Raw genomic sequence first — 227,619 nt, 5'->3', positions numbered from 1 at the left:
TCCCGGCGGCGAGGAATGCGGCAGGCGCGGCGAGCGTGACGACCTATGGCGATCTCGGTCTTGGCGACCATGCCGCGCGGGCGAGCCGGGGGCGGCTGGGGGCGGGGGATGCGTGCCACCACGACCCGATGTTCACGCGTGAAGGCGAGTGCCTGTTCGGCCAGTGCGGCGCGGCGCAGACGCATCTCGAACGGCAGGGAGTGGGCGCGGGCGATGTCTTCCTGTTCTTCGGCCTGTTTCGCGAAGAGTCGGGCGGCGAACCCCATCACCGCATCTTCGGCTATCTCAGGGTCGCGGAACTAATCCCGCTTTCAGCCGGCGCGCCCGCGGAACTGGTCGAGCGCGGCCATCCCCATGCGCTCGCTATGCACGCGCGCAACGACTGCATCTGGCGCGGCGAGGGGCGCGTCGCGGGCCGGGCGAGCGAGGCGCTCCGCCTCACCGTGCCGGGCGGGCGGCCGAGCCTTTGGCGGCGGCCGGACTGGTTGCGGCGCGGGGGGTTGTCCTATCACGACCGGGCGGACCGCTGGCTGCGGGGCGGCAAGCTGAGAGCGGTTTCGCGCGGGCAGGAATTCGTCGCCGACATAGGCTCGCGGCGCGAGGCCCCGCGCGCATGGCTCGAAAGCGTGATCGCCGAAATCAGAGCGTCTTGATGATGCCTGAGAAATCGAGCCCGCCGTGCTCCTCGGCAAAGGCCTCGTAGATCGCCTTGGCGTGGGAGCCGAGCGCGGTCTTCGCGCCCGCCTTTTCCGCCGCCTCTATCGCAAGGCGCAGGTCCTTGACCATCAGCGTGGCGGCAAAGCCGGGGGCGTAGTCGCGATCCGCCGGGCTTTCCGGGCCGACGCCGGGGACGGGGCAATAGCTCGTCATCGACCAGCACTGGCCGCTGGACACGCTGGAAATGTCGTAGAAGGTCTGCGCGTCGAGCCCCAGCTTTCCGGCCATGGCGAAGGCTTCGCAGGTGCCGATCATCTGGACCGCGAGCAACATGTTGTTGCAGATCTTCGCGGCCTGCCCATTGCCCGCATCGCCCGCATGGATCACGGCCTTGCCCATCGCCTGAAGGATCGGCTCGGCGCGGGCGAAGGCCTTGTCCGTGCCGCCGACCATGAAGGTCAGCGTCCCCGCATTGGCCGCGGCGATCCCGCCGGAAACGGGCGCATCGACCATGTCGTAGCCGTGCGCCTCGGTCACCTCGATCACCTCGCGCGCGGTCTCGACGTCGATGGTCGAGCAGTCGAGCAGGACCGCGCCTTCCGGGGCATGGCCGATCACGTCGTCCCAATAGACCTGTTTCACGATTCCGCCGTTGGGCAGCATGGTGACGACCGCCTCGGCGCCCGCGCAGGCTTCCTTGGCCGTGCCGAAGGTCTCGCATCCCGCGTCCTTCGCTGCGGCGAGCGCCTGTTCGCTGAGGTCGAAGGCGCGCACGTCGTGCCCCGCCCTGACCAGATTCGCGGCCATCCCGCCGCCCATGTTGCCGAGGCCGATGAAGGCGATTTTCATGTGTTCTCTCTCCCCGAAGCGATCGTCACCGCCCCTTCCATTGCCCTTCGCGCTTCTCGATGAAGGCGGCCATGCCTTCCGCCTTGTCCTCGGATGCGGTGAGGATCTGGAAGATGCGGCGCTCCATGACGAGCCCCTGGTCGAGCGTCATCTCGAAGGCGGCGTTTACCATCTCCTTGTTGGCGATCGCGGCCATCGGCGGCATGGCGGCGATGGTCGCGGCGGTCTTGAGCGTCTCGGCGACCAGTTCCTCATGCGGCACCACGCGGGCGACGAGGTTCGCGCGCTCGGCCTCTTCCGCGCCCATCATGCGGCCCGTCAGGCACATCTCCATCGATTTCGCCTTGCCGATCGCGCGGGTCAGCCGCTGCGAGCCGCCCATGCCCGGCGCAACGCCCAGCTTGATCTCGGGCTGGCCGAACTTCGCCTTGTCCGAAGCGATGATGAAGTCTGCCATCATCGCCAGCTCGCACCCGCCGCCGAGAGCAAAGCCGTTGACCGCGGCGATCCACGGCTTGCGGGTCTTCTTCACGATCTCGCTGGTCCAGGGGGCGAAGAAATCGTCAAGGTAGAAATCGGCCGCTGCCTTGTCGTGCATTTCCTTGATGTCGGCCCCGGCGGCAAAGGCCTTGTCGCCGCTCCCGGTCAGCACCGCGCAGAGCTGGGTTGCGTCGGCCTGGTAATCGGCAAAGGCGTCGATCAGTTCGGCCAGCACCTGCGAATTGAGCGCGTTCAGCGCCTTGGGCCGGTTGAGCGTCATCAGGGTGACGCCGGTATTGCCCTCGGCGTTCTTCTCCACGGTGATGGTTTCGTAGGTCATTGTCTCTCCACTTGTCATTCCCGCGAAGGCGGGAACCTGGGATTGGTGTGTCCTCGTGCCGCCCCGGGTCCCCGCTTTCGCGGGGATGACCTCTAGGATAAGGGCTGCCACTCTTCCTCGGGCGGCAGGGGCGCGAAGATCGCGTCGAGCAGTTCCTCGGTCACGCCCTCGGGGGTGGCGGGGTCCCACTTGGGATCGCCCGTCTTGTCCACGATCACCGCGCGCACGCCCTCGGCGAAATCGGGGCGCAGGAGCACGCGGCTCGCGATGCGGTATTCCATCCGCATGTTGTCCGCGAAATCGGTGAGCGCTGCCGAAGTGGCCAATTGCCGCAGCGCGACCTTGCAGGTCTGCGGGCTCTTGGTGCCGAGCGTGTCGCGCTCCTTCGCCGCCCAGTCGGCGCCCGCGTCCGCCGCCTTGTCGAGGCTGGCAAGGATGTCCTCGAAGGTGTCGGAGGCGAAGTGGCGCACGATCTTGTCGGCATTGGCCTTGATCCGCGCCTCGGGCGGGGTGCCGGTCGGTTCGGACAGGATGCCCGAAATCCGCTCGGGATGCTGGGCGATGCGCGCCTTGATGTCCTCGAGCATGGAGCTTTCGACGTAATGCGTCGCGATCCCGGTCCACAGCGCCTCCGACCCGTCGAGCCGCGCGCCGGTTAGCGCGAGGAACTGCCCCAGTCGCCCGCCGATCCGCGCAAGATACCAGCCGCCGCCGACATCGGGGAACAGGCCGATGCCCGATTCGGGCATGGCAAAACGCGTGTTCTCGGTCGCGACGCGGAATTTCGCGGGCTGCGAGATGCCGACCCCGCCGCCCATCGTGATGCCGTCCATGAAGGCGACGATGGGCTTGGGATAGGTGAACATCTGGTGATTCAACTGGTATTCGTCGTGGAAGAACCTGCGCCCCGAAACCCCGCCGTCATTGAGCGCGGAATCGCGCAGCATGGCGATGTCCCCGCCCGCGCAGAAGCCGCGCCCCTCCGCATGGTCGAGGATCACCGCCTCGACCGCGTCGTCGTGCTCCCATTCGCGCAAGGCCGCGCTCATCGCGTGGCACATCTCCAGCGTCAGCGCGTGGATCGCCTTGGGCCGATTGAGCGAGATATGGCCGATGCGGCCGGTCTTCCGGGTGAGGACTTCGTTGGTCATTCGTGTGCTTTCGGTTCGATCAGGTCCCAGCGATTGCCGAAGGGGTCCCGGAACACCGCAACCGTGCCATAGGCCTCGTGACGCGGTTCCCCCTCGAAGGTCACCCCCGATGCTGTAAAGCGTGCATGGCTTTCCGCAAAGCTCGCGGTTTCGAGAAGGACCGGCGCGAAGCCGAGCGCGCCGACGTTGAAATCGAGCGCGGCGTCGTAATCGGGCATGACGAGCGTGGTCATGGCGAAACGAAGGACGGACATCTGCCGCCTACTGCCGCAGCAGGTCCCGCCCTACGACCATCCGCATGATCTGGTTCGTGCCTTCGAGGATCGAGTGGACGCGCAGATCGCGCCAGAACCGCTCCACCGGATAATCCTGCAAATAGCCGTAGCCGCCATGCAATTGCAGCGCGCGGTCGACGATCGCCGATCCGCTGTCGGTCGCAAGGCGCTTCGCCATGGCGGAAAAGCGCGTTTTGTCGGGCGCGTTGTCGGTCACCTTCGCCGCGGCGAGGTAGAGCAAGGCGCGCGCCGCTTCGAGGTCGGTCGCCATGTCGGCAAGCGTGAACTGGGTGTTCTGGAACTCGGCGACGGCCTGCCCGAACTGGGTGCGTTCCTTGGTGTAGCGGATCGCCTCGTCGAGGCAGCGCTGCGCCCCGCCGAGCGAACACGCGCCGATGTTGAGCCGTCCGCCGTCCAGCCCCTGCATCGCGATGCGGAAACCCTCGCCCTCGCCTCCGACGATGTTTTCCGCCGGAACGCGCACGTCCTCGAGGATCAACTGCGCGGTCGGCTGCGAATGCCAGCCGAGTTTCCTCTCGTTCGCGCCGAAGGAGACGCCCGCCATGTCCTTCTCGATCACCATGCAGGTGATGCCTTTCGGCCCGTCCTCTCCGGTGCGGACCATGGCGACATAGACCTCGTTTTGCCCTGCGCCGGAGATGAACTGCTTGGTCCCGTTGAGGATGTAATCGTCGCCGTCGCGCTTCGCCGTGGTCTTGAGCGCGGCGGCGTCGGAGCCGGACGAAGGCTCGGTCAGGCAGTAGCTCGCGATGTGCTCCATCGTGATGAGCTGCGGGAGATACTTGTCCTTGACCGCCTGCGAGCCGAAGCGGTCGATCATCCACGCGGCCATGTTGTGGATCGAGATGAAGGCGGATGTGGAGGGGCAGCCATAGGCCATGGCCTCCATGATCAGCGCGGCCTCCAGCCGGCCGAGGCCGATCCCGCCCGATTCTTCCGACACGTAGATCGCGCCGAAGCCGAGGTCGGCGCTTTGCGTGATCACGTCGCGCGGGAAGATGTGCTTTTCATCCCATTCGGCGGCGTTAGGCGTGATGTTGTCGGCGGTGAAGCGGCGGGCGACCTCCTGGATCGCGAGCTGGTCTTCGGTGAGCTGGAACTGTCCTGTCATGGCCTGCCCTTAGCGCCCGGCCGGGGGCAGGGAAAGAGGCAGGCGCGCGCGGGCGCCTGCGGATTTTGCTGGTCCGTTTGCAGCGCGCCTGCGTATCTGGGGCATGGACCGAGCCGACGCTTTTCCCGCAACCGCCCGCCTGGTGCTCGTCTACAATGCCGATGGCGGGCTGCTCAACGCGGTGAAGGACGCGGTGCACAAGGCGGTGCGGCCCGCGACCTATCCCTGCTCCCTGTGCGCGCTGACCTACGGCTGGGCGGCGATGCATTCGGACTGGCGGCGGTTCCTGTTCCGCCTGCCGCTGGAAAAGGTCTTTCTCCACCGCGACGAGGCGGCGAAGGCGCTCGGGGGGACGCAGCTCGACCTGCCCGCGATCCTGCTCGATGCGGGCGCGGGGGAGCCGCTGGTGCTGGTTTCGGCGGCGGAGTTGAACGCGATGCAGCACCGCCGGGCGCTGATGGCGCTGTTGCTGGAGCGTCTGGAGGAGACCGGCGTGCTAGCCCTGTAGGGTCGGCCGGGGAGGGGCCTGCGCCCGAATTTCCGGATTCGTGAGGGCGCATGAACCACGCGAACCTGCATGGCCTGCTCCGAAAATCAGTCGAGCACCGCCGCGGTCTCGATCCCGACCTTCCATTCCGGGCCGGTGGCCCGCGGGCGGCCGTGCGACCCGGTGGTCATCCGCAGGTGATCCGCTCGATCGCCATGTCGGCATCGTACATGACGTTCACCCGGTCCTCGCGGTAATCCATCGTGAAGGCGCTGTCGGGCGGCCCCCAGCGCAGGGTCCGCGCGCCCGTTTCGGCGAGAATCCGCGCGCCGGTTGCGGCGCTGGCCTTCTCTCCGACGAAGCCCTGCGCGGGCGAAGCGTCGCAGGTGCGTTCCGGCGGCGGAGCCGCGGCAGGCGGAGGCGACGCGTCGCTGCCCGCGCATCCGGCGAGCGCGAGTGCGGCCACCAGTGAAGGCTCAGTCCTTATCCGCTGCCTCCTCCACTTCCTCGGCGGTCTCGTCCACCGCCGCCCTGCTTAGCGCGGCCGCGAGCCGGACGAAACGGGTCCGCGAACCCGCCATGGAAACGAGCGGGCCGTGATCGATGGAAAGTCCGAGTTCCCGCGCCTTGTCCGCCGCTGGCCCCTCGAGCCGGGGGTAGAATTCGTCCCAGTTCCATTGCGCCTCCCGCGCGAAGATTTCCGCCCCCACCGCGCCGATGCCCTTGGCGCCGTGAAGCCGTTCGAGCACCTCGTCTCCGTCGCCGCCATCCCGCACGCGGCGCAGGTCGCCATCGAGCTCGTCCTCGACCCAGCGGGCTGTTTCCTTGAGGTAGTTCGTCGCGAGTTCGCGGTAGCGCTTGTAGCCGTTCTCGCCCAGCGTGTGGAGCAACCTGTCCTCGTCAGCGTCGAGGATGCCCGCGACGCTCATCAGCCCGGCCTCGTTCAGGGCCTTGCCCGCGCGTTCGGCGAGGGAATGGCTGATGCGCTTCGCAAGCAGGATCGAGCCGACCAGCCAGGCGAAATCGGCCTCGCCCGTGTCGGCGGATAGGTCGATCCCCATGCTTTCCGAAAAGAGCGTGCCCTGCTTCTCGATGAGGGTGTCGACGATGTCCTGCTGGCTCATGGGGGAGCCTCCTTGTCGGTTGCCTCCCCCGATGGCCAAACGATTGCAGCGCCTCTCTTATCCCATCGTCGGGATCACGAAGGCATTGCTGCCGTCCCCGCCGCCGAAATCATTGGCATCGGGCCAGCGCTGGGTGACCTTCTTCTTCTTGGTCCAGAAGGCGAGCCCTTCGGTCCCGTACTGGTCGATGTCGCCAAAGCCCGAACGCTTCCACCCGCCGAAGGAGTGGTAGGCGACCGGAACCGGGATCGGCACGTTGATGCCCACCATGCCGACATTGACCCGCGCCGCGAATTCGCGCGCGGCGTGGCCGTTGCGGGTGAACAGGGCGACGCCGTTGCCGTACTGGTGTTCGCTCGGCAGGCGCAGCGCCTCCTCGAAGTCCCTCGCCCGCACGATCTGCAGGACGGGGCCGAAGATTTCCTCCTGGTAGCTGGTCATCTGCGGGGTGACCCGGTCGATCAGGGTCGGGCCGACGAAAAAGCCGTCCTCGTGCCCCTGCAGGCTGAAGCCGCGCCCGTCGATGACGATCTCGGCGCCTTCCTGCTCGGCCGTGTCCACCCATTGCTCGATCCGGGCCTTGTGTTCCGGCGTCACGACGGGGCCGTAATTGGCATCGGGATCGGTCGACACGCCGATCCGCAGCGCGTGGATCGCGGGGATGAGCTTTTCCCGCAGCCGCTCGGCCGTGTCCTCGCCCACCGGGACCACCACGGGCAGCGCCATGCAGCGCTCGCCCGCCGAGCCGAAGGCCGCGCCGGCGAGGTCGTTCACCACCTGGTCGAGGTCCGCATCGGGCATGACCACGCCGTGATTCTTCGCCCCGCCGAAGGCCTGCACCCGCTTGCCCCGCGCCGAGCCGCCCGCGTAGATGTACTGCGCGATGTCGGACGAGCCGACGAAGCTGATCGCCGGGATGTGGGGATGTTCGATGATCGCATCGACCATCTCCTTGTCGCCGTGGACGACCTGCAAGAGCCCCTCGGGCGCACCCGCTTCGAGGAAAAGTTCGGCGAGCCGCACCGGCACGGACGGGTCGCGTTCGGAGGGCTTGAGGATGAAGGCATTGCCCGCCGCGATGGCCATGCCGAACATCCACATCGGGATCATCGCGGGGAAGTTGAACGGGGTGATCCCGGCCCCGATGCCGAGCGGCTGGCGCATCGAATAGACGTCGATACCCGGGCCTGCCCCTTGCGTGTATTCGCCTTTCAGGACCTGCGGGATGCCGCAGGCATATTCGATCACCTCGAGCCCGCGCTGCACGTCGCCCTTGGCATCGTCGACGACCTTGCCGTGCTCGCTCGACAGCAGTTCGGCGAGGCTCTGCATGTTCGCCTCGACCAGCTCCTTGAACCGGAACAGCACCCGCGCGCGTTTCTGCGGATTGGTCGCGGCCCAGCCGGGCTGGACTGCCTTCGCGGCCTCGACCGCGCGGGCGAGCAGCGCCGCATCGCCCAGCGCGACCTCGGCCTGGACCTCGCCGGTCGAGGGGTTCCACACCTTGTGCTTGCGGGTCGGGGCGGGGCTTTCGCCCAGGATGAAATGGTCGATCTGGCGCATGAGGTCGGGTCTCTCCTTCTCGGCTCTGTCCTTGCGGAGCGCAAATGCAACCCTGCCGCGTTGCTGGCAAGGGCAAGCTGCCTTCCCAAAAGTGAGAAGGGGCGAGCCGCGCGGCGGGCCGCATGGCGGGGGCGGCGGGGGCGGCGGGGGCGGCGGGGGTCGAGCATTGGCGAGCGATTGCAGGGGCCGGGCGCTGCCTCTACCTCTTGCCTGCGAACGCCGCCTTCCCTGCCGGAGCCGAGATGATCCCGAAACTGCCGATAGGCCTGCCCCTTGCGCCCGAATCCTCGCTGCCGGACGTGCTCGCCTCGATCGCGCTCGTCGCCGCGCTCGTCGCCGTCTGGTTCGTCACCGGGCGGGCGCTCAAGGCGAAGGACGACCTGCCGCGGCAGGCCGCCCGGCGCTGGACCGCCAATGCGAGGAACGCGCTGCTGCTGATCGCGGTGATCGGCTTGCTGATGATCTGGGCTCCGCAGCTGCGGACCTTCGCCCTGTCGCTGACCGCGGTCGCGGTGGCGATCGTGGTGGCGACGAAGGAGCTCATCCTGTGCCTGTCGGGTTCGGCCTTCCGCACCTTCACCCGGGCCTATGCGATCGGCGACATCATCGAGATCGGGAGCAACCGGGGCGAGGTGGTCGACATCAACCTCCTTTCGACCCGCCTGCGCGAGCTCGACCGGCGGGAGGGTTCGCTGCGCTCGGTCGGGCAGGGGGCGGTGGTGCCGCACAGCCTGCTCTTCACCCAGGCGGTGCGGGTGCTGGTGCGCGAGGGACGGCGGCCGGTGCACGGCTTCGCGCTGACGTTCGAGACGGGGGCGAACCTGTTCGCGCAGCTCGACGAGATCGCCGAGCGGGCCGCGGCGGCGCTGCGGGCGGAGGGCGCGGCGGGGGCTGCGGAAGGGTCCGGGGAGGCGGTGCGGGTCGCCATCGCGACCACCGATCTCGGCCGCCAGCGGCTCGAATTCGAACTGGCCGCCGGGCCGGACGAAGCCGCCCGGGCCGAGCGCGCGGTGGCGGTCGCGGTCGGCTCCTTCGTCCACGAGCTCGCCTCGGCGCGGGAGGCCTGACCCGCCTTGCGCGGGGCGGCGGCGCGTCCGCACGGGAAGGGGCCGGGCCGCTCGAAAAATTCGGAACTCGCGAAAGCCGGATCACGTTGGGGTATGGAAGCGGGCAGGGCGGGCCGGGCGCCGCGGGACCCCCACGGCAAACCGGAAGGAAACATCATGAACAAGATGCCCCTGTTCACCGCCACGGGGACGGTCCTGCCTGCTGCCCGCCATGCCGAGCAAGGCGATGAGGGAGCGATCGGCACCGAAGGCGGCGGGAACCGGCCCGAATCGCGCGCCGACACGCCGGAATCAAGGACCGACCTTGCCGGATAGTGCGCCCCTTTCATCCGCCGCCTGCATCAAGGGACGGCCGGGGCCGACCCGCTCCTTCGCGCGCGGGTAGCCCGTGACCTGGGCGCAGGACGATTACCGCCTCGCACGCGGCATCCGGCTCAATTCCGCGCAGCAGATCCTGCTGGGCTATGTGGTCATCGCGCTTGTCGGCAGCGTGATGCTCGCGCTGTTCGACAAGGGCGATCATCCTTTCCTCGACCACCTGTTCACCTCGGCCAGCGCGGTTTCGACAACCGGCCTCACCACCATCGATATCGAAGCGAGCTACTCCTTCGCCGGCCATTTCGTCATTCTGCTGCTGATCCAGGTCGGCGGGATCGGATACATGACCATCGCGGCATTGCTCGTCAGCTCGGCCCGACACGGCGCCGAGGACGATCCTGCGGAAGCGGAAAAGGCGGATTTCGCACTCCCGCCCAAGGCGAACGTCCGCCAGTTCGCAAAGGCGGCGTGCCTTATGACGCTCCTCGTCGAGGGCCTGGGCGCAGCGGCGCTGTTCCTGGCCTTCCGTTCGCAGGGTTTCGAGGACGCGCTCTGGCTGGCGGTGTTCCATTCCGTCTCGGCGTTCTGCACCAGCGGGCTCGCGCTCTTCCCCGACAGCCTCGGCGCGTTTTCCGGGCGGCCCGACGTGCTGCTCCCGATCAGCGCCGTCAGCCTTCTCGGCGCGATCGGCTTTCTCGTGGCATGGGACCTGTGGCGGTCGGTGCGCGCCCGGAAGCTGCGCGTGCTCTTCACGAACAAGGTCGTCATCGCGGTTTTCACCTCGATCCTGCTTCTGTCGACCGTCGCGCTCTTCCTGCTCGATACGCGGTTGCGGGAACTCGATCCGCAAGCGCGTTTCCTCAACGCCTTCTTCGCCGCCATGACGAGTTCGACCACGGCGGGATTTTCGACTCTCCCGACGCCGATGCTGCAATCCGCGGCGCTCATCATCGTCGTTGCCACCATGGTCATCGGCGCTTCGCCGTCAGGAACCAGCGGGGGGATCAAGACGACGACCATTTCGGTGCTGGCGGCCACGACCCTGTCTTCGCTGCGCCAGAAGCAAGTGACGACCCTGTTCGGGCGCAGCGTCTCGCACAGGAAGATCCGCGCCGCCTGTTCGACCCTTTTCTTCTATCTCACCCTCGCCGTGGCCGCGACTTTCGTCCTTCTGCTGACCGATCGCGACGCCGGTCTGCGCGAGGCGGGGTTCGAGGTCCTGAGCGCGCTCGGCACGGTCGGACTGAGCTTCGGCCTGACGGGGCAATTGACCGATGCGGGCAAGGCGGTCGTGATCGTCCTGATGCTGGCCGGCAGGGTGGGCCTGCTCGCATTCGGCGCGGCGCTGGCTTCCGGCGGGGAGGCCGAGGAAGAGATCCGCGACGCCGAAAAGGTCGAATGATCGCACTCCTACCGCCGCCCGCGCCGCCTCCCCTGCTTCCCGGGCAGGGATGACGGGGCGGCCCCCGGTCATCGTCGATGGCCCGCCTCGTCAGCGAGGCAGGGCGGGATCGAAATTCCACCAATGTTGGCGACGACCGATCGGCACATGCGCGACCATGCACCCGTCAGGAGAAAAGGAGAGGTCATCATGCAGGTCAGCGAAATCATGGCGACGAACGTAAAGCTCGTCTCGCCCGACACCTCGGTCAAGGAGGCGGCCCGGCAGATGCGCAATGCGGACACCGGGGCGCTGCCGGTCGGCGAGGATGACCGCCTCGTCGGCATGGTCACCGACAGGGACATCGCCATCCGCGCCGTCGCGGCAGGCCAGTTCGACGCATCGGTCCGGGACGTTCTCTCCGAGGACGTGTGCTATTGTTTCGAGGACGACGAAACCGAGCGCGCAGCGCAAATCATGGGCGAAAACCAGGTCCGCCGCCTCCCGGTCATGAACCGCGACAAGCGGCTGGTCGGGATCGTCTCGCTCGGCGACATCAGTCGCAGTGCCGGCGACAGCGCGGGGGTCGCCCTGTCGGACATCTCCAGGCAGAACGAGGCTCCGCGCGACATGTGACCCGGGCAGCGGCGCGATGCCGGGAACGCCGCGGCCAGCCTTCCGTTCGTAAACCCGAGGGGGGCAGCGGAGAGGCGCTATGCCCACCTTCATGCACGGCCATTCGGCGGATCGAAATCCGGCGGACGGGATCGAGCCCGACCGATGAGCGCGCTCGCCTGGCTCGGATGGAGCGCCGTCCTGCTCGTCGGAGTGCCGCACGGGGCATCGGATGGTGCGATGGCCAGCGAGACCTGGGGCAGGCTCTGGGGCCTTGCCGGCAAGGTCCTGTTCGTCGCGGCCTATCTTGCCCTTGCGTTCGTCGCATACGCGGCCTGGATCATCTTCCCGGCTGTGACGCTCGCCGCGCTTCTTGTCATGGCCATGTTCCATTTCGGCGAAGCGGAGCACGGCTGGCGACGCCCCTTGCGAGGCTCCTTTCCGATTGTCCTGCCGGCCCTGTTGTGGAGCGCGCAGCTGGAAGCGCTGCTGGTTCCGCTGATCGGCGGGATGGCTGCCGCCGCGGTCGAGGCGGCCGGTCTTGCCGCATACGCCGTCCTGCCGCTGGGCGCATACATGGCCATGCGGCATCGGGCGTGGCGCGCGGAAATCGCGGTCAACGCGCTTTTCCCCCCGCCCTTCGGCTTCGCGATCTATTTCACCCTGCTTCACAGCCTGCGCGAACTGCGGCGCCAGGCACGGCAGCGCGACACCTCGCTGGCGCGGCATCTGGCCGCCTTTTCTCCCTTCGCTCTCGCCGCGATCGTCTTGCTCTATGTGCTGGCCCTGGAGGGTGATTATCCATGGTCGATGCTGCTTCTCGGCCTTTTGTGCCTGGCCGTTCCGCACATCGCCATGCCTCATGTCACGCGGCTGGTGACCCCGGTCCGGGTGGACCGCCAGAAGGTGCACCGCTCCTGAAGGCCCGCCGATGGCAGAGGCAACGGCTTCACCGATCGAGACCCTTTCCGGCATCGCGCGAACTTGTGTTGACCAGTCGCGAGTTATCGTGGCAATGGGCGGGCGCATTTCGCGGGGCGGTGTAAACGCAAGCGTTAACTGCCAGGGGCGGGCCAGGAAATCTCCAGCCTTTCGAGCGCGATGCGGGTGTAGCTCAATGGTAGAGCAGAAGCTTCCCAAGCTTAAGACGAGGGTTCGATTCCCTTCACCCGCTCCACCTCTGGAGTAAGTGGTCGCATCACCACCGCCCGCAGCGATCTGCAGCGTCCTTCGCCGATCTGCCCGAACGGGGCTACGCGGCCGGCTCCAGCTTGACCTGGGTGATCTTGAAACCCTCGGTCTGTTCCACGGTCAGGCGATAGCCCGGAATCTCGATGCTTTCCCCCTGCTCGGGCACGATGCCGCGCTTGGCGAGAACCAGTCCGGCGATGGTCACGACGTCGCCTTCGGTCAGGTCGATGTCGTAATCCTCGGCCAGTTCCGCCAGCGTCACCTCGCCGTCCAGCAGGAACCCGCCTTCGGGCAGTCGGCGCACCCAATCGCCGTCTTCGGACGGTTCGTCGTCGATCAGGTCTTCGACGATGTCGTCGAGCGTGACGAAGCCAAGCGTGCCGCCATGTTCGTCCACGACCAGCGCGGCGTGGATGCGCTGCTTCTTGAACAGGGCCAGCAGTTCGGTGGCCGAAGTGGTGGCCGCCACGCGCGGCAGCGGGCGGGTCATGTCCGACAGCGGTTGGCTGCCGCCCAGGGTGCGCGCGCGGATGAAGTCCTTTACGTGGAGCACTCCGCCGATGTCGTCGAGCGAGCTCGCGTAGACGGGATAGCGGGTCTGCTGCGACGAGGCGAACAGCCGCGCCAGGTCTTCGTGCGGCGTGTCCAACGCAATCGCCTTCATCCGCGAGCGCGAGGTCATCAGCTCTTCCGCCGTGCGGTCCTCCATCTCGAAGATATTCTCGATCAGGATGCGCTGGCCTTCGTCGAACTGGCCGCTGGCGGCGACCTCCTCGGTCGCGATCTCCAGCTCCTTGCTGGAGTAGAGCGACGCGGCCTTGCCCGGATCGGGGATGCCCAGCATCCGCATCAGGCCGAAGGCGATCTGGTTCAGCACGAACACCATGGGCCTGAACAGGACCCCGAAAAACCGCATGATCGGATTGACCGACAGGCTGACCTGTTCGGAAAGCTGCAGGGCGAGCGCCTTGGGGATCATCTCCCCCAACACGACGTGCAGATAGGTGATGCAGCCCAGCGCGACGATGAAGCCGAATACGTGCGACTGGTCGTAGGTCATGCCCCAGCTTTCGAAAGCGGGGTAAAGCCAGGCCGCAACGGCCGGTTCGCCATACATGCCCAGCCCGATGCTGGCGAGCGTGATGCCGAGCTGGGCAATGGCGATGTAGCTGTCCTTGCCGCCCTTGCGATCGAACACCCGGACCAGCCACGCTGCCGACCTGTTGCCGCCCTTGGCGATGATCTCCAACCGGCTGCGGCGCGATCCGACGAGCGCGAATTCGGCCGCGACGAACACGCCGTTGATCGCGACCAGCACGGCGATGACGATGATGGGGAGCAGGTATTCGGTCATGCCTCGTCCCCCTGTTCGGCATCTTCGCGCACCAGCACGCGCTGGACGGCATAGCCCGCCATCGCCTCGACCTCGAGATCGTAGGGCGTGCCGGGCAGGTCGACCTTGTCGCCGACCGCCGGAAGCCGCCCCAGTTCATGCCACACCAGCCCGCCGATCGTGTCGGCCCGGTCATCGGGCAGGTCGATATCGTAACGGTCGGCCAATGCGGCGAGGTTCATGTCGCCGCGCACGCTGCGGCCGTCGGGGCGGGCGATCACCGGGTCTTCTTCCTGATCGAATTCGTCCTGGATCTCTCCGAACACTTCCTCGAGCGCGTCTTCCAGCGTGACCATGCCCGAAACCGATCCGTATTCGTTGATCACGATGGCGGTGCGCTGGCCGTTCTTGCGCAGGATCTGCCAGAGCTGCGGCACCGGCATCATCTCGGCTACCACCAGCGGCGGACGCGCCACCGTCTCGACCAGGGCATCCGGATCGCGCTCGAACGCGGCGAACAGGGTGCGGATGTGGACGATGCCGATGATTTCCTCGGTGCTGGGGCCGGTCACCGGGAAGCGGGAATAGGGTTTCTTGGCGATCCGCGCCAGGGCATCGCCGACCGTCTCGCCCGCGGCGATGGTGGTCAGCCGGGTGCGCGGGGTGAGGATTTCGCGGACGGTGCGCGAGCGCAGCCCCAACGCGCCGGCCAGCATGTTGCGCTCGTCCGCGTCGATCAGGCCGCCGGCTGCGCTTTCGCGGTAAAGGCCTTCCAGCTCGTCCGGCGAATGCACGTGGGTGTGGCCGTGTTCGGTGTTGAGGCGGAACAGCCGCATCAACGCAAAGGCCGTGCCGTTGAACACGAAAATCAGCGGCTTGAAGATCAGCAGGCTGACCTTCATCGGCCATAGCGTCGCCATTGCGAGGGTTTCGGGATAGCGCAGGGCGACCGTCTTGGGCAGCAATTCGCCCAGCACTACCTGCAGCACCGTCACCGCCAGCAGGACGACGACAACGGCAGCGACCGCCCCGCCGATCGGCCCCAGCAGGGGCGTGAGCAGCGGCGTGAGCTGCGCCTGCCCGTAAGCGCCCGCGATCAGGCTGCTGAGCGTGATGCCGACCTGGCAGCCCGCGACGTAATTGTCGATCCGCTTGGGATCCTGCAGGATGGCGAGCAGGCCCGATGCCGCGCGATTGCCGTTTTCGGCCAGTTCCTGGACCCGCGACTTGCGCGAACCCACCGTTGCGAATTCGGCAGCGACATAGAGCGCATTGGCCACCACCATCATGGCAATGACGGCAAGCGGCAGCAGGAAACTACTGATAGTCATGAACGTCCATTCGCCTTCCTAGCATGGCACCGGGTCATTCCCCGTCGACGACACTGATCGGTTTGCCCAGGATCGCCTCGACATAGACCCGCCGCACCATGATGAAGCTCACGATCGTAAGGGGGGCCGCAAGCAGCACGCCCAGGAAACCGAACAGCAAGCCGAATGCCAGCACCGCGAACAGCAGCAAGGCGGGCGGAATATGCACCGCGTGTTTCTGGATCATGGGTTGCAGGAAATTGCCCTGCAATTGCTGGATGGCGAGGAACAGCAGCACCGTCCACAGCGCCGTCAGCGGCGAAACCGTGAACGCCAGCAGCACGGCCGGAACGCCGGCGATGATCGGCCCGACCATCGGGATGATGTCGAGCAATCCGGCAATGACGGCGAGCCCGCCCGCCGCCGGGACGCCCAGCAGCCACAGCCCGATCCACGTCAGCGCGGCGACGAGCAGCGACGAGACCGCCTGCCCCGTCATCCACCCGCGCAGACCCGTGCCCGTGTCGTCCAGCGCCTGCGCCGCAACCGCTTCGGCCCTCTCCGGGAAAAGCAGCAGGAACCCCCGGCGATAGACGGCGGGATTGGCGGCCATGAAAATCGCGCCGACCACCACCAGGACGAAATCGGCGATCCCGTTGCCGGCAGCCAGGGCAAAGCCGCCGGCCTGCGTGAACAGGCGGGACAGATCGTCGCTGCCCAGTTCGGCAAGCTCGCTCACCGCCGTGCCCATGCCGTAGCGTTCGAGAAAGCCCCGAACGCCTTCGACGGCGTCTGGGACGGTTTGCCTGATCGTGTCGAATTCGCCCGCCAACTGGGTGCCGAACAGGGCAAATGCGCCCGCGAACACGCCGAGAAAGAGGATCATGGCGATGGTCAGGCCGTAAGGGCGGGCAATGCCTGTCCAGCGGCATATCCCGCCGGTGATCGCATCGAACACCGCGCTCAGGACGATCGCGGCAAAGACCAGCAGGAAGAACCGGTTCAGCTCGATCAGCAGCCAGCCGCAGGCCACGATCGCCAGAACGATCAGGGTCGAGCGGGCCACCAGGGCGGCGCTCGACGGCGACGGGGCCGCTGCCTTCATGTCGGCCGTCGAAAGGGCGGCGCCTCGTTCATCCGTGTCAGTGTCCATGCCTGTCATTTTCCGGCTTTGCAGCGCTTTGGGCGATAACGCTCGCCCTTTCAACATTGCTCCGGGAGAGTCAGAAGTATTTGACGGGCAGAGGTGCGGGCAAGTCCGGCCTCGTGAACGCGGGCGCTCTCGAGGGGCTGGCGGTCTGCTGAGTGCAGAGAATTCTGCGGATGCCCGCCGAACGAGATTTGGTCGAAGAAAGGCCCCGAACCCCCGGCCCGTGCCTCCCGAAACGCAGCGGTCGCGCGTTCGAATTCCGTGGCGCATACCCCTTTTCCCGAGGGATCGCACGGCCGTGATATCGCAGGATCGCGTCCTTCGCCGGATCGCCCGCGCGGAAGATCAGCGTCTCGACCTCGGTTCCCGCGCCGATGTTCACCCGGTTCTCCTGCCGCGCCCAGACATCGGTCAGGATCAGCGAGCGCACCGTGATCCGCGCGCCGGGGCCGGGCGAGGGCGCTTCCTCGTAGACGACGAGGCTACCGCCGTCGATCTCGCTGCCGAGGAGGGTGAAGGCGACGGGCTCGCCGTCGTGCGTCACGGTGAAGCGTTCGGCGATGTAGCGCACGAAGGCGCGGCGACTGGGAATGTCGCCGACGATGTCGGGCGCCGCGACGCCGCGCCGTTTCAGGGCGTGTTCGGCATCGTGCAGCGGCACGCGGTGGACGACCTCTAGCATCCCGGTGCGATCGTTGTGCGACAGGATCGAGATCGCCAGCTTCTGCTGGTGCGCCGAAGCGGGGAAAGCCACGGCCAGCGCGGCCAGCAGGGCGAGGAGCCAGCGCATCAGTCCGATCCCTGCACTTCCGCCATCAGGTCGCGCCCGGTGCGCGAGGTGGGCGCGGGCGACTTGAACGCCTCGACCCGGCTTTCGATGATCCGGCGCGGATAGTGGTTGTTCTCGATGTCGGCGTCGGCGGTTTCCCAGTCCGGGTCGACGACGACGCTGGCGAGACGCTTGTCCCTGGGAAAGACGAGCAGCTTGCTCACCTCCTTCGGATTGCGGCGCCAGATCTCGGCCGGGATCGTCATCCGCTCCTCGCTGCCGTCCTCGAAGGTCAGGCCGAGGATGATCGGCATGACGAGGCCGCCCTTGTTCGAGAAGCTGAGCACGTAATAGTTCGCGTCCTCCCTGACCGCGCGATCCAGGGTCTGCCGCTCCCACGGCTCGAGCTCCTCGAGGAAGCTCTCGTAGCTTTCGCGGTCCCTGGGCGTCACGGTGAACTGGTCGTTCTCGTCGTAGAAATCGGTCACGCCGGGATTTTCGAGCACCCAGATCGGCAGGCCCTGTTCCTTGTTGAGGCGCACGCCGATCTTTTCCGGTTCGCGCGCGAGTTCGGCCCGGCGGCGCGACAGGTCGATGTCGGGATTTTCGGTGTCGAGCCGCAGCCGGTGGATCGAGTCGAGCGAAATGTCGACGTGGTCGGTGGTGTAGAACCAGCCGCGCCAGAACCAGTCGAGATCGGTGCCCGAGGCCTCCTCGATCGTGCGGAAGAAATCGGCCGGGGTCGGCCGCTTGAATTTCCAGCGGCGGGCATATTCCTTGAGCGCGAAATCGAACCGCTCGCGCCCGATCACCGTGTCGCGCAGGATGTGATAGGCCGCCGACGGCTTGCCATAGGCGTTGGGGCCGAGATTCAGCACGCTGTCCGACTGGGTCATGATCGGGACCTGGTTGGTCGAGGTCATGTAGGGGATGAGATCGCGCGGCAGGCTGCGGGTCCACGGCAGGTCCGGGTCCCATTCATAGCCCGCGACGCTGTCGAGGAAGGAATTGATCCCCTCGTCCATCCAGGTCCATTGCCGCTCGTCCGAATTGACCGTCATCGGGAAATAGATGTGCCCGATCTCGTGGATGACGACGCCGATCAGATAGACCTTCTCCGAAAGCGAATAGGTCCGGGTCCCGTCCTCGTTGAGGGTCGAGCGGGGTCCGTTGAAGGTGATCATGGGATATTCCATCCCGCCGACAGGCCCGTTGACGCTCTGCGCTGTGGGATAGGGATAGTCGAAGCTGAAGCGCGAATATACCTTCATCGTGTGGATGACGGCGGCGGTCGAATACTTGCGCCACAAATCGCCGCCTTCCTTGGGCCAGAAGCTCATGGCCATGACGAGCTCGTTTTCGGCCCCCGGCTGGCGGTGGCCCTGCGCGTCCCAGATGAACTTGCGGCTCGACCCCCAGGCGAAATCGCGCACGTTCCGGGCGGTGAAACGCCAGGTCTTGGTCCCGCCTGGCCCGGTGCGTTCGTTCGCGGCGGCTTCCTCGGGCGTCACGATGAACACCGGCGCTTCGGCGGTGCGCGCGGTTTCGAGCCGCTGGCGCTGGGTGGCGGTCAGGACCTCGGCGGGATTGGCGAGCACGCCGGTCGCCGAGACGATGTGGTCGTCCGGCACGGTCATGGTGACGTCGTAATCGCCGAATTCGAGCGTGAACTCGCCGCGCCCGAGGAATTCCTTGTTGTGCCAGCCTTCGTAGTCCGAATAGGCGACGAGACGCGGGAACCACTGGGCGAAAAGGAAGATGTCGTTTCCGCCCTTCCGCGGGTCATCGGGGAAATGCTCGTAGCCCGAGCGCGCGAAGATCGTGTTCTCCTCGACGATGTTGAACGCCCATTCGAGCCCGAATTCGACTTCGGCCCCGGGGGCGAGCGGGGTCGGCAGGTCGATCCGCATCAGCGTGCCGACGATCGTGTGCGAAAGCGGCGTGCCGTCGGGAAGGGTCACGCTCCTGATGTCGTAGCCGTATTGGTTGTCGGCCATGGCCTGCTGGCGGCGCAGTTCCTCCAGGCTGAGCCGCGCGGGTTCCCCGCCGTTTGCAGCGTCGATCTGGGGCCCGCGCCGGCCCGGCCCGCCGAAGGTCGTGGTCATCTCCGCCATGCTGTCCGTGCGGAAGATGTTCTGGTCGAGCTGCATCCAGATCCACGGCAGCGTGTCGGGAGAGTTGTTGACGTAGCGCACCGTGCCTTCCGCCTCGAGCCGGCGCCTGTCCTCGTCGAGTTCGGCGCGGATCACGTAGTCGGCCTGCTGCTGCCAGTACTGGTGGCCCGGCGCGCCGCTGGCGTTGCGGTACACATTGGGGTCGGGGAGAACTTCGTCCAATTGGCGAAACTTGTCCTCGAAATCGCCCTTGGTCTGCTGGATGCCCTGAGCGGCGGCGGGAATGGCGAAAAGGAAGGCAAGGATAAGGGCGATCAGGCGCAAGGGTCTGGTCCTTCGTTCGGTTCTGGTCCGGTGGCGGCGCGGGTGTCCCGACCGGGAATCGTCCGCTTGCCGCATGAGACACTCGCCGCGACCCTCGCGGCCCGGGCGCAAATGTCAATCGCTTGTCACGCGTCATCCCGGGCGGTCCCCGAAAAAACAGGCGCCCGGCAGGCCCTTTGGGAAGGACCGCCGGGCGCACCGCGCTCGCCCTTGGGAGAGGTCTAGGCGGCAGCGCGGAAAATGGCCTCGATCTCCTGCTGGTTGGCGGGCCGGGGATTGGTGAAGCCGCAGGCATCGTTCATCGCGTTCGCCGCGAGCGTTTCGATGTCGGCGTCCTTCATGCCCAGTTCTGCAAGTCCTGCGGGGATTCCGATATCGGCCGAAAGCTGGCGGATCGCCGCGATCGCCGCCTCGGCGCCCTGGTGCTCGTCGAGGTTGCGGACGTCGACCCCCATCGCTTCCGCCACGTCGCGCAGCCGCCCGGCGGAGACCGCCGCGTTGAAGGTTTCGACATGGGGCAGCAGCACCGCGTTGCATACGCCGTGCGGGAGGTCGTAGAACCCGCCGAGCTGGTGCGCCATCGCGTGGACATAGCCCAGCGACGCGTTGTTGAACGCCATTCCCGCAAGGAACTGGGCATAGGCCATCGCCTCGCGCGCGGCGAGATTGGTCCCGTCGGCCACCGCGTCGCGCAGGTTCTCGGAGATGAGCGAGACCGCCTTCAGCGCGCAGCCGTCGGTGATCGGCGTCGCCGCGGTCGAGACATAGGCCTCCACCGCGTGGGTCAGCGCGTCCATGCCGGTCGCGGCGGTGAGCGCGGCGGGCTTGCCCACCATCATCGCCGGGTCGTTGACCGACAGGAAGGGCGTCACGTGCTTGTCGACGATAGCCATCTTCACGTGCCGCTCGACATCGGTGATGATGCAGAAGCGGGTCATTTCCGCCGCCGTCCCGGCGGTGGTGTTGATCGCCATCAGCGGCACCTGCGGCAGCGGCGACTGGTCGATGCCTTCGTAGTCGGCGATCTTGCCGCCATTGGCCGCGACGAGGGCGATGCCCTTGGCGCAGTCGTGGCTCGATCCGCCGCCGAGCGAAACCACGAGGTCGCAGTCATGATCGCGCAGGAGGGCGAGCCCGTCCTCGACATTGCCAACGGTCGGATTGGGCTGCGCCCCGTCGAAGATCGCGGCGCGGATGCCCGCTTCCTCGAGCACTTTCGCAACGTCATCGGCCACGCCGAGGCGGGCAAGGCCTTCGTCGGTGACGATCAGCGCCGCCTTGAAGCCGCGCCCGGTGAGGGTCGCTGCGGCATCGGCGAGCGCGTTCTCGCCCATGATGTTCATGCTCGGCATAATGAAACTGGTAGACATGGTAATCCTCCTCCCGTTCGGGATCTTGTCATGGGAGGCCCCGGCCGCGACGCGCCCGGGGCCGTGTTCTTCCTCAGAAGAACCCGAGCTTCTTCGGCTCGTAGGAAACCAGCATGTTCTTGGTCTGCTGGTAGTGGTCGAGCATCATGCGGTGCGTTTCGCGCCCGATGCCCGATTGCTTGTACCCGCCGAACGCGGCGTGGGCCGGGTAGGCGTGGTAGCAGTTCGTCCACACGCGGCCCGCCTCGATGTTGCGGCCCATGCGGTAGCAGCGGTTGACATCGCGGCTCCACACGCCCGCACCGAGGCCGAACAGCGTGTCGTTGGCAATGGAAAGCGCGTCCTCCTCGTCGCGGAAGGTCGTGACCGAGACGACGGGACCGAAGATTTCCTCCTGGAAGACCCGCATCTTGTTGTGGCCCTTGAGCACGGTCGGCTGGACGTAGAAGCCGCCCTCGCATTCGCCCGAAAGCCGCGCGACGCCGCCTCCCGCGAGCACTTCGGCGCCTTCCGCGCGGCCGATGTCGAGATAGGACAGGATCTTCGCCTGCTGTTCGGCCGAGGCCTGCGCGCCGACCATCGTTTCGGGGTCGAGCGGATTGTCCTGCTTGAGCGCCGCGACGCGGGCGAGGACGCGCTCCATGAAGCGGTCGTAGATGTTCTCCTGCACCAGCGCGCGCGAGGGGCAGGTGCACACCTCGCCCTGGTTCAGCGCGAACATGACGAAGCCCTCGATCGCCTTGTCGAGATAGTCGTCGTCCTCGGCCATCACGTCGTCGAAGAACAGGTTGGGCGACTTGCCGCCAAGTTCGAGCGTGACCGGGATGAGGTTTTCGGAGGCGTATTGCATGATCATCCGGCCGGTCGAGGTCTCGCCGGTGAAGGCGATCTTGGCGATCCGCTTGGACGAGGCGAGCGGCTTGCCCGCTTCGAGGCCGAAACCGTTCACGACATTGACCACCCCGTCCGGCAGGAGGTCGCCGATCAGTTCCATCAGCGCCATGATCGAGGCCGGGGTCTGTTCGGCCGGTTTCAGCACCACGCAATTGCCCGCCGCGAGCGCCGGGGCGAGTTTCCACGTCGCCATCAGCAGCGGGAAGTTCCACGGGATGATCTGTCCGACGACGCCCAGCGGCTCGTGGAAGTGGTAGGCGATGGTGTTCGCGTCGATTTCGGAAATGCTGCCTTCCTGCGCGCGGATGCAGCCGGCGAAATAGCGGAAATGGTCGATCGCGAGCGGGAGGTCGGCGGCCATGGTCTCGCGGATCGGCTTGCCGTTGTCCCAGGTCTCGGCCTCGGCCAGCGCCGCGAGGTTTTCCTCCATCCGGTCCGCGATCCGGGTGAGGACCAGCGCGCGTTCGGCGACCGGCGTGCGGCCCCAGGCAGCGCGGGCGGCGTGGGCGGCATCGAGCGCGGCCTCGATGTCCTCGGCCTGCGAGCGCGCGACCGTGCCGATCACCCGGCCCGTGACGGGCGACACGTTCTCGAAGGTCGCGCCGCTTTTCGCCGGGACCCAGCGCCCGCCGATGAAATTGTCGTAATGCTCCTTGAGCGAGGGCCGCATCAGCGTGGCGGCATTGGTCTGCATGTCCATTCTGTCTCTCCTTCTCCCTTGCGCCCCGGACGGCCTTTCGCTCTGGCCGGGGGCGCCGTTGCAGTGGGAGAAGAATGACACGGGGCGCGGGCCGGGATAGCCCCCCGCAAGGCCGTGACAGCGCGAAGTGTCTCACCAACGAGACACTATGGCGGTAAAATTGCGGCGCGCGGGAAGAACCCGGGAACCCTTACGCGGCCAGCCCCGCGCGGGTCATCCGGCGGTAGAAGGTAGCCCGCCCGATGCCGAGCAGCCGGGCGGCCGCCGCGACATTGCCGTGCGACCGGGCCAGCGCCTGGCGCAGGACGCGGCGTTCGGCGGCGGCGATCGGATCCTCCTCGGGCGGGCCGAACAGGTCGGCGACGGGCACCGGGGCCTCGGCACTCACCTTGGCGAGCAGGGCGCGCCGCCGCGCGCTCCGGTTGGCCCCGACGACGAGATCGTCGCGATCGACCGCGACGAGGGCTCCCGGGCTGTCCGCGTCATCGAGGTGCACGATCCGGCAGTCGCGATAGGCCGCCCCGAACAGCAGCCGTTCCAGTTCCTGCGCCGCGTCCATCAGCACGTTCATGATCAGCGCCGCCGTGTCGCGATCATGGTCGTAGCGATTGGTCGACACGTCGAGCGCGGCGACGAGGTTCCCGACCGCATCGCAGATCGGCACGCCGTGGCAGCTCACCTGCACGTTGGCGGAGAGGAAATGCTGGTCGCGGTGGATGATGACCGGCTTTTCGTCGGCGATGCAGGTGCCGATCCCGTTGGTTCCCTCGGCCGCTTCGGACCAGCATTCGCCCGCGACCAGGCGCGCCCGGTCGAAATGGTCGCGGTCGCCCGAGGCCATGCGTTCTTCGAGGATCAGGCTTTCGGAATCGGTCAGCAGGATGCAGCGCCCGCTGCGGACCAGCGTGCGCGCGATCCGGTCGAGCACCGGGCCGGCGTGAAGCAGAAGTTCCTCGTGCGCCTCGCGGGCGAGCGCGAGGCGGCTCGCGTCGAGCCGGTCGGCGGCGGGGCCTTTCGCGGGGTCGAGACCGTGGTGGAGGGCGGAGCGGCACCAGGAGGCGGCGAGCGTCGAACGCCCCGCCGCCGCGTCCGAGGAGATTGCCTCGCGGACGAGTTGTGCGTGCTGGTCTTCCACTCCCGTGCTCCCTCTCCCCCCGGAGACATTGTTACCAGAGAGCCGGATTTTCCACAAGCAAGCGCCGGTTCAGCGTGCGAGCACCACGTCGCGCCCGATGTCGAGATCCCGTTCCACCGCATCGACGAGATAGGCCGCGACATCGGCCCGGCTGACCACGCCGTTGGACCAGTTCGCCGGGTCGCGCCGGACCCGCACCCGTCCCGAACGCGGGCCGCCGGTGAGGATGACGGGCCGCACGATGGTGAATTGCAGGGCGCTGTGGAGGATGATCTCCTCCTGCCGGTCCTTGTCGGCATAGACCCGCCCCAGCAGCGCCCGGTGGCCGAGTCGTTCGAGCGCGCTCATCGCGTTTCGGGACCGGCCTGCCCCGTATCCCGTGACCGCGACGAGGCGGCGGACCCCGGCTTCGCCCATCGCCTCGACGAGGATCCGGGTGGTGGTGGAGAACAGCGTCTCCTTCTCCCACAGCATCGACAGGCTCTCCGAAATGCCGAGCGCGTAGATCACCGCGCGCGTGCCCTTGAGCGCATGGAACACGTCCGCGCGGTCGGTCGCGTCGCCGGGAAAGGGCTCGACGAGTCGGGTTTTCTCGAGATTGTCGGCACTTCGGGCGAAGGCGCGCACCGGCAGTTCGCGCCGGACCGCCTCCTTGACCGCGAGCTTGCCGATGCCCGAGGTCGCCCCCATCACGAGGATCGGGGCGGTCACGGGCGAGTTCCCGGGGCGGCGGGGGAAGGGGTGCGGACCAGCGGAGGATCGATCATGCCGCCCCAACGTTCGAACCCGCGCGAAGTGCCGAAAATGTGGCGGGCGGGTCATTTGACACCGGCGGCTTCGATTGAGAGACTCGCGCGCGAGCGGAAATGCCCCCGCGCATGGGCGCGAAGCCAGCCGGTTCGGGCGCCGGAGAACACGAAACCCCCGGATAAGGAAAGGATTATAATGGCAACCGCAAAACCCGGCGATACCGTCGCGATCGATTATGTCGTCAAGACGAAGGAGGGCCGAGTCGTCGGCGGAACCGAAGGGCAGGGGCCGCAGACGCTCACGCTCGGCAATGACGAGATCTTCCCGCAGATCGAACAGGCGCTGACCCGGATGGAAGTCGGCGGCGAGGACACGGTGACGATCGACGCCGAACACGCCTTCGGCCCGCGCCGCGAGGAGCTGATCGTCGAGATCCCGCGCGCCAACCTGCCGCCCGACGCCGAGCCGCAGCCGGGCATGACCCTGTCGGCGCAGCAGAACGACGGGCAGCCGATCCAGCTCGTCATCACCGACGTCAAGGACGATACGGTCACCGCCGACGGCAACCACCCGCTCGCCGGCGAAGACCTGGTCTTCGGCCTGACGCTGGTCGAGATCAAGCAGGCGGCCTGACCCCGGCCTGACCCCGATCCGGGCCGGGCGCCGCGGCGTCCGGCCCGTATCGGCCTATTGCGAGATGACGATCGTCTCGCCGATGGCCTGCGCGGCGATGTCTTGCTCGTCGAAGGGCAGGCGCACCCATTTCTTCTGCGCGAACAGCCGCGTCTGGTCCGCGAAATGCGGCGAGGCGGGATCGGAGGACTGCGAATAGGTCAGGACCGCGTCCGCGACCGGCCCGTCCGCGTCGAAGCCGACGACCTGGATGTAGCTCGACCCGTGGATCGGCCTGATGCCGCCCGGCACCTTCACCGCCGCATCGAGCCATTGCATGTTGAGCACGCCCGCCGATTCCGTCCCGCCGTGGACCGGGATGACCTCCTCGCCGATCCGGACGGCCTGCACCGTGCCCCATTCGGCGTCGAGCGCGATGCCGTCCGCGTCGAGTTCCGCGACGGCTTCTTCGAGCGCTGCCATCAGCTTGTCGGCGACCGGCCCGCTATCGACCAGCTCGCGCGGGGTGCCGAGCGGGTCGGCGGGATCGAACGGCACCTGCCACAGCGCCGCGCGCATCGACCACACGCGGTTCCACATCCGCGCGAAAAGGTAGGCCCCGCGGCTGTCGGTGTCGAACCGGCGGTCCCATCGCGCCAGCGCGTCGCACCCGCGTGCAAGTTCCTCGCGCCCGCGGCACAGCGCGATCACGGTGTCGAGGACATTGTCCGCGGTGAAGCTCCGGTTCGCCAGCAGCATGGCCTTCGCCCGTTCGCGGTCGACCTTGCCCGCAGCGATCATCGCCTCGGTCTCGAGCAGGTTCGAGCGCGTGCGCGGCGAGCGTTCGGTTTCGAAATCGCCCATGATCGCGGCGAGCTTCGGATGCGGGCTGCGCGGATTGCCGAGCCAGTAGCTGTCATTGCTGTTGGCGAGATAGTCGCGCCGGATCGTCGAGGCCTGCGCGGACGGCGGCAGCAGGCCGGGCGCGGCGGTTCCCTCCGCCACGTCCCAGGCGCAGTCGGAACGCGATCCGTCGAGAACCGTCACCCGTGCCGCGACGAGCGCGGAAACCGGGGTCGCGCAGGCGGCGGCCTTTTCGTCCGACACGTTCGGCACCGCCGTGATGTCCGCATGAAGCGCGTTGCCCGCGCGGTCGGCGGCGATCGTATTGGCCCAGGGAATGCCCAGCGTCTCGCCGAGCACCGCCGCGATCTCGCCCACGTCCCTTGCCCTGCCGATCCCGATCCACGCATCGGCCATCCGCATGTTGGCGCGGTTGGCGTCGCTCAGGGCATAGGCGGTTGTCCGGCTCCACCCGAACGGGCTGCCCGGCAGCGCGACGATCGGACCGAAGCGCGAGAAATGGACCGTGCGGGTGACCGGGGCCTTGCCCTCGGGCATGGGGATCGAGATTTCGCGCCGTTCCATCGCTACCCTTTCCCCATCGAGGATGTAGGCGGTCGGGTCTTCGGGATCGAGCGTAAGGGCGTGGAGCGTGAAATGACGCGCGGCATCGACCGTGTGGGTCCAGGCGATGTCCCGGTTGAATCCGATCATCGGGTAGGGGTTGGCGGAAAGGGCAGCCCCCATCACGTCGAATTCGCCCGGGATCGTGGCGTGCATCTGCCAGAAGCGGCGCGGCCCGACCCACGGATAATGCGGGTTCCCGACGAGCAGCCCGCGCCCGTCCGTGGTGACGTTCCCGCCGAAGCCCCAGCCATTGCTCGCAAGGCTCGTTCGGGCCAGCGCAAGGACGGCCGCCTCTTCCACCGCCTCTCCGGAAACCTCCCGGTCCTGCGGCGCGGTTTCCGGGGGAACGGCAAGGATGCCCCTGCCGACGGCGAATTCGCCGGCCGAGCCGGCAAGCTTGCCGTAGGATCGCAGCATGTCGTCGAGCGTGATTTCGCGCAGCCACGGCTTGCCCCGGCATTCGGCGGGAAACTCGTCCGCCTGCGCGTCGCGCAGGTAGCGGTTGTAGCCCGCGACATAGCCTTCGGTGACGAGCCGGGCCCGCGGCGTGGCGTTGTCCCAGTTGGCGCGCAGCAGCGCAAGGTCGAACAGCGCGCGGTGGGCGATGTCGGATTCGAGATTGGTCCAGTCGGGCGTCGCCGGCCCAGTCCTGTTGTCAGGCCCGAAATGGAGCGAACGCTCCCCGGCGAGCGTGGCGAACTGCTCGGCCAGCAGGCACAGGTTGTCCTCGGCATAGGCATAGGCGATCCCGTAGCCGAGCCCGCGCCAGTCCTTCGCCACGATATGCGGGATGCCGTAGGCGGTGCGGGTTATCTCCGCTGCGTAGCGGGGCTCTGCCGCCGCCGAAGTTCCCGCCATCAACGCCGCGGCGATAGCCACGCACAGCCATGCCCGCATCGCATTCCCTTTGTTCGGCGAACCGGGCGAAGTTTTTATCCCGGGCCGGCACGCCGGGCAATAGGCCGGCCTGTGCGCCGCTATCGGCGGTTCAGGGCGCTATCCAGAGCCGCAGGACGTAGGCGACAACTCCCAGCACCGCGACGCTCGCCCCCCAGATCGCCGCCATCCAGCCGAGCCGCTCCCACAGCGGCTTTTCGTCGGCCTCGACGTCTTCCGGACGTTCGCCGCGGGCCATCAGTGATAGCCCTCATCCCCGACCTTGCCGCGGAACACCCAATAGGCCCAGGCGGTGTAGCCGATGATCAGCGGCATGGTGATGATCGTGCCGACCAGCATGAACAGCTGGCTCGAATAGGGCGCGGCCGCGTCCCAGATGGTCAGCGAAGGGGGCGCGACGTGAGGCCAGAGCGTCACGCCGATGCCGGCCATGCCGAGCAGGAACAGGGCGAGCGAGAGCCAGAAGGGCTTCGAATGGCAATCGGTCGAAAGCGCCCGCCACAGCATCACCGCCACCACAAGCGTCAGCAGCGGCACCGGCCAGACATAGTAGATTTCCGGCTCGGTCAGCCAGTGGTCGGCATATTCGGGATCAAGGAAGATGTTGGCGAGGCTCACCGCGCCCATCAGGCCGATGGTCAGCGCGGCGGCCCACTTGCCCATCCGGCGGGCGTGTTCCTGCGCCTCTCCGTCGAGCTTCCAGACCAGCCAGGTCGCCCCCAGCAGGGCATAGCCCGCAAGCGTGCCGAGCCCGGTCAGCACGGTGTAGGGCGTCAGCCAGTCGAACGGCCCGCCCGCGAAAGAGCGGCCTTCGATCTCGATGCCCTGGAGCAGCGCGCCGAGCGTCATGCCCTGGGCCATCGCGGCGACGATGCTGCCGCCGGTGAAGGCCGCGTCCCAATAGCGCCGGTGGCCCGGATCGCGCCAGCGATACTCGAACGCGACCCCGCGAAAGACGAGGCCGAGCAGCATGGCGATGATGAGCGGATAGGTCGCGGGCAGGATCACCGCATAGGCCAGGGGAAAGGCGGCGAACAGCCCGCCGCCGCCGAGCACCAGCCAGGTCTCGTTCCCGTCCCACACCGGCGCGATCGAATTCATCGCCCGGTCGCGCTCGCGCCCGGGTTCGAAGAACTTGAACAGCACCCCGATGCCCAGATCGAACCCGTCCATCACGACATAGGCGAACACGGCGAAGGCGATGATGAATGCCCAGACGACGGTGAGATCGACGCTGTAGGTCATTCCGCCGGCTCCGCCAGCGGGCCGACGCGGCCCTCCTGATTGGGGTTCTGGGCCGGGCCGGGCGTGATCCCAGCGGTCCGGATCGGACCCGTGTCGCCGCGCTTGACCCCGGTTTCGCCGGTATGGGGCGAGGTGCTCATGAGCTTGAGGATGTACCACACCCCCGCGCCGAAGACCGCGAAGTAGATGACGACGAAGGCGACCAGCGAAGTGCCCACCGCGCTTGCCGAAAGCGGGCTCGCCGCATCGGCGGTCCTCAGCGCGCCATAGACGACATAGGGCTGGCGGCCGACCTCGGTGGTGATCCACCCGGCGAGAACGGCCGCGAGGCCCGAAGGCGACATCACCACCGCCGCGCGGTGCAGCCAGGGCCAGTCGTAGAGCTTGCCCCGCCAGCGCGCGACAAGGCTCCACAGCCCGACGCCCAGCATCAGGAAACCGATCCCGACCATGATCCGGAACGACCAGAACACCATCGCGGTCGGCGGCTGTTCGTCATCGGGGATCGTGTCGAGCCCGTCCATCGGCGCGTCGAGATCGTGCTTGAGGATCAGGCTCGAAAGCTTGGGGATGCCGATCGCGTAGTCGAGCCGCTGCTCCTCGTCATTGGGAATGCCGAACAGGTAGAGCGGCGCGCCATCGGGATAGGAGTTGTAATGCCCCTCCATCGCCATGACCTTCTGCGGCTGGTGTTCGAGCGTGTTGAGGCCGTGATAATCGCCCGCGACGATCTGGACCGGGACGACCAGCGCGGCCATCCACATCGCCATCGAGAACATCTTGCGCGCATGGAGGTTGGGCGCGACCGTGTTGTCCCGGCGGCGCTCGGCCCGCTCGCGCAGGAGGTGGAACGCGCCCACGCCGCCGACGATGAAGGCGGTCGTGAGATAGGCCGCGAGCACGGTGTGGACGAGGCGATAGGGGAAGGAGGGGTTGAAGATGATGTCGAACCAGCTTCCCGCGGGCAGCATCTGCCCGTTCGCGCCGATCTCGAATCCGGTCGGGGTCTGCATCCAGCTGTTGACCGAGAGGATCCAGAAGGCCGACAGGAAGGTCCCGGCCGCCACCATGCAGGTCGCGGCGAAGTGGAGCTTCTTGCCCACGCGGTTCATTCCGAACAGCATGACGCCGAGAAAGCCCGCTTCGAGGAAGAAGGCGGTCAGCACCTCATAGGCCATCAGCGGGCCGATGACGGGGCCGGCGATGTCGGAATAGACCGACCAGTTGGTGCCGAACTGGTAGCTCATCACGATGCCCGAGACGACGCCCATGGCGAAGCTGATCGCGAAGATCTTCAGCCAGAACTTGAAGAGGTCCAAGTAGAGCGCGCGGCCCGTCTTGAGCCACAGCCCCTCCAGCACGGCGAGATAGCTTGCCAGACCGATCGTGAATGCGGGGAAGAAGAAATGGAAGCTCACCGTGAAGGCGAACTGGATGCGGGCAAGCAGCAGGGCGTCGGCCTGTTCGAACATTCTCGGTCCTCGTTGACGGCAACCGAATGGCGGATGCCGTTTTCAATCCCGTGACGGTCTCGGCAAGGTCAGGCCCCAAGTCCGGGGCCTTGCGGTCTCACGCGGTAACGGCCGGTCCGGTCCGTCCGTTCCCCGCGTGAGCCGTTCCTTCGAATCAGTCGATTCGAACCGTCCGCAGATAGGGCTTGATGGTGGTGAAGCCCTGCGGGAAGAGCTTGCGCGCTTCCTCGTCGCTGATCGAGGGCGGGATGATGACCTCGCCGCCGGGCATCCAGTTGGCCGGAGTCGCGATCCGCGCCCGGTCGCTGAGCTGGAGGCTGTCGATGACGCGCAGGATCTCGTCGAAATTGCGCCCGACGCTCATCGGGTAGGTCATGATCAGGCGGATCTTCATCTCGGGGTCGATGATGAAGACCGAACGCACCGCGGCGGTTTCGCTCTGGTCCGGGTGGATCATGTCATAGCTGCGCGCGATGGTCAGGTCGGGGTCGGCCACGATCGGGAACTGCAGGCTGACGCCCTGCGTCTCGTCGACGTCGCTGATCCAGGCACGGTGTTCCTCGACCGTGTCGGTCGACAGGCCGAGCGGCTTGACGTTGCGCTTCTCGAACTCGTCGGCGAGCTTGGCGGTCATGCCCATCTCGGTGGTGCAGACCGGGGTGAAATCGGCCGGATGGCTGAAGAAGAAGACCCAGCTGCCCTTGGCCCATTCGTGCAGGGTGATCGGGCCGGAGGTGGTGTCGACGGTGAAATCGGGGGCGGTGTCGCCGATGTGCAGGCTCATGATGGTTGGCTCCTTGTTGTTGGTGCCTTTCCCTAGCGCGCCTGCTCGGCAGGCGCCAACTCAATTACACAATTAGCATAATCGGTTTTCCTGACCATGTGAAATAGGGCAATTGCCGTTGCAATCGGCTCAAACCCAGCCTTCGGTTGCGAAAAATCGCAATCGATGCGCGCGATCTCGCCTCTCCCCCGAAATGCAAGGGGTGCCGCCCGCGTCCATGCGGGCGGCACCCCCCGGTGCCTCGCGGTCCGCCGCGCCGATGGACGGACGGCGCGGCGGGTCGCAGGGAAATCAGAACGAGAAGCCGGCAGTCAGCTTGTAGAAGTCGCCGTCATTGCCGTCCTCGATATCGGCCCCCGCGGTGAAGCGGGCGAAGAAGCCGTTCGAGGTCGTGAACTGCACGTAGGGGCCAAGCCACTGGTAGGCGACCGCGGTCGATCCGCCGGGGAAGGTGTTGCGCGTGTTGCTCAGCAGTTCGTAATGCGCCCCGGCCGAGAAGTTCGGGTGATCTTCGCCCCGGCGTTGATCCAGGTGTGGAGGAAGTCGAGCGCGGCGTCATCGTTGCGATTGCGGAGCGCGGCGTAGTAGCCGCCGTAGAATTCCGCTTCGAAGGCATCGTCCGAATAGTTCATCGTCAGGCTCGGCACGATGCCGTCGGCGAAATTGCCGCCGGTGCCGGCCGCAACCCCGTTCGGGTCGCGCGCGCCGCCCGACAGCAGGGCGCCGTTGGTGAGGCCGATCTGCGGCTTGACGACGAGATTGCCGGTGTAGATCGCCGCGCCGACGCCGAATTCGGTCCACAGGTCGGAGCCGAGCCCGGTGCCGAAGGCGTCGGTGGTCCAGATGATGCCGTAGAAGCTGAAATCGACGTTTTCGCTGACCGGGATCAGCCCGTTGAAGGCCGGGTAGAACCCGAAGAAGGCATCCTGGTTGAGCGTGACGGTGAAGCTTTCCGAACGCCCGCCGGTCCCGTCCTGCGCGGCGGCGGCAGCGGCAGCGGCGGTGACGGCGACTTCGCCCGGAGCGGCGGCCGCGACGGTCGCCGGGGCGGCGGTGAGTGCGAAATCGCCCGCGCCGAGCGTGCCCGCGGCGGTGCTCGGCACCGTGATCGTCTCGCTGCCGGCTTCGGCGACGGGGTTCATCGCATCGAGCGTTTCGGCAAGCTCGAGCGCGCTGTCGTCGATGACGATCGTCGAGGCGAAGGACTGGACGGCAAGGCCATCGTCCTTGGCTGCGGCGGGCGCAGACGCCGCCGCGATCGCGAGAACGAGCGGGGCGTGAATAAGCGAGTTCTTCATATGGAACGCTCCTTCGAAAGAGGCTGGGGTGCGTTCCACCTGCGATTGATGCGTGCCGGGGCCTCTGTTCGGAGCGGGACCGTGCGCGGATCGAACCATGTCCAATTGATGACACCGGGGCAAGCGGCCAGAGCCACCCGGCACCCGATTCCGATGTTGCGTTCCACAAAGGCCACACGCAGTTTTCGTGCGTGCAAGCGGCGCTGAAAGCCAAGATCGTGCGGCGCGCGGCCCTGCGCCCGGTCCGGCACCGACCGACCGGCCGCGCGCGAAGGCCGATTACCTCGGCGGCATCCGGATCGCCCCGTCGAGCCGGAACTGGTGCCCGTTGATGTAGGAATTGCGCGCGATCTCAAGGATCAGCGAGGCGAATTCCTCCGGCTCGCCAAGGCGCTTGGGAAAGGGAACGGACGCGTTCAACTGCTCCCACATCGCGGGATTGCGGTCCTTCATGCCGAGCATCAGCGGCGTGGCGAAAATGCCGGGCATGACCGAATTCACGCGAATGCCCACGTCCATCAGATCGCGCGCCATGGGCAGGACAAGGCCGTTCACGCCCGCCTTGCAGCTGCCGTAGATGACCTGCCCGATCTGGCCGTCCTGCGCCGCGACGCTGGCGGTGAGCACGATCGCGCCGCGCTCTCCGTCCTCGTTGAGGGGGTCCGCATTCGCCATGCCGAGCGCCGAGATGCTGGCGACGCGGTAGCTCGCGACGAGGATGCCCTCGGCCCCGAACGCGTAATCTTCGGTCGGCAGGCGCCTGTATCCGCCCGCCTGCTTGTCCCAGCCGAGCGTCTTGCCCCGTTTCGAGGCCATCGCGCAGTGGACCGTCACGCGTTCCTGCCCGTTCGCCGCGCGCGCCGAGGCGAAGCCCTGTTCGACCGAATCCTCGTCCATGATGTCGACATGGTGGAAGGTCCCGCCGATGGCGGCAGCGTGTTCCTCGCCCGCAGCGTCGTTGATGTCGAAGATCGCGACCTTGAGCCCCGCCTGCGCCAGCGCCGCCGCGCTCGCCCGGCCGAGCCCCGATGCGCCGCCCGTCACCACGGCGGCCATTCCCTGTTCCAGTTTCATGCCCTCTCCCTTGTGCCTGAGGCGGCCAGCCTAGGCGCGCGGCGCCGCGCGCGCCACCTGTCGATTTGCGCGGGGGAGGGGTGTTTCGCGCGGGGGCGAGGGTGATAGGGCATTCGCGCCATCGATCGGGGAATTCATGGACAGCTTCCTTTTCACCCTGCTGCTCGTCTTTGCCATCGCGCTGGGCGGGCGCGACCAGCTTACCGTGGCGCAGCTGTCGGATGCGCTCGGGCGATCGGGGCCATTGCTGGGCGTGGGGCTTACCTGTTCGGCCGCCAGCGCCGCCGTCATGGCCTGGGCCGGCGCGAGCCTCGCCGCGATCCTGCCCCAGCGCGCCGCCGAGATGCTGGTCGCCTTCGCGCTCGCCATCGCCGCCTTCGAGCTGGCGTGGCCCGCGAGGGCACGGCGCCCGGCCGAGCCGACCCGCTCGCTGGGCGCGATCGGGATCGTGATCCTGGCACGGCAGGTCGGGGACGCGGCACGGTTCGCGGTGTTCGCCTTCGCCGCGGAGGCGGTCTACCCTGTCGTGACGGTGATCGGCGGGGCGCTCGGCGGCGGGGCGGCGATCGCGCTCGGCTGGTTCGCCGGAGCCCGCGGCCTCGCGCGGTTTCCCCTGCGGACGGTCCGGCTGGTGCTCTCGGCCTTGCTGTTCCTTGCGGCGCTCTTCATCGGACTGAACGCTCGTTACCAAGCCTATTGATTGGAAAAGCGATCATTGCGAATTGCCCTTTCGGCGAAACGATCCGCGCCTTCGCTCGTTGATCCGGTGAAACAAAATGATGCAGGCCTTTGCAATTCATTCGCATTGGCAGGATCGCATCTGAAGCAAAGGAGAACCGCACATGTCCGACCAATCCAATTCGAAAGCCGCCCTTCTCGCCGAACTGAACGGCCTGCTTGCCGATCACTTCGCGCTCTACACCAAGACCAAGAATTTCCACTGGCACATCAAGGGGCCGCGCTTCCGCGACCTGCACCTCCTGTTCGACGAACAGGCGATCGAGATCCGCGACCAGATCGACGATATCGGCGAACGCGTCCGCAAGCAGGGCGGCGAAACGCTGACCTCGATCGGTGCGGTTGCCAAGCACACCCAGATCAAGGATCAGGACAGCACCTCGCTCTCCCCCGATGAGATGGTTTCCGAACTGCGCGACGACAACCAGAAGGTTGTCGCCCGGCTCAAGAAGCTCAAGGGCCTGTGCGAGGAAACCGGCGACAACGCGACCGACGGGCTGGTCGACGACTGGACCGACATGGCCGAAGAGCGCGTGTGGTTCCTGTCCTCGATCCTCGGCTGACCCGACACGTGCCCGAAACGCGGCCAACGCGTTCGCAGGAGGAGGACCGTTTCCGCCGGGCGGAGACGGTCCTTTTGCCGTGCCCCGCGCCATGAACGAGGTCGAAATCATCGAAGCGGCCGGAACCGGCGCCATCGCCGCCTGGCTCGACCGACACCTGTCGGCCGCGTCCCGAAAGGCCGCTGGCAGGATCGCGATCACGATTCCGGGCGGCTCCACCCCCTTTCCGATCATCGCGGGCCTCGTCGAACTCGACCCCGGACCGCCGTGGAGCGCGATCGAGGTGTGGCCCAACGACGACCGGATCGTGCCGGAGGATCACGCGGCCTCGAACAGCGGCCGGATGCGCGCCCTGCTCGAACCGGCAGGCGCGCGCCTGTGCACGCTCGCACAGGATCGCGAGCCGCCGCATTTCGCGCTCACCTGGCTCGGCATGGGGACGGACGGGCACACGGCCTCGCTCTTTCCCAACATCGATCCCGGGCTCGACGATCCGCTTGCGATCCGCCGCGTGACGCCCGATCCGCTGCCCGCGGACGCGCCGTTCGACCGGATCACGCTGACCCTGCCGGCCCTGCTGGATACCGACGCGATCCTCCTCACGCTCGGCGGATCGACGGAGAAGCGCGCGCTGTTCGATGCGGCGCTGCGGGGCGGGAACGACCTGCCGATCGCGCGGGTCCTGCGGGCGGCAAAGGCGCGCGCCATTGCGGTGACATGCTTCGCCTGATCGCCGGGGCGACGGAACGCCTGCTGCCCGCTTGGCTCCACCGCGCGCTGCTGCCGCTCGCCCACCGCCTGCGCCATCGCTGGCGGCGCTGGCGGCGCGTCCCGATCGAGGGCTGCGCGGTGGTGATCGAGAACGGCGCGGGCGAAATCCTGCTGCTGCGCCATTCCTACGGCCCGCCCGCCTGGATGCTGCCGGGCGGGGGAATCGCGAAGGGCGAACGGCCCGCGCTCGCCGCCCGGCGCGAGATCGCCGAGGAACTCGCGATGGCGCTCGACCGGCTCGATCCCGTCGCGGTGCTGAGCGAGGAGATTTCCGGATCGCCCCACACGGCGCACGTCTTCGCCGCGACCAGCCGCGACCGCCCCCGGCCCGACCGTCGCGAAGTGATCGAGGCGCGCTTCTTCCCGCTCGCGGCCCTGCCCGAACCGCTCGGACCGAGGACCGCGAGCCGGATCGCGGCGTGGCAGGCCGGGCGCCGCCCCGGCTAGAGCAGGGAGAGCTGCGCCTCGTCGCGGTGCGGTTCCGCGATCTCACCGCGGTCGAGGTTCGACAGGGTCAGTCCCATCAGCCGGATCGGCATGGGCAGCGGCAGCGCCTCCTCCAGCAGTTCGCGCGACACCCGCGCGAAATGCGGCTTGTCCGCGATCCACAGCCCGGGCCGCGCGGGGATCGACTTCGCCCGCGTGTTGATCCGGAAATCGGTGTATTTGAGCTTGAGCGTCACCGTCCGCCCGCGCGCCTCGGCCCGCTCGATCCGCTCCCACACGATATCGACGATCTCCTCCAGAGTTTCGCGCAGCGCCGCCGCCTCGCCGATGTCCTGCGAAAAGGTGCGTTCCCCGCCGACCGACTTGCGCACGCGATGCGGGCGCACGGGCCTCAGGTCGATGCCGCGCGCCGCCCGGAAGAGGTAGTCGGCGAAGGAGCCGAAATGGGCGCGCAGGAAGGCGATGTCCTTCGCGGCGAGGTCGGCGCCGGTTTCGATGCCGAGGCGCTTCATCTTTTCCTCGGCCTTCGGCCCGACGCCGTGGAAGCGCCGGATCGGCAGCCCCGCGACGAAGGCCGCCCCTTCGCCCGGGCGGATGACGCACAATCCGTCGGGCTTGTTCTGGTCGCTCGCGAGCTTGGCGAGGAACTTGTTGTAGGAAACGCCCGCGCTCGCGGTGAGCTGCGTCTTGGCGCGGATTTCCTGGCGGATCAGCTCGGCGATGCGGGTGGCCGAACCGATGCCGAGCCGGTCCTCGGTCACGTCGAGGAACGCCTCGTCCAGGCTGAGGGGTTCGACCAGCGGGGTGTGATGGTCGAACACCGCACGGATCTGGCGGCTCGCCTCGCGATAGGCCTCGAACCGGCTTTTCACGAAGACGAGGTCGGGACACAGGCGTTTCGCGGTGACCGAGGGCATGGCGCTCCTCACCCCGAACCGGCGCGCCTCGTAGCTTGCGGCCGCCACGACGCCGCGCCCGCTCGCGCCCCCGACGGCGACCGGCTTGCCCCGCAATTCCGGGTTGTCGCGCTGCTCGACGCTGGCGAAGAAGGCGTCCATGTCGACATGGATGATCTTCCTCAGCCCGCCGGAGTCCTCTTCCGGCCGGGCGGGATCTTCGGTTGCGGGGGTATCCTGCGGCACCCGGCGAGGATAAACTGCTCGGTGTGCGGGGAAAAGTTTTCGCTTGCTACCCATCGGAACTTTCCCGCGCGACCGTGATTTTGTGCATATGCGAAAAGAAGAGTGGTCTTCGGGCGAGCCTGCGGGCAAGGGGCCGGGCATGGCGACCCCTGCCGTGACCTCTTCGCGCTCCTCGCGCCTTGGCGAGACCGAGCTGATCTGGCTGATGGCCCTGCTGATGGCCCTGCAGGCCTTCGGCATCGACGCGATCCTGCCCGCGCTCGACGAACTCGCGCTCGACCTCGGCGTTCCGGGGAACGAGCGGCAATTCGTCATCGGCGTCTACCTGCTGACCGCCGGTGTCGGCGCGCTGGTGCCCGGCGCGCTCGCCGACCGGTTCGGGCGGCGGCCGGTGCTGCTCGGATCGATCGGGATCTACATCGTCCTCAGCCTTGCAAGCTCGCTGGCGCCCAGTTTCGACGTGCTCGTCGCGATCCGCGCCGCGCAGGGCTTCTTCGCCGCCGGGATCATCGCCCTGCCGCCGGCGATCATCCGCGACAGGGTCGGCGGCGACCGCATGGCGCGCATGATGAGCCTCATCTTCGTGATCTTCATGCTCGTCCCGGCGATCGCGCCGAGCATCGGGCAGCTCATCCTGCTGGTCGCCGACTGGCGCATGGTGTTCGGGGCCATGGCGCTGCAGGGGCTCGCCATGGGCACCTGGGCGTGGTTCCGCCTGCCCGAAACGCTCGCACCCGAAAACCGCCAGCCGATCCGCGTCGCGCCCATCGCCCGCAACATGGCGCGCGCGCTGAGCCTGCCGAGCGTGGTGGGTTATGTCTTCGGGTCGTCGCTGGTGTTCGGCGCGCTGTTCGGCTTCATCAATTCCTCGCAGCAGCTGGTCAGCGAGACCTTCGGCGCGGGCGACATCTTCCCCATCGTCTTCGGCATCTGCGCGGGCGCGATGGCGCTTGCGAGCTGGTCCAATTCGCGCATCGTCGAACGCTTCGGCGCGCGCCGGGTGAGCCACACCGCGCTGTTCGCCTTCATCGCCGTGTCGAGCGTGCAGGTCGGCGTCGCCTTCCAGAGCGAACAGAGCCTGTGGGTCTTCGTGCCGCTGATGGCGGTGAACATGGCGCTACTGGGCTTCATCGGGAGCAATTTCGGGTCGATCGCGATGAATCCCTTCTTCGCCATCGCGGGCGCGGCGAGCTCGGTCCACGGCTTCGTGCGGATGACGGTCGCCGCGGTGCTGGGTGCGGCGATCGGCTATGCCTTTGACGGGACCGCGCAGCCGCTCGCCCTGTCGCTGCTCGCCTCGAGCCTCGCCTGCCTCGCGCTCGTCCTCTACAGCGAGAAGGGTCGCCTGTTCGGCCCGCCCGAGCCGGAAATGGGTTACGGCCAGGACGCGGCAAAGGCGTTCGACTGAGGTTCAGCGCCCGCTTTCGAGCCTGCGCCAGGCGAGCCCCGCGAATTCGCACAGCAGCGGCCGCGTGTCGCGCGGGTCGATGATGTCCTCGACATTGAAGCGTTCGGCGCTGCGGAAGGGCGAAGTGACCTTGGCGAGCCTGTCCCTGATCGCTGCGAGTTCGGCTTCCGGGTCCTCGGCTGCCTCCAGTTCCGCCTTGTAGGCGACCTCCAGCCCGCCCGCGATCGGCAGGCTTCCCCAATCGCCGGAGGGCCAGCAGAAACGGTATTGATACCTTTCGGCATTGCTCATCGCGCTGCCCGCAATGCCATAGGCGCGGCGCAGGACGACGCTGGCGAGGGGCACGGTCGCGCGGTAGATCGCGTTCATCGCATTGACGCCGTAGCGGATCGTCCCCGCCATTTCCGCCTCGCGCCCGATCATGAAGCCGGGGTTGTCGACGAGGTGGACGATCGGCAGGCGGAACTGGTCGGCGAGTTTGACGAAACGCTCGACCTTCTCGGAGGTTTTGGCCTCCCACGATCCGCCAAGGTAGCTGGGATCGCTCGCCACCACCGCGACCGGCCAGCCGTCGAGCCGGGCGAGGGCGGTGATCGCGGCGCGGCCCCAGTTCCGGCCGATCTCGAAGACCGTGCCCTCGTCAAGGATCATGTCGAGCGCGCGGCGCATCGAATAGACCTGTTTCGGATCGCGCGGGACGAGGGAGAGCAGCGCCTCCTCGCGCCGGTCCGCGGGGTCGGAGCATTCGGCGCGGCGGGCGGGCTGGCCCACATATTCGGGCATGAAGCTCAGGAAATGCCGCGCGCGGGCGAAGGCCTCGGCCTCGCTCGAAACCTCGTCGTCGACCACGCCGTTGCGGGTGTGGATTGCGCTGCCGCCGAGCGCCTCCTTGGCGTCCTCGTGGCTGGCCGATCCGTCGCGATAGGACTCGCCCATCGCCTCGACCACCGCGGGGCCTGCGGCGAAGATCTGGGAAAGGCCCCTGACCATGACCGAATAGTGGCTGGCGACCGTGCGCGCCGCGCCGAGACCCGCGGTTGGCCCGAGCGCCAGCGCCACCACCGGCACGGTTTCGAGATTGGTCACCACGTCGCCCCAGCCGGGCACGGCGGGAATGTAGGTCGCGCCGATCTGTTCGAGGGTCTTGACGCTGCCGCCGCCGCCCGTCCCGTCGATCATGCGGATGATGGGCAGGCGCAGCTCGTGCGCCATCATCTCGGCCTGCACCATCTTGCGCGCGATCCCCGCATCCGCCGCGCCGCCGCGAATGGTGAAATCGTCGGCCGTGGCGACGACGGGGCGGCCGTTGATGGTGGCCTTGCCGAACAGGAAGGGGGCAGGGGTGACGGAGGCGAGGTCACCGTTTTCGTCGTAATGCCCGCGCCCCGCGATCTTGCCGATCTCGCGGAAGGAGCCTTCGTCGCACAAGGCCGCAAGCCGCGCGCGGGCGTCCATCTTCCCGCGCCCATGCTGCCGCGCCACCTTGTCGGGGCCGCCCATCTGCTCGGCCAGTGCCTCGCGTTGCCGCAGTTCTTCGAGTTCCTTGGCCCAGGTCATAAGCTCCCCTTCCCTTGAGGGAAGGGGTTGGGGGATGGGTGTACCACGCCCGCGGATGTCGAACCCCCACCCCCGACCCCTCCCCAAGGGGAGGGGAGATTTACGCGCATTACTCCCCCGCAGGCACCACCGTGCACAACACCGCCTCGACCTGCACTTGCCCGCCGGCGCTGACCGCCAACCCCTCGATCACCCCGTCGAAGGGCGCGGTGAGGGCGTGTTCCATCTTCATCGCCTCGAGCACCATCAGCCGCTGCCCGGCGGTGACGGTCTGGCCTTCGCTGACATCGACCGCGATGACCTTGCCCGGCATGGGAGCAATGATCGCGCCATTGGCGGCGGAGGCTTGGCTGGTGCCGCGCGCCGCCAGTGCAAAATCGAAGGCAGAACCCTCGTTGAAAACGACGATTGTCTCGCCAATGACCGTCCCCGTCATCACCGGCGCATCACCTGCGTCAGTGGAGTAAAGGTCGCCATCGTCGCTAACGACACGAAGCGTATCTGACCACGCTTCATCGAGGTCGATGACCCGCGCGCCTTCGAGGCCGGAGATCGCTACTGTGTTGCGCTTTGGAGCGTTGAGGCGAAATCCAGCAAATGGAGCTTCATTGCAACGATCAGTCGAGAGCATCGCCGCGACTTTCCATGTGGCGTCATCTGCGGCGGTCGATGGAATGAGCTTTCCGCCTTTGCGTTCGATAAAGCCGGTATCCAATACGGCATTGCGGAAATCTTCGTCGTCGATCGCGCAAGCTACGAATCCCGCATTCGTCCGGACCGGCCAGACTTCCGTGGTGGTCAGTCCATTCTTTAGATCGTCAATTGCCTGATCGCGTGTTTCCGCATGGCTGATGAGTTTCGCGATCATGGGATCGTAGAAGGGTGAGATTATACCACCGCTCTCTACACCAGTTTCGACGCGCTCGAGGTCGCCGAACTTGAGATGCTCAAGCGTTCCCGTGCTCGGCAAAAACCCCTTGGCGGGATCCTCCGCATAGAGCCGCGCCTCGATCGCGTGGCCGTTGATCGACAGCTCATCTTGCCGCTTGGGCAGCGCCTCGCCGCTCGCGACGCGCAGTTGCCATTCGACCAGATCGACGCCGGTGATTTCCTCGGTGACCGGATGCTCCACCTGAAGCCGCGTGTTCATCTCCATGAAGAAGATGCGGTCCGCCCTCAGCCCCTCCGACGCGTCGGCGATGAATTCGATGGTGCCCGCACCCTCGTAATCGACCGCCTTGGCAGCGCGCACGGCGGCGGCGCAGATCGCTTCGCGGGTGGCCGCGTCCATGCCGGGGGCGGGGGCTTCCTCGATCACCTTCTGGTGGCGGCGCTGGAGCGAGCAGTCGCGCTCGAACAGGTGGACGACGTTGCCGTGGGCGTCGCCGAACACCTGCACCTCGATATGGCGAGGCGAGGTGATCCACTTTTCGAGCAGGACCTCGTCATTGCCGAAGCTCGCCTTGGCCTCGCGGCGACAGCTTTCCAGCATCGCGGCGAAGTCGGCGGGGGCATCGACCTTGCGCATCCCCTTGCCGCCGCCGCCCGCGACCGCCTTGATGAGGACGGGGTAGCCGATCGCCTCGGCCTCCGTGGTCAGCCGTTCAAGCGACTGCTCCGCGCCGAGATAGCCGGGGGTGACAGGAACGCCCGCCTCGATCATCCGCGCCTTGGCAGCGTCCTTCAGGCCCATCGCCTCGATGCTGGCGGGCTTCGGCCCGACCCAGATCAGCCCCGCTTCCAGCACGGCTTGCGCGAAGGCCGCGTTCTCCGAAAGAAAACCGTAGCCCGGATGGATTGCCTCGGCTCCCGTTTCCTTCGCCGCCGCGATGATCTTTTCGCCGACGAGATAGCTTTCGGCAGCGGGCGAGGGGCCGATATGCACCGCCTCGTCGGCCTGGCGCACGTGCAGCGCCCTGGCATCGGCATCGGAATAGACCGCGACCGTCGCGATCCCCATGGTCCGCGCGGTGCGGATGATGCGGCAGGCGATCTCGCCGCGATTGGCAATCAGGAGCTTTGTTATCATCGCCGACGGGTTAACCGGCCCCCGCGCGGGTGTCGAGACGGGGAATGGCGGCGAGGGTCAGCCCGAAGGCCGGAAATCCGCGATCCCCCAGGTGATCGGCCCGTCCGGGTGCTTCTCGCGGTTGATCGCGGCCGACAGGAACGCACGCGCGCCGTAGAGCGCCTTTTCCCAGCGCGGGACATAGGTGCGGCTGTTCCACGCCTCGGTCCCGCGGGCGCGCACCTTGCGCCCGATCGCGCCGTAGATGCGCGCGGCGGAAAGCACCGCCCAGCGGCTGCGGAAGGGCAGGCGTTCCGCCCCGACGCGCGCCGCCGCCTCGTGCTTTTCGACCAGCGCGACCAGCCGCGCGGCCATGGCGGCGAGTTCGCGGCGATGGTGCGGTTTCGTATGCTGGCCGGGCTCGATATCCTGTTCGACCAGCCATTCGATCGGCAGGTAGCACCGCCCCGCCGCGTCGTCCTCGACGATGTCGCGCGCGATGTTGGAAAGCTGGAAGGCAAGCCCGAGATCGTTCGCCCGGTCGAGCGTTTCCCGGTCCTCGGGCGAAACCCCCATCACCACCGCCATCATCACCCCGACCGCGCCCGCGACATGATAGCAATAGCGCATCATGTCGGCCTCGGTCCGGGGGCGCCAGTCCTCGGCGTCGAGCTGGAAGCCCGCGATCACGTCCTCGGCCATGGCCGGCGTCAGCCCGCATTCCTTCGCGACGATGCCCAGCGCGTCGAACGCCGGGTCGCCCGTCGGCTGGCCCGCGAAGGCGCGCGCGGTGAGCCGGCGGATATGGGCGAGGCGCGTCGCGAGGTCGGACTGGTCGCCCAGTTCGCCGCCCATGTGCTGGTTGTCGGCGATGTCGTCGCAGCGGCGGCACCAGGCGTAGAGCAGCCACGCCCGCTCGCGCGTTTCGGGATCGAACAGGCGCGCGGCGGCGGAAAAGCTCTGCGAGCCGTGCTTGATCGCAAGGCGCGCGTGTTCGACCAGCTGCGCGCGGCGTGTCGGTTCGAAAGAGGGTTCCACGCCCATCGCCGCGCCGCCCGCCCTTTTAGAGGTCCTCGGCCTTCATGCGGAAGATCGGGGTGTGGGGAACATAGGCCTGCATCCTGTCGAGCAGGTCGGGCAGGCGCGTGGCGTGGATCAGGATGTTCTGGTGCGCGGGCCGCACGAAACCGACCGCTGCCATGTGCGCGTTGAAGGCGATGAGATGGTCGAAGAAACCGTAGGCGTTGAGGAGCCCGACCGGGTCCGAATGGTATCCGAGCTGCGCCCAGCTCATCGCCTCCCACAATTCGTCCATCGTGCCGACCCCGCCGGGCAGGGTCACGAAACCGTCGGAGAGGTCGGTGAACTTCTGCTTGCGCTCGTGCATCCCGGAGACCGCGATCAGCTCGTCGCAGTCGTGATTCGCGACCTCGGCGCGCACGAGGCTTTCGGGGATGATCCCGATGACCTCGCCGCCGGCCGCCTTCGCGCCCTTGGCGACCGCGCCCATCAGGCCGAGCCTGCCGCCGCCATAGACCACGCCGATCCCGCGCTGGGCAAGCGCGGCGCCGACATCTTCGGCCAGCTCGATATAGCGAGGATCGGCCGGACTGGCGGAGCCGCAATAGACGGCAAGACGTTTCATGATTCCTCCCCGGAACGGGGAGGGGGGCCAGCCGCAGGCTGGTGGAGGGGCATCATCACCTTGTCAATCCGTTCATCGCAAATCACGACCAGCCGCGTAATGACCGCGTCCAAATCTTCAAGCACCCTTTTGGCCGGAATACGCGTTGTCGCGATCCCCTGCGAACGAAGGAATGCCGAGCGCTGACCGTCGCGCTCGGCCCTCTGGGTGCTTTCGTGTACCCAGCCGTCGATCTCGATGTCGAGCCGCGCCCTCGTGCAGTAGAAGTCCAGCACGAATTCTCCTGCCGGATGCTGGCGACGGAATTTGTATCCGCCCGGTCGCTTTCGAAGCTCACGCCAGAGCAGGGTTTCCGGCAGCGACATCTCGCTCCGCAGCTTGCGCGCGCTTCACCGTGTCGCGCGGGCCGGTAATCACGCGGGGTGCCCCTCCACCATGCTGCGCATGGTCCCCCTCCCCGTGTCGGGGAGGATCACGCGTCCACCCGCGCCAGGTCCTCCAGCATCAGCCCGGCAGTGGCCTTCGCGCTCCCCACCACGCCCGGAATGCCCGCGCCCGGGTGGGTGCCCGCGCCGACCAGGTAGAAGTTCCCGATCACGTCGTCGCGGTTGTGGCCGCGCAGGTAGGCGCTCTGCCACAGCACGGGTTCGAGGCTGAAGGCGCTGCCCATGTGGGCGGAAAGGTCGGTCGCGAAATCCTTGGGCGCGTAGCTGAACTTGGTCACGATCCGTTCGTGGATGTCGGGGATCAGGCGGCGTTCGAGCTCGTCGAGGATCATCTTTTCGAGTTTCGGCCCGACCTCGTCCCAGTCGACCGGCATCTTGCCCATGTGGGCGACGGGGACGAGCGCGTAGAAGGTGCTCATGCCCGCAGGCGCCATTGAGGGATCGGTGACGGTCGGGTGGTGCAGGTAGATCGCGAAATCCTCCGGCAACACGCCGTTCGAATAGATGTCGTCGAGCAGGCCCTTGTAGCGGTTGGCGAACAGGATCATGTGGTGCGCGATGCCCGGCCACGTGCCCTTCAGCCCGAAATGGACCACGAACAGGCTGGGCGAAAAGCTCTTGCGGCCGAGCGACTTCGCCATCTTCTGCCCGCGCTGCGAACCCGACAGCAGGTCCTTGTAGGAATGCATGATGTCGGCATTGGAAGCGACGGCGTCGAAACGCTGTTTCCAGCCCGATTTCGTTTCGACCTCGGTCGCGCGCGTGCCCATGGTGTGGACCTGCACCACCGGATCGCCGACGCGCATCGTCCCGCCGAGCCGTTCGAAATGGCGCACCATCCCGGCGATCAGGCGGTTCGTGCCGCCGCGCGCCCACCACACGCCGCCGTCCTTTTCGAGCTTGTGGATCAGCGCGTAGATGCTCGAGGTCTTCATCGGATTGCCGCCGACCAGCAGCGAATGGAAGCTGAAGGCTTCGCGCAGCTTGTCGTTCCTGATGTAGCTCGACACCATCGAATAGATGCTGCGCCAGGCCTGTTCGCGCACCAGCGCCGGGGCGGCTTTCAGCATGGTCTTGAAATCGAGGAAGGGCACGGTCCCGAGCTTGAGATAGCCTTCCTCGTAGACGCGCTGCGAATATTCGAGGAAGCGCGCATAGCCCACCACGTCTTCGGGTTCTAGCTTGGCGATCTCGGCGTTGAGGCTGTCCTCGTCGTTCGAATAGTCGAAATTCGTACCGTCGGGCCAGTTGAGGCGATAGAAGGGCATGACCTTCATCAGCTCGACATCCTCGGCGATGTCGTGGCCGGTCAGCTGCCAGAGCTCCTCGAGGCAGGGCGGGTCGGTGATGACGGTTGGCCCGGCATCGAAGGTAAAACCGTCCTTTTCCCAGAAATAGGCGCGCCCGCCGGGCTTGTCGCGCGCCTCGACCACGGTGGTCGCGATGCCGTGCGACTGGAGCCGCAGGGCAAGGGCCATGCCGCCGAATCCCGAGCCGATGACGCAGGCCTTCCTGCCGGCATAGCGTCCGGCCATCGCGGGATCGATCCCGCGACCGGCGGGGTTTGTCGGGGCAATCGGCGTTTCGGCGTTCATGCCGTTTTCTCCATTCTGAAAGGCTTTCCGCGCGAAACCATCGCACGCATCGCACGGCCTATAGCTACGGGCGGCTTGCCGCTGAGGATGCGAAGCCGGTCGGGCCAGGTCGACTGGCCGGCATAGAAACGTTCGACGAGCTCGCCCGACAGGCCGTAGAAATGCTTGAACACGTTGACGCGCCGTCCGGGATCGGCCGCTTCGAACAGCATCCGCGAAAGCATCCGGTAAAAGCTCGTCTCGCGCCAGTGGTGCCGCGCGCGATCCTCGCAGAAGCGCGCCAGGTCCTCGCCCGTGGTGTCCGGGTGATCGGCCAGCAGCGCGGCGATTTCGACCGCGTTGGAAGCGGCGAAGGGCAGGGTGTAGCTGGTGAGCGGGTGCGAAAAGCCGCCGCGCGATCCGGCGATGGCGACGCCGGGAATGGCGAGGTCTTCGATCACGCCTTCGAAATCCCCGCCCGAGATCACCGGCAGGATGCCCGTTTCGCTGCCGATCACCTCGCCGCGCCAGCCTTTTGTGCGGGCATAGGCGCGGGTGCGGCTGGCCAGCAGGTCGCGGTCCATCCGCGGGTGGTCGGCGTAATAGGTGTCCTCGACGAAGACCTCGTCCTCGCTCAAGGGCAGGACATAGACGAAGCGGTAGGCCGCGCCGTTGCCGTGGGGGGCGAGCTGGTCGACCGTCGCGTCCATGATGACGGGGCGGGTGAGGCCGTGGGGTTCGTGGCAGCGGATGTGCTGGCCGAGGAAGACCTGCCACCCGCCCGCGAGCTTGTCCGACGGCCTGAAGGTGCGGCAGTCCACCACGCGCCTGGCCGCGATCCGCGTCCCGTCCGCCAGCGTCACGCCGCCCGCGTCGAGCCCGGCCACGCGCTTGCCGAGAAGCAGGTTTTCCGCCGGGATCGCCGCGGCGAGATGCTTGTGGAAATCCTCCGAGGCGAGCGAGCGATAGGAGGTGCCGAGCGTGCGGCCATAGCCCGGAAAGGCGATGTCGTAGCCCGCATCCCAGCGCGCCAGCGGGAATTCGCCGAGCAGGTCGGCGCAGGCTTCGGCAAGGTCGGTCGCGAACCAGCTCCAGCGGTGGTTGCCGCCGAGCGTCTTGCCCGCCTCGACAAGGGTGAAGCGGATTGCGGGCGCGCGGCGCAGCAGCGCGAGCGCAAGCAGGCCGCCTGCGAGCCCGCCGCCGACGATCACGACGTCGCGCGGTTCGAGCTCGGCCGGCTTCGGTCCGCGCTGCGCCTCGGGGCCGGTGGCGGGGGTCGGGGACGAGTCGCTCATGCCGCTCCAGCCCTACCCCGCGCCGCCGGGGGGAGCAATGACAAGCCCGCCCGGGTGACGCCGCCGTTGCCGCCCCCGCTGCCGCGCAGCGGGAAAGGCACGGAACGGGCGCGGGCGCGCGGGATTGATTGCGGCAATCGCATGAAATAGGCCGATGGGGTCCGATGCACGCCATGCCATTGCCAAGAGCCGCCCCGCTTGAACAGGGTCTTGCCCCCCGGCGCCCACGGGTGAAAGGATATGTCGAGCCGGGCGGCGGCGAGGCGAACCGGGGAGGGAAAGGCCCGGTGCAGCCGACGCCGGCCGCGCCCCTCGTCCCCGGGCCTCGCCGGTCCCTCGTCCCCGATCCAGCCCGCCAGGAGTTGTCCCCCGTGAAGTCACCCCCGCCGTTTTCGCTCCCGCTCTCCTCCGCCCTCGCGCTGGCGCTCGCCGCCCCCGCCGCTGCCGGTGAAGCGCACGCCCTGCGCGCCGAGCCCGCCGCCCTCGGTGCCGATCGGGTGACGGCGGGAGCGGAGGGCGACGCCGGCTTCGATCTCGCCGCAGCGAAGGGCGCGCAGGACGCGCCCGCTTCCGCGGCCCCGCAGGACGGGGCGCAGCAGGAGCAGGAGCGGGAACAGGAGCCGGAGCCGGCGCGGGAGGAGGAGGCCCCGGCCGACGCGCGGCTGCCGACTGGGATGCAGGGCATGAAGCCGGTGTTCGACCGCAACTGGGTGACGCTCGGCCTCGGCGCGGGACTTGTCCCCAGCTATGCCGGGTCGGACGACTACATCGTCTTTCCCCTGCCGCTGATCGTCGGCCGGCTGGGCGGCGTGGGGCTCAACCCGAACGGCCCAGGCATCACGCTCAACCTGCTTTCGCAGCGCGCCGTGCCCGGCCAGCCCGGCGGGACCAGCTTCCAGTTCGGCCCCGCCTTCCGCATCAGGAACGACCGCAATGCGCGCATCGTCGACGAAGTGGTGGAAGCCGCGGGCAAGCTCGATGTCGCTGCGGAAGTCGGTGTCAATGCCGGGGTGAGCTTTCCGCGCGTGCTCAACCGGTTCGATTCGCTGACCGTGGCGACCCAGGTGCGCTGGGACATCCTCGGCGCGCATAACGGGATGCTGGTCGAGCCGAACATCGGCTACACCACGCCGCTCGGCCCGGCGACGGTGATCAACCTGCAGGTCGGGATGCAGTTCGTCGACGACAGCTTCGCCGACTACTATTTCACCGTCGACCCAGCCCAGAGCGCGGCGAGCGGCCTGCCGCAATTCCGCGCCGATGGCGGGCTCAACAGCGCCGGGACGACGGCGATCATCAATTACGACCTCAGCGGGAACGTGCTCGACGGGGGCTTCAGCATCTACGGCGTGGCGGGCTATTCGCGCCTGTTCGGGGACGCGCAAGACACGCCCTACACGGCCCTGCGCGGCAATCCCGACCAGTTCATCGGCGGGATCGGGGTCGGCTACACGTTCTGATTTGCGAAGGGGCGCTGCTGACCTGCGAAGGGACGGGGCTGACCTGCGAAGGGGTGGGGCAGTTTCCGGCTGCCCCGCCCGATGGCCCTATTCCTCGCCTGTCGCCACCGCGCCTTCGGCGAGCGTCGGGCGCGGGTCGGGCAGGGGCGCGCGGCGGTCGCCCGTCTTGAGATAGGTGTCGAACCAGCGCATCATGCGAAGGTTGTAATCGTAACGCGCCGCCGCGCCCCGGTTGCCGTGCCCCTCGCCCGGATAGAACACCAGTCGGACCGGGACCTCGGGCTTCCTAAGCTTGATGCTGCGATAGAGCTCGAGGCTCTGGCCCGGATCGACCCGCGTGTCGTCCTCGCCGTGCATGATGAGGATCGGGGTGTTCGCCTTGTCGACGTGATAGACCGGCGAAACCTCGAGCATCCCGAGCCAGTCCTCCCAGGGCCAGGCGAGCGAATGGACGTTGTGCATCTCGTTGGGAATGTCGCCCGTGCCGAACTTGCTGACCTGGTTCGAAATGCCGACGAACATCACGGCGGCGGCGAATTCGTCCGAATAATAGGTCGCGCCCCATCCGCTCGCATAGCCGCCATAGGACCCGCCGGTGATCCCGGTGCGGTCGGGATCGGCGATCCCTTCGGCCACCAGCGCCTTCTTCGCATCGACGATGTCGCGGAATTCTGGGTCGGTATACCTGCCCTGGTGCTGCTTGGCGAAGGCGACACCGTAGCCGGTCGAGCCGCGATAGTTCGGCAGGAACACGGCATAGCCCTGTCCCGCGGCGACCTGGCCGGGCTTGGAATAGGCGGTCTGCCAGCCGTTGCTTTCGTGCGCCTCGGGCCCGCCGTGAATGTTCATGATGGTCGGCGCGCCACCCGCCGGAGCGCCGCCGACCGGTTCGATCAGCACGCCCTCGATCTCCTGCCCGTCGGTGGCCGTGTAGGTGTAGCGGCGCTGCCTGCCGAAATCGATTTCGGCCAGCCAGGGATTGTGCGTCGTCCAGCGCCGGAACTTGCCGGTTTCCTCCGAGCCGGGGGCGCCTGAATCCCACACGAAAAGCTCGCTCGGGTGCAGCGGGCTGTCGGCCGCGACCGCGAGCGTTCCGCCCGCCGCCTCGACCCGGGTGAGGATGAGCGAGCCGGGATCGTGTTCCTCCGCCAGCGCCCCGTCGGCATCGTAGATCCGCAGGGCCGAGCGCGCGCCGATGTGGATGACCGCGGCGAGCCGGCCGTCATCGAGCCATTCGGCATCGACCGCGGCTTCCGCGGCCCCGGCGTTGAGCGCGCGATATTCGCCGGTCGCCGCATCGACGAGGTGCAGCGTGGTGGCCGCCGGATCGTTCATGTCGACCGCCGCGATAAGTGACAATTGCGTCCCGTCCGGCGACCATTCGACATCGCCGAGCTTGCCCGGCGTCTCGACCACCGCGGTCACCTCGCCGGTGGCGAGGTCGATCAGGTTTACGCGCATCGAGGTGTAGCTGTCGTCGACCAGCGGGGTGGGCGCCGTCAGGACGAGCGCGCGCTCGCCGTCGGGCGCGACGTCGAAGGCGCTGACGAAGCCGGGCAGGGCGATCTCGCGCGGGTTCTCGTCCGGTTCCTCGCCGATCGTCGCCGCGAACAGGCGGGCGGGGCGGAATTCCTCCTCGTAGACCTTCGCATCGAAGCCCGCCTCGTGTTCGGCCTCGCGCCGCTCGTCCGGGCCGGGCCCGGCGAGCATGTAGATCGCCTTGCCGTCGGGCGCGATCTCGTAGGCGCGCACGCCGGCGTCCGGCACGGCGGCGAGTTTCCGGTAGGTCCCGCCCGCGACCGGCACGCCCCAGACGGCGGTTTCGTCCGCGTCCCTGGCCCAGAGGAAGGTCACCATCGACCCGTCGGGGGCGAATGCGACCTGTCCGGGGCTGATGTCGTCGGGCAGATAGGCGCGCGCCTCGTTCGGGCCGGTCGCCACCTTGAGCTCGCCGCGATAGCCGCCGTCCTCCTCGCCCTCGGTCACGTCGGGGTGCGATCCGGTGGTGTAGGCGATGCTCCTCCCGTCGGGCGCGACCGCCATCGCGCCCAGCGCCTCGAGCTTCGCCACGTCCTCGGGCGTCATCGGGCGCGCGCTGGCGGCGGTCGCGGCGAGCGAGACCGAGGCGGTGAGCGCGGCGGCGAGAAGGGTGATGCGGGTCATTCGGATTGGGATCCTTTCCTTGCCGTGACGGCGTGCTGCGCGCGTACATAACGGCCGCGCCGGTGAGCGCAACGTGGGCGCGACCGGGCGCGCCGCGAGCGTCCGGGACGCGGGCGGGTTTGCGGGGGCGGGACATGGCGGCGGCGACGCAGGCGCGGGGCGCAGGCGGCGACGGCGCGGCCATCCGGCCCCCGGCGGAGGGGCGGGCGGAGGGGGGCTTATCGACCTCGGTCGCAGCAATTCGCGCCGCGGCCCGGTCGGCGCCATCGGATGCGGCGCGATCGGATGCGGCGCCATCGGGTGCGGCCCCACGGGAGCGCGGCGTCGTGGGCCGTTCGCCCGCTCTCAGCCGGTCATGTCGTCGCCGGGGATCTGCGAGACGACCTCCATCGGCGTGTTCCCGGTCAGCCGCCACTGTCCGGGATGATCGCCGCTCAACGCGATGCGGCGGAAATCCGCGCAGTCGTCGATCCTGACGACGCCCGGTTCGTCCGCCCGGGTCTTGGCCTGCACCCCGATCGTCGCAGGCGAGCCGGTCCGCCCGCTCGCGTCGCGGCAGCCGACGAAGGTGAAGCGCCCGCCGCCGATCGTGCCGGAGGAATTGTTCGCCGCGGCAAGGATGCCGCGATAGCCGGAGTTCTCGCAGTCGAACACGCAGTCGCGGAAGATCACGGCGGCCTGCACGCCGATGCCGGCCCCGAAGACCTGGGCGTTCGCGCGCGGCCCGACCACGAAGCGCACGCGGCGGAATTCGGCGGTGTAGTTGCGATTGACCTCGCCCTCGCTGTCGGGCGTCTGGAAGACGTGCACGTGATCGGTGTGCCAGCCATAGCGCAGGCTGCCGCCGGAACCGGGCGGGGCGGTGGCGCGGATGGTAAGATCGAACGCGCCGGTGTTCGCGTGCCCTTCGATGATCGAGCGCTGCGCGCCCGGCGCGTGTTCGAACACCACGCCCTCGCGCGTGCGCCCGCCGAGCCAGACCCAGTCGGGCACGTGCTCGCTCACGCCGAGATAGGGCGTCTCCTTGGGATCGAACACCAGCGCGATGCGGTGGAACGGGTTCGCGCGCAGGCACACCGGCAGTTGCGAGGGATTGTCGGGATCGGCCAGCGGGCCGCCGTCATAGAGGCTTTCGAGCGCGGCGCGGATCGTCGTGAATTCCCGCGTCGGGCCGACCGCGATGACCTCGTCGAAACCGTCCGCCCAGTGCCTGTCGGTGTAATCGCTGCGGGTGGAGACGTTGCGGCGGTTGATCCGCCCTTCCTCGAAGGTGGCGAACTGGAAGACCGCGGCGCTCGGCACGATCCCCGCCGGATCGAGCTTGATCCAGCCCTGCATCCCCGAGAATTGCCGCGAATCGAGCGGGTTGGTGGAATTGAGCAGGATCCGCTCGGGCAGGTCGTCGTAATCGGGATCGCGCAGCTCGAAGAACGCGACCTGCCGTCCGAGCTGTTCGTCCCAGATGTGCATCCGGAAACGGGAGAGCGAGGTTTCGACCAGCGAGACCCGGTAATCGCGCGCCTTGGCATTGGTGAGGACGAGCTCGCGCGTGATCGCGGCCAGGTAGGGGTCGAGCGCGGTGGCGGTCGGATCATAGGGGTCGTTGCCGGACGGCGGCGGGCTCGGCGCAGGGGACGGGGCCGGCGTCGGGGTCGGCGTCGGGGCGGGCGAAGGGGTCGGCGTCGGGCCGGGCGTCGGCGAGGGGGAGGGCGACGCGGCGGGCGGCGCGGCGGGCTTGCTCCCTCCGCCGCCGCAGGCCGTAAGGGCGAGCGCGCTCGCGCCCGCAAGAAAGGATCGCCTCGAACACGCCATGACCGGGACTGTTCCTCCTGCCTCTTGATCGATTGCGCTGCATCCCCGCAGGTCCCGTGCCTTAAGGCCGGGGTGCGGGCCGGGAAACCCGAAAATCCGCTTGCCCCGGAATGGCTTGCGCTCCGGGCGGCGCAAACGCGGTGCGGCGCTCAGAAACCGACCGCGAGGCCGACCCGCCCGCCGGTGCTTTCCGGCGCGCTCGACCCGGCGATGCCGGCCGAGAGGTAGAGCCGTTGCCCGAGCCGCGCCGCGAGCGATCCGGCAAAGCCCTGTTCGCCGCCGAAGGTCGAGGCGTTGAGGCTGACCGATAGATTGCTGTCCGGCACCACCATCTGCCCGGCCAGCGCCATCGCCGCCACGATCCCGCCGCGCGCGCGCCGGTCGACCTCCTCGAGCCGGAAGTCCAGGCCTGCGAGGCGCGCATCGAGGCCGTTCACCCGGTTTTCGAGCGCGCCGAACTGCGCGTCGGTGATCGCCGCGAGGCTGTTCATCGAAACCCGCATGTTGGCGACCGCGGCGGCGCTCGCGGCCTGCTGCCGCCCGAGCGTGCCGTTAGCATCGACGGTGACGACATCGACCGGGCCGACCTGCGCGAGGGTCGAGGCCTCGATGTCGCCGATCCTCACCGCGCTGCCCGCCCCGCCGAGCGCGACCTGCCGCGCCGCACTGGTCGCCGCGCCCGCGCCGATCGCGGTGGCGCCGGCATGGTTCGCCGCCGCGCCTGTGCCGATCGCCGCCGAATCGGTCGCGAGCGCGCGGGTCTCGAACCCGATCGCGGTGGCCCCGAGGTTCGTCGCCTGCGCGCGGTTGCCGATCGCGGTCGCCTGGTCCGCGGGCGCGAAGGCGGAATAGCCGAGCGCGGTCGAAAAGCTGCTGCGCGCCTGAGAGAAGGCACCGAAGGCGAGCGCGCCCACCCCCGTCGCCCCCGCGCCCGATCCGACCGCGGTCGATTGCACGCCGGTCGCCGTGGTGCCCGATCCGAGCGAGGTGGTGTTGAGCCCTTCCGCGTTCGCCTCGCGCCCGAGCGCGATCGTGTCGGTCCCGCTCGAGCTCGCCGCGATCCCCGCCGAGCTGATCGCGAGATAGGGCGTCGGCGCGCCGACCTCGATCCCGGCGATCGCATCGCCGAGCGCGCTGTTCAACTGGCCGAGATTGACCGCGTCGCTGTCGGCGATCCCGGCGGCGACGTGGACGATCCGGCGCTGCAGGCTGGCCGATCCGACCGCGACCGTGTTCGCCTCGTCGGCGACGGAGAGACGGCCGAGCGCGACCGCGCCCTGTGCGCTCGCCGCGCTGCCCTGACCGAGGGCCATCGCGCCCGCCGCGCTCGCATCGGCCGATCCGCCGAGCGCGATGCTTTCCGCCTCGCGCGCGTCGGCGAGTTCGCCGATCGCGAGCGCCCGCGCCGCCGTCGCGGCGGACGACCGGCCGAGCGCCATCGCGCCCGCCGCTCCGGCATCGGCGAAACGGCCGACCGCGATCGCATTGTCCGCCCCCGCGTCCGAGAACAGCCCGATCGCGACCGCGTTTCCGCCGGTCGCCCGGCTGCCCGCCCCGAGCGCGGTCGCGCCCGAGGCATCGGCCAGCGCGCCCTGGCCCAGCGCGCTCGCATTGCTGGTGGCGGCCGTGGTCCCCGCCCGGGCGAACTGGCCGATAGCGGTGTTCGCCGTGCCGGGCGCGCGGGCGGCGTTGCCGACCGCCACCGCGCGGTCCCCGGAGGCATCGGCGTCGTTGCCGAGAGCCGTGGCGAAGCTTCCCCCCGCGCTTGCCGTGCGGCCGCACTGGAGCCCGTCCTCGGCCGTGGCGACCACGGGCGGGGAAACACCGTCGAGCGTGCATTGGGCCGCCCCGTCCGCCGCGGCGGGCGCACCGGCGACCAGCGCGGCAAGGACGGCGGCGGCAAGCGCCATGCGGGCGAGCGCAGCCGCAGCCGGGCAGAGCGGTGCGGGAGGGACGATCCGGGGCGCGGGACGGGGCATGGTCTTTCCTTCGCATGACGGGGGAAGGCGCCGGCGGCACCCCGCATGGGCGCGGCCTTTCCTTCGCGGGCTCTCGGGGAAAGAACCTAGGCCGTTCAAAGGGAAAGCCGGTAACGGTGTTGCCTCCGGATCGGTGCTAGCCCACAAGGACAACATCCATTTTGCGCACGACGACCGCGCGACCAGACGGGAGCGGCATCTTGCACTTTTCGAGAAGGGGCGTCCTTGCCGGTGCGAGCGCGCTTGCGCTGGCCTCGTGCGGCGGCGGCGGCGGCGGGAGCGGGAGCGGGAGCGGTTCGCAGCCGCCAGCGACCGGCGGCCCGCCTTCCGGCCCGGCCCCTGCGCCGACGCCCACGCCGATCCCGACCCCGACCCCCACTCCCACGCAGGCCGCGAATTCGCCGTTCCGGGCGGCGGTGGCCGACGATTACCTGCGCGCGCTCGTCACCGACATCCATGTCGAGGGCGGCGATCCCGCAGCGGATTACCTGCTGAACTACGAAACCGCCTTCTTCCCGGGATCGAACCTCTACCGCGTGCGGCTGATCCTGCGGGACGCCGCGAGCGGCACCGATGTCGCGATGTGGGCGCGGCAGGGGGACCGCGATTTCACCGGCGGGATACCGGATACGGTGCTGTTCTCGCAGCGCACCCTGCCCTCCTACACGGGCATCACCGCGCTCGCCCGGGTCGACTGGTCGCGGATCGACTGGAACCGCACCGCGCTCACCACCTACACCGCCCCGGCCGAAGCGGGCATCGAGCCCGATCGCGTGCTCACCCGCGAGGATATCCACGCCCGCTTCGCCGCCGCGGCGGAACCGGCGGTGCGCCTGACGGTCGGGGCGGGCGCGGCGGGTGCGACCCATTTCAACAGCTTCGCCGCCGCGATCCGCAGCCTCTATCGCACGGGCACGCCGATCGCCCGTTCGACCTTTCCCTGTTCGGACATCGCCGCCTTTTCGAACCAGGTGCTGATCGAATGCGTCGATGACGGCTGGTCGGAGGAAATGCCCGCCTTGCGCAGCGGCGGCATCGACGAAGGGCTGCTCGTCCCGCCGTTCGTCACCCTGCGCGGACGCGGGGACACCCGCCTTTTCCTGCCCGATACCGGCGGCACCGCGCCGGTGCTGGAGGCGCCCTTCTCGTTCCGGATCGAGGACATGGAGATCGAGAACCGGGGGCGGGGCTATGCGCTCCACATCGACAACGCGAACGGTCTCAGCCGCCGCGACGAGCGCGATGGCGCGAGCCTCCGTTTCCCGCTCGTCTCGGTGATGAAGAACGTGCGTTTCGTCGGCTCGCCGCTCCAGCAGACCTGGCTGCAGGGCTGCGGCCTGTCCAACGGACACCTGATGGTGATGGAGGGCTGCACCAGCGAGGCGGCGGCGGCGAAGAACATCTTCGGTATTCACAATTCGCCCGCCACGACCGACCCCGGCCGGGTCGAGATTCTCGATTCGACCTTCAACGATGCCGATTTCCCCGGTGCGGCGGCGCTCCAGCTCGTCACCTCCTTCGCGCAGGGGACCCCGCACGAGGTCGCGGTGCGCGGCTCGACCCTCGACAGGATCGTCAGCGGATCGGCGGCCGGCGCATCGGCCTTCGTGCTGGTCTGACGCCGGCAAGTCTCGACACCGCCCGGCAAAACCTGTATGTGTCGTCGCACCCCGGGGAGGCAGCTCCGCCATCCTCGCCTCGCGCGCGGATGGGCAAACGGAAAGCCTGAGAGGTGTGGGTATGCTCCACACGACCCGTCGAACCTGAACCGATTAGCATCGGCGGAGGGAGTGGTCTGGTCGGCACCCAGAAACCGCTTTCTTCGTCCATGAGGAGAGAGCTTTCATGGCCGACATCAACAGCCCCGTCGAAATCGGCGTCACCACCGGACCCATCCGCGGCAGCCGCAAGATCCATGTCGGCGCGCGCACCGGAACCGGCGTGCGAGTCGCGATGCGCGAGATCATGCTCGAAGGCGGGGAGCCGCCGGTGCGCGTCTACGACACCTCCGGCCCCTACACCGATCCGGATGCGAACATCGACATCCACGCGGGCCTCCCGGCGCTGCGGCGCGAGTGGATCATGGCGCGCGGCGATGTCGAGGATTACGAGGGCCGCGAGGTCAGGCCCGAGGACAACGGGCAACTCGGTCCCGACCGTTCGGGCGGGGTCGCGCAGTTCCCCAATGTCGTGAAGCGTCCCCTGCGGGCGAAAGCGGGCGCGAACGTCACGCAGATGCACTATGCGAGGCGCGGCATCATCACGCCCGAAATGGAATATGTCGCAGAACGCGAGAACCTCGGCCGCGAGATCGCCGCGGACCTCGTGCGCGACGGGGAAAGCTGGGGCGCGGAAATCCCCGATGTCATCACCCCCGAATTCGTCCGCTCCGAAGTGGCGCGGGGGCGGGCGATCATCCCGTCCAACATCAACCACCCCGAAAGCGAACCGATGGCGATCGGGCGCAATTTCCTCGTCAAGATCAACGCCAATATCGGCAATTCCGCGGTCGCCTCGGACGTGGCGCAGGAAGTCGACAAGATGGTCTGGGCGACCCGCTGGGGCGCGGACACGATCATGGACCTGTCGACGGGCCGCAACATCCACGACACGCGCGAATGGATCATCCGCAACAGCCCCGTGCCGATCGGGACCGTGCCGATCTACCAGGCATTGGAGAAGGTCGGCGGCGTGGCAGAGGACCTTACCTGGGAAATCTTCCGCGACACGCTGATCGAACAGGCCGAACAGGGCGTCGACTACTTCACCATCCACGCCGGCGTTCGCCTGCCCTTCGTGCCGATGGCGGCAAAGCGGGTCACGGGCATCGTCAGCCGCGGCGGGTCGATCATGGCGAAATGGTGCCTCGCCCACCACAAGGAGTCCTTCCTCTACGAACATTTCGACGAGATCACCGAGATCATGAAGGCCTATGACATCGCCTATTCGCTGGGCGACGGCCTGCGCCCCGGATCGATCGCCGACGCCAATGACGAAGCCCAGTTCGCCGAGCTCTACACCTTGGGCGAGCTGACCAAGCGCGCCTGGGAACAGGACGTGCAGGTGATGATCGAAGGCCCGGGCCATGTCCCGATGCACAAGATCAAGGAGAACATGGAAAGGCAGCTCGCCGCCTGCGGCGAAGCGCCGTTCTACACGCTCGGCCCGCTCGTCACCGACATCGCGCCGGGATACGACCACATCACCAGCGGCATCGGCGCGGCGCAGATCGGGTGGTACGGCACCGCGATGCTCTGCTACGTCACGCCCAAGGAACATCTCGGCCTGCCCGACCGCGACGACGTCAAGGTGGGCGTCGTCACCTACAAGCTCGCCGCGCACGCAGCCGACCTCGCCAAGGGCCATCCGGCGGCGCAGGTCCGCGACGATGCGCTCTCCAAGGCGCGTTTCGAATTCCGCTGGCGCGACCAGTTCAACCTCAGCCTCGATCCCGACACGGCCGAGCAGTACCATGACCAGACCCTGCCGGCCGAAGGCGCGAAGACGGCGCATTTCTGCTCGATGTGCGGGCCGAAGTTCTGCTCGATGAAGATCAGCCAGGAAGTGCGCGATTTCGCGGCAAAGCAGAATTCGGACCCCGACAGCTTCCTCGCCGCGACCTCGCCCGAGGCGGTGGCAGAGGCGGAGAAGGGCATGGAGGAGATGAGCAGGCTCTACGACGCCAAGGGCCGCCGCCTCTACCTGCCCGAGGACGCCGCCGAATGAGGACGCAATAGGATGGAGAGGACCCGGCGGGGCCATGGCCGCCGCCGGGTCCGGTTCGCAAGGCCTCCCGCATGATCCGCATCACCTATTGCCTCCACCGCCTGCCGACGCTCACCCGCGCGCAGTTTCAGCGCTACTGGCGCGAAACCCACGCCCCGCTGGTCGTCGCGGCGAGCGAGGCGCTCGGCATCCGCCGCTATCACCAGCAGCACACGCTGACGAGCGACCTTGCCTGCCGCCTCGCCGGGGCGCAGGGCATCCCCTGCGGCGAGGGCGAGGATTTCGACGGCATCGCGGAAATCTGGTTCGACAGCGAGGCGGCGCTCGCCGCGGCCGGGTCGAGCGAGGAAGCCCGCCGCCACGCCGCGATCCTCGCAGCCGACGAGGCGCGCTTCATCGATTTTGCGCGCAGCCGCTATTTCCTCAGCGCGGCGAACGCGGTAATCGGCGGCGAACAGGTCGAGGAGGCAAGCAGATGAACGACGGGCGCATCACCGGGCGCGGGTTCCTGGCGGCATGGGCGCCGCTCGCGCTCGCCGCGTGTGCGGGCGGGGGCGAAGGCGGGGACGAAACCGAACCCGCGCCCGCCCCGCTCGACGAAGCGGCGGTCGCGGCGCGTTCGGCGCCGATCGCGCAGGGCTTCGCCGCGGACCTCAGGACCCAGCTCAAGAGCGCGCTTGAGACCGGAGGCGCGAAGAACGCCGTCAGCGTGTGCCAGCAGGTCGCCCCCGCGCTGGCCGAATCCGCTTCGGAGGAAAGCGGCGCGCGCGTCACCCGCATCGCCGCGCTCCACCGCAATCCGCAGGGCGGCGTGCCCCCGGAAATGCAGGCGCAATACGATTCGCTCGCGGCAGAGCCGGTCGTGGACGGCGCGCCCGCCCGCCGCATCTGGCAGGCCGAGGACGGGCGGGTCCATTTTCTCAGCGCGATCCCCATGGCCGAACAGCCCTGTTCCGCCTGCCATGGCCCCGCCATCGATCCCGAGCTTGAGGCCCATATCGAAAGCCTCTACCCGGATGACGCCGCGACCGGGTTCGAGCCCGGGGACCTGCGCGGCGCGCTGCTCATCTCCTGGCCCGCCGGCAGCTTCGGCGCATGAGGCCGCGCGCCGCCCTCGCGGCGCCGCTCCCCGCCGCGCTCCTCGCGCTCGCCGCCTGCGCCACCCTGCCCGATGAAGGCTTCGACCCCGTCCCGCGCGCCGAGGCGCCCTTTTTCGACCCGCTGGTGTTCTTCGCCGGCATGAGCACGGGGCGGGGCGAACTCGACAAGGTCGTCTCCGGCACGGTCCCGCTGCGGGTCGAAAGCGCCGGGCGGATGCTGCGCCCCGGCGTGCTCGAACTGGAGCAGGTGGTGTTCGAGGGCGACAAGCCCCCGCGCACCCGCCGCTGGGAAATCCGTGAAGCAGGCGAAGGCCGCTGGGAGGGCGCGCTGACCGACGCCGACGGGCTGGTGGAGCTATATGCGAAAGGCAACCTGCTGACGATCAGCTACCGCATGGACGGCAATTACGACGTGACCCAGCGGCTGACTTTGTCGCCGGACGGGAGCCGCGCCTACAACGAGCTTAAGGTGGAGCTGATGGGCGTGACCGTCGCCGTGCTGGCGGAGGAGATCGTGCGGGGGTGAGGGGCTGACGCGAGTTCGCTTGTTCATATGCCGTAAGCGGATTATTCGACGTGGATGAGCGCGCCGCCTGATCGCCCAAAAATCTACCATATTCTGCATGTCGATCGCTTGCCGTCAGTGATCGCTGCTGGGGGCCTGTTGCCAGATACCGAAATGAACGGACGCGACGGTTGCGGCACCGTCATAGGCATGCAGAGTTTGAAAGCACACCGCCTGTCCCGTCCCGTCGACGGGCATCTCGGGCTGACTGTCGGGGCTTGCGTTCCGTTCTATTTTTGTTCTAGATCGCTGATGCTTTACGTAATTCACAAAGCGAACCATCCGAACCTCAATTACAGAGGAGGGCAGAGGCCGATTGTGCATCTGCAAGCCGATATGAAGGCCGTTGTGGAGTGGGCGCGGGTTCGAGACAAACGTTGGGCCTTCACCCTAGGCAATGCTTCTGCGAACTACGCTGAGTTCCGCACTGACTGGGAAGATCTCCCAGAGCTGAACTGGCCGGCGGTCCTAGGAACTGACTTCAGTACGCCAGAAACAAAGGACGCTAAGCAGGCCGAATTTTTGCTCGAAGGTGGGTTCCCTTGGGCCTTGGTAGAGCGGGTGGGTGTCATCGATCAGACCGTCGCCCAACACGTGTCCGACGCGATACCCAGCACGGTCCATCGCCCCAATATCGAGATAATCCGTGCATGGTATTATTGACGGAGGGGGAGAGAGAAATGATCCAAGTTGCACAAGGAAACTTGCTGACCGCCGACGCCGAGGCCTTGGTCAACACGGTAAATTGTGTCGGTGTCATGGGGCGAGGCATCGCTTTACAATTTAAGGATGCCTATCCCTCGAATTTCGAAGATTACGCTATCGCCTGCGCAGCCGGAGAGGTCGTTCCTGGTAAGATGCATGTGCATACGACAAATCAGCTAACGAACCCTCGCTTCATCATCAATTTTCCGACCAAAAGACATTGGCGGGGCAATAGTCGATTGGAAGATATTGAAGCAGGCCTAATTGATCTCCGATCCGTTATCGTTGAGCGGCGTATTCAATCAATTGCACTTCCGCCATTGGGTTCTGGTTTGGGAGGACTGCCATGGCCCGCAGTCAAAGCTCGCATCATCCACGCGCTAGGGGACTTGGAATTGGTTAAAGTTATTTTATTCGAGCCTCTTCCTGATGCAGACAAAATAAAGCGGCAACGTAAAAAGGCGGGCCCGACGTTATCTCCCCTCCGGGCGGCACTAGTGAGCCTCATCGACAGATACATGCGTGGGCTGATGGAGCCGAATATTACTCTTCTCGAATTGCACAAGCTGGCGTATTTTTTGCAAAGTGGCGGGTTAAATATGCGCCTGCGCTTCCAGAAGGCACATTACGGGCCGTACGCTGAGAATTTACGTCATGTCTTGAATGATATGGAGGGTTACTACACGGCTGGATACGGCTTCGGCGGCGACCAACCTGACAAAAAAATTGAGATCGTTCCCGGTGCGCTTGAAGCTGCGCAACTTGTCATCGAAGCTGATAAGGAAACTGCGATTACTTTCGGCCGCATTGATGAGCTTGTGCGAGGTTTCGAAACGCCGCTCGGCCTAGAGCTTCTAGCAACGACTCATTGGGCTATATGGCAAGAAGGTGCGCGGAACTCCACGGACGTACGCGATGTGTTCGGGCTCTGGAGCAAGCGCAAATCTAATTTCACTCAACGGCAGATCGATATTGCATTCGAACGGCTTGAATCAGGAGGATGGCTGCCACCGTCGTAGCCATCTATCCCCCTTTCCTACTCCCCCCATCCCATTGCATCCTCCCCGGATGCCGCACGAACCCGCCCCCCGCTCCGCCCCTTCCGCCAGCCGTCGCAAGATCCGCGAGGACGGCTGGACCCTCGCAACCCAGGCCGCCTTCCTGCGCGCGCTTTCGGCGACGCATTCCGTCACCGAGGCCGCGCGCTCGGTCGGCAGGTCCCGCCAGTCGGCCTATCGCCTGCGCTCGCGGCTCAAGGGCAAGCCCTTCGATCTCGCCTGGGAGGTCGCCTTTCACCATTCCTATGACGTGCTCGCCCATGCCGCGCTCGAGCGGGCGCTGAACGGGGTCGAGGTGCCGGTATATTACCAGGGCGAGCAGGTCGGCTCCTACCGCCGCTATGACGAGCGGCTGACGGTCGCGCTGCTGGGCCGCTTCACGCTCGGCGGGAATCCGAATTTCGGGCGGCTCGGCCCGATGGCCGAACGCCACGCGCGCGATTTCGAGGCGCTGCTCGAAAAGGTCGAGGCGGGCGAGGAGGTCGAAACCGGCGCCGCCAGCCCCGATGACCCGGGCGAGATCGAGGCGATCCGGCGTTTTTCGCTCCCCGCCCCGTGTCCGTCCGAACCCTCCGACGAGGAAATAATGGCGATTTTACAGGAATATGCGCGCGACGAGGAAAGGTGACAGGGTGTAAACTTTGTAAACTTTCTTGTTTCGTGCGCCGCCATCCGGCGGCGCGTCCTCGGTGCTGTTCCCGCCGCTGGTGCGGCGGGGCACCTGCGGCTCGGCCGCGTGGCCTCGCGGTCGCTGCGCGACCGGTTCCCGCGCAACCATGCGAGGCCTCGCGCCAATGGCTTTTGCACGAACGCGCGAAGGCAGAACTGTTCCGGCGGCGCAGCCGCCGCAAGGGCGACCGCCCGCCCGCAGCGCCGAAGGCGCGAGGATATCGCAGCCCGGACGGGCTGCTCAAACAAGAGACTCTGCGCAAACAAAAGACCTCCGCAAACATAAAACCCTGCGCAAAGAGCCACTTAACCCCACGATTAGGAGAATCCCGCAAGCCGTGCTACAAGGCCCTTGCTGACGTCGGAATTTGCGACGGACTTCGTATTTTGACTCGCCGCCTGGCCCCGCGTTCCGACGCGGAACCGGCCCCCGGCGTAAACCAGACGACGACTTCCTTTCCCCTGAACGATTTGACGCACGAGCCGGGGGCATGTCGCTCCCCGGCAAACCCAACGTTCTTGAAAGGAACGACTTATGGCCAAGACCGGCACCGTGAAATTCTTCAACACCGACAAGGGCTACGGCTTCATCCAGCCCGATGACGGTTCCGCCGACAGCTTCGTCCACATCACCGCGGTCCATGCCGCCGGGATGCAGACGCTCGATCGCGACCAGCGCCTCAACTACGAGGTCGAAACCGGCCGCAACGGCAAGGAAAGCGCGATCAACCTCGTCGCGGCGGACTGACGCCGGACGGACGGAGCGCGGGGGGCGGCCAACGTTCCCCGCGCGCCTGTCCCGCCGCGACCAACCCCCACACGAGGAGGCCCCCGATGGCCCAGACCTACGAATTCTACACCGAACGCGCCAACGAAGCGGCCAAGGCCGCCAAGCAGGCGAAGCTCGAAAACGTGCGCGAACGCGAACTGCGTTCGGAAAAGACCTGGCGCGGGCTCGCCGAACAGGCGCGCAAGACCGCCGTGGAACGCGAAAAGGCCGATGCCGAACGCGCCGCCCGGCGCGAGGCCGAGGCGACCGAGGCGGCCGAGGCGGCCGAGGCGTCCTCCGCGGACTGATCGCACGCCGATCGCACGCCGATCGGCATTTCGATCGCATGGGGCGCACCGTGCGTGGCCCCGGCCCTGTCGCAATCGCCGGTTCATTCCCTGGCTTGCAGGAAAGGCCCCTCGTCCGATACGGTGGGCGATTACAACACAAGCAAGGAGGCACCTAGCGATGCAGTTCCAGTTCAACACCAACAGTTCCGTCATGGGGACCGAAAACGTCGCCGAACGGATCGAGGCGGCGGTGCGGCAGAAGCTCGCCCGTTTTGAGGAACGGCTGACGCGGGTGGAGGTCCATGTGGCCGACGACAACGGCGCCAAGCACGGCGCGGCCGACAAGCATTGCACGATCGAGGCCCGCCCGCGCGGCGGCAAGCCGATCGGCGTGACGGCGAGGGCGGACAAGGTCGACGACGCCGCGCGCAAGGCCGCCACGACGCTCGCCCAACGGCTCGAACGCCATTTCGGCAAGGGCGAAAAGGACAAGCACGCAGCGCGCCCCGACAAGGTGCTGTAAAGGCCTGACGGGTGCCCGGCGTCCGGCGCGACCGGCGTGGGCGGGTGTGCAGCGGGCTCGACGTCGGCTTGGGCGTGCCCGATCTTGGCCTCGGCCCGCAGCGCTGCCCGGCAAGGATGATCCGGCGGCCGCGCGGGCGAGGAGGGCAGGAGCGCCGGGGTCAGCCCGGCAGGTCGCCGGGCGGGTTCGCGCCGGTGATGCCGAGCTCGCCGAGGATCGCTTCGATCTCCTTCTTCACCCGGAAGAATCCGGCGCGCGCGTGCGGCCAGGTCGCCCGCGCGAGATCGCCCAGCAGGAAGGCGGCGCGCCCATCCTCCGCCAGCGGGGCGAGAGCCGGCATCAGCGCGTCGTGCGTCCAGCCGATCGGGAGATAGGGGCAGGCGACCCGCTCGATCCCGGCGTCCGCCAGGATCGCGCGAAGGTCGTCCCCTTCCTCCCACCGGCAGGACCCGCAGCCGAAGGCGCGGGCCGCTTGCGCCATCCCGCTTTCCACCGCGCCGCGCGCGAATTGCGCCGCGGGCTCGCCCACCTCGCGCGGGGAGCGCGCCTCGGGCCGCGCCGCGCCGATCACCAGCGCCGGGCGGGCCGGCAGGGCGATCGGGACGTGGCTCGCCGCCTCGTCGTGGAGGATGAGCGCGTAGGGCTCGGCAAGCGCTTGCGGGCTGACCGGACCGGGCAGGTCGAGCGCGCGCCGCGCGTGTTCGCGCTCCTCGCGAAGCGGCGGCGCGTCCCCGGCGAGGCCCTCCGCGGCGAGCGGCCCGCCCGGCCGGTGCGCGGTGTAGCGCGCGATGTTGTCGGCCCGCGCGAGATAGGTCTTGCCCGCCGTGTGCAGCCCGCCGACCCAGCGCCAGGACAGGGTGTTGGAGGCGGCATCGCCATCGCGCAGGTGCCGCAGGAAGAAATCCGCGCCCAGTTCCCAGTCGAGCTCGAAAGTGAAGATCCAGATGCTCGCAAACCACATCCGCGCGTGGTTGTGGAGATAGCCGTGCTCGACCAGCTCGTGCGCCCAGGTGTCGAAGGCCGGGATGCCGGTGCGGCCCGCGGTGGCCTCATGATAGGCGGTGCGTCGCCCGGCATTGCCTTCGAGCCGCGAAATGGCCGCCTCGCGCGCTTCCCTGTAGCTTTCCCAGACCGAGGGGCGCTGTTCCAGCCAGCCCTTGAAATAGACCCGCCAGAACACCTCGGAAATGAAGCTCTCCGCCTCGCGCGGGCTGTGCTGGCGCAGCGCGGCCTCGATCACCTCGGCCTCGCCGATCAGCCCGGCGTGAAGCCAGGGCGATAATTGCGAGACGTTGGAGCGGCCGCGTTCGCCCGGCGCATCGCTGACCGGCCCGTCGTCATAGCCGCGGCTTTCGGCATAGTCGCTGCCTGCGCGGGGAAGGAAGCGGGCAAGGCGATCGAGCGCGCGCTCTCGGGTCGGGGTCCAGTCCATGTCGCTGGCAACCGCGCGCGCCCCTGCGGGTTCCGCGTCGCGCGGGCGCCGGGCAGGCCGGGCGGCAAAATTGTGGCAGAAAAATGGAACGCCTGCACGGCTTCGAGCATTGGCGAGGGGAGGGGGGGTTGGATGACGCAAACCGGCCCGACCACTCACCGCGCGCCGCGAAACGCGCATCCGTCACTGCAATTCTTGAGGAGCCTACCCGATGAAAAAGCTCACGATCACCATTGCTTCCGCCGTCGCGCTCGGCCTGTCGGCCTGCGCCGAGGAACCCGCCGAAAACGATGACATGATGGCCGATGAAACCTCGATGGCCGAAGAGGCGACCGCGCCCGGCAACATCGTCGAGGTCGCGGCGGACGACGGGAGCTTCACCACGCTGGTCGCCGCGATCAACGCCGCCGAACTGGGCGACACGCTGAGCGGCGATGGTCCCTTCACCGTCTTCGCGCCGACCGACGAAGCCTTCGGCAAGCTGCCCGAAGGCACGGTCGAGACGCTCACCACCGACGAGACGGATCGCCTGGAATCGATCCTGACCTACCACGTGGTCGAAGGCCTGATGGATGCCGCCGCCGTGACCGAGGCGATCGAAGCCGCGGGCGAGGAAGGCCTCGAGCTCGAAACCGTCGGCGGCCCGACTCTCACCGCGACGCTGGTCGAGGGGCAGGTCATGCTGACCGACGCGGCGGGCAACATGGCGACCGTGACCGCGACCGACGTGGAGGCCTCGAACGGCGTCATCCACGTCATCGACACGGTGCTGATGCCCGAATAAGCCCCGGTTCATCGGCAATATCCAAGAAAGGCGGGCCTCGACGGGGTCCGCCTTTTGCATATGAAAGGGCAAGGCATTAGAGCGATTCCCGATGCGCTGCGTGACATGGTAAATCGCGGCAAAACAGGAAATTAGAGCGGTCGATCCGGCGCAACCTGGCCCGAAGGCCGCTCACGGAAGGCCCTGGCGCGAAGGAGAGGAAAGCCGATGCCGTCATCACCCACCCGTCCTGCCAGCGCGGTTCTCGCCGCCTGCCTCGTGCTCGCCGCCTGCGCGGGGGAGGAGGGCGATGCGATCGGCCGCGATACCGAGCCTTTTTCCGGGATCGCCGAGGACGAGGTGATCGAGGTGACCGGGAACGAGCCTTTCTGGGGCATGACGATCGACCAGGCGGCAGGCGTGGCGGCCTATTCCACGCCCGAGAACATCGACGGGACCCGCTTCAAGGCTGCCCGCTTTGCCGGGAACAACGGACTGGGCTTCACCGGCACGCTCGCCAGCGGGGAGGGCGTCGTCGTGACGATCACCCCCGGCGAATGCAGCGACGGGATGACCGACCGGACCTATCCCTTCACCGCCACCGCCAAGATCGGCGGGCGCGACCTTGAGGGCTGCGCCTTCACCGACAGCTAGCCTCTCTTATTCACGGCGATGCGGTTGGGCGCCTCTCGGCGCGAGCTTGACGCCACTGCTGCGTGCGGCGGCGTAGAGCGGGCGTGCGGCACCGCTGGCGTCTGTTTCACCGCGCTGTGATCGATGGGCTTTTCTGGTTGAAGGACTTGGCTCGGGGTTTCTGCGGCACTGCCGCGCCCGCTACGTCGGCGCAGGCTTGAGCGCGAGAACGATGGCACGCATCAGATCGGCATCGGGGCACGCAGAGGCGAACGCTACGCGGATTCGGGTGGCGCTTTCCATGACGCGGGCAGCAACCTTGAGCAGCCGCAGGCGCAGGGTCGTAAACTCGGCTTTTGCCAGAGCGGTGGTCTTTGGGATCGCCTGCTGAACGCGCCACAGCAGCCAGTAGGCAGCGGTGTGCAGGATCAGGCGCATCTGGTTGGCGTTCGCCGACCGGCACGAGGTGCGGTCACTGGCCAGCTGGGTCTTGTGCAGCTTGATCAAGTTCTCGGCCTGCCCGCGCGCACAGTAGAGCGTGTCATAGATGTATTCAGCCGAGCCTTGGGTTAGCGATGTGACGACATAGCGGATATCCATGCCCAGCGTGCTGGCCTCGATCCTGGCGACGACGCGGCGCTGGCGGTTCCAGCTCTTCGCGCCGTAGCGGGTCTCGGCATAGCTGCGCAGGACCGGGAGTTGGCACTCGGCGCGGCGGACCGCGCAGGCATCGGCGGCAGTGACGATAACCGGATCAGCGCGCAGCGCGGCGTTGGTCGGCAGACCGAACACGTAATCGACATGGGCCGCCTCGCAGAAGGCCATGACCTCGGGCCGTCCATAATGCCCGTCACCGCGGATGGTGATGTGGGTATCGGGCCAGTGGCGGCGAAGATGGCGCACCAGACGCCGGATATGCCCTGCCGCCTCCTTGCCCGAAGGCGTCTTGCCCGTGCGCAGCAGCATCGCCACCGGCCGGCCCGTTGCCGTGTCGTAGACATGGATCGGCAGGAAGCAGCGCTCCCCATGATGTCCGTTCCAGAAGGAGAGTTGCTGATAGCCGTGCACGACGTCGCAGGTGTCATCGATATCCAGCGTCACCGCCGCCGGCGGAGTGGGGTAGCTGGCGCAGTAGATGTCGATCATGATCCCCAGCATCTTTGCCAGCTCGCGCGTGCTCGGCGCATTCTCCCAGCGGCTCATCGTCGGTTGGCTGGCCAACCCCGCACCCGATCCCGGCAGCTTGCCCAGCGCCAGGCGGAAGCCCGGATCATCGCGCAGAGCGTCGAGATCATCGGCATCCTCATAGCCGCAGGCGATCGCGAACATCCGCGCGCGCAGGATATCTTCAAGCCGATGAACCACCCGAGCAGGATCGCGCGGATCGGCAATACACGCCGCAAGCCGCTGGCAGAGCCCCATCATGCGCTCGGCCTGAGCCAGCACCAGGACCCCGCCATCCGAGGTCAGCCTGCCGCCGTCAAACGCAGCTGTGACCTTCTTGCCGCGCACTGCTGGAAACGAAAATACGGACGCGCTATCATCGCATCCGGCGGGTGTGGTCTGTGGCATATTTTGCCCCGTTGCAGGTCTGGCTTAAGCAACCACATTCCTACAACAATGCAAATGCTTACGCCACTCCCGCCAACCCGTCAGACCACTGCCGGTGAATAATCCGGGCTAGGGCTTCACCGGGCCGGCAGCGCCATGAAGCAGGGCCGGCTCGGAGCGCCGATCGGGCGGCGGCCGGTGGGGCAGGGCTGGCGGGTGTTCCTGTGGCTCGCCGCGGCGTTCAATTTCATGGTCGGCGCGCTCGGCATGTTCTCGCCTGCGGCCGATGTCGATGCGCGGCTGATCGGCCTGTTCGTCTTCGCCTTCGGCCTCGTCTTCTTCCAGGCGGCGCGCGATCCCGAACGGCTCGCCCCCGTGCTGTGGGCGGGCGTGGTCGCCAAGCTGGGCGCGGTCGCGCTGCTCGCTCCGCAGGCCTTCGGGGCGGGGGGCACGCTGCTGGTGGCGGGCGCGATCGGGCTCGACGCGCTGTTCGCCTTCGGCCTGCTCGCTTTCCTGCTGGCGCGCGGGAAGGATACGTGACGGCCTGATCGCGGCGGGAACGCGCTCGGCATCGAGGGCCACCTTGGCCGCCGCGACGAACCTGTCCGGCGGGGCCACCCGGCCGCTAGAACAGGCCGCGGATCTCGTACTGCGCGGGATTGGGCCGCCGCGGCTGGAGCAGGCGTGGTCCGGCCCCGGCCCCGTCCCGCCGCTCCGCCGCGCTCGCCCCCGCGATGGCCCCGTCCCCGTTCGCCGCGATCGGGTCGCACGTGCGCCCGGCGAGGAAATCGAGCGCGGTGCGGATCGACGCCTCGCGCGGGTCGCCGAGCGCGATCGAGATGTCGTCCCCCGCGGCGCAGGTGGCGGGCATGGCCGAGGCAAGGCCGTTGTAGTAATCGCTCTCGCCAGCGGCGTTGACCGTGCGGAAGGTGGTCGCCCGCACCCTGAGGTCGCAGGCCTCAAGGTCGAAGCCCGATTGCCCGACCGGCTTGCCGAAGGTGTCCGTCCCGATCAGCGCGACGTTTTCGCCGAGATAGGGGATCATCGAATTGATCACGAGCTCGCTCGCCGAGGCGGTACCCTGGCGGGCGATGAAGGCGATCTTCGTCGGCGAGACCGAGACGATCGGTTCGGGATCGGTGAAGCGCGGATTGCCGGCGGCATCGAACTGGCCCGGGATCTGGAAGCTCGCCGTCGCCTCGAACAGCCTGGTCGAATTGCGCTGCGACTGGCTGTCGCGCCACACGGTTTCGCTGAACACCTTGCCCGTGTTCGGGCCGCGCAGGAAATCGCCCATCAGGTCCGCGATCCGCACCAGCCCGCCGCTGTTGTAGCGCAGGTCGATCACGAATTCGGTGATGCCTTCCGCCGCGAAGCGTTCGAACGCGTCCTCGATCTGGCGGTCGGCATTGCCGACGGAGAAGGTGCGAAGGTTGAGATAGCCGATCTTCTTCGCCCCGTCGGTGATGATCTCGACGCCGTAGCGGTCCGAGACCGGGTCGAGCGAGAATTCGGTCTTGGCGATGCTGCGCTCGATCTCGGCGCCCTCGACGGTGCGGAACCGGATCACCCGCTCCAGCCCCGGCGTCGAGGGGCCGAGCGCGTCGATCACGGCGTTCGGACCACCGCTCGCCATCAGGCTGGCGACCGTCTGGAGATTGCCCGCCGAAGTGCCGATCGCGAGCAGTTCGGTCCCGCGGTCCATCCCGGCATCGAACCCGTTGCCGTTCTCGAACGCCTCGATCACGAAGACCCGGTCCGCGCCTTCGTCATAGGCGAGGCGGATGCCGAAGCCCGCGCTCGAGCCCGAATTGATCAGCGCGTTTTCCTCCGCGATCGAGGTGGCGAAGGTGAAGAACCGGTCGATCCCTTGCGCGCGCGCCGGGGCGACGCGGGCGTTGAGGTAGTCCTGCACGTCGGTGAAATCCGCCGGATCGACCGTGTTGTCGAGGAATTCGGGGAAGAGATACCAGTCGTCCAGCACATCCTCGGCGAAGGCGATCCGATCGCTCACCGGGCAGGATGCGGTGGTCGGCGTCGGGGCGGGCGTCGGGGCGGGCGTCGGCTCGCCCGCGACGGGCGGCGCGTTCGACCTGCTGCCGCCTCCGCCGCACGCGGCGAGGGCGAGCGCGAGGGTGACGCTGAGCGCGGTGCGTCCGGGTTTCATGGCGTGTGCGACTCCGACAAGCTGATCAAAGGTCCGACGGGATCCCCCATCCCGGCCCTCCACCCGCGGCCGGAAGCGCCCTTCATGCAATGCCGCGCGGCGCGGGGCAAGCCGCGAGCCGGTTTTCGCCGGGGGCCGAGGGTGGTATCGAGGCCGCGATCGCTCCCACGGCCCGGCAGATTGCGAAGTTTTCCGCAGAAACCGGGGCAAAAGGGGCCGCCCGCGCCTCGTATCGGGCGGGCAACCGCACTAGCAAGCAGGAATGAAAGCGACTCTGTCATGACAGGATTACCGCAATGGCTCGCCGGGAAACTGCCCGCGGGCGCGCGCCATCCCGGGCTCGCCATCGCCGCGCTCGGCGATGAGAAGACGCTCGCCAGGGGCGGCTTCGCGCTGACCAGCCCAGCCTTCGCCGCCGGGGACGAACTCGACCCGTGCTTCACCGCCAAGGAGGAGGACGCGGTCGCGCCGCCGCTCGAATGGAGCGCGCCGCCGCCGGGCTCGCAGGAGATCGTGATCCTGGTCGAGGACGCCTCGAGCCCGGGCGAGGAGCCGCAGTGCCACTGGCTCGTCTGGGGCCTGCCCGGGCAGAAGGGCAAGCTGCTCGAAGGCGAGACCCCGCCGCGCACCGGCAAGAACGCGGCCGGCAATTCGGAATGGCTGCTGCCCAACCCGCCTCTGGGCGAAACGCGGCACTACGTCTTCCAGGCCTTCGCGACCGAATTGCCGCTGACCACCATGCCCGGTGCCACGCGCGCGGAGATCGTGCGGGCGCTGACCGGCCAGGTGACCGCCTGCGCCGTGCTGCCCGCGCCCTTCACCGGCACGACCGCCGACGACGGCGCCCCTGCGACGGACGATTTTTGAACGACCTGCCATAACAAGAAGGAGAAGGATCATGGCTGGCAATAATGCGCTGCAGAAACCCGTTCAGCTTTCGGGCGACCTCGAGGCGGTGGTCGGCAAGGGCCCGATGACCCGCGCCGAAGTCACGTCCAAGGTGTGGGAATACATCAAGGCGAACAACCTCCAGGACAGCAAGGACAAGCGCCAGATCAATCCCGACGCCAAGCTCGGCGCGGTGATCGGGAACGACCAGATCTCGATGTTCAAGATGACCGCGGCGGTGTCGAAGCACCTCAGCTGACGGTTCGCGGCCCGCCCGGCCGGCGGCGCGCGATGCGGTAGGCTCCGCGCCGCCGGCTGATCGGTTCGCCCTTGCGCGACAGCGCGATTTCGCCCTTCTCGTGCAGGGCATCGACGCTTTCGTGCACCACGCCCATCACGGCGCGCCAGTCGCCCTGCGGCCCGGCCAGCCTTTTCGCGGCCTCGCTCGGGCAGATCGTCCGGCCGGGGCCGCGCTCCTCCAGCAGCGCGAGGATCGCCTGCTCGGCCGTCATTCCTGTCCCGGCGTGCCCTTTTCCGACGTGCCCTGTCCGGACGTGTCCTGTCCCGGCTCCCAGCCCGGCGGAGCGAGTTCGAAACCCGCGAAATCGAAGCCGGGCACCACGACGCAGGACACCAGCGACCAGCCATGCGCGCCCTCGTCCGGGGTCAGCGGCCGGGTCGCCTGCCAGTGGCCGGTCGGCACCACGCCCTGCGGCGCCTCGCCCTGCGCGACATCCGCGCCCAGCCGCAGGCTCGTGACCTCGGCATAGTCGCTCTCGGCCAACCGCAGCTCGAGCGGGTCGCCCGCCTGCCAGATCCACAGCTCCTCCGCATCGACCCGGTGCCAGTGCGAGGATTCGCCCGCCCTGAGCAGGAAGAGGATCGCCGTCCCCGCCGCCCGCTCGCCGCCGGTGCCGGGCTGCGTGCCCGCGCGCCACGTCTCGCGGTACCAGCCGCCCTCGGGATGCGGCTGCAGCCGCAATTGTTCGATCAGCGCGACCGCGCTATTGCCCGTTCCGGACCGGTCCTGCGTCATCGGGGTTCCTTTCGGCGCAGGCTCTAGAAGGAGACACCGCCATGATGCAACACGCCGCCCGCCCGCTCCTTGCCGCCGTGCTCTGCGCCTGCGCGCTGCCTGCCGTGGCGCAGGACACCCGCCCCGCGGATCCCGCACCGCGCGCCACCGGGCCCGAGGCCGAGCGTGCCGAGACCGAGTTCGATCCCGCGGTCGAAACCGCCAATGCCGCGCTCGAAGTCGCGCCGGTGTTCGACGGGCACAACGACGTGCCGATCCAGCTGCGCGCGCGTTTCGACAACCGGCTGGCCGGTTTCGACTTCGCCGACACCGCCGAAACCGGGGAGACGCACCCCGAAGGGCGCGTGATGCAGACCGATCTCAAGCGGCTCGCCGAAGGGCGTGTCGGGGCGCAGTTCTGGTCGGTCTACGTCCCCGTCTCGCTCACCGAGCCCGAGGCGGTGCAGATGACGCTCGAACAGATCGACGTGACGAAGCGCCTGATCGAAAGCTACGACGAGCTGGCCTTCGCCCGCACCGCCGACGATGTCGAGAACGCCTTTCGCGAGGGGCGCATCGCCTCGCTCCTGGGGATGGAGGGCGGCCATTCGATCGGATCGAGCCTTGCCGTGCTGCGGCAGATGCACGATCTCGGCGTGCGCTACATGACGCTGACCCACAGCGCGAACACGCCCTGGGCCGACAGCGCCACCGACACGCCGGAGCACGGCGGGCTCAGCGATTTCGGGAAGGACGTGGTGCGCGAGATGAACCGGCTGGGGATGCTGGTCGACCTCTCCCATGTCAGCGAGGAGGCGATGATCGACGCGCTCGACGTCGCCAGGGCGCCGGTGATCTTCAGCCATTCGGGCGCGCGCGCGGTCAACGGCCACGCGCGCAACGTCCCCGACAGCGTGCTGCGCCGCCTGCCCTACAACGGCGGGATCGTGATGGTGGTCGCGCTGCCCGGCTATCTCAACGAGGAACGTCGCCAGTGGTTCGCAGAGCGCGAGGCGGAGCAGGCGCGGCAGGAATCCCTCCTCCAGGGCCAGCCCGACAAGGTCGAGGCGGCGATGGAGGAATGGGACGCCGCCAATCCCGAGCCCGCGACGACCATTTCCCACATGGCCGACCATATCGACCACATCCGCGAGGTGGCGGGGATCGAATCGATCGGGATCGGCGGCGACTTCGACGGGATGCCGACGGGGCCGGAAGGGTTCGAGGACGTGAGCGGCTATCCCGCGCTCTTCGCCGAGCTCGCGCGGCGGGGCTACAGCCAGGCCGAACTCGAAATGATCGCGAGCCGCAACGCGGTCCGGGTCCTGCGCGAGGCGCAGCGTTACGCCGCGAGCGTGCGGGACGAACCGCCGATCGAGACGCTCATCCCGCCGGCCGCGCAATAGGGGATCGGTCCTCGCCCGTCAGTCCTTCAGCGGGTCATGGCCCCAGTTCATCAGGCTGTAGCGCCAGTTGCTGTTTTCGACATCGCCGCCCGGCCGCTGCGCGGTGTGGCGGGCGATGTAGCCGTTGACGGTCTTCATGTGATCGTACTGGGCGTCCGACAGGTCGTCCTTCCTGGTGCGCTTGATCTCGACGATCATGCGGCCCGACCTGTGGCCCTTGCTTTCGCCGCCTTCGCCGTCGGCGCTGATGCCGACCGATTTCGATTCCTCGGTTTCCAGCCATTCCTCGAGTTCGCGCGGCGCCATGTTCACGCGGTCCCGGAAGGTCTCGTAGACTTCCTGCCTTTCCTCGGCATCCATCAGCCGCGGTCCCATTCCTCAAGCTCGCTGCCGCGCTTCAGCACGCGGTCGCCGTCCTCCTGCTTGACGAGATAGGCCGGGTTGTCGGCATCGCCTTTCCTGGTGATCTCCGAGCCCCGGAGGGTCCGCGTCACCTCGCGCTCGAACCGTTCCTCGATCTGGCCGCGGCCTTCGCCATTGCCCCAGTTCCATTTGACGTATTGCCCGGTCTGGAAGCTGTCCGAATTGCTCATGGGGATCTCCTTTCGCGCCCTATTCGCCCGTTGTCGGTTCCTCGACCGTCGATTCGGGCGCTGTCGGAAGGCCGGTGGGGACGGCGGGGATTTCGTCTTCGGGCACCCCGTCCTCGCGCATTTCCTCGACCCGTTCGGTCGCGGTTCCGGCGCCTCCGACATCGCTCTGCTGCAGGGCGGGGATGATCCACGCGATGCTCATCGCGACGATCGCGATCAGGGTCGAGATGAAGAGAATCCAGCGCACACGCCCGGACGTCTCGCCCGCGCGGGCGTTCTCGTCCTCGATATGCGTCGCGCCCTCGGCGTCGGTTCTGTTGGTGGTGTCGGCCATGTCCTTGCCTCCCCTTGGAAAAATGTCTCACCGGACCAACGGAGGTGCCGCTGGCCCGTTCCGAGACGGGGATCGGGGATGGCCGCGAAACGGGCCGTCTAGTCGCGCAGAAGCTCGTTGATGCCGGTCTTGGCGCGGGTCTGCGCGTCCACCGTCTTGACGATCACCGCGCAATAGAGCGAGGGGCCGGGCGAACCGTCGGGCAGGGGCTTGCCGGGGAGCGCGCCGGGGACGACGACCGCATAGGGCGGGACTTCGCCGCGGTGGATCTCGCCCGTTTCCCGGTTCACGATCTTGGTCGAGGCGCCGAGATAGACGCCCATCGAAAGCACCGCGCCTTCGCCCACGCGCACGCCCTCCGCGACCTCGGAGCGCGCGCCGATGAAGGCCCCGTCGCCGATGATGACGGGGTCGGCCTGCAGCGGTTCGAGCACCCCGCCGATCCCGGCGCCGCCCGAGATGTGGACGTTCTTGCCGATCTGCGCGCAGGAGCCGACCGTCGCCCAGGTGTCGACCATCGTGCCTTCGTCGACATAGGCGCCGATATTGACGAAGCTCGGCATGAGCACGACGCCCCTGCCGATGAAGCTGCCGCGCCGCGCGACCGCGCCGGGCACCACGCGAAAGCCGCATTCGCGAAAGCGCCGCTCGCCCCAGCCGGCGAACTTGCTCGGCACCTTGTCGAAGGCGCAGGCGCCGCCCGAGCCGTGCTCGATCAGGCGGTTGTCGTGGAGCCGGAAGGACAGCAGCACCGCCTTCTTGAGCCACTGGTTGACCCGCCAGCCGCCTTGCCCGTCGGGTTCGGCAACGCGGGCCTCGCCCTTGTCGAGCAGTTCGAGCGCATCGCCCACCGCGCCGCCGATGCTGCTGCCGGGGGTGATGTCGGCGCGGTTCTCCCACGCTTCCTCGATCCGTGCGATGAGTGTGTCGGTCATGGGGTCTCCTCGGGAAAGGTCGGCGCGGGACCGCGCGAGAAAGGGCTGCTAGCCGGGCGCGCGGGGCGGGGCAAGCGCCTTGGGTCGGCGATGCCCGCCGCCGGGGCGGCGAGAAAGCACCGCTTCGGCGGCAAAGCCGGGCGACGCGGGCGGGCCGCTTTGGTATTTCCCGCAAGCACGTTCATTCGCCGGAAAGTAGGCCCGGGCAGGAAAGGCGCGTCATGACCGATTTCCCGAACGCTCCCCCGGCCGTGCGCCCGGCCTCTCGGCTGCTGGCCGGGCTTTCGCATCGCGGCATTGGCGCGGGGCTGGGCGCAGCCGCGCGGCGGGGTCCGGCGCCCACGGACCCGGACCGCGCCCCGATCCGCTGGACCCGCACGACCCGCGCGATGCTCGCCGCGCTCGCCTGCGCCGCGCTCGCCGCTTGCGGCGGGGGCGGCGGGGACGGCGGAGGCGTCATCTCCACCCTGCCGCCCCCACCCCCGCCGCCGCCCCCTCCGCCTCCGCCGCCGCCACCCCCGCCGCCGCCGCCGCCGCCCAGTTTCGATACGGCCGAATTCCGTCGTTCCGACGGGCCGGGCTTCCACGGGGCCGACACCGCCTGGCGCGAAGGGTTTACCGGCGCGGGGGAGATCATCGCGGTGGTGGATTCCGGGATCGACCCCGACAGTCCCGAATTCGCCGGGCGCATCCACCCGGCCTCGCGCGATGTCGCGGGCGACAGGGGCATCGCGCCCGAGGATGATCACGGCACCAACGTGTCGCTCGTCGCCGCTGCCGCGCGCGATGGCACGGGCGTGCTCGGCATCGCCTTCGAGGCGGACATCCTCGCCCTGCGCGCCGACCAGCCGGGGTCCTGCACGGGTGATACCCCGTCCGACCCAACGCTGTCCTGCAGCTTTCTCGACAGCGACATCGCGCGCGGGGTCGATCTCGCGGTGGCGACGGGGGCGAGCGTGGTCAATCTCTCGCTCGGCGGGGGCGGGGTTTCGCCCGGCCTGTTCGAGGCGGTGCGGCGCGCGTCCGATGCCGGGCTGGTGATCGTGGTCGCGGCTGGCAACGCGGGCGACGGGTCGGACCCGGCGATCGACCCGTTCCAGCCCGATCCCTTTGCCCAGGCGCTTGCCGATGCGGGCGGGGCGAACGTCATCATCGTCGGATCGGTCGACGATGACGGGGAGATTTCGGCCTTCAGCAACCGCGCCGGCGATTTCGCCTCCTCCTTCCTCGCCGCGCGGGGGGAACGCATCTGCTGCGTCTACGAGGATGGCGAGGTCTTCGTCGAAACGATCGACGGGGACCAGTTCGTCACGCTCTTTTCCGGTACCAGCTTCGCCACGCCGCAGGTTTCGGGCGCGGTGGCCCTGCTGGCCGAGGCCTTTCCCAATCTCACCGGGGAGGAGATCGCCGAGATCCTGCTGACCACCGCGCGCGATGCGGGCGCGGGCGGGGAGGACGCGATCTACGGGCGCGGCATCCTCGACATCGCCGCCGCCTTCGCGCCGCAGGGCACGACGAGCCTTGCCGGGACCGGCGCGGCGATTGCCCCCGGAGAGGACTTCGCGCTCGGCTCGGCGGCGATGGGGGACGCGCTTTCCGCGCTCAGCCTCGAAACGATCGTGCTCGACCGCTATGATCGCGCCTACCGCCGTTCCCTGGGTCCGCGGGCGCGCGGGGCGGCACAGGTCCGGCGGCTGGCGGGCGCGGTGGAGCGGCCCGGCCTGACCCGCTCCGCCGGGGACGAGACGCTGTCGCTCGCCGTGACGCTGGGCGAGACGGACCGGGCCGCCGGCCTTTCCTGGTCGCGCGACCTGCGCCTCGCCCCGGACGAGGTGGAGGCGCAGCGCGTCCTCGCCGCGCGCGTGGCGGCGCGGGTCTCACCCGACCTGCAACTGGGCTTCGCGCTGGGGAACGGCGCGCAGGGACTGGTGCGGGAATTGCAGGGCACGGGGGCAGGCGCGGCGCGCGCGCCGGTGCCCGGCTTCGCCATCGCGCCCGAGGCGGACGGGGACGAAGGCCTTGCCGGCAGCAGCGACATTGCCGTCGCCGCCCGGCGGGCCATCGGCGCGTGGGGCGTGACCCTTTCCGCCGAGCGCGGACGGGCCTGGCTCGCCGGGCATCGCCGCGCCGAGGACGTGGTCTTCGGCCTCGCCGAACACCGCGCGAAGACGCGCCTTTCGCTGGCCGCCGACCGCGCTTTCGGCGGGACACGGGCGCGCTTCGGCGTGGGCCTGCTGGCCGAGGAGGAAACCGTGCTCGGCGGGCATTTCCACCGCGCCTTCGGGATCGCGGGGGCGGACAGCCTGTTTGCGGACGCGGCGCTGGCGCAGCGGCTCGGGGACGGCTGGAGCCTCGGCGGGTCGCTGCGCGCCGGGATCACCCGCCCGCGCGCCGGGGCGCTGCTGGGCGAAGGGTCGCACCTGCTGACGCAGGCCTGGTCGCTCGACCTTGCCAAGGCGGGGGCGCTCGGGGCGGCGGACCGGATCGGCCTGCGGCTCGCCCAGCCGCTCCGGGTCGAAGGCGGGGCGCTCCATTTCGACCTGCCGGTGGCTTGGGACTATCGCGGCGAAAGCGCGGTGATCGGCCGCCAGTCGGTTTCGCTGGCGCCCGAGGGGCGCGAGGTGATGGGCGAATTCGCCTGGTCCTCGCCCTTCGCCTTCGGCAGCGGGCCGTGGGGCGCGCGGGCGTGGGGGAGCGGGGCGGTCAGCCTGTTCTACCGCCACCAGCCGGGCCATTTCGCCGATGCCCCCGCCGATGTCGGCCTGGCGGTGAGCGTCAGCGCGGGTTTCTGAGGGCGGACACGTCCGCGCGTTCCCGCGCAGGCGGGAGACCCGGGCAACGAAGCGCCATCCGGCACCCGCCGGTGAAGGTCAGGCGCGCGCCTATTCCGGCATCCCGGCGGCGCGGGCGAATTCATGGGCCCGCTCGACCAGCGGCCGGACCCGGTCGCTCATCGCCTTGGCGTGGGCGCTGGAGGCGGTGCCGTCGATCACCCGCTTCTTGATCCCCTGCATGATCCCGGCAAGGCGGAACAGGTTGTAGGCGAAATACCAGTCCATCGGCGGGACCGGGTAGCCCGTGCGCGCGACATAGCGTTCGACCGCCTCCTCCTGCGAGGGGATGCCGAGTTCATCGAGATCCAGCCCGAGCAGGCCTGCGCGCCCGTCCGCCGGATTGTGCCAGTTGAGCATGAGATAGCTGAAATCCGCGATCGGATCGCCCAGCGTCGACAATTCCCAGTCGAGCACCGCGATGATCCGCGGCTCGGTCTTGTGGAAGATGACGTTGTCGAGCCGGTAGTCGCCGTGCACCACGCTGGAATTGTGCTGCGGCGGGATCGTCTGGGGCAGCCATTCGATCAGCCGCTCCATCTCGGGCATGTGTTCGGTTTCGGACAGCTTGTACTGCTTGGTCCAGCGGGCGATCTGGCGGGCGCAGTAATCGGTCGGCTTGCCGTAGTCGCCGAGGCCGATCGCCTGCGGATCGTTGAGGTGCAGGTCCGCCATCGTGTCGATCAGCGCGTGGTAGATCGCCCGGCGTTCGTCCTTCGAACAGCCCGGCAGCGCGCCGTTCCAGAGCGAGCGCCCGTCGGCGAGGCTCATGACGAAGAACTTGGCGCCGATCACCTCCGGGTCCTCGCACAAACCATAGGTTCGCGGTACGGGAAAGCCGGTCGGATAAAGCCCGGTCATCGCGGTGTATTCGCGGTCGACGGCGTGGGCCGAGGGAAGCAGCTTGCCGAAGGGCTGGCGCCTGAGGACGTAGGAGGCGCCGGGCGTGTCGATCCGGTAGGTCGGGTTGGACTGGCCGCCCTTGAACTTGGTGTAGGAGATCGGCCCTTCGAAGCCTTCGACATTGGCCTCGAACCAGGCGGTCAAGGCGTCGAGATCGAGCCTGTCGGCCTCGGGCACTTCGACCGTTCCCACCATTTCCTTGTCGAAATCGATCTGGGGTGCGTCAGTCATCGTTCCCGTCCTCAATCGAACACCACCACGCTGCGCGCCGAGTGGCCGTCGCGCAGCTTGTCGAAGCCCTTGTTGACCTCGTCCAGCGAAATCCGCTCGGCGATGATCGTGTCGAGGTCGAGCAGGCCGCGCAGGTAGAAATCGACGAGGCGCGGCAAGTCCACCGGGAAGTGGTTCATGCCCATGATCGCCCCCATCAGCTTCTTGCCGCCCAGCAGGTCCATCGCGGAAAGGCCCACCTTGCAGTCGAGCGGCATCATGCCGAGGATCACCGCGGTCCCGCCGCGGCGCAGGCACTTGACCGCGAGATCGGCCGAGGCCTGCCGACCGACCGCCTCGATCCCGTAATGGACGCCGCCCCCGGTGATGTCGATGATCTGCATCGCCGCGTCATCGGCCAGCGCGTCGACCGTGTGGGTCGCGCCGAGCACTTCGGCAAGCGCGCGCTTTTCGGGCAGGGGGTCGGCGGCGATGATCCTGGAGGCGCCCGCGATCTTCGCGGCGTTGATCGCGGCAAGGCCGACGCCGCCGCAGCCGATCACCGCGACAGTCTCCCCGGGGGTGAGCTTGACCGCGTTGAAGATCGTCCCCGCCCCCGTCGTCACCGCGCAGCCGATCACCGCCGCGCGGTCGAAGGGCATGTCCTTGTCGATCGCAACGCAGGCGTGTTCGTGGATCAGCATCCGCTCCGACAGGGCGGAGAGGTTGAGCATCTGGTTGACCGGGTCGCCCCCGGCACGCTTCATCCGCGGTTCGGCGCCCTTTGCCCGGCGCGTGTCGGCACCGAGGCAGAGCGCCATGCGGCCGGTCACGCAGAACTCGCAATGCCCGCAGAACGCGGACAGGCAGGAGACGACGTGGTCGCCCGGCTTCACCGTCTTCACTTCCGAACCCACCGCGCGGACCACGCCCGCCGCCTCGTGCCCCGGGATGCAGGGCAGCGGGTGGGGGTAGGCGCCGTCGATGAAATGGAGGTCCGAATGGCACAGCCCGCAGGCCTTGGTGTCGATCAGGACTTCGTGCGGGGCGGGATCGGCGTATTCGACCTCGCCGATGACGAGGCCTTCGCCCGGTTTTTCGAGAATGGCGGCCTTAGCCAATGCTGTTCTCCCAGAGGGCCCCGTGCTCGGGAGAGCAGGGGCATGAGGTTGTCGTGAGGTCAGGCTCGGGTCCCGGCGGGGCGGTGCGCGTCTTCCGGGCCGCCGCCCCCCGGCCCCCTCCTCCGGGGAGGAGGGGGAGTCCGGATCAGCGCGCGACCCCCATGTCGCCCGAGCTCAGCCTGTCGCTGTCGTTCGCCGGAGCGGGACCGTGGCGCAGGGCGTTGGCGGTCGGGCCTTCCTGCGGCGCGTGCTTGGAGAATTCCATGCGGGCGATCGAGCGGGCGTGGACCTCGTCCGGACCATCGGCAAGGCGCAGGGTGCGCTGGTTGGCATAGGCCCGCGCGAGGCCGTAATCTTCCGACACGCCGCCGCCGCCATGGGCCTGGATCGCGTCGTCGATGATCCGCAGCGCCATCATCGGCGCCTGCACCTTGATCATCGCGATTTCCTGCTTCGCCGCCTTGTTGCCGACCTTGTCCATCATGTCGGCCGCCTTGAGGCACAGGAGGCGCGTCATGTCGATGTCGATCCGGGCGCGCGCGACGCGCTCTTCCCAGACCGAATGCTTGTAGATCGGCTTGCCGAAGGCCTCGCGCTCCTGCAGGCGCTTGCACATCTTCTCCAGCGCTTCCTCGGCGACGCCGATCGTCCTCATGCAGTGGTGGATGCGGCCCGGGCCGAGGCGCCCCTGCGCGATCTCGAAACCGCGCCCTTCGCCCAGCAGGATGGCGGAGGCGGGAACGCGCACGTCCTTCATCTCCACTTCCATGTGGCCGTGGGGCGCATCGTCATACCCGAACACCGGCAGGTGGCGCAGGATGTTCACGCCGGGGCTGTCGATCGGCATCAGGATCATCGATTGCTGGGCGTGGCGCTGCGCCTCGAAATCGGTCTTGCCCATCACGATCGCGACCTTGCAGCGCGGATCGCCGAGGCCCGACGACCACCACTTGCGCCCGTTGATGACGTATTCGTCGCCGTCCCGCTCGATCCGGGTCTCGATGTTGGTTGCGTCGGAGGAGGCGGTGAAAGGTTCGGTCATGAGGAAGGCCGAACGGATCTCGCCGTTCATCAGCGGGCGGAGCCATTGCTCCTTCTGTTCGCGCGTGCCGTAGCGGTGGAACACTTCCATGTTGCCGGTGTCGGGGGCGGAGCAATTGAACACTTCGGATGCCCAGCCGATGCGGCCCATTTCCTCGGCGCACAGCGCGTATTCGAGGTTGGTGAGGCCCGGACCTTCGAATTCGAAGCTGTCGTCGACATGGTGGTGGCTGTCGTTGCGCGGCGGCATGAACAGGTTCCAGATGCCGGCGTCCTTCGCCTTGGCCTTCAGTTCCTCGACGATCGGGAGAACCTTCCAGCGATCGCCTTCGCGGTCCTGTTCGTCGTAGACGGGCACGTTCGGGCGCACGTTCTGCTCGATGAAGTCGCGCACGCGATTGCGCCAATAGACCTGGCGTTCGGTGGGTTCGAAATCCATGCGAAGTTCCTCTCTCGTCCTCAATTGCAATCGAATCTGCTGCCCGACCGTGGCAGAGGCGCAGGCCAGCGCCAAGCCCCTGTTTGCGCCCGCCGCCCGCGATCAGCCCGTCTGCGGGCGCTCTGCGGGGCGCCTTGCGGCGGGCCGGATTCCGGGGCGCAGGTTGGCTTCGGGGGTTTCCTCGCCCTCCGGTTCCCGTTCCGCCGCCGCACGGGCATGGCGCGCCGCGACGCGCGCTTCGTGCTGTTCCTGCGTGATCGGGAACCGCGCGAGCCAGAAGGCCGAGATCGCGGTGAGCAGGCCCGTAATGCCGAGATAGAGCAGGGCGAGCCGCGCGGTCACGTCGGCATCGACCGCGGCCTGCGGCGTGCCGGGTTCGAGCCCGATCAGCGAGATCACCAGCCCGGTCAGCATGATGCCGCCCCCGGTCGCGCATTTCTGCACCAGCCAGTTGCCCGAATAGAAGGTCGCTTCCGCGCGCTTGCCGGTGCGCTCCTCGAAGGCCTCGACGATTTCGGCCACCATCGAGGTCGCCGAGATGATCGAGACGATCCCCGCCGTGTTGGCGAACAGCACGAAGGCCATGACCATGCTCGTCGAGGCGGTCGAGCCGGCTTGCGGCCACGCGCCGAGCAGGAGCAGGGCGTAGGGCACCGCGATGATTGCCAGCGCCGCGAGCGCGCCCCCGGCCGCGCTCATCGGCTTGCCGAACCGCCGGTGCAGCGGGCCGACGGTGAGGAACATCAGCACCACCGAAGCCCCGAGCACGAGCGGATAGGCCTGGAAGGCGGTTTCGCTGAACTGCCAGACATAGAGGTTGAGATATTGCGTCATCGAGAAGGTCATGCCCTGGCTGACATAGGCCGCGAGCCCGCCGAGGGCGAAGATGACGAAGGCCTTTTCGCGGAAGGCGTCGAAGATCTCGGCGAAGGCCCCGCCGAGCGAGAAGGGCGGCGGGCGCTTCTCGGGCAGGCGCGCGACCAGTCGGTGCTGCCCGGCGGCCGAGCCGATCACCGAAACCGCCATGATGATCGCGCCCGCAAGGCCATAGGCGGCATAGCCTTCGGGCCGCAGCTGCGCCGCGGGCGTCGGCAGGAACACGCTGAAGGTCAGCACCATCATCAACAGTCCGCCGCACCAGCCCGACAGGAAGCGGAACCGGAACAGCGTGGTGCGCTCGACGTAATCCTCGGTGATCTCGGGCACGAGGCTGATCGAGGGCACCTCGCAGGCCGACAGCAGCAGCCGCACGCCGACCGCCAGCACGACGATCTCCAGGAAGGAGGGCGTGCCCGCGAAGGGCGGCGACCACAAAAGGGTCCACATCAGGGCGAGCGGGATCGGCGCGATGTAGAGCCACGGCAGGCGGCGCCCCCAGCGGGTGTAGGTGCGGTCCGACAGGTGGCCGAGCAGCGGATCGACCAGCGCATCGACCACCAGCGCCGTCGCCAGCGCGGCGGAAACCACCCACGCCTCGACGCCGAGCACGAGATTGTAGAAGGGCAGGAGGAAGAACGAAAAACCCCCGTCCTTGACCCCGAAGGCGACCGAACCCGATCCGTGGACGATCTTCAGCCCGAGCGGCACCTTGCCCTTGACGAAGCTCATGCGCGCCCTTGCGCGGGGCCGTCCACGGGTGCGCCTCCGGCGAATCCGGACCTTGCGATCATCGCTCGATTACCTCTCCATCTCTCCCCTCAAGAGTGGCCGTGCCGGAGCCGTTCGTCAATCGCGCGCCGGGCGGCGCGGCGTGACGCTACGGCATCCCGGCTTGTCCGTTTCGCAGGACGAGAGCGCTTGCAGGCCTCGCGAAAATCACGCTAACGTAAAGGTCAAGTGGGAGCTTAGCGAAAGCAGAGGAGAGTCCGAACATGAGCGATCTCGAACAATTCCGCATGGAAACGAGAGCGTGGCTCGAGGCGAACTGCCCGGCCGAAATGCGCGAGCCCGTGCGCGACGAGGAAGACGTCTACTGGGGCGGCCGCAACGCCGCGTTCAAGAACGACGCGCAGAAGGCCTGGTTCGAGGCCTGCGTCGAAAAGGGCTACACCGTCCCCGCCTGGCCAAAGGAATACGGCGGCGCGGGGCTTTCCGCCCCCGAAGCGAAGGTCCTGCGCGAGGAAATGGCCCGCCTGGGCGCGCGCCCGCCGCTGTCGTCCTTCGGCATCTGGATGCTCGGCCCGGCGCTGCTGCATTTCGGCACCGAGGGGCAGAAGCGGCGCTTCCTCAATGAAATCGCCCGCGGGGAAATCCGCTGGTGCCAGGGCTATTCGGAGCCGGGTTCGGGTTCGGACCTCGTGTCCCTCCAGACCTATGGAGAGGACAAGGGCGATCACTGGGTCGTCAACGGCCAGAAGGTCTGGACCTCCTATGCCGACCAGTGCGACTGGATCTTCTGCCTCGTCCGCACCGACAAGGCGAACAAGTACCAGGGCATCACCTTCATGCTGATCGACATGGAGACGCAGGGCGTTTCCACCCGGCCGATCAAGCTCATCAGCGGCAATTCGCCCTTCTGCGAAACCTTCCTCGAGGACGTGAAGGTGCCCAAGTCCTATGGCGAGGACATCCCCGCGCAGGTGGGCGAGGTCAACCGCGGCTGGGACGTGGCGAAATACCTCCTCGGCCATGAGCGCGAGATGATCTCGGGCGCAGGCGGGGGCGATCGCACCGCGGCGATCGGCGCGGCGATGAAGCGCCACGCGGCGCAGAACGGCGACGAGCTCGATCCCGTCCTGCGCGCCGAACTCGCCATGTTCGACGTCGACGCGCTCGCCTATGGCTGCATGGGCGAGAAGTTCCTCGACGAGATCAAGGCGGGCAAGACCCACCCCGCGCAGCCCAACATGATGAAATATGCCGGGACCGAGCTCAACAAGCGCCGTCACGAGCTGATGATGGCCGCCGGCGGTTCGCGCAGCCTCGAATGGGAGAGCGAGGAAACCGGCGGCGGCAAGCCTGCCCGCAACTGGCTGCGCACCAAGGCGAACTCGATCGAGGGCGGCACTTCGGAAATCATGCTCAACGTGGTTTCCAAGCGCATTCTCGAACTGCCGGGCGGCTGATCCGCCCCGCCCACGAATGACGAGCGGGCCGCTTCCGGCGATACGGGGGCGGCCCGCTGACCATCCGACACCCAGACGAACGAAGAGAGAGGAACTCGTCCGCCATGCCCCTTTACCACGACGAAGACCAGGCGATGCTGGCCGACACCGCCAGCAGCTTCATGGCCGAGGAAGGCAATATCGCCAAACAGCTGCGCCACTGGCGCGACCGCGACTGCAAGGATGGTTTCGGCCACGGGTTGTGGAAGCAGATGGCCGAACTGGGCTTCACCGGCATCCTCGTCGAGGAGGACCAAGGCGGGCTCGGCATGGGCCATGTCGAGGCGGGCATCGTGCTCGAGGAAATCGGGCGCAACCTGACCCCGTCGCCCTTCCTGACCTCCTCGGTGCTCGCCGCGACGGCCCTCGGGCACGGTTCGGACGACCTGAAGGGGCGCTATCTCCCCGGCCTCGTCGCGGGCGAGAGCGTCTTTGCCGTGGCGATCGACGAGACCGCCAAGCACCGGCCCGAGCGCATCGCGACCCGCGCGGAACGGTCGGGCAACGGCTTCCGCCTGACCGGCTCCAAGAGCTTCGTCGTCCACGGCGCCAGCGCCGACATGATCGTGGTCGCCGCGCGCACCGGCGGTTCGGACGACGACAGGGACGGGATCACCCTCTTCGCCGTGCCCAGGGATGCCAAGGGCATGAGCCATGACGCGGTGCGGCTGGTCGATTCCTCGATGGCGACCCACACGAAATTCGACGGCGTCGAGCTCGACGGCGACGCCGTGATCGGCGAAGTCGACGGCGGGCGCGAGGTGCTCGACGCCATGCTGCGCGCCGGGCGCATCGGCGCGGCGGCCGAAGGCGTCGGCGTCGCGCGCGGCGCGATGGACCGCACGATCGACTATCTCAAGCAGCGCAAGCAGTTCGGCAAGCTGATCGGCGAATTCCAGGCGCTCCAGCACCGCGCCGCGCACCTCTATTCCGAGGTCGAGATCGCCCGTGCGGTCACGATCAAGACCCAGCAGCTGCTCGACGCGGGCGCCGAAAGCGCCGACATGATGACCTCGGTCGCCAAGGCCAAGGTCGCCAGGACCGCGCGCCTCGCGGTGCAGGAAGGCGTGCAGATGCACGGCGGGATCGGCATGACCGACGAATACGACATCGGCCTGTTCATGAAGCGCGACCGCGCGCTCGCCGAATTCCTCGGCGACGCCTACTACCACGCCAACCGGGTGGCGCAGCTCAGCGGGTATTGATCGATTTCTCCCCCTCCTTCCCGGAGGAGGGGGTCGGGGGGTGGTGGCTCCTCGCGACCTGCGGAGACCCACCCCGCTGCGACTGGGCAGGCAAGCTGCCAAGTCTCGCTGCCCCTCCCTCAAGGGAAGGGGATGGGAGGATTAGAAAAATGAACGTTCAAGAACTCTTCAGCCTCGACGGGCGCATCGCGCTCGTCACCGGGGGCAGCCGCGGGATCGGCAAGATGTTCGTCGAAGGCCTGCTTTCGGCGGGCGCGGCGCGGGTCTACATCTCGGCCCGCAAGGTCGAACAGATGGAAGCCACCATCGCCGAATTCGCCGAGGCCTTCGGCGAGGGCAAGGTGATCGGCATCCCCGCCGACCTGTCGCAGATGGACGGCATCCAGCACCTCGCGGACGAGATCGCGCGGCGCGAGGACAGGCTCGACATCCTCATCAACAACGCGGGCGCCGCCTGGGGCCAGCCCTATCTCGAATTTTCCGAGGCCGGCTGGCACCGCACGATGGATCTGAACGTCAAGACGCCGTTCTTCCTCACCCAGAAGCTCCACGACCTGCTGGTCGCGGGCGGCAGGGGCGACCATCCGGCGAAGGTGATCCACGTCTCCTCGATCGACGGGCAGCGGATCAATCCGTGGGAAACCTACGCCTACCAGGCTTCCAAGGCGGGCGTGATCCAGCTCACCCGGCGCATGGCCGCGCGGCTGATCCAGGACAACATCATCGTCACCTCGATCGCGCCCGGCGCCTTTGCGAGCGAGATGAACAAGGCCGCCAAGAACGCGCCCGACGCTTCGGCCAGCGTGATCCCGGCAAAGCGCATCGGCAGCCCCGAGGACATGGCCGCGGCCGCGATCTACCTGTGCAGCCGCGCGGGCGACTATGTCGTGGGCGAGACGCTGACGGTCGACGGCGGCGTGGTGAACGCCGCGCTCCCCTCGAGCTTCAACGACCCCGCAGGCTGAACGAAGCGCTCCACGCAGCTTGGCACTACGACGCAAGGAGTGCCAAGCTGCAATGCCTTGGGGCGCAAGGATATGTCAGGGAAAAATCCGCCGACGCAAGAATTGACTGCCTTCGCCTTTCGGGTCAGCATGGCTCCCGACAGCAAGGAGGCAGCAGCGAAGGAGCGCGCATGGCGGATCGGGATTTCGAACGGCAACTCAAGGGGTATGGCCTTCTGACGGCCGAAATCTTCTACTTCTTCCCCGACTACCCTTCGCTGATCCAGCAATATGTCTGGCAGGAATACGACGAGGCGCCCGATTACCCGGTCCTGTTCGGGTTCCTCGATCACTGGCGGCGCGAGATCGAGGCGGCGATCCATTCGGTCCGGATCGCCCACGAACGCAGCATCGGCCCGCGAGAATTCCGCGCGGTCGGGAGCGAATTCACGCTCCAGTAGGCGCGCGCCCGGCTGCGCGCGGGAAAGGGCCGATCGGACCGGCGACCTTGCGGCAGGCTTCGGGTTTCCTGCCGCCAGCCTGCGACCTCCGGCCCGGCGCCGCCGCCCTGGCCCCCCGGCCTAGCCCATCAATTCGCGCACGAAGGGGATGAGCCCGGTCTGGCGCTGGCGCTTCATGCGTTCGGCGTTGAGGATCTGGCGGACCTTGCCGAAACATTGTTCGACATCGTCATTGATGACGACATAGTCGTAGCCGTCCCAGTGGCTGATCTCGGCCCGCGCGCGTTCCATCCGGCCGCGGATCACCTCCTCGCTGTCGGTCGCGCGCGAGCGCAGGCGGCGGTGCAGTTCCTCGATCGAGGGCGGCAGGATGAACACCCGCACCACGTCCTGCTGGTCCTTCTGGTAGAGCTGCTGCGTGCCCTGCCAGTCGATGTCGAACAGGAAATCCTGCCCTTCCTTGAGGGCCGCGCGGATGATCCCCTTGGGCGTGCCGTAGCGATAGTCGAAGACATGGGCCCATTCGTAGAAATCGTCGTCCTCGACCATGCGGTCGAATTCGGCGTCGCTGCGGAAATGGTAATGCTGCCCGTCGATCTCGCCCGGACGCGGCGGGCGGGTGGTGACCGAAACCGAGAGCCTGATCTCGCGGTCCTGTTCGAGCAGCATCCGCGACAGAGTCGTCTTGCCCGCGCCCGAGGGCGAGGAGAGGATGAACATGAGGCCGCGGCGCTTCAAGGCGGGCGACGGGTCCGGGCGATCGGGAGGGGGAGTGTCCATGCGCCCCGTTGCCGCAAAGGGGGTGCCTTGATCAAGGGGCGGGATCGTTCCCGCGCAATCAGCTGCTGCGGGAGCGGGCGGCCTCGCGTGTCCGGCGGCGGCGCAGCTCGCGCGCCTTGCCGCGGTCGTAGAGCGTCTTGGCGAAGAGCCCCCCGGCCACCGCCGCTAGGCCGGGCAGCGATCCCGCCGCGAGCCGGCTCGCGCCGAACAGGCCGACCGTGCGGATCAGCCCCTTGCCGTCCTTGAACTTCGTGGCCTGGTCGGGGTCGTATTCCTCGAGCAGCATCCGGTCCCTGAGCTTGCGCCGCAGCAGGACGCTGGCGCCGCGCAAGACGATGTCGGCGATCATCAGGTTGGTGTTGGGGTCCGGGCTCGGCATGGCCCGGCCGAGGCGGCGGGGCTTGGGTCCGTCGGCGGGCGGGAGCCTGTCGGGATGCTCGGGATCCTGCCGGTCGGCATCGTCGGTGGAGTCCGGGGCAATACTCGAAGCCATCGCGGCGCTATTTCTTCCTTCCGAAATCGACCGTCACGACATTCGACCCGTCGCCGTCCCCGTCCCCGTCAGCCTCCCCGCCGGGACCCGCCGGTTCGCCGTCGTTTTCCGCGTCGTCGTGTTCCTGGTGCGGCAATTCCTCCACCGAGGTCTGGAACTGCAAGCCGAAATCGACGGCCGGGTCGACGAATGCGGTGATCGCCGCGAAGGGGATCTGCAGCTTGGCCGGGATCTGGTTGAACGACAGGCCGACGGTGAAGTCCTTTTCGCGCACCTCGAGGTCCCAGAACTTGTTCTGGAGCACGATCGTCATCTCGTCCGGGAAACGGTCGCGCAGGTGCTGCGGGATGGAAACGCCGGGCGCGGCGGTCTTGAAGGTGATGTAGAAATGGTGGTTGCCCGGCAGGCTGCCCCCGCCGCGCTCGATCTCGCCGAGCACGCGGCCGACGACGGCGCGCAGGGCTTCCTGCACGATCTCGTCGTAGGGGATCAGGCTGTCGGGCGTTTCCTCGCTCATATCATGCGGAATCGTGGCGGGCCTTGCCAGCATGGTCAAGCGTTTCGTGTGCCCCTCCCGCATTTCCCCCCGCGCGCCGCGCGCCGGGCCGGCCGTGATGCGCTCCTTCTCGCGCTCCCTCTTGCCTGGGGCGGCGACACGCCTATAGCGCGGCCATGACCAGCTTTTCCGACCGCGAGGGCGCCCGGCGCACCGGCTCGGTTTCGCGCGAGACGGCCGAGACCAGGATCGCCATCACCGTCGATCTCGACGGGGCGGGGGCCTATGACGTCTCGACCGGCATCGGCTTTCTCGATCACATGGTGGAACAGTTCAGCCGCCATTCGCTGATCGACGTGACCATGAAGGTCGAGGGCGATCTGCACGTCGATCAGCACCACACGACCGAGGATTCGGCGATCGCGCTGGGCCAGGCCCTGTCCGAGGCGCTCGGCGACAAGGCCGGGATCGGGCGCTACGGCCATGCCTATTCGCCGATGGACGAAACGCTTTCGCGGGTCGCGCTCGACATTTCGGGGCGGCCCTACCTCGTGTGGAAGGCGGGTTTCACGCAGGAAAAGCTCGGCCAATGGGACACCGAGCTGATCGAACACTGGTTCCATTCGATCGCGCAGAGCGCCGGGATCACGCTGCACATGGAACTCATTTACGGCACCAACAACCACCACATCTGCGAAAGCCTCTACAAGGGCTTCGCCCGCGCCATGCGGCAGGCGGTCGAACGCGACCCGCGCAAGGGCGGCGCGATCCCGAGCACCAAGGGGATGCTCGGTGGGTGAGGTCGTGGCCCTCGTGGATTACGGCGCGGGCAACCTCCACTCGGTCCACAATGCGCTGAAGCGGGCCGGGGCGAATGTCACCGTCACCGACGATCCCAACGTGGTGCGCGCGGCTGACCGGATCGTGCTGCCCGGCGTCGGTTCGTTCAGGGCCTGCGCCAGGGGCCTCAAGGCCGTGCCCCACATGATCGAGGCGATGACCGAGCGGGTCCATGTCGGCGGCGCGCCCTTCCTCGGCATCTGCGTCGGGATGCAGCTGCTCGCCACCAGAGGCCTCGAACATGGCACCACCAAAGGCCTCGACTGGATCCCCGGCGAGGTTCGCCGGATCGAGCCCGCAGACCCCGCGATCAAGGTCCCGCACATGGGCTGGAACGATGTCGGCATCCTTCCCCACGCGCGCGATCACCAGGTGTTCGAGGGGGGCGAGGCCTATTTCCTGCACTCCTACCACTTCGTCGCCGACGATCCGCACCATGTCGCCGCGCTGACCGATCACGGCGAGGGGCTGGTGGCGGCGGTCGCGCGGGACAACATGGTGGGCGTGCAGTTCCACCCGGAAAAGAGCCAGGCCTATGGGCTGGCGACGCTCTCCCGCTTCCTGGAGTGGTATCCATGATCGTCTTCCCCGCCATCGACCTCAAGGGCGGCGAGGTCGTGCGCCTGGCCGAAGGCGACATGGCCCGCGCGACGATCTACGGCGACGATCCGGCCGCGCAGGCGATGATCTTCGCAGAAGCGGGCGCGGAGCACCTCCACGTGGTCGATTTGGACGGCAGCTTTGCCGGGCGGCCGGAAAACCGCGCCGCGGTCGAGGCGATCGTCGAACGCTTTCCCGGCTATGTCCAGCTTGGCGGCGGCATCCGCGACGCGGCGACGGTCGAGGGCTGGTTCAATCTCGGCGTCGCGCGCGTGGTGATGGGCTCCGCCGCGCTGAAGGACCCCGAATTCGTCAAGGACATGGCCCGCGAATGGGAAGGCGGCATCGTTGTCGCGGTGGATGCGAAGGACGGCATGGTCGCGACCGAGGGCTGGGCCGAAGTCTCCGACGTGCCCGTCGTCGACCTCGCGCGCCGGTTCGAGGACGCGGGCGTCGCCGCGCTGCTGTTCACCGACATCGGGCGCGATGGCTTGCTGAAGGGCGTCAACATCGACGCGACCGTGGACCTCGCACGCCGGGTGGACATTCCGGTGATCGCCAGCGGCGGCGTGCGCGGACTGGACGACATTCACATCCTCTCGGTCCACGCGCATGAAGGGATCGAGGGAGTGATAACGGGCCGCGCGCTGTATGAGGGCAAGCTCGACCTCGCCGCGGCGATCGCGATGGGGGCGCGGTCGTGAACGAGCAAATCGTCGTCTACATTATCGCATTTCTCACTCTTGGAGGGGTCTTGGGCCTTAGTGGCTATTCGCTCTTGCGCGCTGCGAAAAAGCAAAGGGCGCTGCTCGGTATGATTGACCCTGAACGCTCCGAAAATCCTTTGTTGTTCTGGGCTTCGGTTGGGACGAACGCTTTCGTGTTCGTTATCGGCTTATTCATGACGTTCGTAATTGTGGTGGCGCTGGCATGACCGTCCGCATCCGCGTCATCCCCTGTCTCGACGTGGCCGAGGGCCGCGTGGTCAAGGGCGTCAATTTCGTCGATCTCAAGGACGCGGGCGATCCGGTCGAACAGGCGCGCGCCTATGACGCGGCGGGGGCGGACGAATTGTGCTTCCTCGACATTTCAGCCAGCCACGAAGGGCGCGGTACGCTGCTCGACATGGTGCGGCGCACCGCAGAGGTGTGCTTTATGCCGTTGACCGTCGGGGGGGGTGTGCGCTCGGTCGAGGACGCGCGCGCCCTGCTGCTGGCAGGCGCGGACAAGGTCGCGGTGAACTCCGCCGCCGTCGCCCGGCCCGAACTGGTCGGCGAGATCGCGAAGAAATTCGGCAGCCAATGCGTCGTTGCCAGCGTCGATGCGCGCCGCGTCGCGCCCGAAGTGACGGTGCAGGGGGGCGAGCCGGAACCCGGGCCGCGCTGGGAAATCTTCACCCATGGCGGGCGCAAGCCCACCGGAATCGACGCGGTCGAATATGCGATCAAGGTCGCGGAGCTGGGCGCGGGCGAACTCCTCGTCACCAGCATGGACGGCGACGGGACGAAGGCGGGATACGACCTCGAACTCACCCGCACCATCGCCGATGCGGTGAGCGTGCCCGTGATCGCGAGCGGCGGGGTCGGCACGCTCGACCACCTCGTCGAAGGCGTGCGCGAGGGCCACGCGAGCGCGGTGCTCGCCGCCTCGATCTTCCATTTCGGGACTCACTCCATCGCCGAGGCGCACAAGGCCCTGCGCGATGCCGGCCTGCCGGCGCGGGGCGACTGAAAACGCGCGACGCCGGCCTGGCGAGGCGGGGGCATTGGATCGCCTGTTAGCTTCGGGGGCGAGGCTGCGCGGCCGATACAACGCCGTAAACCCCTCCCCAACCCCTCCCTTTGAGGGGAGGGGCTTTAAGGTCGATTCAGCGTTCCCCCGACTCCCCTCCCCGCGGGGAGGGGTTGGGGATGGGGGCTCCCCCGTGGATCAAAAGTCGCAACCCCACCCGGGGCTTTCAGTCCGGCCAAGGCCCCTCTATGGGAAGGCGCATGGACACGCTGCACCGCCTCGAAGCCACCATCGCATCGCGCCGCGCCGCCTCGCCGGAGGAAAGCTATGTCGCGAAGCTCAACGCCAGGGGCCTGCCCAAGATCGCGCAGAAGCTGGGCGAGGAAGCGACCGAGGCGGTGATCGCGGGCGTCGCGGGGAGCAATGAGGAACTGGTCGGCGAAAGCGCGGACCTGCTCTTCCACCTGCTCGTGCTGCTCGGCGCGCGCGGCGTGTCGCTCGACCATGTCCTTGCCGAACTCGACCGGCGCGAAGGGCTGTCGGGCCTCGAGGAAAAGGCCATGAGGAGCGAATAATGCCGATCGATGCGACCCTGCCCTATGACGACGACAACATCTTCGCCAGGATCCTGCGCGGGGAAATCCCCTCGACCAAGGTTTACGAGGACGAATGGGCGCTCGCCTTCGAGGACATCAACCCGCAGGCGGAAAACCACACGCTGGTGATCCCCAAGGGCCGTTATGTCAGCTGGGACGATTTCAGCGCGAAGGCTTCGAGCGAGGAGATCGCCGGCTTCATCCGTGCCGTCGGCCATGTCGCGCGCGAGAAAGGACTGGTCGAACCGGGCTATCGCCTGCTCGCCAATGTGGGCCCTCACGCCGGGCAGGAGGTGCCGCATCTCCACGTCCACGTTTTCGGCGGAGAGCCGCTGGGACCGATGATCTGGAAGCGCGGCTGAGGCGCCGGGGCGCGGGCGGGCGCGGGCGGGCGCGGGCGGGGGGCGTTCCGCCGCTGTTCAGGCAGGTCCTGCAAATCACTCTGGCCTGCGAATCCCGTTAAGGCTAATCGCGAGGCCGATGACCCACCCGACAGCTCCCGGCGGCATTCTCGATCGTGCGCGGCATCTTTATGCCGTGCGGGTCTATTACGAGGACACCGACCTTTCGGGCATCACCTACCACGCCAACTACCTGCGCTGGTTCGAACGCGCGCGGTCCGACCTCTTGCGCCTGCTCGCCATCGACCAGCGCGCCGCGATCGAGGCGGGCGCGGGCGGGCGCGGGCGGGGGGCGTTCCGCCGCTGTTCAGGCAGGTCCTGCAAATCACTCTGGCCTGCGAATCCCGTTAAGGCTAATCGCGAGGCCGATGACCCACCCGACAGCTCCCGGCGGCATTCTCGATCGTGCGCGGCATCTTTATGCCGTGCGGGTCTATTACGAGGACACCGACCTTTCGGGCATCACCTACCACGCCAACTACCTGCGCTGGTTCGAACGCGCGCGGTCCGACCTCTTGCGCCTGCTCGCCATCGACCAGCGCGCCGCGATCGAGGCGGGCGAGGGGGCCTATGCCGTGTCCGAGGTGAACCTCAGATACCTGCGCCCCGCCAGGCTCGACGATGACGTGGTGATCGAGACGCGCTGCACCGAGCTCGGCGCGGCAAGCTGCCGGATGCACCAGGTCGCGCGGCGCCCCCATGCGGACGGATCGGAGGACCTGTGCGAGGCGACCCTGCGCGTCGGCTTCATCAGCCCCGAAGGGCGCCCCCGCCGCCAGCCCGCCGAGTGGCGCGCCGCCTTCAGGGCGTTCATGGACCAAGGAGAAAACTGACCCGTGCCCACCCCCTTGCTTGCTGCCGCGGCCGCCGCCGCCGGCCCGACCCGGCTCGACCCGCTCGAGCTGTTCCTCGCCGCCGACATCGTCGTGCAGGCGGTGATGATCGGGCTGATCCTCGCGAGCATCTGGACCTGGACGATCATCGTCTCCTTCTCCTTGCGGACCGGCCGGCTGGAGAGCAGGTCGCGCGATTACGAGGCCGAGTTCTGGGAAACCCGCGACCGCGAGGCGACCCTGACGAAACAGCAGCGGCGCGAGATCCCCTCGGCCCGCATCGCGGCGGCCGGGCTCGAGGAATGGAGGAAGTCGGTTTCCGGCGGGAAGATCGATGCCGATGCCGCGCGCCAGCGGATCGCTGCGGCGATGGAAAGCCAGGTCGCCTTCGAAGCGGACGAGCTCGCCGGTAGGCTCGGCTTTCTCGCCAGCACGGGATCGGTCGCGCCCTTCGTCGGCCTGTTCGGGACGGTGTGGGGGATCATGAACAGCTTCTTCCAGATCGGCGCGCAGCAGAGCGCGAGCCTTGCCGTCGTCGCCCCCGGCATCGCCGAGGCGCTGTTCGCGACCGCGATCGGCCTGTTCGCCGCGATCCCGGCCGTGATTGCGTACAACCGCTTTTCGAATAAGGTGAACCAATACGAGGCGCGGCTCCAGCGCTTCGCCGACCGGGTCCACGCCGGGCTCAGCCGCGAGCTGGACAAGGCCTGATGGGGGCCTCGCTCTCCCCCTCCTCGCACGGCAAGGGCCGTCGCCGTTCGCGCCGGGCCGCGATGGCGGAGATCAACGTGACCCCGCTGGTCGACGTGATGCTGGTGCTGCTCATCATCTTCATGGTGACGGTGACGCTGCCGGCCGTGGGCGTGCCGATCGAACTGCCCGAAAGCCGGGCGAGCCCGGTCGAGGAAGTGCCGGATACGGTCACGGTCAGCATCGACGGCGAGGGGCGCATCTATCTCGAGAACGACCCCGTCCCCGCGGGCGGTTTCCCCGAAGCGCTCGCCACGATCGACCGGGGCGGCGACGGTGCGCTGCCGACGCTGGTGCTGCGCGGCGACCGCGGGCTCGATTATGGTAGGGTGATGGCCGTGATGGGCGAAATGAACCGCGCGGGCTTCACCAGGATCGAACTGGTCACCGACGGTTCAGTCACGCCGCCATAGCGATGGTCCGGAAGATGGGAGAAACGGCGACATTCCGCAGCGAGGATCGCACCGGCCTGCTGGCCGCGCTGGTCCTGCACGCCCTGCTGGTGGCGGTGCTGGCGCTGCAATGGAACACGTCCGCGCCGCCGCCGGTGACGCAGCGCATGACGGTGAGCCTCGCGAGCGAAGTCGGGCTCGAGGCGACCGCGCCCGATCCCGTCCCCGAAAGCCGCGCCGCGATCGCGCCGACCCTTGCCGAAAGCCCCGCGCCGGAGGTCGAGCCGGAGCCCGAGCCCGAGCCTGCTCGGCCCCGCGCCGAAACCCCGCCGCCGCCGCCGACCCCGGCGCGACCCGCCGCGCGCGAACCCGCGCCGAGCCGAGAGCGCAGCCGCCCCGATCGCCGGCCCGCCCGCGAAACCCCGCGCCCGCCGGCGCGCGAGGAGCCCGCGGGCGGCAGCCGGATCGGGGAGAACTTCCTCGAAGGCGCGGGCTCCTCGACCACGACCGACGAAACGCGCATCCCCGCCTCGCGGATCGGGGCGAGCGCCAAGGCCTCGATCATCCAAGCGATCGTGCGCCAGATCCGCCCGCACTGGACCGCGCCCAGCGGGGCGGATGCCGAATTGCTGGTGACCGAACTCGCCTTCGATCTGAACGAGGACGGCAGCCTGAAAGGCCGTCCGCGCGTTCTGCGGCAGAGCGGGGTCAACGAAGCCAATCGCCCGCAGCAGGCGCTCCACGCCGAACGCGCCATCCGCGCCGTGCAACTCGCCGCGCCCTTCGATCTCCCGGACGAATATTACGAAGCCTGGAAGTCGATCCGGGGCGCGCGCTTCGATAGGAACCTTTCCCGATGACCAGGACATTCACCCTCCTTGCCTCCGTCGCCGCGATCGCCTGCGCCCCGGCGGGCCTTTCCGCCCAGACCGCCGATCTCGGCGAGCCGCTTGCCGAAGGCGGCGAGGTCGAAACCACGGAAACGCAGGCTTCGGGCGAGGATGCCGAGGGCGGGCTGACCTTCACCGTCACCGACGAATCCGACTGGTCCGACATCGGCGTCGCCATCCCCGCCTTCGCGACCGACCGCAACCGGCCCACGCCCGCGAGCAGCGACGGGACCGAGGCCCTCGGCCGCGAGATCGCGCGGGTCATCACCGCCAACCTGCGCGACAACGGCCTGTTCAAGCCGGTCGGCCCCGACAGCCTGCCGCAGCCCTCGTTTGCCCAGATCACCGCGCCTGCCTGGAACAACTGGTCGGGCCGCGGCGCGGAAATGCTCGTCCACGGCTATGTCCGCGCGCGCGACGACGACAAGCTGGTGGTCGGGTGTTACCTCTATGACGTCGCCCTGAAGGACGAACTGATCCGCGAAGGCTGGGTGGTGCGCCCGGCCGACTGGCGCCGCGCGGCGCACAAGTGTTCGGACCTCATCTATGCCCGGCTCACGGGCGAGGACCCGTTCTTCGACAGCCGCATCGCCTACATCGCCGAGACCGGCCCCAAGGACAACCGGGTGAAGCGCCTCGCCGTGATGGACAGCGACGGGGCGAACCACCGCTTCATCACGCTCGGCAGCGCGACCGCGCTGACCCCGCGCTATTCGCCCGACTATTCGAAGATCCTCTACCTTTCCTATGTCGACGGAAACCCGCGGATCTACGTCTACGACATCGGCTCGGGTCGGCAGAAGCTGGTGACCGAGAACGCCAACCCGACGCTCGCCCCGCGCTGGTCGCCGGACGGGCGGCACATCCTCTATTCGATGGCGGTCGCGGGCAACACCGACATCTACCGCGTGCCGGTGACGGGCGGGCAGGCCGAGCGGCTGACGGACGCGCCGGGCATCGACATCGCCGGCTCCTATTCGCCCGACGGGTCGAAGATCGTGTTCGAAAGCGACCGTTCGGGCGCGCAGCAGTGCTATGTCATGGACGCCGACGGATCCAACCAGAAGCGCATCAGCTTCTTCGGCGGGCGCTGCGCCACGCCCGAATGGAGCCCGCGCGGCGACCAGATCGCCTTCACGCGGATCGCGGGCGATTTCAACGTCGCCGTCATGACGCCATCGGGCGGCAATATGCGCGTGCTCACGCGCGGCTGGCAGGACGAGGCCCCGACCTGGGCGCCGAATGGCCGGATCATCCAGTTCTTCAGGACGGCCCGGAATTCCGGGCGGTCGTCCCTGTGGCAAGTCGACCTGACCGGTCGCAACGAGAGGAGGCTGCCGACGCCGGTGGACGCGTCGGATCCGGCATGGGGACCGATTCGCCCCTGATTTGTTAAATCGTGTAAAGTTGCCTGGGCCGACCGATAGGCCCGGCCGATTCAAAAGGAGAGCAGAACAGATGAACATCTCCCTTTCGCGCTGCGCCGCCGCCGCGCTCGTCACGTCTTCGCTTGCCCTCGCCGCCTGTTCCAAGAAGGCACCCGAGGAACTGCCGCCCGCGCCCGCCGAAACCTCGGCCCCGGCCGAGACCCGCGCCGCGCCCGCCCCGGCCGGCCCGCGCGCCGGCACGCAGGAGCATTTCGCCGACGCGGTGGGTTCGTCCACCACGATCTATTTCGACACCGATCGCTACAACGTCGACAGCGAGGATGCCGCCGCGCTCCAGGCCCAGGCGCAGTATTTCGCGCGCTACCCGCAGGTGACCTTCACCATCGAAGGCCATGCCGACGAACGCGGAACGCGCGAATACAACCTTGCGCTCGGCGAACGGCGCGCGAACGCGGCGAAGAACTATCTCGTCAGCCTCGGCGTGTCGGCCGACCGCATCCGCACGGTGAGCTACGGCAAGGAACGCCCGGTCGCGCTCGCCTCCACGCCCGAAGCCTGGGCGCGCAACCGCCGCGCGGCGAGCGTCATCATCGATTGATCGCGAAGTCCCGTCCCGCCGGTGCGGGCCGGGGCGCAGCTCAGCCCTGGATGACCGCCGCTTCGGCCGCGGTCACGGCGAGCGTGTCGAAGGCACGCGGCCCGTTCCGTTCGAGCGAGCCGGCCGCAAGGCACAGGCACGCCACGGCAAGCACCGAGGCGATGCTGGAAAGGGCAAGCTGCTGGCTCATCAAGGCGGGTCCTTCCTGCGGGGCTCCTGGCCGGGCATTGCCGGTGAGGATTTCGCAATGCAACATTTCATATAGCAACTGGTTCCCCGGTTTACCATCCTTTGCTTTCGCGCCCGGCTTCCCTAGACTGCGGCCATCATGGCTTCGACCAACGACATCACCGCCCCCGGGCCGGACCTGCCCGGATGAGCCGCGCGCGCCGTTCGAACGACTGGGGATTCCCGCGCTGGCGTGGCTATGATGCCTCGCGCGAGGCGACGACGGTGCGCCTGTGCGACCGCCACGGTTGCGAGGAGAAGGGCGATTGCCCCGCGCCCAAGGCGCCGAACAGCCCCGAACGGTGGTATTTCTGCCAGCGCCACGCGGCGGAATACAATTCCAAGTGGGACTATTTCCAGGGCCTGGAAAAGGCCGAACGGGCCGAGCGCGCCAAGGCCGAGCGGGCGGAGAGCGCGGGCTATGCCGAAGCCTCGCACTATGGTTGGGCCGGTTCGGGCGACGGATCGCGCAGCGCGGACGAGATGCGCGCGCTCGAACTGCTCGGGCTGGAGGCGGATGCGGAAATGGAGGCGATCAAGAAGGCCTATCGCCACCGTGCCAAGCAGGTGCACCCGGACGTGAAACCGGGCGACGAGGAAGCGGCCAGACAGTTCCAGTCGCTGCAGGTGGCCTACGAGGTCCTGCGCGCGGCCGAGGAACGGCGCACCTGGCGGGGCTAGGCCTGCCGCCGGTCAATCCGTTTTCGGTCCTGCAAAACCCTTGCCCGCCGCATCGATTTCCGGGTTCGGGGTGTCGTTCCACCAGGCGACATCGCTCCATGGGCGCACGTCGATTTCGTGGCTCCAGCACCCGCGTGGCTGCTGCGCGAGGTGCCAGTAGGTCTCGGCCAGGACTGCCGGGTCGATCACGCCTTCCGGGCCTTTCCTCGCCTTGAACGCCTCGTATTTCCCGCCCAGCAGCCGCCCCAGCGTATCGGGCGAATCCACCGCCCCGTCGACGATGACATGGGCGACGTGAATGCCTTGCGGGGCGAATTCGGCATTGAGCGTCTGGCACAGCATCCGTCGCCCGCCCATCGCGGCCGCATGGCTGTGCTGGCCGGCATTGCCGCGCATCGCCGCGGTCGCAGAGGTGACCAGCAGCGTGCCGTGCCGCCCGCCGCGCTTCGCCCGCTCGACCATCGAGGGAAAGGCCGCATGGGCGAGCCGGAACAGGCCGAAACAGGCGAGTCGCCAGCCCAGTTCGAAGGTGCGGTGGGGCGTGTCGGCAAGGCTGCGGTTGCCAATCTGCGCGCCGAGATTGTAGAGCATCGCCTCGATCGGCCCGATATCGCGCTCGACATGTTCGACGAGGTCCTCGATCGCGCCGTCCTCGGCCGCGTTCATCAACCTGCCCGTGGCGCTGCCGCCTGCCGCTTCGATCGCGCCGACGAGCCGGGCGAGCCCTTCCTCGTCCGAACGGCGGGCGAGCACCGCGTGATACCCGCCTTCGGCGAAGCGCCTCGCCGCCTTTCCGCCGATCCCTGCGCCCGCCCCGATCACGAGGAAGACCGGCTTTCTCGGGTCAGACATGGTCGAGCGCCTGTGCGAAATCGGCGATGAGATCGTCCGCGTCCTCGATCCCCACGCTGATCCGCACGAGGCTGTCGGTGATGCCGAGCTGCTGGCGCCGCCCGTGCGGGACCGACAGGTGCGTCATCGAGGCGGGATGGCTGGCGAGCGTCTCGGTCCCGCCGAGGCTCACCGCGAGCTTGGCGATTGTGAGGTTGTCGAGGAAACGGAAGCATTCCTCCTCGCCCCCTTCGAGGAAGAGCGAGAAGGTCGATCCCGCCCCGAGGCAGTGGCGATCATAGATGTCCTGCTGGCGCGCGTCCTCGATCATGCCGAGATAGCCGAGCCCGGCGACCTTGGGATGGCTTTTCAGGAAGGCGCAGACCTTGGCCGCGTTCTCGCCCGCGCGCTGCATCCTCAGTTCGACCGTCTCGAGGCTGCGCAGGAGCATCCAGGCCGTGTTCGGATCGACGATCCCGCCCATCGTGTTCCTCAATGCGCGCACCGGGTCCATCCATTTCTTCGCGCCCGCTATGGAGCCCGCGACGAGATCCGAATGGCCGCCGACATACTTGGTCAGCGAATAGGCGACGATGTCCGCGCCGTGATCGAGCGGTCGCTGCCACAGTGGGCCGAGAAAGGTGTTGTCGATCGCGATCGGGGTCTCGCCTGCGTCGAGCACGGCATCGCGCGCGGCCTTCACCGCCTCGATGTCGACCAGCGCATTGGTCGGATTGCCGGGGCTTTCGAGATAGACCAGCGCGACCTTGCCGCCCTGTTCGTCGGCCTGGGCCTTGGCCCTTGCCATCACGTCGTCCAGCTGCTCGCGGCTCGCCCCGGCCGGGAAATCGACATAGGTCACGCCGAAGCGGCTGAGCACCTTGGCGACGAAGCCCTCGGACGCGGCATAGAGCGGGCCGGAATGGACGACCACGTCGTTCTGGTTGGCATAGGCCATCATCAGGATGCAGATCGCGGTCATGCCGCTGGAGAAGGTCAGCGCGTCCTCCGCGCCGTCCCACACGGCGAGGCGATCCTCGAGGATTTCCTGGTTCGGCCCGTTGAAGCGCGAATAGACGAGACCTTCCGCCCCGCCTTCGCGCAGCCCGGTGATGCCTTCGAAATGGCGCTTGCCCGCGGCCGCGCTTTCGAAGGCAAAGGTCGAGGTAAGGAAGATCGGGGCCTTCAGCGACCCCTCGGACAGGGCCGGGTCGTAGCCGAGGCCCATCATCAGGGTCGAAGGCTTCAGTTCGCGCCCGGCGATGGTGGTCTTTTCCGGCTTGGGCTTGCGGCGCGGGAGTGGGGTATCGGCGGCGTCGATCGCGTCCGTCACGGGCGAAATCCTTCCTTGTCTCGCGCTCCCAGGAAGGCAGGAGCTCTCTCCTTCATGAGGCCCGGGGCGCCCGTTCCTAACCTCCGCAGGAACGCCTCTCCTCTCCGGGACTCGCAGGGCTCTTGAGGTATCGCGCGGCCCCCTGCGGCGCAAGGCGCGCGGGATGCGCCGTGCGAGGGGGCGGTTGCAGGAAAAGGGAAGGGCGCGGGAGCGGCGCGAATCTGCTATGGATCGCAGGACGCAGCAGGCAGGACCGGCGAAAAGGGGGGCCTGATGGACGATCCGTTCCAGATGCAGCGCGAGCTGCGATACGGCGCACCGGTATGCGACACCATTCTGACCGGGCGCTTCTTCTCGATCGGCTATTCCTGGTATTTCAGGCAGGCGAAGTGGACGCTCGAGATCGTGCGCCGCGGGGGCAAGGAATTCATGCCCGATGCGTTCGACAAGAGCGAGCGGCTCGATAATTTCCGCGCCGACAAGCGCCTGCCCTATCGCTTCCGCGGCTCGCTCAACGCCTACAAGGGCAGCGGCTATGATCGTGGCCACCTTGTCGCGAGCGCCAATGCCAGCCTGCGAAGCATCGAGAATTCGGAAAGCTTCCTGCTGTCGAACATGTCGCCGCAGACCGCCGCCTTCAACCGGCAGGGCTGGCGCAGGCTGGAAGAGCAGGTGCGCGATCTGAACGACCGCGACGAGGTGCTCGAAGTCTATGTCCTCAACTGCCCTTTCTTCGATTTCACCAGGAAGCTCGAGATCATCGGCGACGACGAGGACGAATTCGGCATCAGCATCCCCGTGCCGCACGGCTTCGTGAAATCGGTGCTGGCAGAACTCCGCACCGGGCGGCTCGACCTCTGGACATTCCTCCTGCCGAACGAGGCGATCGATCGGCCGCTGGGCGACTACCTGGTCAAGACCTATGATGCCGAACAGCTCATCGGCGGCGTTTTCTGGGATCGGATCGCCGGCGGCGACATGCACGACCTCAAACGTGTGACGAACACGATGTGGTAGGCTTGCAGGTCGGCTAGACCACCGCCGCCACCGCCCAGACGCCCGCGACGATCAGCACCACGCCGGCAAGGTCTAGGACTAGCCCCGCGCCCACCATGCGCTCGATCCTGATGCGCCCGGTGCTCCACGCGATCGCGTTGGGTCCGGTCCCGGCGGGCAGCATGAAGCCCCAGCTCGAGGCGAGCGCGGCGGGCATGGCGAGGAGGATCGGGTCGGCCTCGAGCGCGACGGTGAGCGCGGCGACGACCGGGATGATCGCGCTGGCGGTGGCGACATTGCTCGCGAATTCGGTGACGATCACGATCATCGCGACCAGCGCCAGCGCGACCAGCGGCAGCGGCCAGTCCTCCAGCGGGAGCAGGGCCTGCCCGAGCCAGTCGGCAAGGCCCGATTCCTGCATTCCCGCGGCCAGCGCAAGCCCGCCGCCGAACATCAGGATCATCCCCCAGGGCGCGCGGTCCGCCTCGCGCCAGAGCAGCAGCGGGCGGCCTGTCCCGTCGGGCAGGATGAACAGCGCGAAGCTCGCGATGATCGCGATGGTCCCGTCGCCCCACGAACCCTCCGGCAGGTAGGGCGTCACCAGCGGGCGGGTCATCCAGGCGAGGAAGGTGAGGGCGACGATCGACGTGAGCCTGACCTCGGGCGTGCTCCAGTCCGGCTTGCAGGCGATCGCCTCGCGCGCTGCCGCGACGTCGAAGGGATGCTCGCCGACGCGCTGGAGCCGTGCGATGATGAAGGCCGCGACCGGCACGCCGAGGATAACGATCGGAATGCCGTAGAGCGACCATTGCGCGAAGCTGATCCGCATGCCGATGCCGGTGTCGAGCAGGCCGATCGCGATGGCATTGGTGGGCGAACCGACGATCGTGCCGAGCCCGCCGATCGAGGAGGCGAAGGCGATGCCCATGGGCAGGGCGCCGGAGAGCCCCTCCTTGAACGGCTCCGCGTCCGCCCCGGCGGTCGGAGCGGCGCGGTCCGCGCCCGCAAGCGCTTCTCCGCCGGCGAGCACCGCCAGGGCCATCGGCATCATGATCAGCGTCGTCGAGGTGTTCGAGATCAGCATAGAAAGCAGCGCCGCGGCGATCATGAAGGCGAGCAGCAGCCGGGTCCTGCCTCCACCCGCGCCGACCACCCGCAGGATCGCGAGGCTCAATCGCTTGTGCAGCCCGGTCCGCTCGATGCAGAGCGCGATGAAGGCGCCGCCCAGGAGCAGGAAGAGGATCGGCGAATAATAGGTGCTCGCGGTTTCGGCCGCGGTCGAAACCCCGCCGAAGGGCAGGACGAGGAAGGGGAGCAGCGCGGTCACGGTGAGCGGGACCGCCTCGGTCATCCACCAGCTTGCCATCCACAGGACGAGCCCGGCGACCAGCCACGCCTCGCCCGGCATTCCGCCGGGAGGCTGGGTGAAGACCGTCAGCGCGAAGGCGAGCGGGCCGATCACCAGTCCGATCCGGCGCGCATCCATCCCGTGTCACACTCCCCCTTCGTGCCCGTGTGCCTTGCCAGCGGCGGCGGCTTGGCACACTAATCGCGGAGCATGGGCACGAGGGCAAGCCTGCTCGCCGGATCGAAGGCGGCTGCGATGGGCACTGGTCGGCATGGGCCTGCCCACCGCCTTCGCCCTGCTGGTCGCCGCCGGGCTTGCCGCGGGCGATCCGCTTGCGGCGCTCGGGCTCGTGCTGTTTCCCCCGGTCGCCGGGTTCCTTGCGGCCGGGATCGGGCTGATCGTATTCGGCTGGCCGCTGACCGCGTGGCTCCACCGCAAGGGCCGCGAAAGCTGGCGCGCCTATGTCCTGCCGGGAACGGCAGCCGGCGCGATGATCGTGCTGGCGGCGACCTATGCGCTCGTCGGGGAGGCGGTTGCCGGCCTTGTTCCCGGCCTTTTCGGCGGGCTCACCGGCGGGGCGACCGCGCATTTCTGGTGGACCTACGCCCGCCGGGACCGCGCCATGGTCCACGCGCCGAGCCTCGAGGCGATCTTCGAATGAGGCGCGCGGGGGCCGCCCGCGCAGGCGCGGCCCCATCGAGACGACGAGATTCTGCGGGCTACCCGCAGCGGGAGCGGTCGTATCCCGGAGAGCACGGCCGTGACCGGAGTCCCCTGTCGCGGAAGGTCCCGGGCCACCGGCAGGATCGGCACGCCGGGCGCGCGGTCATCCCGGCACGGCCCGAGCCAGCCAAGGACACCTACTTGGGCGCGAGCACCATCAGCATCTGCCGTCCCTCGAGCCGGGGGAAGGCTTCGACCTTGGCGATCTCCTCGACATCTTCCTGCACGCGTTTGAGCAGGTCCATGCCGAGATGCTGGTGCGCCATTTCGCGCCCGCGGAAGCGCAGCGTGACCTTGACCTTGTCGCCGTTGCCGATGAACTTGTTCACGTTCTTCATCTTCACGTCGTAATCATGCGTGTCGATGTTCGGACGCATCTTCACTTCCTTGATGTCCTGCGTCTTCTGCGTCTTGCGCGCCGCGTTGGCCTTTTTCTGGGCCTCGTAGCGGTACTTGCCGACATCGAGGAACTTGCACACCGGCGGGTCCGCGTTGGGGGACACTTCGACGAGGTTCAGGCCCTTGTCCTGCGCCTGTTCGATCGCTTCGCGGGTGTACATGACTCCGAGGTTCTCGCCCTCATCGTCGATGACGCGGACCTTGGGAACCTGGATGAATTGATCGTAGCGAGGGCCGCTTTTGACGGGCGGGGCCATCGAACGCCGGGGTGGACGGGCTATGTGTGTTCTCCTGTTGCTGCCTTGGAACGAGTCTTCAATGTAATGGGAATCGCGCAGTTGCGCCAGATGGAGTCTCAGGCTGCCGCGCGAAACAACGGAAACCGCACCACCCGCTCCTTCGTCGCCACCACGGCGTCGACCTCCCGCGCGGGGCCGAGCGCGGCGAGGATTTCGGGCGCGCCCGCGTCCATCCCGCCGGTATAGGCCCCGAAGGCGGGGAGAATCATGCGCTCCACCGCGCCCGACCGGCTGACGACGCCGCACGGGCGGGCGATGTGCCGCTCGCGCAGCTTCACCCGCAGCTTGGGATGGAAATGGCCCGAAAGTTCGGCGCGGGTTTCGCCCGGCTTCGCCTCGTGCCGCAGGACGATGCCCGAAACTTCCAGTTCCTCGGCCAGTTGCGCGCCGAAGCTTGCCTGCTGGCCCGCATCGTGATTGCCGGTGATCCAGATCCAGTCGAGCGCGCGGGTGAGGGAGCCGAGCATCCCGGCGGCGTAGGGATCGAGCCTGGCGGTTCCCGCATCATCGTGGAAATTGTCCCCCAGCGTGATCACCCGCCGCGCCCCCGTCGCCTTCACCGCGTCGGCCAGCCGTTCCAGCGTTTCGCGGCTGTCGTAGGGCGGGAGGAGCGCGCCGTGCTGCGCGTACCAGCTGCCCTTTTCGAGATGCAGGTCGGCAACCAGCAGCGCGCGCTCGCGCGGCCAGTAGAGCGCGCCGCTCCGCGTCAGGGCGAATTCCTCTCCGGCGAGGTCGAACGGGGCGAACGAAACGGGAACCATCAGCCCCCCTCTGCCCCGCCTGCCGCGCGAAGGCAAGAGCCCCGTCGGGGGATTCGCCGGGGCGTCCGGGCAATCGGCGCGCGCCCGGCAAAGCCGATTGACAGGCCGGGCGCGGGCCGTGATTGTCCCGGCCGCAATGAGAGACGGGGATCACGAATGAACGAATGGGCAGCCCACACCGCGCGGGCCAAGGAATGGTTCGAGGAGCTGCGCGACCGGATCTGCGCCGAATTCGAGGCGATCGAGCGCGAGGCGGGATCGGACGCGGCCTTTCAGTACACGCCCTGGGACCGCGAGGAAGAGGGCAATGACGACCCCGGCGGCGGGGTGCAGGGCCTGATGAAGGGCCGCGTCTTCGAGAAGGTCGGGGTCAACGTCTCGACCGTGCGCGGCAATTTCTCCAGGGAATTCGCAGGCCAGGTCAACGGGGCGAGCGCGGAGGCGCCGGGCTTCACCGCGACCGGCATCAGCCTCGTCGCGCACATGGCGAACCCGCACGTGCCCGCGGTCCACATGAACACGCGCTTCCTCACGACGGCGAAGGCGTGGTTCGGGGGCGGGGCGGATCTCAACCCGCCGATCCCCTACGAAGAGGACACCGAGGAATTTCACGCCGCCATGCGCGCGGCCTGCGCGGGCCACAATCCGACCTATTACGAGCGTTACAGGAAGTGGGCTGACGATTATTTCTACATCCCCCACCGCGAAACCCATCGCGGCGTCGGCGGCATCTTCTACGACCATCTCGAATGCACGGATGACGCGAGCTTCGAACGCAATTTCGCCTTCACGCAGGACGTGGGCAAGGCCTTCCTCGACATCTTCCCGAAACTGGTGAGGAAGCGGATGGGCCAGGATTTCGACGCCGCCGACGAGGCGCGGCAGCTCGAATACCGGGGCCGCTACGCCGAATTCAACCTGGTCTACGACCGCGGCACGATCTTCGGGCTCAAGACCGGCGGCAACATCGACGCCATCCTGATGAGCCTGCCGCCGCGCGCGACGTGGAGCTGACGCGCCCTTAGCGCTTGCCGTGCGGGCGGGCGCGGCACATATTCGCAGGCGATGCTGCGCCAGTACGAACTCGTCGAGAAGGTCAAGACCTACGATCCCGACGCCGACGAGGCGGCGCTGAACCGTGCCTATGTCTACACCGTGCAGAAGCACGGCACGCAGAAACGCGCGTCGGGCGATCCCTATTTCAGCCACCCGATCGAGGTCGCCGGGCTGATGACCGACCTCCAGCTCGACCAGCAGACGATCATCACCGCGCTGCTCCACGACACGGTCGAGGACACGCTGGCGACGATCGACGACATCGAGGCGCATTTCGGCCCCGAGGTCGCGCGGCTGGTCGACGGGGTGACCAAGCTGTCCAAGATCGAGGCCATGCCCGAGAACGAGCGGGCGGCCGAGAACCTGCGCAAATTCCTGCTCGCCATGTCCGAGGACATCCGCGTCCTGCTGGTCAAGCTCGCCGACCGGCTGCACAACATGCGCACGCTACATTTCATCAAGTCGCCCGAAAAGCGCCAGCGCATCGCCCGCGAAACGATGGATATCTACGCCCCGCTCGCCGAACGGGTGGGAATGTACGAATACATGCGCGAAATGCAGGCGCTCGCCTTTCGTGAACTGGAACCGGAAGCCTACACCACCATCACCAGACGGCTCGAACAGCTTCGCAGCCAGGACGGCGGACAGGTCGATGCGATCGCCCTGAAGATCAAGCAGGCGCTGGCCGAGGCGGGGCTCAAGGTCGAGGTTACGGGACGCGAAAAGCATCCCTATTCGATCTGGACCAAGATGAGCGAACGTCATGTCTCCTTCGAACAGGTGACCGACATCATGGCCTTCCGTGTCATCACCGAAAGCGAGGCGGACTGCTACCGCGCGCTGGGCGTGCTGCACACGACGTGGCAGTTCCTGCCCGGCCGGTTCAAGGACTATATCTCGACCCCCAAGACCAACGGCTATCGCAGCTTGCACACCTCGCTGATGTACGAGAACTCGATGCGGGTCGAAGTCCAGATCCGCACCCGCGAGATGCACCGCCGCAACGAATTCGGCCTCGCCGCGCACTGGGCCTACAAGCAGCACGACAAGGCCGACGGGCAGGTCGGCTGGCTGCGCGACCTCATCGAGATCGTCGATGCGAGCCACGATGCCGAGGAACTGCTCGAACACACCCGCATGGCGATCTACCAGGACCGGATCTTCGCCTTCACCCCCAAGGGCGCGCTGTTCCAGCTGCCCAAGGGCGCGACTTCGGTCGATTTCGCCTTCGCGGTGCACACCGATCTCGGCCTTGCGACGGTCGGCGCGAAGATCAACGGGCGGCACATGCCGCTGCGGACTCCGCTCCACAACGGCGACGTGGTGGAGATCATCAAGGGCGCGAATGCCGAACCGCAGCTGTCATGGCTCGGCTTCGTCGTCACCGGCAAGGCGCGGGCCGCGATCCGGCGTTCGGTGCGGATGAAGGAACGCGCCGAGGTCGCCTCGATCGGGGAAAAGCTGTTCGACGAGATCGCCGCGCGGGTTCCGGCACGGATCGGCAAGAAGGCGATCAAGGCCGCGCTCGAAAGGCTCGAAATGGAAGAGCCCGAGGACCTCATGTTCGCGATCGGAGCGGCCAAGCTGTCGGACCGGGAAGTCATGGAGGCGCTCGTCCCCGGCTGCACCGCCGATCTCGAAGAGGACGAGGAATGGCCGAGCCGCGAGCGGGTGATCTCGATCCGCGGGCTGACGCCCGGCGTCGCCTTCGAACTCGCGGCCTGCTGCCACCCCGTGCCCGGCGACCGGATCGTGGGCATCAGGCGCAAGGGCGAGCCGGTGCTGGTCCACGCGATCGACTGCCTCGAACTTGCCAGCGGGGTCGACACCGACTGGCTCGACCTGTCGTGGGGCAAGCGCTCGCACGGGGCGGTCGGGCGGCTCGGCGTGACGCTTTACGACCGGCCGGGCACGCTTGCGGAAATGGCCGGCATCTTCGCCCAGAACAAGGCCAACGTCACCAGCCTCGTCCAGACGCAGCTCGATCATCCCTTCACCAGCTACGAGATCGACGCCTGGGTGCAGGACCTCGCCCATCTCACCCGCATCCTCTCCGCCCTGCGCGCGAGCGACGCGGTGGCGCAGGCGGAGCGGATCTGACCTATCCGACGAAGGCGACGACGATCAGCACCACCAGCACCGCATAGACCAGCCCGCCGAACACGATCATCAGCGGGTTGAAAGCGGGCGAGAGCGTCGCCTGCGCCATCTGCGTGAACTGGGTGAGAAGCTGCGGCCAGGTGTAGGATACGAAGTCGCCCTGGCTCATCACCGCGACGAGCCGATCGTCCTCGTCCACCACCGGCAGGCGGCGAAAGCGTTCGTTCGACATGACCTGCAGCCAGTCGAGCACGTTGTCGTCCTTGCGCGCCATGCGGACCTCGCGGGTCATCACCTCGCTTACCGGGGTCGTCCTTGGATCGCGGCTTTCCCCGATCACGCGGCGGAAGATATCGCGCTCGGTCATCACGCCCAGCACGCGGCGCTCGCCGTCGGTGACGATGACCGAACCGAAATTCTTTTCCGCCATCTGGGTGACGGCGTCATAGACCGTAGTTTCGGGCGCGACGGTGAGCGGCGGGGCCTTGCTCGCGAATTCCTTGCGGTCGGCGATTCTCATCAGGCGAGGTCCTTCCTAGGTCAGCATGTCCTCGTGCAGCCAGGCGTAGCGGCGGTGGCCCGACGTATCGCGGGTGAGGTCGAGCGCGCCGCGACGGCGGAAAAAGCGCGCGAAGGGACCGGCCGAAGCGGCCCGCGGATTGCGCGCGCGGAAGTGGTCGGGACGGGGGTGCGGAGACGTGTCCGCGCGGGATACCTGGTCGGTCATACATAGGTTAATGAGGCACTGGCCCGCACGTTCCCTCGAAAGGCGAAGGCGACCGCGCGGCCTGGCCCGAGCCGCCGGTTCCCGGCCGCGGCGCCGGTCAAGGGGACGAGGCGGTGCGTCGCCGCTCGCCCTCCCGCCGCATCAGGGTGAGGGCGGCGGCCAGGTCATTCACCGGCGCGGGTCCCTGCCAAGGCAGGGACCTGTCTCCACGAAGCGCCGACGCCGAGCCTCCCGCCGACCCGCAAGCTCACTCGCCGCCCGCATATTCGAACGCGCGCACGGGTACGGGAATGTTGCAGATGTCCGCTCCGCCCGCCGGCGTGATGAAGAAAGCATCGCGCCGGTTGGCGCGGGCCTCGGCATAGCGGGCGAAGATATCGCTTTCGGTCGAGAGATATTCGTAGAGCGGCCGCTCCTCTTCCGGCAGTTCGCTGGCGATGCGGACCGACAGGATCGGAGTGCGCTTGTCGCGCTCCTCCGCGCTGTAGAAGCCAAGCTCGCCCTTGCCGCGCGGCAGCGAGGAAAGGTGCTCCATCCCGCCAATCACCCGCCCGATCAGCGCGATGTTGCGATCGAGATGGCGCGGCGCATGGCCGATCACGGTATAAAGCTCCGCACCCGATCCGGTGTCGGGAGAATAGTTCCGCCCGACGCCAACCATGCCGTAGCAGTGGACGGGCCAAGCGTCCCGAGAGTTGGTGGCAAATGCCCAACCACGAGCAAACTGTGTGGGAGGGGGCCAAACCTCCTCCTCGAAGCAGGTTTCCTCCTCGGCAGGAGTGCCGGGGTTTTCGACGACGCATAGTGTGCGGAAGAACTCAGCATCCTCGGCGAATGACATTGCGGGAAATGCAGTCGCCTTTAGGTAGGGCTGCGAATACTCCTCTTCCCCCATCACCTTCAGCCCCTCGGGCAAGGGCTTCGGCTTTCCCGCGGCCTCGGGATTGTCGTAATTGGGATCGCCCCACTGGACGACGTAATTGTCCTGCACCCGGTTGACGCTCGTCCCGTCATACCAGCGCTCGCGGGCGAGCAGGCGGATGTTCTCGACCCACCCTTGCGAGAACGGCGGCGGCATCAGCTGGATCACGACCTCGCGCGCGTTCCCCTCGGCATCCGGTGCGAGCGTCATCACCAGCAGGTCCTCAGGGGGAATGACCACCCAGTCCTCCTGCGGCGCCGCGTTGACGATGTCGGCGGGACCCGGCCGGGTTTCGGTGTCCTGCTGGGCCGAGGCGGGCAGGGCGAGGGCGAGGGCGAGCGCCGCAGCGGCGGCGAGAAGGGCGTGTCTCATGAAAAAGGGTCTGCCACAGGCCCCGTCCAATCAAAAACCCCTTTCCACGCGTTTTCGGGGGCGGAAAGGGGTTTTCGAGGCGGCGTTCGCAGGGAATGCCATTCCGCGCAGCGCCGTCCTGGGCGAGTCGTATACCACAATTGCGCGCGCCTTCCCATGATCCCTGCATTCGGAGCGCCTTGCGAACCGCGCCGTTCGTGGCTAGGAGCCGCGCCTTGCCCCAAGGCAAGCGCGGAGCAGTGGCCGAGTGGTCGAAGGCGCACGCCTGGAAAGTGTGTATACGGCAACCCCGTATCGAGGGTTCGAATCCCTCCTGCTCCGCCATCATCCTCCAGCCAACCCGATCCGAAGCAAGAGCGCCCGTGAATTCGGGGGCGCGGACGGTGCCGCCTTCGTCATTTGCTCGCGGCATCTCCTGGTCGGGACCGAGGGCTAGCGGCGGGGCAGCATGATCGCCGCGGTCGCGGCGAGGACCGCGACATCCTCGCCGATCGCGGCGGGGATGCGGCCGAAGCGCGCGGCCGCCGCCTTTCGCAGCCGCACGCCTGCCTCGGCCGAGGCCACCGCGGCAAGGCCCGCAATTGCGCCCGCGAGCGCCTTGCTCCCCGGTTTCGCGAAAGCGCCCGCGACGAAGGCGGCGCTGGCGAAGCGCGCGGCGAGGCCGCCGGGCCGGGTCCGGTCGGGGGCGTCGGGGGAGGTGTCGGCGACGAACTCGCCCGCCGCCAGCGCGAACGCTCCCGCGCCGAGCAGGGGATGGCGGCGCATCCCGCGGGCGAGCGCGAGGCCCGCGAGCGGGCTCAGCGCCCGCTGCCCCGCGACGAGACCGATCGCGAGCGGGCCCGTGACCGGCGTCGCGGCGAACGGGCTGGCGGTCCGGGGCGGGCGGGCAAGGAGGGAATGGGTCATGCACCTTTCAATCCTCCTCCGGCGCGTTTGATCCTTGGTTCCTGCGCTCGCCGCGGCCGGGCGTGAACTTTCCCCGCGCTCGCGCTTTGATTCGGACGTGAGACCGGTCCCGCTCTTCTGCCGCCTGCTCGTCGCCGCCTGCGCGGCTGAGCCTTCGGACGAGCCCGAAAAGGAGCGGGATCCGGGCCTCTCCGGGCTTTACGAAGGGATTGCCGAGGCTCCGGAGGGGGCGGGCGCGGGCGACCGGCTGTGCCTCGTCGGCGGCGAGGGCGAGGGCGAGGGCGAGGGCAAGGGCGAGAGCGAGGCAAGGCAGGCCCGGCTCGCCTTCGTCACGCTCGGCGGCGCGATCACACGGGGCCGGGCGGCGTGCAGCGGGCTAGGCACGGCGCGGCGTGAAGGCGGGCCTCTCGTCGTCACGCTCGCGGGGGACGGAGACTGTTCGTTTACCGCCGCGATCGAGGACGACCGGATCGCCTTTCCCGCCGAGGTGCCCGCCGGCTGCGCCTATTACTGGAGCGCGCAGGCGAGTCTTGCCGGGCGCGATTTCGTGCTGGTCGAGGCCGGCCGCGCCGCCGCGCGGCGCGCGCGCGACCTCGTCGGCGACCCGCTGTGTCCCTAGCGCAGCGTGTTGCAGGGCGATGACGCACCGCGTCCGTCGGCGCCCCACTTGCGATACCCGCTGCTGTCGATGTGGAACCGGATGCCGCTGTAGAAGCCGAGCCCGGTGCTGTATTCGCGCCCCTTGCGGCGATGGGCGCGGCAGAGCGTCTCGATCAGCTCGCCGCGGGTGATGTCGTCCTGCGGCACGAGGTCCATCGCGAAGAACATCCGGTGCGCCGATCCGGGCCTCCCGCCGGAACAGCTGTTGAGCCGCTCGTTGCGATAGGCCGACAGGACCTCGAGATCGCCAACGGACGGCACGACTTCCTCGCGCACGAAGGCGAGGGTGTCGACGATGTTCGCCCATTGCTGGACCGGCGCGACCTCGAACGGCTGGGCGCTGCATTGCCGCCAGGAGGAGGAGGTCCGCACCAATTGCCAGGTTGACAGGACGTTATCGACCCCGCGCGCTGCGAGGAAGGTGGAGAAGGCGCGGACATTCTCGCGGTTCTGGGGCGAACGGGCGAGCCAGGCGAGATAATCCGCGCGCGACTGGCTGGGCGCCTCGGTCTGGGCCTGCGCCGGCGTCGGCGCGGCAAGCACGGCGGCGAGCCCGCTCGCCAAGCCGCCCGCGGCGATCAGCGCGCCGCGCAACCAGGATCGAAAGCCGGGTGTCACGGCCCGCAAATGGGTTCGGGCGGGCGCGCTTCACGGCCGCAGCGCGGCGAAACGCCGCAGCGGTGCGACGGGGCGCTGAAAATCGATCTGGATCAGGTTTTCCGTTTGCGATCATGCACTTCGATACGGGAACGCAATCCGCGCCCACCGTTGGTTCGGCATGATGACGAAATCCCCACGAACGATTCTTTCCCGGCCCTGCGCCCGCGCCCTGTTCCCGGCGGCGGCGCTTCTCGCCGTTGCCGCCTGCGGCGAACGGGACGGCGAGGCGGCCATGCTCGGCTCCGTCGACGAGGCGGAGAGTTCCGCGCAGGGCGACGGCGGGCTGGTCGCACCGGAACGGGTCGATTCCGAAGCCCTCAGGAGCGCGGTGACGGAAGAGCGGGCGCGCGCCTTCTACGAGGAGCGCGGCTGGGAACCCGCCTGGAGCGACGCGGAGGCACGCGCGCTGGTCGAGACGCTGAATCGCGCCGGGCGGCACGGGCTCGACCCGCGGGACTATCTCGAGCCGATGCAGGATGCCGGGAGCGATCCCGCCGCGCGCGAGGCGGCGCTGACGGCGGCGGCTTTCGCGCTTGCCGATGCGCTTGCCGACGGGAAGTCCGATCCGGACGAACTGTTCGAGGTCTACACGCTCGAGCGGCCCGAGGTCGACCTTGTCGCCGGGCTCGAACGCGCGGTGGGCGAAAACCGGGCGGGCGAATGGATCGAAAGCCTTGCCCCCGACAGCGAGGAATATCGCGCGTTGTCGAAGGCCTATGTCGAGAACGCCCGCAGGGCCGCGCGGCGCGAGGGCGACACGATAAACGAGGGCGATCTGATCCGCCCGGGCGACCGCGACCCGCGCGTGCCGCAGATCGCCGATCGGCTGCGGGAGAACGGCTATCTCGACGCGACATCCGGGGAGGAAGGCAGCGACGAGCGCTACACCTACCGCATGGCCGAGGCGCTGCGCGCGATGCAGCGCGACTTCGGGATCTCCGATGACGGTATCGTCGGGTCCGATGCGCTCGCGGTGCTCAACATCGCCGCCGAGGAACGCGCCCGCCTGCTCGCCGTCAATCTCGAACGCCTGCGCTGGCTCGAACGCGACGCCCCGGAGAGGCGGATCGACGTCAACATCGCCGCCGCCACGCTCGACTATTTCGAGGACGGGACGATTGCCGACAGCCGCGGCGTCGTGGTCGGCCAGCCCGACTGGAAGACGCCGCAACTGGGTTCGCCGATCTTCCGCCTCGTCGCCAATCCGACCTGGACCGTGCCCAAGTCGATCGAGCGCGAGGAGATCGAGCCGAGGGGCGAGGACTACCTCGCGCGCAACAACATGGTCCGCCGCGATGGCTGGGTGGTGCAGCTTCCGGGGGAGGACAACGCGCTCGGCGAAGTCAAGTTCGACATGGACAACGACGAAGCGATCTATCTCCACGACACGCCCGCGGTGGACCTGTTCGATCGCAACCAGCGCCATTTCAGCCACGGCTGCATCAGGGTCGAGGACGCGCCCGGGTTCGCCCGGATGCTGGCGCGCGAGGCGGGGGTCACGGGCGAATACCGCGAGGCGAGGGAGAGCGGCGAGGAAAGCTTCGTCCGGTTGCCGCGGCAGATCCCGGTGCGCCTGCTCTACAAGACCGCGTTCCTCGACCGAGAGGGTGCGATCGAATACCGCACCGATCCCTATGGCTGGGACAACCGGATCGCCGAGGCGCTCGGCTACGAGCCGCGCGAGGCGCCGCGGATCGAGATATCCGTCAGCGACGTAGGGCCGTGACGCTTGCGCCCGGCCGGTCGCACGGTCGGGCCGATCCGACGCGTCGCTGCCTGCCGGGCGCCGCCCCGGTTACACCGTCATCGAAGTCCCGCGGTAGATCCGCGCCCGGTAGCGCGAATCCTGCGCGTCGGGGAGCGGAGCGCCGACCAGCAGGACCGCGCGGGTGAAGCGCTTCAGTTCCTCGGCGTGCTCCGCCTCGTCGCGCGGTTCCTCGCTGCGGACCCGGCGGGTGAGGTTGATCTGGTTGACCGGGACATCGTGCACCAGCCGCTCGTTCTCGACCGCGAGCGTGGCGGTGAAGGCGTGAAGGCTGGTCTTGACGAAATTGGCGAAGGCGAAATCCGCCCCGTCGCTGCCATAGGGCACCTCGGGCGAAACCAGCACGACCTGGCAGTGGTCGTAGAGCGAGGCCTTGCGCGCGATCCGGTAATGCCGGGTGACCTGGTCTTCGACCATCTTCGCGAATTGCGCGGTCGGCAGGACCTTGCCGTCGTCGAGCAGGGTCGCGGGGAGCGGTTCGGGCGGCATCGAGACGACCGTGGTCGGCCGGCCCCATTTCGACAGCGCCTCGTCCATCGCCTGTTCGATCGCATCGCCCGCGACGAGGACGTGGAGCGCGTCTGCGCCGATGTCCTTCCCCAGCAGGTCGCGCACGGCCTTTTCGCGTGCGGCATTGCCGGTGACGAGGACGCAGTGCGCGACCTTGCAGTCCTCGATCATCACCCGGATCGTTTCGGCGACGTAATCTGCGAGATGCCCGCCCATGATCCAGACGGTCTTGCCTTCCATCTGCGCTACGCGTTCGGGCTTGGGGCTGCCGAACATCTCGCGTTCCGTGTTAGAGCGTTCGACCCGCAGCCCGCCCGACGGCATGAAGGTCTCGCCCGACACCGCCCGGTCGGCGAGGAAGAAGACCGTGGCCTGCGCGACCTCGGCCTCGGTCGGCATGGCGCCGAGGTGGAGCTGCGAGATCACGCCCCTGCCGACCCCGGCGGCGACCTTGTCGACCTGCGCCTGCGGCAGGAAGGGCTTGTCCTGCGGAGGCACCAGCTTGAGCCAGGTCGCGCCGCCCGCCTCGCAATATTGCGTCCATTCGTTCGACCCGATCAGCATCCCGCCCAGTTGCAGCCGCACCAGCAGGCGCTGCGCCATGCCTTCGGTGAGGAGGTACTGGTCCCAGGTGCACACCCCGTCGCCCTCGGCCGCGAAATCGAGCGCGAGCTTGCGCAGCGTTTCGGGTGCTTCGGCATCGTGGGAAAGAGTGCTGGTCGAATTGCGCGACAGGCGGGTGAGGATCCGGTCGGCATCCGCCCCGCCGCGGATCGCCTCGATCACCGCTTCGTAGACGGCGTTGAGACGCTTGTTCTCGAGGATCAGTTTCGCCCGGCGCTGGAACAGGCCGGGCTTGCCGCCCGTGCCCGACAACCGGTCCCCGTCGACGGGGCCTGGGGCGATGGCGTTGAACTGCACCTCCGGTCCCAGATAGGCCGAGAAATTTTCCACCATCGCGCGCTGCCCGGCCTTCGACAGGCCGTAGTCGGCGCGGTTGGGATAGGCGACCGCGAGGAATTTCTCGCCGCCGAAATAGGACGAGACATTGAGGACATAGCCCGATCCCTGCTCCTTCATCAGCGGGACGACCCGGCTCATCAGGTGGTAGTTCGAGACGAGATTGGCATCGAGCGTGAAACGCCAGGCGTCGGGTTCCATGTCGACCACCATGTCCTCCGCGCCCGCGACGCCGGCATTGTTGATGAGGTAGTCGATCCGCCCGAATTCCTCGAGCGTCGCGTCGATCGCGCGGTCGAGCGAGGCGAAGTCGCTGACGTCGACATCGGCCATGATCTTGACGCGCCGTTCCACCCCGGCAAAGCCGATGTCCTGCAATTCGCCCACGATCCGCTCGCGTGCGGCGACGAGCTCGCTTTCGCGCCGGGCGACCATCATCACCTTTGCCCCCGCAAGAGCGAGCAGCCGCGCGACCTGACCGCCGATCCCGGCCGAACCGCCGGTGATGAAGGCGACCTTGCCGAGGTGCAGCCCGGTGATGTTCTCGGCGAAACCGACCATCGCCTTCCTTGCGCCGGTCTCCTCGGCGATGCTGGCGGGAAGTTTCAGATCGATTTCGGCGATGCGCTGTTCGCGGAACAGGACGCGGGTCGCGTGGCCCGCGGCGAAGCGGATGTTCTCGACTTCGGCATTGGTGTGACGCACGATCTGGTTCGACCAGACCGCGTGATGGGTCTCGCCATTGTCGGCCTGGACGCGCTCCTCGTCGCGCCAGACGCGGATCAGCTGGGTGATCCCGGCCGACAGCACGCCGGCGAAGGCATTGCCCGCCCCGTCGCCCGGATTGGTCATGAAGACGCAGCGCGGCGGCGAGGGCATGTCGGCATGGCCGCGCCAGTAGCGGGCGAAGCTGCGTGCGGTGGCGATGGCGCCGGTCAGCTCGGTTTCCATGAACGTGCCGACCGTCGCATCGTCGGCCTTTAGCAGCGGGCCGGAAAAGTGACCTGCGGGCTTGACCGGCAGCACGATCGCGCCCGTGATCGGAGCCCCGGCATCGCGTTCGAAATCCGCCAGCGCTGCTTCCATCGCCTGCGGTTCGGAGCGGGCGAAGCGGGTCACGGTCAGTTCTTCGCCGGTGCCCTGCGCCTTGAGCCGCGCCCTAGCCTGCGCGACATCGGCGTTGCGCGCAAGGCCGAGGCGCACTGTCGCGCCGGCGCCGACCAGCACTTTCGCGCTTTCGATCGCTTCGGCCCATTCCTCGCCCGCCGCGATGAAGATCGCAAGGCCCGCCCCGTCGAGCGAGCGCATCGAGGGCCGGGTCATGTAGGTCGAGGACGAGTCGCGGTTGGCCGACAGGCCGTGCGTCACGTCGATCTCTTCGCCGGTGATGCCGCCCGCCTCCTCGCTCGCCAGGAACAGGCAGGCGCCCGCGATGTCGGCCGGGGCGGGGAGCGGCTTGCCGTCGAGCTTGCCCTTGACCGGCCGGGTCAGCGCCATGCGGCTCGTGAAATAATTCGCGGTCGTGTTCTCGGGCTGGTTCTGGACCGCGTCCATCGCCGCGAAGACGGTGCGGATGCGGTCGCTCTCGATCGGACCGGGAAAGACCGTGTTCACCCGGATCCCGCGCGGCCCCAGTTCCCGCGCGAGCTGGCGGGAAAGCGCGTTCAGCGCTGCCTTGGGCACGACATAGGCCGTGCGCCCGTAATAGCGGGTGTGCGAGAAGATGGTGGAGATGTTCACCATCGCCCCGCCTGTCGGCATCATCGGCGCAGCGATCCGCGCGAGGTTCCAGGTCACGCCGAGGATGTTCCTCATCGCGTCCGATACCGTCTCGCTCTCGCCCGCGGCCTCCCTCTCCTCGGCGGTGAAGGGGACGTTGTGGAGCGGCTGCTTCGGCCCGGCTGAACCCGCGTTGTTGATGAGGATGTCGATGCGGCCGTAATCGGCCTTGATCTTCTTGAACGCGGCGCGGATCGAATCCGGATCGCTTCCGTCGAGCACGGCGACGTCCACCCGTTCGGGCGCGACGCCGGTATCGGCGATGAGCGCCTCGCGCGCTTTCCCGATCCGTTCCGCGGTCCGCCCGGTCATGATGACGAAGGCCCCTTCGCGGGCAAAGGCGCGGCAGATTTCGCTGCCGAGATTGCCCGCCGCCCCCGTGACCAGCGCGATGCGGTTCGCGAGCCTGCCCTTTTTCGCCTCTTCGCCGGTCTTGCTCACGCATTTTCTCCGTTATTGGGGCCTGCGGCCTCGCCCGCGGCCCAGTATTCGAGCAGTTCGTTCTTCGTCCTGAGCCCGGTTGCGGGCAGCGCGTGGTTGGCGACGTAGGTCGCGCCCGCATGGCGATTGTCCCACATCGACTGGTGGGCCTGGGGCAGGCCCTCCCATTCGACCAGCGTCGGCTCGGTCACGTCGAGAAGGCCGGCCGAGACCATTTCGTTCATGACCGTAACCTCGTGCGCGTTGCACAGGTGCGTGCCGAAGATCTCGGCCGCCGGCATGTAGATGCGCCGCTGGCGGGTCCACACCTGCGGTGCGTAGAAGGTGTAGCGTCGCCCGGCCATGTCCTCCGCATAGACCACCCGCCCGCCGAAGGGCTTCACCAGCGAGGTCGAAACGCCGAGCGTGTCCTGGCCTGCGCGCTCGATCACGAGATCGGGCACGCCGCGCGGATTGCCGGGCGATCGCAAAAGCTTGCCGACCGCGGTGCCGAACGGCTTCAGGGTGTTCTGCTGATAGGCGCGCACGCCCGCCTTGAAGCTTTCGATGTCCTCGCGCGCATCGGGCAGGCGGGGCAGCGTGTCGGGCCAGTCGAAATCGGCGTCGCGGCGCTTCAGCCCCTCGATGCTGACGATCCCCTCGACCGAGTCCTCGAGCCCCAGCGACTGGAGGAATTCGCGCTGCCCGTCGGTGGTGGTGACGATCACCATGCGGACCTTGAACAGGCGCGCGGCCTCGATCATCTCGAGACCCTTTTCATCGGCCAGCGAGCGGGTTTTCGGCCCGTAATAGAGCAGCACGGATTCCCCGCCGCGCAAGGACGCACGCTCCATGATCTCTTCCGGGCGGACCTCGCCGCGCTTGCCCATGAAGCTGAAATGATAGCCCGACGACGCGCCATAGAAGGCGAGCCTGCCCCCTTCGGCCAATAGCTGGAAACTGCGCGGGAAGGCGCGCTCGCCCGCATGGCTGACGACGAAATCGGCAAGCTTGCCCTCGTTGATCGCGCGGTATCGTTCGAGCAGCGCCTCGCCCCGGCGCTCCCATTCCTTCGCCGCGTGGGGATCGTCGGGGACGGGGGTGAAGCAGTCCGCGATCGCCGGGTCCTGCCGGTTGATCGCGCCGAGCGCACCCTGCGCCCTGACGAATTCGGCGCGTTCCTCGCTCGAGACGAGCCCGGTCGCGGCGAGCCCGGTGCGGATCGAGGACTTGAGCGCGTCGAGCCCGGTGCCGGTCGCGGAACCTTCGACGAAGATCGTCTTGCCCGGCGTGATCCGGAGCGTCGTGAACAGGCAGCGCGTCACCGTGCCGAGATTGAGCGTGTAGGCGCCCGCCTGTTCGAGCGTGAGATCGGCGGGCGGCTTGTGCAGTTGCGGACCCTGCACGGTCAGGAACTGCGCGTGGCTCCCCGTCTTCGTCTCGTAGCCCTGGATCGAAAAGCCCGCATACATCGGGTCCTCGCCCGCCGTCGGCGAGAGCAGGTCGCTGGTCCCCGAATAGACCGCGACGAGATCGCCGATCTGCAGGCGGCCTTCTTCCTTGAGCTCGCTGCCGAGCCCCACGACCAGCGCGAGCCCTCCGGAGCCCGTCACCTGCACGTCCTCGTCATGCGCGTCGAAAGGCGAGACGGGGATGCCGGTGAGCGCCCAGATGTCGTTGAAATTGACCTCGGACGTGAGGAGGTAGATCAGCGCCTCGTTCGCCCGGGGCTTCGGCGTCTTCACGACCAGTTCGCGCTCGTTCTGTGCTGGCGGGCCGAAGCGCGGCGCGCCGGTGTCGGGATCGCGCGCGATGCCGAAAGCGAGCTGGTAGGGCGGGATCGCGGTGACGCCGGGATAGAACGGCGCGCCCATCGGCAAGAGGTCGCCGCTTGCGATCAGGCGGGCCTTGCGTTCCTCGTGTTCGTCATAGACCCACACGCCGTCGCGGCGGACGGGCAGCGGCGGGCTCTGCTTGTCCATGAACTGCTGGATGCCGCGCTTGCCGCCTTCCGGGTCCATGATCGCCTCGGCGAAGCGTTCCGCCTCGCGCTTGAGCCCCGCGTCCATGCCCCTGGTCCAGCCCTCGCGGATCGCGTCGAGCGCCCGCTCCCCCGCCTTGCCGCGGCCCGCCCAGTCGAGCTGCCTGAGGATGCGCTGGAGGAACTCGTCCGCGAGCGCCGCGTCGAGATCGATCGCGGCGGGTTCGCGCCAGTTCTCGGTCGCCTTCTGCCGTGCGGCGAAGGCCTGCCCCAGCAGGCTGTCCTGCGGCGAGACGACGAATTCGCGCACCATCGCGTGGGCGCACGACAGCGCATCGTCCGAGCCTTCGGCCAGCGCGTCGATCGCGCCGATGGCGAGCGCCTTTTCCGCCTCTATGGCGCGCCCGCCGAGGATCATCTCGAGCGCGTCGCGCAGGCCCTCCTCGCCCCGCCGGTCGGCGAGCAGGCGGGGCAGGCGCTGCGTCCCGCCATAGCCCGGCAGCAGGCGTAGGTTGATCTCCGGCTGGCCGAAGCGCGCCCGCGGTTCGGCGACACGGTAATGGCAGGCGAGCGCGAATTCCATGCCGCCGCCAAGGGCCACGCCCTGGATCGCGGCGATGCACGGCTTGCCCATGGTCTCGATCGTGTGGAAGGCGAGCTGCGCGTTGTCGGGCAGGGCCCTGGCTTCCTCGGCGCTGTTCACCTCCTCGAGCATCTGCCGGATGTCCGCGCCCGCAACGAAGCTCGCCGTGCCGCTGCCCGTGAAGACGCAGGCGACCACGTCGTCCTTGCGCGCGAGGTGCCCGGCGATGATCACGAGTTCGTCGAGCGCCCGTTCGTTGAGCGCATTCACCGGGGGATTGGCGACGGTGACCGTGGCGACCCGCTTGCCCGGCGCGAGCGTGTTGTACTGCACCGTGAAGAAGCGATACCGCTCGAACAGGGACTGGCTGTCCGAAAGGTCCTGCCGCCGCTTCCACGCTTCGACCGCGCGCCTCAGCTCTTCGAGGCTGTCCGGATTGCGCAGGGTCGAAACATCGCCCACATCGCCCCCTTCGACCACGGCGCGGACCATGCGGCGGACATATTTGCCCGAACGGGTCTCGGGAAATTCGGACAGCTCGATGAAGTCCGAAGGCACCGCGACCGCGCCTTTTTCGGTGCGGACGAGGTCGGTCAGGCGGCGGCGATCGTCCTGCGTCAACCGGCGGCCCTCGACCGGCGTGACGAAGGCGACGGGGGTCACGCCCTTCTGGCTGTGCGGCGCGCCGATTACGATGACGTTGCCGACCGGGGAGGCGGCATCGAGCGACTTGTCGCGCAGGATCGCGCCCTCGATCTCCTCGGTCCCGATGCGGTGGCCCGAGACGTTGATGACGTCGTCCGAACGCCCGTGGAGCGAGAAGGAGCCGTCCGGGTGGCGCATGGCGAAATCGCCCTGGGTGTAGGCCCAGGTCCCGCGCCAGCGCTTCCAGTAGGTCTCGCCATAGCGGGCGGTATCGCCGCGCCAGGCGGGGCTGACGCGCGCCGCGCCGTCCTTCACCTCGACCTCGAAACGCCCGGTATCGCCCCAGATGGTGCGGGTGAGATAGGGGTAGGGCAGGGCAATGACGATCTCGCCCTTTTCGCCTTCCCCGGCGGGCCGCCACGGCGCGCCGCCGTCGTCGGCGCGGGCGTAGCCGGCGGTTTCGCTGGCGCAGGAACCGCCTTCGTCCTCGACCCAGACGTCGCCCATGATCCAGGGCAGCGGAAAAGTGTGCGCGTTGGCTTCGAGCGGAAAGCCCTCGGATCCGGCGAAATGGGTCCAGGCGATGCCGCCATGCTCGGTCGCCCAGTAGGAATTGATGTAGCGAGGGGTCACGTGCTCCATCGCGAAGGCCTGCACCGCCGGGGAGACCGGCTCGGCGCAGAAGGTCGCGCATTTCAATGAGGACAGGTCGTAGCGCTGGATGTCCTTCAGGTTCTCCGGGTTCTGCATCACCGATTTCAGGAAGGTGACGCCGGCCTTGAAGATGGTGACGCCATAGCGCTCGATCGTCGCGGCGAAGCGGCCCGAATGGGGGAAGACCGGCGAACCCTCGGTGACGACGGTGGTGACGCGGGTGAGAAGGGCGGCGGCGATGAGATAGCTTTGCCCGGTGATCCACCCCGGATCGGCGACGACATAGAGCACGTCGCCCGGCTCCGCCCCGAAAGCGGCGGGCATGGTCGCCGCGACGCCGCTGGCATAGCCGCCATGGACATGGACCACGCCCTTGGGCTTGCCGGTCGAGCCCGAGGTGTAGATGATGAAATTGGGATATTCGGCATCGACCGGCAGCACCGGAGAGCCCGCCCAGATCGCCCGCACGAATTCGTCGTCGGGCAGCGCGAGCAGCGCCGCCTCGTCCGCGACGTCGAAGCCCGCTGCGCGCGCGGCGGCGAGCAGGTCCTCTCCCGCCTTGTCGGTGAGGTCGTGGCTCCAGTGGTCGCGGCCCGCGTTCCATGGCAGGTCGGGCTGCCCCGTGTGCCTGACGACGACCACGGCATCGACCCGCTCGGGCGAGGCGACCAGCGCCTCGGCGATGGCGATGCGAAGCTGCGCGGCCTGTTTCGGGGTGAGCGCGTCCCCGCCGAGTTCGCCGGCGCCGATCGCGCTCAACGCCTTGCCCACGCCGCGCATCACGTCGGAACGTTCGACCGTGACCTCGCCTTCGAGCACCTCTGCGACCGTCTCGCGTATCAGGCCCGCCTGCGCATCGGAGACAGACAGTTCCTTGTCAGCCAGCGCCTTGTCCATCAGGTCGAGCGCGACCGGCACGGCAATGAAATTGTCGAGCGCGGGATCGGTGTAACTGGGCTTGAACGGCACCATCTGCGCGTTGCGGAAGGACCCGTCGGCGGTGACGATCACGCGCGCCCCGGCATCGGCGATGCGATCGGACAGGGTCTTGTCGCTGAACCCGCCGAAGACGGGCGTGTAGACGACGCCCATGCGCTTGGCGCCTTCGGTCCAGTAGATCTGTGCGGGGATGCTCGGCATGTTGAGCGCGATGCGGTCGCCCGGCTTCACCCCCAGCGCCTTGAGCGCGAGGGCGCATTTCGCGCTTTCGAGCAGCAGCTTGCGGCGCGAGACGATTTCCGAATCGACGGGTCCGCCGCGGCCGCCGTCGCTCGCCATGTTCCAGCGGTCGCCTTCGTAGATCAGCGCCGCTTCCTCGCCATGGCCGGCAAGCACGTGGCGGTCGACCTCGTTGAAGGCGGTGCTGGTCAGCCCGCCTTCGAACCAGCGCCAGTCGGGCGGGGAATCGTCGTTGAAGGCACGGGTCCACGGCTCGAACCCTTCGGGCCAGTCGAAATCCAATGCCTCGCCGGTCGCTGCGTCCCAGCCGGTCCAGCCGCCCCGGTCGTCGTCGAAGAACGCCCAGGCGCCGTTGGTCCCGGCGTCGGGCACGAACCAGCAGATGCGGCGCTTGGCGATGGCGCCGTGGAAGGCGCCCGGGTCCGCCCGGCAGGCGGCCTGCATACGCGCGTAGTCGGCGCGGTCCGCGATGCGGTCCGCGGCCAGCGATCCGGCAGGCCGTGCCTGCGCGTGTGACGATGCCTCGGTCGAAGCCCCCTCCCCCCGTTTGAGTGCGCCCCCTTGCGGAGGACCGTTACACTACGCGCGGGATTCGCGAAAGTTCCTTGCACCCGCCGTGCGCGAGCGGTTCTTTTGTGTCGCTCGGCACTTGGCAAGGGCGCGCTGCTCGGGGCGGGGCGGGGCCAGTTCGGGCGGGGCGCGGCAGGGCGTGGCGCTTTCGGGCTCGATGGAGATGGGCATGAAGCCCGCGACCTGCGATATGTCGTGTCTGTCCAATCGGTTGAGAAATTCGCAAGCTAGCCAAGGGCGAGGTCGCTCCCGTTCGAACGCGCGCAACGCCTGATCGTCTCGGTCCGCTCCCGAAAATCCTGCCGCGTCATCGGGCAGGGAAAGCCGCGTCATCGGGCAGGGAAAAAGGAAAGTCGCATGAAGACCCTGCTTTCAACGATCGAGCGCTATGCCGACCTCACGCCCGAGGAGCGCGAGGCGGTCGAAGCGCTGCGGCAGGCCCCGCTGGTGCGCGTGCCCGCGCGTCAGACCACGCTCAGCGAAGGCGACACCCCCGGGGTCGTGCGGCTGCTGGCGCAGGGCTGGGCCTACCGTTTCAAGGACCTGCCCGACGGGCGGCGCCAGATCGTCGGCCTGCTCCTGCCCGGGGATTTCTTCGATCTCGGCGTGCGGGTGGTCGACGAGATGGACCATTCGGTCGCCGCGCTTACGCCGATCACCTATTACGCGATCCTGCCCGAAACGCTGGAGCGCTTGGGCGAGAACCACCCTCGGATCGCCCAAGCGCTCGCACGGCATGACAGCGTCAACGCCGCGATCCACCGCGAATGGCTGCTCAACCTCGGCCGGCGCAACGCCTTCGAACGGCTCGCGCACCTGTTCCTGGAGATATTCCTGCGGCTGCGCGCGGCAGGGCTTGCCCAGAGCCGGGAGTGCGATTGCCCGCTGACCCAGAACGATCTCGCCGATGCGACCGGCGTGACCTCGGTTCACCTCAACCGCACGATGCAGGAACTGCGCCGCGAGGGCCTCGTCGAACTGCGTTCGAAGCGGCTTTACATCCGTGACTACGACCGGCTCAGCCAGGTGGCGATGTTCAACCGGAACTACCTGCGGATCGGCCGCGAGGCATGGACAGACGCGCGATGACGGAGCCCTTCGCGTGGCCTCCCGGGGAGACCGCGATGGCCCGGCGCATCCGCAAGACCGACTGGAGCGCGACCCCGCTCGGCCCGGTGAGGGACTGGCCGCCCGAAGTGCGCTCGCTGCTGATGATGATGCTCGGCGCGCCGCTGCCGATGAACATGTATCTCGGGCGCGACCTCCTGCTGCTCTATAACGATCCGGCCTGCGAGATCTTCGGCGACAAGCATACCGCAGCGCTCGGCCGGCCCGCGCGCGAGACGTTTCCCGAGGTCTGGGAGACGATGGGCGACCGGCTCGAACGGGTGCTCGCCGAGGGCCGCCCGCTCACGCTCGAGGACATCCCGACCGCGCTCGGCCGCAACGGGACGGTGCAAGAGGCGGTATTCAACCTCCATTCGACCCCGATCCTGCGAAACGGCGAGGGCGAGCCGATCGGCGTGATCAGCGTCTACGAGGAAAAGACCGGGACCGCGCTGACCGAGCGGGCGATCCGCAAGAGCGAGGAACGCTTCCGCCAGTTCGGCGACGCCTCCCCCGACGTGATCTGGATGATCGACGCCACGGGCGAGCGGTTCGAATATATTTCGCCCGCCTTCGAGACGGTCTGGGGCGTGAAGCGCCGCAGGGTGCTCGGGGACCGTTCCGCCATGGCGAAATTCATCCACTCCGCCGACCGCGAGCGTGTCGGGCAGGTCGCCGCGCGGGTGTTCTCGGGCGAGCGCGCGCAGGTCGATTACCGCATCCTGCGGCCCGACGGCGAGGTGCGCCACATCCACGAGGTCGGCTTCGCGATCCGCGAGCCCGACGGGGACCGGATCGTGCGGATCGGCGGGATCGCGCAGGACCGCACCGACCGGGTGCGCCAGCGCAAGGCGCTCGAAGACAGCGAGCGGCGCTTCCGCACCTTGGTCGAGGGGATCCCGCAGCTCGTCTGGAGCGCGCGGGACGGGGCCGAATGGACCTGGTCGAGCCGGCAATGGGCCGAATTCACCGGGCAGTCGCTCGAACAGAGCCTCGGCCGGGGCTGGGTCGAGGCGATCCACCCGGACGACCGCGAGACCGCCTGCGGGTCCTGGCGCCGGGCCGAGGCCGAAGGATTCTTCCAGAGCGAGCTGCGCGTGCGCCGCGCCTCGGACGGGGCCTATCGCTGGTTCCAGTTCCAGGCGTCGCTGGTCGAGAACGAGGGCTCGGTTCCCGACTGGCTCGGCACGGCGACCGATGTCGAGGAGATGATGGAGCTGCAGGAGCGTCAGAAGCTCCTGCTCGCCGAATTGCAGCACCGGGTTCGCAACCTGCTCGCCATGGTGCGCTCGATCATCCGCCAGTCGGCCGAGGGGCACAAGGATGTGGACGACTATGTCGCCCACCTCACCGGCCGGATCGACGCGATGGCGCGCACGCAGGTGATGCTGACGCGCAAGGCAGGGGCGGCGATCGACCTCGAAAGCCTGATCCGCGACGAACTGTCGCGCGTCGCCGAAGAGGAACGGCTCGCGCTGAGCGGGCCGGTGGTCGAATTGTCGGCCAAGGCGGCGGAGGTCCTGACCCTCGCGATCCACGAACTGGCGACCAATTCGATCAAGTACGGCGCGCTCGGCTGCGAGGGGCGGCTCGCGATCCGCTGGTTCGTGACCAATCGCGAAAACGGCGAATGGCTCGAGGTGATGTGGGAGGAAGCCTGTCCCGACCGCGTCGCCGAAGCCTCGCGGCGCGGGTTCGGGACCGAACTGATCGAGGGCCGCGTGCCCTACGAACTCAAGGGCGAGGGGACGATGCGGGTGCGCCCGGACGGCCTCCTCGCCGAGATCGCCTTCCCGCTCGAGGCAGGGGCGAGTATCCTGGAGCCCGGACCGGGCTGTGCCGAAGGAGGTGGCGAATGATGGGGGATGCGGGTTCGGATCGGCCGCTGGAGGGACGGCGGGTGCTGATCGTCGAGGACGAGTATTTCCAGGCGCGCGAGATCGCGCTCACGCTGGCGAAGGCGGGGGCCGAGATCGTCGGCCCGACCGCGCACGCCGCGGAAGTGGCGGAGCTGATCGATGCGAACCCGGTCGATGTGGCGATGCTCGACATCAATCTCGGCCGCGGGGCGAGCTTCGACGTGGCGCGCTTGATCCGCGACCGGGGGCTGCCTTTCCTGTTCCTGACGGGTTACGATGTCTCGATCATTCCCGAAGACCTTGCCGGACCGCCGCGGCTCGAGAAGCCGGTCAACCAGGACGACCTGATCGCGCAGCTCACCGAACTCGTCGGGGCGAAGGCTTCATAGGGGCTTCATAGGATTTCGCGCGTCGCCCGGTCGGCGGCTTGCGGGTCTGCGGCGGTCTTGCCGTCGGCTTTCCGGGGGCAGGGGCGGATTTCCCAGAAGCTCCCCGCTAGCTCCTTGATCGTGCACAGCTTCCTGACGCCGCGCCACAATTCGGCCGAGCGCCCGCCGCCCCGGCGGTGTGCGATTTCAAGGGCCTGATAGGCATTGCTCGCGCGGAACTCGATATCGGGCAGCGGAGCCTTGCCGATGCAGTCGAACCGCAGGGAATAGATTTCCTCGGGGGAAGCGACCCTTCCCGAGCGGCTTGCGGCCCTTTTTTGTTCGTGCATTGCCATGACGACCTCCTCCGTCGGTCAGCCCGGCCTAGGCCGGGCAGGTTCGCGGGGGCGCTCACCTTTGTCAGAAATGTCATGGCTTTGCGACAGACCGACGGGTCAGGCCCGCTGGACCGTTCGCGTCGGGCGCGCAGGGCGGGCTTCGTCGCGTGGCGGGTGCAGCCCGCCGAAACCGGGAGGGGGCGTGATCTTTGTTAGTGCGCCCCGCCGCCCGGCTTGCGAAACCCTGCACGAGGCTACCGGCAGCGCGCCGGCCGATCCGGACCAAGGGAGGAACTGGCCGATGACCGACACCGTGAACAGGGAAGAGACCCGTGCGCTCATCTCCTCGAACAAGGTCGAGGACACCAATGTCTATGCGAGCGACGGCGACAAGATCGGGCACATCGCCCATCTCATGATCGGCAAGCGGAGCGGGAAGGTCGAATACGCGGTGATGTCGAGCGGCGGCTTCCTCGGCATGGGCAGCGAATACCGTCCGGTGCCGTGGGGCGCGCTGAGCTTTGACGAGAGCAAGGACGGCTACGTGCTGGGCATGGACAAGAACCGCCTGCCCGATGCGCCGTCCTACGAACGCCACGAAAACCCGAACTGGGACCCTGACTATGGTGCGCGGGTCAATACCTATTACGGTCTCGGCGCCTGAAGGAGCGCGGGCGCCGGGATGCGCCCGGCCTTTTTGCGCGGCGCGTTCGAGGACGAGCGGGCAGCGCGGCCGGGCGCATTTTTTCCCTGAATGAGCGATGACCGGGATCCCGGGCGGCGGCGCGAGGAAGCGCCGCGCGTCGATGCGGACGCCGCGCGGGGCGGGGAGATCATCCTTCGCACCCGGCGCCGCCGCGCGATCTTCCTCGGCGGGTTCGCTGCGTTCGTGCTTTTCGTCGTGATCGCAGGGGCAGTGATGGCGGGCTAGCCCCCGGACCGCGCGAGGCGTCGTTGCAGCCGCCCGGCGGACCGGCTCCGGGCGTCCCGACCGAGGCCGCGTCCGCGCTCGCCGCGCGTGCCTCGGCCTCGTCGGTTCCGGCTCACGCCGCCGCCGCCATTTCGGGCTTGAGGACCACCTTGGTCCAGTTGTCCTGCTCGTCGTGGAAGCACTTGTAGCCATGCGCCGCCTCCTCCAGCGGCAGGCGGTGCGAGATGAGAAAGGTCGTGTCGAGCGTGCCGTCCTCGATCTTCTCCAGCAGGTCCTTGGTGTAGCGCTGGACATGGGTCTGGTCGGCCCTGACCTGCAGCCCCTTTTCCATCAGCGCGCCCAGCGGGAACTTGTCGGTCATCCCGCCATAGACGCCGGGGATCGAGACCCTGCCGCCCGGCCGCACCGCGAGGATCGCCTGTTTCAGCGCCGCGGCGCGGTCGGCGCCGATCCCGACCTTCTGCTTGACCATGTCGATCATGTTGTCGGCGGCGAAGCCGTGTGCTTCCATGCCGACCGCGTCGATCACCGCATCGACCCCGATCCCGCCCGACATTTCCATCAGCGCCTCGCGCACGTCGGTCTTGGTGAAGTCGATCACGTCCGCACCCAGCCGCTTGGCGAGTTCGAGCCGGTGGGGGTGATGGTCGATCGCGATCACCCGCGCCGCACCCATGACCAGCGCGGACTGCACCGCGAACAGGCCGACCGGGCCGCAGCCCCACACCGCGACGGTGTCGTCGGGTTCGATGTCCGCGTTCTCCGCACCCATCCAGCCGGTCGGCAGGATGTCGGACAGGAACAGCACCGCGTCGTCCTCGAGATGGTCGGGAACTACGATCGGGCCGACATCGGAAAAGGGCACGCGGACATATTCCGCCTGCCCGCCCGAATAGCCGCCGGTGAGGTGCGAATAGCCGAACAGCGCCGCCATCGGATGGCCGTAGAGCGTCGCCGAGAGGTCCTGCTTGTCGGCCGGGTTCGAATTCTCGCAGGCGGAATATTGCTGTATCTTGCAGTGGAAGCAGCCGCCGCAGCTGATCGTGAAGGGAACGACGACGCGCTGGCCTTTCTCGAGCGTCGAATCGGGGCCGGTTTCGACCACCTCGCCCATGAATTCGTGGCCCAGCACGTCGCCCGGCCGAACCCCGGGGATGACGCCGTCGTAAAGGTGCAGGTCGGAACCGCAGATCGCGGTCGAGGTGACCTTGAGGACGGCATCGCGCGGGTTGATGATTTCGGGATCGGGCACGTCCTCCACGCGCACGTCGTGGGTTCCCTGCCAGGTAAGGGCTCGCATCACGCATTCTCCTGTTGGTCGGCACTCGCTTTCGCCGGTTTGGCGGTGTGGGCCGAGGTCGCTATCTCGCCGGTTTCCATCAGCATCTTGAAACGCTTGAGATCGTGGCGCGCCTGCGCCTCGGGGGCGCGCATGAAAAGCCCGGCGATCTCCTTGCCGATCTTGCCGCCGGGCGGGGCGTATTCGATCAGCAGCGATACGCGGGTGCCGCGCTCGCCGGGGGCTTCGGCGAATTCGACATGGCCCTTCGCCCAGATGTCCGAATGGCGCACCGATTCCCAGGCGATCCGGCGATTCGGCAGGTCCTCGGTAACGCGGGTGTGGAGTTCGACCATCCTGCCGCCGGGGGCCTTCACCACCCAGGCCTCGTGATCGCCGTGGGGATGGACGTCCTCGATGTTCTCCATGAACCGCGGAAGGTTCGAAAAATCGCGCCAGAAGCGGTAGAGTTCCTCCGCAGGCTTGCGGATCGTGACCGTCCGCCCGCCGACGACATGGTCGCCGTCCGGGCGCCTGCGGGTGAAGCCCGGCGCATCGTCGCCGCCGCCCCTGTGCCGCCGGGCGAGGAAGGCGCCGAAGGCGACGGTCCCGGCGACGAGCGCAATGCCGGTGAGCGCACCGGTGATGCCGCCGCCGTGGCTCCGTGTGTCGTCGTCCCCGCGCTTTCGGGCCCGCGTCATTGCCTGCTCGCCGGTCTTCGCCACGTCGGCCGCAGCCAGTTTCCCGCGCCCGATCGCCTTGCGCCCCTGCGCCGCCGCCCGCCGGCCTTCGCCGAGCGCGAAGTCACGCACTCCTTCGCGCCCCAGCCGGCCCGCGCCCGGCCATCTCCGTGACCGGCTGCCTGCCTTGCTCATGACAATCTCCTCTCGCCTTGGTTCGTGGTCCTGATCCAACGCTAGGGCGGCAGTCGCGTTTCAGAAGGGCGAGTAAAATTCGCCCGTGCGCGGCCTAACTTTCTTGATTGAAGATGACAAAGTGAAAAATTTGCGCGACGAACGGAGCGTGCATTATTGCAGGAAGAGCCGAAAACACGCCGAATAGAACCTTTTGTGAGAGAACTTTTTCGAATTTGCGACATTATGATGAGGTCGGGCTGCCGGGGCCGATCCCCGGGCTCAGGCAGCCCCGGGCCGACGCCCGTGCGAAAGGACCTTTTCGATGCACGCACCGCTTTCCCGGACCGCGCGTCCGCGCCCCTGCCCCTCCTACGTGCCCGCGCGTCGGCCCGATCCCGTTTCGGCCCCGCTGCGCCGCCTGCTCGCGGCCGAGCCTTTCGCGCACCGCGTCCGCCTGACCTCGAGCGAGTGGCCCGCGCGCTGTCACGCCGCCTATGCGGTCGCGATCCCCGTCCGCAATGAGATCACGTTGCTGCCCCGCGCGCTCGCCGCGCTCGAGGCGGCGATGGAGCATGCGGATCGGCCGGGCGTGGCGGTGTTCGTCGTCAACGACACGCGCGATGCGTCTGCCGACTGCATCCGCGACTGGGCGCGCGAGGCGCCGTGCGGGGTCGCGCTGGTCGAGGCGGAGTTCGATTCAGCGATCCGCAACGCCGCCCATTGCCGGCGGCTGGCGCTAGACTGTGCGGCCGCGCTCGTCCGCCCGGGCGGCGCCCTGCTGACAAGCGATGCCGACAGCCGCGTCGCCCCCGGCTGGATCGCGCGCTGCCTCGAAGAGCTCGGCAAGGGCGCCGATCTCCTGTGCGAGGACGTGCCCCTCGACGAACGCGAACTTGCCCGCCTGCCCGCCACGGTGCGCCGCGCGGAGGAGGCCGAAAGGGCCTATTTCGATGCGAGCGAGCGGCTCTGGCAGGTCTGGACCGGGGGCCGCGTCGGGGCCTTCGCGTGGCGCGTCTCGGGCGCGAGCATGGCGGTGAGCGCCGCCGCCTATCGCGCGATCGGGGGGTTGCCCGTGCCGGACACCGGCGCGGACGCGGCCCTGTGTGCCGAGATCCTGCGCCGCGGCTTGAGCGCGGTGCAGATCGGCGATGCCGGGACCCGCGGTTCGGCCCGGCTCGACGGACGCACGCCCGGCGGTCGCGGCGACGAGCTTGCCCGCCGCGCGCGCTCGGCCGATCCGTCCTGCGACCACCGCCTGCTGCCGGTGGACGAATTGCGGCGCAGCGCCGAACGGCGGACGAACAGCGGCCTTGCCCTGACCGAACGCCGCCCGCCGATGCGCCTTTCCGAGGTCGAGCTCGAACTCGCCAGGGCCCGCGGGCTCCTGGCGGCGCACGAAGCGCGCGATGCTTGATCCGTGGGACTGCGCGACGAGCGACTACGAGCGTTCCAAGCGCGCGGCCACGCTCGCCGCGCTGGGCAGGCGGGAATATGACCGGGCGCTCGAAGTGGGCTGTGGGGCGGGGGTGCTGACCCGCGCGCTCGCGCCGCGCTGCTGCGCGCTCATGGCGCTCGACGTGTCCGAGATCGCGCTCGAAGAGGCGCGCTCGCGCTGCGGCAGGGCGCGTGGCCTCACCTTCGGCCGCTGCGAGGTCCCGCGGGAATGGCCGAACGGGCGGTTCGATCTCGTGATGCTGTCCGAAGCGCTCTATTTCCTCGACCGCGAGGAGATCGAGGAAGTCTCCCGCCTCGCCCACGAGGCGCTGGAGCCGGGCGGGGAATGCGTGCTCGTCAACTGGACCGGGGAGAACGACCTTGCGGTCGGCGGGCGGCAGGCGGCGGAACTGTTCGCCCGCGCGGCAGGCTGGCAATCGCGCGGCTGCCGTCAGGCGGAACTCTACCGGATCGACGTGCTGACCCCCGAATTCTGACAGGTCAAAGGTCCGGCAGCCGCTGCTCGGCAAATCCCCAGCCGGCAAGCGTCTTGCTGCGCGCCCGCTCGAGCAATTCCTCCGCATCGCCCAACCGCCACTGCCCGGCGCCGGTCACCTTGCCGAGTTCGTTCCAGCCGATCGGGGCAGCCACCGGCGCCCCTTCGCGGGCGCGCACGGCGTAGGGCAGGATCGCCGTGCTCCCGCGCTGGTTTCGCAGCCAGTCGATGAAGATCCTGCCCTTGCGCTTCGCCTTGCTCATCGTCGCCGTGAAGCGTTCGGGCTCGGCAAGGCTGAGCGCCTCGGCGAAGCGGCGCGCGAAGTCCTTGTGCGCCTCCCAGGAATGGCCGGGCACGAGCGGGACGACGACGTGCACTCCCTTGCCGCCCGTGAGCATGGCGAAGCTGGCGAGCCCGAGGTCCGCGAGCCGGTCGCGGATGTCGCGCGCGGCGCCTTTGACGTCGCCGAAATCGAGCCCTTCGTCCGGGTCGAGGTCGAACACCATGCGGTCCGGCGCCTCGACTTCGCTTGTCCGCGCGCCCCAGCCGTGAAACTCGATCGTGCCCATCTGGACGCATTGCAGGATGCCGCGTGCGTCCTCGATGTAGAGATAGTCTTCGTAACCGCCGTCCTTCTCGCGGATCGGCACGCGCCGCACCGCGTCGCCGAAGCCGCCGGTGTCGTGTTTCTGGAAGAAGCATTTCTTCGCCCGGCCCTGCGGGCAGCGCACGAGGCTGACCGGGCGCTGCGCGGCGAAGGGGAGCATGATCGGGGCGATCGCTTCGTAATGGTCGGCAAGATCGCCCTTGGTAGCGCCCGAACCGGGGAAGATCACGCGGTCCCGGCTGGAGATCGTGACCTCGGCGGCCGGTGGCGGGGCGGGCGCGGGCGTCTCGGGCGTGACGGTCCCGGGGTCCTTGTCCTCGCGCAGGCCGAGAAAGCTGCCGTGGCGGATGTTCCCGTCGGCGGTGAATTCGGCAAAGGCGACCTCGGCGACCAGTTTGGGCGTGACCCAGCGCACGCCCCGGGCCTTGGCCGGTTCGACCTCCGCAGGCGGGGTCTTGCGTTCGAGCCGCTTGAGCTTCGCGATGAGCGCATCGAATAGGTCGGCGTCGAAGCCGGTGCCGACATTGCCCTTGTAGACCAGTTCGCCGTCCTCGTTCTGGGCCATCAGCAGCGAGGAGAACGGGCGCCCCTTAGCCTGCGAGGGCTTCCACCCGATGACGACGAATTCCTGCCGCTGCGTGCACTTGACCTTGACCCAGGCCTTGCTGCGCGAAGGGTGATAGGGCGCGGCGATCCGTTTGGAGATGATCCCTTCCTGGCCGGCATCGCACATGGCCCTGAACAGTCTTTCGCCCGCGCCGATGACATGGTCGGCGACATGGATCGGCGGTTCGGCGCGTTTGAGCAGGGCCTCGAGCCGATCCTTGCGCTCAATATTGGGCTCGCCCGTGAGGTCCTCGCCGTCGAGCTCGAGCAGGTCGAAGGCATGGAAGGCGAGCGCGTCGGCTTCCCCCTGTGCGCCGAGGCCACGCTTGAGCACGGCCTGCAGGGTCGAGAAATCCGGATTGCCCCTGCTGTCGGATGCGACGATCTCGCCGTCGATGAGGCAGGAGTGCAGGTCCAGCCCGGCGAAGGCTTTGGCGAGCGGACCGAACTTGTCGGTCCAGTCCTTGCCCGATCGCGTGTAGACGCGCACCTCATCGCCCCTTGCCGCGACGAGGGCGCGGTAGCCGTCGAACTTGATTTCGTGCAGCCAGCCGTTCCCGGCTGGAACCGCGTCGACGAGAGTGGCGAGCTGGGGCTTGCGGAAGCCCGGCAGGGCGGCGGGTCGGCGGGGTTTGCGCGGCCGTCCGGTCTTCGGCTTCATCCGGGCGAGGACGCTGGCCCGGCTCGGCTCGACCGGCTCCTTTCCCGCCGCGATCTGCGCCATCGAGCGGCCTGTCGCTATGCTGGTGAGTTCGCGCTCGACCAGTTCGTCGGTCGCGCCCGTGTGTTCGTCCTCGAGCTTTCTCAGCAGCCAGTTCTCGCGTTTCTCCTTCCCCCTCGGCTTGAGCCGGACGAGCAGCCATTCGCCTTTCATCCGCTCGCCTTCGAGACGGAAGTGCAGGTGCCCGCGCTCGATGTCGGAGGCCTTCTTCCCGGGGACCGGCGCCCAGGTCCCGCGGTCCCACAGCATCACCGTCCCGCCGCCGTACTCGCCCCTGGGGATTGTCCCCTCGAACGCGGCATAGGACAGCGGGTGGTCCTCGGTCCTGACCGCCAGCCGCTTGGTCGCCGGATCGAGCGAGGGGCCCTTGGTGACCGCCCAGCTCTTGAGCACGCCGTCCAATTCGAGCCGCAGGTCCCAGTGGAGGCGGGATGCGTCGTGTTTCTGCACGATGAAGCTGTCGCCCGCGCCTTCGCCGTGCTCTCCCGCCGGTTCGGGCGTCGCCTCGAAATCGCGTTTGCGGTTGTATTCGGCGAGCGCGTTTCCCTGCCCGGGTCTGGCCTTCGCGCGCGCCATGTCAGGCCGATTTTCCGGAGCGGCTGCGCTTCTTCGGAGCGGCGTCCGATCCCTTCTCCTCGCCCACGGACTTCTTGAGCGCCGCCATCAGGTCGACGACATTGCCGCCGCGGCCCCCGCCGGGTTCGTCCACGTCCTCGATCACGGCTTCGCCCTTCTTCGCCTTGCGCTTCTTCTCGATCAGGCCGCGCAGGGCCTCGGAATAGCGGTCCTCGAATTCGCCCGGATCGAAGGGGGCCGATTTCTGGTCGATCAGCGCGGCGGCGAGGTCGAGCAGTTCCTTCCTGGGCTTGGCATCGGTTATGTCGTCGAAGAAGGCCTGCCCCTCGCGCACCTCGTCGGCATAGCGCAGGGTTTCGAGCAGCAGGCCCTTGCCGCAGGGCTTGATCGCGACGAGCTTTTCCGAGCCGCGCACCGAAAGCTGGCCGAGCGCCACCTTCTTCGCCCGGCGCAGCGCCTCGCGCAGGACGACGAAGGCTTCCTCGGCCAGCTCGTCCTGCGGGGCGACGTAATAGGGCCGCTCGAAATAAAGCGGGTCGATCTCGTGCGCGTCGACGAACTGCACCAGTTCCAGCGTGCGGCGGCTCTCGATCCTGACCGCGTCGATCTCCTCGTCCTCGAGCAGCACGTAGCTCCCCTTCGACACTTCGAAACCGCGGATGATCTCGTCCGTGTCGACCGGGCCGATGCCGGGCACGACCTTTTCGTAGGCAATGCGCTTGCCGCTCGGCTCGTGGATCTGGTTGAAGCGGATCTTCGAACCGGTCTTGGTCGCCGAGAAGAGTTCCACGGGGATCGAGACCAGCGCGAGCCGGATCTGTCCCTGCCAATATGCGCGTGCTGCCATGATCGTCGCCTTTCCGGGGGATTCGACTAACGGCGCGGCGATTGGTTTCCTCAGGCGATCCGGACGAAGCGGGGGAGCGCCAGCGGCGCGCTCGCGGCGGAGAGTGCGGCGAGGGCGAGGAAGACCGCCTGCGCCCCCAGCCTGTCGTAGGCGAGCCCCGCGATCGCCGGTCCGGCGATGCTCCCCGCGGCGACGAAGAGCAGCGCGGCGGTGAAGCCGAGCAGGCTGCCGCCCGCGAAGATCCGTTCCGCCCAGAAGGACAGCACCGCGCTCGTCATCATGATGAAGACGCCCTGCAGCGCGGCGGACGCCATGACGCCGGGCCAGGACGCGGGCGCGAGCGCGAGCAGCGCGGCGGAAAGCGCAGCGGCGAGCATCAGCGCGGCGACGAGCGCGGGAAGGCCGATCGCCCGGCGCACCCGCGCCGTCCCGATCCCGGCAAGACCCGCAAGGCCCAGCGCGACGAAGATCGCCGCCGACGAACCGTTCGCGGGCAAACCGGGAAGTCCGCCCGCCTGCTCGACCGTGCGCGCGGCGAAGGTGATCCAGATCGCGGTGGTGATCCCGAAGGAGAAGGCGACGGCGTAGAGCGGGGCCGCTCGGCGGCGGCGCACCCCGCTCCAGAATTCGCGCCGTTCGCGCCGCGGCGCAGGCGCGAGGCGGGTCAGCAGGCGGGCATTGACCGCGAGCGCGCCGAGCCCGAGCAACGCGAAGAAGACCCAGGCCCAGCGCCACGACACTCCCCAGAGCGCCACCAGCAGCGCCGCCGCCCCGGCCAGCGCAATGCCGAGGCTGGTCCCCGTGCTGATCACCGACAGCGCGCCGGGCCGCCGGAAATCGCTGAGGCCGTCATGGACGAGGCGGTTGAACGGCGACCAGGTGAGGCCGGGGCCGAGCATCGCGAGCGCCACCCCGGCGGCAAGCACCGCGGCGCTGCCGGCAAAGGCGACCATGGCGAGGCCCAGCGTCGAACAGATCAGCCCGATCAGCACCGGGCGCGTGCCCCCGAAGCGTTCGCCCAGCTCGCCCGCCGCGACGAGGCCGGCGAGGAAGCCGGCAAAGCCGATGCTGGCGATGGTGCCCGATGCGCCGCCCTCGATCCCGAAGGCGGGCCGCAGCTGCGGCAGGAACAGGCCGAACCCCACCCGCGCCGGCCCATAGGTCAGCAGGGTTGCGGCAAAGCCCGCCAGCGACAGGCCGCGCACCGCCTCGCTCTGCGGGTCCGCTGTCATGCGCGGCGAAGTGGGGCGCCATGGCGCGCGCGGCAAGGGCAAGCCTGTCCTCCTCGCGCCGCGCCGCCCCGGCGCAAGGGCCGGGCACCTCTCGCGGATCGGCGACGCGCTTCGCTCATGACATCCGGACCCATTCCCCGCCGCACGACCCGCTGCGCCTGCGGGGCAGGCGCGGGCGCTTTTGTCGGAATGCGACAAATTGCGATGCGGCGTGCCGAAACCGCAACCAACCGCTTGAACTGGGGTGGCTTGTCTGTAGAATCCCGTGCCATCCGGCAGTTCGCTGCGGGAGGGCGGTGGTCGCGCTCGGGGCGAAGACGGACTTTCCGGTTCGTAAGGGGTTAACGGACCGCGGGGGAATGATCCCCGCCAACCGAAGAATTGGGGGGATTCTTGCACGATCGATCCGCACAGGCGCGCTGCGTCCGCCGATTGCCGCTGGCCGGGGCCGCGGTGCTTTCCGGCGCGCTGCTTGCCGGACTGCCGCTGCCCGGCGCATCGGCCACAGCGCAGGTCGCGCCGCCCAACCGCAGCGAGCTCGTCCCGCCCGAACGGCGGGAACGGCGCGACGGACCGACGCTCACGATCGACGGCGACATGGAGCGCGCGCCCTGCGTGCTCGACCGGCCCGAATACGCGGACATCCGCCTGACCCTCGAAGGCGTCGAATTCGCCGGGCTCGAGAGCGTGCCCGGGCTTTCGCTCGCGGATGCCTACGACCAGTATGTCGGGCGCGAGCTGCCGCTTTCGGTGCTGTGCGACATCCGCGCCGAGGCCAACGCGATCCTGCGATCGGCCGGCTATCTCGCCACGGTCGAGATCCCCGAGCAGAACCTCGCGGACGGGATCGCGGATTTCCGCGTCATCTTCGGGCGGCTGACCGCGCTGCGGGTGCGCGGCGAGGCGGGGCCTTCGGAACGGGTGGCGGCGCGCTATCTCGAAAAGCTCGCCGGGGGCGAGGTGTTCAATGCGAAGCAGGCCGAACGCTATCTCCTGCTTGCCGACGACCTGCCGGGGCTCGACGTGCGCCTGTCGCTGCGCCCCGCGGCGGGCGGCGCGCCCGGCGATCTCGTGGGGGAGATCGCGGTGGTGCGCCGGGGCGCGCTGCTCGACGTCAACCTGCAGAATTTCGGATCGCGCGCGATCGGCCCCTTCGCCGGGCTGGTGCGGGGCGAATTCCACGACCTCACCGGCCTCGGCGACCGCACCAGCATCACCGTCTTCTCGACCGCGGAATTCGATGAACAGCAGACGGTCCGCATCGGGCACGATTTCGCCGTCGGGGGCGAGGGGCTGCGGCTCGGCACGGGGCTGACGCTCAGCCGGACCAGCCCGGACCTAGGCCTTGCCGGGCTCGACATCGATTCCCGGACCATGCTCGCCTCGGTCTTCGCGAGCTATCCGCTCCTGCGGACGCGCCGTTTCAGCGCCTTTCTCGAAGGCGGGGTCGACATCGTCGGCCAGGAGGTCGATGCGAACGAAATCCGCCTGACCGAGGACCGGGTGCGGATGGTCTATGCCCGCATCTCCGGCGAATGGACCGACACCGACAGCATCGCGCGCGTAGGCGGCTACACCCCGTTCGAGCCGCGGCTGCGCGCGTTCTATTCGGCCGAACTGCGCCAGGGCCTCGACGTGTTCTCGGCGAGCCCCGACTGCCGCGGGAACCCGCTCGCCTGCCTCGCCGGAGGGGCGCCCCCGCCGAGCCGGATCGAGGCCGATCCGACGCCCCTGCTCCTGCGCTACCAGGCGGGCGCCGAATACCGCCCGGACCCGCTCGTCACCTTCTCGCTCGAGGCGCGCGCGCAGGCGACGGGCGACGCGCTGCCCGCGTTCGAGGAATTCGCCGGCGGCAGTTTCTCGATCGGGCGCGGCTACGACCCGGGCGCGATTCTTGGCGACAGCGGCATCGGCGGGGCGTTCGAACTGCGCTACGGCTCGCTCGCGCCGCAAGGGCCGCAGGCGCTCGCCTGGCAGCCTTACGTCTTCACCGATGTCGCCTTCGTCTGGAACGAGGACCCGAGCCGCCGCCCGCTCAATCCCGACCGCCTGTGGTCGACCGGCGGCGGGGTGCGCGCGGCCTGGGGTTCGATGATGCAGGCCGATGTCCTCCTCGCGGTCCCGCTGGAGCGGCCCGATCTCGCGCCCGAACTCGGCGACGTGCGCCTGATGTTCTCGCTGACCGCCCGCCTTTTCCCGTGGAGATACTGAGATGACCCGGACGATCGAGAAGCGCGTGCGGTGGATGCTCGGGTGCGGCGGGGCGGCGCTCGCCCTCTCGCTCGCGGTCTCCGCGGAAAAGGCGCAGGCGCAGGCCTTCCAGGCGAGCGAGACGGTCGTCGCGGGATCCGCCACCCGCATCCCGACCGGCACGGAGACGGAGACGATCACGGTCGAAACCCCCACCGCCGTGATCGACTGGACGCCCGAGATCGACCAGGGCACGGGCAATGCCCTCGATTTCCTGCCCACGGGCGCGGTCGCGACCTTCGAGAACGACGGCAGCAGCAACCCGGGCGGTGATTTCGCCGTGCTGAACCGGATCCTGCCCACGCAGAACGGCGACATCACGGTGATCGACGGCAGCGTGATCTCGCGCATCGTCGACCTGCAGCTCGGCACCAGCACGCCCGGCGGGACGATCGCCTTCTATTCGCCGACCGGCATCCTCGTCGGCGCGAACGCGAGCTTCGACGTCGGCAACCTCGTCCTCACCACGCTCGAGCCCGATGTCGCGAGCTTCGAGGATTTCGTGCTCGACGGCGGCACCATGCTGCTCGATGCGGGCGATGCGCCGACCGCGCGGATCGAGATCGAATCCGGTGCCCAGATCACCGCGACGGCCGAGAATTCCTATTTCGCCGCGATCGCCGCCGGCGTGCGGATGCGCGGCACTTCCGACGTCAACGGCAGCCAGGCCTATGTCGCCGGGCGGGTGGTGAACCTGACCTTCTCGAACGGGCTGTTCGATATCGAGATCCCGGTCGGCACGGCGCTCGGCGATACGGTGGTGGGGTTGAACGGGGACGTCGGCGGCCCGTCGAGCGCGGAGGCCGGCGACAACCACATGATCTATGCGGTCGCGCGGGCCGCGGAAAACCCGATCTCCATGCTGTTCACGGGCAATCTCGGCTTCGAACCCGCGGCGAGCGCGGACGTGGTGAACGGCGAGATCATCCTTTCGGCGAATTACGACGTGTTCGGGCGGACGGTGCAGAACGGCACGATCTCGGACGGGATCGACGCAATTTTCGACGCCCAGCCCGATTCCCTGGCTTCGCCCCTCAACGAAGCGAACATCGCCGTCCAGAACATGGATTCCTCGAGCAGCCTGCTCGCCATCGGCAGCAACCTCGTCGAATTCAACGCGGGCGAATCGAGCATTACGGTCGACGGGAACCTGCTGGTTGTCGGACGCGAACGCGCGCTTGCGACGGCTGGTTTCGGCATCATAAACGTGACCGGCGACATGCTCGTTTCCGCCAGCACCTACGGCGTCGTCGGATCGGACTTTCCAGATCCGGGCCTCATCGATGCCGTCGGCGGTGAAGCGCGGCTCGAGGCGGGTGCCTTTTCGGAGATCACGATCGGGGGCGATGCCCTCGTCACGGCCGATGCGTTCGGCGGCGCGGATACTTTCGAACTGGTGGCGGGAAGCGCGACCGCGGGCGTCGCGCTGATCGGCGCGGGCGAGGGCACGGTCGACATTCTCGGCGATGTGACGGTGAGCGCCTCCGCGTTCGGTTCGACGCAAATCGGCCTCCTCGCTGCCGACGCGGCGGTGACCGGCGGGGAGGCGCTGATCTTCGCCCGGGACGGCGGCGCGCTCTCGCTCGGCGGCCGGGTGGAACTGCTGGCGGAGGCGTTCTCGGTTCCCGGCGGCGATGCGGCGGGCGGGCTGGCGTTGATCGACAGCACCGCGGAGGCCTTGATCGGCCTTGGCGGGCCGGTCTTCCTGTCGGCCACCGCCCTTGCGACGGGCGATTTCGAGACGCGCTCGATCGGCTCTGCCGATGGCGGTGTCTCCCAGATCATCGCGACCAATGGCGGCGAGATCGACGTCACCGACAGCGTTTCGATGGAGGCGAACGGTTTCCTTGGCGAAGAGTCGGGCGATTTCCTGAGTCTCGGGGACGCGACCGCCGGGACGGCGGAACTCTTTGCCGACCTCGGCGGCCTCGTCACGATCGGAGGAGACCTCTTCGCCGATGCCAGCGCATCGGGCGGGGCGGGAAGCACCATCGAGCCGAGCGAGGTGTCGAACGGGTTCGGGGGCTTTGCGCGTGTCGCGGCGCTGGGCGGAAGTTCGATCTCGATCGGAAGCTCGGTCAGCCTCTCGAGCTTTGCCCAAGGCGGCACGTCGAATGCCGAAGGGATCGGATCGGTTGGCGATTCGGGCGAGGCGACGGTTTTCGCGGCCGGTCTCGGCACGGTCGAAATCGCCGGCGACCTGCGGCTCGATGCCGTAGGCGACGGGGGCGCCAATGCCGGCGGGACCGGCGGGACGGGTCTTGGCGGACGGGCCAGCGCCACGACCTTCGACGGAAGCACGATCACGGTCGGGGGCCGGTTCGATGCCGGTGCCGATGGGGCTGGCGGCGATGGGGTCACGGGCGGGGACGGGTTCGGCGGGATTGCCGGAGCCGTCGCCGGAACCGGGCTTGTCGAGATCGAGCTCGATGCGCGCGCCAGCGCGACCGGCAGCGGCGGCAGGGCATTCTTCGGCTTTGGCGGCGATGGCGGGATCGGCCGCGGCGGAAATTCCTTCTTCCAGGCCGAGGGAACCCCGAGCGATACCGCGAGGATCCTGATCGGAGGCAATGCGGCGGTGGATTCGTCCGGACGGGGCGGCCGCGGCGGCGAAGCCGACGGATCGACGCTCGCAGAGGGTCGCGGCGGCGACGGCATCGGGGGCGAGTTCACCACGCCCAACCAGGCCGATCCCGAAGTCAACAGCGGCGCCTTCCTGCTTGCGGGCGGCGACAACGGCACGCTGACGATCGGCGGACAGGCGTCCCTTCTCAATCGCGGCTCGGGCGGCGAGGGAGGCTTCGGCTCGAGCATCGAGGATGGCGGGCTCGGCGGGGACGGCTTCGGCGGCCTCGCGCAGTTCGGGCTCGTCCTCCTGGGCGGCGACGGATCGCTCGGCGAGGGATCGGCGAGCGCCGCGTTGGTATCTATCGACGTCGAGGGCGCCGGCGGTTCGGGAGGCTTTTCGGGCTTCGATTTCCCGACCGGAAACGGCGGCGACGGGACAGGCGGACGGGCTCTCGTCAATGCGCAGGCGGGCGCTGTCGCGGCCGATTTCATCACGCTGGAAGCGAATGGCCGCGGCGGCTCGGGCGCGCTCGGCGGCGACGGGTTCGGCGGTGAACGCAGCGGATCGGCAACCAATTTCGGGGGATCGCTGACCGTCGGGCAGTTCAACGCCTTCGCACGCGGTTTCGGCGGCGATTCCTTCGCCGGAGCGGGCGGCAACGGCACGGGCGGGGAGGCCTTCATGGGCTTCCAGGCCGGCACGACGGAGGTCACCGGCGAAGTGATCGTCGATGCGACCGGCTTCGGCGGACAGTCCGAGACCGGCGTCGGCGGGACCGGGACCGGCGGTATCGCCGACCTCGCGATCTTCACGCCAAGCAGCGGGACCGGCACGATTGTCGGCAATGCGTCGGTCGTCGCGAACGGGATCGGCGGCGACGGCAGCGAGGGCGAGGTCGGCGGCGACGGCGAGGGCGGCGAAGCCTTCATCCGCGCCCAGGCAGGCGGCACGATCACCCTCGGCTCGGCCACCGTCAGCGCCAGCGGCCAGGGCGGATCGGGCCTCTTCGATTCCGGCGGCAACGGGACGGGCGGCCGTGCCTTCATCGAGAGTTTCGACGCGGACAGCAGCGTCACCGTGCAGGACGTGGCGATCGGGGATTTCGACGGGGGACTGAACACCGGCGCGCTTCTCGCCGCCGTCGGCGTGGGCGGGGATGCCATCGGGGAGGCGGGCTTTGCCGGGACCGGCACCGGCGGCGAGGTCGAGCTTTTCGCAGGCACTGGGGGACTTGTCGAACTGCCCGCCTTCGATCCCCAGGGCAATTCGTTGACGGTCATTCTCGCCGAGGGCTTCGGGGGCGGCTCCGCGGTCGATGGCGAAACCGCCGGCGCGGGGATCGGCGGCACCGGCCTCATCCGGGCCGATGGCGGGATCATCACCGCGGGGCAGCTGGCCTTCTCGGTCGTCGGCTTCGGCGGATCGAGCCTCGATGCCGGGCTCGACATCGCGGGCGGGAGCGGTTCCGGCGGCACGCGCACGGTCGAGGTTCTGGACGGCGGCGAGCTGACGGCCGCCCTCGCCGGTGGGGCCGGCGGCGGGTTCGGCGGCGACGGTTCCGGCAGCGGAGCGGGCGGCGATGCGACCGGCGGGACGACCAGCCTTACCGTCGACAACGCCGTGCTCACTCTGCTCGGAAGCGCGATCCTCGTCGATGGCAGCCGGGGCGGCAGCGGCGCGGTCGGCGGCGATGCGGGCGGCGGTTCGATCGATGTCCTCGTCACCAATTCGACGCTCGAACTGCTGGCGTCCGCCGGCGGGGCGGGGAGTTTCGAGATCGGCGGCCAGGCGACCGGGGGCGACGGGATCTCTGCGGGCGGGAACGCCGCCGGGGCCGACAGTTTCGTACGGTTTGCAGAAAGCACCGTCTCGGGCGGCTCCCTTACCGTCTCGGCACAGGCCCGCGGCGGAAGCGTGACCGGGGGCGACGGCGTCGGCGGGAATGCGTTCGCGGGCGATGCGTTCTTCGTCGCAGAGGGCTCCACGGTCGAACTCGAAGAGCGCCTGCTGGTCTCGGCGGGTGCCGTCGGGGGTGACGGCGCGCTCGGCGGGGAGGCGCTCGGCGCGTTCGCGAGCGTCGAATTGTCCGCCTCCCAGCTCACCGTGTCGGAACAGCAGGGCGAGGTCCTCATCCTCGCCGATGCGATCGGCGGTGCCGGGGACGAAACCGGCGCGGCCGCGGGCGGCACGGCGCAGTTCCTGCAGTTCGCTGCCTCGCTCGACGCCGCGGCGCTGGTGATGGACGCCGGGGCGAGCGCTGCCAATGAATCGGCGGGCGGCACCGGGGGTGAGGCGCTGGGCGGCTTCATCGAATCCATCGTCGAGGGCGACTCCGCGCTCGGCGTGACCGACTGGTTCATGCTCGCCGACGCGTTCACCAGCGCGGGCGGTGCGGCCTCCGGCGGACTCTCTGGCCTCGTCGCCAACACGGGCGGCGGGCCCGGCATCGACGTCGGCGGGCAGATCGTCATGAGCGCCAGCGGCGAAGGCGGCGATGCGAATGCCGCCGGGCGCTTCTTCGTCGACGCGCTTTCGGGGACGACCCGGACCGCGAGCTTCGCCGGTTCGGCCCTCGGCGACGCGCCCGGCGACTTTGCCGAATCCTCGCTCACGGCCGGGGGCGGCGACCTGCTGGTGGACACGCAGCTGTCCGTCGAGGTCTTCGGCGATTTCATCCTTGCGGCGGAATCGGGCGGTTTCATCGGCGGGCCGGACCCGTCCGACCCGACCGTTGCGATCGACATCACCTCGCAGGGGAGGATCACCTTCCTCGGCGACAACGACGAGGCGATCGATGTCGGCGGGCTGTCGATGACGCTTGCCGCGCGCGACATCGCGATCGAGAGCGGCGCGCGGATCGGGGCGGTGACGATGGAATTCAGCTCGCTCGACACTCTCGCTCCGGCGATCCTCGGCGGCGAGGGAACGCCTTCGGGTGAGGTCGAGGGCGAGGGCTTCACGCTGGTCGCAGAGGAACTCGCCCGGATCGAGGCGGGCAGCTTCGCCTTCTTCCAACCCGTCCTGACCGATGCGGGCGGCGATGCGCCCGATATGATCCTGCGCGATGCGACCGTGTCCGGTTCGGCCGATCCGGCGGGCGGGATCTCCGAGATCCTGCTGGAGACCTTCGGCGAATCCGGCATCATCCGGGTGGAAGGCTTCGTCGAGGTGCTGAATGCCGCGCCGACCGACAGCTTCACGCTCGCCCCTCGCGGGGGTTCGCAGGGCGGCGCGACGGGGCGGATCGAGGTCGTCACGCCGGGCGGCATCGCGATAGGCGACAGCGACGGCCTGCCGACGGGCGAGCTGATCCTCGAAGCGGGCGACATCTGGGCCGGCGATGCCGATCTGATCGCCGCCTTGCAGGACGACCGCAGCTTCGCCGGGCGCGACGACCAGCTCCAGACGGCGATTTCGGGCAGCGACGACCCGCTCGGCTACCTGCGCGCAGGACAGGTCGGGATCGTCGTCGGCCAATCGCTGCTGGTCCGCAACACCGGCAGCGATACCGACCAGGGCGGCATTCTCGTCAGCGAAGGGGGTCTGTCGATCCGGGCGGACGAGAATGCCCGGTCCGCGCTCGACGTGTTCGCCTATGGCCGACGCCAGCGCCCGGACGGGACCTTCGTGACCGGCTCGGACTTCTTTTCCGAGGTCGAGTTCAACGCGGGGGTCGGCAACACCGATTACACCGAGGACGCCGCGTTCAACGACTGCGTGATCCTCACCGGCGAATGCCCGGCAACGGTCGTCGAACCGCCGGAACCGCCCGAGCCATCGCTGCCCGGCAACGAGACGATCGTCGAGACGATCGCGGCGATCAGCAACCCGGCCGTGATCGAGGATCCGGTCGACCTGCCGCCCGAGGAAATCCCGCTGACCACGCAGGAAACGGACGAGGCGTTCGGGGCCGATTTCCCCGGCCTGATCGATACGCCGCTGCTGACCGAGGAGCCGCTGCTCGACGATCCGGTGGCGAGCGGCGGCGACAGTTCGGCCTATCGCGCGACCGGCACCGGCGGGACGGGTATCTCCGGCGGGCCGGAAGGGGACGATGATGAGTAGGGCGTTGAAAAGGATCACCTCGCTGATGGTGCTGGGGGCGGTCGGCGCGGCTGCGGCGTGGACCGCGCCCAATGCCGCCCGGACCGCGGACGGAGCGGACGCGCGGCAGACTCCGGTGAGCCTGCGCGACACCTTCCCGGTCGGCGACAACGGGCTGTGCGAGGCGCAGATCGTCGCGCCGGAAGCGGGCGCGGACCTGTTCGACCGGCGCTATTCGATCATCTGCCGCGATGCCGCGGCCCCGATCGGCACCTTGTGGGTGGTGCGCGGCCGCCATGCCGACAAGCCCGAAAACCGTTTCGGCGTGGCCGGGGCGACCTGCCGCGAGGCCGCGGACGCCGCCCCTCCCGAAGGGCTCGGCCCGGTGCGCGAACTCGTCTGCGAGGCGCCAGGCAGGTCGCTCGCCACGCGGCTGATCGTCGGCGAGGTCGGTCGGCGCACCTTTGCCGCGAGCGGGTTCAACGCCTATGCCAGCGCGCTCCGGCTGGGCCTCGCCTCGCTCGCGACCGATCGCGTGGCGAAAGGCGAGGTCGACATCCCGCTCACCCAGGCGACCGACGCGCTCGCCTTCGCCCGCCAGCAGGCCGAGGCGATCGCCGCCGACCAGGCGCTGGTCGAGGCCTATCGCCGCTCCAACCAGGGCGAGTTCGCCGAAGCCGCCGAATTCTTCGCCGCTTCGGCCGAGGTCCTCGGCGGCAGGAGCGCGGTGGACGCGCGGCTCAACGAAGGGTTGCAGCAATCCAATCTCGGCAATCACGCCGAGGCCGATCGACTGTTCGCCCTGACCCGCGACGAGGCCGCGAACGACCCGGTGCTGGCGCGGCTGCAGCGCAATTACGAGGCGATCCACGCGCTCAACCAGGGCGAGGCCGAACGCGCGCTCGAACGGATCGACCGCCCGCTGGCTAAGGAATTCGGCGATCCCGCGTTGCTGCGCGAGCTGACCATCGGCCCGGCCATGGCGAACCGGCTCGAGGCGGAAAGCCCGAGCGCGGGCGGGTCCTATTCGGCGGGGCTCACCGCGCTCGAACGCGCGCAACTGCTCGACGGCCAGGCCGATTACCTGCGCGCGACCGCGCTCCGGCTGGCCGGCCGCGCGGGCGAGGCGCCGCGATACCTGCGCGCCGCCGACGCGGCGATGTCCGGGGTGCGCTACGGACGGGTGAGCTCGATCCTGTGGCTGCGCGCGCAGGTGCTCGGCGAACTCGCCGAAGTCGCCGAGATCGAGGGCCGTCCCGGGGAGGCCGAGGCCCTGCACGAGGAGGGCATCGCGCTCCTCGACAGCCGCTATCCCGGCAGCCCCGCCGTCCAGAGCGCGCGCGCCCAGCTCGCCGGGTTCCTTGCCCGGGCCGGGCGGCGGGACGACGCGCTCGCGCTCTATCGCGGGATCGTCGCGGATGCCGAAGGCCGCCCGCTGCCCGCTCTGAGGAGCCTGATGGCGCCCTATTTCATGCTCCTGCTAGACGGGGGACGAGACAAGGTGGGCGATGCCGCGGCCGCGGCCGACATCTTCGCGGCGAGTCAGCTTCTCCAGCGCCCCGGCCTTGCCCAGACCCAGGCCGTGCTCGCGCGCGAATTGTCCGCCGGGAGCGACGAGGCCGCGCAATTGTTCCGCCGGACGACCAATATCGGCCGCGCGATCGAGCGGCTGCGGGCCGACATCGCCCGGATCGAGGACACGCAGGTCGCCGGCGCCGATCCTTCGCCGCAGGCCGCGCGGTCGATGGACGAACGCCGCGCGCGGCTCGCCTCTCTCGAGGCCGAACAGGCCGAGGTGCTCGAAGCCCTTGCGCAATACCCGCGTTACCGCGCCGTTACCGGCTCGGCGATCGACCTTGCCGACCTTCAGGCGATCCTCGAGCCCGGCGAAGCCTACGTGAAGCTCGTCACGCTCGAAGAAAAGAGCTTCGTGATTTACGCGGCCAGGGACACCGCGCTCGCCTACGAGGCGGCGATCGCGCCCGAGGCGCTGGAGGAGGAGGTCGATCGCCTGCGCGAGACCATCGCCATCGCCGAAGGCGGCCAGGTGCTGACCTTCCCGTTCGACATCGAACGCTCGCGCCGGCTCTACCGCGCGCTGTTCGAGCCGGTCGCGGATCGCCTTCCCGCGCAGCGGCACATCGTGTTCGAACCCGACGGGGCCATGCTGCGCCTGCCGATCAACCTGCTCGTCACCGACGACGAAAGCGTCGCCCGCTACAAGGAGCGGCTTGCCGAGAGCGGCGACGAATATGATTTCACCGGCACCGCCTGGCTCGGGCGCAAGGCGCGGATCAGCACGTCGGTGGCCGCGACCGCCTTTCGCGAAGTGCGCGCCGCAGCCCCTTCTGACGCAGGCAAGAGCTATCTCGGCCTTGGCGAGAACACGCCGATCGGGGACAGCCCGGCGGGCCGGGCGCGCACCCGCGCGGCGCTGGCGGGCGGAGAGGAGTGCCTGTGGTCGCCCGCGATCTGGGCCAACCCGATCGCCGCGGACGAGCTCTACATCGCCGCCGAACGGTTCGGCAGCGCCGCCGCCGTGGTCACGCGCGGCGATTTCACCGACAGCGCGATCCGCTCGCGCGAGGACCTCGCCGATTACCGCATCCTCCACTTCGCCACCCACGGCCTCGTCACCGCGCCGCAGCCCGAATGCCCGCCGCGCCCGGCGCTGCTGACGAGTTTCGGGGACGAGGGCGATTCGGACGGGCTGCTGAGCTTCGCGGAGATCTTCGGGCTCCGCATCGATGCCGATCTCGTCATCCTGTCGGCCTGCGACACGGCCGGCGGGGCGACGGTCGGGGCCACCCGCGAAGCGGGCGTCACCTCGGGCGGGGACTTCGCGCTCGACGGGCTGGTGCGCGCCTTCGTCGGGGCGGGCGGGCGCACCGTGCTTGCGAGCCATTGGCCCGTGCCGGACGATTACGACGCGACCAAGCGCCTCGTCTCGGGCCTGTTCGCGGCCGACGGCGCCGAGACCGCCGAGGCGCTGAGGACCTCGCAGGCAGAGCTGATGGATACGGCCGAAACCTCGCACCCGTTCTACTGGTCGGCGTTCGCGGTCATCGGCGACGGCACGATCCCCGTGCGGCGCTGACCGCCGGGACGCGCAATGGCCGAGCGGAGCGACACCGGGGACAGGCAGGGCGGCAATGTCCTCGCGCGCGGCTGGCGCTCGGTCCGCGAGGCGGGAACGCTGCAGCTCGCGGGCACGCTCGTCATGCTGCTGCTCGCGCTGATGATCGCGCGGTTCAGCTGGACGCTGCCGTTCACCGATGCCGCGACCCCGCTCACCAACGAGGCCGAGCGCGCCTTGTACGACCTGCGGAACTACTACGCCGCCGAGCTCGCCGAACAGGACGACCGCATCCTTCTGGTGGTCTACAACGACCAGACGCTGATCAAGGCTCAGAAACGCTCCCCGCTCGACCGGGGGATGCTGGCAGAGGCGCTGCGGAACCTCGATGCGCTGGAGCCCAAGGCGATCGGGATCGACATCCTGTTCGACCAGCCCCAGGCCGAGGACGACGAGCTGATCGAAACGCTGCGGGCGATGAACACCCCGGTCGCGGTCGGTTACGCCAATGTCGCCACCAACCAGGACGACATCGTCTACGAACAGCAGGTCTTCCTCGACGAGTTCATGAGCCGGCTCGAAGGCAGCAAGGCGCGTCCCGCGAGCATCCGGCTCGACAACAGCTTTGGCGCGACCCGCGTCTGGCCGAGCATCGAGCCGGGCCTGCCGCCGCTGCTGGGGCGGGCGATGCTGCATGATGCGGGCGTCGATCTCGGGCCGTTCAGGACCTACGAGGGCGCGATCGAATACCGCCGCTCCCGATTCGAGGAACAGGCCGGGCTGTCCGAGGCGGAGGTTTCGGAGGACCTGTTCGAATCCGCCGCGATCGACCTCTTCGTCGATCTCGACCCGACGATCCTGCCTTTCCTGAAGGAGCAATATGGCGGCCGCTACGTCCTGATCGGCGGGGACATCGTCGATTACGACCGGGTCGAGACGACCTTCACCTCGATCGACGGGGAGGTTCCGCCGGGGCTTGCGGTCCATGCCGAGATCATCGCCCAGATGCTCGACGGCAAGGCGATGGCGCTGGTGCCGTCGTGGGTGAAATGGGCGATGGCGGTGCTGGTGGTGGTGCTGGCGGCGCTCGCCGCGCTGCTCGAATGGCCGGCCCGCCGGCGCGCGCCGCTCCTGGCGCTGATCCTGCTGATGCTGATCGGCATCCCGGTGGTGCTGGAGGTGCGCGAGGTCGACACCTATCGCCTGCCCGCGGTCGGCTGGCTGGTGGGCTGGGTGCTCGCCTTCACCGCCGTCACCACGACCGCGCGCGCCGCCGGGGCGAAGCAGCGTCGCTTCGCGCAGGGGGCGCTGGGCAAGTACATCCCGCGCGACATCGCGCAGGCGATCATCGACCGGCCCGAACTCCTCTCGCTCGGCGGGGAGAAGCGGGCGATCTACGTGCTGTTTTCCGACCTCGAAGGCTTCACCAAGATGAGCCACGCGATCCCGCCGGAAATGGTCGCGAAGCTGCTCAACCGCTATCTCGAGCTGCTGAGCCGGGTCGTGCTCGATCATGGCGGGGTGATCGACAAGTTCGTGGGCGATGCCGTGGTCGCGTTCTGGGGCGCGCCGATCGCGCGGGCGGACGACGGCGAGCGGGCCGCGCGGGCGGGTTACGCGATCTGGCAGGCGGGCGAGGACTTCCGCCGCGAGGTCGCGGAAATGGACCCCGCGCTCCCGCCGATCGGCAAGACGCGTGTGGGGCTCCATTACGGCGAGGCGGTGATCGGCAATTTCGGCGGCGACACCCGCATCCAGTACACCGCGCTCGGCGACAGCATGAACACCGCTGCGCGGCTCGAAGCGGCAAACAAGCCGCTTGAATCGAGCGTGATGGCGAGCCGCGAATTCGCGGAAGCGAGCGGGCTCGACTGGTGGCGCGCGATGGGCCGGGTGTGCCTGCGCGGACGGGCCAAGCCGGTCGACCTCTACGAACCCGCGCCCGATTTCCCGGCGGCGGACCGCGCGGCGCTCGAACAGGCGTCGCGGATCGCGCCCGAGGACGCGGGCAAGGCCGCCGCGCTGGTCGATGCGGTGCTCGCTCGCCATCCGCAGGACAAGGCGCTAATCAACCTGCGGGAAAGAATGAATGCACTCGACGAAAGGGGAGCCTATGTTCTGGGATGATCTCACGCGGCGGCCGAGCCGTTCCCGTTTCACCCTTGCCGCGCTCGCCGGCGCGGCGCTGGTCCTGCCGGCAGCGGCGATGGCGGGGGTGGTGGTGAAATCCTCGGGGCCATCGGCCGGCACGCTGAAGGTCGGGACCAAGGTCGAGGACGGTTCGACCATCTCCCTCAAGGCCGGCGACAATGTCACCGTGCTGACCTCCCGGGGCACGCAGGTGCTGAAGGGCGCAGGCACCTTCACCATCGGCGCGAAGCCCAAGGAGCCGCGGATGCGGTTCGCCAATTTCACCCGCCAGGGCGCCGCGGGGCGGGTCCGCACCGGGGCGGTCCGCACCGGCGACGCGGGCGAGCCGGAACGGCCGAACATGTGGTATGTCGACCTGACCGAGGCGGGCACGACCTGCCTCTACGATTTCACCACCGTGCGCCTGTGGCGTCCCGACACCGCGGCGCCGGCGACCTACACCATGGTCGAACCGGAAAAGGCCGACGCGGTCGAAATCCATTTCGAGACCGGCGAGAGCGAACGCGTGCTCAATTCGGAGCGCCTGCTGCTGGCGGAGGGGCGGACCTACGCCGTGCGCGCTGCGTCCGAGGGCGAGCCGGTGACGATGCGATTCGCGCTGGTCGGCGAATACGAAACGCCGGAAGAGCTGGCCGAGATGCTGCTCGCCAAGGGGTGCGAGGCGCAGCTCGCGCTGATGGCCGACCGGCTCGAGGCCGACGCCGAATAGCCCGATAGCCTCAATCCGCGGCGATCAGGATCAGTTCGGTCTGCCGCCCGTCGAGGAAACGCACGGTCTCGCCGTCGAAGAAGGCGTCCTCCTCGGTCCGGAAATCGATCCTTTGCCCGCCCCATTCGGGCACGGCGGCATAGCTGGTGAGCTCGATCGACCACGCGGTGTCGGCGCGTAGCCGGTATTCACCGCGCGGGTCCGGGTCCTGGTTGTCCCAGAACCCGATCGCGCTGCCGGCGCCATGGCCGTGAAGACCGATCGGGTGCGAGTAGATCGAGGGATCGAGCCCCTCGGCAAGCGCCCGCTCCCGCGCCGCGGCCAGCACCTCGTTCCCGCTCCGCCCGGCGGCAAACTCCTTCATCAGGATGTCCTGCACCCGGTTGGAGTTCGCAAGGCCGCGCCGCAGGCCTTCCGGCGCCTCGCTCTCGCCGGGCTTCAGGACGTAGGCGAGCGCCTGCGTGTCGGTGTTGAGCCTGAGATAGGTGATCCCGAAATCGGTCCAGAGCAGGTCGCCCGGCTCGATCACGGTGTCGCCGCGGAGCATCCCGTCCGCGCCCTCCCGCTGGATGCCGATCGAGGGGTGAAACCACGGCGCGATGCCGAGCCCGGCGAGCCTTTCGCGGTACCACCATTCGACATCGGCGGCGGTGGTTCTGCCGGGCGTTATCACCTCGTGCGACAGGGCCTCGCGGATGATGGCGCGGGCAAGCGCGACGATCGCGGGATAGTGGTCCATTTCGCGCGGGGTGCGCGTCTCCAGCCAGCGCAGCGCGAGCGTCTCGCCCGGCACGATCCGTTCGCGGTATCGTTCGGGCAGGCGCGCGGTCATGGCGCGGTGCTGGCTCAACGTCATGCCGTCGGCGAAGGCGGTGAGATCGGAGGTGTTGATCGCGATCCGCTGCGGATCGCGCGCGGCGATGATGTCCGCGACCGCCTGCCACTGATCGGGCTGCTCGTCCGGGTCCCAGGCGGGTTCGAACAGGCCGGCAAGGCCGTAGCGGCTGACGGTGAGCCGCTCGATCGGGCGGCCTTCGCCCGGATCGAACAGGACGAGGATCGTGCGCCTGCGCGCGTGCATGCTCTTCGCGTCGAGCATCGAGGCGACCACGGGTTCCTCGAAATATTCGCGCGCCATCAGCACCCACATATCGATGCCTTCCTCGCGCATGACCTGCGGGAGCACGGTGTCGAGCCGTTCGGCGAGGATTGCGTCGATGATCCGTGCCCGTTCGCGCATCGGCAGCACGCCGGGCGCGCCGCCTTGCGGATCGACCGCTTCGTCCCCGCCCTGCGCGCTCGCCGGCGGGGGCGCCGCGGCAAGGCCCGCCGACAGCGCCAGCGCCATGAGCGCCGGTGCCATGAACGCCGCGCCTCTTTTACGCCCCGTCGCCCGCATCGCATCCCCCCTTTGCCGTGATCCCGTCGGCGCAATCATGGAGCGCGTCTTCGCGGCTTGTCAAACGCTCGCGTGGGCCAGGGCCGCCCGGCCCGATTTCCCTTGCCGGGGCGGGAGCTTAGGAGGCCCGCAAGAGGCGCGCTGGCCGCTTGCGTTTGGAGCCGCCGGTGGTAGGCTGCCGCGGCGCCGAAGGGACGGGGCCGAACGGACGGGGCTGAAAGGGCGGGATCGCCGCGTCGACGGGCGCACGGGACGGGTCGCAGCATCTGGCGGGGGGCAGGATGACGATATTGCCGAGCATGACGGTCGCCCGCGCGCACGCGGGCCGTGCGCTCCGCCGTGCCGACTGCGACCGGACCGGGCGCGCGAAGGGCCGATTCGCCCGGCTGCTCGGCGTCCTTGCGCTCGTCATGTGCTATCCCGCGACCTTCGCCGGCGGGACCTCGACCTACGAAGGCGTCGCAAGCTGCGCCGGATCGACCTGCCACGGCCGCGCGGAAGGCAATGGCGCGGTGGTGCGGCAGGACGAGATCGCGACCTGGCAGAATCCCGCTTCGCCCGCCGGCGCGCATTCGCGGGCCTATGCCTCGCTCGCGTCGCGCCGCGGCCAGCAGATCGCCGACAGCCTCGGCCTCGGTCGCGCCACCGAAGCCCCCGCCTGCCTCGGCTGCCACACGACCTTCGCGCCTGCCGCGCGGCGCGGCGACCGGTTCGTCCTTGCCGAAGGCGTGGGCTGCGAATCGTGCCACGGCCCGTCGGGCAAGTGGCTGGCGGAGCATTACGCCCGGCCCGCGACCCATGCCTCGAACGTGGCGGCAGGGCTGGTGCCGCTGGAGCAGCCGCAGGCGCGCGCCGGGGTGTGCCTCGATTGCCATTACGGCTCGGCGAAACGGGGCCAGTTCGTCACCCATTCGATGATGGCGGCGGGCCACCCGCGCATTTCCTTCGAGCTCGACCTGTTCAGCGCGCTCCAGCAGCATCACGATGTCGATGGCGACTACATCGAGCGCAAGGGGCGGCCCGATGCGGTGCGGTTCTGGGCGGTCGGCCAGGCCGAAGCGGTGCGCCGCGCCACCGGGCTTTTCGCGCAGCCGAAATTCGCGATGGAGGGGGCATTTCCGCAATTCTATTTCTATGACTGCCATTCCTGCCACCGCACGATCACCGACGCGGCGCAGCGCAGGCTCACGTTCGAAACCAATCCGGGCCGCCCGATCCCCTTCGGCAACCCGCCGTTCAACGACGAGAACATCATCATGCTTTCCGCCGTCGCGGGCGTGCTGGTCCCGGCGCAGGCGGACGCGTTCCGCGCGGCGAGCCGCGGCTTCCACGCGGCGATGGGCGAAGGGCCGGAGGCCGCGCGCGACGCGGCGAAGCGGCTCTCGGCGCGCGCGGGCGCGCTGTCCGACGCCCTGAACGCGCGCGCCTACGGCAATGACGATGCCTTCGGCGTGATCCGCCTGATCGCGGACGAGGCGACTGCCGCGCGGTTCACCGATTACGCCGGCTCGGTGCAGGCGGTCATGGCGATCGACACGCTCCTCAACGCGCTGGTCAAGGACGGACGGGTGACGATGGCCGCCGCTGCCGGAATCCGCGCCGACATCAACCGCGCCTACAAGGCGGTGGCCGAGCCCAATTCCTACCGCCCGGCGGAGTTCCGCAGCGCGCTCCGCACCGCGGCGGGCGCGATCGGCAGGCTTGGCTGATGCGTTTTCGGGGGGTGACAGCCCTGCTCGCGGCGAGTGCGCTGGCGCTTGCCTCGTGCGGGGGCGAGGACGGCAATGCGCCCGGCGATGGCGCCGGCAGCGCGCCGCCGCCCGCGCCGCCCCCGCCGCCGTCCCCTCCTGTCTCGGGCTCGGTCTATTCGGTGCCCGCTGCCGAAAGCCTGTCGAGCGCCGATGTCGGCCGGGTGGTCGCGCAGGCCGCCGCGCAGGCGGACGCGCAGGGCACGCCCGCCGTCATCGCCGTGACCGACCGCGTGGGCAATGTCCTCGCCGTGTTCCGGATGCCCGGCGCGCCCGCGCTCGCCGCCATTCCCGATGCGCCCGACGGGCAGAACCTCGACGCGCAGGGGCTCGACGTGCCGGCCGAGGCCGCCGCCATCGCAAAGGCGATCACCGGGGCCTATCTCTCGAGCGGCGGCAACGCCTTTTCGAGCCGCACCGCCTCGATGATCGTGCAGGAGCATTTTCCCCCTGCGCCGACCACGCCGGGCCTCGAAAGCGGGCCGCTGTTCGGCGTGCAGTTCAGCCAGTTGCCGTGTTCCGACCTCGTGCGCCGTGCGAGCGACGGGCCGATCGGGCCAAAACGCTCCCCGCTCGGGCTGTCGGCCGACCCGGGCGGCTTCCCGCTCTACAAGAACGGTGTCGTCGTCGGCGGCGTGGGCGTGCTGGCGGACGGGGTCTATGGCTTCGATGCCAACGTGCTCGACCTCGACACGGACACCGACGAGGCGATCGCGCTCGCCGGGACGGTGGGCTTCGAGGCGCCGGTGAGCATCCGCGCCGACCGCATCTTCGCCGACGGGACGAGCCTGCGCTATTCGGACACCGCCTACACCGCGCTCGCCGATGTCGCCGGGGCGAGTTTCGCGGGGACGGCGGGGGCGCTGGTGCCGGTGACGGGCTATTACGCGGGCGAGGCCCTGCTGGCCGGGGCGGCCTTCGGGACGGAAGGATCGGGGATCAGGCCATCGACCGCGGCCGAATTCGCGATCCGCGATGCCTTCGTGCTTTCGGACGGGGCGGGGACGAACCGTTTCCCCGTGCGGGGCGGGACGGACGCGGCCGACATCGCGGCCCCGCTCAGCGAGGGCGAGGCGCGGGCGATCCTCGAGGAAGCCTTCACCGTCATGAGCCGGGCGCGCGCGCAGATCCGCCAGCCGCTCGACAGCCGGGCGCAGGTGACGATCAGCCTCGTCGACACGCGCGGGGCCGTGCTCGGCATCGTGCGCTCGCCCGATGCGCCGGTTTTCGGGATCGACGTGAGCCTGCAGAAGGCGCGCACCGCCAATTTCTTCTCCGCCCCCTTTGCCGCCGCCGAACTCTCCGCCGCGGCGGGCGAAGTGCCCGAATTCGTTCAGCGGGTGCGCGATTTCCTCGGCGATCCGAATGCGCTCACCGGAACCTTCGCCTATGCCGACCGGACGGGCGGGAACCTCTCGCGGCCGTTTTTCCCCGATGGCGAGGTGGGCCAGCCGCACGGACCGCTCTCGCGCCCGATCGAACGGTTCAACCCGTTCTCTACCGGCCTGCAATCGGCGCTGATCGTGGGCAATCTCGCCCGGCATCTCGGCTTCGTCACCGGGCAGGCGACAAGCGACACGCCCGCCAGTTGCACGAGCCTGCCGCAGGTCACGCCCGGCGCGACCCGGCTCGGCAACGGCATCCAGATCTTCCCCGGATCGGTCCCGGTCTATCGCGGCAACGTGCTTGTCGGCGGGATCGGCGTGTCGGGGGACGGGATCGACCAGGACGACATGATCAGCTTCCTCGGCCTTCACAACGCGGGGCTTCGCGTGGGCGGGGTGGGCAATGCGCCGAAGGATATCCGCGCCGACCGGATCGTGGTGCAGGTCGGCGGACGGCAGGTCCGGCTGCGCTACGTCAACTGCCCCTTCGCCCCGTTCCTCGACACGGCCGAACAGAACGTGTGCGAGGGGCTGTAAGCCATGTCGCTCCTCCTCCTTCCCGTGGCCCTGCTGGTCCAGAGCGCCCCTCCTCCCGAGGAGGCGGGAAAGCCGGCCGAACGGCAGGAGCAGCAGGAGCGTGAGCAGCCCGAATGGGAGCAGGACGTGCCGCCGGTCGATCCCGGGATCATCGAGGGGCGCGAGCGGCCGGGTTTCAACGAAGAACTGCCCGAGACGATCGAGCAGGACAATCCGGGCGCCGTGCGCGCCCCGCCGCCCGAAGCCTTCCCCAAGGACCAGCTCCCCATTCCCGACCGGTGGCGGCTGATCGAGAGCCTCGGCCTCGTGCGGGAGAACCTGCTCGATCCCTACAACCAGAACACCTACAAGGGCGACCGCCCGATCGAACCGGACAAGGTGCCGTGGCTGCCGATCACGGGGGACGACTGGTTCTTCGTCGCGAATCTCATCTCAGACACGGTCTACGAACCGCGCACCTTTCCCATCCCCGTCGGCATCCAGACGACCGAGGACCCGGACCGGCTGGACGTGTTCGGCAACGATTTCTCCACCGTGCTGTCGCAGACCTTCATCGCGGGTTTCGCGCTGCTGAAGGGTTCGACCGCCTACAAGCCGCCCAGCGTCGAATACCGCGTCACGCTCGCCTACAACGTCAATTATGTCGACGTGCCCGAACGGCGCGTGCTGTTCGTCGAACCGTCGCGCGGTTCCGACCGGCTCGACCATTTCCTGGGCGTGCAGGAAGCCTTCGTCGATTACCACTTCACGCAGTTCGACACCTCGCGCTTCGATTTCATCTCGATCCGTGCCGGGATACAGCCGTTCCAGTCCGACTTCCGCGGCTTCCTGTTCAACGACCAGCAGCTGGGCGTGCGCCTGTTCGGGTCGCGCGACAACAACCGGGTGCAGTTCAACCTCGGCGCGTTCTGGCGGCTGGAGAAGGACACCAATTCGGGCCTCAATTCGATCGTCCGTTCCCCGCGCGACGACCTCGTTTTCGTGGCGAACCTCTACCGGCAGGATTTCCTGATCCCGGCGCTCACCAGCCAGTTCACGGTGGTCTACAACCGCAACCGCGAAGGCGACGACATCGAGATCGACACCAATGGTTTCCCGGTGCGCCCGGCGCTGCTCGGCAATTTGCGCGGGCGGGACTATGACGTGGTCTATCTCGGCTACAATGCGGACGGGCGGGTGGGCCGGATCAACGTCACGGCAAGCGCATACTGGGCGCTGGGCGAGAACCGCGACAATTTCTTCACCGGCCGCCCGTCCGACATCAACGCGCAGTTCTTCGCAGCCGAGGCGAGCTACGACAGGGACTGGATGCGCTTCCGCCTGTCGGGCGCCTATCAGAGCGGCGACAGCGATCCGTTCGACGATGACGAGACGGGCTTCGACGCGATCTTCGAAAACCCGGTCTTCGCAGGCGCGGACACGTCCTACTGGATCAGGCAGACCATCCCCTTCGCCGGCGGCGGGCGCGCGGTATCGGTGAACGGGCGCAACGGGCTGCTCAACAACCTGCGCTCCAGCAAGGAGCAGGGCCAGTCCAATTTCAACAACCCGGGCCTCATCCTCGCCGGGCTGGGCGCGGATTTCGACCTCACCCCCGAATTCCGGCTTTCGGCCAATGCCAACCACCTCTGGTTCGAGGACACCGCCGTGGTCGAGACCCTGCGTAACGAAGGCTCGATCCCGCGCGAGATCGGCTTCGACCTGTCGGCGGCGGCAATCTGGCGGCCCAAGGCGACGCAGAACATCGTCCTGCGCCTGTCGGCCGCGACGCTGCTGGCCGGAGACGGATTTCGCGACCTGTTCGACAATCTCGGCAATCAGAACGAGTTCTACTCGGTCCTTGCAAACGTGGTGCTGACCTACTGATGGCTGTCTTCCGCTTCTTCGCAATTCGCCATGCCCTGCTGCTGGTCGCGGCGCTGACCCTCGGCCTCGTCATGCTGGGCGGGGAGGGGCTTGCGGCGGACAAGGAAAAGCCGGTCAAGCGCGACTATTCCCGCGTCATCGCGCCGCCCGCCCCGGCGCGGCAGTCGGTGATGGAGATGCTGGCGAAGTCGGAAGGCTGCACCACCTGCCACGTCAAGACCGACGCGCCGACCATGCACCTTTCGCCCGCGGTGCGGCTCGGCTGCACCGACTGCCATGGCGGCGATGCGAGCGTGCGCGGCAATTCCGAGCTTCCGCACGACCATCCCGACTACGTCGCCGCGCGCGACCGCGCCCATGTCCTGCCGAAATATCCGAAGAGCTGGCACTTCCCCTCCTCGGCGAACCCCGAACGGTCCTATGCCCTGCTCAACGACGAATCGCCGGAATACGTCAAGTTCATCAACCCGTCGGACTACCGCGTCGCGCGCGAATCCTGCGGGGCGTGCCACATCCAGGCGATCGAGGCGGCGGAACGCTCGATCATGGCGACTGGCGCGATGCTGTGGGGCGGGGCGAGCTACAACAACGGCATCCTGCCGTTCAAGAACTACCTCCTGGGCGAAGCCTACACGCGCACCGGCGAACCGGCGAAGATCGTGACGCCCACCGGGCCGAGCGGCAAGCTGACCGAGGCGCAGAAGGCGCGCGGCGTGCTGGCCGAGATGTATCCGCTGCCGACCTGGCACGTCATTCCGCCGGGCGACATCTTCCGCGTGTTCGAGCGCGGCGGGCGCACGATCAATTCGCAGTTCCCCGAAATCGGCATTCCCAACCCCACCGGCCAGATCCAGCGGCTCGAGGAACCGGGCCGCCCGGACCTCAAGCAGTCGAACCGCGGTCCCGGCACGGGCCTGCGCGTGGCGATCCCCGTGCTCAACATCCACAAGACCCGCCTCAACGATCCCTTCACCTGGTTCATGGGGACGAACGACCAGCCGGGCGACTACCGCCATTCGGGCTGCGCGAGCTGCCACGTGATCTACGCCAACGACCGCGAGCCGCGCCATTCGCTGATCTATGCGAAATACGGCCGTGACGGGCAGACGATCACGGCCGACCCGACCATCGCGGGCAAGATGCAAGGGGACGCGAAAGGCAAAAGGGCATCGGGCCATGCCCCGCTGAAGCGTCCGGGCGGCACCTACGACGCGGAGCCCGCGCTCGGCGCCGGCCCCGGCCGGAAGAACGGCGAGGACGGGCTGCTCACCCCCGACGGCAGGCCGAAGGAGAAGGGCCACCCGCTCCAGCACGTCTTCACCCGGGCGATCCCGACGAGCCAGTGCATGAACTGCCACATGCACCAGCCCAACATCTTCCTGAATTCCTATCTCGGCTACACGATGTGGGATTACGAAAGCGACGCGCCGCACATGTGGCCCGCGCAGCAGAAATACCCCACCGCCGACGAGGTGCGCGCCGTGCTCGACCGCAACCCTGAAGGCGCGGCACCGAAAGGCAATTGGGCCGACCTCGATTTCCTCCGCAACGTCTACGACCTCAACCCCGAATTGAAGGACACGCAGTTCGCCGACTATCACGGCCACGGCTGGAACTTCCGCGCGGTCTTCAAGCGCGACCGTTACGGCAACCTGCTCGACGCCGACGGCAACATCATCGACCCCGACGACCCCGAGAAATGGCGCCGCAAGGGCGAGGGCAAGTTCGTCGAGCCGGGCACCAACCCGGGCAAGGCAGTACACCTGATGAGCATCCACGCCGAAAAGGGGATGCAATGCGCCGATTGCCATTTCGAACAGGACAGCCACGGCAACGGCCTCATCTACGGAGAGGTCGCCAATGCGATCGAGATCGGCTGCAAGGACTGCCATGGCACCGCCGATGCCTATCCGACCCTCAGGACCAGCGGCCCGGCCGCTCCGCCCGGGGGTCACGACCTCGCGCTGCTCCGCAATCCCGATGGCAAGCGCCGCTTCGAATGGGTCGAGGGCGAGGGCGGCGCGCGCCGGCTGATCCAGCGCTCGATCGTCGATCCGAAGCTCGAATGGGAAGTCAGCCTCGTCCGGAACTCGGTCGATCCGGCAACGCCCGAATTCAACGCCAAGGCCGCGCGCGCCAAGCTGATGAGCCGTTATGGCGCGGAGACCGGGCGGTTCGAATTCGGGACCGGTGTCGCCGCCGAAGACCGCGCGCACCGCGAAGGCGAGATGGCCTGCTTCACCTGCCACCTGTCCTGGACGACGAGCTGCGGCGGCTGCCACCTGCCGATCGAGGCGAACTGGAAGACCAAGTCGCACCGCTACGAAGGCGGCGAGACGCGCAATTTCGCGACCTACAACCCGCAGGTCGCGCGCGACCAGATGTTCCAGCTCGGCAAGCACCAGACGACCAAGGGCGGCCAGGTCGCGCCCGTGCGCTCCTCCAGCGCGCTGATCCTGTCCTCGACCAACATCAACCGCGAGCGGATCTACGTGCAGCAGCCGCCGATCAGCTCGATCGGCTTTTCGAGCCAGGCCTTCGCCCCGCATTTCCCGCACACGGTAAGGAAGACCGAGACCAAGACCTGTTCCGACTGCCACCTGTCCGAAAGGGACGACAACAACGCGATCATGGCACAGCTCCTGCTGCTCGGCACGAATTACGTGAACTTCGTCGGGATGCACGCCTGGACCGGGCTCGAAGACGGCTTCACCGCGATCCGCGTGACCGAATACGACGAGCCGCAGGCCGTGCTCGGCTCCTACCTGCACCGCTATGCCTATCCCGATTACTGGCGCGCCCATGTCGAGGACAATGGCCGCGAGCTCAAGGACTGGGTGCGCGGCAAGACCTTCGACGCGAACCTTTCGGGCGAGACGAAACCGTTCGAGGAATTCGTCAACGTCCACGAAGGCACGCGGGACCGCGTGGGCTGCCTCCAGCTGCGCGGCGAATACATGTTCGTTGCCGAAGGCAGCGGGGGCTTCCGCGCCTATGACGTCGCCTCGATCGCGAACAAGGGCGTGTCCGAACGCATCCTGACCGCGCCCTTTTCCGCGCTGGGCCACGACACGCACGTCGGCACGACGAACGCGACCTGCATGGCGCTCGCCACCAACCAGCCGATCGCGCCCGATCGCAACACGCCCGGAATGCGCGAGATGAACCAGGAGCAGGACTTCCTGGCCGTCTACGATTACGCCGTCGTCACCGATGCGGTGGAGGGGCTGGTGCTGGTCGATGTCAACACGCTGGCCGACGGGGATTTCCGCAACAACCGGCTCGAACGGCTGACCTTCGCCGATGGGTCGCAGGCGTGGAACCCGGGCGGCGTGCTCGACGGGGCGCGGCACATCCACCTTGCGGGCGAAGTCGCCTACATCACCGCGAAGCGCGGGCTGGTGGTGGTCGATCTCGCCGATCCGAAAGCGCCGAAGATCGCCGCCGTGCGCGAGCTTCCCGATGCGCGGGCGAGCGCGATCCAGTTTCGCTACCTGTGGGTCAGCGATGCGGAAGGCGTGAAGCTGTTCGACGTCACCACCCTGCGCGATCCGGTCGCCGTGCCCGAGGCGACCGTGCCGCTGGCGGACGCGCGGCGCATCTACGTGGCGCGCACCTATGCCTATGTCGCGGCGAAGCGGGACGGGCTCGTCATCCTCGATGTCGAACGCCCGCGCGCGCCCAAGGTCTACCGCAAGGTGACCCTGGGCGGCACGCTCGACGATGCCGAGGACGTGATCGTCGCCTCGACCAATGCCTCGCTCTTCGCCTATGTCGCGGACGGGCGGAACGGGGTGAAGGTCCTCCAGCTCACCAGCCCCGACAGCCAGCGCAATTTCTACGGGTTCAGCCCCGCGCCGGTGCCCGAGCTGATCGCCTGGGCGAAGACCTCCTCGCCCGCGATCGCGCTTTCCAAGGGGCTCGACCGGGACCGCGCGGTGGACGAGACGGGCGGGCAGATCGCGGTGTTCGGCCGCCTCGGCTCGCGGCCCTTCACGCGGGCGGAGATGGAGCGGTTGTTCCTGACCCGTTCGGGCGTGCCGTGGAAGGTTTCCGATGCCGCCGACATGGGCAGCTGGGTCGGGCGCGAGGCTGGGCCGCAGCGCCGCGGGGCGGCGATGATCCCGGGCCTGGGCGCGGGCGGACGGTAAAGCGGGCTGGGCGCTATTCGCGCTCCGCGGCGAGCCCCTGCATCATCGGCACGAGCCGGTCCTCGTAACGCGCCAGCGTCGGCCAGTCACCGACCGGCTGGAAATGCGTCACCAGCGCACCTTCGTGCCAGCGGTGGAGGCTGTAGAAAGGCGGCTCGGCGGTCACGATCGGGCGCGCGTCCGCGTGGTCGAAATCGAGCGGGCTGAGGTTGAGCGCCACGGCCGGCGCGACCGCGGGCGTGACCGAAAGCGGGATGTGCCCGACCATGGCGTGCAGCGGGCGGTGGAGGTGGCCGCAGCGAATCCCGACGACCTGGCGATGCGGCGCGACCGTGTCGTGGAAGCGGCGGAACCATTCCTCGTGCGGGCGCGGGTCCATCCAGTCGATCCCGGCGACGACCGGCGGGTGATGGATGAAGACCAGCGTCGGGGTTTGCGGATGCGCCTCGAGCTCGGCGGAGAGCCAGCCCGCGCGCCGTTCGCAGAAGGCTCCGCCGTGGCGGCCCTGCTCGAGGCTGTCGAGGCACACCACGCGCAGGCCGCCGCACTCGGCGGTGAACTGGACGAAGCCGTTGGCGTCGGCATGGCCCGGAAAGGCGCGCAGCAATTCGGCGCGGTCGTCGTGGTTGCCCGCCATCGGGTAGACCGGGAAGGGGCAGCGTTCGACCGCCGCTTTCAGCCGGGCATAGCAATCGGGATCGCCGCTGTCGGCAAGGTCGCCCGACAGGATCAGCATGTCGGGCCGGCTCGGCAGGGCGATCAGCGCATCGATCACCGCCATGAGCCGCAGGTAGTTGAATTCGGCTTCGCCCGCGCCCGGATCATAGCCGATATGCGTGTCGGTCACCTGCGCGATGATCGCGGCCCCCGCGTCTTCCTTTTCCCCCGCCATGTTCATCGTCTTGGTCCTCCAAGTCTTGCCGCGAGGTTATCGACCGGCATTTCCGGGGTTTCGGGGTGGTCCTCCGGCCGCCACGGCATGGTCGGCGTGTGATAGCCGTGGCACATCGCGCAGGAGGAAGGCACGATCTTGCGCGTCTTCACCGCGCCCGCGCCCTTGTGGCAGTCCCGGCAGCTTTCGAGGTCGGGGATGAGGAGGTCGCTCGCCGCCTTCGAGGTCGCCGCATCGTGGCAATCGCTGCATTTCTCGTCCTCGTGCGCCTTGTGACTGAAGAAGCCGTGCCGCAGGAAACGGTCCGGCAGGTTCACCGGGACGAGGTCGGGCCTGCCCCCGGTGGTGGTGCGGATGTGGCATTCGCCGCACACCCCGCCGGGCTGGAGCGCGTCGTGGACGCTGACGAGCGAGCGCACCGGGGGACCGAAATCGGCGTGATAGGCCCCGCCGCGCGCGAAAGGGCCGGGCCGCCGGCGCACCCCGCCAAGATCGGGCCGGGGCGAGCGCGAGAGGATCGCCATGTCCTCGCGGAAATCGTCGAGATCGCCGTGGCGCAGCGAGCGCAGGCCGCTGGCGGTGCGCGCGAAGACGAGGCTGTGGCAGCTTTCGCAGGCCTCCTCCATCACGACCGGTTCGAATCCGATCCCGTCGGGCTCCTCTTCGTGGCAGTCGGCGCAGTCGAGCGGCGCGCCGTATCCCGGCAGGCTCAAGGCCATGCGCGCCGCGCCGCCCTGCCGGTCGAGGTGGACATCGTGCGGAAACTTTAGCCCGCTGCGCTCGACAGGGTTGCGGGCGAGCGAGACGCGCATCGGCTCCCGGGCGCCCAGCCGGGTGAAGAAGGTCGGGCGGAATTGCGGGTGCTTCTCGCCGAAATCATGCGCGTTGCCGAGGCTCGTATCGGTCAGCCGCGTGTCGAGGTCGCCGTGGCAGTCGGCGCAGAACCGCTCGCTCGCCGGCTCGAGCCTGACCGGGCCTTCGTGCTCGGCGTGGCAGGAGACGCAGCCGAGCGGCCCTTCCTTGCCGAGCGTTTCGGCAATACTCCACTGGATCGCATCGCCCGTGGACAGCGGCGGCATCCCGGCGGCAAGGCGCGGCATTTTCGCATGGTCGCCAAGCTCCTCGTGGCAGGTGAGGCAGGTTGCGTCCTGTACGCTGACAAAGGGCGTGACGTGGCACGCCTCGCAATTGTCCTCGAGCTGGTGATGGGCGAGCGACAATTCGCCCGAGGACCACGCGGCGTCGAACATCACCTGTCCGGGCGCGTCGCTTTCGGGATCGTTTTCGACCGGGGTGCGGGTGAGATGCGTGACGATCGGCACCGACAGCAGCAGGACGAGGATCGCGCCCGCGAAAGCCCAGCTCATCGTCCGTTTGTCCGGCAGCGCGCTCGCCAGCTCGAACCCGGCGAGCGCGTCGCCCGCGCCCTCGCGGCTTTCGGCCTGGCGGATGGTGATGCTGATTTGGCCGTCGGGTTCGCGCGCGATCGCCAGCAGGGCCGAGCCGAGCGCGATTTCCGCGCCCGCGCCGGGGTCGATCGTCGCCCCCTGCGTGGTCCTGCCGTCGAGCGCGAAGCCGAGCGTGCCCACCGCCTCGACCCGCAGCGCATCGGGGCCGAGCGCGGTGATCGTCACGTGGTTCTGTTCGACCGCGAGATCGGGCAGGTGGATCGCGTTCTCGGCCGCGCGCCCGACGGTGATGCGATCCTCTTGCGCCACGCGCTCGCGCACGATCTCGCGCCCGGCGGCGGTCGTGTCGATCGTGCGGATCAGGAACGCCATGCCCGCCGCCTCACCAGTAGTAGAACACGCTCACGACATGCGCGAGCAGGGCGGCGAGCAGGGCGATCGTCGCGGGCACGTGGATGAAGAGCCAGATCTCGAGCGCGGCGCGGATCCGCAGGTGGCGTCGGATCCGGGCGAGCTGTTCGGACCGGCGGGCAAGAAGGCCGTGGACCCGCTCGAGCGCGGCCCCGGCTTCCCCGCTCGCCTCCGCAGGCATCTGCCGGATCGCCTTGGCCGTGGCGCAGTTCGGATAGGACCCGGTCAGCCGCCCCCATGCCCCGCCGTGGAACACGTCCTGTCCGAGCGCGGCGATGACGAGGTCGGATTCGCGCCGCCCGAGCGGTTGCGCGGCGGATTCGAGCTGGCGGTCGATCGCGGTCAGGCTTTCGAGCATCTGCGCGCGCGTCATCTCGCCGCGATTGGCCGAAAGGCTCCGCGGCAGGGTCGCATAGGCATGGACGCCGTAGATCCCGGTCGCGATCACCAGCAGCATCAGGACATAGGCGAGGGTGTGCACGTTCCAGCCGACCTGGAAACCCGTGTGCAGCGTCCCGATCACGACGAGCGACAGGCCCAGCCAGACATGCGCGCTGGTCCACGCCTTGAGGCTCCAGTTGCCGGTCGTGATGTAGCGTTTCCTGACGCCCAGCAGCGAAAGCCACACGATCAGCACGAGGCCCACCGTCCCCAGGGTGTAGCCGTACCACGTCCCCCCGTTGGGCCGCGGCTCCTGGTCGATCAGCGCATAGCCGAGGATGGCTGCCGCGCTTACCAGCAGCGCAACCTTGAGCCAGCGCCAGTTGCGGTGCCGCAGGAAGCTTTCATGGTCGGCATCGCGCCGCTTCTCGTCGCGGCGAAAGCGGTTGGTCGCCCCCTGCGCCCCCTCCTGCGCCCCCGTCACCCTCGTCGCCATTACGCCATGTCCTGGGTGAGCTTGGTATAGGTCAGGAACTTGTCGGGCGAGACGCGGATCGCGGCGCCCGTCGGGCAGGCGCGCACGCAGGCGGGGCCGCCGTCGATGCCGGAACACATGTCGCACTTGATCGCCTGTTTCGGCTCTTCCGGATCGCCGTGCCGCTTGCGCCAGGCGTAGGAGGCTTCGCCCGGACCCGGCCCGCTGCCGAACAGCAGCCATTGCAGGAAGGAGGGCTTCTTGGGCGGCTTGGGATCCATGCGGATCACGTCATAGGGGCAGTTGCGCTGGCAATTGCCGCAGCCGATGCAGGTCTCGTCGATGAAGACCTCGCCGTCCGGCCCGCGGTGGATCGCGTTGGGCGGGCAGTCGGCCATGCAGTGCGGGTGTTCGCAGTGGCGGCACGAGGTCGGCACGTGGAGGTGCGCGTAGGTCCGCCCCGCCTCCCGGTCGAGCCGCGACAGCCCCTCGTGCGCGTCGGCGCAGGCCTTCTCGCAATTGTCGCAGCCGATGCACAAAGTCTCGTCGATCAGCAGCACGTCCGTCGCTTCGCCCAGCCCCTGGTCGACGAGGAACTGCGCGGTCTCGGAATACATGTCGACCGCGCCGCCGAAACTGTCCTTGCGGCTTTCGATGAAGGCGTTGATTTCGCGCCGCTTCGTCATTTCCCGCAAGGCGGACTCGCGCAGGGCGGGATGGTCGTCGAGCAGCTTGACGAAGCCTTCGCCCGGCAGGCGGATCACCTCGGCCTTGATCGCGGCCTTGACCGTCGCCGTGCGCGGTGAACCGTCGATCGCGGCCATTTCCCCGACATAGCTGCCCGCCGGGAGATAGGAGAGGAAGACCTGCCGCCCGCCGATCGACTTTTCGACGATCATCGATCCGCGCCGGATGATGAAGACGTCCTTGTCGTGCGCCCCCTCCTCGATGATGACCTGCCCCGCGCGCGCCTCGATCACTTCGGCGCTGTCGACCAGCGGGGCGACGTCCTGCTTGGTGAGGCCCGATCCGAACATCTGGAGCAATTGCCGCTCGATCGAAATGCGCGTCACCGCGCGCGCCGCGCCGGGCGAGGTCGCGATCAGTTTCAGCGCGGCGGTGCGCGACAGTTCGAGCGCGACGACCGGCTCCGCCGCGCGGATCGTCGCTCCGCGCCGGCGACCGGAAATGAGGCCGACCTCGCCGAAGATCTCGCCTTGGCCGATCGGAACGGTGACGGACGGGTCGTTCGGATCGACCTCGACCGCGACCGAGCCTTGCGCGATCGCGAACATCGAGGAACCTGGCGCGTTGCGGCGGAAGATGACCTCGCCCGGTTCGTAGGCATGGCAGCGCGAATCGAGCATCAGCTCGCGCAGTTGCAGCGGCGAGAGGTCGGCGAGCAGCTCGATATTGCCGCCGAACACGCCGAGCCAGTGATCGACGTCGCGATCGCCGGGGAGCGAAGCGAATTTCTCGGCGAGGATCGGCTCGTCCGCGGGCTTCAGGTCGAGATTGCCGTTCAGGAACTCGATCACGTCGTAGCCCTGGTTCATGCAATGCTTGATCAGCGGATACCCCGCGAGCGCCCCGATCACGTGGATGCCGGGCTTGGTCGTCTCGAACACGGGGGAGAGCCGGGGGAAGGCGCCGCGGTCCTCGCTGGTGAACTCGATCCCCATCGCCTCGACGAAGCCGCGCGGCGGCTGCGAGCCGGTGCGCGCGATGATGCGGTCGCAGCGGATCGTTTCCTGCCCGTCGCGCGTGTCGAGCACGAGCTCGCCTTCGCGCACTTCCGCCGGCTGGGTCTCGCGCCGGACGATGATCCGCCCGTCGCGCTCCGCCTCTTCGAGCAGGGCGACGTTGTCCTTCTTCGCGCGGGCGAAGCTGTCGCCGCGGTTGAGGATCGTCACCACGTTGCGCTGCGCGTCGTCGGCAGCGAGGCCGAGCGCGTTCTCGATCCCGGCATCGCCCGATCCGACGACGGTGATGTGTTCGTCGTAATATTCGCCGGGATCGTCGAGCTGGTACTGGATCATCGGCGAATCCGCGCCCGGGCAGCGCAGGCGGTTGGGATTGCCCTGTGTCCCGATGGCGAGCACGATCGCCTTGGCGCGCACCGTCCCGCCATCCTTGAGCCTCAGCGCGAAATCGCCCTTCTCGCCGGTCACTTCGGCGACTTCGGCGTTGAGCCTGACATTGACGCCCTGGCTCGCGGCCTGTTCGTCCCACGTGCCCAGGATCGTCTCGCGCTTGCCCGCGGCGAAATCGAAATCGCTCCGCAGCACGAGATTGGCGGGCGTCGCCATCACGTGCTTGCCCTTCTGGTACTTGAAGATGGTGTCGGAGAGGTGGTCGGCCTTTTCCAGCAGCACGTGGCTCATGCCGAGCGCCGCCGCGCGGGCCGCTGCGCTCAGCCCCGCAGGCCCCGATCCGACAATGGCGACTTCAAGCAGATCCGACAATCTATCCCCCCCTTACGGATAGATTTTTTCCGAGGCCAGCATAGGCGAAACGCGCCGCGATGCCAGAGAGAATTGCCCCTTTCCCCCCGCCCTGCTAGCGCGCCCCAATGGCACGGGAAATCGGGACGGACACGGGCAAGGGCTCGAACAGGGCGGGCTGGATCCTGCTTGGCGCGGCGGCGCTGCTGGCGGCGGCTTCGGTCGCGTACAACCTTGCGGGCGCGGGCGGGGCGGCGGACGAACCGCGCGCCGAAGGGAGCGCCGCCGACGCAGGGCCGACGATCGACGACCTGCGCGCCGCCGCCGAAGCTTCGCCCGGGGATGCCGACGCCTGGGCCGCGCTCGCCGCCGCCCTCTTCGCCCGCGAGGATTACGCCGAAGCGGCCGAGGCCTACCAGAACGCGACCCGCATCGACGACGAGACGGCGATCCTCTTTTCCGCCCTGGGCGAGGCGCTGCTCTATGCCGAGGATGCCAGCGCGGCCGATGCCGACCCGATGCCCGAGCCGGCGCTCGCTGCGTTCCGGCGCGCGGTCGAGCTCGACCCGACCGATCCGCGCGCGCGCTATTTCCTCGGCGTGAAGAAGGACCTCGACGGCGATCACGAGGGCGCGATCGCAGACTGGCTCGCGCTGCTTTCGGACACGCCGCCGGACGCGCCTTGGGAGCGGAACCTGATCCAGACCATCCGCCAGGTCGGGCAGATCCACGATATCGACACCGACCGGCGTCTTGCCGCCGCGATGGAAGGGCGGATGCCGCCGGTCATGGGCGGCGCGCCTGCCGGTGCGGCAAGCGTTCGCGGCCCGAGCGAGGAAGAGGTCGCAGCCGCAGGGGGCCTGCCGCCCTCCGAACAGCGCGCGATGGCCGAAGGCATGGTCGCCCAGCTCGAGGCGCGGCTGGAAGGCGAGCCCGACAACCTCGACGGCTGGGCGATGCTGATGCGAAGCCGCATGACGCTGGGCGAACCGGCCAAGGCGAAGGCCGCGCTGGCAAGTGCGATCGAGGCGAACCCCGGCGAAGCCGACGAGCTGCGGCGCCAGGCGCAGATGCTCGGGATCGAATAGGGCGGTCCGCGCGGGTCTGGGCGGGGCGCGGGCCGGCGTGGGTCGCGCGCGATCAGATCGCCCCTGTCGCCATCGCCGCCGCGAGGGCAATCAGCAGCATTCCCGTGCCCGCTTCGGCCCATTTCCGATGGGTTTCCCGCGCCCGGTTGCCGAGCTGCAGCCCGAGCCAGGCAAACGTCATCGAAAACACGGCGATCGTCGCCGCGATCGCGAGCGGATCGGCTTCGCGCAGGCCCAGGCTGAACCCGACCAGCAGGTTGTCGAGGCTCAAGCCGGCGGAAAGCATCAGGAGCCCGCCCCAGGTGGTCGTCCGGCTGGCCAGTTCCTCGGCGGTTTCCTGGCTGCGCCAGGCGACGGCGACCGTCCAGATGCCCAGCAGCGCGAGCAATGTCGGGCCGAGCCACCCTGCCGCATCGGCAATGGCGGAGGATGCCTGTTGGCCCAGCCACATGCCCAGAAGCGGAATGGCGAATTCGAACGAGCCGAACGTGAAAACTATCCGCCAGCGGCGCACCTTCTGGCCCAGCGAACCCAGCGCCAGCGAAACCGCGAAGTTATTGCTTCCGATCACGACGCCGAGAATCAAAAGCTCCATCATTCGAACAGTCCTTGCTTCCATCGTTGGCAAGCCCGCGCCGGGCCTGCACGGAGATCAACGGCCAAGGCCGGTTGCCGGGTCCGCGAACCTGCGCCACCCGCGGGGATGATCTCAGGCGAAGTGGGTGATGGCGTAATACCCCGCCGCGATCAGCAAGGCCGCGATCACCAGCGCGAGCAATCCGTCGCGCGTCACGATGGCGAGGGCGAAACCCGTGATGAGCGAGGATGGAACCGTCGCCCCGAACGGCACGAATTCCAGCGGGGGCAGCGTCAGCGCAAGCAGGGCGCAGATCACCGCGATCGCGCGCTCGAACGCCCCCCTGGTGAGAAAGCTGATTCTCGACCGGATGACATAGCTCAGGAATCGCAGGCCGGGCCGGACGACCTTCACCATCTTGCACAGGCGGCTGGCCTTTATGGTTCGCCGGGCAAGGAAGCGCGGGAGCGACAGGACATTCCGCCCGAGCGCCATCTGACCGGCGACGAGGACGATGCCGAAGCTCATGATCGTCGGCGCGCCGGGGATGTCCCCGATCGGGCTCAGGGCGAGAAGGCCGACCGCGAGCAAGGTAGGACCGAACGCATCGCGGCCGAGGCATTTCTGGATTTCGGCGAGCGTGACGTGATCTTGCGACCGCCCGAGATCGTCGAGACGGTCGAGAAGATCGGCAACTTCCGGCACAAGTTTCGCGTTCGCGTCATCGCTCATACTGTCTTCCGGCGATACCGTCGGGGCTCTGGCAACCCGGCTGTAGTGGCACACGCCGATCATGGCGGGCAACACCCGCCCTCCCTTCATGGGAAACGGGACGGACGCGGGCGCAGGCCCGATTCGCGCCGGAGCTGGCGGATCGCCGCCCACCGGACGGCGAAGCGTTCAGACCACCCCGAAGGCGAGCATCGCGTCGGCGACCTTCTTGAAGCCCGCGATATTCGCGCCCTTCACGTAGTCGACATAGCCCGAACCGTCCTTGCCGCCTTCATGGCCGTATTCGACGCACTTGGCGTGGATGCCGTCCATCAGTTCGGTCAGCATCTCGCCGAGCTGCTGTGTGTTCCAGCTGACCCGCCCGGAATTCTGGCTCATCTCGAGGCCGGACACCGCCACCCCGCCGGCATTGGCCGCCTTGCCGGGGCCGTAGAGGATCTTCGCATCGTGGAAGACCTTCACGCCTTCCAGCGTGGTCGGCATGTTCGCGCCTTCGGACACGGCGATGCAGCCGTTCTCGACCAGCGCCTCCGCCTCGTCCGCGTCGAGTTCGTTCTGCGTCGCGCAGGGCAGGGCGAGGTCGCAGGGCACGTTCCACGGGCGCTTGCCCTCGTGGTGGGTCGCATTCGTGAAATGGTCGGCATATTCGCTGATCCGCCCGCGCTTCACGTTCTTCAGGTGTTTGATCCAGTTGATCTTTTCCTGGTCGATGCCGTCGGGATCGTAGATGAAGCCGCCCGAATCCGACAGGGTCAGCACCTTGCCGCCCAATTGCACGACCTTCTCCGCCGCATGGGTCGCGACATTGCCCGATCCCGATATGACCGCGTTCTTGCCCTCGATGTCCTGGCCTGCGTGCCTGAGCATGTTGCGCAGGAAATAGACCGCGCCATATCCGGTCGCCTCGGGGCGCATCTGCGACCCGCCATATTCCAGGGCCTTGCCGGTCAGCACGCCTTCCCAGCGCCCCGTGATCCGCTTGTACTGGCCGAACATGTAGCCGATCTCGCGCCCGCCGACGCCGATATCGCCCGCCGGAACGTCGGTTTCGGGGCCGATGTGGCGATAGAGTTCGGTCATGAAGCTCTGGCAGAACCGCATCACCTCGGCATCGGACTTGCCCTTGGGATTGAAGTTCGCGCCGCCCTTGCCCCCGCCCATGGGCAGGCCGGTGAGCGAGTTCTTGAAGGTCTGTTCGAAGGCGAGGAACTTGAGCACGCTCTCGTTCACGCTCGGGTGAAAGCGGATCCCGCCCTTGTAGGGACCGATCGCGTTGTTGCTCTGCACGCGCCAGCCGCGCTGGACGCGGATGTGGTGGTTGTCGTCCTCCCAGCACACGCGGAAGGAGACGACGCGGTCGGGCTCGGCGATGCGGCGCAGGATCTGCGCCTCGTGGTACTGGACCTTGTCGTCGATGAACTCGTAGATGTCCTGCGCGACCTCCTGCACCGCCTGGATGAATTCGGTCTGCCCGGGATTGCGTTTCTTCACCCCTGCCATGAACTGGTCGAGGTCGACGTGATCGTTTATCTCCATTATGATTTCCCCCTCCAGCGCAGGCTCGCCGTCCTGCACTTGCCCCTGATCCCCCCGCCTGTATCCTCGCACCGGCTGCCGCTTGCAAGCGGCATTTCGGAATTCGGCACGGGCCTCTCTGCCGCTCCGCGGGGGATCGGCGGCGCGATCTTCGCGGACGGGTGGCCCGGGGAGAAGCCTAAGGGTTGCATCTGCCGGTCGGGGCTCTAGAACGCCTGCCCACACACCTTCCGCATGCGGGGGTAACGGGACCGCGCAAGACGGTGCGTCCCTTGGTGCCGATCCGTTCCGGGACGGTGCGGCCCCCGCCTCGCCACGAGCAGCGGACACGAGCAACGGGCTGGACCATGGCAGCCGTGCCGGCAGCGCGAAGACCGCGCAGCCATCCTGCCAGCGGCCGGTCCGGGACGGGAACGCGATGAGCAGCACGGTCGAGGACGCAGCGGCGCAGATCAGGAAGCAGGCGATCGAGGAGGCCGACTGGCCGATCGATCCGCCGCTGGTCGACCTCGCGATCGACACCCACGATCGCGGTTTCTACGAGGGCTTCAGCCGCGAGGTGACCATCCCGGGCAAGGTCATCGTCTCGCTGCTCATCATGTGGGCGATCTTCTTCCCGGTGACCGCCAACCGCACGCTCTCCGCCGCCAATTCGACCATCATCGCGACCTTCGGCGGGTGGTACGTCTATCTCGTCGCCTTCCTGATCGTGACCAGCCTGGTCCTCGCGGTGGTGCCAAAGGTCGGTGCCCTGCGGATCGGCCCGCCCGACGAGGCGCCCGAATTCGGCCGCTTCTCGTGGTTCTCGATGCTGTTCGGGGCGGGCATCGGGATCGGGATGCTGACCTACTCGACGGGCGAGCCGCTTGCCCATTTCGTCAACAACCCGGACATCATCCGCGGCACCATCGACGCGCAGAGCGCCGAGGCCGTGCGCCCGGCCTACATGTACACCTTCCTCCACTGGGGCCTCGGCGCGTGGTGCACCTATGCGCTGGTGGGGCTCGCGATCGGCTATGTCGCGCATCGGCGCGGCCTGCCGCTGACGATCCGCTCGGCCCTCGCGCCGCTGTTCGGCCGGGTGATGGAGGGGCCTTTCGGCCATGTCGTCGATGTCGTCGCGGTGGTGGCGACGATCCTCGGCGTGGCGGTGACGCTGGGGCTGGGGGTGGAACAGTTCGTCGCAGGGCTCGCGCGGCTGGGGCTGGGCGACTGGCTGCTCGCCGCGGACGGCTCGGCGTCGACCCTCGCGATCATCGTCTCGCTGCTGACGCTGGTGGGGGCCTCGACGATCAGCGCGCTTTCGGGCGTGGGGCGGGGGATCAAGTGGCTCTCGAACATCAACATGGCGCTTTCCTTCGGCCTGCTCGCCCTGTTCGCGTTCCTCGGCGCGGGGCTGTTCGGGCTCGAACTGCTCGGGGTGGGCCTGTGGGACTATCTCCGCACCCTCCCGCGGCAATCGCTCACTCTCCTGGGCGGCGACGGGAGCGAGACGGGCGCGGCGCTGCGCCAGTGGCAGCTCGACTGGACGGTGTTCTACTGGGCATGGTGGATCGCCTTCGCGCCCTTCGTCGGCATGTTCATCGCCCGCATCTCGCGCGGGCGGACGATCCGCGAATACGTGCTCGGCGTGACGATCGTGCCTTCGCTGATGTGCTTCGTGTGGATGGCGCTTGTCGGGGGGACCGCGATCGAACTCGAACTGTCGGGGGTGGCGAACGGCGCGATCGTCGGCGCGGCGATATCGGACCAGCTCTACGCGACGCTCGGCGTGCTGTTCGAACCGGGCGTTGCGGCGGCGGTTTCCGCGCTCGTGGTGCTGCTGCTGATGACCTATCTCGTCACCTCGGCCGACAGCGCGATCCTGATCGTCAACACGATCAACGGGGCGGGCGACGACGAGGGATCGCGGCGCTACCACATCCTGTTCTGGGGCGCGGCGATCGCCTTCGTCGTCGGCTCCATGCTGATCCTCGGCGGGATCGACGCGATCCGCATCGCCATGATCATCGGCGCGCTGCCGTTCTCCTTCGTGGTCGCGGTGATGTGCGTCGCGATCCTCAAGGCGGTGACCTTCGACCTCATCCGCAAGAAGCACGGCGTGCCGACGACGGCGCAGGGCTGCGAGGAATGGGCGGAGCGGACGAGCCCGGCGGAATAGGCGCCACGACTGGGCGAAGGCCCGCGCTTTTACCAAGAGACATGAAAAATGTTCTTACCCGGCGTCGATCTAACGCGCGGGCCAAGAAAAATTTATCATGTCATTTGGTCTAAGACTTTCAGGGCCCTCTAATAAATCAAAGAGAACCCTGAATAGTTCTCCGGCAAAATCCGCTGTTGTGATTTTGCAACATAATTTGGCGAGTTTCTCACATTTGTTGTGAGCCCTGTGGAATCTGTCCGTCTGGCTTGATACCGGGCATATCGGATCGCGCAGTGCTTTCGTGCGCGCACGCTTTACTGGGTCGTTCCCGGGCGTGCTGTTGCAGACCTGCACCGCGTTTTTGCGCCACCTTGCAAAGGGGTTACAGACATGAAGAAGCTCATCGCCGGCGCCTCGGCCAGCGCGCTCGCCATCGCCATCGCCTCGCCCGCCGTCGCGCAGGACGCCGCCACCGCCGCCCAGCCGGCCCAGCCGCAGGGCCAGCAGCGCACGGGCGGCGTGCGCACCATCGTCGTCACCGCGCAGAAACGGACCGAGGACCTGCAGGACGTGCCGATCTCCGTCTCGGCGATCGGCGAGGAGGAGCTCGACCAGCTCAACGTCGACACTTTCGAGGACTATCTCGAACAATTGCCGAGCGTCACCGCCGGGGGCACCGGGCCGGGGCAGAACACGATCTATATCCGCGGCCTCGCCTCGACCACGCCCAACCTGACCACCGCGGGCGTCGCGGGTCTCGCCCCCAACGTCGCCTTCTACCTCGACGAACAGCCGCTCGCCCAGCCGGGCCGCAACCTCGATGTCTACGCCGCAGACGTCCAGCGGATCGAAGTCCTCTCCGGCCCGCAGGGTACGCTGTTCGGCGCGAGCTCGCAGGCGGGCGTCGTCCGGCTCATCACCAACAAGCCCGACCTGTCGGGTTTCGATGCGGGCTTTTCCTCCAGCGTCGCCTTCACCAAGGGCGGCGAGGAAAGCTATTCGGCCGAGGTCATGCTGAACGTCCCCGTGACGAGCAATTTCGGCCTGCGCGGCGTTGTCTATCTCGACGACCAGGGCGGCTTCATCGACAACGTCCAGGGCACCCGCGACCTTCGCGAAAGCGCCCGTTTCCGGCCCGAAGGCACGGTCCGCGCCAACGGCGTGCCGGTCGCCGCGCGCCGCGCCGGTTTCCAGTCGACCGCCGACCTGTCGGACGTGACCTTCCTCGAAGCCGACAATGCCGGCCTCGTCGAAGAGAATTTCAACGACACGCAATATGCCGGTTTCCGCGCCACCGCGCTGTGGGAGGTCACGCCCGACTGGACCGTCACCGTCGCCCACACCCGCCAGAGCCTCGAGACCGACGGGGTGTTCTTCGCCGATCCGGAACTCGGCGGGCTCGACGACCTCGAAATCCAGCGTTTCGAGGATGACCGGCTGGAGGACGATTTCTCCAACACCAGCTGGACGGTCGAGGGCCGCATCGCGATGCTCGACGTGGTCTACACCGGTGCCTACACCGACCGCCGCACCGACCAGCGGATCGATTACACCGATTACCTGTTCGTCGGCCAGTACCTGCCCTACTACATCTGCGACGGGTCGGTGTCCTATCCGGGCGCGGCCGATCCCAGCGGCACGTGCCAGGAACCGAACCTCTACGTCACCTCGGACAGCGAAACCCAGGTGTTCACGCAGGAGCTGCGCTTCTCGACGCCCGAGGAGTGGCCGGTGCGCGTGACGGCGGGCGGGTTCTATTCGGATCTCGAGCTGCGGGAACGCAACGATTTCAACTACCCGGGCAATGTCGATGCCGCGCCCTTCGGCGGCTTCGCCCCCAATTTCCCGTTCCCGGGTTCGTACAACAGCGATCCCGGCCCGTTCCCGCGCGACACGATCTTCCGCAACGACATCCGCCGCACCGACGAACAGTTCGGCCTGTTCGGCGAGGCGTCGATCGACATCCTGCCCGATCTGCTCACCGTCACGCTCGGCGCGCGCTATTACGACATCGAGGTCGATCTCGAGGGCGGTGCGAACGGCAGTTTCTGCAACACCAGCGGCACGGACGAGGACGCCTTCGGCACCAATATCGGTGACCTGTACGACGGCGACGGGAATTTCTTCTTCAACCTGTCCTGCTCCGAAGCGCTGCGGCAGAACTTCACGCTCGACGACACGCTCGCCGACATCGAGGCGGCGGGACTTACTCCGGCGCAGGCGCAGCGCGTGTTCAACTCGGTCCGCGCGCCCGACGTGGCGGCGACGAGCGGGACGATCCTCAAGGGCACCGTGACGCTGACGCCGACGCCCGACACGCTGTTCTACGCGACCTTTTCGGAAGGCTTCCGGCCGGGCCTGCTCAACCGTCCGGGCGGCGCGACCGCCGCGCTCGACAATGGCGGCACCTTCACCGTCCCGTTCGAGCTCGGCACCGACGAGGTGCAGAACTACGAACTCGGCTGGAAGCTCGATCTCATCGACGGGCAGCTGCGTTTCAACGGCAGCGCCTTCTTTGTCGACATCTCGGACCTCCAGACGACGATCTTCGACCCGTCGATCGCCAACCTGTTCTTCTCGGCCAATGCCGCCGATGCGGAGATCTACGGGCTCGAGGCGGACTTCACCTTCGCGCCCTATGCGGTGCCGGGGCTGACGGTCGCGGGCGCGCTCTCGATCCTCGACACCGAGATCACCGACGTGCTGATCCCGACCGACGACGTGGTCGAAGGCTCGCAGCTCGCCTTCGCGCCTTCCTTCCAGGGCAATATGCGGGTGCGCTACGAATTCGACCTTTCCGCGACGCTCGGCGCCTATGTCATGCCGCAGGTGACCCATTCGGCCAGCAAGTTCACCGACATCATCGAGATCAACCGGCTCGAACTCGACAGCTACACCGTGGTCGACCTCGCCTTCGGGGTCGAACGCGACCGGTGGAACGTCGAGATCTTCGGCGAGAACCTGTTCGACGAACGCGCCGAGATCTCGGGCAATTTCGTCAACGACCGTGCACGGATCGTGACCAATCGCCCGCTCACCGTGGGCCTGCGGATCGGCTACGACTACTGACGCGCGGTGAAACGGCAAACGGCGGGGGTGGACAGGTGTTCACTCCCGCCTTTTTGCGTGTAGGGCAGGAAGATGACCGCCGAAGCGACAACCCGTGCGGCCGAGCTCAAGCAGGCGCAGGCCGCGCTGCAGCAGGGCCGTTTCGCCGAAGGGCTGGCGATGGCGCGCGCCCTTGTCCAGGATGATCCGGGCGACGGCGAGGCGCTCTACCTCGCGGCGGTCGCTGCGCGCTACCTGAAGGATTACGAGGCGGCGGAGGACTGGCTCAGCAAGCTCCACCGCGCGATGCCCGAATACGGCCGGGCGTGGCAGGAGGCGGGGCACCTCGCGCTCGCCCGCGGGCGGGAGGCCGAGGCGCTTGCCGCCTTCGTCCGCGCGACCCGTTTCAACCCTGCATTGGAGGCGAGCTGGCGCGAACAGGCGCGGCTGCTGGCGGCGGCCGGCCGCGCGGCCGAGGCGGCAATGGCCCGCCGCCAGCAAGAGCGCCTCGCCCGCCTGCCGCGCGAACTGGTGGCGGTGACGAACCATCTTGCCGAAGGGCGGCTGCTGCGGGCCGAGGAGATCTGCCGCCATTACCTCAGGACCCATCCGCGAAAGGACGCGAACCACATCGAGGGGATGCGCCTGCTGGCGAAGGTCGGGATCGAGTTCGGCGTGCTGGAGGAGGCGGAATTCCTCCTCGAAAGCGCGGTGGCCTTCGCCCCCGACGACGTGCAGCTGCGGCTCGACTACATCGACGCGCTGCGGCGGCGGCAGAACTTCGCCAAGGCGCACGAGGAGGCGGAAAAGCTCTACGCGCGCGATCCGGCAAGCCCGGTGTTCCGCTCGCGCCTCGCGATCGAAAGCATGGCCGTGGGCGATTACGAGCGCGGGCTGGAACTGTTCGATGCGGTGCTCCAGCAGCACCCCCGGGACCCGGCGAACCTCACCAGCAAGGGCCATGCGCTCAAGACCACCGGCGCGCGCGAGGCGGCGATTGCGGCCTACCGCGCGGCAATCGCCGCGAAACCGGACCACGGCGATGCGTGGTATGCGCTGGCCAATCTCAAGACCTATCGCTTCGGCGAGGACGAACTGGCGGCGATGAAGGAACAGGCGGCGCGCCCGGACCTGTCCTTCATGGACCGGGTCCACATTGCCTTCGCGCTCGGCAAGGCGCACGAGGACCGCGAGGAATATGCCGCAAGTTTCGCGGCTTACGACGAAGGCAATGCGCTGAAGCGCGCCCAGACCCGTTACAGCGCCGACGCGATGAGCGCGGAACTGGCGCGGCAGAAGGCGGTCTGCACCAGGGACCTGTTCGAGGCACGTGCGGGATCGGGCCACGACGCGCCCGACCCGATCTTCATCCTCGGCCTGCCGCGCGCGGGATCGACCCTGCTCGAACAGATCCTCGCCAGCCATTCACAGATCGATGGAACGTTGGAGCTTCCCGACATCCTCGCGCTTGCCCACAGGCTTCGCGGAAGGCGCGTCGGCGAAAACCGCTACCCCGACGTACTTCGTGAACTCACCGCAGACCAGTTGGCGAAATTCGGGCGGGATTTCATCGAGAACACCCGCATCCACCGCGCGGGCGCGCCATTCTTCATCGACAAGATGCCGAACAATTTCCGCCACATCGGCCTCATCCACCTGATCCTGCCCAATGCGAAGATCATCGACGCCCGCCGCGATCCGATGGATTGCTGCTTTTCGGGCTTCAAGCAGCTCTTCGCCGAGGGACAGGAATTCACCTACGGGCTGCGCGAGATGGGCCGCTATTACGCCGATTACGTCGCGTTGATGGACCATTGGGACGAGGTCCTGCCGGGCAAGGTGCTGCGCGTGCGGCACGAGGATGTGCTCGACGATCTCGAGGGGCAGACCCGGCGGATGCTCGATCACGTCGGCCTTCCCTTCGAGGAGGCGTGCCTCGACTTCCACCGCACTTCGCGCGCCGTGCGAACCGCCTCGAGCGAGCAGGTGCGCCAGCCGCTCAACCGCAAGGGGCAGGGCGCGTGGAAGCCGTTCGAGCCGTGGCTCGGGGAACTGAAGGAGGCGCTCGGCGACCTTGCGCCGCGGGAGATCTAGGCGAGCCGCGCCCCGTCCGGCACCTCGCCCTGCGGGGCGGCCAGCACGATCGCGCCATCCGCATCGGGAAAGCCCAGCACCAGCACTTGCGACATGAACGGCCCGATCTGGCGCGGCGGGAAATTCACCACCGCCATGACCTTCTGACCCACGAGGGTTTCGGGCGTGTAGCGGTCGGTGATCTGCGCGCTGCTTTTCTTCCGGCCGATCTCCGGCCCGAAATCGATCGTCAGCCTGATTGCGGGCTTTTTCGCTTCGGGAAAGGGCGCCGCCTCCACCACCGTCCCCGCGCGGATGTCCACGGCGAGGAAATCGTCGATCGTGATCGTCATCGGCCCAGCCTAGCCCGCCACCGGCCCGAGGCAAGCCCGCGGCTTCAGATCGCCGAGCTGAAGCGGTGCTGCGTGGTCGCGCGATAGGCGTCGAACAGGGAGGCGATCACGCGGGCATAGGGGAGGCCATCACGCGTGATCGCCAGCTCGAGCCCGTCGATCCGCGCAAGGCCGCGCTCGGCAAAGGGGGCGAGACGCGGCTGGACCTCGGCAAATAGGCAGGGCGAAAGCTCCACCTTGCCGCGGCACAGCAGTTCCTCGATCAGCCGGGCGCGCATCCGGTCCTGCGGCGAGCGGGCGATGCCCACCCCGGCCGACAGCTTCCCCTGCGACGAGAACATCCGGTAGCGTCCGTTGTTCTTCTCGTTCTGCGCGATGAGGCCGGGAAAGCCGCTGATCGCGCTCGACCCGAACCCGATGAGAACCTCGCTGGGGTCGCAGGTGAAGCCCTGGAAATTGCGCCGCAACGTGCCTTCGCGGGTCGCGACCGCCATCGGGTCCGACGGCAGGGCGAAATGGTCGAAGCCGACCGCCTCGTAGCCGTGGCCGGTGAGGAAGGCATAGCCCTGCTCGGCCATGGCGAAGCGTTCCTCGGCCCCCGGCAGGTCGCTCGCGTCGATCATGGTCTGGCGCGGGACCATGTGCGGGACATGGGCATAGCCGAACACCGCGACCCGCTCCGCGCCCATGCGGCGGGTCTTGTCGAGGCTGTCGGCAAGGTCGGCTCGTGTCTGGCCGGGCAGGCCATACATGAGATCGAAATTCATCGACGTGACGCCCGCGGCCCGCAGCCAGTCGACGCTGCGCGCGATGAGGGCATCGTCCTGTTCGCGCCCGATCGCCTTTTGCAGATGGGGCGCGAAGGTCTGCACCCCCATGCTCGCCCGGCTGACCCCGACCTCGCCCAGCGTGCGGCCCCATTCGGCGGACATGGTGCGCGGGTCGAGCTCGATCGACCAGTCGGGCCGCGCGAGCGGGAGGTGGTGGTGGAGCGCATCCACCAGTTCGAGGAATTCGGCCGGCAGGATCGCGTTGGGGCTGCCCCCGCCGAAGGCGATACGCCTGACGCGCGTGTCCGCGGGCAGCAGGCTGGCCACCACCGCGATTTCCTCGTGCAGCGCGGCGAGGTAGCTTTCGACCCGCGTGCGCCGCCCGGAAGCGCCCGTGTTGCAGCCGCAATAATAGCAGATCTTCTCGCAGAACGGGATGTGGAGATAGAGCGAGATGTCGCCCGACGCTCCCTCGATCGCGCGCGTGATGGCATGGGCGGGAAGGGGACCGAAATCGGCCGCGGTGGGATAGCTCGTGTAGCGCGGGACGGGCTTGGCGAGCAGGTCGGGATGATAGGGCCACATGAGGGCCGTTAGAGCCGCTTGCGGGCAAGGCGTCTTTGCGGGAGATCAAATCCGCGGGCGAAGGCCCTTTTCCCGGCACGTCGCCGCGTGGCAGGCCTGCGGGTCGCAGCCGCGTTCCGGCAGGTCGCCGCCTTCGCCCAGCGGGATGGTGACCGCTCCGCCGCCGCACAGGGCGAGGGTGAGCACCTCCTCCTCCGCCTTGCCCGCCACCGGCCCGGCGGCAAGCGGCACCAGCGCGGCGAAGGCGAGGAGCGAGGCGTTCATTCCCCGCCGTCCTTTTCCCCGCTGCCATCTTCGTCGATCAGGATGCGGTTCGCCGCCCCGTCGAGGTCTTCATATTGCCCGCTCTTCATGCTCCAGAAGAAGGCGGCGAGCCCCAGCACGCCCATGCCGAGCGCGATCGGAATGAGGAAGGACAGCCCGGTCACGCGGCGTCGCCGGCGGACCGCGCGAGCCGCAATGAATTGGCCACCACGACCAGCGAGGAAAGCGACATGGCGATCGCCGCAATCAGCGGGGTGACATAGCCGAACAGGGCAAGCGGCACGGCAAGCACGTTGTAGAGAATCGCGAAGGCGAAGTTCTGCCGCACGATCCGCATGGTCGATCGCGCCACCCGGATTGCGAGCGCGACCGGCATCAGCCTTTCGCCGATGAACACCGCGTCGGCGGCCTGCTGGCTCGCGTCCGAGGCCGTGCCCGGCGCGATCGAGGCGTGGGCGGCGGCGAGCGCGGGCCCGTCGTTGAGCCCGTCGCCGACCATCAGCGGGCGGTGCCCTTCGGCGCGCAGGGCCTCGAGCGCGGCGAGCTTGTCCTGCGGGCTGGCCGCGGCGCGCGCCGCAAGGCCGAGATCGCGCGCCACCTTCGCCACGGCCTGTTCGCGGTCGCCCGACAGGATGCTCGCGGAAAGCCCCGCCTCCCCCAGCGCCGCGATGGTCGCGGCGGTGTCGGGACGCAGCGGGTCGGTGAAACCGAGGGTGGTCGCGCGTTCGCCGATCCTGAGCCGCGTGGCGAGCGCGGTCCGGGCATCCTCGGGCCGTTCGAGCGCGACGGAAATGCCGTTCCACCTGCCGGCCAGTCCGCTCCCGCTCGTCTCGCGGACATCCTCGACCGGGGCGGCCTCGACCCCTGCCGCCCGCAGCGCCTCGGCAAGCCCCCGGCTGAGCGGGTGGCGGCTGTTCTGCGCGAGGCCGAGCGCTACCGCGCGGTCCTCCGCCGAAAGCCCGGAAATGTCGGGCCGCGGTTCGCCCAGCGTCAGCGTTCCGGTCTTGTCGAACAGCGCGACGTCGCATTCGGCGAGGCGTTCGAGGGCGCTCCCGTCCTTGACCAGCAGGCCGCGTTTCAGCAGCGCGCCGGAGGCGACCACCTGCGCCGCCGGGACCGCGAGGCCCATGGCGCAGGGACAGGTGATGATCAGCACGGCGATCGCGATGACGAGCGACTGGTGCCAGCCCGCGCCCGCGATCATCCACCCGACGAAGGCGAGCGCGGCGAGGGCGTGGACCACCGGGGCATAGGCGCGGCTCGCGCGGTCGGCGATGCGGACGTAATGGCTGCGCGACTGGCCCGCCTCGTCCATCAGCCGGGCGATCTCGGCAATGGCGGTGTCCTCGGCCGTGCGGGTCAGGCGGACGCGGATCGGGCCGCCGAGATTGATCGCGCCGGCGTGGACCTCGCTGCCCTTGCCGACGGGTTCGGGCGTGCTTTCGCCGGTGAGCATGGCGTTGTCGATGCTGGAGGAGCCTTCCTCCACCTCGCCATCGGCGGCGAGCGCTTCGCCGGCAGCGACCAGCACCAGCATCCCGGGCTCGAGATCCTGCGCGTCGAGCCGGCGGGTTGCCCCGTCGGGGCCGATCACGCTGGCGCTCTTGCCCATGCGCGAGAGCAGCGCGCCGATCCCGGCCCTCGTGCGGGTCCGCATCTCGGCATCGAGCGCGCGTCCTGCGAGGAGGAAGAAGAGCAGCATGACCGCGCTTTCGAAATAGGCGTGTTCGCCCCCGGTGATCGTCTCGTAGAGGCTGAGCGCGGTGGCGAGGATCACGCCGATCGAGATCGGCACGTCCATGTTGGTGCGGCGGTAGCGCAACGCCATCAGCGCGGAGGAGAAGAAGGGGCGACCCGAATAGGTGATGACGGGCAGGGCGATCAGCGCGGACAGCCAGTGGAACAGCTCGCGCGTCGCCCCCTCGGCCCCGGACCAGACGCTGACCGAAAGCAGCATGACGTTCATCATGCCGAAGCCCGCGACGCCCAGCGCGCGGGTCAGCTGCTTCTTTTCCGCCTCCTCCTGGCCGAGCGGGTTCTCGGCGACCGGCTGCGCCTCGAAGCCGAGTTCGCGCAAGGCCTCGGCGATGCGCTCCTCGTCGAGGCCGGGGCGGTGATGGACCGCGACGCGCTTGGACGAGAAATTGACCCGGGCGGCCTCGATCCCGTCGATCCTGGGCAGTTCGCGCTCGATCTTGGCGATGCATCCCGCGCAGCGCATTCCGGGCACGGTGAAACGCGTGCCGACCAGCTTCGCTTGAGTGCCCTGATCAAGGGTAGCCTTGTCGAGGGCGGGCTTGTCGAGGGCGGGCTTGTCGAGGGCGGGGGGAGCGTTCACCTAGATCTCGCTTTCGCCGACCCAGACATCGTCGCCGGCCGTGATCGTGAGGCGCATGGTCCAGCGCCCCGCATCGACCGGGGAGCGCGAGCGGAAGCGCCCGTCGCGGCCGGCATCGAAGACGAGGCTTTCGAACTGCCTTTCGCCGATCGGGCGGCGCAGTTCCGCCTCGACCTGCGCGCCCGCCGGGACATTGGCGGTCTCGATCAGGACATGGCCGTCCTCGACCCGGCCGGGGCGCACGTCCCAGCCCAGCGCGCGGGCCTTTTCCGCTTCGGCAAGCCAGGTGTTGAATTTCTGGCTGGCGACATAGGAATTCTCCACCACGACGCCGTGAAACCCGCCAACGGCAAGGCTCGCCATGTAGAAATTGACCGCGGCGACGATGCCGAAGCCGATCACGAGGACGAGCGCCATGTGGCGGCCGGTGAATTCGCCCTTCCTGCGTGTCCGGTCGGCCATCAATCGCCTCCCGGCCCGGTGAAGGTGGTCGCCTGCGTGTCGCTCTCGCCCTGCTCGTCGAGCGAGGTGAGGACGAATTCGAATTCCCCGGGCACGGGTCCCGCGGGCACGGTGACATAGGCCCGCACGATCCGGGTCTCGTTCGCCGGGACGGTGAAGACCTGCTCGGGCGCGGCCTCGTCGGCGTTGATCGCGTCGGTCCACATCACCGCGCCGGCCGGAAGGCCCGACAGGGCCACTTCCATCTCGCGCGGGCGGGCTTCCATGTTGCGAAGCCGCAGCGTGTACGAATTCCTGACCGATCCGTCCTTCATCAGCATGAACGGCGGGTTGCGGTCGGGCGAGACGGTGAGATCGGTGTGGCTGCGCGTGCCGAGGGCGAAGAGCATGGCAAGGCCGATCGCCGCCCAGACGCCGAAATAGATGAAGATGCGCGGACGCACGAGCGCCTTCCAGGCGGGCTGGGCGGGTTCGCCCGCGGCCTCTTTCTCGCATTGCTCGAGCGTGGCGTAGTCGATCAGCCCGCGCGGGCGGCCGACCTCGGCCATGACCTGGTCGCAGGCGTCGATGCACAGCGCGCAGGTGATGCAGCCGATCTGCTGGCCTTCGCGGATGTCGATGCCCGTAGGGCACACCGCGACACACATGTTGCAGTCGATGCAGTCGCCGTATTCGTCCGGGTTCTTGGCCGCCTTCTTGACGCTGCCGCGCTTCTCGCCGCGCCAGTCCTTGTAGGTGACGATGAGCGATTTCTCGTCGAGCATGGCGGTCTGGATGCGCGGCCACGGGCACATGTAGATGCACACCTGTTCGCGCATGAACCCGCCGAGCCAGAAGGTCGTGCCCGCGAGGATGCCGACCGTGGCATAGGCGACGAAGGCCGCCTCGCCGGTGAAGAAGTCCACGAACAAGGTCGGCGCATCGGCGAAATAGAGGATCCACGCGCCGCCGGTCGCCACGCTGATGAGAAGATAGACCGACCATTTGGACAGGCGCCGGGCGATCTTAGACGCGGTCCAGGGCGCCTTGTCGAGCCGCATCCGGGCGTTGCGATCGCCGTCGAAGAAGCGGTCGACATGCTGGAACAGGTCGGTCCAGACGGTCTGCGGGCAGGTATAGCCGCACCATGCCCGACCGACGGCGGAGGTGACGAGGAACAGGCCGATCCCGGCCATGATGAGCATTCCGGCCACGAAATAGAATTCATGCGGCCAGATCTCGATGTCGAACATGTAGAAGCGGCGATTGGCGAGATCGATCAGCACCGCCTGGTCCGGGGCATAGGGTCCGCGGTCCCAGCGGATCCAGGGCGTGCCCCAGTAGATCGCCAGCGTGACGAGCATGACGAACCACTTGAACCGGCGGAAGGGGCCGTCGATCCGCTTGTTGTGGACCGACTTGCGCTTTTCGTAGAGCTTGCTGGTCTTGGGCGCGGGCTGGCTCGGCGCGTGCCGCTGGGTCGCCGCCGAAGGCTCGGCCTCGGCGGGACCGAGGGCGCCGCCCCAGTCCCGTCCCTCGGGCTTGGCCTTCGGCTTTTCGAGCTCTTCAGAGTTGGGCATCATTCCCTGCCTTCTTCGCCCCAGCGGCGTCGGCGACCTCGTCGGAGGTCTCCATGGTTTCCTCGATCACGTCCTCGACCGGTTCGGTCGTCTGGCCGCCGCCGCGCGAGTGGACATAGGCCGCCAGCATCTTGATCGTCACCGAATCGAGCCTGTCCGACCAGCCCGGCATCACGCCGTGCCGCGGGGCGAGAATCTGACGACGGATGTCGTCCTCCTCGCCGCCATAGAGCCAGATCGCATCGTTCAGCGCCGGAGCGCCCTGCTGCGGATCGCCCTGGCCGTTCGCGCCGTGGCAGACCGAGCAGTTCTGCTCGAACAGTTCGGCGCCCTGCGCGTTGCCCTGCGCCTTGCCCGAAAGCGAGAGCACGTGGCTGGTCACGGCGTCGATCTGGGCATTGTCGAGAATACCTTCGAAAGCTGGCATATAGGCAAGCCGCGTCTGGTTTGAACCCTCCCAGCGAATGCCGTGGTTGAGGGTGTACTCGATTTCCTCGAGCGTGCCGCCCCAGATCCAGTCGTCGTCGTTGAGGTTGGGATAGCCGTATTCCTCGTAGCCCGCCGCGCCCGCGCCGTGGCACTGCACGCAGTTGACCTTGAACGCGGCCGCGCCCCCGGCGATCGCCTGGCTCATCAGTTCGGGCGAGGCGGCGAGCTTGTCGAGATCGGTCGCGGCGATGCGTTCGAAGGTGTCGCGCCGGGCGAGTTCGACCGCGCCCATCTCCTTGGCGAGTTCGCCGCGGCTCGACCAGCCGAGCACGCCTTCGGTGGCCTGGCTCACCATCGGCCAGGCCGGGTAGAGCACGACATAGACCGCCGCCCAGGCGCAGGTCGCGTAGAAAGTCCACAGCCACCACCGCGGCAGCGGGGTGTTGAGTTCCTCGATGCCGTCCCATTCATGGCCGACGGTTTCGGTGCCGGTCGGCTCGTCGATGCGCCGACCCGGATTGGTGCGATCAGTTGCCATCATGGTCGTCCTTGAAAATCGAGTGCTTGGCCGCGTCGACATGGGTGCGCGAGCCGGGCCGGAAGTGCCACAGGCACAGCACGAGATAGAGCGCGAAGATCGCCACGAGGCCGTAGCTGTCCGCGAAGTGGCGCAGGGTTTCGTAAACGCTCACCGGCCCTTCTCCTCGGCCAGTTCCTCCTGCGCGGCGACGCCGTCGACATCGACCAGAGTGCCGAGCATCTGGAGATAGGCGACGAGCGCGTCCATTTCGGTCACTTCGTCGGGATTGCCGTCGAAATCGCGCACCTGCGCCTTGGGATAGCGTTCCTCGAGGTCGCCCGCGTCGAGGTCGGGATCGGCCTGCGCGAAGAGGTCGGTTGCGGCCATCTCGATGTCGATGTCCGTGTAGGGCACGCCCACCCGGCGCAGCGCGGTCAGCGTGGCCGACGCGTCCGGCACCTCGAGCGGGGTCTTCGCGAGGAAGGAATAGGGCGGCATGATGCTTTCGGGCACCACGCTGCGCGGGTCGATCAGGTGCTGGACGTGCCATTCGTCCGAATAGCGCCCGCCCACGCGGGCGAGGTCCGGCCCGGTCCGCTTCGAGCCCCACTGGAAGGGGTGGTCGTACATCGATTCCGCGGCGAGGCTGTAATGGCCGTAGCGTTCGACCTCGTCCCGGAAGGGGCGGATCATCTGGCTGTGGCACAGGTAGCAGCCTTCGCGCACGTAGATGTCGCGCCCGGCCTGTTCGAGCGGGGTGTAGGGGCGCATGCCCTCGACTTCCTCGATCGTGTTGTCGATCCAGAACAGCGGGGCGATCTCGACCACCCCCCCGATCGCCACCGTCACGAAGGTCGCGGCGGCGAGCAGGGTGATGTTCTTCTCGAGCTTCTTGTGGCCCTCGAAGGGTTCTTTCTTCGGCTTGTCGTTGCTCATCTTGTCTGTCCCGGTGAGAGCTTATTCGGCGGGCTGGGCTTCGGGGCGGGCGCCCTGCGGCTCCGGCCGGGGCCGGGCTGCGATCGGACGGTCGGCCGCCTCGTCGTGGGGCGTGTCGCCCAGCGGCGCTTCCTCGCGCTGGAAGCCGGCGATGGTCATCCAGATGTTGTAGGCCATGATGATCGCGCCGGAGAGGTAGAGGAGACCGCCGAAGGCGCGCATCCAGTACATCGGGTTGAGAGCCGCGACGGTGTCGACGAAGCTGTTCACCAGGAACCCGTCCGAACCGTATTCGCGCCACATCAGGCCCTGGGTGATCCCGGCGACCCACATCGAGGAGGCGTAGAACACGATCCCCAGCGTCGCGAGCCAGAAGTGCCAGTTGATCATCCGCAGGCTGTACATCCGCTCCTTCTGCCACAGCCGCGGCACGAGGAAGTAGACGCAGGCGAAGGTGATCATCCCGTTCCACCCCAGCGCGCCGGAATGGACGTGGCCGATGGTCCAGTCGGTGTAGTGCGACAGCGAGTTCACCGCCTTGATCGACAGCATCGGGCCTTCGAAGGTGCTCATCCCGTAGAAGGCGAGCGCGAGGACCATCATGCGGATGATCGGGTCGGTGCGGACCTTGTCCCACGCGCCGTTCAGGGTCATCAGCCCGTTGATCATCCCGCCCCAGCTGGGCATCCACAGCATGATCGAGAACACCATGCCGAGCGTCTGCGCCCAGTCGGGCAATGCGGTGTAATGGAGGTGGTGCGGACCCGCCCAGATGTAGAGGAAGATCAGCGACCAGAAGTGGATGATCGACAGGCGGTAGGAATAGACCGGCCGGTTCGCCTGCTTGGGCACGAAGTAGTACATCATCGCGAGGAAGCCCGCGGTGAGGAAGAAGCCCACGGCGTTGTGGCCGTACCACCACTGGGTCAGCGCGTCCTGGACCCCCGCGAAAGCCGAATAGCTGCGCGCACCGAGGAAGCTCACGGGCATGGCAAGGTTGTTGACCACGTGCAGCATCGCGATCGTCACGATGAAGGCGAGGTAGAACCAGTTGGCGACGTAGATGTGCGGTTCGTGGCGGCGCAGGATCGTGCCGACGAAGACCGCGAGATAGGCGAGCCAGACGATCGTCAGCCACAGGTCGACATACCATTCCGGCTCGGCATATTCGCGGCTCTGCGTGATGCCGAGGAGATAGCCGGTCGCTGCCAGCACGATGAACAGCTGATAGCCCCAGAACACGAACCGCGCGAGGCCGGGGAAGGCCAGCGTGGTGCGGCAGGTGCGCTGGACGACGTAGAAGCTCGTCGCGATCAGCGCATTGCCGCCGAAGGCGAAGATGACGGCGCTGGTGTGCAGCGGGCGCAGCCGGCCGAAATTGAACCAGGGTTCGAAATTGATCCAGGGATAGGCGAGCTGGACCGCGATCACCACGCCCGCGAGAAGGCCGGCAAGGCCCCAGAACATGGTCGCTATGACGCCCCAGCGCACGATGTCGTCGTCATAGCGCGAAGGCCCGGGCGGCATCTTGAAGATGCTCTGCGCCTTGGCCATCGGGTCGTAGCTGTTGAGGGTGACCACGATCAGGACGAGCGCGACCGCGGCCACGATTCCCATGTGGATGGCGAAACCTGCATCCTGCGCCCCGGCGATGGCCGCGATGGCTGCAAGAAGGACGAGAGCCCAGATACCGAGCCGGCTGAGTACTGCTTCCATTTTACGATCCCTTCCGTCAGCGCGGCGTTACGCGCCCCCGTGTCTTCCTTAATTGATCTGGATCAATTTTTGAACGTTTCATTGCGCGCGCCCTGGCCCGTTCCAGCTTCTTCGGCGAGTGCTTCGAGATTGGTGAACCGGACGAGCGAGCGCCCGCTCGTCTCGACCAGCCCGGCTTCGCGAAGGTCGGAGAACTGGCGGCTCACCGTCTCGATGGTGAGGCCCAGGCTGTCGCCTATGTCGCGCCTGCTCATCGGTAGGGAAACCTCGCATTTGCCGCAAGTTGATCCGCCCAGCCGTTCGGCCATCGAAACGAGGAAATCCGCGATCCGCTGACGCGCGGAGCGATGGCCGAGCTGCATCATCCGCGTCCGGCTGCGATGCAGCGCCTGGAGCGAGCGGGACAGGACCGAACGCAGGATGACCGGATCGTCCTGCGCGATGTCGAGGAAATCGTCAGATGCAAAGATGACAAGCTCCAGATCATTCAATGCAACCAGACGGAAATCGCCGTCACTCTGGCGGAGCACCGAGACCATGTCGCCCGCGAAATGGAAGGCGAGAACGTGGTTGTGCGACCGAACCGATTCGCCGCCCGCATCGCCTGCCGGGCGCGCGGCGGCCGAACGCCCGACGAGCTTGGCCGCGCCCGATGCGACGAAGACCAGCCGGTCGCCCGTCGCATCCGCGGCGAGTTCTTCGCCCTTCGCGATGAAGCGGTATTCCCCGACCTCGCACAGCCGGTCGGCCGTCTTCGTCCCCCCGCGACCATCGGGCATGGCGTCGCGGAACGCGGCCATGCTGAGGTCGTGAGCGGATTGCACGAGTGTCGCCATAACGCCCGCTCGTGTGACCCGGCGGGGGGCGGATGTCTTTGACTAGGATCAAGTCCCGCAGGCCTCCCGATTTGACCGGGATCAATGAGAATGCGCGAATCCGCCGCCAATTGGCCGACACGGGGCAGCAAGCATCCTGGGCCGCGGAGGGCGGCCACTGCTGCCACGCAGGGAAAGACAAATGAAAACACTCCTGATGATCACGGGCGCCGCTCTCGCGCTCGCCGCCACGCCCGCCGCCGCGCAGGACCGTTCCGACCGCGCGGGCGACATCCAGTTCAAGCTGCTCGGCACCGCGGTCCTGCCCGATGGCGAGATCGACCAGGTCAATGTCGACCTCGTCGACCTGCCGGCCACGACGCAGACCGAGGCGAACGACAATGTCGTGCCGACGATCGCGGTCGAATATTTCGTCTCCGACAATTTCTCGATCGAGACGATCGCGGGCATGACCCAGCACGACGTCGATGCGGTCGCGGGCCTGCCGGGCGCCGAACTGGTTTCCGACGCGCAGCTCATCCCGGCAACCGTGACGGCCAAGCTGCACTTCGATCTCGGCGACACGATCAAGCCCTATGTCGGCGCAGGCCCCGCCTATTTCCTGTGGGTTTCGGACAAGCCCGGCGCGGCGACGATCCCCCTCGGCGTGACCGACACCGACCTGTCGGACGAATTCGGCGTCGCGCTGCAGGCGGGCGTGGACGTGGCGCTGGGCGACGGGGGCTTCGGCCTGACGCTCGATGCCAAGCGCTACTTCATCGGCACGACGGCGCGCTGGTTCGCCGGGGAAACGCTCGCGATCGAGACCGAGCACAATCTCGATCCCTGGGTGCTGAGCGCAGGCCTCGCCTACCGCTTCTGATCCCGGACATCACGCCAGACGGCCCCGCGGCAGAGCCTGCCGGCGGGGCCGTTTCGCCGTGGCGGGGACGGTCTCAGAAATTGTAGCGGGTGGAGAACTGCACGCGCTGCAGGTTGCCCGAACGCCCGTCCTCGAGGATCCGTTCGGCATACATCAGCTCGACCCCGAAATCGAGCGGCGCGACCGGCGTCCAGATCAGGTTGGCGAAGGCATTCCAGCTTTCGTCGCTCACCTGGTCGGTGGTGAACCGGACCGGGTTGTCCGCCTTGAAATAGGCGCCCCCGAGGTTGGTTCGCAGCCTGTCGTCCCACGCATGGCGCAGCGCGGCAAAGCCCGCATAGGTGGCGATCGGATCGAGGTTTCCGTCATCGTCGATGGCGGCATCATTGACGATGTTGACCCCGATGTAGCGCCCGATGCCTTCGCCATAGGACGCGCTGAAGCGGAAATCGTCGCGCCGGCCGAGGTCGAGCTTGCCCGAAAGCGCGACGCCGTAACCCAACGCGCTGTCGTTGCCCGTGCCGAAATCGTCGTCGGAAACCCGCAGCGTGCGCGCGATCCCGGCGAGGCTGACCCGGCCCCAGTCGCCGGTCCAGTTATATTTGGCGACGAAATCGGGGAGCGTGTCGTCGCCCGCCTCGATCCGGCCGCCGGTGGGGGTGGTGACGACGGTTTCGGGCTGCTCGATGGCGAGTTCCAGTCCGCCCTTGGTCCAGCGCACCACGGGCTGCCGGGCGAACGGCGTGCCCGGCGTGACGCCGATGAAATCCACGCTGTCGGGCAGCGCGCCGACATCCATGAAGGTCGACCAGGCCTGGCCGATCAGCCAGTTGTCATAGGTGATGAAGCCCTGCCGGATACGCGGCACGAAGCTGTTCGAAACCCTTTCGTCGCCGCCTTCGGTGACGAGGAAATCGAGCTCGATATGCGAATTGAGCTTGTGCTCGGCGCCCACATCGGTCGCGGTCTTGAAGATGAACCGGGTCTGGCGGGCGGAGAAATTGGTGTCGAACCCGCTTGGCTCACCGCCGACGGGGATCGCTCCGGGAACGAGGAAATCGCGCAGGATCGAGGTTGCGGGCACCTGCCCGCCGCTCGTGCGCTGGGTCATGGCGTCGACCTTGACGTAGCCGGCATAGGCGACCCTGGTCTTGCCGACGCGGAAACCCTTGTCCTCCTGCGCTTTCGGCACCGCGATCTGCTGCGCGAGTTCGGTCTGGCGGTCCTTGAGGTCCCGCGTCGCCGCAAGCAGCGCCGCGCCCTGTTCGCGCATCTGCTCGCGCTGGGCGGTGATCGCGCTTTCCTGCGCGGCGTGCGTGTCCGCTTCGGCATCGAGCCGCTCGATCAGCCCTTCCACCAGCCGTTCGAGCCGGTCGAGCCGGTCCTCGACGCTCGCCTCCTGCGCCAGACCCGGCGCGGCGGAAAGGAACGTCGCGGCGAGCAGGACCGCGCGCGCGGTCCGGATTTCGGCTCTTGTCGCCATTCTGCATTCTCCCCCTGGTGATCCCGTTTTGACCGGGAGGAATGCCGCGCGGGGAGGCCTGCCGCCAATTAGCCGATCGTCGTAAGACCTTTGTCTGAGGGCGCACCCGGTGTAGCTTCGGTAAAACGCGCGAGAGAGAAGGGAGAAGCGCCATGATCCATGCCGTAGAGCGGCCCCAGTCGGACCGGCCCGCGCACTGCGTTTCCGAAGAATACGACGCGATGTACCGCCGCTCGATCGAGGATCCCGACGGCTTCTGGCTCGAACAGGCGCGCCGGCTCGACTGGTACGAGGCGCCGACGAGGGGCGGCGAATGGTCGTGGGACCCGGTCGAGATCACGTGGTTCGCCGACGGCACGCTCAACCTGTGCCACAACGCGGTCGACCGGCATCTCGCCTCGCGCGGGGACACGCCTGCGATCATCTTCGAACCCGACGATCCCGCGGGCGAGGGCCGCACGCTCACCTACCGCGAACTCCACGCCGAAGTCGTGCGGATGGCCAATGCCCTGAAGGCGATGGGAGTGGCCAGGGGCGACCGCGTGACGATCTACATGCCGATGATCGTCGAGGGGGTGGCCGCCATGCTCGCCTGTGCGCGGATCGGCGCGATCCACTCGGTCGTCTTCGGCGGCTTCTCGCCCGAGGCGCTCGCCGGCCGGATCGAGGATTGCAGGAGCCGCTTCGTCGTCACCGCCGACGAGGGCCTGCGCGGGGGCAAGCGCGTGCCGCTCAAGGCCAATGTCGATGCGGCGCTGGCCGAACCCGACCACGACACCCCGATCGACGGGATGCTCGTCGTCCGCCACACCGGCGGCGAGATCTCCATGACCGATGGGCGCGACCACTGGCTGCATGAACTCGCCTCGGACGCGGAATGCCCGTGCGAGCCGATGGGCGCGGAAGACCCGCTGTTCATCCTCTACACCTCCGGGTCGACCGGAAAGCCCAAGGGCGTGCTGCACACGACCGGCGGCTATGGCGTGTGGACGGCGACGACATTCCACTACGTCTTCGACTACCAGCCGGGCGAGGTGTTCTGGTGCACCGCCGACATCGGCTGGGTCACCGGGCACAGCTACATCGTCTACGGCCCGCTGATGAACGGGGCGACGCAGGTCGTCTTCGAAGGCGTGCCGAGCCATCCCGATCACGGCCGGTTCTGGGACGTGGTGGACAAGCACGAGGTGAACATCCTCTACACGGCCCCCACCGCGATCCGCGCCCTCATGCGCGAGGGCGACGGGCACGTCACCAGCCGCAAGCGTTCCTCGCTCCGCCTGCTCGGCAGCGTGGGCGAGCCGATCAACCCGGAGGCGTGGCGCTGGTATTTCGAGGTCGTGGGCGAAGGGCGCTGCCCGATCGTCGACACCTGGTGGCAGACCGAGACGGGCGGGGTGATGATCACCACGCTGCCGCAGGCGCACGACATGAAGCCTGGCAGCGCAGGGCTCCCGTTCTTCGGGATCCGGCCGCAGCTCGTCGACAACGAGGGCGCGGTGCTCGACGGGGAGGCGGAGGGAAACCTGTGCATCACCGCCAGCTGGCCCGGCCAGGCGCGCACGGTCCATGGCGACCACGATCGTTTCGTGCAGACCTATTTCACCACCTACAAGGCAAAGTATTTCACCGGCGACGGGTGCAAGCGCGATGCGGACGGGTATTACTGGATCACCGGCCGGGTCGATGACGTCATCAACGTCTCGGGCCATCGCATGGGCACGGCCGAGGTCGAAAGCGCGCTGGTGCTCCATCCCAAGGTCGCCGAGGCGGCCGTCGTCGGCTACCCGCACGACATCAAGGGGCAGGGCATCTACTGCTACGTCACGCTCAACGCGGGCGAGGAAGGCTCGGACGAGCTTCACGCCGAACTGCGCGCCTGGGTGCGGCAGGAGATCGGCCCGATCGCCTCGCCCGACCACATCCAGTTCACCGACGGCCTGCCCAAGACCCGCTCGGGCAAGATCATGCGCCGCATCCTCAGGAAGGTGGCCGAAAACGATTACGGCTCGCTCGGCGACACCACGACGCTCGCCGATCCCTCGCTGGTCGATCGCCTGATCGAGGGGCGCCGCAACCGCTAGGGCCATCCGCGATGCGCATCATCCTCGCCGACGATCACCCGCTGTTCCGCGCCGCGCTGCGCCACGCGGTGACGCAGGTGTGGGAAAGCGCCGAGGTGGTCGAGACGAATTCCGCCACCACGGCGCGCGAGGCGCTGGAGGACGCGGGAGCGGACGGGGCGGAGGCGCTGCTGCTCGACCTTCACATGGAGGATTCGAGCGGGCTGTCGGTGCTGATGGACCTGCGTCAGGATTTCCCCGCGCTCCCCATCGCGATCGTCTCGGGCAGCGAGGAACCGCGCGTCGTCGCCGCCGCGCGCCAGCTCGGCGCGGCGGCGTTCATTCCCAAGTCGTCGAGCCTCGAATCCCTGCGCGAGGCGCTCGCCGCGGTGAAGGAAGGGGACCTGTGGTTTCCGGCAAGCGAGGGGCAGGAGGACGAGGATCTCGTCCGCATCGCGAGCCTCACGCCCGCCCAGCGCCGCATCCTCGGCTTCGTTCGGCGGGGACTCCTCAACAAGCAGATCGCTTACGAACTCGGCATCAGCGAGGCGACGGTCAAGGCGCACGTCACCGCGATCTTCCGCAAGCTGGGGGTCGGCAACCGGACGCAGGTCGTGCTGCTCGCGGCAAAGCTCGACGTCGATCAGCCGGCCACCGATCCCGCCACCGCCTGAACGCCCCTCGCCGCCCGCCGCCGCGCGAGGCAGGTCGAAATGAGCGCGCGCAGGGCCGCCGGGGAGGACGGCTTGAGCAGCCGCTCCGCCCCCATCCGCGCCGCCGCCGCAGCGGTTTCGGCCGAAGCTTCCGCGGTCAGCAGGATCGCGGGCGGGCACGCGCCCCAGCGTTCGCACAGCGCACCATAGGCCGCATCGCCCCGGTCGCGCTGCTCTAGCCGGTAGTCCATGATGACGACGTCGGGCACGCCGGTGCCGAGCGCGGCCTCGCGCGATGAGGCGCAGACGACCTCGAGCCCCCACTTGCCGAGCAGCGCGGCCGTCGCGCTGAGGGCGGCGGGATCGTTGTCGACCACCAGCACGCGGGCCTCGGCAAGCTTGCCGGGCGGCCGCCCCGCGGGCACCGCTCCCTGCGGCGCGCGCCATTCGAGCACCGGCATGTGCAGCGCAAAGCGGCTGCCCCGGCCCGGCACCGACCGCGTCTCGACCTCGATCCCGAGCAGGCGCGTCGCCCGCCGCACGATCGCGAGCCCGAGGCCGAGCCCTTCGCGGTCTCTCGAGGCGCCGCGGTTGAATTCCTCGAAGATCGCATCGAGGTCGGCCTCGGCGATGCCGCGCCCCGTGTCGTGAACGCACAGCCTGACCGCTTCGCCCGCGCGCCGCACGCCCAGCAGCACGCCCCCGGTGGTGGTGTAGCGCACGGCGTTGCTGACGAGATTGCGCAGGATGCTGGCGAGGAGCGCGCGGTCCGTCATCGCCCAGGCGCTGGTCCGCACCCGGCCCAGCGTCAGCCCCTTCGCGGCGGCCTGGACCGCGAATTCGCGTTCGACCTCGGCGAAGACCTCGTCGAGCGCGACGGGTTCGAGCCGCGGTTCGATCCCGCCGCTGTCGAGTTTCGAGATGTCGAGCAGAGCGCGGATCAGCCGGTCGGCCGAGGCGATCGCGCCGTCGAGATCGGCGACGAGGCGTTCGAGGTTCTCCCGCCCCGCAACCTCCTCGCCCAGCGCCGAGGCGAACAGGCGCGCGGCGTTCAGCGGCTGGATGAGATCGTGGCTGGCGGCCGCGAGAAAGCGGGTCTTCGACCGGGTCGCGGCCGCGAGCGCCTCGTTCGCCGAGATCAGCTGGCGGGTACGTTCGGCGACCTTCTCCTCCAATGCCTGTTCGGCCCGGCGGTCGGCGGTGATGTCGGTGTAGCTCGTGGTGTAGCCGCCGCCCGGGGTGGGGGAGCCGATGATCCTGAGCACCCGCCCGTCGTGCTGCTCGCGCTCGATCCGGTGATGGCGGCCTTCGCGCATGTAGGCGAGCCGGCGTTCGACCTGGGCCTCGATCTCGCCTTCGGGCAGGTCGCCGCCGCGGCGCAGGTTGAAACGGATGAGATCGGCGATCGGCGTGCCGACCGCGACGAGGTCCTCTGGCAGGGCGAAGATCGCCTCGTAGCGGCTGTTCCACGCGACGAGGCGCATCTCGGCGTCGACCAGCACGATGCCGGTCTCGATGTTCTCGATCGCTATCTGGAGGAGGTCGCCGCTGAAGGAGAGACGCCGCGAGGTCTCGTCGAACATGGCGACGACCTCGGGCAGCGAGATCGGTTCGCCCTGCAACCACGAGGCGACGAGCATCCGCGCCGAAGACGTGCCCACGACGCCCGAAATCGCGCGCTCGGCAAGCTCGATCGCCTCGCTGTCGACCGGATCGCCCGCGCGCCGTTCGGGGCCGAGCGCCTGTTCGGCGCGCTCCGGACCGATGAACTGGGCGAGCAGGGCGCGAAGGTCCGCGATCCGCATCCGCGTGGCCGGGCGGGGGCGCAGGCCGGGGCTCGGCGTGCCGACGAAAGCCGCCGCCTGGGCATGGTCCAGGAGGCACGGGCGGAAGGCGGCCGAACCGGCCCAGTAGGCGAGCGCATTGGCGGCGAGCGAGAGCACCACGCCCGAGACGAGCGGGTCCTCGTGCACCGCGAAGACCGGCGGCGCGCCGGTGGCGAGCGGGAGCAGCAACAGGCCGCCCCACCCGGCGAGGCCCAGCGCCAGCCCGGCGAACATCCCCGCCCGGTTCCCCGCCCGGCTCACCATCCCGAACACCAGCCCCGGCGCGAACTGCGCGACCGCGGCGAAGGCGATCGTGCCGAGGCTCGCCAGGTTCGCCATCGCCCCCAGCGCGAGATAGAACAGATAGGCCGCCGCAAGCAGCAGGGCGACGACCACCCGCCGCGTCGTCAGCAGCCGGCGGGCCAGTCCGGCGCGTTCGGCCGGCGCATCGAAGGCGCGGCGAAAGGCGAGCGGGGCGACGAGGTCATTGGTGATCATGGTCGAGAGCGCCACGCTCGAGGCGACGATCATGCCCGCCGCGGCCGAGAACCCGCCGAGGAAGACGAGCAGGGCGAGCGTGTCGTTCCCGTTCGCCATGGGCAGGGCAAGGACGATGGTGTCGGGGTCCGTCCCCGGCGGGAGCACCGCGAGGCCCGCCAGCACGATCGGCACGATGACGAGCGCGGTCAGCGCGAGATAGGCGGGAAAGACCCATTGCATCGCCGGGCTCGCCCGCTCCGAAGGCGCTTCGACGAAGGCCATGTGGAACTGGCGCGGCAGGCACAGCGCCGCCGCGCCGGCGATGAGGGTGAGCACGGCGAAGCGCGCGTCGAGGTCGGCGGCGGCGAACACCGGCGCTGCGGGCACGGATGGCTCCGGCGCATCGAGCAGGAGGACCGCGGCAAGCCCCGCCACGGCGACGAGAGCGACGAGCTTCACCCCCGCTTCGACCGCGATGGTGAGGACAAGCCCGGCATTGTCGCCCGCCGTGTCGGCCCGGCGCGAACCGAACAGGATCGCGAAGAGGCCCATCACCGCCGCCATCGCCGCGACCAGTTCCTCCGCCCCGATCCGGCTGTCGAGCCCCGGCGAGAGCAGCATCAGCGAGGCGCCGAGCGAGCGCAGCTGGAGCGCCATGTAGGGCAGCGCGCCGATCGTCGCGATCACCGTCACCGCTGCCGCTACTCCCGCGCTCTTGCCGTAGCGGGCGGAGAGGAAATCGGCGATCGAGGTCGAATGCTGCGCCTTCGACTGCGCGAGGATCCGCCGCACGAGGCCGAAGCCCAGGGTGAAGACGAGGATCGGCCCGAGGTAGATCGGCAGGTATTCGAGCCCCGCGCTCGCGGCGGTCCCGACCCCGCCGTAGAAGGTCCAGCTGGTGCAATAGACCGCGAGGCTGAGACCGTAGACCCAGCCCGCCCCGCGCGCGTTTTCCTCTCGCGGCTGGCGATCGCGCACGGCCGCGAGCCAGAACAGGCCCGCGAGGTAAAGCGTCGCGGCCGCGATCGCGGCGCCTAGCAGCATGGCTCCTTTCTCCCCGCGGGAAAGGCTACGCGAAAAATGCGGGCGCGCAAGCGGGCGTCACGCAAAAGGGCGCCGCCTTCGCGCGGGAAGGCGGCGCCCCTGGCGGCCCTTTCGGACAGGATCAGTGCGCGTGCGCTTCCCCCGCACCGCGCGGCACGCGGATCGAATCGACCAGCGTGCGGACCTCGGCCGGGGTCTTGGCGGTGACGCTCGCCACCGCCATGGCGATGCCGAAATTGACCAGCATCCCGATCACCCCGATGCCTTCGGGCGAGATCCCGAACAGCCAGTTCGCCGCCACGTTCGTCTCGGGCGCGACGAACTTGAACCAGACGATGTAGCCGAAGGTGAAGACCAGCCCCGAGACCATCCCCGCGATCGCGCCTTCCCGGTTCATCGACTTGAAGAAGATGCCCATGAAGATCGCCGGGAACAGGCTCGCCGCGGCGAGGCCGAAGGCGAAGGCGACGACCTGCGCGACCCAGCCGGGCGGATAGATGCCGAGATAGCCCGCGACGAGGATCGCCGCGCTCGCCGCCCCGCGCGCCGCGAGCAGTTCGTTCTTGGCCGAGATGTCGGGCTTGAAGGTCGATTTCAGCAGGTCGTGGCTGACCGAGGAGGAGATCACCAGCAGCAGGCCGGCCGCCGTCGACAGCGCCGCCGCGAGGCCGCCTGCGGCCATCAGGGCGATGACCCAGCCGGGCAGGTTGGCGATTTCCGGATTGGCGAGGACCATGATGTCGCGATCGACATAGACCTCGTTCGCGGTGTCCGGGTTGGGGGCGTTGGCGACCACACGTTCGCCCGAAGGTCCGCGCTCGCCGGTGAATTCGGGCTTGCCCGCGAAAGGTTCGCCCGCGCGGTACTGCATCACCCCGTCGCCGTTCTTGTCCTGCCAGGCGATGAGGTCGGCGCCTTCCCAGTTGGTGAACCAGCTTTCGGCCTGTTCGTAGGGCGTGCCATCGGTCTTCTCGATGAAGTTGTAGATGCCCATCGCCCCGATCGCGGGCGCGGTGGTGTAGAGCAGCGCGATGAAGACCAGCGCCCAGCCCGCCGACTTCCTCGCATCCGATGCCTTGGGCACGGTGAAGAAGCGCACGATCACGTGCGGCAGGCCGGCTGTACCAACCATCAGCGCGAGCGTGATGCAGAACATGTCGATCGTGCTCTTGCGCCCCTCGGTATAGGCGCCGAAGCCCAGTTCGACGAGCACGTTGTCGAGTTTCTGCAGGACATATTGCCCCGACCCGTCGTTCAGTTCCGAGCCCAGCCCCAGCTGCGGCACGGGATTGTCGGTCAGCATGAAGCTGATGAAGAAGGCGGGCACCATGTAGGCCGCGATCAGCACGCAATATTGCGCGACCTGGGTGTAGGTGATCCCCTTCATCCCGCCGAGCACGGCATAGACGAAGACGATCCCCATCCCGATGATGACGCCCATCGTGATGTCGACCTGGAGGAACTGGGAAAACACGATCCCGACCCCGCGCATCTGCCCGGCGATGTAGGTGAAGCTGATGAAGATGAGGCAGATCACCGCGACCACGCGCGCGGTCTTCGAATAGTAGCGCGTGCCGATGAAATCGGGGACGGTGAACTGGCCGAATTTCCGCAGGTAGGGCGCCAGCAGCAGGGCCAGCATGACGAAACCGCCGGTCCAGCCCATCAGGTAGACGCTGGCGTCATAGCCCATGAAGGCGATGAGGCCCGCCATCGAAAGGAAGCTCGCCGCGCTCATCCAGTCGGCGGCGGTCGCCATGCCGTTGACCACCGGGTTCACCCCGCCGCCCGCGACGTAGAATTCCTTGGTCGAACCCGCCCGGCTCCAGAGCGCGATGCCGATGTAGAGCGCGAAGCTCGCCCCGACGAAGAGATAGATGAGTGTCTGCGTTTCCATGGCGATGCCCCCTCAGTCGTCGAGATCGTACTTGCGCTCGATCTGCTTCATCCGGAAAACGTAGAAGAAGATCAGCCCGATGAAGACGTAGATCGAACCCTGCTGGGCGAACCAGAAGCCCAGCGGGTATCCCCCGATGAGGAACTGGTCGAGCCAGTCGCGGATCAGGATCCCCGCCCCGAAGGAGCAGGCGAACCAGATCGCCATCAGCGTGACGAGGAGGCGGAGGTTCTCGCGCCAGTAGGCGCTTTCCGGGGCGCTCGTCTCGGCGGTGCGGGGCGCGTCCCCGGTGCCGTGGTCGAGATCGCCGGGTCCGGCGGTCGGCGTCGTATCGTCCATGATTCCTCCCCTGTTCGCCTGTCGGTCGTGCCGCAGTGTGCCCCGAAGGCTAGGCCAAGGCGCGAGGCCGAGGGAGAGCGACTTTAGTCTAAGCCGCCCGCCGGGGCGCGCTCAGATCGCTTCGAGCCGGGCGAGGATGATGTCGGCGGGCAGGCGCGTGAGCTGCGCCTGGAACAGTTCGGCGGCCGCGATCGCGTCGGTCAGCGCATCATGCGCGGCGTATTCGGGCAGGCCATAGCGCGCCCTTGCCGGCCCGAGCCGGTAGGCCTCGCTGTCCGTCAGGCCGGGATGGAGGTGCTGCTCCAGCCGCAGGGTGCAGATCGCGCGGATCGGCAGGCGGACCCCGAACAGCGCGCGCGCGGCATCGCCGAGCGCGGTGCGCTCGATCGCGGCGGCGTGGGCGACCATCACCCGCCCGGCGAGCGCGCGCACGAGCGCCTCGGTCACTGCGCCGAGCGGGTCGCCCCGGCTGGCGCGCTCCTCTCCGATGCCGTGGATCGTCACCGCCGTCCGGTCGAGCGTCGCATCGCTGCGAATGTCGCGCGAAACCGCGTCGGCAAGGGTGATCGCGGAGGCGGTGAAGGGGGTCCAGCCGGCCTGGAGCAGGTGCGCCCCGCGGCGCAGCCCGTCGAGCTCGAAATCCACCGCGAGGAACGGCGCCGCGCGGGCCGGGCAGTCCTCTGCGGGCCAGTCGGCGGCGGCATAGGCGGCGAGCGCGGCGGAACCCCCGGCGGCCTCGGCGAGAGCGGCGCGCTCGCGCTCGAACCGCCAGCGGCCGAACAGGCTCACGCGATGCCGCCCGCGTGGTTGCGTCGCAGCCCGTCGAGCCCGCGCCGGATCACCGCGAAGGCGTCCTTGAGGTATTCGCGTTCCAGCGGGGAAAGGTCGTGCGGGGCGATCGCGTTCGAGGGCGCCTCGCCGCGGCGGGTCGCGGCGGCCTGGCGGGCGATCCTGAGGTCGTTCACGAACAGCATCGCGTCGCCGAGACTGCGCGCGTCCTCGCGGTTCATGCGGCCCGCCTCGGCCAGCGCCTCCAGCCGGGCGAGCGTACCGACCGCCTCGATGCCCTCGGCCAGCGCAAGCGTGCGGGCGATATCGACGATCGGCATGATCGCCCGGGCCTTGGCATCGAACACGCGCGCCCCGTCGGCCGCCCGGTCGAGCACGAGGTTGCGGAAGATGCCGAGCGGGACGCGGGTGCGCTGCGCGTCGCGGGCGAGATAGCTGACGAACAGCGGGCTCGCCCGGCAGGCCGCCACGACATCGGCCCGGAGATCGGCGGCAAGCGCCGCCTCGCCGTGGACGCAGCGCATGTCGAAGAAGATCGTGGCCCTGAGGATGCGGTCCTCGTCGGGCTCGGCGATCCAGCCGTGATAGCGCCGCCGCCAGTCCGCCAGGCGCAGGCGCTGGTCCGGCTCCTGCGCCATCACCCCGCCCTTGCAATAGGCATAGCCGCAGGCATCGAGCAGCGCGCACAGCCGATGCGCGAAGGCCGCGAACCATTCCTCGCCCGCGGCATCGCAATCGTCGGAGAAAATGAGGCCGTTGTCCTGGTCCGACCCGACCAGCTGCTCCTCCCTCGCCAGCGAGCCGAAGGCGACCAGCGCATAGGGAAAGGGGCGGGGGCCGAGGGCTGCGCAGGTCTGCGCCTCGACCAGTTCGGCGGCGCGGCGGTGGACGGCATCGCCCAGCGCCGAGGTGAAGCGCATCAGGTGGCTCGCATGGACGCCCGCCTCGACCATCGCGGCGAAGCTCTGCGGGATGGAGCGCGCGGCCTCGACCAGTTCCTCCGGGGTGCGCGCCCGGGCGATCGCCATGCCCGTGTCGATCGCGCTGCTGCCGATCGCGGCGAGGATGTCGGTGGCGCTGAGGATCCCCTTGAGCCTGCCCTTCGCATCGACCAGCGGGACATGGCGAAAACCGCCGCGCGCCATCATCGCCATCGCTTCGGCGAGCGCGCTGTGGTCGGGCAGGGTCTGCGGCCGCGCCGTCATGACGTCGGCGATCGGGCGGGCGAGGTCGGTGCCGGGCGAGACCACCCGGCGCCGCAAGTCCTTGTCGGTGAAGATGCCGACGAGGGCCGCGCCTTCACACACCGCGAGCGTGCTGACATCGCGTTCGTGCATCAGCCGCACCGCCTCGATGATCGGGGTTTGCGGAGCGCAGGTCACCGGCGCCGTGTGGCCGACCAGTTCGCCCACGGGCCGCGACTTGAGCTCGAACCCGCGCGCGTCGCCCCGCTGTTCGAGCGCGTGGCGGATGCGCTCCGCCTCGTCGGCGACGAAGAAGGCGCGAAAGGCGGCGTCCTCCTCGCGCAGCTGGTGGAAAAGGCCCGCGGGAATGGCATAGAGCAGCGTGTCCTCGATCGCGCGGGCGGTGTTCCGCGCCTCGCCGCCGCGCAGCAGGGAGGGATAGGCAAAGCACGACCCCTGCCCGAGCCGCGCGGTCAGTTCCTCGCCCGCCAGCAGCAGTTCCACCGCGCCCGAGCGGATCAGGTAGAGCCGGTCATTGGTCGAACCCGCCTCGATCACGATCTCGCCGCGCTTGCGATAGCTCACCTCGACCGCGCGCGAGACCTTGGCGAGCGCGTCTTCGGCAAGGCCGCCGAAAGGCGGGGTTTCGCGCAGGAAGCTGGCGATCGCGCCGATTTCCATGGGCCTGGCCGGTGCCTTTCTTCTCACCCCCCGCAGCGGCAGCGGCAGCGGCAGGGGCAGGGGGCAGGCGATACCACCATGCGCGCGCAAGGTCGCTAAGACTTTCGGCGGGGTGCGGGCCTATTCGAGCCCGAGTTCGTCGAGATGCATCGTCGCCGCGTTGTAGCTGGCCGTGGCGAGGCGGCCGATGAGGTCCGCCTGGATCGCACGGATCTGGGCATCGGCGGCGCGCTCCTCGCGCAGGTTGACGAGGAAGAAATCGCCCGCGCCCAGGCGGAACCGCTTGCGTTCGGCCTCGACCATGGCGGTCGCCTGGCGCACTTCGTCGTCGGCGAGGTCCGCGAGGCGCAGCGCGGCGTCGAGATTGGTCAGGATGTTGTCGAGTTCGACCGAGATCTCGTCCGCGATCCGGCGCTGTTCCAGTTCGCGCGCGCGCAGTTCGGCCTCGGCCCGGCGCAGCCGCCCGCGCGCCTCGCGCCGCTGGAGCGGGACGGTGAAGGTGAGCCCGACCACGGTGTCGGTCGAATCGAAGCTCGGCCCGCCATCGCCCACGGGGCCGAAATCGCGCGACAGCTCGACCTCGAAATCGAGCCGGGGCTTGAGGTCGTTGCGCCGCAGTTCGACCCGGTTCTCCGCCCGCTCGATGGCGAGCCTGAGGGTTTCGAGCTCGGGCCGTTCATCGATCACGAAACGGCGCCGGTCGGCGATCAGTTCGGTCACGTCGGGCAGGCTGTTGAGGACCTCCGCGCTCGGCAATTGCTCGCGCGTGGGCACGATCAGGTTGCCGTCGGTGTCGCGCAGGTAGAAGGACAGGCTGTTCGACGCGGTCAGGAAATCGCGCCGCGCTTCCTCGAGCAGGCTGCGGCGGCGGATGAGGTTCTGCTCGTTCTCGGTCAGCGCGATCGCGGGCAGGGCGCCCTCGCGCACCTGCCGGTTTAGCCCGACCGCGCGCGCCTCGGCGATTTCGAGCAGTTCCTCGTAGACGCGGATCTCGTTGCCCGCCGCGACCCAGGTCCAGTAGGCCTGCAGCGCCTCGAACTGCACGTTGAGCTGGACGAGCAGGATGTCGAGCCGCGCCTGGCTCGCCGCGAGCCGCGTGTCCTCCACCGCGAAACGGCGGTTGTCGATGGTGCTGTCGCGCAGCAGCGAAAGCAGCGCGCCGACCTTGAATTCGCCCAGTTCGTTGGTGTTGAAGACGTTTTCGTAGATCGGGAAATCGCCGTCGGAGAGCCGGTAGCTGCCGAACACCTTGGCGCCGAAGGGGCGCAGCGGCTGGGTCGCCTCGAATTCGGCGAAGCCGCCCGAATAGAACCCGCTCACCCGGTCATAGGCCCGCGCATCGAGCATGAGGTCGAACGCCCCGTCCGCGGCGAGCCGGTCGCCGCGCGCGGCCGCTTCGCGCTCGAAGCTCTCGAGGATGGCGGGGAAGGTCAGCGCCGAGGAGCGCAGCACCTCGTCCGGCAGGAGCGGGCCGGACTTGAGCGCGTCTTCGATCGGATCGCCGACTGCTTCGATGTCCTGCGCCGCGAGCGGCGCGTGCGGCGCCGCGGCCAGCGCAAGGGCGAGGGCGAACCCGAGCGCGCCCGCGGTGCGCCGGAGGACCTCCGGACGGTGCCGTCCGGCCGGTTTTTCGCACCCCTCCGCCATGGTCAGGCAGGCGCCCCCGCCGGTCCCGACCCCGCGGGAAGTTCGGGCGGGAAATTGTTGAGCTGGCGCCAGATCTCGTAGCCGACCGGGACCGTCTCGAGCAGGATCCACGCGCGCACCGAGGCGCCGAAGCGGGCATAGCGTTCCTTGGGCCAGGGGTGGGGATCGGACTTGTCCTCCGCGATCAGGACGCGGAAGCGCCCGTCCGCCTGCGCCGACTGGTCGACCGCGGTGACGATCCCGCCGAAGGTGCCGACCGCGATCGAGGGCCAGCCGCTGAACTGGACCACGGGCCAGCCCTCGAACTGGATGCGGGCCGGATCGCCGGGCTGGACGAGGCCGACGTCGCGCCCGTCGACGAAGATCTCGACGACCCGCTCGGCCGACAGCGGCACGAAGGTCACCAGCGGATCGCCCGCATTGACGATCGTCGCCACGTCGCCGGCGTTGACGCTCTGGATGAAGCCGTCGCGCGGCGCGGTGACGACCTGCGAGGACTGGCGCGAGAGGCTGACCTGGGTGCGGGCGAGGTTGGCCTGCGCCTCCGCGACGCCCTGGCGCATCTGGTCGACCCGGATCTGCGCCTGTTCGTAATCGCGCCGCGCGGCGAGCCCTTCGCGGAAGAGCTCGGCCATGCGCCGCTCGTCGATCTGGGCGGTGGCGAGCGCGTTCTGCGCCGCCTGGAGCTGGATTTCGACCTGCTGGCGTTCGGCCTCGAGCCGTTCGACCAGCCGCGGGTCGATGTCGGAGATGCGCGCGATCGGGTCGCCCTTCTTCACCTGGCTGCCGTCGCGCACGAAGAATTCGTCGATCCGGCCGGAGACGAGCGCGTTGATTTCCTGCTGGCGCTCGTTCGGGTTGAGCGTGGTGACGACGCCCTGTCCGCTGGTGGTCTGCACCCAGGGCACGTAGATCAGGAAGCCCACCGTCGCGATGAAGCCGATCAGCAGGATGAGGAACACGGTCCGCATCACGCGCGGGGTCTTGACGCTTTCGAGCGCGGTGAACTGCGGGATGTCGTTGACGAGCACGGCCATGTCCTATTCCCCGACCATGTTCGCCCGGGGGTTCGCCCTGGGGTTCACCTTGCCGCCCGCGCCTTCGGCCTTGAGCAGGCGTCGCCCGCCCGGGCGGCGCGGCGGTTTCTGGTTCACGGCCAGGCGGAAATCCTCGAAATCGGCGAAATAGCGCTGCTGCTTCGCCTCGATGTAGAGGAAGCGGTCGAACCCCAGGTCGATCCGCCGGTTGGAAAAGCAGATCACGGTGGTGTAGGCCTGTTCGCGCAGTTCGTTGACGGCGCGGGAGAGATTTTCCTCGTCGATCAGGTCGAACAGGCGCGAGAGCACCAGCACGCGCGGCTGTTCGAGCAGCGCGTTGGCGAGCTTGAGCTGCTGGAGTTCGACCGAGGACAGCGGATAGCCGGTCGAGGCGATCGGCGTGTCGAGCCCCTTCTCGAAGGTCGAGATCGTGTCGCTCAGCCCCACCGTCTCGAGCGCGGCGACCATCCGCCGGGTCGCGCTTTCGGGACAGGCGAGGCTGAGGTATTCGCGGATCGTCATGCCGACGAAGGTCGGGCGGTCGAGCACGTGGATGTTCTTGCGAAGATTGTGCGCCTCGATGTTCATCAGGTCGATCCCGCCCATCGTGGCGAAACCGCTCTTGGGCAATTCGTGCATCTTCAAGAGGTTGGTGAAGAGCCGCTGGACCCCGTGATGGCTGGCCGCGGCCATGACGATCGCGCCCGAGGGGATTTCGAGGTTGAACACCGCGTCCTCGTTCCGCGCGCGCCCGCGCACGCCTTCGAAGACGAGCGTGTGATCGTCGCCGTGCATCGGGTCGGCGCCGGAAGGCTCTTCCTGCTCGACATCGTAGAACAGCGAGATTTCCTCGACCGCGGCGCACAGGTCGTAGAAATAGGGCAGGTAGCTGCCGAGCTGGGCGACGCCGAAAAAGGCGACCGAGAGGACAAGCTCGGCCGCGACCAGCTGGCCCAGCGTCAGCTCGTTCTGGATGACCAGCCATCCCCCGAGACCCAGCAGGACCGCGCTTGCCAGGGCGTAAAGGAACAGGAACGAGAGCGCCTGCGAAAAATGCTGGCGGAAATGCCGCTTGCGCTCGGCCAGGTAATTGGCCGTGAAATCATTCGTCCGGTCGAAGGCGTAATCGATCCGGCGCTGCGACTTGAAGAAGCCGTTGGAGCCGCCGATCGTCTCGACCCAGGCGGCGGTCGCGTGCTTGGCATGGGAAAGGTCGATCCCGGTCCTGATCGCCTTGTTCCCCCAGATCAGCCAGATCGCCCAGATCATCCCCGCCATGACGATCGTGAAGAGCAGGAACAGGGGATGGTAGAGCGAAACGAGGATGAAGCCGACCACGATCTGCAGGACCACGGTGAAACCGCTGAGGAACAACACGGGCGCAACGCTCTGCACGACGGTGACATCGAAATAGCGATTGAACAGGGAACCGCGGTTCGTGTCGTTGAAGAAGGGGTTCTGGGCGTGAACCGAGATCAGGGCGATTTCCGCCACCATGCGGGCGTAGAACCGCCGCGCGAACAGTTCCATCAGGTGGATGCGCAGGGCATAGAGCAGCCCCGAGATCATCAGCAGGCCGAACAGCGTGAGCGAGAGCACCACCAGCGGCGCGGTGAGCGCGGTGTTGGCGATCGTGTTGACGAGCATCTGCACCGAGATCGGCGTCGCCAGCGACAGCAGGCTGATCCCGACGCCGTAGACGACCGCGAGCCAGTAGAAATTGCTTTCCGGCTGGAGGATGTCGAAGAAGCGACGAAAGAACTTCACCAAAGAGATGCGGTCGCCGTAGGTGTGATTCAGGGCTGACATTTACCTGTGTTCCGTTCGCCTAGTAGCCGGGGGCAGGCCGATGCCCGAAGCGTCCGGTCGGGACATCCCGCAGCGCAAGGTCAAACCGCGATAAGGAATATCGTCTGATCCGAAGGCCGCGATGCACCGTTCGACGCGAAAAATCCCTTCCCGAAGCGCAAATCCGGCGGTCCGGCGACACGACCGGACGTTTCCTTGTGCATCTGCGAAGTGTCTTTTTTCATGCCCTTTATCAAGCCCGGATTGAAAAAACGTGTCCACCATCCACGCAAATCCGCCCCTTGCGAAGCGGTGCAATGTCGCTTGCGCGATGCTAGGTGCGAGATTGACCATAGCTGAACCGGTCCGCGCGGTCACCCGAACGCGGCGGACCGCACGAAGGAGCTTCGCGTGAGCCAGACCGCCACCCCGCTTTCCGCCACCCCGCTTTCCGCCACCCCGCTTTCCACCCCCCTGCTGTCCGCCTTTGCCGCGGCGCCGGTCGTCCCGCTCGTCGATACCGGCGATGCAGGCGAAGCGGTCGCGATTTCGCGCGCGCTACTGCGGGGCGGGCTCGCGGTGCACGAAGTGGTGCTGCGAAAGCCCGGTGCGATGGATGCCATGCGCGCGATGGCCGGGCGCCGGGCGGAGATCGGCGAAGGGCTGATCGTCGGGGCGGGCACGGTCCTCACGCTCGACCAGGCGAAGGCGGCGCGCGATGCGGGCGCGCAGTTCATCGTGTCGCCGGGCCTGCTCGACGAGATCGCGCTGTGGTGCATCGAGGAGGGGCTCCCGGTCCTTCCCGGCACGGTGACCGCAAGCGAGGTCCAGCGCGCCCATGCGCTCGGCCTGCGCGCGGTCAAGTTCTTCCCCGCCGCGCTCGCGGGCGGCGTGCCGCTGCTCAGGGCGCTGTCCGCGGCCTTCGGCGCGATGCGGTTCGTGCCGACCGGCGGCATAACGGCAGCGAACCTTGCCGACTATCTCGCGCTGGAGAGCGTGCTTGCCTGCGGGGGAAGCTGGCTGACCCCGGCCGAGGCCGTCGCGGCGGGCGATTACGACGCGGTCACGCGGCTCGCGCGCGAGGCGGTCGACACGGCCCGCGCGGCGCGGGGCTGAACGGCGCGCGGGAAGGATGGGCGCGGCGGTGCGTCACCTGCTGCTGATCGGCGGCGGCCATGCCCATGTCGCGGTGCTGGCCGACTGGATCCGCCGCGGCCCGCCCCCGGATGCGCGCGCCACCCTGCTCACGCCCCATCCGGCCCTGCGCTATTCGGGCATGGTGCCGGGCTGGATCGCGGGCGAGCACGAGCGGCTGCGCGGCATCGTCGACCTTGCCGGACTGGCGGCGGCGGCGGGGGTCGAACTGGTGCTGGGCCGGGCGGTCGCGATCGACCCGGGCGCGCGCCACGTCACGACCGCGGCGGGCAATCGGATCGGCTTCGACCTCGCCTCGCTCGACACCGGCGGGGTGGGCCACGCCGCGCGGACCCTCGGCGAGGATCCCCGCCTCCTGGAGATCCGCCCGATCGAGCGTTTCGTCGAACGGCTCGATCAATGGCGCCGCGCCCGGGCCGGGGACAGGGTGCGCGCGGCGGTCGTCGGGGGCGGGGCAGGGGGCGTCGAGCTCGCGCTTGCGCTTCGCAACCTCGCAGGGGCCGGAACGCGGCCCGAGGTGACGCTTGTCACGGGAAGCGCGGGGCTGCTGCCGACGATGTCGCGCGCCGTTCGCCGGACGACGCGGGGCGAACTCGCGCGGCAGGGGATCGCGGTGATCGCCGCGGATGCGCGTTTTCGGGACGGCGCGCTGATGGCCGGCGGGGCCTCGCTCGAACCGCTCGACCTCGTCATCGCCGCGATCGGCAGCGCGGCGCCCGAATGGCCGGGGGCGGGCCGCCTTGCGACCGACCGGGCGGGCTTCGTCGCGGTCGATGAATTCCAGCGGTCGGTATCGCACCCCCACGTCTTCGCCGCCGGAGACGTCGCCGCGCGGGCCGACCGGGACGTGGCCCATTCGGGCGTGCACGCGGTCTTCGCCGGGCCGAAGCTCGCCGCGAACCTGCGCGCCGTGCTGGGCGGAAGGGAGCCGGCCGCAAGCTACCGTCCGCGCTGGAACAGCCTCTATCTCCTCACCACCGGCGATGGTCGCGCGATCCTCAGCTACGGGCCGATCGCGGCGAAGGGGTGCTGGGTCCGCGCGCTCAAGCGATGGATAGACTTGCGCTGGATCGACACCTACGCAAGGTCCGCGGGCGGGGCGTAACCGTGGCTCGTTTCCTTTCGTACCCGTCCTCATGGGAGCCTTGATGAAGAAAGCGCTGGTCATCGGTCTGATCGCCGCGCTGGTGGCGGCCTATTTCCTGTTCGATCTCGGCCAGTACCTGACGCTCGACGGGGGCAAGCGGGTCGCGGGGACCATCGACGCCTTCTATGCCGAGAACCCGGCGCTGGTGATCGGCGGCTTCTTCCTCGCCTATGTCGCGGTCACCGCAGCCTCGCTGCCGGGCGCGGCGGTGATGACGCTCGCGGCGGGCGCGCTGTTCGGGCTGGTGCTCGGCACCGTCATCGTCTCCTTCGCTTCGACCATCGGGGCGACGCTCGCCTTCCTCGCCTCGCGCTACGTGCTGCGCGACTGGGTCGAGGCGCGTTTCGGCAAGCGTCTGAAGGGCGTGAACGAGGGGCTCGAACGCGACGGCGCATTCTACCTCTTCACCATCCGCATGATCCCGCTCTTTCCCTTCTTCGTGGTGAACCTCGTCATGGGACTGACGCGGATCCGGACCTGGACCTTCGTGTGGGTGAGCCAGGTCGGGATGCTGCTGGGGACGCTCGCCTACGTCAACGCGGGGACGCAGCTGGGGCGGATCGAAAGCACCAGCGGGCTGCTCTCCCCCGGGCTGATCGGGTCCTTCGTCGTGCTCGCCTTCGTGCCGTGGATCGGAAAGGGCATCGTCGGCCTGATCCGGCGGCGGCGGGTCTATCGCGGCTTCGCGCGGCCCAGGCGGTTCGATCGCAACCTCGTCGTCATCGGGGCAGGTTCGGCCGGGCTGGTCGCGGCCTATATCGCGGCGCAGGTGCGCGCGGGCGTGACGCTGGTCGAGGCGGGGGCGATGGGGGGCGACTGCCTCAACACCGGCTGCGTGCCGTCCAAGGCCCTGATCAAGACCGCCAAGGCCGCGGCGACCATGCGCCATGCGGACCGCTACGGCCTCGTGCCCGTCGAACCGCAGGTCCCCTTCCGCGAGACGATGGCGCGCGTGCGCCGGGTGATCGAGACGATCGAGCCGCACGACAGCGTCGAGCGTTACGAGGGGCTGGGCGTCGACGTGGTCAGGGGCCGGGCGCGGATCACCGACCCGTGGACGGTCGAGATCGCGCGCGAGGGGGGCGAAACGCAGCGCCTTGCCACGCGCAGCATCGTCATCGCGACCGGGGCCGAGCCGGTCGTCCCGCCGATCCCGGGGATCGAGGAGAGCGGCTATCTCACCAGCGAGACCCTGTGGGACGCCTTCGCCGAACGGGACGAGGTGCCGCGCCGGATCGCGGTGCTCGGCGGCGGACCGATCGGGTGCGAATTGTCGCAGGCGCTGGCCCGGCTGGGCGCGCAGGTGACGCAGGTCGAACAGGGCGAGCGCGTGCTGGCCCGCGAGGACGAGGATGTCTCCGACCTCGCCCGCGCCGTGCTGGAGGAGGCGGGCGTCAGGGTGCTGACCGGCCACGAGGCGGTGCGCTTCGAAGACGGCGCGCTGATCGCGCGGGGCGCCGGGGGCGAGGTCCGGATCGCCTACGACGCCCTGATCGTCGCGGTCGGGCGCAAGGCGCGGCTGAGCGGTTTCGGGCTGGAGGAACTCGGCATAGACACCGACAGGACCGTGAGCACCGACGAATTCCTCGCGACGAAATTCCCCAACATCTACGCCGCTGGCGATGTCGCCGGGCCGTTCCAGTACACCCACGCCGCAAGCCACCAGGCCTGGTATGCCAGCGTCAACGCGCTGTTCGGCCAGTTCAGGCGGTTCAGGGCCGATTACCGCGTCATGCCCGCCGTCACCTTCCTCGACCCCGAATTCGCCCGCGTCGGCCTCAACGAAAGCGAGGCAAAGGAGCAGGGCGTCGAATACGAGATCACGCGCTACGCCATCGACGAACTCGACCGCGCCATCGCCGAGAGCGAGACGAGGGGCTTCGTCAAGGTGCTGACGCCGCCCGGCAAGGACACGATCCTGGGCGTCACCATCGTCGCGGCGCACGCGGGCGAATTGCTGGCGGAATACGTGCTGGCGATGAAGCACGGTATCGGTCTTAACAAGATCCTCGGCACGATCCATTCCTACCCCACCATGGCCGAGGCGAACAAATACGCCGCCGGCGACTGGAAACGCGCGCACAAGCCCGAGCGCCTGCTCGCCTGGGTCGAACGCTATCACCGCTGGCGGCGCGGGTGAGCGCGGAACTGTTCGACCAGCTGCGCGGCATCCTAGGCATCGCCGTGCTGCTCGCCATGGCATGGGGGCTGAGCGAGGACCGCGCGCGCGTGCCCGGCTGGCGCTGGATCGGCGGCGCGCTGCTGCTGCAGGGCGCGCTCGCGCTGCTGATCGTGCGCGTGCCCTTCGTCTGGACGGCGATGGGATACGCCAATGCCGCCGTCACCGCGATCGAGCGGGCGACGCTCGAAGGCTCCTCCTACATGTTCGGCTATCTCGGCGGCGCGCCCCTGCCCTTCGAACCGAAGGACGGCGGCGCCCCGCCCGTCATCATCGCCTTTCAGATCCTCCCGCTCGTCATCGTGTTCTCCGCGCTCGCCGCGCTGCTGTGGCACTGGGGCGTGCTGCGCTGGCTGGTGAACGGGCTTTCCTTCCTGCTGCGCCGCACGCTCGGCGTGAGCGGGGTCGTGGGCCTGTCGGGCGGGGCGAACCTGTTCCTCGGCGTCGTCGAAAGCCCACTGGTGGTGCGCGCCTATTTCGCCCGCATGAGCCGGGCCGAGCTGTTCCAGGTCATGGTGCTTGCCATGGCGACGATATCGGGCGCGATCCTGATCCTTTACGCGACCACCCTGTCGGCCACGGTTCCCGATGCGGTCGGCCACATGATCTCCGCCTCGCTCGTCTCGCTCCCCGCCGCGCTGCTGGTCGCCAGGCTGATGGTGCCGGGCACGCCCGATGATGCGGCGACCGAAACCGCCGGGGACGAGCCGGGCCTGCGCTACGAATCCAGCATCGACGCCATCGTCAAGGGCACGATGGACGGGATGCAGCTCTTCCTCGCGGTCATCGCGGTCATCATCGTGGTCTTCGCGCTGGTCGCGCTGGCCGACCAGGCGCTCGCCCTGCTGCCGGCGGTGGCGGAAGAACCGCTGACGCTCAAGCGCCTCTTCGGCTGGCTCTTCGCGCCTTTCATGTGGCTCATCGGCGTGCCCTGGGCCGAGGCGCAGGCGGCCGGCGCGCTGATGGGGACGAAGGCGATCCTCAACGAATACGTCGCCTATCTCGAACTCGCCGCGCTGCCCGCGGGCACGCTGGGGACGCGCGGCCTCCTCATCGTTACCTACGCCCTGTGCGGCGTCGCCAACCTCGCCAGCGTCGGCCTGCTCGTCTCGACCATCGGCACGCTCTGCCCCGAACGCCGCGCCGAGGCCGCCGGGCTCGGCATCCGAAGCTGGATCGCGGGCAACCTTTCGAGCGCGATGACGGGGGCGTGGGTCGGGCTCGTCACGCTCGGCGGATAGGGCGGGGCCGGGCGCGCGGCGCGCCCCGTTCTTTCCTACGCCGGTCCGGCGCGCTATCCCCCGCCGCTGCCCCCGAAGAGCGGGGCCGAATGGAGCAGATGATGCCTTTTCGCCTCCGCCCGCGTGTCCGTCCGCTGCCGTTTTTTCGCGCATTTCTTCGTGAATACAGGGCCTTGCGGGGCGAGGGTAAAGTTGACAGGGTGTCAACTTTGTCACCTTTTCGGCCCGCGAAAGGGGCCTAGGGGCGTGTTCGACGCGAAGCTGCGCCCGCTGATCGACCCGCCCCTGAACCGCGCCGGGCGCGCGCTCGCGCGGCTGGGCGTCACCGCCAACGCGCTGACGATCGCGGGCCTGGCGCTGGGGCTGGCCGGGGCCGGGGCCATCGCCTCGGGGGCGATCGGGGCGGGGCTGGCGTTGATCCTCGCCAATCGTCTCATCGACGGGCTCGACGGGGCGGTGGCGCGGGCGCGCGGCCCGACCGCCTTCGGCGGCTATCTCGACATCGTCGCCGATTTCGCCTTCTACGTCTCCGTCCCGCTCGGCTTCGGCGTGCTGGCAGATGCGAACACGCTCCCCGCGCTGGTGCTGGTGGCGAGCTTCGTGCTGACGGGCGTCAGTTTCCTCGCTTTCGCCACCATCGCCGCCACGCGCGGCGAGGAGACTGCGGCGCATGGGCGCAAGAGCTTCTTCTATTCGACCGGTCTTGCCGAAGGGGCCGAGACGATCCTCGTCTTTGCGCTGATGTGCCTGTTTCCCGCGTGGTTCGGCGTCATCGCCTATGCCTATGCGGGCCTGTGCGTCCTCACCGTCTTCCAGCGCAGCGCGATGGCGCTGGCGCAGTTCCGGTGATCGCGCGTTACAACCGTTCGGCGATCGCCGCGCGCAGGTCGCGCAGCCGATCGGCATTGGCGCCGAGGTCGCTCTGCCCGACCCGGCTGACCGAGCGCAGGTCGATCTCGCCGTTCGCGACGCGCGCCACCACGTCGTCGCGGAAGCCGAACCAGAAGGTCTCGGCGACGCCTTCGACCCGGCCCGCTTCCGCATCGACCCGGATTTCGGCGAGGCCCAGTTCCTCCATCGCCGCGCGCACCGCCTCCAGCGCCTCGGCGGACGAAGCGGTGCCGAGCGGGACCGGGCGCAGATCGGGATAACGTTCGGCGATCACCTCGGCATGGCTCTGCGCCGCAAGCGCCGGGTCGGCGGAGCGCCACATTTCGAGCTCGCCCAGCGGCACGGAATAGTCGTTGAGCGGGTTGGCCCCGACCCTGGCGCGAGCGTCGAGCGTGGCGGGCGAGAACCGGGGCGGGTCGGCGGTGTCGGTCGCGATGTCGTGGATCGGGTTCGCGCTGCCCTTGCCGGCGGCGGACAGCCCGAGCCCGACGAAGCCGAGCGGGATCAGGAGCGCGATCAGCGCGAGCGGCCAGCCGGCGCGCGGGGGTTTCCTCAGGATGAGAACCAGCGAAACGATCGCCAGCAGCGCCGTTCCACCGACCAGCAACGCGCCCCCGCCGAAAGTCAGCGGGAGGAGGCCGATCTCCCAGCTCCACAGGCCGAACTTCGTGCCGAGCGCGGTGACGGCGAGATAGACCGGGATGAACAGGGCGAGACCGAAAACGATTCGGGCGTGCAGGGGCGGTTTTGTCTCCATGCGCGCTGTTTAGCGCCTCGCCCGCCCGGAGCAATGGTGCGGCGCGACGCGCGGCATGGCTTGCAATCCCCCGCGGGTCCGGGCAATCCTTGCAGATACGCACCGGTCATCGTGCGTTGTCGGGTCTGAGGTTCGTGGGGGCGCGAAAGCTTATCGGCATCGAGCTCCCGCTTTTCATGGCCTTTAATCTGGTTTAATGCCCGCGGCTTCGCGGGAGGTTTTAGTCCAAAGAGGGAAAATCCATCATGAAGCGTACCACTCTCCTTAGCGCCGTGGCGCTCGCCAGCCTCGTGACGCTGTCGGCCTGCGGTGGCGGCAATCAGGAACCCGCCCCGGCCGCCGAGGAAACCGAGGAAGCCGAGGCCGCGCCGGTCGCCGAAGAGACTGCCCCTGCCGAAGAGGAAGTCGCCGCGGTTCCCGAAGTCGAAGCGAACGGCACCGTGCACGAAGTCGAGATGCTCACCCGTGACCCCGACGGCAGCGGGCTGCAGGTCTTCAAGCCGCGCCTGATCACCGCCGAAGTGGGCGACACCGTCACCTTCGTGCCGACCGATCCGACCCACCAGTCCTCGTCGATCCCCGAAATGATGCCTGCCGGCGTCGAAGGCTGGGAAGGCGAGATCAACGAGGAAGTCAGCTACGTCCTGCCGACCCCGGGCATTTACGGCTACAAGTGCGTGCCGCACTACGCCGCGGGCATGATCGGCATGATCGTCGTCAAGGGCGAAGGCATGACCGCGAATCTCGAAGACGCCAAGGCGGCGAGCCATCCGGGTCTCGCCGGCCGCGAATTCAACGAGATCTTCGAACAGGCCGAAAGCGAGGGCATGTTCTCCTCGTAAGGCTTTCGCCTTGCCGACAGGCCTTTGGGAAAGGGGCCGGTGCGGGAAGCCGCACCGGCCCCTTTTGCATTGGACCCCCGGAAACATCCCGTTTTCCGCTCGTTGGATGAAACGTCATGCGGTATGCTCTGCATGGCCATGACGGTAGGGAGGGAGAAGAGGAGCATGAACAAGCGCACTGCGATGACCACCCTGCTGCTCGGCAGCGGTCTTGCCCTTGCGGCCTGCGGCGGGCAGGCGGACGAAGAGGCCGGTCCGGCGGACAGGGCCGAAACGGTCGAAGCCGAGCCGGCCCCGCCGCCTGCCCCCGAACCCGAGGCCCGACCCGATCTCGCCGAAGTCGCCCTCGATGATCTTGCGCCCGATGCCGCGGCCGGCAAGACGGTCTTCACCAAATGCATGGCCTGCCACGCGATGGAGGAGGGAAGGAACCGCGTCGGTCCGCATCTTCACGACGTCGTCGGACGGGAAGCCGGTTCGGTCGCGGACTTCAACTACTCGGACGCCAACAGGAACAGCGACATTACCTGGAGCAGGGAAGTGCTGTTCGACTACCTGGTCGCGCCGCAGGAGTATCTCCCCGGCACGCGCATGGCCTTCCAGGGGATCAAGGACCCGCAGGACCGCGCGGATCTCATCGCTTATCTCGAGGCGAACGGCGAAGTCTGATCGGATCGAAGTCTGATCGGGACGACGCGCTGCGCCGCCGGGAACAGTCGAGCGATGAAGGGGCGGCAGGCCAAAGGCCGCCGCCCCTGTCGCCCCTCCCGCCCCGGGGCGGAAACTCGTTCGGCGATCAGGCCGCGGTCGCCATCCGCGCCAGCTCGCACTGGGACCAGATCTCGGACAGCGCGTTGATCAGCCGGTCGATGTCGCCGTCGCTGTGGACCGGCGAAGGGGTCAGCCGAAGCCGCTCGGTCCCCACCGGCACGGTCGGGTAGTTGATCGGCTGCACGTAGATGCCGTGATTGTCCATCAGCCAGTCGCTGATCCGCTTGCACTTGTGCGCGTCGCCCACCATCACCGGGATGATGTGGCTCGGATTGGCGAGGTGGGGGATGCCCATGATGTCGAGCTTGCGCCTTACCTGGGCGACCCGATCCTGGTGCCGTTCGCGCTCCTCGTTGCTTTCCTTGAGGTGCCGGATGCTCGCCGCCGCGCCGGCGGCGACGGCCGGGGGCAGGGCGGTCGAGAAGATGAAGCCGCTGGCGAAGCTGCGGACGAAATCGACGAGGTTCGCCGAGGCCGCGATATAGCCGCCCATGACCCCGAAGGCCTTGCCGAGCGTGCCCTCGATCACGGTGATCCGGTCCATCAGCCCTTCGCGCTCGGCGATCCCGCCGCCGCGCGGGCCGTAGAGGCCGACGGCGTGGACCTCGTCGATATAGCTCATCGCCCCGTGTTTCTCGCACACGTCGAGGATGTCGGCGATGGGGGCGATGTCGCCGTCCATCGAATAGACGCTCTCGAAGGCGACCAGCTTGGGAACCTCCGGCCCGTAATCGGACAGGAGCTGGTCGAGATGCTCGACGTCATTGTGGCGGAAGATCTTGTAGGGCGCGCGCGAATAGCGGATGCCCTCGATCATCGAGGCGTGGTTGAGCGCATCGGAAAACACCACGCAGTCCGGGATGCGTGCGGCCAGCGTGCCGATGCCCGCCCAGTTCGAGACATAGCCGCTGGTGAACAGCAGCGCCGCTTCCTTGCCGTGAAGGTCGGCGAGTTCCGCCTCGAGTTCGACATGGTAGTGGTTCGTGCCCGAGATGTTGCGCGTGCCCCCGGCACCCGCGCCGCATTCCTCGAGCGTGGCGTGCATCGCCTCGAGCACCTTGGGATGCTGGCCCATGCCGAGATAGTCGTTCGAGCACCAGACGGTGACCGCCTGCGTGTCCGTTTCGCCGACGAAGCGCGTCGCGTGCGGGAACCGCCCGCGGTGCCGCTTGATGTCGGTGAACACGCGGTAGCGCCCTTCCGCGCGCACGCCATCGAGCTCGCTGGCGAAAAAAGCTTCGTAGTCCATGGGCAGTCCCTCTTGATGCATTCTTATCGTCTGTCGTTCCGGATGGATGGGGCGGGCGCGGGTGCCCGAAGCGCCATGTCGCGCCGGCGCGCGGGCAGGGCCCAGCCCCACAGCATGCCGTCGCGAAACGGCAGGGCGAGAAACACGTGTTCGAGCGCCCCGAGCACGCACAAGGTGAAGAGCAGGCTCGCCCCGACCATCTGCGCGCTGCCCACCGGAGCGGCGATCGCGAGCGCGGCGAACCACCAGGCAAGGCCGAGGATCGCGACGATCGACAGGGCGAGCAGGCCGGTCATGCGGTTCGCGCCGAAATAGGTCTTGAGATAGTCGAGATGCGGCGGGAGCATTTCGGTCGTGGTGTTGGGCACGCCCACGAACAGGTTGATCTTCGACGACAGGCGCAGGCCGAACATCAGCACGAACACCATCGCCCCGACCTGGTTCGGCGCATTCCACGACAGCGAGATCAGGAGCAGGACTGTCAGCGCGAGCGCGACCTCGTGGTGCATGACCGTCGCGCTCGCCTGCCGGAACCGCTCGAGCCCGCGCACGCCCGGCGCGATCGGCTCGCGCCGCGGGCCGGCCGAGGCGCCGGTGAGAAAGCCGATCTCATGCCAGCCCCACACCATCAGCGCGCCGATGAAGGCGACGTACACCCCCGGAACCGAAACCGATTGCGAGGCGACGAGGATGACGATGAGGCCGAGGATTCCCCCCGCCCCACCGATCGCGAGGCTGCGCGAGAAGGTCGCGCGCTCGCGATTGTCGGCCCACGCGACGAGCCCCGTCGCGACGAACCAGACCGCCACCGTCACGATGAACGGGACAACATGGCCGCTCCAGCTCACCATGCGGGACGCAGCCTGACCGATTGCGGCAGGGCGTTGGGCCGGGTGCGGTGGAAATACATCCGCGCGAAGGCCCAGCCGGCCCCCGCCATCCCGCTCACGCGCTTGGCGAGGCCGCCGATGCCGCCCTGTTCCTTGCCGTCCTCGATCCGGCAGGCGGCGAGGCGCAGGGCCTCCATCTGCCGGCGGAACGCGGGGTCGTCGATGTCGAGTTCGACCGGGAAGACCTGGCGGCTGATCTGGTTGCAGATCGAGAACACCTTGTAGTCATATTCGGTCGGATCGACCCCGAGCGCCTTGTGGAAGGCGGGCCGGGCATGGTCGCGCACGTACATGGTCGCATAGACCGACAGCAGGAAGAAACGCACCCACAGCTTGTTCGCGCCCTGCAGCAGCTTGGGGTCCGACCGCAGCAGCATGGCGAAGGCCTCGCCGTGACGGAACTCGTCGTTGCACCATTCGAGGAACCAGTCGAAGATCGGGTGGAACTTGTGCTGCGGGTTCGCGGCGAGATGGCGGTAGATCGTGATGTAGCGGGCGTAGCCGATCTTCTCCGACAGGTAGACCGCGTAGAAGATGAACTTCGGCTTGAAATAGGTGTATTTCTTGGTCCGCGTCAGATAGCCGAGATCGACCCCGATGCCCGCATCCTTGAGGCTTTCGTTGATGAAGCCCGCGTGGCGGCTTTCGTCCCGGGCGAGCAGCTTGAACAGCTGCTTGACGTCGGGATTCTTGGTCCGCTTGGCGATTTCGGCATAGAGCACGCAGCCGGAAAATTCCGAGGTCATCGAGCTGACGAGGAAATCGGTGAATTCCTTGCGCAGTTCGGGCTCGAGCCCCTCGATCACGCCCTTGAAGCTGTCATTGTGCCGGAAGTGCTTCTTGTTGGGGTCGCCGATCATCTCGTCGATCAGCGCGTCCCATTCCTCCCGCACCGGGGAAACGTCGATCGCGTCCAGCGCATCGAAATCCGTGGTGTAGAATCGCGGGGTCAGCATCGTGTCCTGCGTGGCGAGGGCCATCGCCTCTTCGCTGGTCATCGGCTTGTAGGCGTTCATTTGATCCTCCCGGGATTGAAGCTCACCTCGTAGAGTTCCTTGAGATCGAAATAGGCCGCGAGGCGGGTGAGCGCGCGGGTGACGGGCCCGGCCCGGGTCACCGTCGCGGCGCGTTCGAACACGGCGCTCTGGCCGAAGGGGATCGTGATCGGGTCGCCATGCACCCGGACCTTGTCGCCCGGTTCCAGTGCGACATCGCCGGCCAGTTCGACATGGGCATGGAAATGCTCCGAGCTCTGTTCGACCGTGATCGTGCAGGGGATGTCGAACCGCCTTGCGGTCGGCACGGCGCGGATGGCGGCGTCGTCGATCGGGCGGGTGGCCATCACTTCACCCCTTCGAGCATTTCGGCGAAGACCCGGCGGTTGTCCTTGCCGAAATAGTCGAGTTCGAGTGTGGAACCGGTGGTCTCGTCGCGCAGGGTGAGGTTGCCGTTGTCCCATTCGACCAGTTCGAACGGCACATCGGCCCCGATCCCGCGGATGCGGCGCTGGTGGACGAGGCTGCGGACGGTCGAGCGCACGAAGCCGCCGTACCCGACGCCGAACCGGGCCACCTCGACGCCGCTTGCCGCATCCTCGACGCGGACCGAGCCGTCGGCCTCGTCGAAGAAGAACAGGTCGCGCGTCGTTGCGGCCTGGGTGCCCGCCTCGGCGCGCAGCACCACGGGATCGGACGTGCGCTCGAAGAAGCCCATCGTCACCGAGGCCGTCAGCGCGAGGCTGATCGCGACCAGCCCGCCCATCAGCAGCAGCGGAACGCGGTGGACGGTGATTTCGTCCTCTTCATAGGTGCGAACGATCATGCGGGGGCTCCTTTCAGACCTGTGTCCGACATTTCCTTCGCCTCGGCAGCGGGAGCGCCGGTCCGCGCGTGGGCATGGGAGCCGTGCCCCTGCCTAGCGGGCGCGGTCCCCGCTTCCTTGATCTCGATCAAATTCCGCTCGATCGCGCCGTATTGCGCGCGGGCATCGGCCATCAGGCGGGCAACCTTCTCGGGTTCGGCGATGCCGCGCAGCATCGGCTCGGGCCGGGCGAGCCGGAACGGGCGGACGTGCGGCCACATCAGCAGATAGCCGAGCAGGCGCTCGCCCTTCAGTTCGACAGCGATATCGCCGTGATCGCGCCCGCGCTGCTTGAGATGCGCGGCCGAGATTTGCTTCAGCGGGACGTTGATCCGCGTCTCGATCGCGATGCCGATCCGCATGATCAGCCGCGCATCGGTCAGGATGTAGAGCGTGCTGCGGACGCTGAGCCAGGCGAGCAGGTTGAGCACGCCGAGCCCGGCGATGCCGAGGGCGGTGATGATCGCGGCGCTCTGGTAATTGCCCATCGCGAGCGAGAACCCGACGAGCAGGGCGAAGTAGATGGCGACGCTGCGGGTGTGGAAGGCGGTGCGGGCAAGCACGCGCCGGTCGGGCCGTCCCTTCCACAGGATCCGTTCGTCCGCTGCCGGGGTGCCCATCGGGTCGCCGTGCGCGGTCGGCCCGGCATTCTCGAGCTCGGGCGGGTCGAAGCGCGGCTTTTCGTGCAGCGCCGGGTCCGCCTGGGGCCGGGTTTTCGTCATCAAATCCATGGTTCCGCCCTTTCCGGCGTCGCGTACATGTAGCCGCCGCCATAATAGGCCATGATCTTGTCCTCTTCGTAGCGGGTGACCTGGCCGGGTGTTTCGAGCCGCGGGACATCCGCGAACTGCTGTGAGGTGATCGCCGAAATCTCGACCTGTTCGGGCTTGTCGTCGAAGAAGCCCTTCTTCTGCACCGCGCAGACGAACATCGGGGCAAGCACCCTGTCGCCCGCATTGGTCTCGATCTCGAGATAGCGGATGATGTGTTCGGACTGGTCGACCCAGATGTCGGTGACCCTGCCGGCGACCTTCTTGTCCGCGGCGATCACCGGCCAGCCGATCAGTGCCGGATCGTTCGGCGAGACCGTGAGTTCGTGGCTGTTGCCGATCGGCACGATCCGGGGCCGGCCGTCATGGGTGAGGTCGGGATAGTCCGCGCGCTTGGCAAAGGCGGCCGGGCCGAGACCGTCCTTCATCGGGTTGCCGGTCGGAACCCAGGGCGCGCCGGCGGCGTTGAAGGCCTGCACGGCGGGAATCTTGAAGTCGTCCCGCGGCACGTCCTCGGGGATGTAGACCCCGCGCCCGTGGGGCAGCTTGAAGACCTTCTTGTCGCCCTGGCTGAGCGGCCAGGTGTCGACCCGCCCGGTCTGTTCGTCCTCGACCGGGTAGCCTTCGCGGCGGCTTTCCCGGTTGAGATAGACCACGAGGGCGATGAAGAAGACGAAAAAGAGCAGGAACGCCAGCTCGGCTACGTCGAGCGTCCCGACGATGTATGTGTTGTTCATTTCACATTCCTCTCAAGCAGAGTGCGACCGAGATGGGGTCCCCTGGGTCCTGACCGGTCATGTCGGGAATTCGCGCAGGCCGAACGGCTGGCCGGTGCGCTCCCGGTAAGCGAGGGTGGTGGTGCGACCCCGGCCGACGAGCGGCCCGATCGCGGCTAGGCCTGCCAGAAGCAGCAGGATTTCGAGGAGGTAGACCGAGGTGTACCCGGTCGCCCTCGTGGCGATGACCTCTCCCGCAGCGCCGGCCATGACGAGCGCCGAAACGCCGTCGCGAAGTGCGCCGCCGAGCGCTATTCCCGCGCCCGCAGCGGTCGCCTGGACTGCGCCCCACGCGCCGAGCGCGAGGCCGGCGGTCGCGCTTTCGGCAAGGCTCATCGCCTCCATCAGCGTGCCGACCGAGAACAGGCCGAGCCCGACGCCGATCGTGAACGCGCCGAGGAACAGCATCGCCGGCGCGTCGAAGGGCGCAGCGAAGATCACGAACAGGAAGGCGACGACACCCGTGACGAGGCCGGTCCCGGCGAGCCGCAGCGGATCGGCCCCGAGACCGAGCGAGCGGCCCGACAGCATGAAGCCGATCAGGCTGCCGAGCGCCCACGCCCCGGTGAGCGCGGTGGTCGACCCGACCGACAGGCCGAGGATCTCGCCGCCATAAGGTTCGAGCAGCGCGTCCTGCATCGCGAAGCCCGCCGCGCCGATACCGATCGCGGTCAGCAGGCGGGCATTGCGTCCGTCGCGCACGAAGGAGTCCCACAGCTCGCGAAAGTCGGGCGTCTCGCGGTCGTGCGACGTCGCCTTGGGATCGCGCGCCTCCTGCTTCCACAGGGCGACGAGATTGAGCGCGATCGTCAGCACCGCACAGCCCTGGATCACCTGCACCAGCTTGGTCGGGCTGAAATCCATCAGCACCCCGCCGATGACGAAGGCCGCGAACATCATGCCGACGAGCAGCATGACATAGAGCAGCGCCACCGCGCGCGGCCGCTTGTCCTCGGGCGCAAGGTCGGTCGCCAGCGCCAGCCCCGCGGTCTGGGTGATGTGGAAACCCGCGCCCGTCATCAGGAAGGCCACGGCCGCCGCGACCATGCCGAGCGTGAAGGCCTCGGGCTTGCCCAGCAGCAGCAGGGCGAAGGGCATGATCGCAAGGCCGCCGAACTGGGTGAGCGTGCCCGCCCAGATATAGGGCACGCGCCGCCAGCCGAGGAAGGACCGGTGCGTGTCCGACTTGTGCCCGATCAGCGCGCGGAACGGCGCGACCAGCAGCGGCACAGCGATCAGCAGGGCGACGAGCCAGGTCGGCGTGCCGATCTCGACGATCATCACCCGGTTGAGCGTGCCGTTGAGGAGCACCATCGCCATGCCCACGCTCACCTGGAACAGCGACAGCCGCAGCAGCCGGCCGAGCGGCAGGTCCTCGCTCGCCGCATCCGCGAAAGGCAGATAACGCACCGCGACCTGCGTCCAGGTATCGGCAAGGCGAGGGCGCTGGCTCATCCGTGCCTCACCAGTTCGAGCGCCTGCGAGGTGTAGAACCCGCTCGAGACGCGCCTGGTGCGCCCGATCGACCAGCCATGGAGACGGGCGAGGCGCTCGCGCACCTCGGCCTCGCGGACCGGGATGATCGCGGGCGAGCGGTCGCTCTTGGGGAAGACCTTGCCGAGCTCGTGCATCGCGCCGAGCAGCTTGGTGCGCGGGGCGAAGGTGAACAGGATCGAGCCGGTGCAGCGCTCCGCCAGCTGGGCGAGCGCATCGACGAGGTCTTCGGGCGAATAGTGGATCAGCGAATCCATCGCCACCATATGGGCGAAGGTGCCGAGCGCGGGGTCGAGCATGTCGCCCGCCAGCCAGCGGATCCGGCCATGCCCGAGGAAGGACGGGGTGCGTTCGCGCGCGACATCGACGAGGCCGGCAGCGACGTCGATCCCGGTCACCTCGGCGCCGCGGCAGGCCGCCTCGATCGAGAAGGCCCCGGTGCCGCAACCTGCATCGAGCACGCGGGTGCGCCGCAGGTCGTCGGGCAGCCAGGAAAGCAGGGTCGCGCGCATCTCGTCGCGGCCTGCCCGCACGGTCGCGCGGATGCCGCTCACCTTCGTATCGGAGGTGAGATCGATCCACGCCTGCCGCGCGGTGCTGTCGAAATAATTGGCCAGCGCCTCGCGGCGCTCGGCATAGGGGCTTGCCTCGAAGGGAAGGGGGGAGCGTGTGGCCATCATTCAAATCCCAGGAAGTCGAAGATTTCACGGTCCTTCATCGGGTTCGCCAGCTGCGGTTCGACGCCGTCCCACAGCATTTGGGCGAGCCGGAGATATTCGTTCTGGGCCTCGATCACTTCGGGATCGTCGCCCATTTCGAAGAGGGTGCATTTCTTGAGCCGCGAGCGGCGGATCGCGTCGACATCGCGGAAATGGGCGAGGCGCTGCATCCCGATCCGGTCGCAGAAGCGGTCGATCTCGTCGGTCTCGCGGCTGCGATTGGCGACCACTCCGGCGAGCCGCACGTCGTAGTTCTTGGCCTTCGCCCCGATCGCGGCGACGATCCGGTTCATCGCGAAGATCGAATCGAAATCGTTCGCCGCGACGACCAGCGCGCGTTCGGCGTGCTGGAGCGGCGCGGCGAACCCGCCGCACACCACGTCGCCGAGCACGTCGAAGATCACGACGTCGGTGTCCTCGAGCAGGTGGTGCTGCTTGAGGAGCTTGACCGTCTGCCCGACGACATAGCCGCCGCAGCCCGTGCCCGCCGGCGGGCCGCCGGCCTCGACGCACATGACGCCGTTGTAGCCTTCGAACATGTAGTCGTCGGGCCGCAGTTCCTCGGAGTGGAATTCGACCGTCTCGAGCACGTCGATGACGGTCGGCATGAGCTTCTTCGTCAGCGTGAAGGTGCTGTCGTGCTTGGGATCGCAGCCGATCTGCAGCACGCGGTGGCCGAGCTTGGAGAAGGCCGCCGACAGGTTCGACGAGGTGGTCGACTTGCCGATCCCGCCCTTGCCGTAGACCGCGAAGACCTTCGCGCCCTTGATCGCGTCGCGCGGGTCCAGCTGGACCTGGACCGAGCCTTCCCCGTCTGGCGGGGCGAAGCTGGATTTGGGGTTGTGAAGGTTCATGGTGATCCGATCCCTTTGTCTCTCATTCCGCCACGAAGACGCCTTCGAGGCGGTCCTCCAGCTCGTCACTCGCCTCACGCAGGGCGGCGAGCGTTTCCTCGTCGGGTTCCCACAGGTTGCGGTCGCACGCCTCGAGCAGGCGCCCCGCCACCCGCGCCGAGCTTTTCGGATTGAGTTCCGACAGCCGGCGGCGCATGTCCTCGTCGAGGACGAAGGTTTCGCTGATCTTCTGGTAGACCCACGGCGCGACCTGGCCGGTCGTGGCGGACCAGCCGAAGGTCGCGTTCACATGGCCCTCGATCGCGCGCACGCCCTCGTAGCCGTGATCGAGCAGGCCCTCGAACCACTTGGGATTGAGCGTCCGGGTGCGGGCCTCGAAATCGATCTGTTCGGCGAGCGTCCTGACCTTGGTGTTCCCGCGGGTCGCATCGAGGATGTAGACCGGCGCCTCGGCGCCCTTGGCCTTGGCGACCGAGCGGGTGACGCCGCCGAGCCCGTCGACATACTGGTCGACATCGTTGATCCCGACCTCGACGCTTTCGAGGTTCTGGTAGGTGAAATCGACTTCGGCGAGC

At 68.3% G+C, this 227,619-nt stretch carries 196 protein-coding genes, 2 tRNA genes, 1 pseudogene and 1 riboswitch (2 of these 200 running past the window's edge); of the genes and pseudogenes, 88 read left to right on the top strand and 111 right to left on the bottom strand.

Annotated elements, in window-relative coordinates; translation table 11 throughout:
- Positions 1-653: the 3' portion of a hypothetical protein gene (locus tag BLU08_RS07970; RefSeq protein ID WP_233995904.1), read on the top strand. Its footprint begins 124 nt before the window's first position; only the last 653 of its 777 coding nucleotides appear in the window; the start codon falls outside the window, past its left edge; its stop codon occupies positions 651-653.
- On the opposite strand, the gene mmsB is transcribed toward BLU08_RS07970, so the two are convergent.
- From mmsB to BLU08_RS07945, 5 genes are all read right to left on the bottom strand, one after another.
- Positions 640-1,506, bottom strand: coding sequence for a 3-hydroxyisobutyrate dehydrogenase (gene mmsB / locus BLU08_RS07965; RefSeq protein WP_090197881.1), 867 nt, complete (start codon positions 1,504-1,506; stop codon positions 640-642). The genes BLU08_RS07970 and mmsB overlap by 14 nt on opposite strands.
- Positions 1,507-1,531: 25 nt before the next feature.
- The gene (locus tag BLU08_RS07960) at positions 1,532-2,326 is read right to left on the bottom strand and encodes an enoyl-CoA hydratase-related protein (RefSeq protein WP_090197878.1); all 795 of its coding nucleotides are present in this window, start codon (positions 2,324-2,326) and stop codon (positions 1,532-1,534) included.
- Between the two features lie 92 nt (positions 2,327-2,418).
- On the bottom strand, positions 2,419-3,477 hold the full coding sequence (locus BLU08_RS07955) for an enoyl-CoA hydratase/isomerase family protein (protein WP_090197875.1): 1,059 nt from the start codon (positions 3,475-3,477) through the stop codon (positions 2,419-2,421).
- Positions 3,474-3,731: a VOC family protein gene (locus BLU08_RS07950; protein ID WP_090197872.1), complete on the bottom strand. Its 258-nt coding sequence runs from the start codon at positions 3,729-3,731 to the stop codon at positions 3,474-3,476. Before BLU08_RS07950 ends, BLU08_RS07955 begins: the two co-directional genes overlap by 4 nt.
- 7 nt (positions 3,732-3,738) lie before the next feature.
- Positions 3,739-4,884, bottom strand: coding sequence for an acyl-CoA dehydrogenase family protein (locus BLU08_RS07945; RefSeq protein WP_090197869.1), 1,146 nt, complete (start codon positions 4,882-4,884; stop codon positions 3,739-3,741).
- Between the two features lie 103 nt (positions 4,885-4,987).
- On the opposite strand from BLU08_RS07945, the gene BLU08_RS07940 reads away from it, so the two are divergent.
- A complete protein-coding gene (locus BLU08_RS07940) occupies positions 4,988-5,392 on the top strand; it encodes a hypothetical protein (RefSeq protein WP_090197866.1) in 405 nt (134 codons plus the stop codon).
- 166 nt (positions 5,393-5,558) lie between these two features.
- Here BLU08_RS07940 and BLU08_RS07935 read toward each other — a convergent pair whose 3' ends face one another.
- Genes BLU08_RS07935 through BLU08_RS07925 form a run of 3 tightly spaced genes read right to left on the bottom strand, consistent with a single transcriptional unit; the run spans position 5,559 to position 8,058 of the window.
- Positions 5,559-5,837, bottom strand: a complete 279-nt coding sequence (locus tag BLU08_RS07935; RefSeq protein WP_233995903.1) for an I78 family peptidase inhibitor — start codon at positions 5,835-5,837, stop codon at positions 5,559-5,561.
- Between the two features lie 10 nt (positions 5,838-5,847).
- Positions 5,848-6,495 (bottom strand): hypothetical protein, encoded by a 648-nt coding sequence (locus BLU08_RS07930; protein ID WP_090197860.1) that lies wholly within the window; start codon positions 6,493-6,495, stop codon positions 5,848-5,850.
- A gap of 57 nt (positions 6,496-6,552) precedes the next feature.
- A complete protein-coding gene (locus tag BLU08_RS07925) occupies positions 6,553-8,058 on the bottom strand; it encodes a CoA-acylating methylmalonate-semialdehyde dehydrogenase (RefSeq protein WP_090197856.1) in 1,506 nt (501 codons plus the stop codon).
- Between the two features lie 242 nt (positions 8,059-8,300).
- Here BLU08_RS07925 and BLU08_RS07920 point away from each other — a divergent pair, with 242 nt between their 5' ends.
- The 6 genes from BLU08_RS07920 (at position 8,301) to BLU08_RS07895 (ending at position 12,616) form a co-directional block, all read left to right on the top strand.
- Positions 8,301-9,125 (top strand): mechanosensitive ion channel domain-containing protein, encoded by an 825-nt coding sequence (locus BLU08_RS07920; RefSeq protein ID WP_157674483.1) that lies wholly within the window; start codon positions 8,301-8,303, stop codon positions 9,123-9,125.
- A gap of 156 nt (positions 9,126-9,281) precedes the next feature.
- Complete coding sequence (locus tag BLU08_RS07915; RefSeq protein ID WP_157674482.1) at positions 9,282-9,440, top strand: hypothetical protein; 159 nt, start codon at positions 9,282-9,284, stop codon at positions 9,438-9,440.
- A 73-nt stretch (positions 9,441-9,513) separates the two neighbouring features.
- Entirely contained in the window at positions 9,514-10,845 is a 1,332-nt protein-coding gene (locus tag BLU08_RS07910; RefSeq protein WP_090197847.1) for a TrkH family potassium uptake protein, read from the top strand.
- 189 nt (positions 10,846-11,034) lie between these two features.
- The gene (locus tag BLU08_RS07905) at positions 11,035-11,460 is read left to right on the top strand and encodes a CBS domain-containing protein (RefSeq protein ID WP_090197845.1); all 426 of its coding nucleotides are present in this window, start codon (positions 11,035-11,037) and stop codon (positions 11,458-11,460) included.
- 144 nt (positions 11,461-11,604) lie between these two features.
- Entirely contained in the window at positions 11,605-12,360 is a 756-nt protein-coding gene (locus BLU08_RS07900) for a Brp/Blh family beta-carotene 15,15'-dioxygenase (protein WP_090197842.1), read from the top strand.
- Positions 12,361-12,542: 182 nt separating this feature from the next.
- Positions 12,543-12,616 (top strand) — tRNA-Gly (locus BLU08_RS07895).
- A gap of 75 nt (positions 12,617-12,691) precedes the next feature.
- Here the strand turns inward: BLU08_RS07895 and BLU08_RS07890 are convergent.
- From BLU08_RS07890 to BLU08_RS07850, 9 genes are all read right to left on the bottom strand, one after another.
- On the bottom strand, positions 12,692-13,984 hold the full coding sequence (locus BLU08_RS07890; RefSeq protein ID WP_090197839.1) for a hemolysin family protein: 1,293 nt from the start codon (positions 13,982-13,984) through the stop codon (positions 12,692-12,694).
- Complete coding sequence (locus BLU08_RS07885; RefSeq protein ID WP_090197835.1) at positions 13,981-15,294, bottom strand: hemolysin family protein; 1,314 nt, start codon at positions 15,292-15,294, stop codon at positions 13,981-13,983. Before BLU08_RS07885 ends, BLU08_RS07890 begins: the two co-directional genes overlap by 4 nt.
- 34 nt (positions 15,295-15,328) lie before the next feature.
- Complete coding sequence (locus BLU08_RS07880; RefSeq protein ID WP_233995902.1) at positions 15,329-16,483, bottom strand: AI-2E family transporter; 1,155 nt, start codon at positions 16,481-16,483, stop codon at positions 15,329-15,331.
- 13 nt (positions 16,484-16,496) lie between these two features.
- Positions 16,497-17,213 (bottom strand): DUF6702 family protein, encoded by a 717-nt coding sequence (locus BLU08_RS07875; RefSeq protein WP_090197825.1) that lies wholly within the window; start codon positions 17,211-17,213, stop codon positions 16,497-16,499.
- Positions 17,213-19,630 carry a M1 family metallopeptidase gene (locus BLU08_RS07870; RefSeq protein ID WP_090197820.1) on the bottom strand — a complete coding sequence of 806 codons (2,418 nt, stop codon included), beginning with the start codon at positions 19,628-19,630 and terminating at the stop codon, positions 17,213-17,215. Before BLU08_RS07870 ends, BLU08_RS07875 begins: the two co-directional genes overlap by 1 nt.
- Before the next feature lie 221 nt (positions 19,631-19,851).
- Positions 19,852-21,000 (bottom strand): L-threonine dehydrogenase, encoded by a 1,149-nt coding sequence (yiaY, locus tag BLU08_RS07865; protein WP_090197816.1) that lies wholly within the window; start codon positions 20,998-21,000, stop codon positions 19,852-19,854.
- Between the two features lie 73 nt (positions 21,001-21,073).
- On the bottom strand, positions 21,074-22,594 hold the full coding sequence (gene adh, locus BLU08_RS07860; RefSeq protein WP_090197812.1) for an aldehyde dehydrogenase: 1,521 nt from the start codon (positions 22,592-22,594) through the stop codon (positions 21,074-21,076).
- A gap of 190 nt (positions 22,595-22,784) precedes the next feature.
- On the bottom strand, positions 22,785-23,729 hold the full coding sequence (locus BLU08_RS07855) for a helix-turn-helix domain-containing protein (RefSeq protein ID WP_090197808.1): 945 nt from the start codon (positions 23,727-23,729) through the stop codon (positions 22,785-22,787).
- A 69-nt stretch (positions 23,730-23,798) separates the two neighbouring features.
- Entirely contained in the window at positions 23,799-24,440 is a 642-nt protein-coding gene (locus BLU08_RS07850) for an NAD(P)-dependent oxidoreductase (RefSeq protein ID WP_197676851.1), read from the bottom strand.
- A 234-nt stretch (positions 24,441-24,674) separates the two neighbouring features.
- Between BLU08_RS07850 and BLU08_RS07845 the strand changes: the two genes are divergently transcribed.
- Complete coding sequence (locus BLU08_RS07845; RefSeq protein ID WP_090197805.1) at positions 24,675-25,112, top strand: peptidylprolyl isomerase; 438 nt, start codon at positions 24,675-24,677, stop codon at positions 25,110-25,112.
- A 54-nt stretch (positions 25,113-25,166) separates the two neighbouring features.
- On the opposite strand, the gene BLU08_RS07840 is transcribed toward BLU08_RS07845, so the two are convergent.
- From BLU08_RS07840 to BLU08_RS07810, 7 genes and pseudogenes are all read right to left on the bottom strand, one after another.
- The gene (locus BLU08_RS07840) at positions 25,167-27,440 is read right to left on the bottom strand and encodes a penicillin acylase family protein (protein WP_233995901.1); all 2,274 of its coding nucleotides are present in this window, start codon (positions 27,438-27,440) and stop codon (positions 25,167-25,169) included.
- A 109-nt stretch (positions 27,441-27,549) separates the two neighbouring features.
- The gene (locus BLU08_RS07835; protein WP_090197795.1) at positions 27,550-27,696 is read right to left on the bottom strand and encodes a DUF2474 domain-containing protein; all 147 of its coding nucleotides are present in this window, start codon (positions 27,694-27,696) and stop codon (positions 27,550-27,552) included.
- Complete coding sequence (cydB, locus tag BLU08_RS07830; RefSeq protein ID WP_090197792.1) at positions 27,696-28,703, bottom strand: cytochrome d ubiquinol oxidase subunit II; 1,008 nt, start codon at positions 28,701-28,703, stop codon at positions 27,696-27,698. The genes BLU08_RS07835 and cydB overlap by 1 nt, the downstream gene beginning before the upstream one ends.
- A complete protein-coding gene (locus tag BLU08_RS07825) occupies positions 28,700-30,175 on the bottom strand; it encodes a cytochrome ubiquinol oxidase subunit I (RefSeq protein ID WP_090197790.1) in 1,476 nt (491 codons plus the stop codon). The genes cydB and BLU08_RS07825 overlap by 4 nt, the downstream gene beginning before the upstream one ends.
- A gap of 154 nt (positions 30,176-30,329) precedes the next feature.
- Positions 30,330-30,959, bottom strand: a complete 630-nt coding sequence (locus BLU08_RS07820) for a peroxiredoxin (protein ID WP_090197787.1) — start codon at positions 30,957-30,959, stop codon at positions 30,330-30,332.
- A 291-nt stretch (positions 30,960-31,250) separates the two neighbouring features.
- Positions 31,251-32,101 (bottom strand): annotated as a pseudogene (locus BLU08_RS07815) (DUF6733 family protein).
- 435 nt (positions 32,102-32,536) lie between these two features.
- Positions 32,537-33,331: an SDR family oxidoreductase gene (locus tag BLU08_RS07810; protein WP_090197780.1), complete on the bottom strand. Its 795-nt coding sequence runs from the start codon at positions 33,329-33,331 to the stop codon at positions 32,537-32,539.
- A gap of 136 nt (positions 33,332-33,467) precedes the next feature.
- On the opposite strand from BLU08_RS07810, the gene BLU08_RS07805 reads away from it, so the two are divergent.
- From BLU08_RS07805 to BLU08_RS07790, 4 genes are all read left to right on the top strand, one after another.
- A complete protein-coding gene (locus tag BLU08_RS07805) occupies positions 33,468-34,031 on the top strand; it encodes a hypothetical protein (protein ID WP_090197777.1) in 564 nt (187 codons plus the stop codon).
- A gap of 142 nt (positions 34,032-34,173) precedes the next feature.
- Positions 34,174-34,632, top strand: coding sequence for a Dps family protein (locus BLU08_RS07800; protein WP_090197774.1), 459 nt, complete (start codon positions 34,174-34,176; stop codon positions 34,630-34,632).
- A 91-nt stretch (positions 34,633-34,723) separates the two neighbouring features.
- Positions 34,724-35,362 carry a 6-phosphogluconolactonase gene (locus tag BLU08_RS07795; protein WP_090197771.1) on the top strand — a complete coding sequence of 213 codons (639 nt, stop codon included), beginning with the start codon at positions 34,724-34,726 and terminating at the stop codon, positions 35,360-35,362.
- Positions 35,350-35,850 carry an NUDIX hydrolase gene (locus tag BLU08_RS07790; RefSeq protein WP_090197768.1) on the top strand — a complete coding sequence of 167 codons (501 nt, stop codon included), beginning with the start codon at positions 35,350-35,352 and terminating at the stop codon, positions 35,848-35,850. The genes BLU08_RS07795 and BLU08_RS07790 overlap by 13 nt, the downstream gene beginning before the upstream one ends.
- Here the strand turns inward: BLU08_RS07790 and dinB are convergent.
- The gene (gene dinB / locus BLU08_RS07785) at positions 35,847-36,992 is read right to left on the bottom strand and encodes a DNA polymerase IV (RefSeq protein WP_255361259.1); all 1,146 of its coding nucleotides are present in this window, start codon (positions 36,990-36,992) and stop codon (positions 35,847-35,849) included. The genes BLU08_RS07790 and dinB overlap by 4 nt on opposite strands.
- Positions 36,993-37,131: 139 nt before the next feature.
- Here dinB and BLU08_RS07780 point away from each other — a divergent pair, with 139 nt between their 5' ends.
- Entirely contained in the window at positions 37,132-38,400 is a 1,269-nt protein-coding gene (locus tag BLU08_RS07780; RefSeq protein WP_090197763.1) for a multidrug effflux MFS transporter, read from the top strand.
- Positions 38,401-38,403: 3 nt separating this feature from the next.
- Here BLU08_RS07780 and BLU08_RS07775 read toward each other — a convergent pair whose 3' ends face one another.
- The 7 genes from BLU08_RS07775 to crtY form a co-directional block, all read right to left on the bottom strand.
- The gene (locus tag BLU08_RS07775; RefSeq protein ID WP_090197760.1) at positions 38,404-39,957 is read right to left on the bottom strand and encodes an acyl-CoA carboxylase subunit beta; all 1,554 of its coding nucleotides are present in this window, start codon (positions 39,955-39,957) and stop codon (positions 38,404-38,406) included.
- A gap of 109 nt (positions 39,958-40,066) precedes the next feature.
- Positions 40,067-41,986 (bottom strand): acetyl/propionyl/methylcrotonyl-CoA carboxylase subunit alpha, encoded by a 1,920-nt coding sequence (locus tag BLU08_RS07770; RefSeq protein WP_090197755.1) that lies wholly within the window; start codon positions 41,984-41,986, stop codon positions 40,067-40,069.
- Positions 41,987-42,043: 57 nt separating this feature from the next.
- Positions 42,044-43,009, bottom strand: coding sequence for a phytoene/squalene synthase family protein (locus tag BLU08_RS07765; RefSeq protein WP_090197752.1), 966 nt, complete (start codon positions 43,007-43,009; stop codon positions 42,044-42,046).
- Between the two features lie 19 nt (positions 43,010-43,028).
- The gene (locus BLU08_RS07760) at positions 43,029-43,610 is read right to left on the bottom strand and encodes a TIGR00730 family Rossman fold protein (protein ID WP_090197748.1); all 582 of its coding nucleotides are present in this window, start codon (positions 43,608-43,610) and stop codon (positions 43,029-43,031) included.
- Positions 43,607-43,975, bottom strand: a complete 369-nt coding sequence (locus BLU08_RS07755; protein ID WP_090197745.1) for an endonuclease domain-containing protein — start codon at positions 43,973-43,975, stop codon at positions 43,607-43,609. The genes BLU08_RS07760 and BLU08_RS07755 overlap by 4 nt, the downstream gene beginning before the upstream one ends.
- Positions 43,976-44,082: 107 nt before the next feature.
- Positions 44,083-45,591, bottom strand: a complete 1,509-nt coding sequence (locus BLU08_RS07750) for a phytoene desaturase (RefSeq protein WP_090201158.1) — start codon at positions 45,589-45,591, stop codon at positions 44,083-44,085.
- A 56-nt stretch (positions 45,592-45,647) separates the two neighbouring features.
- A complete protein-coding gene (crtY, locus tag BLU08_RS07745) occupies positions 45,648-46,925 on the bottom strand; it encodes a lycopene beta-cyclase CrtY (RefSeq protein WP_090197742.1) in 1,278 nt (425 codons plus the stop codon).
- Positions 46,926-47,296: 371 nt separating this feature from the next.
- Between crtY and BLU08_RS07740 the strand changes: the two genes are divergently transcribed.
- Positions 47,297-48,385: a MipA/OmpV family protein gene (locus tag BLU08_RS07740; protein WP_233995900.1), complete on the top strand. Its 1,089-nt coding sequence runs from the start codon at positions 47,297-47,299 to the stop codon at positions 48,383-48,385.
- An 87-nt stretch (positions 48,386-48,472) separates the two neighbouring features.
- Here the strand turns inward: BLU08_RS07740 and BLU08_RS07735 are convergent, their stop codons facing one another.
- The 3 genes from BLU08_RS07735 to BLU08_RS07720 form a co-directional block, all read right to left on the bottom strand.
- Entirely contained in the window at positions 48,473-50,548 is a 2,076-nt protein-coding gene (locus tag BLU08_RS07735) for a S9 family peptidase (RefSeq protein WP_090197739.1), read from the bottom strand.
- A gap of 345 nt (positions 50,549-50,893) precedes the next feature.
- Positions 50,894-52,360 (bottom strand): hypothetical protein, encoded by a 1,467-nt coding sequence (locus BLU08_RS07730; protein ID WP_157674481.1) that lies wholly within the window; start codon positions 52,358-52,360, stop codon positions 50,894-50,896.
- Positions 52,361-52,509: 149 nt separating this feature from the next.
- On the bottom strand, positions 52,510-54,339 hold the full coding sequence (locus BLU08_RS07720) for a YadA-like family protein (protein WP_172801001.1): 1,830 nt from the start codon (positions 54,337-54,339) through the stop codon (positions 52,510-52,512).
- 200 nt (positions 54,340-54,539) lie between these two features.
- Here BLU08_RS07720 and BLU08_RS15390 point away from each other — a divergent pair, with 200 nt between their 5' ends.
- The 11 genes from BLU08_RS15390 (at position 54,540) to BLU08_RS07665 (ending at position 63,744) form a co-directional block, all read left to right on the top strand.
- Positions 54,540-55,958, top strand: a complete 1,419-nt coding sequence (locus tag BLU08_RS15390) for a hypothetical protein (protein ID WP_197676850.1) — start codon at positions 54,540-54,542, stop codon at positions 55,956-55,958.
- 42 nt (positions 55,959-56,000) lie between these two features.
- Positions 56,001-56,147: riboswitch (TPP riboswitch) on the top strand.
- Between the two features lie 37 nt (positions 56,148-56,184).
- On the top strand, positions 56,185-58,065 hold the full coding sequence (gene thiC / locus BLU08_RS07710) for a phosphomethylpyrimidine synthase ThiC (protein ID WP_090197724.1): 1,881 nt from the start codon (positions 56,185-56,187) through the stop codon (positions 58,063-58,065).
- 71 nt (positions 58,066-58,136) lie between these two features.
- A complete protein-coding gene (locus tag BLU08_RS07705; protein ID WP_090197721.1) occupies positions 58,137-58,544 on the top strand; it encodes an EthD domain-containing protein in 408 nt (135 codons plus the stop codon).
- Positions 58,541-59,164, top strand: a complete 624-nt coding sequence (locus BLU08_RS07700; RefSeq protein ID WP_090197718.1) for a DUF3365 domain-containing protein — start codon at positions 58,541-58,543, stop codon at positions 59,162-59,164. Before BLU08_RS07705 ends, BLU08_RS07700 begins: the two co-directional genes overlap by 4 nt.
- On the top strand, positions 59,161-59,691 hold the full coding sequence (locus BLU08_RS07695; RefSeq protein WP_090197715.1) for a DUF3833 family protein: 531 nt from the start codon (positions 59,161-59,163) through the stop codon (positions 59,689-59,691). The genes BLU08_RS07700 and BLU08_RS07695 overlap by 4 nt, the downstream gene beginning before the upstream one ends.
- Before the next feature lie 54 nt (positions 59,692-59,745).
- Positions 59,746-60,393 carry a DUF4433 domain-containing protein gene (locus BLU08_RS07690; protein ID WP_090197712.1) on the top strand — a complete coding sequence of 216 codons (648 nt, stop codon included), beginning with the start codon at positions 59,746-59,748 and terminating at the stop codon, positions 60,391-60,393.
- 17 nt (positions 60,394-60,410) lie between these two features.
- Positions 60,411-61,454 carry a macro domain-containing protein gene (locus tag BLU08_RS07685; protein ID WP_090197709.1) on the top strand — a complete coding sequence of 348 codons (1,044 nt, stop codon included), beginning with the start codon at positions 60,411-60,413 and terminating at the stop codon, positions 61,452-61,454.
- Between the two features lie 49 nt (positions 61,455-61,503).
- A complete protein-coding gene (locus BLU08_RS07680; RefSeq protein ID WP_090197706.1) occupies positions 61,504-62,121 on the top strand; it encodes a hypothetical protein in 618 nt (205 codons plus the stop codon).
- A gap of 576 nt (positions 62,122-62,697) precedes the next feature.
- Positions 62,698-62,910, top strand: coding sequence for a cold-shock protein (locus tag BLU08_RS07675; protein ID WP_090197704.1), 213 nt, complete (start codon positions 62,698-62,700; stop codon positions 62,908-62,910).
- A gap of 86 nt (positions 62,911-62,996) precedes the next feature.
- Positions 62,997-63,239 carry a hypothetical protein gene (locus tag BLU08_RS07670; RefSeq protein ID WP_090197702.1) on the top strand — a complete coding sequence of 81 codons (243 nt, stop codon included), beginning with the start codon at positions 62,997-62,999 and terminating at the stop codon, positions 63,237-63,239.
- A 160-nt stretch (positions 63,240-63,399) separates the two neighbouring features.
- Positions 63,400-63,744: an HPF/RaiA family ribosome-associated protein gene (locus BLU08_RS07665; protein ID WP_090197698.1), complete on the top strand. Its 345-nt coding sequence runs from the start codon at positions 63,400-63,402 to the stop codon at positions 63,742-63,744.
- 160 nt (positions 63,745-63,904) lie between these two features.
- Here the strand turns inward: BLU08_RS07665 and BLU08_RS07660 are convergent, their stop codons facing one another.
- Positions 63,905-65,176 carry an FAD-binding domain-containing protein gene (locus BLU08_RS07660; protein WP_090197695.1) on the bottom strand — a complete coding sequence of 424 codons (1,272 nt, stop codon included), beginning with the start codon at positions 65,174-65,176 and terminating at the stop codon, positions 63,905-63,907.
- Positions 65,177-65,387: 211 nt separating this feature from the next.
- Between BLU08_RS07660 and BLU08_RS07655 the strand changes: the two genes are divergently transcribed.
- The gene (locus BLU08_RS07655) at positions 65,388-65,960 is read left to right on the top strand and encodes a fasciclin domain-containing protein (protein ID WP_090197691.1); all 573 of its coding nucleotides are present in this window, start codon (positions 65,388-65,390) and stop codon (positions 65,958-65,960) included.
- Between the two features lie 207 nt (positions 65,961-66,167).
- Entirely contained in the window at positions 66,168-66,593 is a 426-nt protein-coding gene (locus tag BLU08_RS07650) for a COG3650 family protein (RefSeq protein ID WP_090197688.1), read from the top strand.
- Between the two features lie 180 nt (positions 66,594-66,773).
- On the opposite strand, the gene BLU08_RS07645 is transcribed toward BLU08_RS07650, so the two are convergent.
- A complete protein-coding gene (locus tag BLU08_RS07645; protein WP_090193770.1) occupies positions 66,774-68,144 on the bottom strand; it encodes an IS1380 family transposase in 1,371 nt (456 codons plus the stop codon).
- 135 nt (positions 68,145-68,279) lie between these two features.
- Between BLU08_RS07645 and BLU08_RS07640 the strand changes: the two genes are divergently transcribed.
- A complete protein-coding gene (locus tag BLU08_RS07640; protein WP_090197685.1) occupies positions 68,280-68,663 on the top strand; it encodes a hypothetical protein in 384 nt (127 codons plus the stop codon).
- Positions 68,664-68,748: 85 nt separating this feature from the next.
- On the opposite strand, the gene BLU08_RS07635 is transcribed toward BLU08_RS07640, so the two are convergent.
- Positions 68,749-70,290, bottom strand: coding sequence for a S41 family peptidase (locus tag BLU08_RS07635; RefSeq protein ID WP_090197682.1), 1,542 nt, complete (start codon positions 70,288-70,290; stop codon positions 68,749-68,751).
- A gap of 279 nt (positions 70,291-70,569) precedes the next feature.
- On the opposite strand from BLU08_RS07635, the gene BLU08_RS07630 reads away from it, so the two are divergent.
- Together BLU08_RS07630 and BLU08_RS07625 are read left to right on the top strand one after the other, a co-directional pair.
- Positions 70,570-71,157 (top strand): YbhB/YbcL family Raf kinase inhibitor-like protein, encoded by a 588-nt coding sequence (locus BLU08_RS07630; RefSeq protein ID WP_090197678.1) that lies wholly within the window; start codon positions 70,570-70,572, stop codon positions 71,155-71,157.
- Positions 71,158-71,188: 31 nt separating this feature from the next.
- Positions 71,189-71,437, top strand: a complete 249-nt coding sequence (locus BLU08_RS07625) for an SWIB/MDM2 domain-containing protein (RefSeq protein ID WP_090197675.1) — start codon at positions 71,189-71,191, stop codon at positions 71,435-71,437.
- Here BLU08_RS07625 and BLU08_RS07620 read toward each other — a convergent pair.
- Positions 71,430-71,690: a DUF3253 domain-containing protein gene (locus tag BLU08_RS07620; protein WP_090197672.1), complete on the bottom strand. Its 261-nt coding sequence runs from the start codon at positions 71,688-71,690 to the stop codon at positions 71,430-71,432. The genes BLU08_RS07625 and BLU08_RS07620 overlap by 8 nt on opposite strands.
- Positions 71,687-72,214: a cupin domain-containing protein gene (locus tag BLU08_RS07615; protein ID WP_090197669.1), complete on the bottom strand. Its 528-nt coding sequence runs from the start codon at positions 72,212-72,214 to the stop codon at positions 71,687-71,689. The genes BLU08_RS07620 and BLU08_RS07615 overlap by 4 nt, the downstream gene beginning before the upstream one ends.
- A gap of 44 nt (positions 72,215-72,258) precedes the next feature.
- Here BLU08_RS07615 and BLU08_RS07610 point away from each other — a divergent pair, with 44 nt between their 5' ends.
- On the top strand, positions 72,259-73,599 hold the full coding sequence (locus BLU08_RS07610; RefSeq protein ID WP_090201154.1) for a dipeptidase: 1,341 nt from the start codon (positions 72,259-72,261) through the stop codon (positions 73,597-73,599).
- An 18-nt stretch (positions 73,600-73,617) separates the two neighbouring features.
- Here the strand turns inward: BLU08_RS07610 and BLU08_RS07605 are convergent, their stop codons facing one another.
- The 4 genes from BLU08_RS07605 to dapD all read right to left on the bottom strand — a co-directional run bounded on the left by BLU08_RS07605 (position 73,618) and on the right by dapD (position 75,461).
- Entirely contained in the window at positions 73,618-73,974 is a 357-nt protein-coding gene (locus BLU08_RS07605; RefSeq protein ID WP_233995899.1) for a DUF3140 domain-containing protein, read from the bottom strand.
- Positions 73,959-74,192 (bottom strand): DUF2945 domain-containing protein, encoded by a 234-nt coding sequence (locus tag BLU08_RS07600; RefSeq protein WP_090197662.1) that lies wholly within the window; start codon positions 74,190-74,192, stop codon positions 73,959-73,961. The genes BLU08_RS07605 and BLU08_RS07600 overlap by 16 nt, the downstream gene beginning before the upstream one ends.
- A gap of 19 nt (positions 74,193-74,211) precedes the next feature.
- Positions 74,212-74,526, bottom strand: a complete 315-nt coding sequence (locus BLU08_RS07595) for a hypothetical protein (RefSeq protein WP_197676849.1) — start codon at positions 74,524-74,526, stop codon at positions 74,212-74,214.
- A gap of 98 nt (positions 74,527-74,624) precedes the next feature.
- Positions 74,625-75,461 carry a 2,3,4,5-tetrahydropyridine-2,6-dicarboxylate N-succinyltransferase gene (gene dapD, locus BLU08_RS07590; RefSeq protein ID WP_090197659.1) on the bottom strand — a complete coding sequence of 279 codons (837 nt, stop codon included), beginning with the start codon at positions 75,459-75,461 and terminating at the stop codon, positions 74,625-74,627.
- A gap of 221 nt (positions 75,462-75,682) precedes the next feature.
- Between dapD and BLU08_RS07585 the strand changes: the two genes are divergently transcribed.
- Positions 75,683-78,253, top strand: a complete 2,571-nt coding sequence (locus BLU08_RS07585) for a S8 family peptidase (protein WP_233995898.1) — start codon at positions 75,683-75,685, stop codon at positions 78,251-78,253.
- A gap of 90 nt (positions 78,254-78,343) precedes the next feature.
- Here BLU08_RS07585 and BLU08_RS07580 read toward each other — a convergent pair whose 3' ends face one another.
- The 4 genes from BLU08_RS07580 to BLU08_RS07565 form a co-directional block, all read right to left on the bottom strand.
- The gene (locus tag BLU08_RS07580; RefSeq protein ID WP_090197656.1) at positions 78,344-79,426 is read right to left on the bottom strand and encodes a phosphotransferase family protein; all 1,083 of its coding nucleotides are present in this window, start codon (positions 79,424-79,426) and stop codon (positions 78,344-78,346) included.
- An 11-nt stretch (positions 79,427-79,437) separates the two neighbouring features.
- Positions 79,438-80,526 (bottom strand): Zn-dependent alcohol dehydrogenase, encoded by a 1,089-nt coding sequence (locus BLU08_RS07575; RefSeq protein ID WP_090197653.1) that lies wholly within the window; start codon positions 80,524-80,526, stop codon positions 79,438-79,440.
- Between the two features lie 145 nt (positions 80,527-80,671).
- The gene (locus BLU08_RS07570; RefSeq protein WP_090197650.1) at positions 80,672-82,006 is read right to left on the bottom strand and encodes an acyl-CoA dehydrogenase family protein; all 1,335 of its coding nucleotides are present in this window, start codon (positions 82,004-82,006) and stop codon (positions 80,672-80,674) included.
- 102 nt (positions 82,007-82,108) lie between these two features.
- A complete protein-coding gene (locus BLU08_RS07565) occupies positions 82,109-83,614 on the bottom strand; it encodes an MFS transporter (RefSeq protein ID WP_090197647.1) in 1,506 nt (501 codons plus the stop codon).
- Between the two features lie 263 nt (positions 83,615-83,877).
- Between BLU08_RS07565 and BLU08_RS07560 the strand changes: the two genes are divergently transcribed.
- The 4 genes from BLU08_RS07560 (at position 83,878) to BLU08_RS07545 (ending at position 87,720) form a co-directional block, all read left to right on the top strand.
- Positions 83,878-85,071 (top strand): acyl-CoA dehydrogenase family protein, encoded by a 1,194-nt coding sequence (locus tag BLU08_RS07560; RefSeq protein ID WP_090197643.1) that lies wholly within the window; start codon positions 83,878-83,880, stop codon positions 85,069-85,071.
- Positions 85,072-85,175: 104 nt separating this feature from the next.
- Positions 85,176-86,315: an acyl-CoA dehydrogenase family protein gene (locus BLU08_RS07555; RefSeq protein ID WP_090197640.1), complete on the top strand. Its 1,140-nt coding sequence runs from the start codon at positions 85,176-85,178 to the stop codon at positions 86,313-86,315.
- A gap of 149 nt (positions 86,316-86,464) precedes the next feature.
- A complete protein-coding gene (locus BLU08_RS07550) occupies positions 86,465-87,280 on the top strand; it encodes an SDR family oxidoreductase (protein WP_090197635.1) in 816 nt (271 codons plus the stop codon).
- A gap of 170 nt (positions 87,281-87,450) precedes the next feature.
- The gene (locus BLU08_RS07545; RefSeq protein WP_090197632.1) at positions 87,451-87,720 is read left to right on the top strand and encodes an usg protein; all 270 of its coding nucleotides are present in this window, start codon (positions 87,451-87,453) and stop codon (positions 87,718-87,720) included.
- A gap of 120 nt (positions 87,721-87,840) precedes the next feature.
- Here the strand turns inward: BLU08_RS07545 and gmk are convergent, their stop codons facing one another.
- From gmk to BLU08_RS07530, 3 genes are read right to left on the bottom strand one after another with little or no spacing between them, the layout of a single operon-like run.
- A complete protein-coding gene (gene gmk / locus BLU08_RS07540) occupies positions 87,841-88,500 on the bottom strand; it encodes a guanylate kinase (RefSeq protein WP_090197628.1) in 660 nt (219 codons plus the stop codon).
- Positions 88,501-88,558: 58 nt separating this feature from the next.
- A complete protein-coding gene (locus tag BLU08_RS07535) occupies positions 88,559-88,993 on the bottom strand; it encodes a hypothetical protein (protein WP_090197625.1) in 435 nt (144 codons plus the stop codon).
- 7 nt (positions 88,994-89,000) lie between these two features.
- A complete protein-coding gene (locus BLU08_RS07530; protein WP_090197622.1) occupies positions 89,001-89,510 on the bottom strand; it encodes an SspB family protein in 510 nt (169 codons plus the stop codon).
- A gap of 155 nt (positions 89,511-89,665) precedes the next feature.
- Here BLU08_RS07530 and hisB point away from each other — a divergent pair, with 155 nt between their 5' ends.
- From hisB to pal, 13 genes are all read left to right on the top strand, one after another.
- Positions 89,666-90,289 carry an imidazoleglycerol-phosphate dehydratase HisB gene (hisB, locus tag BLU08_RS07525; RefSeq protein ID WP_090197619.1) on the top strand — a complete coding sequence of 208 codons (624 nt, stop codon included), beginning with the start codon at positions 89,666-89,668 and terminating at the stop codon, positions 90,287-90,289.
- The gene (gene hisH / locus BLU08_RS07520) at positions 90,282-90,908 is read left to right on the top strand and encodes an imidazole glycerol phosphate synthase subunit HisH (protein ID WP_090197617.1); all 627 of its coding nucleotides are present in this window, start codon (positions 90,282-90,284) and stop codon (positions 90,906-90,908) included. The genes hisB and hisH overlap by 8 nt, the downstream gene beginning before the upstream one ends.
- Positions 90,905-91,633 carry a 1-(5-phosphoribosyl)-5-[(5-phosphoribosylamino)methylideneamino]imidazole-4-carboxamide isomerase gene (gene hisA / locus BLU08_RS07515; protein WP_090197614.1) on the top strand — a complete coding sequence of 243 codons (729 nt, stop codon included), beginning with the start codon at positions 90,905-90,907 and terminating at the stop codon, positions 91,631-91,633. The genes hisH and hisA overlap by 4 nt, the downstream gene beginning before the upstream one ends.
- Positions 91,630-91,863 carry a hypothetical protein gene (locus BLU08_RS07510; protein ID WP_090197611.1) on the top strand — a complete coding sequence of 78 codons (234 nt, stop codon included), beginning with the start codon at positions 91,630-91,632 and terminating at the stop codon, positions 91,861-91,863. Before hisA ends, BLU08_RS07510 begins: the two co-directional genes overlap by 4 nt.
- Positions 91,860-92,660, top strand: coding sequence for an imidazole glycerol phosphate synthase subunit HisF (hisF, locus tag BLU08_RS07505; RefSeq protein ID WP_090197606.1), 801 nt, complete (start codon positions 91,860-91,862; stop codon positions 92,658-92,660). The genes BLU08_RS07510 and hisF overlap by 4 nt, the downstream gene beginning before the upstream one ends.
- A 260-nt stretch (positions 92,661-92,920) precedes the next feature.
- Entirely contained in the window at positions 92,921-93,235 is a 315-nt protein-coding gene (locus tag BLU08_RS07500) for a phosphoribosyl-ATP diphosphatase (RefSeq protein WP_090197603.1), read from the top strand.
- Positions 93,235-93,618: a histidine triad nucleotide-binding protein gene (locus tag BLU08_RS07495; protein ID WP_090197599.1), complete on the top strand. Its 384-nt coding sequence runs from the start codon at positions 93,235-93,237 to the stop codon at positions 93,616-93,618. The genes BLU08_RS07500 and BLU08_RS07495 overlap by 1 nt, the downstream gene beginning before the upstream one ends.
- A 407-nt stretch (positions 93,619-94,025) precedes the next feature.
- Positions 94,026-94,490 carry a YbgC/FadM family acyl-CoA thioesterase gene (locus tag BLU08_RS07485; protein WP_090197594.1) on the top strand — a complete coding sequence of 155 codons (465 nt, stop codon included), beginning with the start codon at positions 94,026-94,028 and terminating at the stop codon, positions 94,488-94,490.
- 3 nt (positions 94,491-94,493) lie between these two features.
- Complete coding sequence (tolQ, locus tag BLU08_RS07480; RefSeq protein ID WP_090197590.1) at positions 94,494-95,201, top strand: protein TolQ; 708 nt, start codon at positions 94,494-94,496, stop codon at positions 95,199-95,201.
- Complete coding sequence (locus BLU08_RS07475) at positions 95,201-95,653, top strand: biopolymer transporter ExbD (RefSeq protein ID WP_090197587.1); 453 nt, start codon at positions 95,201-95,203, stop codon at positions 95,651-95,653. The genes tolQ and BLU08_RS07475 overlap by 1 nt, the downstream gene beginning before the upstream one ends.
- A gap of 14 nt (positions 95,654-95,667) precedes the next feature.
- Positions 95,668-96,492, top strand: a complete 825-nt coding sequence (locus tag BLU08_RS07470; RefSeq protein ID WP_090201149.1) for a hypothetical protein — start codon at positions 95,668-95,670, stop codon at positions 96,490-96,492.
- The gene (gene tolB / locus BLU08_RS07465) at positions 96,489-97,910 is read left to right on the top strand and encodes a Tol-Pal system beta propeller repeat protein TolB (protein ID WP_090197584.1); all 1,422 of its coding nucleotides are present in this window, start codon (positions 96,489-96,491) and stop codon (positions 97,908-97,910) included. Before BLU08_RS07470 ends, tolB begins: the two co-directional genes overlap by 4 nt.
- 70 nt (positions 97,911-97,980) lie before the next feature.
- Positions 97,981-98,508, top strand: a complete 528-nt coding sequence (gene pal / locus BLU08_RS07460; RefSeq protein WP_090197580.1) for a peptidoglycan-associated lipoprotein Pal — start codon at positions 97,981-97,983, stop codon at positions 98,506-98,508.
- A 40-nt stretch (positions 98,509-98,548) separates the two neighbouring features.
- On the opposite strand, the gene BLU08_RS15155 is transcribed toward pal, so the two are convergent.
- Positions 98,549-98,698, bottom strand: coding sequence for a hypothetical protein (locus BLU08_RS15155; RefSeq protein WP_157674480.1), 150 nt, complete (start codon positions 98,696-98,698; stop codon positions 98,549-98,551).
- Positions 98,699-98,883: 185 nt separating this feature from the next.
- Between BLU08_RS15155 and BLU08_RS07455 the strand changes: the two genes are divergently transcribed.
- Positions 98,884-99,417: a J domain-containing protein gene (locus tag BLU08_RS07455; RefSeq protein WP_090197574.1), complete on the top strand. Its 534-nt coding sequence runs from the start codon at positions 98,884-98,886 to the stop codon at positions 99,415-99,417.
- A gap of 12 nt (positions 99,418-99,429) precedes the next feature.
- On the opposite strand, the gene BLU08_RS07450 is transcribed toward BLU08_RS07455, so the two are convergent.
- Complete coding sequence (locus tag BLU08_RS07450) at positions 99,430-100,269, bottom strand: SDR family NAD(P)-dependent oxidoreductase (protein ID WP_090197570.1); 840 nt, start codon at positions 100,267-100,269, stop codon at positions 99,430-99,432.
- Positions 100,262-101,581 carry a cystathionine gamma-synthase family protein gene (locus BLU08_RS07445; RefSeq protein WP_090197566.1) on the bottom strand — a complete coding sequence of 440 codons (1,320 nt, stop codon included), beginning with the start codon at positions 101,579-101,581 and terminating at the stop codon, positions 100,262-100,264. Before BLU08_RS07445 ends, BLU08_RS07450 begins: the two co-directional genes overlap by 8 nt.
- Before the next feature lie 273 nt (positions 101,582-101,854).
- Between BLU08_RS07445 and BLU08_RS07440 the strand changes: the two genes are divergently transcribed.
- Positions 101,855-102,598: a DNA/RNA non-specific endonuclease gene (locus BLU08_RS07440; RefSeq protein WP_090197563.1), complete on the top strand. Its 744-nt coding sequence runs from the start codon at positions 101,855-101,857 to the stop codon at positions 102,596-102,598.
- A 13-nt stretch (positions 102,599-102,611) separates the two neighbouring features.
- Here BLU08_RS07440 and BLU08_RS07435 read toward each other — a convergent pair whose 3' ends face one another.
- On the bottom strand, positions 102,612-104,063 hold the full coding sequence (locus tag BLU08_RS07435) for a DASS family sodium-coupled anion symporter (protein ID WP_090197559.1): 1,452 nt from the start codon (positions 104,061-104,063) through the stop codon (positions 102,612-102,614).
- 133 nt (positions 104,064-104,196) lie between these two features.
- Here BLU08_RS07435 and BLU08_RS07430 point away from each other — a divergent pair, with 133 nt between their 5' ends.
- Positions 104,197-104,586, top strand: coding sequence for a hypothetical protein (locus BLU08_RS07430; protein WP_090197556.1), 390 nt, complete (start codon positions 104,197-104,199; stop codon positions 104,584-104,586).
- A gap of 199 nt (positions 104,587-104,785) precedes the next feature.
- On the opposite strand, the gene infC is transcribed toward BLU08_RS07430, so the two are convergent.
- Positions 104,786-105,304 carry a translation initiation factor IF-3 gene (gene infC, locus BLU08_RS07425; RefSeq protein WP_090197553.1) on the bottom strand — a complete coding sequence of 173 codons (519 nt, stop codon included), beginning with the start codon at positions 105,302-105,304 and terminating at the stop codon, positions 104,786-104,788.
- Between the two features lie 98 nt (positions 105,305-105,402).
- A complete protein-coding gene (gene pdeM, locus BLU08_RS07420; RefSeq protein ID WP_090197549.1) occupies positions 105,403-106,107 on the bottom strand; it encodes a ligase-associated DNA damage response endonuclease PdeM in 705 nt (234 codons plus the stop codon).
- A gap of 156 nt (positions 106,108-106,263) precedes the next feature.
- Between pdeM and hemF the strand changes: the two genes are divergently transcribed.
- Both hemF and BLU08_RS07410 read left to right on the top strand, forming a co-directional pair.
- Positions 106,264-107,121 (top strand): oxygen-dependent coproporphyrinogen oxidase, encoded by an 858-nt coding sequence (hemF, locus tag BLU08_RS07415; RefSeq protein ID WP_090197545.1) that lies wholly within the window; start codon positions 106,264-106,266, stop codon positions 107,119-107,121.
- A gap of 51 nt (positions 107,122-107,172) precedes the next feature.
- Positions 107,173-109,263 (top strand): bifunctional (p)ppGpp synthetase/guanosine-3',5'-bis(diphosphate) 3'-pyrophosphohydrolase, encoded by a 2,091-nt coding sequence (locus BLU08_RS07410; RefSeq protein ID WP_090197542.1) that lies wholly within the window; start codon positions 107,173-107,175, stop codon positions 109,261-109,263.
- A gap of 1 nt (position 109,264) precedes the next feature.
- On the opposite strand, the gene BLU08_RS07405 is transcribed toward BLU08_RS07410, so the two are convergent.
- From BLU08_RS07405 to BLU08_RS07395, 3 genes are all read right to left on the bottom strand, one after another.
- Positions 109,265-109,783, bottom strand: coding sequence for a CBS domain-containing protein (locus BLU08_RS07405; RefSeq protein WP_090197539.1), 519 nt, complete (start codon positions 109,781-109,783; stop codon positions 109,265-109,267).
- A gap of 15 nt (positions 109,784-109,798) precedes the next feature.
- A complete protein-coding gene (locus BLU08_RS07400; RefSeq protein WP_090197536.1) occupies positions 109,799-109,990 on the bottom strand; it encodes a hypothetical protein in 192 nt (63 codons plus the stop codon).
- A 247-nt stretch (positions 109,991-110,237) separates the two neighbouring features.
- Positions 110,238-111,284 carry a peptidylprolyl isomerase gene (locus BLU08_RS07395; RefSeq protein WP_090197532.1) on the bottom strand — a complete coding sequence of 349 codons (1,047 nt, stop codon included), beginning with the start codon at positions 111,282-111,284 and terminating at the stop codon, positions 110,238-110,240.
- Between the two features lie 233 nt (positions 111,285-111,517).
- On the opposite strand from BLU08_RS07395, the gene BLU08_RS07390 reads away from it, so the two are divergent.
- Positions 111,518-111,608, top strand: a tRNA-Ser gene (locus BLU08_RS07390).
- Positions 111,609-111,716: 108 nt separating this feature from the next.
- On the opposite strand, the gene BLU08_RS07385 is transcribed toward BLU08_RS07390, so the two are convergent.
- Positions 111,717-112,190 carry a hypothetical protein gene (locus BLU08_RS07385; protein ID WP_090197529.1) on the bottom strand — a complete coding sequence of 158 codons (474 nt, stop codon included), beginning with the start codon at positions 112,188-112,190 and terminating at the stop codon, positions 111,717-111,719.
- Positions 112,191-112,287: 97 nt separating this feature from the next.
- On the opposite strand from BLU08_RS07385, the gene BLU08_RS07380 reads away from it, so the two are divergent.
- Positions 112,288-112,809: a hypothetical protein gene (locus BLU08_RS07380; protein WP_157674479.1), complete on the top strand. Its 522-nt coding sequence runs from the start codon at positions 112,288-112,290 to the stop codon at positions 112,807-112,809.
- Here the strand turns inward: BLU08_RS07380 and BLU08_RS07375 are convergent.
- Positions 112,806-113,444, bottom strand: coding sequence for a hypothetical protein (locus BLU08_RS07375; RefSeq protein ID WP_090197523.1), 639 nt, complete (start codon positions 113,442-113,444; stop codon positions 112,806-112,808). The two genes, BLU08_RS07380 and BLU08_RS07375, sit on opposite strands and share 4 nt — an antisense overlap.
- A gap of 184 nt (positions 113,445-113,628) precedes the next feature.
- On the opposite strand from BLU08_RS07375, the gene BLU08_RS07370 reads away from it, so the two are divergent.
- Positions 113,629-115,236, top strand: coding sequence for a murein L,D-transpeptidase (locus BLU08_RS07370; protein ID WP_233996136.1), 1,608 nt, complete (start codon positions 113,629-113,631; stop codon positions 115,234-115,236).
- Between the two features lie 69 nt (positions 115,237-115,305).
- Here the strand turns inward: BLU08_RS07370 and BLU08_RS07365 are convergent, their stop codons facing one another.
- Both BLU08_RS07365 and BLU08_RS07360 read right to left on the bottom strand, forming a co-directional pair.
- Positions 115,306-118,965, bottom strand: coding sequence for an SDR family NAD(P)-dependent oxidoreductase (locus BLU08_RS07365; protein ID WP_090197520.1), 3,660 nt, complete (start codon positions 118,963-118,965; stop codon positions 115,306-115,308).
- Positions 118,962-124,430, bottom strand: a complete 5,469-nt coding sequence (locus BLU08_RS07360; RefSeq protein WP_090197518.1) for an AMP-binding protein — start codon at positions 124,428-124,430, stop codon at positions 118,962-118,964. Before BLU08_RS07360 ends, BLU08_RS07365 begins: the two co-directional genes overlap by 4 nt.
- 483 nt (positions 124,431-124,913) lie before the next feature.
- On the opposite strand from BLU08_RS07360, the gene BLU08_RS07355 reads away from it, so the two are divergent.
- Genes BLU08_RS07355 through BLU08_RS15150 form a run of 3 tightly spaced genes read left to right on the top strand, consistent with a single transcriptional unit; the run spans position 124,914 to position 127,911 of the window.
- Positions 124,914-125,645: a Crp/Fnr family transcriptional regulator gene (locus BLU08_RS07355; protein WP_090197515.1), complete on the top strand. Its 732-nt coding sequence runs from the start codon at positions 124,914-124,916 to the stop codon at positions 125,643-125,645.
- A complete protein-coding gene (locus tag BLU08_RS07350; protein WP_172801000.1) occupies positions 125,642-127,522 on the top strand; it encodes a PAS domain S-box protein in 1,881 nt (626 codons plus the stop codon). The genes BLU08_RS07355 and BLU08_RS07350 overlap by 4 nt, the downstream gene beginning before the upstream one ends.
- Entirely contained in the window at positions 127,519-127,911 is a 393-nt protein-coding gene (locus tag BLU08_RS15150; protein WP_157674478.1) for a response regulator, read from the top strand. The genes BLU08_RS07350 and BLU08_RS15150 overlap by 4 nt, the downstream gene beginning before the upstream one ends.
- 5 nt (positions 127,912-127,916) lie before the next feature.
- Here BLU08_RS15150 and BLU08_RS07340 read toward each other — a convergent pair whose 3' ends face one another.
- Entirely contained in the window at positions 127,917-128,240 is a 324-nt protein-coding gene (locus BLU08_RS07340; RefSeq protein ID WP_090197508.1) for a hypothetical protein, read from the bottom strand.
- A gap of 289 nt (positions 128,241-128,529) precedes the next feature.
- On the opposite strand from BLU08_RS07340, the gene BLU08_RS07335 reads away from it, so the two are divergent.
- Positions 128,530-128,892, top strand: a complete 363-nt coding sequence (locus BLU08_RS07335; protein WP_090197504.1) for a PRC-barrel domain-containing protein — start codon at positions 128,530-128,532, stop codon at positions 128,890-128,892.
- A 90-nt stretch (positions 128,893-128,982) separates the two neighbouring features.
- Entirely contained in the window at positions 128,983-129,159 is a 177-nt protein-coding gene (locus tag BLU08_RS15320; protein WP_172800999.1) for a hypothetical protein, read from the top strand.
- A 112-nt stretch (positions 129,160-129,271) separates the two neighbouring features.
- On the opposite strand, the gene BLU08_RS07330 is transcribed toward BLU08_RS15320, so the two are convergent.
- Complete coding sequence (locus BLU08_RS07330; RefSeq protein ID WP_090197502.1) at positions 129,272-130,459, bottom strand: zinc-dependent alcohol dehydrogenase; 1,188 nt, start codon at positions 130,457-130,459, stop codon at positions 129,272-129,274.
- Positions 130,459-131,250 (bottom strand): SRPBCC family protein, encoded by a 792-nt coding sequence (locus BLU08_RS07325; RefSeq protein ID WP_233996135.1) that lies wholly within the window; start codon positions 131,248-131,250, stop codon positions 130,459-130,461. The genes BLU08_RS07330 and BLU08_RS07325 overlap by 1 nt, the downstream gene beginning before the upstream one ends.
- Before the next feature lie 367 nt (positions 131,251-131,617).
- On the opposite strand from BLU08_RS07325, the gene BLU08_RS07320 reads away from it, so the two are divergent.
- Both BLU08_RS07320 and BLU08_RS07315 read left to right on the top strand, forming a co-directional pair.
- The gene (locus tag BLU08_RS07320) at positions 131,618-132,709 is read left to right on the top strand and encodes a glycosyltransferase family 2 protein (protein WP_090197500.1); all 1,092 of its coding nucleotides are present in this window, start codon (positions 131,618-131,620) and stop codon (positions 132,707-132,709) included.
- Positions 132,702-133,226, top strand: coding sequence for a class I SAM-dependent methyltransferase (locus tag BLU08_RS07315; protein WP_090197498.1), 525 nt, complete (start codon positions 132,702-132,704; stop codon positions 133,224-133,226). Before BLU08_RS07320 ends, BLU08_RS07315 begins: the two co-directional genes overlap by 8 nt.
- A 4-nt stretch (positions 133,227-133,230) precedes the next feature.
- Here the strand turns inward: BLU08_RS07315 and ligD are convergent, their stop codons facing one another.
- The 3 genes from ligD to BLU08_RS07300 are packed head-to-tail and all read right to left on the bottom strand — an operon-like array spanning position 133,231 to position 137,814.
- Entirely contained in the window at positions 133,231-135,735 is a 2,505-nt protein-coding gene (ligD, locus tag BLU08_RS07310; RefSeq protein WP_090197496.1) for a DNA ligase D, read from the bottom strand.
- A 1-nt stretch (position 135,736) separates the two neighbouring features.
- Complete coding sequence (locus tag BLU08_RS07305) at positions 135,737-136,582, bottom strand: Ku protein (protein WP_090197493.1); 846 nt, start codon at positions 136,580-136,582, stop codon at positions 135,737-135,739.
- A gap of 50 nt (positions 136,583-136,632) precedes the next feature.
- Positions 136,633-137,814 (bottom strand): MFS transporter, encoded by a 1,182-nt coding sequence (locus BLU08_RS07300; RefSeq protein ID WP_090197491.1) that lies wholly within the window; start codon positions 137,812-137,814, stop codon positions 136,633-136,635.
- Between the two features lie 393 nt (positions 137,815-138,207).
- Between BLU08_RS07300 and BLU08_RS07295 the strand changes: the two genes are divergently transcribed.
- Genes BLU08_RS07295 through BLU08_RS07275 form a run of 5 tightly spaced genes read left to right on the top strand, consistent with a single transcriptional unit; the run spans position 138,208 to position 152,613 of the window.
- Positions 138,208-140,025: a ShlB/FhaC/HecB family hemolysin secretion/activation protein gene (locus tag BLU08_RS07295; protein WP_090197488.1), complete on the top strand. Its 1,818-nt coding sequence runs from the start codon at positions 138,208-138,210 to the stop codon at positions 140,023-140,025.
- A 1-nt stretch (position 140,026) separates the two neighbouring features.
- Positions 140,027-146,698, top strand: a complete 6,672-nt coding sequence (locus BLU08_RS07290; protein WP_090197485.1) for a hypothetical protein — start codon at positions 140,027-140,029, stop codon at positions 146,696-146,698.
- A gap of 4 nt (positions 146,699-146,702) precedes the next feature.
- Positions 146,703-149,774, top strand: a complete 3,072-nt coding sequence (locus tag BLU08_RS07285; protein WP_233996134.1) for a CHAT domain-containing protein — start codon at positions 146,703-146,705, stop codon at positions 149,772-149,774.
- Between the two features lie 15 nt (positions 149,775-149,789).
- The gene (locus BLU08_RS07280) at positions 149,790-151,880 is read left to right on the top strand and encodes an adenylate/guanylate cyclase domain-containing protein (protein WP_090197483.1); all 2,091 of its coding nucleotides are present in this window, start codon (positions 149,790-149,792) and stop codon (positions 151,878-151,880) included.
- On the top strand, positions 151,867-152,613 hold the full coding sequence (locus tag BLU08_RS07275; RefSeq protein WP_090197480.1) for a hypothetical protein: 747 nt from the start codon (positions 151,867-151,869) through the stop codon (positions 152,611-152,613). The genes BLU08_RS07280 and BLU08_RS07275 overlap by 14 nt, the downstream gene beginning before the upstream one ends.
- A 10-nt stretch (positions 152,614-152,623) precedes the next feature.
- On the opposite strand, the gene BLU08_RS07270 is transcribed toward BLU08_RS07275, so the two are convergent.
- Positions 152,624-153,976: a M24 family metallopeptidase gene (locus tag BLU08_RS07270; RefSeq protein WP_090197478.1), complete on the bottom strand. Its 1,353-nt coding sequence runs from the start codon at positions 153,974-153,976 to the stop codon at positions 152,624-152,626.
- A 446-nt stretch (positions 153,977-154,422) separates the two neighbouring features.
- On the opposite strand from BLU08_RS07270, the gene BLU08_RS07265 reads away from it, so the two are divergent.
- The 4 genes from BLU08_RS07265 to BLU08_RS07250 are packed head-to-tail and all read left to right on the top strand — an operon-like array spanning position 154,423 to position 163,699.
- The gene (locus tag BLU08_RS07265) at positions 154,423-155,721 is read left to right on the top strand and encodes a cytochrome c family protein (protein ID WP_233996153.1); all 1,299 of its coding nucleotides are present in this window, start codon (positions 154,423-154,425) and stop codon (positions 155,719-155,721) included.
- Positions 155,721-157,682 (top strand): heme-binding protein, encoded by a 1,962-nt coding sequence (locus BLU08_RS07260; RefSeq protein WP_090197473.1) that lies wholly within the window; start codon positions 155,721-155,723, stop codon positions 157,680-157,682. The genes BLU08_RS07265 and BLU08_RS07260 overlap by 1 nt, the downstream gene beginning before the upstream one ends.
- A 3-nt stretch (positions 157,683-157,685) precedes the next feature.
- Positions 157,686-159,548: a hypothetical protein gene (locus BLU08_RS07255; protein ID WP_090197471.1), complete on the top strand. Its 1,863-nt coding sequence runs from the start codon at positions 157,686-157,688 to the stop codon at positions 159,546-159,548.
- Complete coding sequence (locus BLU08_RS07250) at positions 159,548-163,699, top strand: hypothetical protein (RefSeq protein ID WP_172800998.1); 4,152 nt, start codon at positions 159,548-159,550, stop codon at positions 163,697-163,699. Before BLU08_RS07255 ends, BLU08_RS07250 begins: the two co-directional genes overlap by 1 nt.
- 13 nt (positions 163,700-163,712) lie before the next feature.
- Here BLU08_RS07250 and BLU08_RS07245 read toward each other — a convergent pair whose 3' ends face one another.
- Genes BLU08_RS07245 through BLU08_RS07230 form a run of 4 tightly spaced genes read right to left on the bottom strand, consistent with a single transcriptional unit; the run spans position 163,713 to position 169,732 of the window.
- Positions 163,713-164,597 carry a metallophosphoesterase gene (locus BLU08_RS07245; protein WP_233996133.1) on the bottom strand — a complete coding sequence of 295 codons (885 nt, stop codon included), beginning with the start codon at positions 164,595-164,597 and terminating at the stop codon, positions 163,713-163,715.
- Positions 164,594-166,372 (bottom strand): cytochrome c3 family protein, encoded by a 1,779-nt coding sequence (locus BLU08_RS07240; protein WP_090197468.1) that lies wholly within the window; start codon positions 166,370-166,372, stop codon positions 164,594-164,596. The genes BLU08_RS07245 and BLU08_RS07240 overlap by 4 nt, the downstream gene beginning before the upstream one ends.
- A 10-nt stretch (positions 166,373-166,382) precedes the next feature.
- The gene (locus BLU08_RS07235; RefSeq protein WP_090197466.1) at positions 166,383-167,288 is read right to left on the bottom strand and encodes a hypothetical protein; all 906 of its coding nucleotides are present in this window, start codon (positions 167,286-167,288) and stop codon (positions 166,383-166,385) included.
- A complete protein-coding gene (locus BLU08_RS07230; RefSeq protein ID WP_090197464.1) occupies positions 167,288-169,732 on the bottom strand; it encodes a cyclic nucleotide-binding domain-containing protein in 2,445 nt (814 codons plus the stop codon). The genes BLU08_RS07235 and BLU08_RS07230 overlap by 1 nt, the downstream gene beginning before the upstream one ends.
- Positions 169,733-169,839: 107 nt before the next feature.
- Here BLU08_RS07230 and BLU08_RS07225 point away from each other — a divergent pair, with 107 nt between their 5' ends.
- Entirely contained in the window at positions 169,840-170,799 is a 960-nt protein-coding gene (locus BLU08_RS07225) for a hypothetical protein (protein WP_090197462.1), read from the top strand.
- A gap of 52 nt (positions 170,800-170,851) precedes the next feature.
- On the opposite strand, the gene BLU08_RS07220 is transcribed toward BLU08_RS07225, so the two are convergent.
- From BLU08_RS07220 to gdhA, 3 genes are all read right to left on the bottom strand, one after another.
- Positions 170,852-171,397: a manganese efflux pump gene (locus tag BLU08_RS07220; RefSeq protein WP_172800997.1), complete on the bottom strand. Its 546-nt coding sequence runs from the start codon at positions 171,395-171,397 to the stop codon at positions 170,852-170,854.
- 111 nt (positions 171,398-171,508) lie between these two features.
- Positions 171,509-172,108: an exopolysaccharide biosynthesis protein gene (locus BLU08_RS07215; protein WP_157674476.1), complete on the bottom strand. Its 600-nt coding sequence runs from the start codon at positions 172,106-172,108 to the stop codon at positions 171,509-171,511.
- Positions 172,109-172,276: 168 nt separating this feature from the next.
- Positions 172,277-173,644 (bottom strand): NADP-specific glutamate dehydrogenase, encoded by a 1,368-nt coding sequence (gene gdhA, locus BLU08_RS07210; protein ID WP_090197455.1) that lies wholly within the window; start codon positions 173,642-173,644, stop codon positions 172,277-172,279.
- 418 nt (positions 173,645-174,062) lie between these two features.
- Between gdhA and BLU08_RS07205 the strand changes: the two genes are divergently transcribed.
- The 3 genes from BLU08_RS07205 to BLU08_RS07195 all read left to right on the top strand — a co-directional run bounded on the left by BLU08_RS07205 (position 174,063) and on the right by BLU08_RS07195 (position 180,929).
- The gene (locus BLU08_RS07205; RefSeq protein WP_090197453.1) at positions 174,063-175,805 is read left to right on the top strand and encodes a BCCT family transporter; all 1,743 of its coding nucleotides are present in this window, start codon (positions 174,063-174,065) and stop codon (positions 175,803-175,805) included.
- Positions 175,806-176,177: 372 nt separating this feature from the next.
- Positions 176,178-178,856 (top strand): TonB-dependent receptor, encoded by a 2,679-nt coding sequence (locus BLU08_RS07200; protein ID WP_090197451.1) that lies wholly within the window; start codon positions 176,178-176,180, stop codon positions 178,854-178,856.
- 72 nt (positions 178,857-178,928) lie between these two features.
- A complete protein-coding gene (locus BLU08_RS07195; protein WP_090197449.1) occupies positions 178,929-180,929 on the top strand; it encodes a tetratricopeptide repeat-containing sulfotransferase family protein in 2,001 nt (666 codons plus the stop codon).
- Here the strand turns inward: BLU08_RS07195 and BLU08_RS07190 are convergent.
- The 12 genes from BLU08_RS07190 to BLU08_RS07135 all read right to left on the bottom strand — a co-directional run bounded on the left by BLU08_RS07190 (position 180,926) and on the right by BLU08_RS07135 (position 191,676).
- Positions 180,926-181,261 carry a tRNA-binding protein gene (locus BLU08_RS07190; RefSeq protein WP_090197445.1) on the bottom strand — a complete coding sequence of 112 codons (336 nt, stop codon included), beginning with the start codon at positions 181,259-181,261 and terminating at the stop codon, positions 180,926-180,928. The genes BLU08_RS07195 and BLU08_RS07190 overlap by 4 nt on opposite strands.
- A gap of 44 nt (positions 181,262-181,305) precedes the next feature.
- Complete coding sequence (hemN, locus tag BLU08_RS07185) at positions 181,306-182,616, bottom strand: oxygen-independent coproporphyrinogen III oxidase (protein ID WP_090197440.1); 1,311 nt, start codon at positions 182,614-182,616, stop codon at positions 181,306-181,308.
- A 45-nt stretch (positions 182,617-182,661) separates the two neighbouring features.
- Positions 182,662-182,880: a hypothetical protein gene (locus BLU08_RS07180; RefSeq protein ID WP_090197437.1), complete on the bottom strand. Its 219-nt coding sequence runs from the start codon at positions 182,878-182,880 to the stop codon at positions 182,662-182,664.
- Complete coding sequence (gene ccoS / locus BLU08_RS07175; RefSeq protein ID WP_090197434.1) at positions 182,877-183,044, bottom strand: cbb3-type cytochrome oxidase assembly protein CcoS; 168 nt, start codon at positions 183,042-183,044, stop codon at positions 182,877-182,879. The genes BLU08_RS07180 and ccoS overlap by 4 nt, the downstream gene beginning before the upstream one ends.
- Positions 183,041-185,131 (bottom strand): heavy metal translocating P-type ATPase, encoded by a 2,091-nt coding sequence (locus BLU08_RS07170; RefSeq protein WP_255361273.1) that lies wholly within the window; start codon positions 185,129-185,131, stop codon positions 183,041-183,043. The genes ccoS and BLU08_RS07170 overlap by 4 nt, the downstream gene beginning before the upstream one ends.
- An 87-nt stretch (positions 185,132-185,218) precedes the next feature.
- Positions 185,219-185,680: a FixH family protein gene (locus BLU08_RS07165; RefSeq protein WP_090197430.1), complete on the bottom strand. Its 462-nt coding sequence runs from the start codon at positions 185,678-185,680 to the stop codon at positions 185,219-185,221.
- Positions 185,680-187,239, bottom strand: a complete 1,560-nt coding sequence (gene ccoG, locus BLU08_RS07160; protein WP_090201136.1) for a cytochrome c oxidase accessory protein CcoG — start codon at positions 187,237-187,239, stop codon at positions 185,680-185,682. The genes BLU08_RS07165 and ccoG overlap by 1 nt, the downstream gene beginning before the upstream one ends.
- Entirely contained in the window at positions 187,226-188,206 is a 981-nt protein-coding gene (gene ccoP, locus BLU08_RS07155; RefSeq protein WP_172800996.1) for a cytochrome-c oxidase, cbb3-type subunit III, read from the bottom strand. The genes ccoG and ccoP overlap by 14 nt, the downstream gene beginning before the upstream one ends.
- A complete protein-coding gene (locus BLU08_RS07150; protein ID WP_090197424.1) occupies positions 188,196-188,360 on the bottom strand; it encodes a cbb3-type cytochrome c oxidase subunit 3 in 165 nt (54 codons plus the stop codon). Before BLU08_RS07150 ends, ccoP begins: the two co-directional genes overlap by 11 nt.
- Positions 188,357-189,124 (bottom strand): cytochrome-c oxidase, cbb3-type subunit II, encoded by a 768-nt coding sequence (gene ccoO, locus BLU08_RS07145; RefSeq protein ID WP_090197419.1) that lies wholly within the window; start codon positions 189,122-189,124, stop codon positions 188,357-188,359. The genes BLU08_RS07150 and ccoO overlap by 4 nt, the downstream gene beginning before the upstream one ends.
- Before the next feature lie 21 nt (positions 189,125-189,145).
- On the bottom strand, positions 189,146-190,840 hold the full coding sequence (ccoN, locus tag BLU08_RS07140; RefSeq protein WP_090197416.1) for a cytochrome-c oxidase, cbb3-type subunit I: 1,695 nt from the start codon (positions 190,838-190,840) through the stop codon (positions 189,146-189,148).
- A 62-nt stretch (positions 190,841-190,902) separates the two neighbouring features.
- Positions 190,903-191,676, bottom strand: a complete 774-nt coding sequence (locus BLU08_RS07135) for a Crp/Fnr family transcriptional regulator (protein ID WP_090197413.1) — start codon at positions 191,674-191,676, stop codon at positions 190,903-190,905.
- A 181-nt stretch (positions 191,677-191,857) separates the two neighbouring features.
- Between BLU08_RS07135 and BLU08_RS07130 the strand changes: the two genes are divergently transcribed.
- Positions 191,858-192,538 carry an OmpW family protein gene (locus BLU08_RS07130; RefSeq protein ID WP_233996132.1) on the top strand — a complete coding sequence of 227 codons (681 nt, stop codon included), beginning with the start codon at positions 191,858-191,860 and terminating at the stop codon, positions 192,536-192,538.
- Between the two features lie 73 nt (positions 192,539-192,611).
- Here the strand turns inward: BLU08_RS07130 and BLU08_RS07125 are convergent, their stop codons facing one another.
- Positions 192,612-194,021, bottom strand: coding sequence for a DcaP family trimeric outer membrane transporter (locus BLU08_RS07125; RefSeq protein ID WP_233996131.1), 1,410 nt, complete (start codon positions 194,019-194,021; stop codon positions 192,612-192,614).
- A gap of 152 nt (positions 194,022-194,173) precedes the next feature.
- Between BLU08_RS07125 and acs the strand changes: the two genes are divergently transcribed.
- Both acs and BLU08_RS07115 read left to right on the top strand, forming a co-directional pair.
- Positions 194,174-196,105 (top strand): acetate--CoA ligase, encoded by a 1,932-nt coding sequence (gene acs / locus BLU08_RS07120; protein WP_090197405.1) that lies wholly within the window; start codon positions 194,174-194,176, stop codon positions 196,103-196,105.
- An 11-nt stretch (positions 196,106-196,116) separates the two neighbouring features.
- A complete protein-coding gene (locus BLU08_RS07115) occupies positions 196,117-196,758 on the top strand; it encodes a response regulator transcription factor (RefSeq protein WP_090197401.1) in 642 nt (213 codons plus the stop codon).
- Here BLU08_RS07115 and BLU08_RS07110 read toward each other — a convergent pair.
- From BLU08_RS07110 to BLU08_RS07075, 8 genes are all read right to left on the bottom strand, one after another.
- On the bottom strand, positions 196,728-200,087 hold the full coding sequence (locus BLU08_RS07110) for a PAS-domain containing protein (RefSeq protein WP_090197396.1): 3,360 nt from the start codon (positions 200,085-200,087) through the stop codon (positions 196,728-196,730). The two genes, BLU08_RS07115 and BLU08_RS07110, sit on opposite strands and share 31 nt — an antisense overlap.
- A 121-nt stretch (positions 200,088-200,208) precedes the next feature.
- Positions 200,209-201,984: a sodium:solute symporter family protein gene (locus BLU08_RS07105; RefSeq protein ID WP_090197393.1), complete on the bottom strand. Its 1,776-nt coding sequence runs from the start codon at positions 201,982-201,984 to the stop codon at positions 200,209-200,211.
- A gap of 12 nt (positions 201,985-201,996) precedes the next feature.
- Positions 201,997-202,323 carry a DUF4212 domain-containing protein gene (locus BLU08_RS07100; protein WP_090197388.1) on the bottom strand — a complete coding sequence of 109 codons (327 nt, stop codon included), beginning with the start codon at positions 202,321-202,323 and terminating at the stop codon, positions 201,997-201,999.
- A 111-nt stretch (positions 202,324-202,434) separates the two neighbouring features.
- On the bottom strand, positions 202,435-203,112 hold the full coding sequence (locus BLU08_RS07095) for an exonuclease domain-containing protein (protein WP_090197386.1): 678 nt from the start codon (positions 203,110-203,112) through the stop codon (positions 202,435-202,437).
- Positions 203,109-204,977, bottom strand: coding sequence for a DUF294 nucleotidyltransferase-like domain-containing protein (locus tag BLU08_RS07090; protein ID WP_090197381.1), 1,869 nt, complete (start codon positions 204,975-204,977; stop codon positions 203,109-203,111). Before BLU08_RS07090 ends, BLU08_RS07095 begins: the two co-directional genes overlap by 4 nt.
- Positions 204,978-205,097: 120 nt before the next feature.
- The gene (locus BLU08_RS07085) at positions 205,098-206,624 is read right to left on the bottom strand and encodes a TolC family protein (protein WP_090197378.1); all 1,527 of its coding nucleotides are present in this window, start codon (positions 206,622-206,624) and stop codon (positions 205,098-205,100) included.
- Positions 206,625-206,626: 2 nt separating this feature from the next.
- Positions 206,627-207,661 carry an HlyD family secretion protein gene (locus BLU08_RS07080; RefSeq protein WP_090197375.1) on the bottom strand — a complete coding sequence of 345 codons (1,035 nt, stop codon included), beginning with the start codon at positions 207,659-207,661 and terminating at the stop codon, positions 206,627-206,629.
- A gap of 3 nt (positions 207,662-207,664) precedes the next feature.
- Positions 207,665-209,470, bottom strand: coding sequence for an ABC transporter ATP-binding protein (locus tag BLU08_RS07075; RefSeq protein ID WP_090197372.1), 1,806 nt, complete (start codon positions 209,468-209,470; stop codon positions 207,665-207,667).
- A gap of 390 nt (positions 209,471-209,860) precedes the next feature.
- On the opposite strand from BLU08_RS07075, the gene eda reads away from it, so the two are divergent.
- From eda to BLU08_RS07050, 5 genes are all read left to right on the top strand, one after another.
- Positions 209,861-210,565: a bifunctional 4-hydroxy-2-oxoglutarate aldolase/2-dehydro-3-deoxy-phosphogluconate aldolase gene (eda, locus tag BLU08_RS07070; RefSeq protein WP_197676901.1), complete on the top strand. Its 705-nt coding sequence runs from the start codon at positions 209,861-209,863 to the stop codon at positions 210,563-210,565.
- Between the two features lie 28 nt (positions 210,566-210,593).
- Positions 210,594-211,709: an FAD-dependent oxidoreductase gene (locus BLU08_RS07065; RefSeq protein WP_233996130.1), complete on the top strand. Its 1,116-nt coding sequence runs from the start codon at positions 210,594-210,596 to the stop codon at positions 211,707-211,709.
- Between the two features lie 43 nt (positions 211,710-211,752).
- On the top strand, positions 211,753-213,891 hold the full coding sequence (locus BLU08_RS07060; RefSeq protein WP_090197361.1) for an FAD-dependent oxidoreductase: 2,139 nt from the start codon (positions 211,753-211,755) through the stop codon (positions 213,889-213,891).
- Entirely contained in the window at positions 213,888-215,171 is a 1,284-nt protein-coding gene (locus BLU08_RS07055) for a NupC/NupG family nucleoside CNT transporter (RefSeq protein ID WP_233996129.1), read from the top strand. Before BLU08_RS07060 ends, BLU08_RS07055 begins: the two co-directional genes overlap by 4 nt.
- 246 nt (positions 215,172-215,417) lie before the next feature.
- Positions 215,418-216,020 carry a CDP-alcohol phosphatidyltransferase family protein gene (locus BLU08_RS07050; RefSeq protein ID WP_090197355.1) on the top strand — a complete coding sequence of 201 codons (603 nt, stop codon included), beginning with the start codon at positions 215,418-215,420 and terminating at the stop codon, positions 216,018-216,020.
- A gap of 7 nt (positions 216,021-216,027) precedes the next feature.
- Here BLU08_RS07050 and BLU08_RS07045 read toward each other — a convergent pair whose 3' ends face one another.
- Positions 216,028-216,819, bottom strand: a complete 792-nt coding sequence (locus BLU08_RS07045; protein ID WP_090197350.1) for a DUF1499 domain-containing protein — start codon at positions 216,817-216,819, stop codon at positions 216,028-216,030.
- Positions 216,820-217,064: 245 nt separating this feature from the next.
- Here BLU08_RS07045 and BLU08_RS07040 point away from each other — a divergent pair, with 245 nt between their 5' ends.
- Together BLU08_RS07040 and BLU08_RS07035 are read left to right on the top strand one after the other, a co-directional pair.
- Complete coding sequence (locus BLU08_RS07040) at positions 217,065-217,661, top strand: pseudoazurin (protein WP_090197347.1); 597 nt, start codon at positions 217,065-217,067, stop codon at positions 217,659-217,661.
- Between the two features lie 165 nt (positions 217,662-217,826).
- Positions 217,827-218,330 carry a cytochrome c family protein gene (locus BLU08_RS07035; RefSeq protein ID WP_233996128.1) on the top strand — a complete coding sequence of 168 codons (504 nt, stop codon included), beginning with the start codon at positions 217,827-217,829 and terminating at the stop codon, positions 218,328-218,330.
- Positions 218,331-218,457: 127 nt separating this feature from the next.
- Here BLU08_RS07035 and hemA read toward each other — a convergent pair whose 3' ends face one another.
- The 11 genes in view from hemA to BLU08_RS06980 are tightly spaced (at most 57 nt apart) and all read right to left on the bottom strand, a layout consistent with a single transcriptional unit that may run on beyond the window.
- Positions 218,458-219,681 (bottom strand): 5-aminolevulinate synthase, encoded by a 1,224-nt coding sequence (hemA, locus tag BLU08_RS07030; RefSeq protein ID WP_090197344.1) that lies wholly within the window; start codon positions 219,679-219,681, stop codon positions 218,458-218,460.
- Positions 219,682-219,704: 23 nt separating this feature from the next.
- Positions 219,705-220,532: a putative photosynthetic complex assembly protein PuhE gene (puhE, locus tag BLU08_RS07025; protein WP_090197341.1), complete on the bottom strand. Its 828-nt coding sequence runs from the start codon at positions 220,530-220,532 to the stop codon at positions 219,705-219,707.
- The gene (gene acsF / locus BLU08_RS07020) at positions 220,526-221,587 is read right to left on the bottom strand and encodes a magnesium-protoporphyrin IX monomethyl ester (oxidative) cyclase (protein ID WP_090197339.1); all 1,062 of its coding nucleotides are present in this window, start codon (positions 221,585-221,587) and stop codon (positions 220,526-220,528) included. The genes puhE and acsF overlap by 7 nt, the downstream gene beginning before the upstream one ends.
- Positions 221,584-221,913 carry a hypothetical protein gene (locus tag BLU08_RS07015; protein ID WP_090197334.1) on the bottom strand — a complete coding sequence of 110 codons (330 nt, stop codon included), beginning with the start codon at positions 221,911-221,913 and terminating at the stop codon, positions 221,584-221,586. Before BLU08_RS07015 ends, acsF begins: the two co-directional genes overlap by 4 nt.
- Positions 221,913-222,392 carry a photosynthetic complex assembly protein PuhC gene (puhC, locus tag BLU08_RS07010; protein ID WP_090197331.1) on the bottom strand — a complete coding sequence of 160 codons (480 nt, stop codon included), beginning with the start codon at positions 222,390-222,392 and terminating at the stop codon, positions 221,913-221,915. The genes BLU08_RS07015 and puhC overlap by 1 nt, the downstream gene beginning before the upstream one ends.
- Entirely contained in the window at positions 222,389-223,162 is a 774-nt protein-coding gene (gene puhB / locus BLU08_RS07005; RefSeq protein ID WP_090197326.1) for a photosynthetic complex putative assembly protein PuhB, read from the bottom strand. The genes puhC and puhB overlap by 4 nt, the downstream gene beginning before the upstream one ends.
- Positions 223,153-223,938 carry a photosynthetic reaction center subunit H gene (gene puhA / locus BLU08_RS07000; RefSeq protein ID WP_090197322.1) on the bottom strand — a complete coding sequence of 262 codons (786 nt, stop codon included), beginning with the start codon at positions 223,936-223,938 and terminating at the stop codon, positions 223,153-223,155. Before puhA ends, puhB begins: the two co-directional genes overlap by 10 nt.
- Positions 223,939-223,995: 57 nt before the next feature.
- The gene (locus BLU08_RS06995) at positions 223,996-225,432 is read right to left on the bottom strand and encodes a BCD family MFS transporter (protein WP_090197319.1); all 1,437 of its coding nucleotides are present in this window, start codon (positions 225,430-225,432) and stop codon (positions 223,996-223,998) included.
- A complete protein-coding gene (gene bchM, locus BLU08_RS06990; protein WP_090197316.1) occupies positions 225,429-226,148 on the bottom strand; it encodes a magnesium protoporphyrin IX methyltransferase in 720 nt (239 codons plus the stop codon). Before bchM ends, BLU08_RS06995 begins: the two co-directional genes overlap by 4 nt.
- Complete coding sequence (bchL, locus tag BLU08_RS06985; RefSeq protein WP_090197313.1) at positions 226,148-227,044, bottom strand: ferredoxin:protochlorophyllide reductase (ATP-dependent) iron-sulfur ATP-binding protein; 897 nt, start codon at positions 227,042-227,044, stop codon at positions 226,148-226,150. Before bchL ends, bchM begins: the two co-directional genes overlap by 1 nt.
- 22 nt (positions 227,045-227,066) lie before the next feature.
- Positions 227,067-227,619, bottom strand: the end of a protein-coding gene (locus BLU08_RS06980) for a magnesium chelatase subunit H (protein ID WP_090197310.1). 3,098 nt of this gene lie beyond the right edge of the window; only the last 553 of its 3,651 coding nucleotides appear in the window; the start codon falls outside the window, past its right edge; the stop codon is at positions 227,067-227,069.

It is taken from the genome of Erythrobacter sp. HL-111, assembly GCF_900105095.1.
Taxonomy (GTDB): domain Bacteria; phylum Pseudomonadota; class Alphaproteobacteria; order Sphingomonadales; family Sphingomonadaceae; genus Erythrobacter.
This window is presented reverse-complemented; position numbering and strand designations above follow the sequence as displayed.

Bases quoted from the DNA above. Each gene is read 5' to 3' on its own strand.
- mmsB (WP_090197881.1), bottom strand. From the start codon at position 1,506: ATGAAAATCGCCTTCATCGGCCTCGGCAACATGGGCGGCGGGATGGCC.
- BLU08_RS07960 (WP_090197878.1), bottom strand. From the start codon at position 2,326: ATGACCTACGAAACCATCACCGTGGAGAAGAACGCCGAGGGCAATACC.
- BLU08_RS07955 (WP_090197875.1), bottom strand. From the start codon at position 3,477: ATGACCAACGAAGTCCTCACCCGGAAGACCGGCCGCATCGGCCATATC.
- BLU08_RS07950 (WP_090197872.1), bottom strand. From the start codon at position 3,731: ATGTCCGTCCTTCGTTTCGCCATGACCACGCTCGTCATGCCCGATTAC.
- BLU08_RS07945 (WP_090197869.1), bottom strand. From the start codon at position 4,884: ATGACAGGACAGTTCCAGCTCACCGAAGACCAGCTCGCGATCCAGGAG.
- BLU08_RS07940 (WP_090197866.1), top strand. From the start codon at position 4,988: ATGGACCGAGCCGACGCTTTTCCCGCAACCGCCCGCCTGGTGCTCGTC.
- BLU08_RS07930 (WP_090197860.1), bottom strand. From the start codon at position 6,495: ATGAGCCAGCAGGACATCGTCGACACCCTCATCGAGAAGCAGGGCACG.
- BLU08_RS07925 (WP_090197856.1), bottom strand. From the start codon at position 8,058: ATGCGCCAGATCGACCATTTCATCCTGGGCGAAAGCCCCGCCCCGACC.
- BLU08_RS07920 (WP_157674483.1), top strand. From the start codon at position 8,301: ATGATCCCGAAACTGCCGATAGGCCTGCCCCTTGCGCCCGAATCCTCG.
- BLU08_RS07915 (WP_157674482.1), top strand. From the start codon at position 9,282: ATGAACAAGATGCCCCTGTTCACCGCCACGGGGACGGTCCTGCCTGCT.
- BLU08_RS07905 (WP_090197845.1), top strand. From the start codon at position 11,035: ATGCAGGTCAGCGAAATCATGGCGACGAACGTAAAGCTCGTCTCGCCC.
- BLU08_RS07900 (WP_090197842.1), top strand. From the start codon at position 11,605: ATGAGCGCGCTCGCCTGGCTCGGATGGAGCGCCGTCCTGCTCGTCGGA.
- BLU08_RS07890 (WP_090197839.1), bottom strand. From the start codon at position 13,984: ATGACCGAATACCTGCTCCCCATCATCGTCATCGCCGTGCTGGTCGCG.
- BLU08_RS07885 (WP_090197835.1), bottom strand. From the start codon at position 15,294: ATGACTATCAGTAGTTTCCTGCTGCCGCTTGCCGTCATTGCCATGATG.
- BLU08_RS07880 (WP_233995902.1), bottom strand. From the start codon at position 16,483: ATGTTGAAAGGGCGAGCGTTATCGCCCAAAGCGCTGCAAAGCCGGAAA.
- BLU08_RS07875 (WP_090197825.1), bottom strand. From the start codon at position 17,213: ATGCGCTGGCTCCTCGCCCTGCTGGCCGCGCTGGCCGTGGCTTTCCCC.
- yiaY (WP_090197816.1), bottom strand. From the start codon at position 21,000: ATGTCTACCAGTTTCATTATGCCGAGCATGAACATCATGGGCGAGAAC.
- adh (WP_090197812.1), bottom strand. From the start codon at position 22,594: ATGGACATGCAGACCAATGCCGCCACGCTGATGCGGCCCTCGCTCAAG.
- BLU08_RS07845 (WP_090197805.1), top strand. From the start codon at position 24,675: ATGGCAACCGCAAAACCCGGCGATACCGTCGCGATCGATTATGTCGTC.
- BLU08_RS07835 (WP_090197795.1), bottom strand. From the start codon at position 27,696: ATGGCCCGCGGCGAACGTCCGGAAGACGTCGAGGCCGACGAAAAGCCG.
- cydB (WP_090197792.1), bottom strand. From the start codon at position 28,703: ATGACCTACAGCGTCGATCTCACCGTCGTCTGGGCATTCATCATCGCC.
- BLU08_RS07825 (WP_090197790.1), bottom strand. From the start codon at position 30,175: ATGTTCGAACAGGCCGACGCCCTGCTGCTTGCCCGCATCCAGTTCGCC.
- BLU08_RS07820 (WP_090197787.1), bottom strand. From the start codon at position 30,959: ATGAGCCTGCACATCGGCGACACCGCCCCCGATTTCACCGTCGACACC.
- BLU08_RS07810 (WP_090197780.1), bottom strand. From the start codon at position 33,331: ATGAAACTGGAACAGGGAATGGCCGCCGTGGTGACGGGCGGCGCATCG.
- BLU08_RS07805 (WP_090197777.1), top strand. From the start codon at position 33,468: ATGGACAGCTTCCTTTTCACCCTGCTGCTCGTCTTTGCCATCGCGCTG.
- BLU08_RS07800 (WP_090197774.1), top strand. From the start codon at position 34,174: ATGTCCGACCAATCCAATTCGAAAGCCGCCCTTCTCGCCGAACTGAAC.
- BLU08_RS07795 (WP_090197771.1), top strand. From the start codon at position 34,724: ATGAACGAGGTCGAAATCATCGAAGCGGCCGGAACCGGCGCCATCGCC.
- BLU08_RS07790 (WP_090197768.1), top strand. From the start codon at position 35,350: ATGCTTCGCCTGATCGCCGGGGCGACGGAACGCCTGCTGCCCGCTTGG.
- BLU08_RS07780 (WP_090197763.1), top strand. From the start codon at position 37,132: ATGGCGACCCCTGCCGTGACCTCTTCGCGCTCCTCGCGCCTTGGCGAG.
- BLU08_RS07775 (WP_090197760.1), bottom strand. From the start codon at position 39,957: ATGACCTGGGCCAAGGAACTCGAAGAACTGCGGCAACGCGAGGCACTG.
- BLU08_RS07770 (WP_090197755.1), bottom strand. From the start codon at position 41,986: ATGATAACAAAGCTCCTGATTGCCAATCGCGGCGAGATCGCCTGCCGC.
- BLU08_RS07765 (WP_090197752.1), bottom strand. From the start codon at position 43,009: ATGGGCGTGGAACCCTCTTTCGAACCGACACGCCGCGCGCAGCTGGTC.
- BLU08_RS07760 (WP_090197748.1), bottom strand. From the start codon at position 43,610: ATGAAACGTCTTGCCGTCTATTGCGGCTCCGCCAGTCCGGCCGATCCT.
- BLU08_RS07755 (WP_090197745.1), bottom strand. From the start codon at position 43,975: ATGTCGCTGCCGGAAACCCTGCTCTGGCGTGAGCTTCGAAAGCGACCG.
- BLU08_RS07750 (WP_090201158.1), bottom strand. From the start codon at position 45,591: ATGGCCGGACGCTATGCCGGCAGGAAGGCCTGCGTCATCGGCTCGGGA.
- crtY (WP_090197742.1), bottom strand. From the start codon at position 46,925: ATGAGCGACTCGTCCCCGACCCCCGCCACCGGCCCCGAGGCGCAGCGC.
- BLU08_RS07735 (WP_090197739.1), bottom strand. From the start codon at position 50,548: ATGACCCGCATCACCCTTCTCGCCGCCGCGCTCACCGCCTCGGTCTCG.
- BLU08_RS07730 (WP_157674481.1), bottom strand. From the start codon at position 52,360: ATGGCGTGTTCGAGGCGATCCTTTCTTGCGGGCGCGAGCGCGCTCGCC.
- BLU08_RS07720 (WP_172801001.1), bottom strand. From the start codon at position 54,339: ATGCCCCGTCCCGCGCCCCGGATCGTCCCTCCCGCACCGCTCTGCCCG.
- thiC (WP_090197724.1), top strand. From the start codon at position 56,185: ATGGCCGACATCAACAGCCCCGTCGAAATCGGCGTCACCACCGGACCC.
- BLU08_RS07705 (WP_090197721.1), top strand. From the start codon at position 58,137: ATGATCCGCATCACCTATTGCCTCCACCGCCTGCCGACGCTCACCCGC.
- BLU08_RS07700 (WP_090197718.1), top strand. From the start codon at position 58,541: ATGAACGACGGGCGCATCACCGGGCGCGGGTTCCTGGCGGCATGGGCG.
- BLU08_RS07695 (WP_090197715.1), top strand. From the start codon at position 59,161: ATGAGGCCGCGCGCCGCCCTCGCGGCGCCGCTCCCCGCCGCGCTCCTC.
- BLU08_RS07690 (WP_090197712.1), top strand. From the start codon at position 59,746: ATGAGCGCGCCGCCTGATCGCCCAAAAATCTACCATATTCTGCATGTC.
- BLU08_RS07685 (WP_090197709.1), top strand. From the start codon at position 60,411: ATGATCCAAGTTGCACAAGGAAACTTGCTGACCGCCGACGCCGAGGCC.
- BLU08_RS07680 (WP_090197706.1), top strand. From the start codon at position 61,504: ATGCCGCACGAACCCGCCCCCCGCTCCGCCCCTTCCGCCAGCCGTCGC.
- BLU08_RS07675 (WP_090197704.1), top strand. From the start codon at position 62,698: ATGGCCAAGACCGGCACCGTGAAATTCTTCAACACCGACAAGGGCTAC.
- BLU08_RS07670 (WP_090197702.1), top strand. From the start codon at position 62,997: ATGGCCCAGACCTACGAATTCTACACCGAACGCGCCAACGAAGCGGCC.
- BLU08_RS07665 (WP_090197698.1), top strand. From the start codon at position 63,400: ATGCAGTTCCAGTTCAACACCAACAGTTCCGTCATGGGGACCGAAAAC.
- BLU08_RS07660 (WP_090197695.1), bottom strand. From the start codon at position 65,176: ATGGACTGGACCCCGACCCGAGAGCGCGCGCTCGATCGCCTTGCCCGC.
- BLU08_RS07655 (WP_090197691.1), top strand. From the start codon at position 65,388: ATGAAAAAGCTCACGATCACCATTGCTTCCGCCGTCGCGCTCGGCCTG.
- BLU08_RS07650 (WP_090197688.1), top strand. From the start codon at position 66,168: ATGCCGTCATCACCCACCCGTCCTGCCAGCGCGGTTCTCGCCGCCTGC.
- BLU08_RS07645 (WP_090193770.1), bottom strand. From the start codon at position 68,144: ATGCCACAGACCACACCCGCCGGATGCGATGATAGCGCGTCCGTATTT.
- BLU08_RS07640 (WP_090197685.1), top strand. From the start codon at position 68,280: ATGAAGCAGGGCCGGCTCGGAGCGCCGATCGGGCGGCGGCCGGTGGGG.
- BLU08_RS07635 (WP_090197682.1), bottom strand. From the start codon at position 70,290: ATGAAACCCGGACGCACCGCGCTCAGCGTCACCCTCGCGCTCGCCCTC.
- BLU08_RS07630 (WP_090197678.1), top strand. From the start codon at position 70,570: ATGACAGGATTACCGCAATGGCTCGCCGGGAAACTGCCCGCGGGCGCG.
- BLU08_RS07625 (WP_090197675.1), top strand. From the start codon at position 71,189: ATGGCTGGCAATAATGCGCTGCAGAAACCCGTTCAGCTTTCGGGCGAC.
- BLU08_RS07620 (WP_090197672.1), bottom strand. From the start codon at position 71,690: ATGACGGCCGAGCAGGCGATCCTCGCGCTGCTGGAGGAGCGCGGCCCC.
- BLU08_RS07615 (WP_090197669.1), bottom strand. From the start codon at position 72,214: ATGACGCAGGACCGGTCCGGAACGGGCAATAGCGCGGTCGCGCTGATC.
- BLU08_RS07610 (WP_090201154.1), top strand. From the start codon at position 72,259: ATGCAACACGCCGCCCGCCCGCTCCTTGCCGCCGTGCTCTGCGCCTGC.
- BLU08_RS07605 (WP_233995899.1), bottom strand. From the start codon at position 73,974: ATGGGACCGCGGCTGATGGATGCCGAGGAAAGGCAGGAAGTCTACGAG.
- BLU08_RS07600 (WP_090197662.1), bottom strand. From the start codon at position 74,192: ATGAGCAATTCGGACAGCTTCCAGACCGGGCAATACGTCAAATGGAAC.
- BLU08_RS07595 (WP_197676849.1), bottom strand. From the start codon at position 74,526: ATGGCCGACACCACCAACAGAACCGACGCCGAGGGCGCGACGCATATC.
- dapD (WP_090197659.1), bottom strand. From the start codon at position 75,461: ATGACCGACACACTCATCGCACGGATCGAGGAAGCGTGGGAGAACCGC.
- BLU08_RS07585 (WP_233995898.1), top strand. From the start codon at position 75,683: ATGACCGATTTCCCGAACGCTCCCCCGGCCGTGCGCCCGGCCTCTCGG.
- BLU08_RS07580 (WP_090197656.1), bottom strand. From the start codon at position 79,426: ATGACTGACGCACCCCAGATCGATTTCGACAAGGAAATGGTGGGAACG.
- BLU08_RS07570 (WP_090197650.1), bottom strand. From the start codon at position 82,006: ATGGATTTCGAACCCACCGAACGCCAGGTCTATTGGCGCAATCGCGTG.
- BLU08_RS07565 (WP_090197647.1), bottom strand. From the start codon at position 83,614: ATGAGCTTCGTCAAGGGCAAGGTGCCGCTCGGGCTGAAGATCGTCCAC.
- BLU08_RS07560 (WP_090197643.1), top strand. From the start codon at position 83,878: ATGAGCGATCTCGAACAATTCCGCATGGAAACGAGAGCGTGGCTCGAG.
- BLU08_RS07555 (WP_090197640.1), top strand. From the start codon at position 85,176: ATGCCCCTTTACCACGACGAAGACCAGGCGATGCTGGCCGACACCGCC.
- BLU08_RS07550 (WP_090197635.1), top strand. From the start codon at position 86,465: ATGAACGTTCAAGAACTCTTCAGCCTCGACGGGCGCATCGCGCTCGTC.
- BLU08_RS07545 (WP_090197632.1), top strand. From the start codon at position 87,451: ATGGCGGATCGGGATTTCGAACGGCAACTCAAGGGGTATGGCCTTCTG.
- gmk (WP_090197628.1), bottom strand. From the start codon at position 88,500: ATGGACACTCCCCCTCCCGATCGCCCGGACCCGTCGCCCGCCTTGAAG.
- BLU08_RS07535 (WP_090197625.1), bottom strand. From the start codon at position 88,993: ATGGCTTCGAGTATTGCCCCGGACTCCACCGACGATGCCGACCGGCAG.
- BLU08_RS07530 (WP_090197622.1), bottom strand. From the start codon at position 89,510: ATGAGCGAGGAAACGCCCGACAGCCTGATCCCCTACGACGAGATCGTG.
- hisB (WP_090197619.1), top strand. From the start codon at position 89,666: ATGACCAGCTTTTCCGACCGCGAGGGCGCCCGGCGCACCGGCTCGGTT.
- hisA (WP_090197614.1), top strand. From the start codon at position 90,905: ATGATCGTCTTCCCCGCCATCGACCTCAAGGGCGGCGAGGTCGTGCGC.
- hisF (WP_090197606.1), top strand. From the start codon at position 91,860: ATGACCGTCCGCATCCGCGTCATCCCCTGTCTCGACGTGGCCGAGGGC.
- BLU08_RS07500 (WP_090197603.1), top strand. From the start codon at position 92,921: ATGGACACGCTGCACCGCCTCGAAGCCACCATCGCATCGCGCCGCGCC.
- BLU08_RS07495 (WP_090197599.1), top strand. From the start codon at position 93,235: ATGCCGATCGATGCGACCCTGCCCTATGACGACGACAACATCTTCGCC.
- BLU08_RS07485 (WP_090197594.1), top strand. From the start codon at position 94,026: ATGACCCACCCGACAGCTCCCGGCGGCATTCTCGATCGTGCGCGGCAT.
- BLU08_RS07475 (WP_090197587.1), top strand. From the start codon at position 95,201: ATGGGGGCCTCGCTCTCCCCCTCCTCGCACGGCAAGGGCCGTCGCCGT.
- BLU08_RS07470 (WP_090201149.1), top strand. From the start codon at position 95,668: ATGGGAGAAACGGCGACATTCCGCAGCGAGGATCGCACCGGCCTGCTG.
- tolB (WP_090197584.1), top strand. From the start codon at position 96,489: ATGACCAGGACATTCACCCTCCTTGCCTCCGTCGCCGCGATCGCCTGC.
- pal (WP_090197580.1), top strand. From the start codon at position 97,981: ATGAACATCTCCCTTTCGCGCTGCGCCGCCGCCGCGCTCGTCACGTCT.
- BLU08_RS15155 (WP_157674480.1), bottom strand. From the start codon at position 98,698: ATGAGCCAGCAGCTTGCCCTTTCCAGCATCGCCTCGGTGCTTGCCGTG.
- BLU08_RS07455 (WP_090197574.1), top strand. From the start codon at position 98,884: ATGAGCCGCGCGCGCCGTTCGAACGACTGGGGATTCCCGCGCTGGCGT.
- BLU08_RS07450 (WP_090197570.1), bottom strand. From the start codon at position 100,269: ATGTCTGACCCGAGAAAGCCGGTCTTCCTCGTGATCGGGGCGGGCGCA.
- BLU08_RS07440 (WP_090197563.1), top strand. From the start codon at position 101,855: ATGGACGATCCGTTCCAGATGCAGCGCGAGCTGCGATACGGCGCACCG.
- BLU08_RS07435 (WP_090197559.1), bottom strand. From the start codon at position 104,063: ATGGATGCGCGCCGGATCGGACTGGTGATCGGCCCGCTCGCCTTCGCG.
- BLU08_RS07430 (WP_090197556.1), top strand. From the start codon at position 104,197: ATGGGCCTGCCCACCGCCTTCGCCCTGCTGGTCGCCGCCGGGCTTGCC.
- infC (WP_090197553.1), bottom strand. From the start codon at position 105,304: ATGGCCCCGCCCGTCAAAAGCGGCCCTCGCTACGATCAATTCATCCAG.
- pdeM (WP_090197549.1), bottom strand. From the start codon at position 106,107: ATGGTTCCCGTTTCGTTCGCCCCGTTCGACCTCGCCGGAGAGGAATTC.
- hemF (WP_090197545.1), top strand. From the start codon at position 106,264: ATGAACGAATGGGCAGCCCACACCGCGCGGGCCAAGGAATGGTTCGAG.
- BLU08_RS07410 (WP_090197542.1), top strand. From the start codon at position 107,173: ATGCTGCGCCAGTACGAACTCGTCGAGAAGGTCAAGACCTACGATCCC.
- BLU08_RS07405 (WP_090197539.1), bottom strand. From the start codon at position 109,783: ATGAGAATCGCCGACCGCAAGGAATTCGCGAGCAAGGCCCCGCCGCTC.
- BLU08_RS07400 (WP_090197536.1), bottom strand. From the start codon at position 109,990: ATGACCGACCAGGTATCCCGCGCGGACACGTCTCCGCACCCCCGTCCC.
- BLU08_RS07395 (WP_090197532.1), bottom strand. From the start codon at position 111,284: ATGAGACACGCCCTTCTCGCCGCCGCTGCGGCGCTCGCCCTCGCCCTC.
- BLU08_RS07385 (WP_090197529.1), bottom strand. From the start codon at position 112,190: ATGACCCATTCCCTCCTTGCCCGCCCGCCCCGGACCGCCAGCCCGTTC.
- BLU08_RS07370 (WP_233996136.1), top strand. From the start codon at position 113,629: ATGATGACGAAATCCCCACGAACGATTCTTTCCCGGCCCTGCGCCCGC.
- BLU08_RS07360 (WP_090197518.1), bottom strand. From the start codon at position 124,430: ATGCAGGCCGCCTGCCGGGCGGACCCGGGCGCCTTCCACGGCGCCATC.
- BLU08_RS07355 (WP_090197515.1), top strand. From the start codon at position 124,914: ATGAAGACCCTGCTTTCAACGATCGAGCGCTATGCCGACCTCACGCCC.
- BLU08_RS07350 (WP_172801000.1), top strand. From the start codon at position 125,642: ATGACGGAGCCCTTCGCGTGGCCTCCCGGGGAGACCGCGATGGCCCGG.
- BLU08_RS15150 (WP_157674478.1), top strand. From the start codon at position 127,519: ATGATGGGGGATGCGGGTTCGGATCGGCCGCTGGAGGGACGGCGGGTG.
- BLU08_RS07340 (WP_090197508.1), bottom strand. From the start codon at position 128,240: ATGCACGAACAAAAAAGGGCCGCAAGCCGCTCGGGAAGGGTCGCTTCC.
- BLU08_RS07335 (WP_090197504.1), top strand. From the start codon at position 128,530: ATGACCGACACCGTGAACAGGGAAGAGACCCGTGCGCTCATCTCCTCG.
- BLU08_RS15320 (WP_172800999.1), top strand. From the start codon at position 128,983: ATGAGCGATGACCGGGATCCCGGGCGGCGGCGCGAGGAAGCGCCGCGC.
- BLU08_RS07330 (WP_090197502.1), bottom strand. From the start codon at position 130,459: ATGCGAGCCCTTACCTGGCAGGGAACCCACGACGTGCGCGTGGAGGAC.
- BLU08_RS07320 (WP_090197500.1), top strand. From the start codon at position 131,618: ATGCACGCACCGCTTTCCCGGACCGCGCGTCCGCGCCCCTGCCCCTCC.
- BLU08_RS07315 (WP_090197498.1), top strand. From the start codon at position 132,702: ATGCTTGATCCGTGGGACTGCGCGACGAGCGACTACGAGCGTTCCAAG.
- ligD (WP_090197496.1), bottom strand. From the start codon at position 135,735: ATGGCGCGCGCGAAGGCCAGACCCGGGCAGGGAAACGCGCTCGCCGAA.
- BLU08_RS07305 (WP_090197493.1), bottom strand. From the start codon at position 136,582: ATGGCAGCACGCGCATATTGGCAGGGACAGATCCGGCTCGCGCTGGTC.
- BLU08_RS07300 (WP_090197491.1), bottom strand. From the start codon at position 137,814: ATGACAGCGGACCCGCAGAGCGAGGCGGTGCGCGGCCTGTCGCTGGCG.
- BLU08_RS07290 (WP_090197485.1), top strand. From the start codon at position 140,027: ATGACCCGGACGATCGAGAAGCGCGTGCGGTGGATGCTCGGGTGCGGC.
- BLU08_RS07280 (WP_090197483.1), top strand. From the start codon at position 149,790: ATGGCCGAGCGGAGCGACACCGGGGACAGGCAGGGCGGCAATGTCCTC.
- BLU08_RS07275 (WP_090197480.1), top strand. From the start codon at position 151,867: ATGTTCTGGGATGATCTCACGCGGCGGCCGAGCCGTTCCCGTTTCACC.
- BLU08_RS07270 (WP_090197478.1), bottom strand. From the start codon at position 153,976: ATGGCACCGGCGCTCATGGCGCTGGCGCTGTCGGCGGGCCTTGCCGCG.
- BLU08_RS07265 (WP_233996153.1), top strand. From the start codon at position 154,423: ATGTGCTATCCCGCGACCTTCGCCGGCGGGACCTCGACCTACGAAGGC.
- BLU08_RS07260 (WP_090197473.1), top strand. From the start codon at position 155,721: ATGCGTTTTCGGGGGGTGACAGCCCTGCTCGCGGCGAGTGCGCTGGCG.
- BLU08_RS07255 (WP_090197471.1), top strand. From the start codon at position 157,686: ATGTCGCTCCTCCTCCTTCCCGTGGCCCTGCTGGTCCAGAGCGCCCCT.
- BLU08_RS07250 (WP_172800998.1), top strand. From the start codon at position 159,548: ATGGCTGTCTTCCGCTTCTTCGCAATTCGCCATGCCCTGCTGCTGGTC.
- BLU08_RS07245 (WP_233996133.1), bottom strand. From the start codon at position 164,597: ATGAACATGGCGGGGGAAAAGGAAGACGCGGGGGCCGCGATCATCGCG.
- BLU08_RS07240 (WP_090197468.1), bottom strand. From the start codon at position 166,372: ATGGCGTTCCTGATCCGCACGATCGACACGACCGCCGCCGGGCGCGAG.
- BLU08_RS07235 (WP_090197466.1), bottom strand. From the start codon at position 167,288: ATGGCGACGAGGGTGACGGGGGCGCAGGAGGGGGCGCAGGGGGCGACC.
- BLU08_RS07225 (WP_090197462.1), top strand. From the start codon at position 169,840: ATGGCACGGGAAATCGGGACGGACACGGGCAAGGGCTCGAACAGGGCG.
- BLU08_RS07220 (WP_172800997.1), bottom strand. From the start codon at position 171,397: ATGATGGAGCTTTTGATTCTCGGCGTCGTGATCGGAAGCAATAACTTC.
- BLU08_RS07215 (WP_157674476.1), bottom strand. From the start codon at position 172,108: ATGAGCGATGACGCGAACGCGAAACTTGTGCCGGAAGTTGCCGATCTT.
- gdhA (WP_090197455.1), bottom strand. From the start codon at position 173,644: ATGGAGATAAACGATCACGTCGACCTCGACCAGTTCATGGCAGGGGTG.
- BLU08_RS07205 (WP_090197453.1), top strand. From the start codon at position 174,063: ATGAGCAGCACGGTCGAGGACGCAGCGGCGCAGATCAGGAAGCAGGCG.
- BLU08_RS07200 (WP_090197451.1), top strand. From the start codon at position 176,178: ATGAAGAAGCTCATCGCCGGCGCCTCGGCCAGCGCGCTCGCCATCGCC.
- BLU08_RS07195 (WP_090197449.1), top strand. From the start codon at position 178,929: ATGACCGCCGAAGCGACAACCCGTGCGGCCGAGCTCAAGCAGGCGCAG.
- BLU08_RS07190 (WP_090197445.1), bottom strand. From the start codon at position 181,261: ATGACGATCACGATCGACGATTTCCTCGCCGTGGACATCCGCGCGGGG.
- hemN (WP_090197440.1), bottom strand. From the start codon at position 182,616: ATGTGGCCCTATCATCCCGACCTGCTCGCCAAGCCCGTCCCGCGCTAC.
- BLU08_RS07180 (WP_090197437.1), bottom strand. From the start codon at position 182,880: ATGAACGCCTCGCTCCTCGCCTTCGCCGCGCTGGTGCCGCTTGCCGCC.
- BLU08_RS07165 (WP_090197430.1), bottom strand. From the start codon at position 185,680: ATGGCCGACCGGACACGCAGGAAGGGCGAATTCACCGGCCGCCACATG.
- ccoG (WP_090201136.1), bottom strand. From the start codon at position 187,239: ATGCCCAACTCTGAAGAGCTCGAAAAGCCGAAGGCCAAGCCCGAGGGA.
- ccoP (WP_172800996.1), bottom strand. From the start codon at position 188,206: ATGGCAACTGATCGCACCAATCCGGGTCGGCGCATCGACGAGCCGACC.
- ccoO (WP_090197419.1), bottom strand. From the start codon at position 189,124: ATGAGCAACGACAAGCCGAAGAAAGAACCCTTCGAGGGCCACAAGAAG.
- ccoN (WP_090197416.1), bottom strand. From the start codon at position 190,840: ATGGAAGCAGTACTCAGCCGGCTCGGTATCTGGGCTCTCGTCCTTCTT.
- BLU08_RS07135 (WP_090197413.1), bottom strand. From the start codon at position 191,676: ATGGCGACACTCGTGCAATCCGCTCACGACCTCAGCATGGCCGCGTTC.
- BLU08_RS07130 (WP_233996132.1), top strand. From the start codon at position 191,858: ATGAAAACACTCCTGATGATCACGGGCGCCGCTCTCGCGCTCGCCGCC.
- BLU08_RS07125 (WP_233996131.1), bottom strand. From the start codon at position 194,021: ATGGCGACAAGAGCCGAAATCCGGACCGCGCGCGCGGTCCTGCTCGCC.
- acs (WP_090197405.1), top strand. From the start codon at position 194,174: ATGATCCATGCCGTAGAGCGGCCCCAGTCGGACCGGCCCGCGCACTGC.
- BLU08_RS07115 (WP_090197401.1), top strand. From the start codon at position 196,117: ATGCGCATCATCCTCGCCGACGATCACCCGCTGTTCCGCGCCGCGCTG.
- BLU08_RS07110 (WP_090197396.1), bottom strand. From the start codon at position 200,087: ATGCTGCTAGGCGCCGCGATCGCGGCCGCGACGCTTTACCTCGCGGGC.
- BLU08_RS07105 (WP_090197393.1), bottom strand. From the start codon at position 201,984: ATGGAAACGCAGACACTCATCTATCTCTTCGTCGGGGCGAGCTTCGCG.
- BLU08_RS07100 (WP_090197388.1), bottom strand. From the start codon at position 202,323: ATGGACGATACGACGCCGACCGCCGGACCCGGCGATCTCGACCACGGC.
- BLU08_RS07090 (WP_090197381.1), bottom strand. From the start codon at position 204,977: ATGGAAATCGGCGCGATCGCCAGCTTCCTGCGCGAAACCCCGCCTTTC.
- BLU08_RS07085 (WP_090197378.1), bottom strand. From the start codon at position 206,624: ATGGCGGAGGGGTGCGAAAAACCGGCCGGACGGCACCGTCCGGAGGTC.
- BLU08_RS07080 (WP_090197375.1), bottom strand. From the start codon at position 207,661: ATGGCCGTGCTCGTCAACGACATCCCGCAGTTCACCGCGCTCGAAAGC.
- BLU08_RS07075 (WP_090197372.1), bottom strand. From the start codon at position 209,470: ATGTCAGCCCTGAATCACACCTACGGCGACCGCATCTCTTTGGTGAAG.
- BLU08_RS07060 (WP_090197361.1), top strand. From the start codon at position 211,753: ATGAAGAAAGCGCTGGTCATCGGTCTGATCGCCGCGCTGGTGGCGGCC.
- BLU08_RS07045 (WP_090197350.1), bottom strand. From the start codon at position 216,819: ATGGAGACAAAACCGCCCCTGCACGCCCGAATCGTTTTCGGTCTCGCC.
- BLU08_RS07040 (WP_090197347.1), top strand. From the start codon at position 217,065: ATGAAGCGTACCACTCTCCTTAGCGCCGTGGCGCTCGCCAGCCTCGTG.
- BLU08_RS07035 (WP_233996128.1), top strand. From the start codon at position 217,827: ATGAACAAGCGCACTGCGATGACCACCCTGCTGCTCGGCAGCGGTCTT.
- hemA (WP_090197344.1), bottom strand. From the start codon at position 219,681: ATGGACTACGAAGCTTTTTTCGCCAGCGAGCTCGATGGCGTGCGCGCG.
- puhE (WP_090197341.1), bottom strand. From the start codon at position 220,532: ATGGTGAGCTGGAGCGGCCATGTTGTCCCGTTCATCGTGACGGTGGCG.
- acsF (WP_090197339.1), bottom strand. From the start codon at position 221,587: ATGAACGCCTACAAGCCGATGACCAGCGAAGAGGCGATGGCCCTCGCC.
- BLU08_RS07015 (WP_090197334.1), bottom strand. From the start codon at position 221,913: ATGGCCACCCGCCCGATCGACGACGCCGCCATCCGCGCCGTGCCGACC.
- puhC (WP_090197331.1), bottom strand. From the start codon at position 222,392: ATGATCGTTCGCACCTATGAAGAGGACGAAATCACCGTCCACCGCGTT.
- puhB (WP_090197326.1), bottom strand. From the start codon at position 223,162: ATGGATTTGATGACGAAAACCCGGCCCCAGGCGGACCCGGCGCTGCAC.
- puhA (WP_090197322.1), bottom strand. From the start codon at position 223,938: ATGAACAACACATACATCGTCGGGACGCTCGACGTAGCCGAGCTGGCG.
- BLU08_RS06995 (WP_090197319.1), bottom strand. From the start codon at position 225,432: ATGAGCCAGCGCCCTCGCCTTGCCGATACCTGGACGCAGGTCGCGGTG.
- bchM (WP_090197316.1), bottom strand. From the start codon at position 226,148: ATGGCCACACGCTCCCCCCTTCCCTTCGAGGCAAGCCCCTATGCCGAG.
- bchL (WP_090197313.1), bottom strand. From the start codon at position 227,044: ATGAACCTTCACAACCCCAAATCCAGCTTCGCCCCGCCAGACGGGGAA.